This is a genomic window from Nocardioides sp. P4_G10 (assembly GCF_056401175.1).
Map to the genome: position 1 here is coordinate 1 of NZ_JBFUJV010000015.1, position 184,113 is coordinate 184,113.

Genomic DNA, 184,113 nt, shown 5'->3' on the forward strand with positions numbered 1-184,113 from the left:
GGCGGATTCAAGCGGTGGATGCAACACCGGTTGGTTTTGGTGGGTTCGACAGTAGTTCGTCGAGTGCCTGTGCCGGTGTCTTCCAGCCGAGGGTCTTGCGGGGTCTGCGGTTGAGCTTGGCGGCGACGTGGTCGAGGTAGTCGAGCTGGTAGACCGACAGGTCGGTGCTTTTGGGGAAGTACTGGCGCAGCAGGCCGTTGGTGTTTTCGTTGCTGCCGCGCTGCCAGGGCGAGTGGGGGTCGCAGAAGTAGATGTCCAGGCCGGTCGCGGCAGCGATCGCGGGGTGTGAGGTCATCTCGTGGCCCTGGTCCCAGGTCAGGGTGCGTCGCAGGGTCWCGGGGAGCTGGCTCATCGTTTCGACCATGGCCTCGGCGACCGCGTCRGCGCCGTGCCCGTCGGGGAGGTGGAGCAGCATCACGAACCGGCTGGCCCGTTCGACCAGAGTCCCGATCGCGGAGTTCGACGCGGTCGAGCCCATGATCAAGTCGCCTTCCCAGTGCCCCGGCACGGCCCGGTCGGTGACCTCGGCYGGTCGTTGGCTGATGTTGACCATYCCGGGGATCCGGCCGCGCCGCTCACCTTCGACTCGACGGACCTTGCGGACCGCGCGTCCGGTCCGGAGCCGTTTGYGCAGGTCACGGCGYAGTTCACCGCGGCCCTGGACGTACAGGGCCTGGTAGATCGACTCGTGGCTCAACCGCATCTCCACATCGTCGGGGAAGTCGATCCTCAACTGTGCCGCGACCTGCTCGGGCGACAACTCATCCTCGAGCATCACCTGCACCGCGGCGCGAAGCCGCGGGCTCGAMGCCAGCTTCCCGCCCCGCACCCGCCTGGCACGTCGGTCGGCAGCCAGTTGGGCCGCGCTGGCCCGATACTTCGGGCGGCGGTCGGGAAACAGGGTCGACCCGGCCCTGAGTTCTCGRCCGACGGTGGCGCGATGACACCCCACCACCCGGGCGATCTCTGCGTTGGACACGTCGGCGGCATGGAGCRCCGCGATCTCTTCRCGCTGTTCGAAACTCAAACGCGGCCTGAGTMTCGCCGGCGGATCRCACGGGGGCATCACCCCACCACGCTCGCGGTACCAATCCATCCCCGCGAACCGCGACGCGCCAACCCTCTGCGCCGCCTCCGCGACCGTCAGCCCATCGCGTACAAGACACCAGAACTCACGACGAACCTGCTGCGGAAACACCCGCCGAGCCGCCATCACAGACACCCCTTCATCACGAGGTGTTGCATCCAGACCTTGAACCCAAGGCTGTCGAATGTGGGTGCGTCACCGCCGGCCGGCGTGTCGGGTGGCGGCACGAAATGAGCGGCGGCCCAGCCACGTTCCGGCCAGCGGAAATGTCGCTGGGCCACCGCCCAGTAGTCGGCGATCAGTCCTTGATCTCGCAGATCACGGCGCCGTTGGTGACGGTGGCGCCGACCTCGGCCTGCAGGCCGGTGACGGTGCCGGCCTTGTGGGCCTTGAGGGGCTGCTCCATCTTCATCGCCTCCATGACGACGATGGTGTCGCCCTCGGCGACCTCCTGGCCGTCGGTGACGACGACCTTGACGATCGTGCCCTGCATCGGGGAGGTGACGGCGTCGCCGGAGGCCTTCGCGCCGGCCTTCTTGGCGGTGCGCTTGGCCTTCTTCGCGCCGCCGCCGCTCGACCCACCTGCGCCGATCCCGCCGAGCCCGGCGGGCAGCACGACCTCGAGGCGCTTGCCGCCGACCTCGACGGTGACCTTCTGCCGCTCGCCGGCGTCCTCCGCTTCGGCGGCGTCGCCGGCGTACGGCTCGATCTGGTTGTCGAACTCGGTCTCGATCCACTGGGTGTAGACGGTGAACTCGCCGTCGCCGGTGGGCGTGGAGGCGCCGACGTAGGCGGGGTCGCGGACCACGGCGCGGTGGAACGGGATGACGGTGGGCATGCCGTCGACGACGAACTCGTCGAGGGCGCGGCGGGAGCGCTCGAGCGCCTGGGTGCGGTCGCGGCCGGTGACGATGAGCTTGGCGATGAGGGAGTCGAAGGACCCGGGGATGGTCTCGCCCTGGTCGTAGCCGCCGTCCAGGCGAACGCCGGGGCCGGCCGGGGGGTGCCAGCGGGTGAGGGTGCCGGGGGCGGGCATGAAGTTGCGGCCGCCGTCCTCGGCGTTGATGCGGTACTCGATGGAGTGGCCGCGGATCTCCGGGTCGTCGTAGCCGAGCTCCTCGCCGGCGGCGATGCGGAACATCTCGCGGACGAGGTCGATGCCGGTGACCTCCTCGGAGACGCAGTGCTCGACCTGGAGGCGGGTGTTGACCTCGAGGAAGGAGATGGTGCCGTCCTGGGCGACGAGGAACTCGCACGTCCCGGCGCCGTGGTAGCCAGCCTCGGTGAGGATCCGCTTGGAGGAGGCGTAGAGCTCGGCGACCTGCTCGTCGGTGAGGAACGGCGCGGGGGCCTCCTCGACGAGCTTCTGGTTGCGGCGCTGCAGCGAGCAGTCGCGGGTGGAGACGACGACGACGTTGCCGTGCTGGTCGGCGAGGCACTGGGTCTCGACGTGGCGGGGCTTGTCGAGGAACTTCTCGACCAGGCACTCGCCGCGGCCGAAGGCGGTGACGGCCTCGCGGACCGCGGACTCGTAGGCGTCGGGGATCTCCTCGAGCGTGCGGGCGACCTTGAGGCCGCGGCCGCCGCCGCCGAAGACGGCCTTGATCGCGACCGGCAGGCCGTTGGCCTTGGCGAACTCGACGACCTCGTCGGCGTCCTTCACCGGGTCCTTGGTGCCCGGCGCGAGGGGGGCCTTCGCCTTGTCGGCGATGTGCTTGGCCCGGGCCTTGTCGCCCAGCGCCTCGATCGCGGCGGGCGGGGGACCGATCCAGATCAGCCCGGCGTCGATGACGGCCTGGGCGAACTCGGCGTTCTCGGCGAGGAACCCGTAGCCGGGGTGGATGCTGTCGGCGCCGGACTTCTCCGCGATCGCGATGATCTTGGCGATGTCGAGGTAGGACTCGGCCGGGGTGGCGCCACCGAGGGAGTGGGCCTCGTCGGCGAGGCGCACGAAGAGGGCGTCGCGGTCCGGGTCGGCGTAGACCGCGACCGACCCGATGCCGGCGTCCTTGCAGGCGCGGATGACGCGGACGGCGATCTCGCCGCGGTTGGCGATGAGGACCTTCTTCAGACTCACGCGACTACTCCTGGCGGTGACACTGGCTGGGTGGCGACGGGCAGCCGGAGGGCGTACCGCTCGGCAGGCTACCGCGACCCGAGCACGGCGCGACCGACTGCTTGGTGCACGGGTCGTACGACGTGCGCGTAGGCGATCCCCACTGTGAGCGACGCCACAAGCGCGAGCCACTGGTGACCTGCGTCCTCGAGGGCCGGGTAGACCTGCCAGTGCGTGAGGTAGATGAACAGGCTCGCCGTGGCCAGCACCCCCGCGACCCGCGCGAGCAGCGGCGTGACCGGCAGGTGCGGGCGCCACAGGAGCAGCAGGAAGCCCCCGACGACGATGACCTCGCGGTGCACCTCACCGAAGAAGCCGACGACCAGCAGGAGGGCCACGCCGGAGACGATCAGGCGCTGCCGGGTGGTCGCGGCACGAGCGCCCGTCCAGCCGAGGGCGAAGAAGAATGCCACCACGAGCGTGGTGTAGCGCTCGGTCGGGCCGGCGCGGAGGCCGACCTCGGCAACGCGGGCGACGGTCGTCACGGCCAGCACGCCGAGCGCGAAGCGGAACGGCGTACGCCGCTCGAGGCGGTGCAGCACCGGGAGCGTGGTGACGGCCAGCGCGGCGGCGGTGAGCCACACGAGCGACTCGAGGAACCACAGCTGCCACTGGTCGTCCCACTCCGAGCTGTTGACCACCTCGCGGACGAACAGGACGGTCGTGAGGTCGTAGCTGCCGAGCACGAGCGCGACGCCACCGACCCACAGCACCGCCGGTACGACGAGCTGGGCCAGGCCGGCGAGGCCGTGCCGCAGCCGGGTGCGGGCGCCGCCGGGCGCGGAGAGCTGGAAGCGCGCGAAGTTGAAGCCGGCGAGGGCGAGGAGCAGGTGGGCGCCGCCCTCGAGGCCGACGAGGTCCACGTGGCTGGCGACGATGAGCAGGATCGCGAGCGCCCGCAGCGCGACCGTGGTGTCGAGGTACGTCGTGCGGCGCCGCGGGCGGTCGGCCCCCGTCGAGGCGCCGGTCGTCCCGTCGGCGTCCGGCCGGACGTCGGCGGTCGCCGCGAGGCGCTCGAGCTCCCCGATCCCGCGCACGTGCCACCCCGCGGGCAGCCCGTGCGGGAAGTGGTCGGCGAGTCGGGTCGCGAGCTCGACGTAGGACAGCGAGTCGCCGCCGAGCGAGACGAACGAGTCGGCGTCGGTCGCGTCGGGGCGGCCGAGCACGCGGACGACGTCGGCGCGGACGGTGCGGGCGTGGCGGTCGGGCGCGGCTGTCGTGCCGTCCTCCCGCTCGACCTCCCGTTCGACCTGCGTGGCGAGCTCGCCGAGGGCGGCGTAGTCGGGCTTGCCGCTGCTCGTGAGCGGCACCTGCGGCACGACGATGACCCGCACCGCGTGCGGAGGTACGCCGCACCGGTCGGCGACGAGCGCGCGTGCGGCGGCGCTGCCGCGTCCGCTCGTGACGAAGGCGTGGACGCCGCGGCCCGTCGCGACCACCCGGGCGTGCCGGTCGACGTCGGCGCGCAGGCCCTGCTCGACGGCATCGAGGTCGATGCGCAGGCCGAACACCTTGCCCCAGCGGTTGCGTCGTCCCACCACCGCGAAGAGGCCGTGGCGCTCGCGGGCGAGGTCGCCGGTGCGCAGCTCGGTCGTCACGCGGGGGAGGGCGAGGTCGGCGGGCTCCTCGGCGTAGCCGAGCATCACGTTGGGGCCGGTGTAGACGAGCTCCCCGACGCCGGGCCGGTCGTCGACGGACTCGTCGAGGTGCAGGTGCCCGCCGGGGATCGCGAGGCCGATGCTGTCGGGGTGGTCCTCGGCGAGGTCCGGCGGCAGCCACGCCATCCGGGCCGTGGCCTCGGTGGCGCCGTACATCACCACGAGGTCCCACCCGCGGCTGCGACCGGAGCGGCTCCAGCGGCGCACGTCCTCCGGTGCTAGCCGGCCGCCGGCCTGGGTGACCTGCCGCAGCGTCGGCAGGTCGCGGTCCTCGAAGCCGCTGGCGGCCAGCAGGTCGAAGGTGTGCGGCACCCCGGCGAGGCCGGTCACGCCGGTGCGGTCGAAGAGGTCCCAGAAGCAGGCGTCGACGACGCTCAGGTCGGTCAGCACGACGCTCGCGCCGACCGCGAGGTGGGAGTGCAGCACGGACAGGCCGTAGCAGTAGTGCAGCGGCAGGGTGGTGACCGCACGGTCGGCAGGGGTGAGCGCGAGGTAGTCGGCGATGGCCGCGGCGTTGCTGGCGACGTTGTCGCGGGACAGCCGTACGAGCTTGGGCGAGCCGGTGGTGCCGGAGGTGCTCAGCAGGAGGGCGAGGTCGGGGTGCAGGTCGTGCGCGCTCGTGGGGCGGCGTACGTCGTCGCGCGCGCCGGGCGTGCAGACCACGTCCGGGTCGTAGGCCGCGACGGTCGCGTCACGCTGCGCAGGTCGGCCGTCGGGGACGACGAGGGCGACGTGGCCGTGCTGGAGCGCGGCGAGGTAGGCGACGAGCGAGTCGAGGTCGTTGGCGCCCTCGACCAGGACGAGCCGGCGGGCGGGGCCCCAGGTGGCCGCGCGGTCCGCGACGCGCCCGGCGAGGTCGGCGTGGGTGAGGACCTCGTCGCCGGCGAGCACGGCGGGAGCGGCGCCGAAGCGCGCGTGGTCGAGGACCGGGCCGACCGCCGGTGCGACCCTCCTGCCCAGGTCTGGCGCGGGGTGCAGCGGGTGCAGCGGGTGCAGGGGGTGCAGCGCGGGGTGGGGCGACGTGAGCGTCACGGCGTGTCCGTCGGGTGGTAGGCCCGGACCAGGCCGGTGACGCGCAGGTGGACGGTGTCGCCGGGGCCGGGGTGGCGCACGCCCGCCATCCGAGCGAGGACCGAGGTCCCGTCGTCGAGGCGGACCTGCACGGCGCAGTCGTGCCCGTAGTAGCTGACCTCCTCGACCGTGCCGCGCACGCCCTCGTCGTGCGCGAGGTCGACGAAGACCTGCTCGGGGCGGATCATCAGCGCGACCGGCCCGGTGGTCGGCTCGGTCAGCACGACCTCGCCCAGCGAGCAGGTCGCGCGGGCGTCGGTGGCGGTGCCGGGCAGCACGACGGCGCGGCCGACGAACTCGGCGACCTGCGGGTCGGTGGGGGAGAGGTAGACCTGGCTCGGCGTCGCCGACTGCACCAGCCGGCCGGCGCGCATCACGGCGACCTGGTCGGCGAGCGAGAGGGCCTCGTTCTGGTCGTGGGTGACCAGCAGGGCGGTGGTGTTCGTCGCCTCGAGGGCGCGGCGCACGGCCCGCGACGTGCTGCCGCGCAGGCTGGCGTCGAGGGAGGAGAACGGCTCGTCGAGGAGCACGACGGCGGGCTGCGGCGCGAGCGAGCGGGCCAGAGCCACGCGCTGCTGTTGGCCGCCCGACAGCTCGTCCGGGCGACGGTCGCGGAAGTCGGTGGGCAGCTCGACGAGGTCGAGCATCTCGGCGACGCGGTCGCGACCGTCCTGACCCCCGCGGGCGTCCCGCGGCAGGCCGAACGCGATGTTGGCGGCCACGTTGAGGTGCGGGAACAGCGCCCCTTCCTGGGGGACGTAGCCGACCCGCCGCGCCTGCGGCGCCACGGGGCGCACGCCCTCGCCGGCGACGGTCGTGTCGCCGAAGGCGATGCTGCCCGACTCGGGGAGCAGGAAGCCGGCGATGAGCCGCAGCAGGGTCGTCTTCCCGCAGCCGGACGGGCCGAGCACGGTCGTGAACGAGCCGTGCGGCACGTGGAGGGTGACGTCGTCCACGGCGCGGGTGGCCGAGGCCCCTGCGCCGAAGGACTTCGTGACGCCGGTGATCGTGAGCGAGCTCATACCGGAATTCTCTCCGTGCGGGTGGCGGGGCTGTCGGAGCGCATCAGCAGCACCGTGGCGGGGATCGAGACGAGCACCAGCAGCAGCGCGTAGGGGGCCGCGGCGCCGTAGCGGAGCTCGGAGGAGGCCGACCAGAACTCGGTGGCCAGCGTGTGGGTGCCGATCGGCGACAGCATGAGCGTCGCGGTGAGCTCGGTGGAGATCGCGAGGAAGACCAGCGCCGCGCCCGCGCCGAGGCTCGGCGCGATGAGCGGCAGGGTCACCCGGCGCGCGGTCGCGAGCGGGCCGGTGCCGAGGCTGTGCGCGACGTCGTCGAGCACGGTGGGCGCCTGCTCCAGCCCGGCGCGGACCGTCACCACGGCTCGCGGCAGGAAGAGGATGACGTACGCCGCGACGAGCAGGGCGGCGGTCTGGTAGATCCCCGGCACGAGGCGCAGTGACGCCACGACGAGGGCGAGGCCGACGACGATGCCCGGCAGCGCGTTGGCGATGTAGGTGCTGCGTTCGATCACGGTGCTCGCCCAGCCGCGGTGGCGCACGGCCAGCCAGACCACCGGGATCGCGGCGAGCGTCGTGACGACCGCTCCGGCGAGCGCGAGCGCGACCGTCGCGACGAGCGCCTCGGCCAGCTCGGCCATCGGGAACTCGGTCGACGTGCCGACGACCAGCCAGCGCAGCAGGGAGTAGGCGGGGATGCCGAGGGCGAGGACCACCACGGCCCCGACGACGCTGAGGAGCGGCCAGCGCCACGGTCCGAGCGCGACGGGTACGGCGCTGCGGGCGGCGCCGCGGCCCAGCCGGGCGTACCTCCGGTTGCCGCGCAGGCGCAGCTCGGCGAGCAGCAGCACCAGGCAGAGCAGGACCAGGACGACGGCCATCGCGGTGGCCGCGGCGCCGTTGAAGGTCGAGCCGTACTGGTCGTAGATCGCGGTGGTGAAGGTCGGGAAGCGCAGCAGCGACAGCGCGCCGAACTCGGCGAGCAGGTGGAGCCCGACCAGCAGCGCGCCGCCGAGCAGGGCGGGGCGCAGCTGCGGGAGGACGACCGTGCGGAAGGTGCGCGCGCGGGAGTGGCCGAGCGACCAGGCCGACTCCTCGAGCGCCGGGTCGAGGCGGCGCAGCATCGCGACGACGGGGAGGTAGACCAGCGGGTAGTAGGAGAGCGTGACGACGGTGAAGGCACCGGTGAACCCGTGGACGCTGCGGTCGAGCGAGACCCAGGCGTAGCCGTTGACGAACGCGGGGACGGCGAGTGGTGCGACGAGCAGGCCGTGCCACAGGCGCCGTCCGGGCAGGTCGGTGCGCTCGACGAGGACGCCGAGCGAGACGCCGAGGGCAGCGGTGGCGGCCATGCACGCGATCGCCAGGGTGACGGTGTTGCGCAGCAGCTCGGCGATGCGCGGGCGGGCCAGGAGGTGCCAGAGGTCGACGGGGCCGATGATCACGACGTAGAAGGCCACGTAGGCCAGCGGCACCAGCGCCAGGACCGCGACCGCCGCCCCCGCGACCAGCAGTGGCCGCGGTGCGCGACGCCCGGTCCGGGCGTACGTGGTCAGAGGAGGCCTGCCGCGGTCATCAGCTCGGTCACCTGCGGACCGTTGAGGCTCGCCACGTCGACGGTGGGCGGCTCGAGCTCGTCGAACGGCTTGACCGCGGGGTCGAGCTTCGCGTCGGGGTTGAGCGGGTACTCCAGGGCGTACGACTCCGCCATCGCCTGCTGCGCGTCGGTGCTGGTCAGCCAGGTGACGAACTCTTCGGCGGCGTCCTTGTGCTCGCTGCTGTCGAGGATGCCGGCGCCGGAGATGCTGAGGAACGCGCCGGGGTCCTGGTTGCCGAAGAAGTGCAGCGCCGAGCTGTCGGAGTCGCTGCCGTTCTCCTGGCGGTCGCGGTACCAGTAGTAGTGGTAGGCGATGCCGGCGTCGACCTCGCCGGAGTCCACGGACTGCATCACGACGAGGTTGTTCTGCACGATGACGCCGTTCTCCTCGAGACCGGCGAGCCAGTCGGCCGTGGCCTGCTCGCCCTCGAGCTCGAGGACGGCGGACACGATCGCCTGGAAGTCGGCACCGGTCGGGGAGAAGGCCACGCGGCCCTTCCACTCGGGGTCGGCGAAGTCGAGGATCGAGTCGGGCATGTCGGCGTCGGTCATCGTGTCGGTGTTGTACATCGCGACGGTGGAGCGGGCCAGGAAGCCGGTCCACGCGCGGTCCGACGGGACGTACTCGTCGGGGATCGACGCCGTGGCGGCCTCGGGCAGCTCCGCGAACAGGCCGGCGTTGTCGACGATGCTCATCGCGGGCGAGTTCTCGGTGAGGAACACGTCGGCGGGGGAATCCGTGCCCTCCTCGACGATCTGGTTGGCCATCTCGAGGTCCTTGCCGCTGCGCAGCTCGACGTCGAGACCGGACTGCTCCTCGAACATCGGCACGATCTCGTCGAGGAGCTCCTCGTGCTGGGCGTTGTAGACGACGAGGTCGGGCGACCCGAAGACGCCGCACCCGGACAGGGTGGAGGCGGTCAGGAGGGTCGCGGCCAGGGCCACACTGGCGCGCTTGGTCGCGCGGCGGGGGGGAGTCGACACGAGGGGGCGTCCTTACTTTGCTTAGGCTGCCCTAACCCTAGACCCGGATCGTGGGGTGCGCGGAATCGCGTCCGTCACACCGCGACGCGGACCTCCATCACGCGGTGGAACGGCGTCTCGGCGGCGCTGCGCACCGAGCCGAAACCGGCCTGCTCGACCACCGCCCGGATCCGCGCCGGCCCGGCCTGCGTGCCGAGCGCCAGCCCGACCTCCTGCGACAGCGAGGCGGGGGTGCAGAGCAGGGTCGAGAAGCCGTAGTAGGCACGGCCGACGGGCGTGAGGTTGTCCTCGACGTGGTCGCCGGCCATCGGCTCGACGACCATCCACACGCCGTCGTCGGCGAGCGCCGAGCGGACGTGGCGCGCGGCGCCGACCGGGTCGCCCATGTCGTGGAGCGAGTCGAAGGTCGCCACCAGGTCGAAGCCGGTGCCGCTGAACCCGGCCGCGTCGGCGACCTCGAAGCGGACCCGGTCCGCGACGCCGGCCTCCTCGGCCTTGCGGCGCGCGACGTCGATCGACGGGGCGTGCGGGTCGGAGCCGACGAACCGGGACGCTGGGAACGCGGTGGCCATCAGGATGGTCGACGCGCCGTGCCCACAGCCCACGTCGGCGACGTCGGCGCCGGCGCGCAGGCGGTCGGCGACCCCCACGGCCGGGAGCCAGGAGTCGACGAGGTAGGCGCGGTAGGACGGCCGGAAGAACCGCTCGCAGCCCTCGTGCACGTCGCCGCTGTGCTCCGGCCAGCCGATCCCGCCCCCGCGACGTACGACGTCGACGAGGCGCTGGCTGTCGGCCACGGTGCCGAGGGCGATCTGGAAGAGCCCGGGGAGGTACGCCGGGCTGTCGGCGTCGGTGAGGGCCACGGCGTGCTCCGGCGGGAGGGTGTAGCGAGCGGTCGTCGGGTCGTAGTCGACGAACGATCCGGCGGCCTGCGCGTTGAGCCACTCGCGGGTGTAGGGCAGGGCGGTGCCGGCGGCGTCGGCGAGCGCCTCGGCCGTCATCGGACCGCGCTCGGCGAGCGCCTCGTACCAGCCGAGCTTGTCGCCCAGCACGACGAGCGCCGCGTTGAGGGTCGCGCCGACCTCGTCCACGGCGCGGAAGACGAAGGACATCAGGCGCTGCTCGTCGAGCGGCTCCTCGAGCGACTGCTGGCCGGGCTGGCCGGGCTGGTCGGTGGTGGTCATGGCTGTCTCCTCGATGGGTGTGGACCGCCACGGTCGCCCGGATGTCTCATCAGTGGAGAGGCTGATTGCTATCGTCTGATAAGTGAGGCTGATAACGGCTGGCCCGCGCCTGCAGGCCCTCGCCGCCGTCGAGGCGGCGGGATCGTTCTCCGGTGCCGCCGCGGCGCTGGGCGTCAGCCAGTCGGCGGTCAGCCAGCACGTGGCCGCGCTGGAGCGCCAGGTCGGGGCCGGCCTCGTGGACCGCGGGGCGCGGCCGGTGCAGCTGACTCCCGCCGGGCACGTGCTGGCCGAGCACGCCCGGGCCGTCGTCGGCCGCCTCGACGCCGCCGAGCGCGACCTCCTCGACGTCCTCGGTCGGCAGGAGCGGCGTCTGCGGCTCGGCAGCGTGCCGACCGCCCTCGCGTCGTTCGTGCCGGGCGCCATCGCCCGGCTGCGCGCGGAGCTGCCGGACGTCGTGCTGACCGTGGTCGACGACCACGTGCAGGGCCTGCTGCCGCGGCTGCGCGAGCGCGAGCTCGACCTGGCCGTGGTGTTCACCTCGACGTCCGCCCCGGACCAGGCGAGCGACCTCGAGGTCGTCCCGCTCTTCGACGACGCCTACCGGGTGGTGCTCCCCAGCGGGCACCGGTTCGCGAGGGCCGACCGCGACCCGAGCCTGCGCGACCTTCGTGGCGAGACCTGGGTCGGCGGCGCCGGTGGCAGCACGTGGTTCCGCGTGGTCCGCGACGCCTGTCGGGCGCAGGGCTTCTCGCCCCGCGTGGGCGTGGTGTCGGACGACCACGTCGCCGTGCAGGCGTTGGTGGCCGCCGGCCTGGGCGTGGCCGTCGTACCCGGCCTCGCCGCCTCGGTGCGGGTCCGCGGCGTCACGACGCGCGACCTGCGGGGGCCGGGGCCGGTGCGGCAGCTGGCGGTCGCCCTGCCCGCGAGCGACTACCGCACCCACGCGACGACCCGGATGACCGAGCTGCTCCTGCGCGCCACGCGGGCGCGGCGCTGACGGGTCGGTCGGCCTGGGTGCGCCTGCAGTTCGGTCCTTGCGGCCTGCTGGCGCGCCTCTCGGCTCAGGCGAGCAACCGGGGGAGCACGTCGTCGACGAGGCGCTCGAGCTGGGCAATCTCGTCGCCGAGCGGCCAGACGTGGATCCGCGAGCAACCCGCCGCGGCGTACCGCCCCAGCAGGTCGGCGCAGTGCTCCGGGGTCCCGACGCACACCCGGTCACGCAGCTCGCCCGGGTCGCGCCTGACGAGTGGCGCCAGCACGTCGACGAGCGCCCGCTCCGCATCCGCGGGGTCGTCGGTGACCCACGTCCACATCGTCGCCACCGCGGCGGGGAGGTCTGGGCGGTCGAGCCGGGCGCGCTCCTGCGCGAGTCGTCGGCGTCCCTCCGCGAACGCCTCCGGCGAGGTGTTGTACGCCGACGCGAGCCAGCCGTCGCCCCACCGGGCGACGCGCCGCAGTCCGGCCGGCGACCCCCAGCTGGCGACCCAGATCGGAACCGGCGCGGGTGGTTCGACCCGCCTGGAACCGTCGAGGATCTCGACCCACCTGGCTGGCAGCGATCCGCCGCCCAGCAGCCCGCGCAGGACGTGCAGCGACTCCTCGAACTGCGGCCAGCGGTCGTCGAACCGCACCCCGGCCGCCGCGTGGTCCGCCGCCGACGAGCCGGCCCCGACCCCGGCGACGACCCGGCCCGGCGCAAGGGTGGCCAGAGTCGTGAGCGCCGCGGCGAGCTGGGCGGGACCGCGCAGCGAGGGCAGCGCGACCGTCGTGGCGAGGTCCATCCCGCCGGCGCGGTCCGCGACCGCGGCGAGGAGGGTCGGCCCGTCGAGCCACGGCCGGTGGAAGGTGAGGTGGTCGTTGGCGCAGACCGCCGCCAGCCCGAGGTCGCGGGCGGCCTCGACCACGTCCCGCACGCGGCCCACGTCGGGACGGTCGCCGCTCGTCGCGACCTGCGGCAGGTGTGCGGCCACCTCCATCCCGTGAGCGTCCCACAGCAAGCGGTCCTGGGGGTTAGCGATCGCTAACCTCCGGCGCTAGGGTGCGAGGCATGACCTTCGAGCTGTCCCCCGAGCACGAGCAGTTCCGCCGCAGCGTCCGCGACTTCGCCGAGGCGGAGATCGCGCCGCACGCCGCGCAGTGGGACCGTGACCACCACTTCCCGACCGACGTGGTCCAGAAGATGGGTGCGCTCGGCCTGATGGGGCTGACGGCTCCGGAGGAGTTCGGCGGCGCCGGCATGGCGGGCGAGGGCGGCGGCTTCACCTCGCTGTGCCTGGCGATCGAGGAGATCGGCCGCGTCGACCAGTCGATGGGCATCACGCTCGAGGCCGCGGTCGGGCTCGGGATCAACCCGATCCTCACCTTCGGCACCGACGAGCAGAAGAAGACGTGGCTGCCCGAGCTCGTCGCCGGCGACAAGATCGCTGGCTTCGGACTGACCGAGCCCGGCGCGGGCTCCGACGCCGGTGCGACCAAGACCAAGGCGGTGCTCGACGGCGGCGAGTGGGTCGTCAACGGCTCGAAGCAGTTCATCACCAACTCGGGCTCGGACATCACCTCGCTCGTCACGGTCACCGCCCGCACCGGTGAGCGTGCCGACGGGCGTCCGGAGATCTCGACGATCATCGTCCCGTCCGACACTCCTGGCTTCACTGCGGAGAAGGCGTACGACAAGCTTGGCTGGCACGCCTCCGACACCCACCCGCTGTCCTTCAGCGACGCGCGGGTGCCGGAGTCGCACCTGCTCGGCGAGCGGGGTCGCGGCTACGCGCAGTTCCTCGCGACGCTGGACGACGGTCGCGTCGCGATCGCCGCGCTCGCGGTCGGCTGCATCCAGGCGTGCCTCGACATGTCCCTGCAGTACGCCGGTGAGCGGCAGACCTTCGGCGGCCCGATCGGACGCAAGCAGGGTCTCGCCTTCCAGGTGTCGGACCTGCAGGTGATGCTCGACGCCTCGCGGCTGCTGACCTACAAGGCGGCCGCGATGAAGGACGCGATGGACGCCGGCTCGTCCTCGGTCACCACCGCGTCGTTCAAGCAGGCGGCCGCCGTGGCGAAGCTCTACGCCACCGAGTCGGCGGTCACCGCGACCCGCATCGCGACGCAGGTCTTCGGCGGCTACGGCTTCATGGAGGAGTACCCCGTCGTCCGGTTCTACCGCGACGCCAAGGTCCTCGAGATCGGCGAGGGCACGTCCGAGGTCCAGCGGATGCTCATCGCGCGGGGTCTCGGGCTCCCGGTCGAGTAGCGGTCCGTCAGGCGGGTCGCGGTGCGTACATGATCATCGCGACCCCGACCAGGCAGACCAGCGCACCCGTCACGTCGTACCGGTCCGGCCGGAAGCCGTCCACGACCATCCCCCAGGCCAGCGAGCCGGCGACGAACACGCCGCCGTACGCCGCCAGGATCCGTCCGAAGTGGGCGTCGGGCTGGAGCGTGGCGACCAGTCCGTAGAGCCCTAGGGCGATGAAGCCGGCGCCGACCCAGATCCAGCCGCGGCCCTCGCGGACGCCCTGCCAGACCAGCCAGGCACCGCCGATCTCGGCGAGCGCGGCGAGGACGAAGAGGGCGAGCGACGCGACGACGGTCATGGGCGGGAGTCTCGCAGCCGTCTGGCCTCAGCCGGTCAGGACGTACTCGATGTGCAGCGCCGGCAGGACCCTTCGCCGGATCGTGGCGACCGGTGGCGGCCTGGTGGTGAGGCGATGGCCGGTCGGCAAGGTGGTGGTCACGCTGCCGTCCGGCTCGGTTCTCGACCGCCAGCGGTGCGCGGTCTTGGCGTAGTTGCAGGCCTCGCACAGCCCCTGCCCGTTGCGGGCCGACGTGGGGCCGCCGTCCTCGCGGGACTCGACGTGGTCGACGTGCCGCACCGGGGCGTCGCACCACGGGGTCCGGCAGGTGCGGTCGCGGAGGCGGACGAACCGGGCGAGGTTGCCGCGGAAGGTGCGCGTGCGCGCGTCCATGCTGACGAGCTCCCCGGTGGTGGGCGAGGTGTAGAGCCGGCGGATGCTCACCTCCTCCTCCGCGGTGACGGCGCCGCACACGATCTCCCGCGCCAGCTCGGCCGGGATCGGGCCGAACCCGTCGACGTGGGCCTCGTCGTCGGCGCCGCCGAACAGGGCGGCGTCGGTCATCACGACGCCGAGGGCGACAGGGGTGGCGGGAACGTCCGGGGAGGTGTCGGACGCGGGCACCCCGAGCATCGTGGCGACCAGCGCGTCGGCCATCACCTGGCCACGTCCGCGCTCCTCGCCCGCGGCGCGGGCCCGGTCGGCCACCCGGGTGAGCGCGGAGTAGACCGCGACGCCTTCCTTGACGGGCAGCAGTGCGGTCAGCCAGGTCATCGAGTCGGGCGCCGGGCGCAGGGTCACACGACGCTCGGACTCGGCGTGGCGACGGCGGGCCACGCAGGCCGCCGGGTCGAGCCGCTCTGCCTCCGCGCGCAGCCGCGCCAGCAGCCTGCGGGGGCTGAGCCGCTCGAGCGCGTCGGGGTCACCGGCGACGACCTCGTCCACGGCCAGGCGGTGGGCGAGGGGCAGGCAGGCTGTCTCTCGCGCGATCACGGTCGAGGTCCACTCGTCGATGCGCCCGTCCTGCCAGGCCGCCCACGTGTGCGGGAGCTCGGACTGCACGACCCGGGCGAGGCTGACGTGTCGCCGGCCGCGGTGCGGGGACTCCCGGCGGGCCGCGGCGACCACGTTGCCCACGCCCTTGCCGAGCTCCTCGGGCCTCACCCCGGCGTCGGCCTGCTCCTGAGTGAGCAGCGCGTCCAGGCGAGCCGTCAGCTCGGCCTGCGCGGCGGACACCGTGCGGCCGAGCGTCTCGAGCTCGGCGACGAGGTCCACCAGGACGGCGGCCTCGAGGTCCAACGCTGCCGCGACGACGCCCCTCAGCTCCGAGCGCGTCGCCGCGACGGCGGCGGCGGGGGCGCTCGGCAGCTGGCTCGGGGTCATGGCACCACGCAAGCACCGCGCCCCGACAGCCACGGCCGCGCGCGACGTACGCCTGTGGACGACGACGCGGAACGGCGACCTGTGGATGGTTCGTGGCCCCACATCTCCGCCTCCCGACGGATCCGGGCGCACCGCTCGCCCCCTACGCTCGCCCCATGCCCAGCACGAGCCAGCGCGCCCTGACGTGGTTCGGCGTGGACGACGAGTGGGAGCGGCCCCGGCCGCGGGTCGGTCGACAGGACGTCGTCCTGGCCGCCAGCGTCGAGGCCGTCAGCCTGCTCGCGCTCGAGCTGGTGCGCAGCGCGGGCGGGCTCGAGCACACCGACGTCCCGGTCTGGACGCAGTGGCTCGCCGTGTCGACGGGCGCGGCGCTCCTCCTGGGGCGTCGCCGCTGGCCGCTGGTGGTCGCGAGCCTCGCCGCGCTGCACATGTTCGTCGTCGGGGTGTCGATGCCGGAGGTCATGGGGCAGGTGTCGCTCCAGATCGTCTACTTCGTCGCCCTGCTGTCCGGGGTCGCGTACGCCCGCGACCGGCGCGCGATGGTGGTCGTGATCGGCACGATCGTGCTCTTCATGTTCGCGTGGATCACCTGGCAGTTCGCCGTGGGCTCGGCGGCGCAGGACATGATCGACGAGATGGACCACGCCGACCGCGTCGGGCTCTTCCCGCCGATCCCGTCGGCCGTCGCCATGACGCTGCTGGTCAACGTCATCTACTTCGGCGGGGCGATCGTCGGTGGCGGGGTGTCGTGGCGCGCGGCCCGGCAACGCCTGCGGCTGCAGGAGCAGGCGGCGACCATCACCGCCCAGGCCGGCCGGCTGCGCGAGCAGGCTGTTCTCGACGAGCGGCTGCGCATCGCCCGCGAGCTGCACGACGTGGTCGCGCACGGTGTCTCCGCGATGGGCATCCAGGCAGGTGCCGCCCGCCGGGTCCTCGACCGCGACCCCGACGCGGCGCGTACGGCCCTCGCGAACGTCGAGGACGCCTCCCGCGACGCGCTCGCGCAGATGCGGCGACTCCTCGGCACGCTCCGGGAAGGTCCCGCCGACGGCAGCGAGGACGGGACCGACCCGGCAGGCGCGACGCGTACGTCCGAGGCGGGCGTCGGTGACCTGCCCGAGCTGGTCGCCCAGGCGAGCCAGGAGGGTCTCACCGTCCACCTCGATGTCGTCGAGGACCCGACCTGCGCCGCGAGCCGGCTGCCCCGGGGCATCGGGCTCGCGATCTACCGCACGGTGCAGGAGGCGCTGACCAACGTACGTCGCCACAGCACCGCCGACACCGTCTCCGTCGTGGTGCGGGTCGACGAGTCCACGTCGTACGCCGAGGTCGAGGTCGTGGACAACGGCCGGCCGCGGCACGGCACGTCCGGCAGCGGGCTCGGCCAGCTCGGCATCCGCGAGCGGGCCGCCACCCACGACGGGCAGGTCGACATCGGGCCGCGGGTGACGGGCGGCTACCGGGTCCGCGTGCGCTACCCCCTCGGAGCAACGTGATGGAACGCCCGCTGACGGTCCTGCTCGTCGACGACCACGCCATGGTGCGCTCGGGCTTCGCGATGGTCCTCTCGGTCGAGGACGACATCGAGGTCGTGGGCGAGGCTGCCGACGGCCTCGAAGCGATCGAACGGGCCCGTGCGACCCGCCCCGACGTCGTGCTGATGGACGTCCAGATGCCGCGGATGGACGGCGTCGAGGCCACCCGCCACCTCGTCGCCGACGACCTCGGGCGCGTCGTCATCGTGACGACCTTCGACCGCGACGACTACCTCTTCGACGCCCTCCAGGCAGGCGCGAGCGGCTTCCTGCTGAAGAACGCCGGTCCGGAGCAGCTCCTCGACGCCGTACGCGCCGCAGGTCGCGGACACGCGCTGCTCGCGCCGGAGGTGACCCGCCGCGTCATCGGCAAGATGGCCGGGGGAGCGAACGCCGGATCGGGGCCGGTGGCGACCGAGCGCGCCGAGCCGAAGGAGCTGGCGCTGCTCACCGCTCGCGAGCGGGAGGTGCTCGTGCTGCTCGGCCGGGGACTGTCGAACGGCGAGATCGCCGGCACGCTCGTGCTCGGCGAGGCGACGGTCAAGACGCACGTGTCCAACGTGCTCGCCAAGCTGCACGTGCGCGACCGCGTGCAGGCGGTCATCTACGCCTACGAGGCCGGCCTCATCCTCCCGACGGATGAGTGACCCAGGAGGATCGCACCTCCACCCCACAGATCCGTCCCGCGGGGGATCCCCGCCAGGCCGGGCGTCACTAGCGTCGTCGTCATGCTGGAGATCAGGGAGCTGACCAGACGGTTCGGTGAGAACACCGCCGTGGACCACGTGTCGTTCGAGGTGCCGGCCGGGCTGATGACCGGCTTCGTCGGCGGCAACGGTGCGGGCAAGACCACGACCATGCGGATGGTCATGGGGGTGCTCGGCATCGACGAGGGGGAGGTGCTGTGGCAGGGCCGGCCGATCACCCGGCTGGACCGCCGCCGGATCGGCTACATGCCCGAGGAGCGTGGGCTCTACCCCAAGCAGCCGATCCTCGACCAGCTCGTCTACATCGCCCAGCTCAAGGGAATGGACCGCGTCGCGGCCCGTACCCAGGTGACCGAGCTGCTGGAGCGGTTCGGGCTGGGGGAGCGCACCAAGGACAACCTGGAGAAGCTGTCGCTGGGCAACCAGCAGCGGGTGCAGATCATCGCCTCGGTGCTGCCCCGCCCGGCGGCGCTCGTGCTCGACGAGCCCTTCTCGGGCCTCGACCCGAGGGCCGTCGACTCGATGGTCGACCTGCTGCGCGAGTACACCCGCGACGGAGTGCCGGTCCTCTTCTCCAGCCACCAGCTCGACCTCGTCGAGCGACTGTGCGACCGCCTGGTCGTGCTGTCCCAAGGACGCCGGGTCGCCGCCGGGACGGTTGCGGAGCTGCGCGACGCGGGGGTGCCGCGCTTCCGCCTCGTCCTCGGCGGCGACGCCGGTTGGGTCCGTGACCTGCACGGGCTGGAGGTCCTTGACCTCGAGGGGGCCAGCGCCCTCGTCGAGGTGCGCCAGGACGGCGCCGAGCAGCACCTCGTCGCCGAGGCCACGAGGCGCGGCGACGTCCATGAGTTCGTCCGGGTACGCCCGGCCCTCAGCGAGATCTACCGGGAGGCCACCGCATGAGAACCGACACGTCGAGCCCCGACAACCAGAGCCCCGACAACCGGGACACCGACCGGCGCGACGAGCCCCCGTGGCTGCTCGTGACCCGCCGCGAGGTCGTCTCTCGGATCACCGACAAGTCCTTCCTCCTCGGTACGGCGTTCATGGTGGTGCTGATCGCCGGGTTCATCGGCTTCAGCGCCTGGCAGGAGGAGCGGACCGAGACGGTGACCCTGGCCGCCACGCCCGACGCGGCCGCGATGGCCACCGCGGTCGCCGACGCCGCGCCGGGGGTGGACGAGAACGTCGAGGTCACGGTCGTCGAGGTCGACGACCGGGCCGCCGCCGAGTCCGCGCTGCGCGAGGACGAGGTCGACGCCTGGCTGCACCCGACCGACGACGGCTGGCAGCTGACCTCGGAGTCGAGCGAGCAGGGCTCGCTGACCGACGTCGTGGAGGTGGTCGTGCAGCAGCAGGTGCTGGCCGACAACGCCGCGGAGGTCGGCACGACGGTCGAGTCGCTCCAGGCCGGCAGCACGGTGACCACGGCCTTCCTTCGCGGCGACGCCGAGAAGGCCGGCGTGGCCGAGGCCGTCGGCTTCGTGTTCGTCTTCCTGTTCTACTTCGCGGCCCTCGTCTTCGGCATGCAGCTGGCGTCGTCGGTGATCGAGGAGAAGCAGAGCCGCATCGTCGAGATCATCGCTGCCGCGATCCCGGTGCGGCACCTCCTGGCCGGCAAGGTGCTCGGCAACACGGCCCTCGCGGTGATCCAGCTGATGGTCTACCTCGTGGTCGGACTCGTGGGGCTGTCGTTCACGTCCTACAAGTCCTACGTCCCGGCGCTGTCGGGTCCGACGGCGTGGTTCATCGGCTTCTTCCTCGCGGGCTTCATCGCCCTGGCCTGCCTGTGGGCGGTCGCCGGGTCGCTCGCCTCGCGGACCGAGGACCTGCAGGCGACGTCGACGCCGCTGACGATGCTAATGCTCGTGATGTTCTTCGGCGGGCTGTCCCTCGACGGCCGCGCACAGGTGATCGCGTCGTTCGTCCCGCCCGTCTCGGCGGTCGTGATGCCCAAGCGCATCCTGGCCGGCGGCGTGGAGTGGTGGGAGCCGCTGCTGGCCCTGGGCCTGCTGGCCGCGTTCGCCGCGGTCACCGTGTGGATCGGGGAGCGCCTCTACCGCCGGGCGCTGCTTCAGACCGGCGGTCGGGTCAGCCTCCGCCAGGCGTGGTCCGCGGCCGAGTGACCCGGAGGTAGGTGGGTCGACGGGGACCTCAGAACAGCTGCACCAGCGACGAGGTCCCCGTCACGACCGCCCAGAACCGCAGGCCGCGCCCGGCCAGGCCGGTCAGCATGAAGATCCAGAACGGCACCCGCAGCGTCCCGGCGAGCACGGCCGTGACGGCGTACGGCGGGATGCCGGTGCTGGCGGAGACGAAGAGCAGGCCGGCCGTGAACCACGGCCGGCCCTCGGCGCGCTCGTGCCACTTGTCCAGCGAGGCCCGCGCCTTGGGCTTCTCGAGCTGGCGGTGGACCCACGGGGCGCGCTCGACGTGCATGCCGCCCCAGTACCAGAGGATCTTGCCGAGCATCTGCCCGATCGTGGCCGCGACGAGGAGCCCCCACATCTGACCGGGGGCCTGGCTGACCGAGACGACGAGGATGGCCTCGATGTTGATGAGCGGCAGCAGCGCGGAGGCGATCGAGGCGCCCAGGACGCTCCAGAACAGCATCAGCCCGCGGCGCCCGGTACCGGCAGGCCGATCTGCGCGAGGCGGCGCAGCGACACGCACTTGAGGACCAGCAGCGCGGTGGCGATCACGAGCCCCACCCACATCCAGCCGGTGACGAGCAGCAGCACCGCGAAGAGCGCGCTGTTGACCGCCTTGGCGGGCTTGGACCAGTTCCACAGCCAGATGGTGCGGTCGACGACGAAGAAGTAGTTGGGGCTGCGGATCGGCCAGGCGAGGAAGGCGATCGACAGGAAGCAGTCGATCACCATGAACTCGGCGAGGTAGACGAAGATCGCCGGCGACAGGTCGGGCTGCAGCCACGCGAGGCCGATGTAGAACGCGGCGGCGTTGAACCGGTCGCACATGATGTCGAGGACGGCTCCGATGCGGGTCTCGCAGTCGCGCACGCGGGCGTAGAAGCCGTCGAGCATGTCGCCGACCCAGTAGACGCCGAGGGCGACGACCAGCAGCGTCAGGCTCTGCTGGTGGGCGGCCATGGCCGCCAGCACGACGGAGGCGATCGTCCGTACGAAGGTGATGACCGTCGCGCCGGTCAGCAGCCGTTCCTCGCGCACGCCGTAGCGGTCGACAGGATCAGCCTCTGGCCCTCCCGCCGTGCCCTGCACCCCGCTCCCCACGCCCGGGATGTTAGCGGGTCAGGTCCACAGATCAGGCCACGCGTGGCCGAGCTCGAGGACCAGCTCGCGCAGCAGCGGCAGGCTCACGCCCACCACGTTGTGGTGATCGCCCTCGATGCCGCGCACGAACGCGCCGCCGAAGCCGTCGATCGTGAAGGCGCCGGCGACGTGCAGCGGCTCCCCGGTCGCGACGTAGGCCTCGACCTCGTCGTCGCTCACGTCGGCGAAGTGCACGAGGGTCGAAGCGGTCGCCGCGGCCACCCGCCCCGACGCCACCTCACGCAGGCTGTGCCCGCTGTGCAGGACGGCGCTGCGCCCGCGCATGGCACGCCACCGCTCACGGGCCTCGGCAGCGTCGCGGGGCTTGCCGAGCGCCTCGCCGTGCCCGCCCGAGCCAGGGGCCGGCTGGAGCTCGAGCACCGAGTCGCAGCCCAGGACGAGAGCGTCGTGAGGTACGTCGTCGCGCGCGGCGACGGCGGCGCACTTGAGCTCGGCGAGCTGCAGCGCGAGCTCGGCCGGCGGCAACCCGTCGACCTGCGTCTCGTCGACCCCGCTCACGATGACCACCGGCTCGATGCCGGCCGCGCGCAGCGTGGCCAGGCGCGCGGGGGAGGCCGAGGCCAGGACCAGCGGCACGCGCGCGGTCGTCACAGGCGCCCCAGCGCCGTGCGCAGCGGGTCGAGCCCGAGCGAGCCGAGGTCGAGCGCGGCGCGGTGGAAGGCCTTGAGGTCGAAGTCGGCGCCGTGGCGCTGCCGGACCTCGGCCCGCGCCTCGAGCCAGATGCGCTCGCCGACCTTGTAGGACGGCGCCTGGCCGGGGAGGCCGAGGTAGCGCTTGACCTCGAACTGGATGACCTCGTCGTCCATCCGGCAGTGCAGCCGCATGAACTCCAGCCCCAGCTCCGGCGTCCACGTCTCGCCGGGGTGGAACGCGGTGCCGCCGGGGCCGAGCCGGTTGTCGTCGGGGATGGTGAGCTCGAGGTGCATGCCGATGTCGACGATCACCCGCGCGGCGCGCAGGGACTGGCCGTCGAGCATCCCGAGGAGGTCGGCGGGGTCGTCGAGGAAGCCGAGCTCCTCCATCAGCCGCTCGGCGTAGAGCGCCCACCCCTCGCCGTGCCCGCTGCACCAGCACATCAGCCGCTGCCAGCGGTTGAGCGTGTCGCTGCGGTAGGCCGTCTGGGCGACCTGGAGGTGGTGTCCGGGCACGCCCTCGTGGAACACGGTGGTGACCTCGCGCCAGGGGTGGAAGTCCTCGATGCCGTCGGGCACCGACCACCACATGCGTCCCGGTCGCTCGAAGTCCTCGGACGGGCCGGTGTAGTAGATGCCGCCGTCGTTGGTCGGGGCGAGCATGCACTCGATGCGCCGGATCGGCGCCGGGATGTCGAAGTGGACGTCGGCCATCGCGGTGATCGTGCGGTCGGCGAGGCCCTGCATCCACTCGCGGAACGCCTCGCGGCCCTGGACCACGCGGGTCGGATCGGCGTCGAGGTGGGCGACCGCCGCGTCGACGCCGGCGCCGGGGAGGATCCGCTCGGCGGTGGCGTCCATCAGGTCGGACAGCCGCTGCAGCTCGGCCCAGCCCCAGGCGTAGGTCTCGTCGAGGTCGACCTCCGCGCCGAGGAAGTAGCGGCTGGCGAGCGCGTAGACCTCCCGCCCGACCCCCTCGCGCTCCGCGCCCTGCGGCTCGAGCTCGTCGGTGAGGTACAGCCCGAACGCCGCGGTGGCGGCGCTCGCGGCACCCGCCAGGGCTCGCAGCTCGGCGCGGTCGCCGCCCTGCAGGCGGTCGACGAGGCCGAGGTAGAAGTCGCCCGCCTCGCCGGACTGCCCGGTCCAGCGGCGCACCTGCTCGGCCACCTCGGCGTACTGCCGTGCCGCGACGACGTTGCCCTTGCGCGCCTCGTCGGAGAGCGTCGCGCGCAGGCCCTCGAGGGCGGCGGGTACGCCGGCCAGGCGGGACGCGATGGCCGCGACGGCCTCCGCGCCCTCGGTCGGCATCAGGTCGAAGACCCCGCGGATCTCGTGCAGGGGGCTCCACAGCACCGACATGCGCGAGCGGTTGACGCCCGCCTCCTCCAGCTCGATCTCGAGCCGGGTCCGCTCGAGGAACGCGTCCCGTGCCGCCGCCTCGCGGTCGTCGACGGGGGTCGCGGCCTCGACGGCGGCGACCGCGCGCCGGGCCAGTGCCTCCCGGGCGTCGAAGCCGGCGGGGGAGAAGTCGGTCAGCTCGTGCTCGTGCCCGGCCACGCCGATCGAGGTGGCGGTCAGCGGGTCGAGGGCGCAGAAGTCCTCGACGTAGGCGTCGCAGAGGGCGTCGATCCGTCGCTCGTTCGGGAGGGGTTCGGTCACGCGGGCGACCCTAGACCTCGGCTCCGACGTGCGACGATCGCCCGGTGAGACATCTCGGGTCGATCCTCCTGATCGGCGTGCTGACCACCGGCTCCTGGCTCGTCGCCCCGTCAGCCGGGGCGCGTGCGGTGGACGACGGACGCGGTGACGCCGACGTGACGCGCGCGGCGTACGACTGGCTGGACGCGGACACCCCCAACGACGGCTATGCCATCACGCTGGTCCGCGGCCGGTCCGTGCGATCGGTGGTGCGCCTGCTGTCGCCCAGGCGCGACCTCGGCCCCATGACGCCGGGGGACGCCTACGGCTGGGCCCTCGACAGGTACGACGCCTGGCCGCACGTCGTGCAGGTCGAGCGGCGCGGACCGGGCGTGGTGATCATCGACGTCAGTGGCTTCCCGTCCGACCGGCAGCTCGCACGGCTCAGCCGCAGGGGAGTCGCGTCGAGCTTCGGCACGACGGTCGAGCTCGACACCTACGTCACCGTCGCGCGCCGCGGTCGCGTGATCCGCCAGTTCGACACCGGCTTCCGCCCGCCCCGCGCCGGCGCGCTCCCCGAGGAGCGGGGCCTCGGCTTCGGTCGCAAGGGCGTCGACCCGTTCTCGCCGGCCTGGGCGCTCAACGAGCGGCTGACGCTGATCCACGTGTCGGAGGACTGGTTCTCCGCCGAGCACCCCACCTACGTGCTCCCGCGCGGCGCGTAGCACCCACCGTCCCACGAGGTGGGGGCCGTGTCGCGAAAACAGCAGTAAGTTGATAGTTATTAGTGGTGACTCGACACGAACCCGACCCCACCCACGCCAGCCTCAGCCGCCGCAGGCTCCTCGCCGTCGGGGGTGCCGGCCTCGTCGCCGGACTGGCCCAGGCCCCCGGCGCCATGCCCGGCCCGGGCCGCACGTCGCCGGCCGCCGCCGCGAGCCCCGAGCGTCCCAACATCCTGTGGTTCGTCAGCGAGGACAACAACCCCTTCGTCGGCGCGTACGGCGATCCGCTGGCCCGCACGCCCACCATCGACCGGCTGGCGGCCGAGGGCGTCCGTTACGAGCACGCCTACTCCACGGCACCCGTCTGCGCCCCGACCAGGTTCTCGATCATCACCGGTGTGCGTGCGGAGTCCGCCGGCCCGGCCCACAACATGCGCGCCGAGGGGGAGATCCCCGAGCAGGTGGTGGGGTTCCCCGAGCACCTCCGGGCGGCGGGCTACTACTGCACGAACAACTCGAAGACCGACTACAACGCTCCCATCGACGTCGCCGCCACGTGGGACCGCAGCAGCGCGACGGCCCACTGGAGCAGCCGCCCCGACGGGGCGCCGTTCTTCGCGGTCTTCAACTCCATGACCACCCACGAGTCGAGCCAGTTCCGCGCCCAGGACGGCGCGAGCGACCCCGCGGACATGGTGGTGCCGCCGTTCCTGCCCGACACCCCGACGGTCCGCGCCGACCGGGCGCACTACTACGACTCGATGGCGCGGATGGACGGCGAGCTCGCCGCCCGGCTCGACGAGCTGGAGCAGGCGGGACTGGCCGAGGACACCATCGTCTTCTACTACGGCGACAACGGCGGCGTGCTGCCCTGGAGCAAGCGGTTCGCGACGGAGGCGGGGCTGCACGTGCCCCTCGTCGTGCGGTTCCCCGAGAAGTGGAAGCACCTCGCCCCGGCGGCCGCGGGATCCGTGGTCGACGGTCCGGTGACGCTCATGGACCTCGGCCCGACCGTGCTCTCCCTCGCCGGCGTCACCGTGCCGGCGTACGTCCAGGGGCGCGCGCTGGCGGGCACGGCCAGGATCCCGGCCGCCCGCTACGCCTTCTCGATGCGCAACCGGATGGACGAGCGCTACGACATGGTCCGCACGGTCACGGACGGTGAGCTGCGCTACATCCGCAACTACTCGCCGCACCGGCCCTACGGGCAGCACGTCGGCTACATGTGGCAGCAGAAGTCCTACCAGGACTGGGAGCAGGCCCACCTCGACGGCACCCTCGACGCGGTGCAGGAGCGCTTCTGGCAGGCCAAGCCGGCCGAGGAGCTCTACGACGTGCGGACGGACCCCGACTGCCTCCACGACCTCACCGGCAGCCCGCACCACCGGTCCGACCTGCAGCGGCTGCGTCGCGCGCTCGACGAGCACCTCGTGACGGTCAACGACAACGGCTTCATCCCCGAGGGCAGCCCGCTGGAGGGGTACGACGACTCGCGCGTCCCGGGTGCCTACCCGATCCGCCAGGTCATCCGGCTGGCCGGCCAGGCCATCGAGCGACGGGCCTCGCACGGCACGACCTTCGTGCGCCGGCTCCGCGACGACAACGAGGTGGTGCGCTACTGGGCCGCGCAGGGGTTGCTCATCCTCGGCGCCGACGCGCGCCGCTGGCGGGGCGACCTCGAGCAGGCGTGGCGGCGCGAGACGTCACCCCAGGTCCGGGTGGCCCTGTCCGAGGCGCTCGCCGGGCTCGGCACGTCGCAGCCGGTGGTCGACTGGCTCGTGGAGACCCTCGACACCCACCCCGACCGCTTCGTGCGGCTCCAGGCGATCAACGCGCTGACCTTCCTCGGCGAGGCCGCCCGCCCCGCCCTGCCGGCCGCCGACCGTGCCGCGGCCGGCACCGACGAGTACCTGCGCCGCGCCGGCGTGTACCTCGCGCAGCAGCTGCGGGGCACCTACACCCCGGGCTCCGCAGCCTGAGCGCGTCCGCGGTGGACCCGCCCCCGGGTGGGTCTACCGCGGCAGGCCGCTGGCCCGCCAGGCGCCGGGGCCCTGGCGGTGCGTGCGTCGTACGCCCCGGGCGGGGCTGCTCCACGTCGACCGGGGTCGCCTGGGGGCCTCGCCGCCGCCGGACCCGAGCGCAGAGAACACCGCCACCAGCGCGGCGACCTCCTCCGGCGTCGCGTCGGCGTTGACGATCCGGAGGACCGGAGCCTGCTCCTGCTGCTCGGCCATCAGAGCGGGATGTTCCCGTGCTTCTTGGGCGGGAGGGTCTCCCGCTTGGTGCGCAGCAGGCGGAGGGCGCGGACGACCTCGATGCGGGTCTCGTGCGGCGAGATGACGGCGTCGATGTAGCCCCGCTCGGCCGCGATGTAGGGGTTGGCGAGCGTGGTCTCGTACTCGTCGATGAGCTCGGCGCGCCGGGCCTCGACGTCGCCGCCGTCGTCGGCGACCTTCTTCAGCGCCTTGCGGTGCACGATGTTGGCCGCGCCCTGCGCGCCCATCACGGCGATCTGCGCGGTCGGCCACGCGACGTTGATGTCGGCGCCGAGGTGCTTGGAGCCCATCACGTCGTACGCCCCGCCGTAGGCCTTGCGGGTGATGACCGTGATCAGCGGGACGGTCGCCTCCGCGTAGGCGTAGATCAGCTTCGCGCCGCGGCGGATGATGCCCTGCCACTCCTGGTCGGTGCCGGGCAGGAAGCCCGGCACGTCGACGAACGTCAGGACCGGGATGTTGAACGCGTCGCAGAACCGCACGAACCGCGCGGCCTTCTCGGAGGCGTCGATGTCGAGGGTGCCGGCGAACTGCATCGGCTGGTTGGCCACGATGCCGACCGACTGGCCCTCCACCCGGCCGAAGCCGACGAGGATGTTGGGGGCGAACAGCTCCTGGACCTCGAGGAACTCCTCGTCGTCGAGCACGGCGGTGATCACGTCGTGCATGTCGTAGGGCTGGTTCGGGGAGTCCGGGATGATCGTGTCGAGCGCCCGGTCGAGGTCGGTGAAGTCCATGTCGGGCTGCTCGTCGAGCTCCGGCGCCGGGTCGAGGTTGTTCTGCGGCAGGTAGGACAGCATCGCCTTGACGTACTCGATGGCGTCCTCCTCGTCGGAGGCCATGTAGTGGGCGTTGCCCGACTTGGTGTTGTGGGTCCGGGCGCCGCCGAGGTCCTCCATCGTCACGTCCTCGCCGGTGACGGTCTTGATGACGTCGGGTCCGGTGATGAACATCGCGGAGGTCTGGTCGACCATGACCGTGAAGTCGGTGACGGCGGGGGAGTAGACGTGGCCGCCGGCGCAGTTGCCCATGATCATGCTGATCTGCGGGATGACGCCCGAGGCGTGCACGTTGCGCCGGAAGATCTCGCCGTAGAGGCCGAGGGAGACCACGCCCTCCTGGATCCGCGCGCCGGCGCCCTCGTTGATCCCGATGATCGGGCAGCCGGTCTTGATGGCGAGGTCCATCACCTTCGTGATCTTCTCGCCGTAGACCTCGCCCAGCGAGCCGCCGAAGACCGTGAAGTCCTGGCTGAAGACGCACGCCATGCGCCCGTTGACCTCGCCGTAGCCGGTGACGACGCCGTCGCCGTAGGGCCGGTTCTTCTCCAGCCCGAACGCGGTCGAGCGGTGCCGCGCGAGCTCGTCGAGCTCGACGAAGGTGCCCTCGTCGAAGAGCATCTCGATGCGCTCGCGCGCGGTCCGGCGGCCCTTGGCGTGCTGCTTCTCGATCGCCTTCTCCGAGCCGGCGTGCACCGCCTCGTCGAGGCGCCGCTCCAGGTCCGCGAGCTTGCCCGCGGTCGTGTGGACGTCGATCTCCGACTCGGACGGGACGTCGGTGCCTTCACCCGGCTGTGCGCTCACGCCGTGGCCTCCTGTTGGCTGGTCGCGGGGTCCGGTCTGCTGGGGCGTGGTGCCCCGGGCCCGGTCTCTGGGGCAATCTAGACCCATGACGCCCAGCCCGGCACCGCGCCCACCCCTCGACCTCGACCGGCTGGCGACGCCCGCAGGCTGGCGCGTGGAGGTCGTCGAGTCGGCTCCGTCCACCAACGCCGCGGTCGCCGAGCGGGCCCGCGCGGGCGAGGAGCCGGGGCTCGTGCTGGTCACCGAGCACCAGACGGCCGGGCGCGGGCGTCTCGACCGGGCCTGGGAGACGCCGCCCCGCTCGTCGCTGACGTTCTCGGTGCTGCTGCGCCCCGACGTGCCGGCGGCGTCGTGGCCGTGGCTGCCGCTCCTCACCGGGTACGCCGTCCAGGCCGCCCTCGCGGACCGGCTCCCCGACATCGCGCTGAAGTGGCCCAACGACGTCCTCGTCGACGCCGGCTCCGGCCTGGGCCGCAAGGTCTGCGGGATCCTCGTCGAGAGGGTCGAGACCCCCGACGGCCCGGTGGCGGTCGTCGGCATCGGCATCAACGTCGACCAGACCCTCGACGAGCTCCCGGTCGCGCTCGCCACGTCGGTCTCGCTCGAGACCGGCGAGCCGGTGGAGCGCACCGGCCTTCTCGGCCAGGTGCTCGGCTCGCTCCACGGCCTCCAGGGCCTGCTCGACGACGTCGACTCGCTGCGCCGGGCGTACGCCGACGTGTGCGTGACGCTCGGACGGACCGTCGACGTCCACCTTCCCGCGGGTGACGTACGCCGTGGCGAGGCGCTCGACATCGACGCGACCGGGGCCCTGGTCGTCGGCACCGACGACGGCACGTTCACGGTGGCCGCGGGCGACGTCGTGCACGTCCGTCCCGCCTAGCAGGCCGGGGCACCGGGTGACATGATCGGCGCGTGGCGTTCCCGAGCAAGCTCCTCAACCCCGGTGAGCACGTCGTCGTCTCCACCCGGTCCCACGTCAAGGCGCTGATCGTCCCCGTCCTCGTGGGGGTCCTGCTCGTCGCGGCCGTGGTGGTGCTCAGCACGCTCACCGACTCCACCGTGGCGGGCGGTGCCGCGGGCATCGTGGCGGCCCTGGTGGCCCTCTGGTTCGTGGTGCGCCCCGTCGTGAAGTGGCTGACCACGACCTACACGTTCACCAACCGCCGCTTCATCAAGCGCTCCGGCTTCATCGCCAAGGAGGGCCGCACGATCCCGCTCAACCGGATCAGCGGCGTCGACTTCGAGATCGGCGTGATCGACCGGATCTTCGGCTGCGGCACGCTCGTCGTGTCCGACGCCAGCACCGACGGCAGCGTCCTGCTCCATGACATCCCCGACGTCGAGCAGGTGCAGCTGCAGGTCTCCGACGAGCTCCACCGCCTCGCGAGTGGCGACCGCCGCGACGATGGCGCCTGATCGCAAGCGCCGCGGCGGCCTCCCCGACACCGGCCCGCACGAGGCGCCGGGGGAGCGGCTCGACCACGCGATCCTGCGCAGCGAGCCGGCCTTCAACGCCCTCGAGGTCGCCGCCGAGACCGGCGTGACGATCGAACAGACCCGCCGACTGTGGCGCGCGCTGGGCTTCCCGGAGTTCAGCGGCGAGAAGGCCTACACGGCCGCCGACATCAAGGCCGTCTCCACCCTCATGGGCTTCGTCGACTCGGGCGCCGTCGACTTCGACACGGCCGTCAACCTCACGCGCGGGGTCGGCCAGACCATGGCCCGTCTCGCCGACTGGGAGGTCTCCACGCTGGTCAGCCGGGTCGAGGAGATGGAGGCGGGCGAGGAGGCCACCGGTTCGCGCATCGGGTCGGCGCTTCGCCTCATCGACGAGGTCAACCCGCCCTTCGAGCGGCTCCTCGTCTACGCCTGGCGCCGCCACCTCGCGGCCGCGGTGGGCCGGATCGAGGCGATGGGAGCCAAGGACGAGGACCTCCACACGATCGACGTCAGCGTCGGTTTCGCCGACCTGGTCTCCTTCACCGCGCTGTCCAACACCCTCGACCGCGACGAGATCGGCGACCTCGTCGAGGTCTTCGAGAGCCGCTGCCAGGACGTCGTGGCCCGCTACGGCGGCCGGATCATCAAGAGCCTCGGCGACTCCGTGCTCTTCGTCACCAACACCGCCGAGGAGGCGGTGGGCGTCGCCGAGGGGATCATCAACGTCATCGGGCGCGATCCGAAGATGCCCGACGTCCGCCTCGGCCTCGCCAGCGGTCCGGTCGTCCAGCGCCTCGGCGACATCTTCGGCCCGCCGGTCAACATGGCCGCCCGGCTGACGCAGGTCGCCCGGCGCAACCGCCTGATCGTGGACCAGAACACCGCCGACCTGCTCCCCGACGAGGAGTGGGAGGACCGGCGGCTGCCCGCCCGCCCGGTGCGCGGCTTCGGCCTCGTGGAGCCCGTGGCCGTACGCCGCCGCTGACGCACCGCACGCCTCGCTCGAGGTGGACCAGACCAGTTCGCCACAATTCACCCATAAGGACCACCTGGGGACCGGGCGGTCCCTACGTTTCACCGCGTGTTGGCTGTGCAGGACGTACGACTCGACCCCACCTCGCGACAGGTGTGGCGTGGCGACCGCGAGATCAGGCTCTCCCGCAAGGAGTTCCAGCTCCTGCACGCCCTGATGGCGCGCCCGGGCGACATCGTCACCCGCGGCGAGCTGATGGCCGACGTGTGGCAGACGTCGTTCTACACCAACTCCAAGACCATCGACGTGCACCTCGGCTGGCTGCGCCGCAAGCTCGGCGACGACCCGCGCAGCCCGACGCTGATCACCACCCACCGCGGTCGCGGCCTGCGCTTCGAGCCGGCCGCCGCCCCGGCTCGTCAGCTGAGCAGCTGACCGCGGCCGAGACCGCGGCCGCGACGGCAGCCGGGGTCGCATAGGCTCCGGTCGTGTCCTCGACCGGCTCGCACCGCGCTCCCACGCTCGCCGTCATCGGGGGCGGCCAGCTGGCCCGGATGATGGCCCAGCCCGCCATCGCGCTCGGACTCCCGCTGCGCCTGCTCGCCGAGGCCGAGGGCGTCTCGGCCGCCCAGGTGATCCCCGACCAGCTGGTGGGTGACTACACCGACCTGCCGACGCTCCGGAAGGTCACCGACGGCGCCGCCGTGGTCACCTTCGACCACGAGCACGTCCCGACCGCTCACCTGCACGCGCTCGCCGACGCCGGCGTCGCGGTGCGTCCCGGCCCGGAGGCGCTCGTCCATGCCCAGGACAAGGCGGTGATGCGGCGTCGGCTCGCCGAGCTCGACGTGCCGTGCCCGCGCAACGCGGTGGTCACCTCGACCGCCGACGTGGAGGCCTTCGGCTTCCCGTGCGTGCTCAAGACCACCCGCGGCGGCTACGACGGCAAGGGCGTGTGGGTCGTCCGCACGGCCGACGAGTCCCGGGTCGCCTTCGACACCGCTGCGGCCGCCGGCGTGGAGGTGCTGGCCGAGGAGCTCGTCGACTTCCGGCGGGAGCTGTCGGCCCTCGTCGCCCGCTCGCCCAGCGGCCAGGCGGCGGCGTACCCCGTCGTCGCCTCCACCCAGCTCGACGGCATCTGCCACGAGGTGGTGGCCCCCGCGCCGGACCTCGCGCCCGCTCTCGCCGGTCAGGCGCAGGAGATCGCCCTGCGGATCGCCGGTGCGCTCGACGTCACGGGCATCCTCGCCGTCGAGCTCTTCGAGACGACCGACGGCCGGATCCTGGTCAACGAGCTGGCGATGCGCCCCCACAACACCGGCCACTGGTCCCAGGACGGCGCCGTGACGTCCCAGTTCGAGAATCACCTCCGCGCCGTCATGGACCTCCCGCTGGGCTCGCCGGCCCCACGTGAGCGCTGGACCGTGATGGTCAACATCCTCGGCGGGCCCACCGACAGCGGCCACCTGTACGACGGCCTGCCGCACGCGATGGCACGTGACCCGCACCTGCGGGTGCACCTCTACGGCAAGGACCTGCGTCCCGGGCGCAAGGTCGGCCACGTCAACGCCTACGGCGACGACCTCGACGACTGCCTCGAGCGGGCGCGGCACGCCGCCGCCTGGTTCCGCGGCGACCTCGGCAACGAAAGTGAGTGAGCAGATGAGCGAGACGCAGGCGTTGGTCGGCATCGTGATGGGCTCGGACTCCGACTGGCCGGTCATGCAGGCCGCCGGCGAGATCCTCACCGAGCTCGGGGTGGCGTGGGAGGCCGACGTCGTCTCCGCGCACCGGATGCCCACCGAGATGATCGAGTGGGGCCGGCAGGCCCACACCCGCGGGCTGTCGGTGATCATCGCCGGCGCCGGGGGAGCGGCCCACCTGCCGGGCATGCTCGCCTCGGTCACGCCGCTGCCGGTCATCGGGGTGCCGGTGCCGCTGAAGTACCTCGACGGCATGGACTCGCTGCTGTCGATCGTCCAGATGCCCGGCGGCATCCCGGTCGCCACGGTCGCGATCGGCAACGCCAAGAACGCCGGCATCCTCGCCGCGCGCATCCTCGCGACCAGCGACCCCGCCCTGCAGCAGCGCCTGGTCGACTACCAGGCGGAGCTGGCCGAGACCGCCCACGCGAAGGGCGACGTCGTACGCCGTGCCGCGGCCGGCGACAACCGCCGCGTCGGCTTCTGAGGAGCGTCTATTCCCGGTCCCGCACCCGTCCGCGGAGGGCCTTGGTCGAGCCGCGCTCCTTCTTCGCCTTGAGCCGCCGCTCCTTGGCCCCACGTGAGGGTCGCGTGGGCCGGCGCGGCGGCGGGGGCGGTGCCAGCGCCTCGCGCAGCAGGTCGGCGAGGCGCTCGCGCGCGGCGACGCGGTTGCGGTGCTGGGAGCGGTGCTCGGACGCCGCGACCGTGATCCGTCCCCCCGGCCAGCGCCGCAGCGCCCGGGCCCGCTGGACGTCGGAGAGCGCCGTGGAGGCGGCGACGTCGAGCTCGAGCTCCACCCGCGAGTCGGTGGTGTTGACCGACTGCCCGCCCGGACCCGGCGACTTCGAGAAGCGCTCCACCAGCTCGCCGGCGGGCACGGCCAGGCCCTCGGGCAGGCCCGGGCCGGCGGGGACGAGGAGGTCGCGCATCCCCCCATTGTGGGATGAACGCCGGTGTTGCTTGACGGCGACCGCGTGAGGCACCAGCGTCTCGACCATGGGGGAGCAGCGCGTCGGCGTCGTGGGCGGAGGCATCCTCGGCGTCGCGATCGCCCGCGAGGTCGTCCGCCGGCGCCCGGGCACCGAGGTCGTGGTGCTCGAGAAGGAGGACCGGCTCGCCGCACACCAGACGGGCCACAACTCCGGTGTCGTGCACGCCGGCATCTACTACAAGCCGGGCAGCCTCAAGGCCCGGCTGTGCGCCCGCGGCCGCGAGCTGCTCCGTGAGTTCTGCGCCGAGCACGCCATCGCGTACGACGCCTGCGGCAAGCTCGTCGTCGCGGTCGACGCCGAGGAGATGGGTCGCTTCGACGCCCTCGAGCAGACGGCCCGCGCCAACGGCGTGCCGGGCCTGCGCCGGATCGCGGCCGGGGAGATCGCCGACGTCGAGCCGCACGCCCGCGGTCTGGCCGCCCTCCACTCGCCGGAGACCGCGATCACCGACTACCCGGCGATCACCGAGGCGCTCGCCGACGAGGTCTTCGCGGCCGGGGGCGGCGTACGCCTCGGCGCGCGCGTCGTGGGCATCCGGCGGCAGGGTGACGCGGTCCTCGTGCAGGTCGAGGGCGACGCGACCCCGCTGCGCTTCGACCACGTGGTGGTCGCGGCGGGGCTGCAGGCCGACCGGGTGTCGGCGCTCGTCGACGGCGAGCGCAGCCCGGCGATCCTGCCGTTCCGCGGGGAGTACCTCGGCGTCACCGCCGCCAAGCAGGACCTCGTGCGCGGCATGGTCTACCCCGTGCCCGACCCGCGCTACCCCTTCCTCGGCGTCCACTTCACCCGGCGGGTCGACGGCTCGCTGGAGGTCGGTCCCAACGCGGTGCTGGCCACGCGACGCGAGGGCTACCGGCGCCGCGACGTCTCGGCCGCCGACCTGCGCGACGTGCTGGCGTGGCCGGGCTTCTGGCGGCTGGCCCGCGAGCACTGGCGCACCGGCGTCGACGAGGTCGTCGGCTCGGCGTCCAAGCGGGCGTTCATGCGGTCGGCCTCGCGCTACGTCCCGGACATCGGCGTCGCGGACGTGACGCGGGCCGGCAGCGGCGTACGCGCCCAGGCGGTCGACCGGGACGGCAGCCTCGTCGACGACTTCCGGATCACCCGCGCCGACGGCGTCACCTGCGTGCGCAACGCACCCTCGCCCGGCGCGACCTCCAGCCTCGCGATCGCGGCCCACGTGATGGACGAGGTCTGGCAGCCCCGCGCGTGAGCCGGAGTGTCTAGGGTCCTGCCATGACCACACGCTGGGGAATCGCCGCGACCGGCGGGATGGCCGCCGCCTTCGCCTCCGACCTCGTCCTCACCGACGACGCGGAGATCGCGTTCGTCGGCAGCCGCACGTCGTCCTCGGCCGCGGCGTTCGCGGAGCGGTTCGGGGCGCCCGGCTCGGGCACCTACCGCGACCTCGTCGAGGCCGGCCGGCGCGGGGACGTCGACGTCGTCTACCTCGCGACCCCGCACCCCCAGCACCACGACCTCGCCCTCGCCGCCATCGAGGCCGGGACGCCGCTGCTGGTCGAGAAGGCCTTCACGGCCACGCTGGCCGGGACCGAGGAGGTGGTCACCGCCGCGCGCGCCGCGGAGGTGTTCTGCATGGAGGCCATGTGGACCCGCTTCCAGCCGGCCGTCGCCCACCTCCGTGACCTCGTCGCCGCCGGTGACATCGGGGAGGTGCTGCTGGTGCAGGCCGACTTCGGCGCGCAGCGTGACTTCGACCCCACGAGCCGGCTCTTCGACCTCGCGCTCGGTGGCGGCTCGATCCTCGACCTCGGCGTCTACCCGATCTCGCTGGCCCAGCACCTCCTCGGCCGCCCCGACCGCGTGACGACGACCGGCACGACCTACGCCAACGGCGCCGACCGCTCGGCCGCCATCCAGCTGTCGTACGACGACGGGCGGGCCGCGTCGCTGACCTGCACCCTGGCCAGCCAGACGCCCGGCCGGGCGATCGTCGTGGGCACCGAGGGCTCGATCGAGGTGGTCCCGCCGTTCTACCACCCCAGCACCCTCGTCGTACGACGCAACGGGGCGGAGCCCGTCGAGGTGGAGCGGCTGCCCACCGGCCGTGGCTACGTCCACCAGGCCGAGGAGGTGCAGCGCTGCCTCGCCGCCGGTCTCACCGAGAGCCCGCTCATGCCGCTGCAGGACACCCTCGACGTGATGTGGGTGCTCGAGGAGGCCCTCGGGCAGCTCGGCATCACGATGGCCGAGGCGACCGTTGAGCTGTGAGCGCGGCTCACGAGGCGGACGCGGCACCGCGCGGGGCGGAGCGGCTGCCTAGGGTGCGGGCGTGACCGACCAGGACTCCCGACTGCACTCGATCTACGACCTCGTCGTCCGGCGCAACCCGGGGGAGGGGAGTTCCACCAGGCCGTGCGCGAGGTGCTCGACAGCCTCGGTGCGGTCATCACCCGGCACCCGGAGTACGCCGACGCCCGGGTGATCGAGCGGATCTGCGAGCCGGAGCGGCAGATCATCTTCCGGGTGCCGTGGGTCGACGACTCGGGGCGGGTGGAGATCAACCGCGGCTTCCGGGTCGAGTTCAACTCCGCCCTCGGCCCCTACAAGGGCGGCCTGCGGTTCCACCCCAGCGTCTACCTCGGCATCGTGAAGTTCCTCGGCTTCGAGCAGGTCTTCAAGAACGCCCTCACCGGCATGCCGATCGGCGGCGGCAAGGGCGGTGCGGACTTCGACCCCAAGGGCCGCTCCGACGCCGAGGTGATGCGCTTCTGCCAGTCCTTCATGACCGAGCTCTACCGGCACATCGGGGAGTACACCGACGTGCCCGCGGGCGACACCGGCGTGGGCGGCCGCGAGATCGGTTACCTGTTCGGCCAGTACAAGCGGATCACCAACCGCTACGAGTCCGGGGTGCTGACCGGCAAGGGCATCGGGTGGGGCGGGTCGGCGGTCCGCAAGGAGGCCACCGGCTACGGCACCGCCTTCTTCGTGCAGGAGATGCTGCGCCAGCGCGGCGACTCCCTCGACGGCAAGCGGGTGGTGGTCTCCGGCTCGGGCAACGTGGCCATCTACGCCGTCGAGAAGGTCCACGAGATGGGCGGGACCGTCGTGGCGTGCTCGGACTCCGGCGGCTACGTCGTGGACCAGGCCGGCATCGACCTCGACCTGCTCAAGGAGCTGAAGGAGGTCGAGCGCGCGCGGATCAGCGAGTACGCCGACCGGCGCCCCGGGGCGTCGTACGTCGCGGGCGGATCCATCTGGGACGTGCCCTGCGACGTGGCGCTTCCGTGCGCGACCGAGAACGAGCTCGACGACGCCGCGGCCCGGTCGCTGGTGCAGCACGGCTGCCTCGTCGTGGCCGAGGGCGCCAACATGCCGACGACACCCGCCGGTGTCGCGACCTTCGTGGACGCGGGGGTGCTCTTCGCACCCGGCAAGGCGGCCAACGCGGGCGGCGTCGCGACCAGTGCCCTCGAGATGCAGCAGAACGCGTCCCGCGACTCGTGGACCCACGACCACGCGGAGGCCCGGCTGGCCGAGATCATGGCGGGGATCCACGAGCGGTGCGCCGCCGCGGCCGACGACTACGGCCGCCCGGGCGACTACGTGCTGGGGGCCAACATCGCCGGGTTCGTCCGGGTCGCGGACGCCATGCTCGCGATGGGCGTCGTCTGAGCGCTCGCTGCGCGCCAGATCAGCGGCCGCGCTTGCGCCACTCGATCGCGGGGCAGGTGTCCATCACCATCGGCACACCGGCGCCGGTCGTCCGCTCGAACGCGTCGGCGTCGATGACCCCGAGCTGGAACCACACGCCCTTGGCGCCGACGGCGACAGCCTGGTCGGCGAACTCGCCGGCCGCCTCGGAGCGGCGGAAGACGTCGACGACGTCGATCGGCACCGGCACGTCGGCGAGCGTGGCGTAGCCCTGCTCCCCGAGCACCGCGGGAGCGCCGGGGTCGGCGAAGACCGGGTGGACCGGGACGACGCGCTTGCCGCGCTCCTGGAGCAGCGCCGCGATGCTGTACGCCGTCCTGCCGGGGTCGCCCGAGAGGCCCACGACGGCCCACGTCTGCGCCTCGTCGAGCATCCGGTCGATGGTCGCGGGATCCTGCCAGTCGCTGCTCACCGAGGTCTGCGAAGTGGTCATGACCACACGGTAGACCGCTGCCCCAGAAAGCATGGACGTCCTACAATTCGGAGCCATGAGCGAGTTCCCCCTCTACGCCCTCTCCGAGGAGCACCAGGCGATCCGCGAGGCAGTCCGTGCCGTCGCCGACGCGAAGATCGCACCGTTCGCGGCGGCTGTCGACGAGGAGGCGCGCTACCCCCACGAGGCGGCTGCGGCCCTGCTCGCCTCGGACTTCCACGCCCCCCACGTGCCCGAGCAGTACGGCGGTGCGGGCGCCGACGCCCTCGCCACCGTGCTGGTGATCGAGGAGGTCGCCCGCGCGTGCGTGTCGTCCTCGCTGATTCCGGCGGTCAACAAGCTCGGCTCCCTGCCGGTGCAGATCTCGGGCTCCGAGGAGCTCAGGCAGAAGTACCTCGGCGCGCTCGCCCGCGGCGAGGGCGGCTTCTCGTACTGCCTCTCCGAGCCCGACGCCGGCTCCGACGCCGGCGGCATGAAGACCCGCGCGGTCCGCGACGGCGACGAGTGGGTGCTCGACGGCGTCAAGCGCTGGATCACCAACGCCGGCGAGTCCGAGTTCTACACCGTCATGGCCGTCACCGACCCCGAGAAGAAGACCCGCGGCGGCATCTCGGCGTTCGTGGTCGAGAAGTCCGACGAGGGCGTCTCCTTCGGTGCGCCGGAGAAGAAGCTCGGCATCAAGGGCAGCCCCACCCGCGAGGTCTACCTCGACAAGGTCCGCATCCCCGCCTCGCGGATGATCGGCGAGGAGGGCACCGGCTTCGCGACCGCCATGCAGACCCTCGACCACACCCGCGTCACCATCGCCGCGCAGGCCGTGGGCGTCGCGCAGGGTGCGCTCGACTACGCCCTTGAATATGCGAAGTCAAGGAGCCAGTTCGGGAAGGCGATCGCCGACTTCCAGGGCATGCAGTTCATGCTCGCCGACATGGGCATGAAGGTCGAGGCGGCCCGCCAGATGACCTACGCCGCCGCCGGCCGCTCGGAGCGCGGCGACGACGACCTCACCTTCTTCGGCGCCGCGGCCAAGTGCTTCGCCTCCGACGTCGCGATGGAGGTCACGGTCAACGCGGTGCAGGTCCTCGGCGGCTACGGCTTCACCCGCGACTACCCGGTCGAGCGGATGATGCGCGACGCCAAGATCACCCAGATCTACGAGGGCACCAACCAGGTCCAGCGCATCGTGATGGCGCGCCAGCTCCTCGCCGGGGTGCAGTCGGAGCTCTGACCCGCTCGACCACCACCCCGGCCACCACGGCCCCGGGAAGGTCCGGGCAGCGGCCTCGACGACCGCGCTGGGCCCCGTCCAGGGAGGGAGACCGGGGTCGTGAGGTCGAGACCCGGGACAGAGGCCCCCGGCGGGCCGGCCGACCACAGTGGAGCCACGGCCACTCCGGGCCGACCACGCACTGGAAGGCCCCTCATGTCCCACCTCTCCTCGACCCCCACCAGTAGCTGGCTTCGTGGTCCGCGGTGCACGGCGGCGCTGGCTGCCGCCGCCCTGACCGCGGGGCTGGCCCTCACGGCGCCGTCGGCCACGGCCGTCACCGCGGAGCGACCCGCGACACCCGCGTCGGTGCCCACCGACACGGCGCAGATGCAACAGGCGCTCGACCAGATCGTGGCCGCCGGTGTGCCCGGCGCCCTGCTCTACACCTACGACAAGGGCACGGTGACCGAGCTGCAGAGCGGGTTGGCCGACCTCACGACCGGGACGCCCATGGGGCCGTCGACCACCTACCGGATCGGCAGCCAGACGAAGACCTACGTGTCCACCACGGTCCTGCAGCTCGTCGCCCGACACCGGATCCGCCTCGACGCACCCGCGCGCCGCTACCTGCCGGGCCTCCTCGCCCGCGCCCCGCACGTCACGGTGCGCGAGCTGCTCAACCACACGAGCGGCCTCTACGAGTTCAACGAGGACCCCCGGGTGCTGGCCCCGTACTTCGCGGGCCACCTGGGGCACGTCTGGAAGCCTCGTCAGCTGGTGAAGATCGCGCTGAGCCACGAGTCCGTCTCCGCCCCGGGTGCCGAGTACCACTACTCCAACGCCAACTACGTCGTGCTGGGCCTGATGATCCAGGCGGTGACGCACCGCCCGCTGGGCGACGTGCTGCGGACCGGTGTCTTCGCCGAGGCGGGCCTGGACTCCACGACCTTCACCCCCTCACGCACGCTGCCCGCACCGGCGGCGCACGGGTACTACGTGGCGGAGGGTGACGCGGCCGGCGACTTCACCGACCTGACCAGCCTCTACCCCTACCCCTGGGCCTCCGGCGCAGGCGTGTCCACCGCGCCCGACGTCGCGCAGTTCTACCGCCACCTCATGTCCCGCCAGATGCTTCCGCGGAACCTGATGGCCGCCATGATGACGACGAACGACTCGTCCGCCGAGGACGGCCCGGGCACGGCGTACGGCCTCGGGCTGCAGGGCTTCCGTACCCGCTGCGGTACGGCATGGGGTCACGGTGGGAACTTCCCCGGCTACCTCACCTACGTCTACTCATCGCCCCACGGCGGCCGGCAGGTCGTGCTGACGCTCAACGAGGACCCGATGTCGCTGCCGAAGAAGAAGATCGGCCCGATCTTCATGCAGCTGCTCGACCAGGCCTACTGCGGTTCGCCGGCCGGGGCCTAGGCACGCTCGCCTGACCTGGCAGCTCGCGGCGCTGCCGCGGGTTGCGCCCTGAGCAACGCGGTGCGAATGGCGCAACCAAAGCCTTGCCACCCGGAGGGCAGGGCCCCATGATCGGGAGTGCTGCCGACATGGGCGCCGGCGGCGGAGGGAACGCCATGACCATCAGCGTGTTCGACCTGTTCAAGGTGGGCATCGGTCCCTCCAGCTCGCACACGGTCGGGCCGATGAAGGCGGCCCACCTGTTCGCCGACGGGCTGCGCGCCGACGACCTGCTCCCGGGCGTCGCCCGTGTCCACGTCGAGCTGTTCGGCTCGCTGGGTGCCACCGGCCACGGCCACGGCAGCGTCAAGGCGGTCGTCCTCGGTCTCGCCGGTGAGCAGCCGCACCTCGTCGACCCGGTGGCGGCCGACCCGATGGTCCAGGCGGTGCTGTCGTCGGGGAGCATCGAGCTCGCCGGCGAGCACCCGGTGCCCTTCTCGGTCGACGACGTCGTGATGCACCGGCGCAAGCGGTTGGAGCTCCACGTCAACGGCATGGTCTTCCAGGCCCTCGACGCCGGGGGCGCCGAGCTGAGGAGGCGCGAGTACTACTCGGTCGGCGGCGGCTTCGTGCTCGGCGAGGACGACTTCGGCAACCGGCTGCTGGTGGCCGACGAGACGCCCGTTCCCCACCCCTTCACCACGGCCGACGAGCTGCTCGCCATCACCCGGGCGACGGGCCTGCGGGTCAGTGACGTGATGCTCGCCAACGAGGTCGTCCGGAGGCCTGAGGACGAGGTGCGCCGCGACCTGCTGGCGATCTGGCGGGTGATGCAGGAGTGCGTCGAGCGTGGCAGCCGGACGACCGGCGTGCTGCCCGGGGGCATGAAGGTACGCCGACGTGCGGCAGACCTGCTGGCCCGGCTCGAGGTCGAGTGGGCGTCCGGGGTCCCCGACCCGCTGGGCGCGATGGAGTGGGTGACCCTCTACGCGCTCGCGGTCAACGAGGAGAACGCCGCCGGCGGACGGGTCGTGACGGCGCCGACCAACGGCGCCGCCGGGATCGTGCCGGCGGTGCTGCTCTACTACCACCACTTCGTCCCGGGGGCCGACGAGGACGGCGTCGTCCGCTTCCTCCTCACGGCGGCGGCCATCGGCCTGCTCTTCAAGGAGAATGCCTCCATCTCCGGCGCCGAGGTCGGCTGCCAGGGAGAGGTCGGCTCGGCCTGCTCGATGGCGGCCGGTGGACTGGCCGAGGTCCTCGGCGGTACCCCGGAGCAGGTGGAGAACGCCGCCGAGATCGGCATCGAGCACAACCTCGGGCTCACCTGCGACCCGGTGGGCGGGCTCGTGCAGATCCCCTGCATCGAGCGCAACGCCGTGGCCTCGATCAAGGCGATCACGGCTGCCCGGATGGCCGTCCGCGGTGACGGCTCACACGTGGTCTCCCTCGACAAGGCGATCAAGACCATGCGTGAGACGGGGCGCGACATGAAGGACAAGTACAAGGAGACCGCCCGCGGGGGCCTCGCCCTCAACGTCGTGGAGTGCTGAGTCGCGTCGGGGGCCCCGGGTGCTGGTGTCACGCCGACGGGTGCTGTCCGGTCATCACTGCGGACCCACCCACCCACGTGAAGGACACACCATGAAGATCGTCGTCATCGGCGGAACCGGCCTCATCGGTTCCAAGCTCATCGCCCGCCTCACCGAGCACGGCCACGAGGGCGTCGCCGCCGCACCCAACACGGGGGTCAACACGCTCACCGGCGAGGGCCTCGCGGAGGTGCTGGTCGGCGCGGACGTCGTCGTCGACGTCTCCAACTCGCCGTCGTTCGCCGACGCGGACGTGCTGGACTTCTTCACCCGCTCGACCGGCAACCTCCTGGAGGCCGAGAAGGCGGCGGGCGTGGGCCACCACGTCGCCCTCTCGATCGTCGGGACGGACCGCCTCCCGGCGAGTGGCTACCTGCGCGCCAAGGTCGCCCAGGAGCAGCTGATCCGCGACGGCGGCGTCCCCTTCTCGATCGTCCACGCGACCCAGTTCTACGAGTTCACCGCCGCCATCGCCCAGGCCGCCACCGTGGGCGACGAGGTCCACCTGTCCACCGGCTACTTCCAGCCGATGGCCGCCGACGACGTCGTCGCCGCGCTCGGGCCGATCACGGTCGGCGAGCCGCTCGGCCGGATCCAGGAGATCGGCGGGCCGGCGAAGGTCCGGATGAGCGACTTCGTCGCCGCCGCGCTCACCGCCCAGGGTGACCCCCGCACAGTGGTCGCCGACCCCGCCGCAACCTACTTCGGGGCCGTGCTGTCCGGCGACGAGCTGGTCCCGGGACCCGACGCGCGCCTCTTCACCACGACGTACGACGAGTGGCGCGCCGCACAGGCCGCCGCGGTGTGAGCGACACCTGACCCGGCACGTGGCCCCGGTCAGTCCGGGGTCATGTGCTGCCAGGGGCGCGAGAGCTCGAAGCGTCGTCCGCTGACCTCGGTGACGTCGACCTCGACGACGTTCCACTTCTCCGAGGCCACCCACGGGCGGAGGGGGAGGTTCTCGGCGCGGTGCTCCTCGTCCTCCTCGAGACGGCGGGCCCGCCCGCGCAGCACGATGCTCGTGGCGCTCTCGCCGACGATCTCGTCGACCTCGAAGGCGACGTCCGGGTTCATCACGACCCCAAGCAGCTTGGAGCCCTCGGCGGTCCGGAACAGCAGCGACCGGCGGCCCGTGGCCGGGTCGTGGTCGACGGCGTAGTTGACGGGTGCGATGTGCACCTCGTCGGCGAGGTGGTGGGCCAGCCTGCCGAACTCGTGGCCGCGCAGGAACTCCCAGCACTCCTCGGTGCCCAAGCGGGTGATCGGCTCGTCCACGTCCATACCCGGACCGTACGGCGGGGGAGCGGGCGTCGGCAGGGTCCTTGGACCCCTCCCGCACGGGCCGTCCTCACCTGTTGAGCAGCGGTCCGGCGGCGCACGCTGGAGGCATGGACAGCTCCCGCACCCCCACCCGAAGGATCCTGGTCGCCTACGACGGTTCGGCGGACGCCGAGCTCGCCCTCGGATGGGCGGCCGAGGAGGCTCGCGCCACCGGTCGCGGGCTCCACGTCGTCACCGTGGACGACGCGATCACGTCGCCGTGGGGTGCAGCCGCGGTGCACCGCGGCGAGGACGTGCTGGCCGGCGTGGAGGAGCGGTTCGCCGACCTCGACGTCGAGCTGGAGTCCCGCGTCGGCCACGTGACCGGCGAGCTGCTCCGTGCCTCGGTCTCCGACGACCTCCTGGTGGTCGGCAGCCGGGGGCACGGTCGGGCCGAGGACCTGCTCATCGGCTCGGTCAGCCAGCACCTCGCCCGCCACGCACCCTGCCCCGTGGTCGTCGTACGCCCCACCCACGACACCGACGCCCGCCGCATCGTGGTCGGGGTCGACGGCTCGGCGACGAGCTCGGCCGCCCTGGAGCACGCGTGCCGTCGGGCCGAGTGGAGCGGCGAGACCGTGGTGGCGCTCCACGCCTGGCGCACGCATGCCCCGTCCACCGACGTGTGGAACAGCGAGCCGAGGGCGCTGGAGGGGCTCGCGCACCGGCAGGTCCTGCTGGCCGAGAGCGTCGCCGGGATGCGGGTCGACCACCCGGACGTGGTGATCGAGCAGGAGGCGGTCCCGGTCGCGCCAGTGCGGTGCCTGGTGGACGCCTCGCGCGGTGCCGCGCTGGTGGTCGTCGGCTCGCACGGCCTCGGCTTCTTCGGTGGCCTGCTGCTGGGCTCGGTGAGCCAGGCGGTGCTGCAACGCGCGGAGTGCCCGGTGGTGGTGGTGCGCTGAGGGCTAGCCTCGCAGCGTGCCCACCCTCACCCTGACCATGCCCGACGGCGAGGCCGAGGCCTACCTCGCCACCGCACCGGGCGGAGCGCTCGCGCCGGGCGTCCTGTTCGTCATCGACGCGATCGGCCTCCGGCCGCGGATCGAGGAGATGGCCGACCGGATCGCGTCGTGGGGCTACACCGTGCTGGCCCCCAACGTCTTCCACCGCGACGGCACCGCGGCCGACCTGGCTCCCCACACGGACCTGCGGGAGCCCGGTGCCCGCGAGGCGTTCATGCCCGGCGCCATGGAGCGCGTCCAGGGGCTCACCACCGACCTGCTCGCCCGCGACCTGCCGGCGTACCTGTCGGCGCTGCGCTCACGTCCCGAGACCGCGGGGGAGGACGTCGGGGTCACGGGCTACTGCATGGGTGCCCGCATCGCGGTCCGCGCGGCCGGGATGGACCCGCACGTCGTCGCGGTGGGCGGCTGGCACGGCGGCGGCCTGGTGACCGACGGACCCGACAGCCCGCACCTCGCCCTGGCCACGGCGCGGGCCTCGTTCGCCTTCGGGCACGCCTCCGACGACCGGTCGATGCCGCCCGAGGCCGTCGCCGCCCTCGGTGCCGCGATGGCAGACGCGGGCCTGACCGCGCTCAACGACGTCTTCCCGGGCCCCCACGGCTACTCCATGGCCGACACGTCGATGTACGACGAGGAGTCCACCGAGCGGCACTTCGAGAGCCTGCGCACGCTCCTGGGCTCCACCCTCGCGGCCCGCTGACCCGGGGTGCGCCCCCGGACCACCCCTAGATGTGCACCGTGGGCGGCGTCCAGTCGCGCCGGTTGGCGACCACGTCGTTGGCGTAGGACTCCAGGCCCTGGTGCGCGAAGGTGCCGGCGTCGGCCGGCGGCTCGGTGCGCAGGCCGTCGAGCGCCTTGCCCATCTCCTCGGCGATCCGCTTGAGGTCGTTGAGGAAGCCGTTGTGGATCTCGGAGGCGGTGGCGGCGCTGAGCACCTCCATCTCGATGCTCTTGTCCGGGATGATGTAGGTGACGAGGCCCGTGACCAGGCTGACGCCGCCGCTCACCGCCGCCGCGGGCGGGAACAGGGCGACCAGCCCGGTGACGGTGCTGACGTGGCCGAGGATGTCCTTGGCGCCGCTGTTGTCCGTCATCGCCCCCGTCGGCCAGGCGCCGCTCCGGTCCTTCCACGCCTGCCACTGCTGGAGCGCCTCCGTGACCCGGTCACGGCACTTCTCGGTCGCCTCGAGCAGGTTGGTCTGGTAGTCGGAGAGGCAGGCTCCGACCTGGGCGCTGGAGGACGCGAGACGGGCAGCGGCGTGGAGGTAGAGGCTGCACTTGTCGTTGACGTCGTTCCAGAAGTCGTAGAACGACTCCGAGCTCTGGGAGGTCGCCGGCCAGTGCTGGCGCAGGTCGGCGAGCCACTGCGGCGCCTCGGGGTCGTCGGGGCTGGTCCACCCGGCCTCCGGCTCGAGCTGCCCGGCCAGCCACCGCGTCAGGTCGCTCAGCGCCTGCACGGGTGCTTCCATCGCCGAGGGGTCCGGCTCCCAGACGTCCTGGCTCGCGCTGCGGTAGACCGTGGGCACGGCGCTGTTCACCCAGCTGTCGTGGCTCTGGTTCCACGTCGTCGTGAGGGCCTCCTGCATGAGCCGCTCGCGGTCGGCGTTGGTCACCGTCTGCTCGTACCAGTCGGGGTGCGTGGGGTGCATCGCGACGTAGAGCGCCTGCGTCTCCCACGGGTGCGACCCCGGGATCTTGAAGTAGCCCGGCTCGTGGCACCAGCCGTCCTCGACGTGGCGGTTCTGCTCGCTGTCGAACAGGTCGGCGCAGGACTCGTTGCCCTCCAGCTCGCCGATGCCGTCGACGATCTCGGTGAAGAGGGGGTCCAGCTGCTCGATGAGTCCGCTCACCTCACACCTCCGGAGCGGTGGGCTCGGGGGCGAGCTCGGGGTCGCCGACGTACTGCTGGTGCTGGGCGAACCACGCCTCGGCGTCCGCGTCGACGGCCACGAAGTCGTCGGCGATCGCGTCGAGCGCCGTCGCGCTGTCGTTGAAGGTCCGGACCATCGACCGCAGGTGGACGAAGAGCTCGACCGACAGGTCGGCGAGGTCACCCGCGACCGGGTGGTTGCCGGCGAGCGCGAGCTGGGCCACGATCGGGTCGATCGCCCCCGACGTGGCGTCCGCGCGTGCGGAGAAGTCCGCAGCCTTCGCGGGCAGGACGTCGTGGGACGCCTGGTAGATGGCGCCCATCTTCATCTCGATCACGGTCATGTGGTCCCCTTCGTCAGTCCCCGGCTGGTACGCCACTGCTACCCAGACGCGACCGGGCGAAACCAGCGGGGCGCCGTGAGGCAGGATCGTGCGCGTGAAGCCCGTCGTCTCCTACGCCCTCCCGCTCGCGCTGGCCGGCGCCCTGCTGGCGGGGTGCAGCTCGGGGGAGAGCAGCGACGACGGCCAGGTCGAGGCGGGCCACACCCACGCGCCGGGCCAGGGCCACACGTCGCTGGCCGTCGGCGACGGCACCAGCGTCAGCGAGGTCGGCTACTCGCTCGCCGGCCTGCAGGTCCGCGAGCAGCCCGACGGCATCGGGGAGCTGCGCTTCCGCATCGACGACCACGAGGGCGAGCCGGTCACCGACTACGTCGAGGAGCTCACCAAGGAGCTGCACCTCTACGTCGTCAACGACGACCTGACCGTGTTCCGCCACCTGCACCCCACCCGCGACGAGGACGGCAGCTGGACGGCGCCCTTCGACGTGCCGGACGCCGGCGGCTACCGGGTCGTCACGGAGTTCATCGCCGTCGACGAGGGCGGCAACGGCGACCACGTCGTGCTGGGCCGCCCGCTCGCCCTCCCGCCGGGCGACCCGGGCGACACGGCTGCCGAGGACCGGGCGGTCTCGGTGTCGGTGGCCGAGGCCCCCACGGCGGGACCCAACGGCGAGCTGCGCCTCGTCGTGCGCGACGCCGCCGGCCGGCCGGTCGAGCTCGGCACCTACCTCGGGGCCTACGCCCACGTCACCGGCTTCCACCGCGAGACCGGCGCGATGGTGCACCTGCACCCGCTCGGTCCGCCCGAGGTCACCCAGGACGGCTCCGAGCTGACCTTCCACGCCGAGATCCCCGACCCCGGCGACTACCGCCTGTTCGCGCAGGTGCGCGTGGACGGCTTCCTGCACACGGTGCCGGTGGAGCTCACGGTTCGACAGTCAGCGTGACCGTCGTGACCGGGTTGTCGAAGCGGCTCAGCTCGAGACCGACCTGCACCTCCCACTCGCCGGCACGCGGCACCACGACCTCGCCCCGGTAGGTGCCCGCGGCGATCGGGCGCACCACGACCGTGCCGAGGTCGAGGCCGTCGGTGCGCAGCGTGACGACCGGGTTCGCAGGCGGGTCGTACGGCTCGCCCGCGGCGTCCTGCACCTGCACGAGCAACGTGTTGGAGCCCGTACGCCGTGGGTCCATCACCGCCAGCACGCGGAGGTCGCCGGCCGTTGCGACGCCGACCCCGGTCGTGCCGGACTCGGCCGTGTCCGGCGCCGGGCGTGGTGACTGGTTGACCAGGAACCCGGTGACCCCGAGGAGGACGACGAGCAGCACCGCCTCGACCCGGAGGGTGCGGGTGACGGCCGCGGCGGCGGCCTCGCGGTCGCCGAAGCCGGCCGCGCGCTCGACGGCCGGAAGGGTGCGCCAGCGGTTCCAGCCACCGAGCGCCGCGACCAGCAGCGCGATCGCGATCTTGGCGAGCAGCAGCCAGCCGTAGCGGGTCTCCACCAGGCCGGACCACGAGCCGACGATGCGCCAGGCGAGGAAGGTGCCGGTGGCGGCGACCGCCAGCAGCAGCCCGCCGGCGAGGGTCGAGAAGCGCGCGAGCGTGGTCGCCGCGAGGACCTCGCGTCCGGCGAGCGCCCGCAGCGACACCACCAGCCCGACGAGACCGCCGAGCCACGTCGCACCCGCCAGCAGGTGGAGGGCGTCGGCCGCGACCAGCAGGGGCGAGGGGGAGAAGGCGCGGGTGTGCCCGACCAGGGACGGTCCGACGAGCGCCACCACGGCGCCGCCGACCAGCAGCCAGCCGCGCGTCCGGTCCGGCGGGGCGGTCGAGCACGACCAGGCCGCGACGCCCAGCCCGACCAGCACCAGCAGGGCGCTCAGCAGCTCGTTGCCGACGAGTCCGGGGTCGAACGCCGACACGACGTCCGTGAGCTCGAGCCCCTGGCCGTAGACCGATGCGACGGGGACCTGCAGGACGATGCCGGCGGCTCCGGCCCCCGCGGCGTACCTCAGCAGCCGGCGCAGCCGGGCACGCGTCTCGGTGCCGGCCCAGGTGCGGGGGAGGACCAGGGCGAGGAAGAGGGCAAGACCCGCCGCGAGCAGCAGCCCGACGTAGGTGACGACCGTGACGACGTCGCGGACGACGGTCACCGCGGTCGAGGAGCTCTGTGGCTCGGGCGCAGCCGTCACCGACGCGGAGGGTGCGCCGACCGAGAAGGTCAGCGCGCCCGAGATGGGGTGGCCGTCGCCGGAGAGCACGTTCCACGACACGACGTAGGTGCCGTCGGCGAGGTCGGCCGCGCCGGTGAGGTCGACGGTCACCTCCGTGCCGCTGGAGCCGGCGGTGGAGCCGACCTCGTCGCCCGCCGCGTCGTAGACGGCGATCTCCTGCGACGTCAGCCGCACCGGCTCGTTGAAGGTCAGCGTGACGGTGTCGGGGGCCGTCTCCAGGACGGAGCCCTCGGCCGGGTCGGTGGCGATCAGCTCGGCGTGCGCCGAGGCCGGTGCGGCCCCGAGCACGACGAGCGCGAGCGCGACCAGCGCGACGCCGACCCGCGCCCACCCCGGGGGGAGGGACAGGGGCCGCCGCGCCGGTCGCGCCGCGGAGGTCACGACGACGAGCGGGTCCGGGCCAGGGCGAGACCGCCGGCGGCCAGGCCGAGCAGGCCTGCCACGAGACCGGCCCACCCGAGGGCCGAGGAGGAGTCGCCCGCGTCGTCGGCCGACGCGTCGGCGGACGCGTCGGTGTCGTCCGCCCCGGCGGCGTCGTCCGCGGCGGGCTCGGCAGCCGCGTCGTCATCGTGGCCGCCGGCCTCGGCCGCCACGATCTCGAACGCCGGTGCGGGGCTCTCGAGCTCCTCGGCGTCCTGGCCGTCGGCCGGGACCTCGGTCCAGCCGGTCTCGCCCTTCTCGCAGGTCTGGATCGTCGGGAAGCTCAGGGTCTCGCCCTCGGCGTCCGGCAGCTGGAAGGACAGCTCGAAGGCGTCGCGCTCGCCGTCTGGCAGCGGCGTGCTGGCGGTGTAGACGATCGACGCGGTGCGCTCGGTCACCTCGTTGCCGTGGGCGTCGGCCACCGGCTCGTCGAGCTTCTCGATCGTCTTCTCGACGTCGTAGAAGGGGTTGCGGCTCGGGGTCACCGACAGCACCGACTCCGGGACCTGGATCTCGATCTTCGTGGTGGGGGAGCCCTCGCAGCCGTGGCCGACGCTGAACGTGACGACGGTGTAGGCGCCCGCCGCGGCGGTCGACGGCGTGGCGGTGACGTGGGCGCTCGCCGGGGCGGCGAGCGAGAGGGCGATGGCGGCAGTGGCGGCCGGGAAGGCGCCGAGGCGTGCGAGCGTGCGGATGGACATGTCTCTCCTGGGTGTGGTGCGGGTCTGGGGTCGCGTGACCGCCTGGACCCGGACGGGCTCAGGCGGACAGGACCGCCAGGGGCGGACCGCGCCGCGGGGAGACGAGCAGGAGGACGAGCGAGGAGCGCGTGGTGGCGCCGGACGGCCGCCGCGGCGCGCGGGTGCGGACCGGGACGGGCGGGTGCGCGTGGACTGAGACGGCGTACGACGCCGCGAACCGGCCGGCCCACCACAGCACGGCCGTCAGCAGGGTGACGAAGGTGTGGGCACCGACCATCTGCCACGACCAACCCGGGTCGGGTGCGGCCGCGGCGGCGTGGTCGTGGGACGCCACGAGGCCGAACGACTCGTGGACGCCGAGCTGGGCCGCGGCCACTGCGGGCAGCAGGGCCCACCCGGGCACGCCGCGCCGGAAGACCAGCACGCTCGCGCCGAGGACCACGGCGGCGACCAGCGCCAGACCGGGTCCGGTGGGCACGGCACCGCCGGCCCAGGTGTGGGCCGTGGTCGCGCCGGTGACGGCGACGGTGGTCGCCGCCACGGCGCGGGCGAGGGCGTACGGCGCACGCGCGCGCACCACCCTCGCCTCCCAGGTCACCGGCCCATCGTCCCAGACGGGACCGCCCAGCGGGTGGCTGGTCTACCAGCCGTGCGGCCGCCCGTGGCGCCGGTAGTCGGCGCGGCCCGGCGGGGGCGGCGCCCACGGACCGCGACGGCGGTGCGCGAACCACATCAGCGGGAAGATCAGCAGGAACAACGGCGCGTCAGCGATCACGCTCAGCACGATCAGGAAGGCCAGCACCGGGAGCAGCGGGAACTTGCGCCGCGAACCAGGCCTGCCGGATGAACGCGCGATCGTGCGCGGCGGCGGCGCGGCCTGCGGGTGGGGCAGGTCGTTGAAGAGCACCGCCAGGTCGGCGCGGGTCCGTGCCGTCCAGATGGCGTCCAGCCGCTCGTCGTACTCCTCGTGCTCGAGGCGTCCGTCGGCGTAGTGCATCGCGAGGTCGGCCATCGCGCGCTCGCGGTCGCTGTCGGCGATCCGCATGCGCGGATCGGGCGCGTTCATCGCTCGCCGTCCCGTCCGTCCGCGAGGATGCCGTAGAGCCGGCGGCGGGTGTCGACGAGCACGTCGAGGGCGGCCTTCTTCTGCTGCTCCGAGCCCTGGGTGGCGAGCTGCCAGACGGCGCTGACGACCTGCCCGATCTCGCTCTTGATGTCGGCGTGGCCGGAGGGCTGCTCCGAGGGGACCTCCTCGGTGCGGGCGAAGGGCGCCCACACGGCGGCGAGGTCGGTGCCGTTCTCCTCGGCCCAGGCGGCGCCCGAGTCGGTGAGCCGGATCGTGCGTCGCCCGCGCTCGTCGTCGGACTCCACGAGGCCCTCGTCCTGCAGCTGCTGGATGGTCGGGTAGACCGAGCCGGGGGAGGGGCGCCACTCGCCGTTGCTGAGCTCGGCGATCTCCTGGATCACCTGGTAGCCGTTGATCGACTCGTCGGCCTTCCGGGCGCGGTGCAGCACGTCGATGATCGCGGTGCGGACGTCACCGCGGCGCACCCGCGGGCCGCGCTGCGTCGGACGCTGCGGGGCGTTCGCAAAGCCGAAGATCTCGCCGAGCCACGGCGGGGGACCGCCGGCGCGGCGGCCGCGGCCGCCTCCGGAGAGGGCCTGGCCCCAGGTGGTCCAGTCGTTGCCGGGCGGGCGGCGGTAGTCGCGCTCGCTCCGGTCGCCGCCGCCGTTGTTCGTGCTGTCGTCGTGACTCTCGGGGTAGTCGGCTCCGGGCCATTGGTGTCCCATGGGGTGCTCCCTTGTGTGGTGGAGATGGTGGGGTGGAGATGTTTGGTGGGGCGGTACGTCGTGGAGTATCGGTGACGTATCGCGATATATCGTGATCGTACGCCGGGGTCGACGCCCGGACAAGGGAAATAGTGGTGACGCACGAGCGGTGGCCCAGCCACCCTCCCGGAGCACGGGACGTGGCTGGACCACCGCTGGGGGTCGAGCAGGGACGACGCCTACTGGCGGGCGCGGCCCGTCGGCGTGCAGGCCTTCTTCGGCACCGTGGAGTCGTCGATGATCGCGTTGAACAGCGCGGGTGCCCGGTCGGGGTCGGCGACGATCCGGTTGGGGTCGCTCGGCGCCGGCAGGTTGGGCATCGTGCAGGTCTGGCTCTCACCCGTCATGGCGAGGGCGAACCTGCCGAGGTCGAACGGGTTCATGTCCTCGTCGATGCGGATCGCGCCGGTCGCGGCGTCGTTGATCTGCCAGTAGCGCACCGGGTTCACGAAGGTCCACGGCGAGAGCGCCTCGTCGCCGATCGCGCTGATCACCTCGCGCTGGCGGGCGACGCGGTCGAGGTCGCTGAGCGCCGTCACGTGCCGCGAGCGCGAGTACGCCAGCGCGGTCTGGCCGTCGACCTCCTGGCACCCCTTCTTGATGTCGAGCCGCGCCATCGGGTCCTTCATGTCCTGCTTCGGGCAGATCTCCACCCCGCCGAAGGCGTCGACGGTGTTGATGACGCTGCCGAACCCGAGCTCGACGTAGTGGTCGATGTGGATGCCGGTCAGGGCCTCCACCCGCTGGACCAGCAGGGGTGCGCCCCCGCTCGCGAAGGCGGCGTTGATCATCTGCGTGCCACCGCCCGGGACGTCGACGAGGGTGTCGCGGGGGATCGACATCATCGTGCGGCCGCCGGAGCCGGTGTGGAGCACGATGATCGTGTCGGTGTTGGTGCCGCCGCGCTCGCCGGTCTGCAGCGCCTTGCGCTGCTCGTCGGTGAGGTCGTCGGCCTTGTCGGAGCCGACGATGAGGTAGTTGGTGCCGGGCTGGTCGCCGGGGCGGTCCCCGCTGGGAGCGGCGTCGACCTTGTCGATCTTCGTCCAGTGGTAGAGCGGGACGCCCAGGAGGTAGACGAGCAGCAGGATCAGCACGAGGGGGATGAGGCCGAGGCCCAGCCGGCGGCCGCGCTTCTTCGTCTTCTTCGGTCGCGGCGGCGGCGCCGGCGCCGGCGTACGAGCGGGGGTGGGCGGCTGGCCTCCCGAGCCGCGTGCCTCGCGGCGGGCGACCGGCATCACCCGGGTCTCGTCGGGGCGGCCGCCCTGGGGCTGCTGCGCCTCGACACGCTGCGTGGCGTCGCTCGGCGGGTTCTTGGACTGGCTCCCGTAGAGCCAGTCGTACTCGGGTGTTCCCTTCTCGGGCACCCCGGAGCCCTGCGGACGATCAGCCATGGGCGATGACGCTACCGTGCGGGCCATGAGCGATCCCAGCCAGCGAGGACGCCCCACGTCGTACAGCCGGGTGAGCCTCGGGATCATGGCCCACTCGAGCGAGGCCAACCTGCTGGGCAACGTCCACGGCGGCGAGATCATGAAGCTGGCGGACTCCACGGCAGGCGCCGTGGCGCACCGGCACAGCGGTGGGCCGGCGGTCACCGCGGCGATGGACGAGATGACCTTCCTCGCACCGGTCCACGTCGGCGACATCATCAAGACCTACTCCCAGGTCAACTGGGCCGGGCGCTCCTCGATGGAGATCGGCGTGCGCGTGGAGGCGCAGCCGTGGGGCAACGCGAGCGACGAGCCGGTGYACGTCGCCAGCGCCTACTTCGTCTTCGTCGCCATCGACGAGGAGGGGCACCCGCGCCCCGTGCCGCCCCTGGAGACCGAGACCGCCGGTGACGTACGACGCCAGCGCGAGGCCGAGATCCGCCGCGCGCACCGGCTGGCGCGCAAGACGGAGATCGACCAGGGCCGCGAGGCGTGAGCGGAGGCCAGGGCGACTGGCGTCACGTCCGCACCGAGCGGCTGTGGCTGGACCAGCCCGTGCAGGACGACCTGGCGGACTTCCACCGCATCCACGCCGATCCGGCGAGCTGGAGCGGGCCGGACGCCGGCAACGACGACCCGGACGCGATCCGGCTGGTCTACCTCGATCGGGAGCCCGACGCCGCGATCCGGGCGGCCATGGACGAGCGCTTCACGCCGGGGCCGACAGTCTGAGGACTGCGGCGAGTCGCGACCGGGTGGGACGGGTGTGACTGGTGATACTGGGCGGGCTGACTTCCCCCAGCAGAGAGAGGCCACCCGATGCCGTCCGTCCCGCCCCCCGGGTCGCACCAGCAGCGGTTCACCACCGTCGACYGCGCCCAGCGCGTCCGGTTCCGCCGCGCGCTGACGCTGATGCTGATGACCCTGTTCCTCCCGGGATCGGCCCAGCTGGTGTCCGGCAACCGCAGGGTGGGCCGCATCGCGCTGTGGACCTGGCTCACGCTGGCCGTCGTCGGCGTGCTCGCGGTCGTGACGTCGTACTTCTGGCACGGGCTCGCGTTCTGGGCCGGCACCAGCACGGTGCTGCTGCAGGTCCTGCGGCTCGGCCTGATGGCGCTCGCCGTCGGCTGGGCCTACCTCTTCGTCGACGCCTGGCGCCTCGGCCAGCCCCTGACCCTGCAGCGCCAGCACCGGCTCGCGATCGTGGGCGTCAACGGCTTCCTCTGCTTCAGCGTCGCCGGCGCCCTGCTCTTCGGCGCCCACGTCGTCACCGTCCAGCGCGACTTCATGATCTCGATGTTCGGCAACGGCGAGGCGGTCGGCGCCCACCACGGCCGCTACAACGTGCTGCTCATGGGCGGCGACGCGGGAGCCGGCCGGTGGGGCCTGCGGCCCGACTCGATGACCGTGGCGAGCATCGACGCGGAGACCGGCAAGACGGTGCTGATCTCGCTGCCGCGCAACATGCAGAACTTCCCGTTCCCCGAGGGCTCGGTGATGGAGAAGCAGTTCCCCGACGGCTTCGACGAGGAGGGGATGTACCTCAACGGGCTCGCCACCTGGGCGCTCGACCACGCGACTCTGTTCGAGGGGTCGAAGAACCCCGGCGTCGACGCGACCATCGAGGGCGTCGAGGGCATCACCGGCCTGAAGATGAACTACTGGGCGATGGTCAACCTCGAGGGCTTCAAGGACCTCGTCGACGCCGTCGGCGGGGTGGAGCTCAACGTGCGCCAGCGGATCCCCGTCGGCCTGCCGAGCGACTCGTTCTTCCGCTACATCGAGCCCGGCACGCGCACGCTGAACGGCATGGACACGCTGTGGTTCGCCCGCGCGCGTCACGACTCCGACGACTACTCGCGCATGGCCCGCCAGAAGTGCGTGATGAGCGCGATGCTCCAGCAGGTAAGCCCGCAGGTGGCGCTGCGCAACTTCGAGAAGATCGCCGGCGCCGGCTCGGCGATGGTCTCCACCAACGTCCCGCGCGGCGAGGTCGACCGCTTCGTCGACCTCGCTCTCAAGGCCAAGAGCCAGAAGATCGCCTCGCTGTCGCTGGTGCCGCCCATGATCAACACGGCGAACCCCGACATCGACCTGGTCCACGCCAAGGTCGCCGCCGCCGTCGCGAAGGCGGAGGGTCGTGCGCCCGAGAAGCCCGTCGAGACCGCCGAGGCCGCGCCGGCCGACACCGAGTCCAGCGAGTCCACCGACACCACGGGGGACGAGGCGACCACGGACGCCGCCGACGGGGCAACGGACCAGGGCGCTGCCGCGCCGCCGCCCGCCCCGACGTCGCCCAGCACGCCCCCGGCCGTCACCGGCGGGTCGCTCGGCTCGCTGTCCACGGGCTACGCCGCCAACCAGTCGGAGGACGTCGGCGCGGTTTGCTGAGCGCGCCCGTGCCGCCCCTAGTGTGTACGCCGTGACCACCGGACCCCTGCCTCGCATCGTCGCGGTCGTGGTCACCTTCAACCGCCTCGGGCTGCTCCAGAAGCTCGTGGAGCGCCTCGGGCAGGTCGACGGCCTGGCCGAGGTGCTGGTCGTCGACAACGCGTCGTCCGACGGCACGGGGGAGTGGCTCGCGGCCCGCCCGACCACCGGCGAGGTGCCGCTCAGCGGACGCACCCTCACGACCAACCGCGGCGGCGCGGGCGGCTTCCACGACGGGCTCGCGTGGGCGATCGACCGCGACGCCGACCTGGTGTGGCTGATGGACGACGACGGCCTGCCCGACGTCGACTGCCTCGACCAGCTGCTCGTGGAGTCCGACAACCTCGACTTCTGGGGCCCCCTGGTGGTCGACGAGGCCGACCCGGACCGCCTCGTGTTCCCCATCCGCCTGCCCGGCAGCACCCGCGTCGTGCACGCGGTGGACGACGTGCGCCGCGCCGCGAAGAAGGACCGGATCGACGGGATCGTGATCCCCTTCAACGGGGTCCTGGTCACCAAGGAGCTCGTCGACCTGATCGGCCTGCCCCGCGAGGAGTTCTTCATCTGGGGCGACGACCACGAGTACCGCCTGCGCGCGGAGGAGGCCGGGGCCCGCGTCGCCACGGTGGTCACCGCGACGGTGCGCCACCCCAGCGTCGGCAACCTCGGCACGCCGATGATGTTCGGCAGCACGACCTACAACGACTCGCCGAGCGACCTCAAGCACTACTGCATGGCCCGCAACAATCTGGTCAACCTCCGCGACTACCGCGGCCCGCTGCACGCGCTGGCCTTCGTCGTGAAGACCGCCTGGTTCTACACCTTCACCCGACCGAGCCTGTCGCGGCTGCGGCTCAGCGTCGGCGCCATGCGGGCCGGCATCGCCGGTGACTTCGACGGCCACCGGAGGTTCCTGTCGTGACGACCCCGACCGCCCGGCCGACGGAGACGGTGGCGGTCGTCGTGGTCACCTTCAACCGCGCCGACCTGCTCGCCCGGCTCCTCGACGGCCTCGCCGCCCAGACGCACCGTCCCGACGCCGTGATCGTGGTCGACAACGCGAGCAGCGACCACACCCGGCAGGTGCTCGAGTCCCGCAACGACCTCCCACTGCACGTCACCTGGAGCGAGGAGAACCTCGGCGGTGCCGGCGGCTTCCACCTCGGCGTGCGAGCGGCGTACGACGCCGGGTGGGACCGCGTCTGGCTCATCGACGACGACGTGGTGCCCGCTGGCGGCTGCCTCGAGGCGCTGATGGCCGTCGACGAGGACTGCCTCATCGCGACCCGCGAGGACCTGTCCGGCGCGCTGGTCGAGAAGGCCGCCGTCGAGTTCGACCTCCGCAACCCGCTGGCGATCAAGCCGAAGCGGTCCACCGTCGACAGCACCTACGCCGACCGCGCGTCGATGCCGGAGCTCGTCGAGGTGCACAACGTCGCCTTCGAGGGCTTCATGGCCCGCCGGAGCGTGGTCGAGGAGGTCGGCTTCCCCGACCCCTCCTTCTTCATCTTCTACGACGACGCGGAGTACGCCGTCCGCGCACGACGGGCCGGCCACCGGATCTGGGCGGTGCGCGACGCCGTCCTGGTCCGCCAGCTCGACTTCAACCAGCAGCACGACCTGTCGGGCTGGAAGGGCTTCTACATGTACCGCAACCTCTTCGTGGTGCACCTGCGCCACGGGGAGAACGTGCTGGTGCGCCTGAAGCCGTGGCTGATCACCCTCGTCGTGGTGCTGCTCAGCCCGGTGCGGGGCGGGCGGGCCGAGGCCCGCAACGTGATCCGCGCCATGGCCTCGGCGCGGGGGATGCGCCGCCTGACGGCTTCCGCACGCCCCCCTCGATAGACTCACCCCGCGTTTCTCAACCAAGGAGTTCATCCCTTGTCCCAGGGCCCCACGAACGACACAGAGCAGCTTCCCGACCTCGTCATCGTCGGCGCCGGGCTGTTCGGTCTCACGATCGCCGAGCGGTGCGCCGAGGAGCTCGGTCTCCGCGTGCTCATCCTCGAGCGTCGCCACCACCTCGGCGGCAACGCCTACTCCGAGCGTGACCCGGAGACCAACGTGGAGGTGCACAAGTACGGCGCGCACCTCTTCCACACCTCCAACGAGCGGGTGTGGGAGTACGCCAACCGCTTCACGTCGTTCACCGACTACCGGCACAAGGTGTTCGGCAAGTACCAGGGGCAGGTCTACTCCCTGCCGCTCAACCTCGCGCTGATCAACCAGTTCTTCGGCAAGAGCCACACCCCCGACGAGGCGCGCGCGCTGATCGCGGAGCAGTCCGCCGAGTTCGACACCGCCTCGGCGACGAACCTCGAGGAGAAGGCGATCAGCCTGATCGGCCGCCCGCTCTACGAGGCGTTCATCAAGGGCTACACCGGCAAGCAGTGGCAGACCGACCCCACCGAGCTGAGCGCGGACATCATCACCCGGCTCCCGGTGCGCTACACCTTCCAGAACGGCTGGTTCAGCGACACCTACGAGGGCCTGCCCGTCGACGGCTACACCGCGTGGCTGACCCGGATGGCCGACCACCCCAACATCGAGGTCCGCCTCGAGACCGACTTCTTCGAGGTCGCCGACCACTACAAGGGCAAGGTGCCGATCATCTACACCGGCCCGGTCGACGAGTACTTCGGCAACTCCGAGGGCCGGCTGTCGTGGCGCACCGTCGACCTGGAGGAGAGCGTCGTCGAGACCGACGACTTCCAGGGCACCGGCGTCGTCAACTACAACGACCAGGACGTCCCCTACACGCGCATCATCGAGTTCAAGCACTTCCACCCAGAGCGGGAGAAGACCCACCTGCCCGGCAAGAGCGTGATCGTCCACGAGTACAGCCGCTTCGCCGAGGAGGGCGACGAGCCCTACTACCCGGTGAACACGGCCGACGACCGCGCCAAGCTGCTCAAGTACCGCGAGCTGGCCAAGGCCGAGCCGATGGTCCTGTTCGGCGGCCGCCTGGGCACCTACAAGTACCTCGACATGCACATGGCCATCGGGGCCGCCCTGTCGATGTACGACAACAAGCTCAAGCCGCACTTCACCGAGGGCGCCGAGCTGACGAGCGGAGGCATCGACGCATGAGCACCACGTCCACCGTCACCCGGCTGCTGCAGCGGCAGATCATGCCGATCGACCGCGACACCGACGTCTTCCCCCTCTACGTCGACCTCGAGGAGGCCAAGCTCGACACCGACCGCCACGCGGTCGGCGGAGACAAGGCGGCCAAGGACCTCAACAACGCGGCGATCCGCCAGTCGACCTCCACCGGCAAGAAGCTGCACCCCGACCAGATCCGCTCGCGCACCGCGCTGGAGCTCCGGCCGTCGCAGCCGCTGTCGTTCGGCACCTACTTCAACGCCTTCCCGGCCTCCTACTGGCGTCGCCACACCGTCGTCACCGACGTCGACCTGACCGTCGAGGTCGTCGGCGCGGGCTCCGTCGTGACCGTCTACAAGTCGATGGCGCGCGGCCACGCCCAGCGCGTGGAGTCCGTGACCGTCGAGGGGGAGGGGCAGGACGCTCGCGGACTGTTCTCCTTCGCGCTGCCGCTCAAGCCGTTCGTCGACGGCGGCTGGTACTGGTACGACGTCGTCGCCGGTGACCACGGCGCCACCGTCGAGGGGGCCGAGTGGACCGCTCAGGTCCCGGCCGACCGCGCCGAGCACGGCACGGTCGACGTCTGCATCACCACGATGCTGCCCGACATGAGCGCCCAGCTGCTGGGCCAGCTCGGCGACGCGGAGGAGCTCCAGCCCTACCTCGACACCGTGATGGTGATGGACCAGGGCAAGGACAAGGTCACCGACAGCGAGTACTTCCCGGCCGCCGAGGCGGGCCTGGGCGACAAGCTGCGCGTGATCGTGCAGGGCAACCTGGGTGGGTCCGGTGGCTACGCCCGCGGTCAGCTCGAGAGCGTCCGCAAGGGCACCGCGACCTACGCGATGATGATGGACGACGACGTCGTCTGCGAGCCCGAGGGCATCATCCGCGCGGTCACCTTCGGCGACCTGGCCAAGCGGCCGACGATCGTCGGTGGCCACATGTTCAACCTCTTCAGCCGCTCCGAGCTCCACTCGTTCGGCGAGATCGTGCAGCCGTGGCGCTTCTGGTGGCAGACCCGCCTCGACGGCTACAGCCAGTGGGACTTCGGCGCCCGCAACCTGCGCTCCTCGCGCTGGCTGCACAAGCGCGCCGACGTCGACTTCAACGGCTGGTTCATGTGCCTGATCCCGCGGGTCGTGCTGGAGGAGGTCGGCCTGTCGCTGCCGGTCTTCATCAAGTGGGACGACTCCGAGTTCGGCCTGCGCGCCAAGCAGGCCGGCTACCCGACGGTGTCCTTCCCGGGCGCTGCGGTCTGGCACGTGCCGTGGACCGACAAGAACGACGGCGTCGACTGGCAGTCCTACTTCCACCACCGCAACCGGATCATCGCCGCCCTGCTGCACTCGCCCTACGAGCGCGGCGGCCGGATGGTGCGCGAGAGCCTCAACCACCAGATCAAGCACCTCGCGTCGCTGCAGTACTCCACGGCGGAGCTGCGCCACCTCGCGATGGAGGACGTGCTGCGGGGCCCGCACGCCCTGCACGGCGAGCTCGCCACGAAGCTGGCGGAGATCAACGCGTTCCGCAAGCAGTTCTCCGACGCCCAGCTGCACACCGACCGCGACGAGCTGCCGCCGGTGCGCCGCAAGAAGCCGCCCAAGAAGGGCAAGTCCGACATCGAGATCCCCGGTCGCAAGGCCACGCTGCTGGCTGCCGGCCTCGCGCCGCTGCGCCAGCTGCGCCCGGTGCGCGAGATGGCCGAGGACTACCCGGAGACCGAGCTGACCGCGATGGACGCCGGCTGGTTCAACCTCGCGAAGTACGACTCCGTGGTGGTCTCGATGAACGACGGCTCGTCCGTCGCCCTCTACAAGCGCGACCCGGCCCACTACCGCGACCTGCTCAAGCGCACGATCGAGATCCACAGGCGATTCCGTCGCGAGTGGCCGGCCCTGGCCCAGCAGTACCGCGACGCCCTCGGCGAGATCACCTCTCCCGAGGCGTGGGAGAAGACCTTCGCCCCCTGGACCGACCCGGCGGACCGCGCCCCCGACACGAGCGAGGGTACGTGAGCCAGTCCCGCGCCACCTCGACCTCCGAGCCGGGTCCTGACCGGCGACCGGTCGAGGTGCGCCACGACTTGGCGCACGTGCCCCTGACAGCGCCGTCGCGCACCTCCGGCGTGCTCGAGGTGTTCCGCCGTCGTTACCTGCTGCGGCTCATGGTGCGTCGAGAGATCAAGGCGCGGTACGCAGGCACGGCGTTCGGGCTCGCGTGGTCCTACATCAACCCCTTCACCCGGTTCCTGACGTTCTACTTCGTCTTCGGCCTGCTGCTGAGTCGCGGCTCGGGAATGCAGAACTTCGCCATCCACCTGTTCTCCGGCATGGTGCTGGTCAACTACTTCACCGAGTCGGTCACCTCCGGCACCCGCTCGCTGCTGTCCAACAAGGGCGTCATCGGCAAGATGGCGATGCCGCGCGAGATGTTCCCGGTCGCCTCGATGCTCGTCTCGTTGTGGCACGCGATCCCACAGGTGATCATCCTGGTCATCGCATGTGTCGTCACCGGCTGGGTCGGCGACGGGCCGCTCTGGGTGCCGGACGCGGTCGGGATGGCGGCAGCGCTGCTCGGCTTCGTCCTGATCATGGTCTACGGCACCGCGCTCGGCCTGATGTTCTCCTGCGTCAACGTGATCTTCCGCGACTTCCAGCGGATCGTGCAGACGTTCATGAACATCGTGCCGTTCACCGTGCCGATGATGTACCCCTACTACCTCATCGCCGACGGCGAGCGGATCCCGCTCAAGTTCCATGACCTCTACGTGGCAAACCCCATCGCCGAGGCGGTCATGCTCATCCAGCGCGGATTCTGGTACCCCACCTGTGACGGACCGTGTGTCGTCGACCCGGTCACGGGAGCGACGCTGCCGGACTTCGTCGACGACCTCTACTCACGCGGCTTCATCATGCTCGGCATCGGCCTGGTGCTGCTGGCGGTAGGACAGTTCGTGTTCTCCCGCTTGGAGAAGACCGTTCCGGAGCGACTCTGATGACCACCTCGATCGTCGTCGACAACGTCTCCAAGACGTTCCGCTACCAGACACACCGCACCTTGAAGAAGGTGCTCCAGAACCGCTTCCGCGGCGACCGTTCCAGCGAGACCTTCAAGGCGCTCGACGGCGTGTCCTTCGAGGTCGCCCAGGGCGAGTCCATCGGGTTGATGGGTCTCAACGGCTCAGGCAAGTCCACGCTGCTCAAGCTCGTCAGCGGTGTGATGGTTCCCGACGACGGGAAGGTGTTGACCCGTGGGCGGATCTCGGGACTGATCGCGACGGGAGCCGGGTTCCACAACGAGCTGAGCGGGCGCGAGAACATCTACATGAACGCCGCCATGCTGGGGATGTCGAAGGAGGAGACCGACTCGAAGTTCGACGACATCGCCGCCTTCGCCGATGTCGGTCGTTTCATGGACACGCCGGTCGGCAACTACTCCTCGGGCATGTTCGCCCGCCTGGGCTTCTCCGTCGCCGTCCACGTCGACTGCGACATCTTCATCGCTGACGAGGTACTGGCAGTGGGGGATCGGCCCTTCAAGCGCAAGTGCCTCAAGCGGATGAACGAGATCCGCGACTCGGGCATCACGATGTTCTACGTCAGCCACTCCGCCGGCTCGGTCAAGAAGATGTGCGACCGCGCGATCGTGCTCGACAAGGGGAGGGTGGGCTTCGACGGCGATGTCGACGCGGCGATCAAGTACCTCCACTACGACGGCGACGACGAGGAGCCTGACGGCGATGAAGGTGCCGAGGACGAGCGCGACGACGCGCTCGCCAGCGACATCTAGGACCCCTCCGCCGAGCGGTGCATGAGCCACCTTCCCCAGCCGTGCATGAGCCACCTTCCCCAGCCCGGGAACGTGGCTCAGGCACCGCTCGACGCATTTCGTGGCATGATCGATGAGAATTACACGGATGTAACGGCGTGTCGACTGGAAATTACAACGTTGTAGTTACTCAGAAACCCTTCCGTGACTGATGTGACTGGTGTGAAACTCCTGCCTTGTGTGACCTTCCCCCACACAGCAGGAGTCTTGTCATGCGTCCTCTTCAGGCCCGCCTCGTCACCTTCTGCCAGCAGGTGCTGGCACTCGGTGTCGTGCTCGTCGTGCTCACCCCCGCCTCCGGCGTCGTGTCCCTCGACATCGTGGGGGAGGCGCCCGGTGCCCCCGCTGCCGCTCCGGCCACGCCCGCCGCGCTCATGTCGGCGACCGTCCCCACGAAGGCGGTGTCGCCGGACGTCACCGAGGTGCCGCTCACCGGTGCCGCCGGCGGCTTCGCCGGTCTCCGCGGGCGCACCGTCGCAGGCGGTGCCACCGAGGCACGCGTGGTCAGCACCCCGCAGCCGATGGACGCCTTCGGCGCGGTCGGCGTGACGTGGCAGAGCGGCGAGGAGCTCGAGGAGGACCAGATCACCCTCCGCGTCCGCACCCGCAGCGGCGACGAGTGGAGCGCCTGGGAGGACCTGGAGTACCACGACGAGCACGGACCCGACCCGGGCAGTGCCGAGGCCGCGACCGCCCGCCCCGGCACCGAGCCGACCTTCGTCGGCGACGTCGACGACGTCCAGGTGGAGGCCCGCACCGACGGTGTCGCCCTGCCGGACGACCTCTCCCTCGCCCTGGTCGACCCCGGGTCCGCCGCGAAGACCGAGACCGAGGCGCCGGCCGACACCGCCGACGAGGACCCCAGTGCGTCGTACGACGACGACTACGCGCAGCAGGACGGCACCGACGCCGCGACGGAGGGAATCACCCTGCAGGCCGCGCGCAAGCAGACCGTCGCGCAGCCCACGATCTACTCCCGCGCCCAGTGGGGCGCCGACGAGAGCATCCGCAACAAGAGCGCGCTGCGCTACGGCACGATCAGCGGCGGCTTCGTCCACCACACGGTCAACGCGAACAACTACACCGAGGCCCAGGTGCCCGCGATCCTGCGCAGCATCTACGCCTACCACGTGAAGTCGAGGGGCTGGAGCGACATCGGCTACAACTTCCTCGTCGACCGCTTCGGTCGCATCTGGGAGGGTCGCTACGGCGGCATCGACAAGCCCGTCGTCGGCGCCCACACGCTCAACTACAACGACTACTCCTTCGCGATGTCGGCCATCGGCAACTTCGACACCGTCCAGCCGCCCGACGTGATGCTGCGCGCCTACGGCCAGCTCTTCGCGTGGAAGCTGTCGCTGCACGGCGTCAACCCGGCGTCGACGTCGCAGAAGATCGGCCGCGGCACGTTCCAGGCGATCAACGGGCACCGCGACGCCGGCTCGACGGCCTGCCCGGGCAAGTACCTCTACGCCCAGCTGCCGCTGATCCGGACGTACGCCTCCCAGGCCGCGCCGGTGGTCACGCCGCCGCCCCCGCCGACCGAGGTGCCCATCGCCGAGCCCGCTCCGCAGAACAACCTGGACGCCTCGCCGTACCCGGACCTCGTCGTGCGGCGCGCCGCCGACGGCCGCGGCCTGGTGCTGCCGACCGGTGGCCTGACGTCCTTCCAGAAGCGCACGGTCGTGGGCAAGAAGGGCTGGGACAAGCGCGCCGAGGTGCTGGTCTCGCCCGACCTCACCGGCGACGGCCTGCCCGACCTGGTGACGTCCGACAAGTCCGGCGTGGTCCGGGTGCGGGCCGGCAGGGGCAACGGCAAGTTCGGCAAGACCACCCGCACGCTCAAGCTCCGCGGCTACTCGCTGATCACCGCCGTCGGTGACATCAACGGTGACGGCCGCAACGACCTCGTGGCCCGCTTCAAGGGGCGCCTGACCACGCTGCTCGCGACCGAGAAGGGCGGCTTCGCCCGCAAGGTCACCCGCAAGGGCTACGGCAACTACCGGCAGATCATCGGCGCCGGCGACGCCAACGGCGACGGGCGGGCCGACCTCCTGCTGCGCACCAAGAACCGGCTGTTCCTGCAGACGGGCTACGGCACCGGCCGGTTCGCCGCGCCCAAGCGCGTCGCCGGGTCCTGGAGCGGCTACAACCGCGTCGTCGCCGGCGACTTCAACGGGGACGGGCGCTCCGACCTGGTCGCCCGCACGTCCAAGGGCAACATCATGCTGATGCCCGGACGCGGCGACGGCACGTTCGGCGCCGCGCTGGGCCCCGCCACGAACCTCAAGACGATGCGCTGGATCACCGGAGCCAACATGGTCGGCGGTGCCGGTGCGGACCTGATCGGCGTCTCGGGCAAGCAGCTCGTGGTCGTCGCCAACCGCGACACCTTCGAGCTCGGCGCGCCGATCGACACCGGCGTCTCCTTCGCCGGGATGGTCACCGTCCTCAACGCCGGCGACGTCAACCGCGACGGCTTCGGCGACGTGCTAACGCGCGACGGCTCGGGCCAGCTGTGGCTCTTCGCCGGCAACGGCACCGGCGCGCTCGCCGCCGGCACCGTCATCAGCCAGGGCTGGTCACCGGTCCAGGGGCTCACGGCGGTCGGCGACGTGACCGGCGACGGCCTGCCCGACCTCATCGGGACCCCGGCCGGCGGCGCGTTGATGGTCTGGCCCGGCAACGGCTCCGGCTTCAGCGCGGCCGTCGCCGTCAAGGGCGGCGTGGTGCCATCTCGGGCCGGGCTGCCGTCGGACCTCTCCGGCTTCGACTGGGTGCTCGGGGTCCAGGCCATGACGCTCAAGGGATCGGGCGACTACATCGTCCGCGACCGCGCGAGCGGGGTGGCGTACGTCTACTCCGGCCGCAAGTCCGGCGTCTCCCACCCGCGTGTGCTGGGCGAGGGACTGGGGGCCTTCGACCTGGCCGGGTGACCGGCTCCCAGCGAAGCGCGATCAGGCCCGGGCAGTCACCCGTTCGGCGTCGTGGACGTCGTCCAGGCGAGCCGGGTCGGGATTGCGGACAAGGACCAGCGAGCCGCCTCGTCCGAGGGGCTCGGTGAAGGTGGCCATTCCTGGTGGGGAAGCCGGGTCGGCCACCGAGAGAAGACGGCCGCCGTCGGTGAGAACACTCCCGACGGCGGCCGTCCTGTCGTGCGTCCAGAGCCGGGCCTGGGTGAGGTCGTCGGTGGCGAGGTCGTCGCCGGTCGGCGGGTCCCACGCGGTGAAGCCGTCGGGCTGCGACCAGATCTCCACGCCCACGTCGAGCACGCCGGCCGGGAGCGCCTCGGCGAACCGCACGCCCATCGGGCGCAGGCTGCACGCGAGCACCGGGATCGATCCCGCGCGGGGTGCCCACGTGTCCAGCCCGTCGGGTCCGCACACGACGGCGTCCGGGTCGTCGGAGGCGGTGACGCGGAGGCCGACCGTCCACGCGGCGCCGAGGAAGACCGGTGAGAGCCAGTGCGGCGGGAGGTCGATGCGCAGCGACATGCCGCGCTCGAGGTCGGCGACGTCGGTCAGCAGGCCGGACGCCTTCGCCACCCAGTTGGCGTACGTCGTCACCGAGAGCTCGACCCGCTCGTCGGTCGCGTGGTCGTAGAACGTCACCAGCGGACGTCCGGGCTCGCGGCGCAGCTGCGCCGCGAGCACCTCGGCGAAGGTGGCGGGGGAGCCGGACGCGCCCGGCCTGGTCATCGGGATCGGGACCCTCAGACGGCGTTGGGCTCCGGGGAGTCCATGTAGGGGTAGTCCTCCATGAACGTCTCCAGCGCGGAGCCGCTGACCTCGGAGCAGTACTGCCAGACGCCGACCTGCTTGGACGGGTCGGTCTCGCCGACCCCACCGAGCGACCAGTGCGTCAGTGCGACGTGCTGCCCCTTGGGGAAGGACTTGCCGTCCTCGGAGGTCCACGGCACGGCCTTGAACTTGTCGCGCAGGTTGTCGGTGCCCTGCAGCTTGGAGGCGATGCCCCGCAGGACGTCCATCTGGTCGGAGTCGTCGGCGATGGTCTCGTCGTACCAGAGGATCGTGAAGCCGTGCTCGAGGTTGTGCACGAGCTCGCCGAGCTCCGGGCGGTCCGAGGCGGTGTAGAGCTTGCGCTCCATGCTGTCCCACATGTTCCAGTGCTGGCCGAAGGCCGGCGGGGCGTCGGGGTAGGTCATCGGCGTGCCGACGTCGACGTGGTCCTGGCTGCCCTCGGCCGTCTTGGTGGTGACGTCCTGGCAGACCGAGGCCTTCGCGCCGATCTCGCCGAGCGAGTCGGAGGCGTAGGCCCGCAGGTCCCACCAGTCCTTGATCGGCTTGAACGCCGCGGCGCCCACGATCAGCGCGGCGACGAGGACGCACACGCCCACGATCGCCACCCCGCGCCGGTTCTCGCGCTTGGACTGCTGGGAACGGATGGAGTCGATGACCGCCTGACGGTCGGTCTTTGCCTGCTTGGCCACGGTGCTCGGTGTCTCTCGGTCGACTGCTGGAGGGTGCTGCTGGGCGCGACGGATGCGTCTGCGCTGGCAGAGTCTACGTAGTCGCGGGTGACACGTCGCACACGACGTCGTTTCCGGCCCGCTCCCACCCGCGGATCCGCCACCCGTGCGCGAAGCACACGGCGGCCACTGCAGCGTGGTCCGAGTCGCCCGGCAGGTGCAGGACGACGCGGCCCTCCTCGTCGTCGTCGTCGTCGTCGAAGGTCAGCGGGAGCGCGGAGGAGAGCGCCCGCCCGGCGCCGACCACCCGGCCGACCGCGGAGTGCAGCTCGTGGGCTGCGGCGGGCGCCCCGAACGGGGCCCGGTCTGCGTCGTCACCGGCCAGGGCGCGTACGACGGCCTCGCGGGCGCCCCAGCCGAACAGGTCGCCACCGTCGGGGCGCACCAGCGCCGCAGCCCCGGGGCCGTCCTCGCCGGGCCGCAGCACCAGGTCGGCCCGCCCGCGGACGACCGCCACCGGCCGCCCGGCCAGCTTGCCCTGTGCGAGCTCCGCCGCCCCGGCGATCTCGTCGGCCACGGCAGGGAGGGTGACGGCCAGGGCGTTGCCGTGGGGGTCGGTGCGGCCGGCGAAGTCCTCGGCGACGAGCAGCCCGGCCGCCCCGATCGCGATGTCGGTCTGACCCTCGCGCCACGCACGGCCCGAGGTGTCGGTGACCACGACCCCGACGTTGGTGCCGGTGCGTCGGTGCACCTCGTGGCGCAGCGCGCGCGCCGAGGCGTCGGGGTCCTCCGGGAGGAGCACGACCGACCCGGCTGCCACGTTGGAGGCGTCGACCCCTGCAGCGGCCATGGTGAGGCCGAGACGGTTGCGCACGATGGTGACCGGCCCGCGGCGCGCGACGACGCGGACCGTCTCCTCCTCGACGGCCGCGTCGCGGTCGCCCGCCCGCACGCGGCCCTCGGCCTTGCTCACCACCTTGCTGGTCACGCACAGCACGTCGCCGTCGGCGAGCGCGTCGTCGCCGCGGAGGGAGTCGAGCACCAGCGCGGCGAGGTCGTCGCCCTCGGCGACCTCGGGCACCCCGTCGGGGGCCCACACCTCGAGCCGGCTGCTCACGCCGGTCCGTCGGTGACGAGCGAGACGGCGGCCGCGGCCATCGCCGCGGTGGCGTCGTGGCCGGACATCATCAGGGGGACGGCCGCGGCGCGGATCCCGGCCTGCTCCAGACCGGTCAGCTGCCCGGCGTCGCGCTCGTCGACCAGCCAGCCGTCGAGCACGCCGCCCTCGCTGCGGGCGCCGTAGTGGGCGCCGACCGCGCCGGCGCTGACCTCGACCCCGATGCTCGTGAGCATCTGCGCCGCCATGCCGTGCACGTGCGAGGACCCGACGATGGGGGAGAGGCCGACGACGGGTGCGGGGGTCGAGCGGACCGCGTCGCGGACGCCGGGAACCCCGAGGATGGTGCCGACCGACACCACCGGGTTGGACGGCGGCAGCACGACGAGGTCGGCCTCGCCGATGGCCTCGAGCACGCCGGGCGCGGGCGTCGCGGCGTCCTGGCCGACCGCGAGCACCGTCTCGGCCGGCACCGCGGCGCGCAGTCGCACCCAGTACTCCTGGAAGTGGACCACCCGGCGCCCGCTCGCGCTGTCGGGGTCGGCCACGGCGACGTGGGTCTCGACCCGGTCGTCGGTCATCGGGAGGAGCTGGACGGTCTCGCCGTGCACGGGCGTGAGCCAGCGACGGCAGAGCGCCTCGGTGACCTGCGAGAGCGTGTAGCCGGCCTCGAGCATCTGGGTGCGGACCAGGTGGGTCGCGATGTCGCGGTCCCCGAGGCCGAACCACGTCGGCTCGACGCCGTACGCCTCGAGCTCCGTGCGGGCGCTCCACGTCTCGTCGCGACGACCCCACCCGCGCTCGACGTCGATGCCGTCACCGAGGGTGTACATCACGGTGTCGAGGTCGGGGCAGACCTTGAGGCCGTGGATCCACCAGTCGTCGGCGGTGTTGGCCACGACCGTCACCACGGTGTCGGCGGACCCGCCCGGCACGACACCCGTGCGGAGGCCGTGGAGGAGTCCCTGGATGAAGCGGGCCCCGCCGACACCGCCCGAGAGGACGGTGATACGGCGGAGCGTGGGCGCAGATGATGGCATAGGAACAGCCTGCCGGAAGAGGAATGGCCATATCAGATCCGGGCTTGACTTGCGGGGTACGACAGGCATGTAATTCCCACAGTGTCGTTATGTTGATCAAGTGTCTCGTTCAGTTCTGAAAACAGGGTCGAAAGGGCGTCAGCCATGAGAGCAGAACTGTTTCTTCTCGAGCCCGAGGGCGAGGAGTTCGGTTGGCAGGACCGCGCGTTGTGCGCGCAGACGGATCCCGAGGCGTTCTTCCCCGAGAAGGGCGGCTCCACCAGGGAGGCCAAGAAGGTCTGCCTGACGTGCGAGGTCCGCGACGACTGCCTGGAGTCCGCGCTGATGAACGACGAGCGCTTCGGCATCTGGGGCGGTCTGTCCGAGCGCGAGCGCCGCAAGCTGAAGAAGAGCGCCGCGGGCTGAGGTCCGGGCCGGCGCGTCCGGTCCATCGCCAGCAGCACTCCGGCGGTTTCATGGAGCGCGGAGCCCCTCGCTAGGGTGCTCCGGTGACCGTCACAGCGCTTCTCGTCAGTCATGACGGGGCGCGATGGCTCCCAGCAGTCCTGACCGGTCTGAGCGGGCAGACCCTCCCGGTGGACCGCGTCGTGGCTGTCGACACCACGAGCCGCGACGACAGCGTCACGCTCGTGCGCGACGCGCTCGGCGAGCACGTCGTGCTCGACGTCGTGCCCGGCTCGACGAGCTATCCCGCCGCGGTACGCCACGGCCTCGAGCTGGCCCCCGCGACCGGCGACGACGAGTGGATCTGGCTGCTCCACGACGACAGCAACCCCGCCCCGACGGCCCTCGCCGAGCTGCTCGACGCCGCTCGGGAGCACCCCTCGGTCGCGATCCTCGGCCCCAAGCTGCGCGAGTGGCCCTCGCTGCGCCGCCTCCTCGAGGTCGGCCTGACCATCACCGGGACCGGGCACCGCGAGACCGGTCTGGAGCGGGGCGAGTACGACCAGGGCCAGCACGACGCGGTGCGCGAGGTGCTCGCGGTCAACACCGCCGGGATGCTCGTGCGCCGCTCCGTGCTGGAGTCGCTCGGCGGGCTCGACGAGGACCTGCCGATCTTCGGCAACGACATCGACTTCGGCTGGCGCGCCGCCCTGGCCGGGCACCGGACGCTCGTCGTCCCGCAGGCCGTGGTCTTCCACGCCGAGGCCGCCCACCGCGGCATCCGGCGCACGCCGCTCACCGGGCGGCACACGCACTACCAGGAACGGCGCGCCGCCCTCCTCACCTCGCTGGCCAACGTCTCCTCGCGCGGGTTCGCCTGGCAGTACGTCCGGCTCTTCCTCGGCTCGCTGCTGCGCGTCGTCGGCTTCCTCGTCGTGCGGTCGGTGGGGGAGGCGCTCGACGAGCTCGCGGCTGCGCTGTCGGTGCACGGACGACCTCGCCAGCTCCTGGCCGCGCGCCGCGAGCGGGCCGACCTGCGACAGGGCGACCCCGCCGACGTACGCCGCCTGCTGGCCCCGAGGTGGTTGCCCTACCGCCACGGACTCGACTTCGTCACCGACCTCGCCTCGGCCGCCACCAGCCAGGCCGCCGACGTCGCCGAGCGGCGCCGCCTCGCCAAGGCCGAGGACGCGCCCGGCACCGGGCCGGGCGTGCGCGAGTCGCGACGCGGGTCCGGGACGTCGGAGGACGACGACGAGGACGCCTACCTCACCGACTCCGGCATCGTGGCCCGCTTCGTCACCAACCCGGTCGCCGTGGTGCTGGCGCTCTTCGGCGTCCTGTCGCTGCTCGCCGCCCGCGAGGCGTTCGGCTCRATCACCGGCGGCGCGCTGTCCCCGGTGMCGGCCGCCGCGGCCGACTGGTGGCGCCTGCACGTCTCGAGCTGGCACCCGCTCGGCACCGGCACCGACGTGCCGGCCCCTGCCTACGTGCTGCCGTTCGCGTTCGCCGCGACCCTCCTGCTCGGCCACACCGGAGCCGTCGTGTCCGGCCTCATGCTGCTCGCCGTCCCGGTTGCGGCGTGGGGCGCGTGGCGGCTGCTCAAGGTCGTCGGACGGCTCGTCGACCCGCTGGGGCTGCCGCGCTGGCTCGTGGTGTGGGGTGCCCTGACCTACGCCCTCGTCCCGGTGACCTCCGGCGCCTGGGCGGAGGGACGCTTCGGCACGGTGGCGGTCGCCGCCCTGCTGCCGTGGACCGCGCACGCCGCCCTCGGCTTCGTCGACCCGGACCGCGACCGTCGGTGGCGGGCGGCCTGGCGCACGGCGCTGCTCCTGGCCCTCGGTGCGGCGTTCGTGCCCGGGCTGTGGCTCTTCGCGCTGCTGGCCACCGCCGTCGTCCTCGGCTCCGCCGCGGTGATCGCCCCGCGGCTGCTGCGCGAGCGCGACAGCTGGGGTCCGCCGGTCGTCGCCGTGGCCGCGACGCCCGTGCTCCTCGCGCCGTGGCTGCTCCCGCTGCTCACCACCGGCTCCGCGTCCGGCCTGCTGCTCGAGGCCGGACGCCTCACCGTCGACCAGGTGACCTTCGGCGGCCTGGTGACCGGCCGGCTCAACGACCTCGGGGCACCGATGTGGTTCGGCGTGGTGCTCGGCCTGCTCGCGCTCGTCGCGCTCATCCCGCGTCGTACGCGCGTGCCGGTGCTCATCTGCTGGCTGGTGGCGCTGGCGGCGGCCGTCGTGTCCGGCCTGCTCTCGCACGTGACGCTCGACCTGCCGTCCGTCACCACCCGGCCCAGCCTCGGCCTGTTCGTCGTCATCCTGCAGGGCACGTCGGTCGTGGCGGTCGTGCTGGGCGCCGACGCCTACCTGCGGCGGCTCGCCGACCACCACCCGTGGTGGCAGCGCGTGGTGGCCACGGGCCTGGCCCTGGTCGCCGCGGCCGTGCCGCTCGGGGGCCTCGTCTGGTGGCTGAGCGCCGACGGCGGCGACGACGTGCTCGCGCGCGACGCCGAGCAGTCGGTCCCGGTCTACATGAAGCAGAGCTCGCTGCTCGGCCAGGAGCACGGCGTGCTCGTCATCGGCGGGTCCGTCGACGAGGGCGTCACCTACCGCATCCGTCGCGACGACGGCACGACGGTGGGGGAGGACGAGATCCTCACCCTGGCCGACGAGGACGCCGGACTGACCAGTGACGTACGCGACCTGGTGTCCGCCCCCACGCCGTCGGTCGTGGCGGACCTGGGTGCCCGGGGCGTGGAGTACGTCGTCCTCAGCTCGCCCGCCGACGGCCGGATCTCGTCGCTGCTCGACGCGACCGCCGGGCTCGAGCAGGCCAGCGCGGAGGACCGCACGACCCGCGCCTGGCGCGTCGACCGGCCGCTCGACCCGGCGTCGCTCGAGGGCCCCAGCCCGTGGTGGCGCACCGCGCTGCTCGTGGTGCAGGGACTGGCGATCGTGGTCGTGCTGGTGCTCGCCCTGCCGACCGTCCGGCAGCGCCGCCGTGAGGAGGGTCGCGATGACTGAGCCCAGCACCCCCGCTCCGGGAGGCGGCCGGCGTCGGGCTGCCGAGACCACGCGCACCCGGCCCTCGCCGGTGACGATCCTCGCCGTGCTCATCCCCCTCCTCACCGTGGCCGCCCTCGCCCTCGTGCGACCGGCCGAGCAGGCGTCGTCCTCCCACGCTCCCGCGGAGGCGCCGCTCGACCGCGTCACCGCGGTCTGCCCCGCCCGCCTTCCCGGCGCCGACGAGATCCGGATGGGCACCACCGGGCTGGGCTCGGGCGACCTGACGCTCCGCGTCGGACGCCGTGCCGACACCCAGACCCTGACCGGCGGCGTCGCGTCGCGCACCGAGCGGCAGTACGTCGTCATCAACGGCAGCGGCGAGCTCGCCCCCGGCCTCGTCGCGTCGCGATCCGGCGACGGGTCGGCGACCGGTTGCGACCAACCGGCGCCCGAGCGGTGGTTCACCGGCGCCGGCGCGTCCGCCGAGCACACCTCGACGCTCACCCTGATCAACCCGGACCGGGGGCCGGCCGTCGCCGACGTCACTGTCTGGGACGGCAGCGGTCTCGTCGACGTCCCCGCGCTCCGCGGGGTGCGCGTGCCGGGCGGCCGCTCGACCTCCTTCGACCTCTCGGAGGTCGCGCCCAACCGCGACGCCCTGGCGCTGCGCGTCGGCGTCTCGCGCGGCCGCCTCGCCTCCCACGTGGTCGACGTGGTCGACCCGGTCGGACGCGACCGCCCGGTGCGCGAGTGGCTGCCCGCCCAGGCCGCGCCCGCCTCGACGTCGTACGTCGCCGGCATCGGCACGACCGCCGCCGACCGAGTCCTCACCCTGGCCAACCCCGGCGACAGCGAGGTGCGGGTCTCCCTCGAGCTGGTCAGCGAGGACAGCGAGTTCGCGCCCTCCGGCCTCGAGGAGGTCACGCTCGACCCGGCGTCGGTGAACGAGGTCGACCTCAGCGGCGTGCTGCGCGGCCGCGGCCTCGCGGGCGTCCAGGCGCTGCGCCTGGAGGCGACCGGTCCGGTCACCGCCTCGCTCCGCACCCGCACCCCGACCGACCTCGCGCTGACGCCGGCGGGCTCGACGATCGAGGGCGAGGCCGCCGTCGCCCTGCCGGCCGGGGCCAAGCGCATCGTGGTCACGGGCGCCACCGCTCCCGGCCTGGTGACCGTGCAGGCCTGGGACGAGGGCGGCGACCCGGTGGTCCGCGAGCGTCGGGTCGAGATCGACCCGGCGACGGCGGCGCGCATCCGGGTGCCCGACGACGCGGTGCTCGCCCAGGTGCTGGTGGAGCGCACGGGCGCGGTCGTGTCGGTCGAGGTCAGCGACCGCGGGCTGTCCGTCCTGCCCCTGTCGCAGCTCGGCACGACCAGCGAGGTCGCGGACGTGCGGCCCGCCCAGCGCTAGTCCGGACCGGCCCGGCTCAGTCGGCGTACCTCTCGTCGACCTGGCCGGGGGTGAGGTTGAGCAGCTCGGCGAGCTGCTCGACGACGACGGTGTGCACGAGCGCCTCGAGCTCGTCGCGCGAGGTCGATCGGTGCTCGATGGGGCGGCGGAAGATCACCAGCCGGGTCGGCTCCTGGCCCTTGCCGCGCACCAGCGACGACAGCGGGACGGTCTCGTCGCCCCAGTCGTCCGGCAGCATCGGCGCGTCCTCGACGGCGTACTCCACGAGGCCGAGGTGGCGGTGCCACCGCTCGTCCAGCGGGGTCACCACGTCGAGCACGAGCTGGTCGAACCGCTGCCGCGCCGTCCGCAGCGCCGTGGTGCCCGGACGGGCCGGCACCACCCCGGGTCCGCGCATGCCGCGGCCCCTCCGGTCCCGGGTCCGGGGCCGCGCCCCGCCGGCCCGCTCGCTGCCCGTGTCGCTGCCCACCCCGATGTCCACGCCGCGAGCCTAAGCGCCGCGCGTGTGCGCGCCGGGTAGCGTCGGCGCCGTGAGCCTTGCCCGTCGTTGTTCGCGGACGGCGTGTGGCCGTCCTGCGGTCAACACGCTGACCTACGTCTACGCGGACCAGACCGCTGTCCTGGGTCCGTTGTCGACGTACGCCGAGCCGCACGCCTACGACCTCTGCGAGGTGCACAGCGAGCGGCTGTCGGCCCCGCGCGGCTGGGAGGTGCTCCGGCTGGCGGCCGACCCGAAGGCCCAGGGCCCGAGCAGCGACGACCTGCTCGCGCTGGCCGACGCGGTCCGCGAGGCGGCCCGACCCGCTCCGGCGCCGGTGCCGCTGCACTCCACCGACGACCCGACCCGCGGCGCCAAGCGTGGACACCTGCGCGTGCTCACGCCCACTGACTGACCGGTCACGGCACCCCCTAGGATCATCGGCGTGAACATCGACCAGCAGCTGCTGAGCATCATCGTCTGCCCGGCCTGCCACGGCGAGCTGTCACCCGCGTCCGACGGCGTCGAGGAGCTCGTGTGCCAGGGCTGCGGCAACGCCTACCCGGTCCGTGACGACATCCCGGTGCTGCTGGTCGACGAGGCCCGCAAGCCCGCCTGAGCACTGAGGAGCTGGCCGTGGCGACCTGGTTCGACGAGGCCCGGCTGGACGACGCCGGGGTGCTGGAGACGGTCGACCTCCGGCTGCGCACGCTCGCCGAGAGCGGTGCCCGGGTGCGGCGGGAGGCCCAGGAGTCCGCAGCGGCGACCACGGAGGCCATCGCCCGTGGTCGCGACGAGGCCCGTCCGCGGGCCGTGATCGCGGCGGGGCCCGACTCGCGGCTGCTCCGTGCGGTGCTCGAGGCGTGGTGCCCGGTGCCGTTCGTGGCGTGGCCCCACCCGGGCCTCCCCGGATGGGCGGGGTCGCTCGACCTCGTCGTCATGCTGGCGCCCGAGGGCAACGACCACGGGTCGGCGTCGGCCGTTGCCGAGGCCGTACGTCGTGGGGCGCAGGTCGTGGTGGCGTGCCCCGAGCGCTCGCTCGTGGGGGAGCACGCCGCCGGGCGGCACGTGACGGTGCTGCCGACGGTGACGGGCGACCAGCTCGCGACTGCCGTGGTCGTCCTCGACTACCTCGCCCACGTCCACCTCGGTCCGCGCGCCGACGCCGAGTCGGTGGCCACGTCCCTCGACCGGGTCGCCGAGAACTGCTCGCCGCATCGCGACCTCGCGGTCAATCCCGCCAAGATGCTGGCGATCGCGATGGCCGACACGAACCCGCTCGTCTGGGGCGGCTCCGTCCTCGCGGCCCGCGCTGCCCGGCGGCTGGCCGAGTCGCTGCGCCGCACCAGCGGCCGGTCCGCGATCGCCGGTGATGCCGAGCACCTGCTCCCGGTCATCGTGGCCACCAGGCCGCACGACCTGTTCGCCGACCCGTTCGCCGACGAGCCCGGCGACCTGCGTCCGCTGCTGCTGATCCTCGACGACCGGTCCGACGACCCGGCCGTGCGCGCGCAGACGGGCGAGCTCGAGGCCGCCGCCGCGCGCCACGGCGTACGGGTCGAGGTGATCGAGACCGACGCCGACTCCGAGGTCGCGCGCTACGCCTCGCTGCTGCTCACCGGCACCTACGCCGCGGAGTACCTCCGCGTCGGCCTCGTCGAGGACTGACGCGGGCTCTCGCGTCGCTGGAGGTTTGAGCCGCTCGGTGCCGGGCAGGACTGGGCAGTCAGCAACCACGTCATACAGGAGCATCCATGCGTCGCACCTCCCTGTCCATCGCCGCCGGCCTCACCGCGGTCCTGCTCGTCTCCGGCACCCCGGCCCAGGCGGCCGTGTCCGCGAAGGACCTCCCGAAGAAGGGCGACATCGTCAAGGCGTTCCCGGAGATGGCGGATGCCGAGTTCACCTCCTTCACCACGAAGAAGAACTCGGCGCCGGGGGCCACCTGCGACACGTCGAAGATCGTGCCGGTCAAGCGCCTCACCAGCATCCGCGGCGTCTCGTCCACCGGGGCGTCCTACGTGCAGTCCACGGTCGTCCAGCACTCCTCGGCGGCCAAGGTCAAGGCGTACGTCACGTCGTACAAGAAGTACGCCAAGGACTGCGCCACCTTCACCGAGCCCACCTCGGGCGGCACGGTCACGACCACGCTGGTCAAGGCGCCCAAGCTCGGCCAGTCGACGGTGATGCTGCAGCAGGAGACCGCCGTCGCGGGCGTCGTCTCCTACTCGAGCACCGTGTTCATCGGCGATGGCAAGCGCGTCGCGGCCGTCGTGGCCATCGACGACGCGGCCATCCCCGCGTCCGCCATCAAGAAGCTCGCGAAGGTCGCCGCCAAGAAGATGAAGTGACGCCTCACCGCAGGTGACCTCCCGGAGCCCCGGAGCCGACCGCACCACGCGGATCGGCCCGGGGCTCTGGTGTGCTCAGGGCCGGCCCAGGTGCATGCCGAAGACCCGTGCGTCGCCGCCGTGGACGTGTGCCGTCCGCTCGACCTCCATGCCGAGGCGCCGCACGACCCGCTGCGAGGGCCCGTTGTCCGCACGGACCGGGCCGCCTCGGTGGCGCAGCCCTGGCCGCGCGTCGCCGGCAGGAGGTGGTAGCCGACCTCGACGTGGGGGGCGCCCTCGACGTCCTGCACGGTGAGTCCGCAGTCGCCGACGAACGCGCCGCGTCCGGCGGAGCGGAGATGCTCGGGGGAGCACTGGGTCAGGCTAGGGCCGGGTGCCCTCGGGTGCCTGCTGGTCGACGTCGGCCCAGACCTCGACGAGCTCGACGAGGAGGCCGTCGCGCACGGTCGCGAAGCTGGCCACGGCGAACTCGAGCCGCTCGCCCACGCCGCCCCTCCCGGTCACTCGCGCCCGCAGCACCCCACGATCGCCGTCGACCACCAGGTCCTCGACGTGCATCCGCTCGAAGCCGGGGTAGTCGGCGTTGAACCGCACCCACCCGTCGCGATCGAAGACCTCGCCGGTGTGCACCAGCCGACACGTGAAGTCGCGGTGCAGCACGCCGGGCAGCGCCTCCCAGTCGTGGGCATCGATGAGCTCGGCGAGACGGGTGATCAGTGCTCGCGCGTCCATGTGCTGAGTGTGCCCGTCGGTACCGACATCGGCTCAGGCGCGGAGCTGCGCGCCCGAGTGCACGTGGACGTGGAGGTGCTTGGAGTCCTGGTAGGTGCCGAGGTTGGTCAGGACGGCGGCTGCCCCGTGCTCCTCCTCGACCCGCCGGGCGAGCTGCTGGACGACCGCGAGGAGTGCCCGGACGTCCGCCTCGTCGGACGCCCCGACCGTCGTGAACGAGGCGAGGTGCCGCTTCGGCACCGCCACGAGGTGGACCTGCCAGAACGGCCGGGTGTGGTGGTAGGCGAGCACCAGGTCGTCCTCGTGGACGACCTCCAGCGGGACGGCTCGCGGGATCGCCACGTCGCAGTAGAAGTCGTCGCCGTCGTAGGTCCCCACGTCGCTCACGTGGACATCCTCGCAGCGGGCTCGCCGGCTCGGGCGAGACCTGGGAGCAGGACCGCGAGGTCGCCGCGCGCCTCGCTTCTTTCGAACCGCCGCGGGGCAGGACCACCCGGTATTCCAGGCGAACTGTCTGCGCCCGACGCACGAACGAGTAGTCGGCAGGGGAGAGACGTGCCTGTGGCCCCGCCACCGGAGGGTGGCGGGGTGTGGGGCGGGGTCATGGTCGGCGCGGGCGCGGAATGCCGGGTGGCTCGGCTTGGTCGACCGCTCTCGTGCCGGTGCGGTCGCGGCGGTAGTGGTGGCCGTGCGGGCTCGTCCACACGAAGGAGCCGTTCTCGGTCGTCCGGTAGCGCCAGGCGGTGTGCGTCTTGAGGCGGTGGTGGAAGCGGCACAGCGCGGCGAGATTGTCGCTTTGGGTAGGACCCGGTTGTGGTCGCCCCACCGCCTCGGCGTCCGGGTCATGAGGGATGACGTGGTCGATGTCGCAGCCGCGTGCCGGTCGGGTGCACCACGGGAACACGCACGTCGTGTCCCGGAGGATCACCTGCTCCCGGATCCGGTCGGGCACCTCGTACGCGTCGGTGTGCATCTGAGCGTTGAGGTCGATGACGGGCTTGACGGTGACCGTGGTGCGGGAGTCGCGGCACCAGTTCTTGACCTGGTCGAGGAGGACGAGGCGCTGGCCCTCCTCCATCCGCCCCGTTGGACCGAACACCGTGGTCAGGTCGTCGAGCGTGGCGTCGAAGTGGGCGTGGAGGACGACCTCCCGTGCGGCCGGGAGCCCCTCGGAGTCCTTCGGCGAAGCCGGGGCTGTGCCCTGGGCGTGGAGGTCGAGGGCGGTCTGGGTGCGGGCGAGGTTACCGAGGGCCTTCGCGCGCCGCACCTGCAGAGACTCGGTGGAGCCGACGGCAGCCTGGGTGGCGGCGTCGTGGGCGAGGCGACGGTCGAGGTCGAGCATGTCGGCGATGTCGAGCTCGGCCTCCATCCGCATCGTGCCGGTGAAGTGCACGTCATCGTCGTGGATGGTCGCGTGGCGGGGGTCGACGTGGAGGTATCCGTCCTCCGGATCCGCAGCCGGGTCGACGTCGGCGAGGTCGTAGCGCCTGATGGCCTCGGCGACGAGGCGGTCCAGCTGCGCGGGACCGACCCGACCAGCCACGGCAGCGACCTGGGCATCCACGAACGCCGCAGCCTCCCGCGTCAGCGAAGGAGTGGTGTGGATGGTGACCTCCGCAACCGAACGCGCCCGCCATGCCGGAACCCGTCCGGACTGAACCTGAGCCCACAACCGCGGGAGGCGGTGGCGCAGCTCGAGGGCGTGGCCGACGAGCTTCTTCGCCGCGGTCGTCGAGACCCCGAGGACGGTGCCGAGCTCGGCGAGGCAGAACTCCGCCACGAACGGCGCACCCTCGCCAGCGATCGGCTCCTCGTGCTCGTAGCCCGGCACGGTGAACGTCGCGGCCGAGTGGATCGACTCCGGCGGGTGCAGGTCGGCCCACCGGGCTGCCACGACCAAGAGGTCAGCTGCTGCGCGGTCCTCGGCCGCCTTGCGGTCGCGGGCCAGAGCGAGCAGGTCGCGAGCGGTGAGGTCCTCGACCTCACCTGCTCCGGGCCCTGCCAGCGTCTCGATCATGTGTTCGATTCTACCGGTCAGCACCGACACTGGCCATGGGTCCGCCGTGGCTGTGGACAAGTCCTGGCCACCCCTTCTGGACGGGTTTCGTCACGGGACCCCGTCCTCCCTCCACCACCGCCGAGAAGCGCGCTGACGTCCCCTTCGCTCGTACCTGGTGCGAGCGAACGTCGACCTACCGCCCGGCGATCAGGTCGAGCACCTCTGCGGTGGGCCGTACGTCGCCGTAGGAGCGGTGGACGACGTGGAGGGTGGCGTTGTGGTCCCGGTCGCGCATCGCCGCACACGCGTCGGCGACGAGGATGACCCGGAGGCCGGCAGTGCTGGCGTCGCGCACGGTGTCCTCGACGCAGACGTTGGTGACGGTGCCCGTCACCACGAGGGTGTCGACGTCGCGCGCCGCGAGGAGGGCGGGGAGGTCGGAGGACCCGGGGGAGTACGCACTCCGCGCGGTCTTCTCGACGACCAGGTCGTCCGGGGCGACGTCGAGCGAGGGGTCCACGCGCGACCTCGGAGGACCGTCGCCGCCGGACCGGGCGTAGCGCTCGGCCACCTCGTCGCCGAAGAACTCGCGGTCCTTGGCGCTCGGTGGCGCGTAGCCGGGGACCACCCACGCGACCACACCTCCCGCCGAGCGGAGTGCGGAGGCCAGCCGCTCGACGCGCGGCACGATCCCGCGGACGTACGCCGACTCGCGGACGAAGAAGGGCACCAGGTCGACCACCACGAGCGCGGTGCGTCGCGGGTCGAGGTGCTCGAAGGCGTGCCGTCGGCCGCGTCGGGCCTCGTGCCGGGCGTACTCCCGCTCCTCGACGAGCCAGGCGTGGTCGGCCGTGTCCGGCAGGTCCGAGGGCGACGGTGTCGACATCCGGCGAGGCTACTGTCCCTGCATGGCCTCCGAGGACCTGCTGCGCCGGATGCGCGCCGACGAGCCGCCGCACGCCGAGCTGCTGACCTACGCCTACGACCCAGGTTCGTCCGGAACCGGCACCACAGTGGCGACATGACCGACGCGCCGCCGTACGACACCCGGCTCCTCACCCCGGAGACCTGGGCCGACTTCGCGGCCCTCGTCGAGGCCAACAACGGCGTGTGGGGCGGGTGCTGGTGCATCGGCTTCCACCCCGAGGGCCTGGCCGGGACCGCGGACGACCACAGGATCGCCAAGCGGGCGCACACCGACAGGGGCACCGTGCACCAGGTGCTGGTGTACGACGGCGACGACGTGGTCGGGTGGTGCCAGTTCGGCACGCCTGACGAGCTCCCGCACATCAAGAACGCCAAGGCCTACGAGGCGGAGCTCGCGGCCCTGCCGCAGTGGCGGATCGGCTGCATCTTCACCGGCAGCAAGCACCGCGGGAAGGGCGTCGCGCGGGCCGCGGTGTCGGCCGTCCTCACGGAGATCGCCGCGGCCGGCGGGGGAGTGGTCGAGGCCTACCCGGAGCAGGTCGTCGACCGGAAGCCGCAGCGCGGCGCCTACCTGCACACCGGCCCGGAGTCGCTCTACGAGGAGCTCGGCTTCGCCCGTGACCGCAGGATCGCCAAGTGGCGCTGGGTGATGCGCCGCACCGTGGAGGCCTGAGCCCGGCCCTTCGGTGCGGGCAGTCGGCGGGGCACGACGGCGTACGCCGCGCCGATAGGCTGCAGCCCACCGGATGCACCACCGACCCACTTGACCCGAAGGATCGCCCATGGCCGGCGGACTGTTCGCCCTCCTCGACGACGTCGCCGCGCTCGCGCGCATCGCAGCAGCCAGCGTGGACGACGTCGGTGCTGCCGCGGGTCGGGCCAGCGCCAAGGCCGCCGGCGTCGTGGTCGACGACACCGCCGTGACCCCGCAGTACCTCCACGGGTCGGCCGCGGACCGCGAGCTGCCGATCATCAAGCAGATCGCCATCGGCTCGCTGCGCAACAAGCTGCTCTTCATCCTCCCCGCCGCGGTGCTGCTCGGACAGTTCCTCCCGTGGCTGCTGCCGGTGATCCTGATCTTCGGTGGTGGCTTCCTCGCCTACGAGGGCGCCCACAAGGTGCACGAGCGCCTCACCGGGCACTCCACCGAGGCCGAGGAGGACGTGTCGGAGGTGGGGGAGTTCACCCCCGAGCACGAGAAGCGCACCATCGCCAACGCCGTGCGCACCGACTTCATCCTCAGCGCCGAGATCATGGTGATCGCGCTCAAGGAGGTCGTCAGCTCCGATCCCGACGCGAGCATCTGGATGCGCGCGATCGTGCTGGCGGTCGTCGCGGTGCTGATCACCGTCCTCGTCTACGGCGTCGTCGCGCTGATCGTGAAGATGGACGACGTCGGCCTCGCCCTGTCCAAGCGCGACTCCCGGGCCTCCCAGCGGATCGGCCTCGGGATGGTCGGCTTCATGCCGAAGCTGCTCGCCGGCATCTCCCTCATCGGCACGCTGGCCATGCTCTGGGTCGGTGGCCACATCTTCCTGGTCAGCCTCTACGAGATCGGCGGCCACGACGGCCTGCTCGAGGGCACCGCCATCGGCGACGCCCTGCACGCGCCGTACGACCTCCTCCACCACTGGGAGGAGGACGTGCACCACGCGATCGGCGGGGCGCTGGGTGCCCTCGTCGGGTGGCTGCTCAACACCCTCGTCTCCGCCCTCGTCGGCCTCGTCGTCGGGTTCGTCGTGCTGTACGCCCTGCGCGCGGTCGGCGTCGGTGGTCACGGGGACGAGCACGGCAGCGAGCACGGGGACGAGCACGGGGACGAGCACGCTGCGGACCACGTCCCGACGGGCTCCGAGGGGCGTGGCGGTGCGACCGGATCGACCCCCACCGACCCGCCCCCCGAGGATTCTCCGAATCGCTGAGGGCGGTCCTACTCTCTTCTGGTCCGCGCGGGAGATCCCGAGGACGCACAGATGTGCGGCGCAGACGGCTCCACCACACCAGGAGACAACCGATGGACTTCAAGGTCGCCGACCTCAACCTCGCCGCCTACGGCCGCAAGGAGATCGAGCTCGCCGAGCACGAGATGCCGGGCCTGATGGCCATGCGCGAGCGCTACGGCAAGGAGCAGCCCCTCAAGGGCGCTCGCATCGCGGGCTCGCTGCACATGACGATCCAGACCGCCGTGCTGATCGAGACCCTCGCGGCCCTCGGTGCGGACATCCGCTGGGCCACCTGCAACATCTTCTCCACCCAGGACCACGCCGCCGCCGCGGTCGTCGTCGGCCACCCGTCGACGGGGGGCACCCCCGAGGACCCGAAGGGCGTGCCGGTCTTCGCGTGGAAGGGTGAGAGCCTCGCCGAGTACTGGGACGAGGCCGAGAAGGTCTTCGACTTCGCCGAGGGCGGCCCCAACATGCTGCTCGACGACGGCGGCGACATCACGATGCTGCTGCACCTCGGTGTCGAGTACGAGAAGGCGGGCGCCGTCCCGTCGCAGGACTCCACCGACAACGAGGAGTTCAAGGAGGTGCTGCGCGTCCTGGCCCGCTCGCTCGAGGCCGACCCGCAGCGCTGGACCAAGCGCGCCCCCATGGTCAAGGGAGTCTCCGAGGAGACCACGACCGGTGTGCTGCGGCTCTACGAGCGCTTCAAGGAGGGCACCCTCCTGTTCCCGGCGATCAACGTCAACGACTCGGTCACCAAGTCCAAGTTCGACAACAAGTACGGCTGCCGCCACTCGCTCGTCGACGGCATCAACCGCGCCACCGACGTGATGATCGGCGGCAAGGTCGCCGTCGTCTGCGGCTACGGCGACGTCGGCAAGGGCTCCGCGGAGTCGCTGCGCGGCCAGGGTGCCCGCGTCATCGTCACCGAGATCGACCCCATCTGCGCGCTGCAGGCCGCGATGGACGGCTACGAGGTCAAGCGCCTCGACTCGGTCGTCGAGACCGCCGACATCTTCATCACCACCACCGGAAACTTCGACATCATCACCGTCGAGCACTTCCACAAGATGAAGCACCAGGCGATCGTCGGCAACATCGGTCACTTCGACAACGAGATCAACATGGCGGGCCTCGCCAGGATCCCCGGCATCGTCAAGGACGAGATCAAGCCGCAGGTCCACCAGTGGATCTTCCCCAGCGAGGACGACAAGCCCGGCAAGAAGATCATCGTGCTGTCGGAGGGCCGCCTGCTCAACCTGGGCAACGCCACCGGCCACCCGTCGTTCGTCATGTCGAACTCCTTCACCAACCAGGTGCTGGCCCAGGTCGACCTGTTCACCAAGGCCGACTCCTACGAGCTGGGCGTGCACGTGCTGCCCAAGCACCTCGACGAGGAGGTCGCCCGGCTGCACCTCGACGCCCTCGGCGTCGAGCTGACCGAGCTCTCCAAGGAGCAGGCCGCCTACCTGGGCGTCCCGGTCGAGGGTCCGTACAAGCCCGAGCACTACCGCTACTGAGCAAGCGCACGCGTTCGGCTGAGGTCGGTCGTGGTGCCCCAATAGACTGGCGCCATGACCGACTTCGCCGAACCAGCGCGTGGCAGCGTGCTCGTGGTCGACGACGACCCCTCCCTGGCGGAGATGTTGTCCATCGTCCTGCGCCAGGAGGGGTTCGACAGCCGCATCGTGGGGCGCGGTGACGTGGCCCTCGACGCGTTCCGCGACTACCGGCCGGACCTGGTGCTGCTCGACCTGATGCTCCCCGGCAAGGACGGCATCGACGTCTGCAAGGAGATCCGCGCCGAGTCCGGCGTGCCGATCGTGATGCTCACCGCGAAGGGCGACACCATCGACGTGGTCGTCGGCCTGGAGTCCGGTGCCGACGACTACATCGTCAAGCCGTTCAAGCCCAAGGAGCTCATCGCGCGCGTCCGTGCGCGGGTGCGCCGCAACGACGTCACCCCCGGCGAGGGGCTGACGATCGGTGACGTGTCGATCGACGTGGCGGGCCACTCGGTGACCCGTGCGGGCGAGCCGATCAACCTCACCCCGCTCGAGTTCGACCTGCTGGTGTGCCTCGCGCGCAAGCCGTGGCAGGTCTTCACGCGGGAGGTGCTGCTCGAGCAGGTCTGGGGCTACCGCCACAGCGCCGACACCCGGCTGGTCAACGTGCACGTCCAGCGCCTGCGCTCCAAGGTCGAGCACGACCCGGAGAACCCGGAGGTCGTCGTGACCGTCCGGGGCGTGGGCTACAAGGCCGGCAAGTCCTAGGAGCCACCGGTGAGCTTGCGTGACCGGCTCCCGCCGGTGCTGCGGCACGGGCCCGCCTTCTGGCGGCGCTCGGTGCAGGCGCGCGTCGTGGTGAGCACGCTCCTGCTCTCGGCGGCGGTCGTCGGCATCGTCGGCTGGTTCCTCATGCAGCAGACCCGTGACGGGCTGCTCGACCACCGGGTCGAGGCCGTGGTGCAGGAGGCGGAGGGCGAGACCGAGGCCGCCCGCGCGGCGCTGGCCGCCACGCCCGGCATCGATGCCGACGAGTCGGCCCAGCAGCAGGCGCTCGTCGAGCCGATCCAGGCGCGCGGGAGCACGCGTGGCTTCGCCGTGGTGCTGTCCCCGCCGGTCGACGAGGGCGTCCGCCTGGCCGACGGCGGCGCGAAGTTCACCGAGGGCCTCGACCTGGCCAGCGTCCCGGAGACCCTCGAGGCCCGCTTCGACTCGCTCTCCCCGACGGCCTGGACCTTCACCGACATCCGCACCACGCGGCCGATCCAGGGCCTCCCCGACGGCCCCGGCATCGTGGTCGGCAGCCAGGTCCGGCTCCCGGCCGACGACAACACCTACACGCTCTACTACCTCTACCCGCTGGCCGAGCAGGAGGAGACGCTCGCGCTCGTCTCGCGGGCGATGCTCGTCGCCGGTGTCCCGCTGCTGCTGCTCGTCGCCCTGCTGACGTGGCTGGTGACCCGGCAGGTGGTGACCCCGATCCGGATGGCCCGCCGGGTCGCCGAGCGCCTGGCCGCCGGGCAGCTCCAGGAGCGCCTGCGCGTCACCGGCGAGGACGACCTGGCGCGGCTCGCGACGTCGTTCAACCAGATGGCCTCCAACCTCCAGAAGCAGATCCGCCAGCTCGAGGAGCTCAGCCGGCTCCAGCGGCGCTTCGTCTCCGACGTCTCCCACGAGCTGCGCACGCCGATCACCACCGTGCGGATGGCCAGCGACGTCATCCACGACGCCAAGCCGTTCCTCGACCCGGTCACCGGTCGCGCGGCCGAGCTGCTCCAGAAGGAGCTCGACCGCTTCGAGACGCTCCTGGCCGACCTCCTCGAGATCAGCCGCTTCGACGCCGGGGCCGCCGTGCTCGAGACCGAGGACGTCGACCTGGTCGACGTGGTCCGGCGCGTCGTCGACATGACCTCGGTGCTCGCCGCCCAGCGCGACACCCGCGTCGTGCTGCACGACCCCGGCACCCCGTGCGTCGCGGAGGCCGACGTACGCCGGGTGGAGCGGATCGTGCGCAACCTCGTCACCAACGCCATCGACCACGCCGAGTGCCGCGACGTCGAGATCTTCGTCGGCGCGGACCTCCAGTCCGCCGCCATCGCGGTCCGCGACCACGGGGTGGGCCTCGGGCCGGGGGAGTCCGCGATGGTCTTCAACCGGTTCTGGCGCGCCGACCCGGCGCGGGCCCGCACCAGCGGCGGCACCGGGCTCGGCCTGTCGATCTCGCTCGAGGACACCCACCTGCACGGAGGGTGGCTCCAGGCGTGGGGCCGTCCCGGCGAGGGTGCCCAGTTCCGCCTGACCCTGCCCCGCCGGCTCGGCACCCAGCTGCGCCACTCGCCGCTGCCGCTGGTCCCCGTCGACGCCCGGGAGACGGCATGAGAGACGGCATGACGAGGCGTCGCGCCGTCCGGGTGGCGCGCGTGCTCGGCCTGGTCGCCGTGGCCGTGCTGCTGGCGGGCTGCGTGCGGATGCCGACCTCGGGTCCCGTGGTCGAGTCGGAGGGCACCAGCGACTCCCAGGACGCGCCCGGCATCTCCTTCGACCCCCGACCTCCGCAGGCCGGGCAGGCGACCGGCGAGGTGGTCGAGGGCTTCTTCGAGGCGATGAAGGCCACCCCGGTCAGCGTCAGCGTGGCACGCCAGTTCCTCTCCCGGGAGGCGGCGGAGGCGTGGGTGCCCGAGCAGCAGATCATCACCTACGCCGAGCTCGGCGACCCGACGGCCGGCACCTCGGTGCGCGTGTCGCTCGACGACGTCAACACGTACGACGCCCGCGGTGCCTGGCAGCGGACCCGCGGCGGCGCCACCCTGTCCCTCGGCCTGGTCAAGGAGGACGGCGAGTGGCGCATCGACGAGGTGCCCGACGCCCTCATCGTGCCGGAGACGTGGTTCGACGACTGGTACGAGCGGGCATCGCTCTACTACTTCGACCCCACGACCGAGATCATGGTCCCCGAGCCGGTGTTCGTGCCCCGCGGTGACCAGTTCGCGTCGTCGCTCGTGCGCGGGTTGCTGACCCGGTCGTCCTCGGACCTGCAGGACGTCACGCGCAGCTACTTCCCTCCGGGCACCACGCACGGTCTCTCGGTGCCGATCACCTCCGGCGTCGCCCAGGTCTCCTTGTCCGGCGACCCGGACGCGGTGGACGAGCTGACCGCGCAGGGGATGCTGGCCCAGCTCGTCTGGACGCTCCGGCAGGAGCCGCGCATCGGTGCCGTCCAGCTCAGCATCGGCGGTCGGACGATCGTCGGGCCCAGCGGCTCCCCGCAGGTCAGCCTGCAGTTCGGCAGCGGCTACGACCCCAACGGCGTGCCCGCCACCACCGACCTGTTCGCGCTGGACCAGGGACGTGTCGTCACCGGTCCGATGGGCGAGCTCCTGCCCACCCTCGGCCCGCTCGGGCAGGAGGAGTCCGGCTACGACCTGCGCTCTGTCGGCGCCAGCCTCTCCGGCGCCCGGGTGGCGGGGGTCACCACGACGGGCTCGGACCTGGTGGTGGCGCCCACCGAGTCGCCGTCCGGGGAGGCAGCGACCGTGATCTCCGGGGCCGTCGACCTGGCCGCACCGCACTGGGACTACCGCGACCGCATCTGGGCGCTCGACCGCAACAACGGCCGCGCGCGGGTGTTCCAGGTCGTCGACGGGGTGGCCGCGGAGGTGGCCGTGCCGGGGTTCACCGGGCGCCGGCTCACCGAGCTGATCGTCTCGCGCGACGGCAGCCGGCTGGTGGCCGTCGTGCGGACCGGCAAGGCCGACCGCGTCGTCTCGGTGCGGGTCCGGCACGACTCCGCGGGGGCCGTCATCGGCTTCACCCGGCCGCAGGTGCTGCCGGAGCCCGCGGAGGGCACCGCACGGATCCGGGACATCGCCTGGCGCTCGCCCACGACGGTCTCGGTGCTGAGGGACATCATCACCGAGGGGCTCTCGCAGGTGCGCACGGTCTCCGTCGACGGTGCTCCGGGCGAGATCTCGACCGGCACGACGACCCTGCGCGGACGCGTCCGCACGCTCGTGTCCACCCCGGTGGACCTCGTCGAGGCCTACGCCGTGGCCGGACGCTCGGTGTTCGCCCTCACGCGACCCGAGCGCTCGGTGCCCGACCTGCCGCCCGGACTGACGTCGCTCACCTACGTCGGCTGATCCACAGGCGCCGCGCCTGCGGTTGCCGTCGTACGACACCTGCTGCTGGCATGGCCGGGTGCTCGACGAGGCCCTCGACCTTTTCCTCGGCAGCCGGTGCGTGGGGTGCGACCTGCCAGGCCGGATGCTCTGCCCGGGCTGCCGCGCCGGCCTGTCCCGCCGGCCACGGGTGGCGTGGCCGGCACCCGTGCCCGACGGGCTCGTGACGCCCTGGGTCGCGGAGGCCTACGACGGTGCGGTGCGAGCGCTGGTGGTGGGGCACAAGGACCGCGGCCAGTGGGGCCACCGGCGGGTGCTGGGCGACCTGCTCGCGCAGGCGGTCCACGGCGCCGCCGCCGACCTCGACCCCGCGGTGCCGCTGCTGCTGGTCCCGGTGCCGTCGCGGCCGGGTGCCGGCCGTCGTCGCGGCTACGAGGCCACCGAGGCGCTCGTGCGCCGGGCCGCGTCCCGCGTACGTCGCGAGCGACCCTCGGCGGTCGCGCCGCTGCTGGTCTCGCGCGGGGCCGCCGACCAGGCCGGCCTCGACGCGGGGGACCGGGCCGCCAACATGGCCGGCTCGATGCACTGTCCCTCCGCCGCGCTCGCACGGGTCGGCCGCCGGTGGAGCCGGGCCCACGTCCTCGTCTGCGACGACGTGCTGACCACCGGATCGACCGCCCGTGAGGCCCAGCGGGCCCTCGAGGCGGTGGGCCTGCCGCCCGTCGCGGTCGTTGCGGTGGCGGCCACCCGGCGGCGCGCCGGCCCTGGAGGCCAGATGTCCCAGACCGACAGGTGACCCCACGGTTGGCCCGATGCGGTTGAGGGGCTAGCGTCTTGTCATGGAGTCCGCCCGGGTCCGTGGTTGCGTCACGGAGAGGGCTGTGCGCGGCACCGCAAGGTGCAGCGACAGGCCAGACCCGTGGCAAGCCGATGCCAGTCGCAGGCGAAACGGTCCACGTAAGTCCCCGGGCACAGCGCTGCTCTGCAGCCCGACGCCCGTCGGACGATCACGGTGCGGCTTAGAAGTAAGTCCTGCCTCGTCGCCGGCACCAGATGTGCCGGACGCCGGGAGAAGGCCAGTAGTGACGGAGAAGTTGCGAACGCTTCAGCAGGCGGTTGTGGGGTCGAAGACCAGGTCGGCCGGGCGGGCTCCATCCCACCCTGCCCCGGCGGGCGTTCCGCCGCGGCGAAATGGAGGGGTGCGGACCGTTCGCTAGTTGAGGAGGTTCACATGGAGGTTGTGGTCACGGGACGGCACTGCGAGGTGTCCGACCGGTTCCGCGAGCACGTGTCCGAGAAGCTCAGCCGTCTGGAGAAGCACGATCACCGCATCATGCGCGTCCAGGTGGAGGTGGAGCTCGAGAAGAACCCCCGCCAGCACGACCGCTCGACGAAGGTCGAGCTCACGGCTTTCTCCAAGGGGCCGGTGATCCGCGCCGAGGCTGCCGCTGAGGACAAGATGGGTGCCCTCGACCTGGCCCTCGACAAGATGCAGGCCCAGATGCGTCGCGCGGCCGACCGCCGCCGCGTGCACAAGGGACGCAACGCGCACGTCGGCGTGGGCGAGGCACTCGCCTCGTTGCCGGAGGTCGAGGACGCCTCCGCCGACGACGACGGAGTCGTCGAGCGCAAGGTCGGCCCGATCACGGTGACGGGTGACGGACCGCTCGTGGTCCGCGAGAAGTCGCACACCGCGATCGCGATGACCCTCGACCAGGCCCTCTACGAGATGGAGCTCGTCGGGCACGACTTCTACCTCTTCGTGGACAAGGAGAGCGAGCGGCCGTCGGTGGTCTACCGCCGCCGCGGCTACGACTACGGAGTCATCTCGCTCGAGGTGGACTGAACCGTCCACTGCCCCCGGTCGCGCGCGCATGACATGATGCGCGCGTGACCGAGGCAACATCAGCTGGGACCGAACCCGTCCGCGTCCTGGTCGTCGACGACCAGGAGCTCTTCCGTCGTGGCCTCATCATGCTGCTGGGTGGAGACATCGACATCGAGGTGGTCGGCGAGGCCGCCGACGGCATCACCGCCACCGAGCTGGCGATCACCACCGCGCCCGACGTGATCCTGCTCGACGTACGGATGCCGCGCCGCACCGGCGTCGAGGCCTGTCGCGCGATCAAGGAGGCCGTTCCGGCCACCAAGATCATCATGCTCACCGTCTCCGACGAGGAGGCCGACCTCTACGAGTCGGTCAAGAACGGTGCCGCCGGCTACCTCCTCAAGGACTCCTCGATCGAGGAGGTCGCCCAGGCGATCCGCGTGGTCAACGAGGGCCAGTCCCTCATCAGCCCCTCCATGGCCGTCAAGCTCATCGACGAGTTCAAGCAGATGTCGAAGCCCGAGCGCGAGCAGGGCCCGGCCCTGCGGCTCACCGAGCGCGAGCTCGAGGTGCTGCGCCTCGTCGCCAAGGGGCTCAACAACCGTGAGGTCGCCAAGGAGCTGTTCATCTCCGAGAACACGGTCAAGAACCACGTCCGCAACATCCTGGAGAAGCTACAGCTCCACTCCCGCATGGAGGCCGTCATGTACGCCATGCGCGAGAAGCTCCTCGACCTGCCCTGATCGTGCAGGCGGTGTCGTACCCGTCTGGTTGAGTTCACGCGTGGACCAGCTCACGCGGCTCCAGGCCCGCCGGATCGCCCTGGCCGCCCAGGGCTTCACCGACCGGCCCCACGCCACGCCCACGATGGCGACGTTCGACCGCACGCTGGCGCGCACCGGCGTCCTGCAGGTCGACTCGGTCAACGTCCTCCAGCGCGCCCACTTCATGCCGCTCTACTCGCGGATGGGCCCCTACGACGTCGACCTGCTGCGCCGCGCCCAGCACGGCACCCCACGCCGACCGCGCCGGCTCGTCGAGTACTGGGCGCACGTCCAGGCGCTGATGCCGGTCGAGCTGTGGCCGCTGATGCGCCACCGGATGGAGAAGTACCGCGGCGAGCGGGGCAAGTGGGGCTTCACCGCGGATGCGTCGCTCGAGCCGCAGGTGCTCGACGCCGTGCGCGACCGAGGCCCGGTCACCGCCCGCGACCTCGAGGACGACTTCAGCACCGGTCCGCGCACCAAGCAGCACTGGGGCTGGAACTGGTCCGAGGCCCGCAAGGTCCTCGACTACCTCTACCTCGTGGGCGACGTCGCCGTCGCCGGGCGCAACAGCCAGTTCGAGGTGGTCTACGACGTGCCCGAGCGAGTCCTGCCCGCGAGCGTGCTCGCCGCACCGACGCCGACGCCGCAGGAGGCCGTCACCGAGCTCGTACGCCGTGCCGCGCGCTCGCACGGCGTGGCGAGCGGCCCCTGCCTGGCCGACTACTACCGCCTGCGGCTCCAGCCCGCGCCCGGGAAGGCGAGCGTCAAGGTGGCGATCGACGAGCTCGTCGAGTCCGGCGAGCTGACCCCCGTGGCGGTGCAGGGGTGGAAGCGGCAGGCCTACCTCCACCGCGACGCCCGGCTCCCGCGGCGGGTGGCCGCCCGCACGCTGCTCAGCCCGTTCGACCCGCTCGTGTGGGAGCGGGCGCGCGCCGAGGCCCTCTTCGACTTCTTCTACCGGATCGAGATCTACGTCCCCGCCGAGAAGCGCGTGCACGGCTACTACGTGCTGCCGTTCCTCCTCGGCGACCGGCTGGTCGGGCGGGTCGACCTCAAGGCCGACCGGGCCACCGGACGCCTGCTCGTCCAGGGCGCGTTCGCCGAGGCGGGCGCCCCGCCGGAGACCGCCCACGAGCTGGCCGGCGAGCTGCGGCGGATGGCCGACTGGCTCGGTCTGGACGACGTCGTGGTGGGCGAGCGGGGCGACCTGTCGCACGCATTGGGAGACCCGTTGGCGAGGTAGGTACAGTTACCACTCGTGCCTGCCATCATCGACAAGCTCCTCCGCATCGGCGAGGGCAAGATCCTCCGTGAGCTCGAGTCCGTCTCCAAGGCCGTCAACGCCATCGAGGACGACTTCGTCAAGATGACCGACGACGAGCTCCGCGGGATGACCGACGAGTTCCGCGAGCGGTTCGCCAACGGGGAAAGCCTCGACGACCTGATGCCGGAGGCCTTCGCCACCGTCCGGGAAGCGAGCAAGCGCGTGCTGGGCATGCGGCCCTTCGACGTGCAGGTCATGGGCGCGGCGGCGCTCCACCTCGGCAACATCGCCGAGATGAAGACCGGTGAGGGCAAGACGCTCGTCGCCGTGCTGCCCTCCTACCTCAACGCGCTCGCCGGCAAGGGCGTGCACGTGGTCACGGTCAACGACTACCTGGCCAAGTTCCAGTCCGAGCAGATGGGCCGCGTGCACCACTTCCTCGGCCTGACGACCGGCGTGATCCTGCCGTCGATGCGCCCGGCGGAGCGCCGCGAGGCCTACGCCTGCGACATCACGTACGGCACCAACAACGAGCTCGGCTTCGACTACCTGCGCGACAACATGGCCGACTCGGTCGAGGAGTGCGTGCAGCGCGGCCACAACTTCGCCATCGTCGACGAGGTCGACTCGATCCTCATCGACGAGGCGCGGACCCCGCTGATCATCAGCGGTCCGACCCAGGACGAGGTCAAGTGGTACGCCGAGTTCTCCAAGCTCACGCGCACCCTCGTCAAGGACGTCGACTACGAGGTCGACGAGAAGAAGCGCACCATCTCGGTGCTCGAGCCCGGCATCACCAAGGTCGAGGACCACCTCGGGATCGACAACCTCTACGACTCGGTCAACACCCCGCTCATCTCGTTCCTCAACAACTCCATCAAGGCCAAGGAGCTGTTCCGCAACGACAAGGAGTACGTCGTCATGGACGGCGAGGTGCTCATCGTCGACGAGCACACGGGCCGCATCCTGTCGGGTCGTCGCTACAACGACGGCCTGCACCAGGCCATCGAGGCCAAGGAGGGCGTGACCGTCCGCGAGGAGTACCAGACCCTCGCCACGATCACGCTCCAGAACTACTTCCGCCTCTACGAGAAGCTCTCCGGCATGACCGGTACGGCCATGACCGAGGCCTCGGAGTTCGACAAGATCTACAAGCTCGGCGTGGTCCCGATCCCGACGAACCGCCCGATGCAGCGCCTCGACAACGTCGACCTCGTCTACCGCACCGAGGAGGCCAAGTACGAGGCCGTCGCCGACGACATCCGTGAGCGCCACGAGAAGGGCCAGCCGATCCTGATCGGCACCGTCTCGGTCGAGAAGTCGGAGTACCTCTCCAACCTGCTGCGCAAGCGCGGCATCCCGCACACCGTCCTCAACGCCAAGCAGCACGCCGACGAGGCCAAGGTCGTCGCGCTCGCCGGCCACCGGGGCTCGGTCACCGTCGCCACCAACATGGCCGGTCGAGGCACCGACATCATGCTCGGCGGGTCTGTCGACTTCCTGGCCGACCAGGAGCTGCGCAAGCAGGGCCTGGACCCGGTCGAGGCGCCGGAGGACTACGACGCCGCCTGGCCCGCCATGGTCGAGCGCATCAAGGCACAGGTCGCGGCCGAGCACGACGAGGTCAGGGACCTCGGCGGCCTCTACGTCGTGGGCACCGAGCGTCACGAGTCGCGTCGCATCGACAACCAGCTCCGCGGTCGTTCCGGCCGTCAGGGCGACCCGGGCGAGTCCCGGTTCTACCTGTCGCTGCAGGACGAGATGATGCGCCTGTTCAAGTCGGAGTGGGTCGACCGCATCCTGACCGTGCTCAAGGTGCCCGACGACGTGCCGATCGACGCCAAGCGCGTCAGCAACGCCATCGCCGGCGCCCAGGCCAACATCGAGTCGCAGAACTTCGAGTCGCGCAAGAACGTGCTCAAGTACGACGACGTGATGAGCCGCCAGCGCGAGGTCATCTACGCCGAGCGCCGCCGGGTGCTCGAGGGCGCCGACCTGGGCGAGCAGATCCGCGGCTTCCTCGACGACGTGATCGCGGGCTACGTCCGCGGCGCGACCGAGGGCTACGCCGAGGACTGGGACCTCGACGGCCTGTTCACCGCGCTCAACCAGCTCTACCCCGTCGGCCTGACCAAGGAGGGCCTCGTCAAGGAGGCCGGAGGGGTCGAGGGCCTCGGGCGCGAGAAGCTCGTCGAGGACCTGCAGAAGGACGTGCAGGAGGCCTACGACCGCCGCGAGGACGAGATGGGCGAGGAGGTGCAGCGCGAGCTCGAGCGCCGCGTCGTCCTCTCCGTGCTCGACCGCAAGTGGCGCGAGCACCTCTACGAGATGGACTACCTCCGCGAGGGCATCTACCTGCGGGCCTACTCCCAGCGCGACCCGCTCGTGGAGTACCAGCGCGAGGGCTTCGACATGTTCGCCGCGATGATGGACGGCATCAAGGAGGAGTCGGTCGGCTTCCTCTTCAACCTCCAGGTCGAGGTCGAGGACGACGAGGACGACGAGGTGCAGGCCCAGCCGGTCGCTCCCCAGGTCTCCGCGTCCACCCCGCAGATCGACTTCGCGCAGGCGGCGGCCCATGCGCCCGGTGCCCAGCCGCAGCAGCAGCCGCACCAGCACACGCCCACCATCCGGGCCAAGGGCCTCGACAAGCCCAACCGTCCGCAGAACCTGTCCTACAGCGCGCCGTCCGAGGACGGTGAGGCCGAGGTCCACGCGTCCGCGGGCGCCGAGGACGACCCGTTCGCCGGGGTCGGTCGCAACTCGCTGTGCCCCTGCGGCTCGGGTCAGAAGTTCAAGCGCTGCCACGGCGCCCCCGGCGGCGCCATGGGTCGCGCGACCATGGGCGGCTGAACACCCCGGGCGCGACGGGGCGTCAGCCCCGAGCTCAACCCCAGGCGATCGCCACGCACTGCCACCGGTCCCGCACGACCTCGAATCGTGCGGCGACCGCGCGTGAGCGACGGCCGTAGCGCACGTGCGCGCTGGCCTCGACCGCGTCGCTGCGGATCAGGGCGGTGCGTACGCCGACCACGACCGGCCGCGCCGGGTTGGGTCCCCGGACCCGGCCCGGCGCGAGGCTGCCGGCGGCGGTGACCGTCCGGGCGCGGCCCGACATCGTGTCCAAGACCTCCGGGACCGTGTGGCGCAGGAGCTGGGCGACCGGCCGGTCGCCGGCGGCGATCTCGACGGCGGCCTGCAGGTAGCGGCCGACGAAGGCGTCCACCTGCTCCCGGGAGGCGCGCTCCAGGTCGGCCAGGTCGCTCGCGCGGGTGCTGCGCAGGCGCGGCCGTGGGGGAGCGGTGCGCGGCGTCAGGTCCAGGGCCAGGGCGCCCTGCACGCTGGCCATGCCGGCGCTCGGTCGGAGCATGATGACCTCGGCCTCGGCGCTGTCGGGTGTGCTCATCGTCGTTCTCCGTCCTTCTCGTTGCTCGGCTCGTTGATCGGCTCGTTGCTCGGGTCTGTGCTCGTGTCGGTGTCGGGCAGGCGGAGCGACTGGCCCGGGTGGATCAGGTCGGGGTCTCCGCCCACGACGCCGCGGTTGTGGCGCCAGATCGCCCGCCAGCGGGTCTCGACGTCGCCGGCCGGTGCCGGGTGCGCGCGGGCGATGGACCACAGCGAGTCGCCGGTCCGGACCACGTAGGCGTCGGCAGTCGTCGCGGCGATCGAGGCGACCGGCGCAGCCGGGCGCCCCGACGTGTCCGGCGCGGCGGCACGCTCGGGCAGTGGGAGCCCGACGAGCACCTCGGCTCCGTCGCCGCTCGAGGCGTGCGCCGGGAGCGCCGTACCGGCGACCACGGCCGCGCCGCACGCGAGCAGCACCAGTCGACGCGTGGCTCCTCCGCTGCGAGGCACCGCGCCCGTCACGACCTCGGCGACCGTCACCGAGGTGACGACCCAGAGCCACGCCAGGGACAGGGCCAGCCCGGTGGCGCAGGCGGCGACCATCGTCTGGGGGATCGTCTCGGCGGCACTCGCGTGGGCGGCAGCGCGCCAGGAGCCGGGCACGATGTGTGCCGCCGCTGCGGTGGCGGCCGTGACGCCGAGCCAGACGGCGTACGGCCGCGCCGCGCAAATCGACCCCCGAGTCACCACGCGATCCTTTCGTTTGCGTGTGTTTGCATCATTCAACGAGTGTTCACCAGGTGTGTCAACGGCTCCTCCACAAGGTGCCGGCCGGCTCACGGCAACCGATGCAGGGGTCATGGCGTCTCCCGGATGAAGGGGGACGATGACGGTGAGGACCATGACGACGCGAGCCCGGACCCGGGCAACGGCTGCGGCCGTGCTGCTGACCCTGACGGCCGGCTGCGGGGCGAAGCACAGCGGCGACGCACCCGCAGTCACGGGAGCGACGGCCGAGCCGACTGAGGAGCCGTCCTCGGAGCCGATCGAGTCGTCCACCGGCGATCCCGACCCCAGCAGCAGTGCCGACACCCACCTGCCCGTGGCCGTCGCGCTCGCCCTCCACGTCGGTGGCGAGCAGGTGGCCGGACGCTGGTACACCGTGGCAGGCCGCGGCACCCACTGGGTCGGTCTCCGCGACGACCGCACCTGGTGGTGGGGCTACGACGCCGAGCCGCAGAGGATCGAGGGCGAGATCGACCAGCCGCCCGCGATCTCGGCCGACGGCGGACACGTCGCCTACGTCCGGACCGAGTCGGACCATCGGTGGATGCTCGTCGGTGCCGACACCGAGGAGGGCGGCGAGGGCCTCGGTGCCGTGGACCTGCCGCGGGGCGCGATGAGTCCGCCGCCGCGCGCGATCGCGGTGACCCCATCCGGACTCGTCGTGGCCGGCGGGCCCGACTTCCAGTGGCTCTGGCGGCCACTGGTCGACGGTGCGACCGTCGACCTCGCCGAGACCGCGCCGGGGCAGGTCGTGCTCGGCGCCACCGACGCGGGCCTGGTCGTCAACGAGGGGACCTACGGCCGGACCGACGCGACCCAGGGGGCTCCCTACCTCGCGGTCCCCGCGGACGACGGCACGCTGACCCGCCTGGACCCGCTGCCGACGCACGACGTGCTGGTGGCAGACGAGGAGTGGGTCGCCTACGTCCCGCCGGGGACGGTGGGCGGCGAGGCGTCTGGGACGGTCGACCTGCAGGTGCAGCGTCGCGACGGCTCGGATGCGGGTGTGCTCACCGCGCCCGAGGGATGGCAGTTCATGGCACCGGGGTTCCGTTGGGAGTCCCCGGGGCAGCTGCTCGCCGTGCTTGTCTCCTCGACCGGTCAGACCGAGGGGCTGGCCCGGTGCCGGCCGGACACGAAGACCTGCGAGCTCGTCGACGTCGCTGGCTAGGCTCGCCCCATGTCCTGGGAGCACGACCTGTTCGCGCTGCTCGACGACCTCGAGGGGCAGGCGGCCGCAGCGTGGGAGGTCGACCGCGAGGCCGAGCTCGCCGACCGGGCGCGTACCGAGTACGGCTCCGTCACGCTCGCCAGCCGGCTGATGGCCTCACGGGGCCGCGACGTGGCCCTCGACCTCCCGCACGTCGGCCGGCTCGAGGGACGGCTCGCCCGGGTGGGGGAGGAGTGGTGCCTGCTCGACGCGACCGGACAGGACTGGATCGTCCCGCTGCGCGCGGTCACCGGCGTACGAGGGGCGAGCGAGCGCTCGGTGCCCGAGGTGGCGTGGTCGCCGGTGGACCRCCTGGGCCTGCGCGCCGCCCTGCGCCGCCTCGCCGACGCCGGAGCCCGCTGCCTCGTCCACCTGGCCGACGGCACCCGGCACGAGGCGTACGTCGACCGTGTGGGCGCGGACTTCCTCGAGGGGCGCGCCACCTCGGGTGAGGTCTTCCTCGTGCCGTACGCCGGGCTCGTCGCCGTGCAGAGCCGCGAGGACTGACGCGGCGTCCGCAATCGTCAGGTGGCCTCGACGTCGTAGGGCGGGACCTGGCCGTCGGGGAGGGCGGACTTCTTGGCGGACTCCGCCTGCTCGCGGTCGACCTCGGCCATGGCCTCGGTGATGTGCTTGCGCACGATCGTGCGCGGGTCGAGGTCGCGCAGCTGGAGGTCGGAGTACTCCGGACCGAGCTCGTTGCGGAGCTCGTCGCGGGCGTTGGTGGCGAGCCCGCGGGCGCGGTGGAGCAGCTGGGCGGCCTGGCGCGCGAGGTCGGGCAGCTTGTCCGGACCCAGCACGATGACCGCCACGAGGGCGATCACGGCCAGCTCGAGGAGCCCGACGTCGAACATGCTTCAGAACCTACTGCCTGGCCGGAGCCGTGGTCCGGAGTGGTCAGAACTTGCTGGACGGGGTGAGCCCGAGCTGCATGCCGGCGAGCCCGCGGCCGCGGCCGGACAGCGTCTCGGCGACCCGGGTGAGCTCGCGCGCGGCGGGGGCGGTCGGGTCGGCCTCGACGATGGGCTTGCCCACGTCGCCGCCCTCGCGCAGCGAGATGTCGAGCGGGATCTGTGCCAGGACCGGCACGTCGTAGCCGAACCGCTCGGAGAGCGTCGCGGCGACGCGAGCCCCACCGCCGGAGCCGAAGATCTCCAGGCGGTGGTCGTCCTCGGGCGGGCAGTGCGGGCAGGGGAGGTAGCTCATGTTCTCGACGACGCCCACGACGCGCTGGTGCATCATGGACGCCATGGTGCCGGCGCGCTCGGCGACCTCGGCGGCCGCCTCCTGCGGGGTCGTGACGACGATGACCTCGGCGCTCGGCAGGTGCTGGCCGAGCGAGATCGCCACGTCGCCGGTGCCCGGGGGCAGGTCGAGCAGCAGGGCGTCGAGGTCGCCCCAGTAGACGTCCGCCAGCATCTGCACCAGCGCCCGGTCGAGCATCGGGCCGCGCCACGCGACGACCTGGTCGCGGCGGGGCTTGAGCATGCCGATGGAGATCACGGAGACGCCGCTGGGCGTGGGCACGGGCATGATCAGGTCGTCGACCTGGGTCGGCCGGGTGTCGGCCACGCCGAGCATGGCGGGCACGGAGTGGCCGTAGATGTCGGCGTCGACCACACCCACCTTGAGGCCCTGCGCGGCGAGTGAGAGGGCGAGGTTGACCGTGACCGACGACTTGCCGACGCCGCCCTTGCCGCTGGCGATGGCGTAGACCTTCGTCAGCGAGCCGGGCTGGGCGAACGGGATCTCGCGCTGGGCGCGGCCGTCGCTGAGGATCTCCTTGAGGCCGGCGCGCTGCTCGGCGGTCATCACGCCGAGAGTGAGGTCGACCGACGCGACGCCGGGGACCTTCGTGACGGCCGCGGTGACGTCGCGGTTGATGGTTTCCTTGAGCGGGCAGCCGGCCACGGTCAGCAGCACGTGGACCGCGACCGAGCCGTCGTCGGCCACCTCGACGGTGTCGACCATCCCCAGCTCGGTGATCGGGCGCTTGATCTCGGGATCGTTGACGGTCGCCAGGGCGTCCATCACCTGCTGCTGCGTGGGGGTGCTCATGATGGGGAAGTCTACGAGCCACCCCGTGGGCTCACGGTCCCGGCTCGTCCTCCGGCTCGCGGCGCGACAGGTCCTCGATGTCACCCAGCAGGCCGCGGAGCTCCGAGCGGAGGAAGTCGCGGGTGGCGACCTCGCCGACCGACATCCGCAGCGAGGCGACCTCGCGGGCCAGGAACTCCATGTCGGCGTGGGCGCGGGCGTTGGCCTGGCGGTCCTGCTCGGCGACCACCTTGTCGCGCTGCTCCTGGCGGTTCTGGGCGAGCAGGATCAGCGGGGCGGCGTAGGACGCCTGGAGGCTGAGCATGAGCGTCAGGAAGATGAACGGGAACTCGTCGAAGCGCAGGTCTGCGGGGGCCAGCACGTTCCAGCAGATCCAGGCGGCGACAAACATCGTCATCCAGAGCAGGAACTTCGCGGTGCCCATGTAGCGGGCGAACGACTCGGCGAACACGCCGAACGTGTCGGCGTCGACCGACGGCCGGCGCACGATCTGGCGCCGGGTCTCGCGCGGGGTGTCGAGGCGGGTCCGGCGGTCGGCGCTCACCCGGCCCTCCCTGCGCTCGGTCCGCCGTTGATCCGGCCGGGCCGCGGGGCGCGGTCGCGCCAGCCCTCGGGCAGCATGTGGTCGAGCAGGTCGTCGACGGTGACCGCGCCGATCAGGCGCCCCTCGTCGTCCACCACGGGTGCCGCGACCAGGTTGTACGTCGCCAGGTGGGCGGCGACCTGGTCCAGGGATGCGTCGGGGCGCAACGGGTCCATCGACTCGTCGAGCGCGGCGGCGACCAGCGTCGAGGGGGGCTCGCGCAGCAGCCGCTGGATGTGCGCGGCGCCGAGGAGCTTGCCGGTCGGGGTCTCGAGGGGCTGGCGGCAGACGTAGACCAGGGCGGCGAGGGCGGGCGTGAGCTCGGGGTTGCGCACGTGGGCGAGCGCGTCGGCGATGGTGGCGTCGGGGGAGAGGATCACCGGCTCCGGCGTCATCATCGCCCCGGCCGTGTCGTCGGCGTAGGACATCAGGCGCCGGACGTCCTCGGCCTCCTCGGGCTCCATCAGCCCGAGCAGGGTGGCGGCGGTCTCGGGGTTGAGGTCGGCGATCAGGTCGGCGGCGTCGTCGGCCGACATCTCCTCGAGGATGTCGGCAGCGCGCTCGGAGTCGAGGTGCTCGAGGATCTCGACCTGGTCCTCGTCGGGGAGCTCCTCCAGGACGTCGGCGAGGCGCTCGTCGTCGAGGGCCGCGACCACGGCCGTGCGCCGCTCCGGCGGGAGGTCGTGGATCATGTTGGCCGCGTCGGCCGGGCGCATCTCGTTGAGGGCGGCGATCAGGTGGGTGGCGCCCTGCGTGGGCTCGTGCTTCGTCAGCCCCGTGACGTCGCGCCACTCCACGACGTGGGTCTGGCCGCGCCGCCGGAAGCCCTTGCTCGGCTCCTGCACCGCGACCCGCGACAGCACCCAGTCGCGGTTGCGGGCCTGCTCCATCGCGACGTCGTAGACCACGCCGGTGGTGCCGCCGTCCTTGGCCGGGTCCTTGATGGTCACGGTGCGGTCGAGCATCTGGCCCATCACGAGCGTCTCGGTCGAGCGCTGCTCGAACCGGCGCATGTTGAGCAGCCCGGTCGTGTGGACCTGACCGCTGTCGATCGCGGTGATCCGGGTCATCGGCACGAAGATCCGGCGTCGGCCGAACACCTCGGCGACCATGCCGAGGACGCGCGGCTGGCTCGTCTCCGTGCGGAGCGCGACGACCAGGTCGCGCACCTTGGCCACCTGGTCGCCCTGGGGGTCGAAGATCGGCAGCCCGACGAGCCGGGCCACGAAGACGCGGGTCGGGGTGGTGCTCACGCCCGCAACGTTAGCGTGCCCCGTCGTTCGTGAACCGCCTCCACGCCGCGCACGTGGTGTACCCTGACGTCGCACGAGTCACTTCTGTCACATCGATCGGACCCGGGCCGACACGTCGACGACGTGTGGGGAGGGGTCACGGTCGGGTCACCTCGACGACGCCACTTCCCCGACATCTGTGAGGCCCCCTCCATGCCCGGCACGACTGCTTCCTCGCGCCCGTCCTCCCTCCGACGCCTCTGCGCCGTCGGCCTGACCCTCGCCACGGCCCTCCTCGTGGCCCCGGCCACGCCCGACGCCGGCCTCGCGCCCGCCGCGGCGGCCGAGCCCGCCGCCACGCCCGTCGCGGCCCGGACCATGGAGGTCCCGCAGACGACCACGGCCACCGGGTTCCGCGTGGGCAACTTCAACGTCCTCGGCGCCGACCACACCGCTCCCGGCGGCAAGCGGAAGGGCTGGGAGTCCGGCACCGTCCGCATGGATCGCGTCGTCTCCCTGCTGGGGCAGAACACCCTCGACGTCGTCGGTTTCCAGGAGTTCCAGCCGCCGCAGGCGGCCCGCTTCGCGGAGCTGATGGGCACGTCGTGGCAGACGTACCCGGGCCTCGACAACCCGGCCGGCCCGTCGGTCAACTCGATCGGCTGGCGCACCGACGTGTGGACGCTCCTCGAGGCGCGCACCCTCCCGATCCCGTACTTCGACGGCGTGCCGAGCCGGATGCCGGCCGTGCTCCTGCAGAACGTCGCCACCGGCCGCCGCGTGTGGTTCTTCAACACCCACAACCCGGCCGACGTCCGTGGTCCGGCGCAGGCCTACCGCGACGCCGGCTTCGCGATGGAGGTCGCCCTCGCCAACGAGCTGCGGGCGGCCTACCCCGACGCTCCGTTCATCTCGCTGGGCGACAAGAACGAGCGCGCCAGCTACTACTGCAAGGTCGCCCCCGGCGCCAACATGTGGGCGGCGAGCGGCGGCTACGTCGACGGCAGCACCTGCTCGGCGCCCGGCGGCGGCGCGATCGACTGGATCATGGGGACCAAGGACGTCTTCTTCAACAGCTACACGCGCGTGTGGAACGACTACGTCTCCAAGACCAGCGACCACCCGCTCTACACCGCCAACGTCGTCGTCCCGGCCTCCGCGCCGGTCGGCGTCGACCACGTCGTGGTGGTCGCCGTCCCGGGCCTGACCTCGGCCATCGCGGGCGGCTCGAGCGCCCCGGGCGAGGCCACCCGCATGGCCACCAACGGCGCGTCGACGATGAACGCCCGGACCGTCACCGAGAACACCCAGGCCGACGCCAACCTGATGTCGCTCCTCACCGGACGCCGGGTGTTCCCCAAGGCCGGCGGCCACGGCGTCGGCTCCAAGAAGACGCTTCCGTCCACGGTCCACGACTCGGCCGGCCAGTACGTCTCGAGCCTCTTCGACCTCGCGCACAACAACTCGGGGCGGACGATGTTCGCCTCGAGCCGCAAGGAGAACCAGCTCGTCCTCCGCAGCTGGAACCGCAAGAGCGGCGGCAAGGACCCCTACGGCGTCGACGACGGCACCGCCAAGATCGACCGGTTCAAGATCATGCGCGACGACTCGAAGAGCGTCGGCTGGTGGCGCGACACCATCGAGCGCAAGCCCGCCGAGCTGAGCGTCATCGAGCTCTCGGGCGTGATGAAGGCCGGGCTGGACGGTGGCTTCAAGGGCCAGGCGTACCAGAAGGCGGTCCGCAAGGCGTTCCAGAAGGTGGCCGGCATCCGTCGCAGCATCGCCAAGTCGGCCGAGATGAACGGCACCACGCTGCTCATCGTCACCGGCACCGGCGGCGCGCAGAAGTCGCGCGGGTCGTCGCGCACCTGGGCGAAGAGCTACAAGGTGCCGATGTGGGTGACCGGTCCGGGTGTCCCGGCCGGCAGCGACCTCTACGGACTCAACCCGTCCTTCACCTCACCCGGCAGCGCGCAGCCGGGCTACTCCGGCACCCAGCCCATCCGGGTCGGCGACCTGACCAACCTGGTGACACGCTCGCTGGGCGTCCCGCCGGTGCCGGCGTCCTCGATGGACCCGGAGCAGCGGTTCCAGGTCTTCGACCCGCTGCTGGTGCCCGGGTCCTGACCGCGACGGTTGGTGCCGGGTGACGGCGCCCGGTTAGGCTTGCCTCTCTGAGCCGTCCACGCCCGGCGTGGAGTCGTCCGCCGGGGCCGTCGGCTCGCCCTCCGCAGAAGGTGGCCGTGAAGCACAAGGACCCCGAGACGACGAGCGGTGCGGGCCGCCCGCGCCGTTCGCGCGTCGAGCTGTGGGCTCCGTTCCTCGTGCTCGCTGTCGTCGCGGCCGTGGTGTGGGCGTCGTTCTGGTCGGACTCGGCGGTCGACGACGTCGCCAGCGACCGGTCGGACGCCTCGCAGGCCACGGCCGCCTCGGACGACGCGGCCGACTCGGGCGAATCGGACGACCCCGACGGGTCGGGCGACGACGACGGTGCGGGGGAGCGGTCCGGATCGGCCGGAGCCGAGCCCGAGCACGCGGAGCCCGAGCAGCTCGAGGAGTCCGTACGCCGCTTCCGTGCCGCCCAGCGCCGGCTCGCCGCCCGCGTCTCCCGGCAGGTCAAGGTGGTCGAGCGGCGCACCCAGCCGTTCGAGTTCCAGGTCGCGTCCTACAACGTCCTCGGCGACTCGCACACGGGGCCGGGGGGCAACAAGCCCGGCTTCCCCGACGGCGGCCCGCGCATGGACATGTCCATCGCCGCGCTGCGCAGCAACGGCATCGACGTCGTGGGATTCCAGGAGTTCGAGCAGAGCCAGTACGGCATGTTCACCTCGCGCGCGGGTGAGTACTCGCTCTACCCGGGGATGTCGTTGGGCAACAAGTCCGTGCGCTTCAACATCGCCTGGCGCTCCGACGTGTTCCAGCTGGTCGAGGCCCACACGCTCTCCATCCCGTACGCCGGCGGCAGCCGCATCGCGATGCCGGTCGTCCTGCTGGAGTCGATCAGCACCGGTCGCCGGGCGTGGTTCGCCAACTTCCACAACCCCGCCGACACGCCCAACCTCGGCAACAACGCTCGCTGGCGGGCCGAGGCGGCCGCCATCGAGGTCGCCCACCTCACCGAGCTGCACCAGGCCGACGGCACCCCGGTGATCGCGACCGGTGACTACAACGAGCGTGCCGAGATCTTCTGCCGCTTCACCGCCGGCGGCGTCTTCACCGCCGCAGCGGGAGGCAGCTCGGCCGGCGGATGCTCCCCGCCGCCGAGCATGCAGGTCGACTGGGTCTTCGGCTCCACCGGCGTCGCCTTCACGGGCTACTCCGTCACCGGAACGGGCCAGGCCTCGGACCACAGCATGGTGCACAGCACGGCGACGCTCACCGGGGACGACGGCGAGACCGAGGTCCAGCCCGACACCGACACCGACGGCGAGGGCCAGTAGGCGCTGAAGCCCGGCGGCTGCCGCTCGGTATAGTCCGCCGCGTGAGGTCCCTGAGCCAGTTGAGGCGTGCCGCCGCGCTGGAGGTCCTCCGGATCGACCCCGCGGGCCTGCTGGTCGCCGGCACCCGCGACCAGCTCGTCGACGTCGCCTTCGACGGCCGCCGCATCTGGTCCTTCTGGCTGCTGCGCGACGGTGAGCAGGGCGACGACGGCGTCACCCTCACCTGGCCGAAGCCGCTGCGCCCGTTCCTCGACGGCGTGACCGAGGTGACGCTGAGCGACCCCGGCAGCGACGCCGTGCTGTTCTCGCGCACGGTGCAGTTCGGGGAGCGTCCGGACCGGATCGAGGTGGTCAACCCCGCCGGCCGCCCGCTGAGCCTCGACAAGTCCCTCAAGCTCGTCGAGACCTTCGACACGCGCGACGCCGCGCAGGTCGAGCCGCTGCTCGACGCGATCGAGGAGGTGCTCGGCGCGCTGCGGCAGGTCGGGCTCGACGCCTTCCTCGCCTACGGCACGGCCCTCGGCGCCATCCGCGACGGCGGCCTCATCGGCCACGACAGCGACGCCGACCTGGGCTACGTCAGCACGCACGACCACCCGGTCGACGTGATCCGCGAGTCGTTCCGGATCCAGCGCGCGCTCACCGACATGGGCTACCGCGTCACGCGCTACAGCGCCATCGCGCTGAAGGTGCACGTGCTCGAGAGCGACGGCCTCGACCGCGGCCTCGACGTCTTCGGCGGGTTCATGCGCGACGGCACCCTCTACCTCATGGGCGAGATCGCCGTCCCCTTCCGGCGCGAGTGGATCTACCCGCTCGGGACGGCGTCGCTGGAGGGTCGGGAGCTCCCGGTCCCGGCCGACACCGACAAGTTCCTCACCGCCACCTACGGCCCCCACTGGCGCGTGCCCGACCCGGCCTACAAGTTCACCACCCCCGCGAGCACCATCGAGCTGTTCAACGGCTGGTTCCGCGGGATGCGCACCGGCCGCGCCGGGTGGCACGCCTACCACAAGCGCACCGCGCACCACTCCACGTCGGTCTCGGCCGTTGCCGAGGCGGTCGCCGAGCGCCACCCGGACCTCGCGACGTACGTCGACATCGGCTGCGGGCGCGGCACCGACGTCGCGTGGTTCGCCGACCGCGGCGTCACCGCGATCGGTCTCGACTTCCAGCCCTACGCCTACGACGCGGAGGCGGAGCGCCGCGCCGACGACCCGCGCGTGACGTTCCAGCTCTTCAACCTCCTCGAGCTGCGCCACGTCCTCGCGGTCCCCGCCTGGATCGCCCGGATGCCCGGCCCGCGCGCCGTCGGCTGCGTCCACGTCGTCGAGCGCCTCGGGCGCCGTGGCCGGCTCAACATGCTGCGCTCGGCCCGCATGGTCCTGGCCGGGACGACCGGCACCCTGCACCTGCAGTTCCTCAGCGAGAAGGGGCGCGACGGCTACGCTCGCCGCACCGGAGCCCGCAAGCCCCTCGACCCGGCGATCGTCGCTGCCGAGGTCGAGGAGTCGGGAGGCCGGGTCCTCGAGGAGGTCCGCGAGCACGTCTCGGACGCCCCCGGCAGCTCGCAGGTGTGCCGCATGATCATCGACTGGAACGCGTGAGGTGGGAGCAGACATGTTCGGACTGGGCAATCGGAAGGGGCATGGCTCCGGCCCCGAGGTCGACGGCAACCTCGAGAAGCGCGTCGCCGCCCTCGAGGAGGCCGTCCAGGAGAACCGCGCCCTCAACGTGCGGCTGGCCGAGCTCACCGACGTCGTGACCGAGCTGCTGCTGCCCGTGGCCGCGCGCGACGAGGAGAGGCTGGAGGAGCTGCTCGGGAAGTACCGCGGGGACTTCTCTTGAGCCCTGGCTCAGGCGACCGCGGCGGTCCGCGCCGGGTCTTCCTGCACGTGGGGCTTCCCAAGACCGGTACGACGTACCTCCAGCAGGTCGTGTGGGCCAACCGCGACCGCCTGCGGTCGGCGGGGCTGTTCCTGCCCGGGTTCGGCCACCGCGAGCACCTCTGGGCGGCCCTCGACCTGCAGGAGCGGCCCAGGCTCGCGCGGCGCCACGCCGATGCCCCCGGGGCGTGGCGGCGGCTCGTGGACGAGGCATCCGGGCAGACCGGTGACGCGCTGATCACCCACGAGTTCCTCTGCGGCGCGAGCGCCGAGCAGGCATCGCGCGCGATCGCCGACTTCCCGGACGCCGAGGTGCACCTCGTCGTGACGGCCCGCGACGCCGCGAGCGTCGTCTCGGCCGGGTGGCAGGAGTCGGTGAAGAACGGCAGCACCGTCGGCCTCGACGCCGTCATGGCCGGCAAGGCCGCGGGCGGGCCCGAGTTCAGCATGCGCACCTGGGACCTGGCCGGTGTCCTGGAGCGCTGGACACCCGACCTGCCGGCCGACCAGGTGCACGTCCTGGTGATGCCCGGCGCCGGTCAGCCGCGCGACCTGCACTGGCGGCACTTCGCCGAGGTGCTCGGCATCGACCCCGATGCCTACGAGGCCCCCACCGACGCGGTCAACCCCGCCCTCGGGATCGTCCAGATCGAGACGCTCCGGCYGGTCAACAAGCACCTCCCGCCCTACTCCGCGCAGGAGCGCGGCGTGTGGATCCGCGGCTACCTCGCCGAGGACCTGCTGGCCCGCCAGCCGCGCGAGCGCGGCGGTCTGCCGGAGCACCACCGGGCGCGGTTCGCCGAGCTCGACCGCGCCGCCACCGCGCTGATCGCCGACCGGGGCTTCCACGTGCTGGGGGACCTGGCGGCGCTCACGGCGGACGCCGGCGGGGCGTCGGGCCGCGAGCCCGACACGGTCACCACCGACGAACTTCTCGAATCGGCGTCCCGACTCGTCGCTGATATCGTGGCCGACGTCCGCGCGAGCACAGGTGATGTGCCGCCACGTCGGGGGAATCTCTGATCCGGGCGCCTCTGGTGCCACGTAGGAGTCTTAGTGCGTTCGAAGTTCGTTGCCCTGTTTGCTGCCTGCGGGCTGATGGCCTCGCTGGTCGCGCCCATCTCGAGTGCCGCCTCCGCTGCGTCGGCTCCCACGTCGAGCCCGGCAGCCGCGGCCCCGGCGACGTCGGCCGCACTGGCCGCGCGCAAGCCCGGCAAGCCGAACAAGAAGTGGAAGGTCCCCACCGGGGCCAAGTTCAACAACCCGATGATCCCCAGCAAGCGCTTCGTCATCGAGCGCCACGTGCTGCGTGCGATCCGGAACACGCCCAAGGGTGAGAGGATCACGATCTCGGCCTACTCCCTCGACCGGCAGGTCTTCGCCGACGAGCTCATCCGCGCCAAGAAGCGCGGCGTCAAGGTCAAGGTGCTGCTCAACGACCACCTGGTGCCCGGGGCGCAGGTGCGCATCCAGAAGGTGCTGGGCGCCAACACCAAGAAGAAGAACTTCCTCAAGCGCTGCGTCTCCGGCTGCCGGGCCGACGAGAACGAGTACAACAACCTGCACAGCAAGTTCTACCTGTTCAGCCGCACCGGCAAGAACCGCGACGTCGTCATGCTCGGGTCCTACAACATGACCCTCAACGCCGTGCGCTGGCAGTGGAACGACCTGTGGACCACGGTCGGCAAGACGACGCTGTACGACCAGTACATCGCCCTGTTCAACGACATGCGGCCCGACTGGGACAAGCGTCGGGCGACCTACGCGTTCTGCGAGGCGGGCCTCAACTGCCCCTCGGGTGACCAGCACAAGTACTACAACATCGTCTTCCCCCGCTACACGACGCCGGCCAACGACGCCGTCCTCGACATCCTCAACAACATCCAGTGCGTCTACACCGACGCGGCAGGCGTCCAGCGCCGCACCCAGCTCGCGCTGTCGATGCACTCGATGCGCGGCAAGCGCGGCAACTACATCGCCGACAAGCTGCGCGAGCTCTACGGCGCGGGCTGCAACCTGCGGGTCAACTACGGCCTGATGGGCTTCCACACCAAGCAGCACATCGGTGCCCCGACCGCGCGTGGGCGCGTGCCGCTGCGGTCCACCGGGTTCAACCTCAAGGAGGACGTGCCCACCGGTGACTCCGAGATCGACAACATGCCGGAGAACATCGAGCGCTACACGCACCACAAGTACTTCGTGCTGAAGGGCTCCTACAAGGGCATCGTCGACAGCAACATGGTGTGGACCGGCTCGACCAACTGGTCCAGCCTCGGCACCCCGCAGGACGAGATCCTGTTCAGCATGCACGGACGCGGCAACGTGCGGGACTACATGGCGAACTTCAACCTCATGTGGCAGAAGCCCTTCAGCCGCGACGCCTACACGACGACGTACTCGTCCTGGAAGACCGTCAACGGCCGCCGCGTCGGCGTCGGCCCGATGGTCACGGTCGAGCCCGACCGCCTCAAGGCCGGCGGACCGACCTGGGAGAACGACTGACCTGAGGTCAGCCCTCCTGCTCGCCGGCCTGGTCGGCGGGCAGGAGCGACTCGGCGAGGCCGCGGACGGTCTCGAGGTCGGGACCCTGCAGCACCACCGTGCTGCCCTTCAGGTCGTGGGCCAGCACGATCGCACCGCCGTGGTCCCACGCCGACCACGCGCCGGTGCCCCATGCCGAGAGGTCGACGTCGTCGGTGGYGGTGAGGCCGGTCTGGTCGGCGAGCACGTCGTCGCTGGTGCCCGGCAGCTGGTCGAGCACCACGTCACCGGTCGGTGCGGTGAACTCCATCCGCCACCACTGCGGGTCGCGCTGGTAGCCGCCGCCCACCGTCGTCCACCCGTCGGGCAGCGTGGAGGGGACCATGGTGATGAGGCCGCCGCTCGTCGCGCGCAGGGCAGCGTTCTTGTACTTGGGGGCCACGGCGGGCTCGGTGCCGAAGTCGACGGGCTCCACCGGCGTGGCGCTGGCGGTCTCGCTGGGGGGCTCGGTCGTCGTCTCGGAGGGGGAGCTCTCCGACGACGGGTCGACGCCGGTGTCGGGTGCGTCGTCCCCGCACGCTGCGAGGAGCAGGACGAGGGAGGCTCCGAGGGCTGGTCCGATCGCACGGGTTGCTCGCATGCAGCGAGTCTCTCACGCAGGCCATGCCCGAATGCGGTGTGACGACTGTCTCGGCGCGGGGACCTGCCCAGGGTGAATGATCGATAACTAGACTCCGAGCGATCCAGCCGCGAGCGCCCAGGAGCCACCACATGCCCCGCCTCTGCCTGACCGATGGCCTCTCCGAGGACCAGTCCGAGATCTTGAAGGCTGTCCGGCAGTTCGTGGACGAGCAGATCATCCCGGTGGCCCAGGAGCTCGAGCACGCCGACGAGTACCCGACCGAGATCATCGAGGGGCTCAAGGAGCTCGGCGTGTTCGGGCTGACGATCCCGGAGGAGTTCGGCGGGCTCGGCGAGAGCCTGCTGACGTATGCGCTGGTGGTCGAGGAGATCGCGCGGGGGTGGATGAGCGTGTCGGGGGTGATCAACACCCACTTCATCGTGGCCTACATGCTGCTGCGGCACGGCACGCCGGAGCAGAAGGAGAAGTACCTGCCGCGGATGGCGACCGGTGAGGTGCGTGGCGCGTTCTCGATGTCCGAGCCCGGCCTCGGCAGTGATGTGTCGGCGGTGTCCACGAAGGCCACTGTGTCGAAGCAGGACGAGGACGGGGCTGCACTCGAGTACTCGATCACGGGTCAGAAGATGTGGCTGACCAACGGCGCCACCTCCACGCTGGTCGCGGTGCTGACGAAGACCGACGAGGGCAACGAGTCGGTGTACAAGAACATGACGACGTTCCTGGTGGAGAAGGAGCCCGGCTTCGGTCAGACCGCCCAGGGGATCACGGTGCCGGGCAAGATCGACAAGATGGGCTACAAGGGCGTCGAGACGACCGAGCTGATCCTCGAAGGACACGTGATCGCCGCCGAGCAGGTCCTGGGTGGTGAGCCCGGCAAGGGGTTCTTCCAGATGATGGACGGCGTCGAGGTCGGTCGGGTCAACGTCGCCGCCCGCGCCTGTGGTCTGGCGTGGCGTGGGTTCGAGCTCGCGATCGCCTACGCCCAGCAGCGCAAGACCTTCGGCAAGGCGATCGCGGAGCACCAGGCGGTGCTGTTCCGGCTCGCGGAGATGGCCACCAAGGTCGAGGTCGCCCACACGATGATGGTCAAGGCCGCSCGGTTGAAGGACACCGGGCAGCGGATGGACGTCGAGGCCGGGATGGCGAAGATGGTCGCCWSYGAGTACGCCAACGAGGTCGTCGAGGACKCCTTCCGSATCCACGGCGGCTACGGCTACTCCAAGGAGTACGAGATCGAACGCCTCATGCGCGAGGTCAAGTTCATGCTCATCGGCGAAGGCACCTCCGACATCCAGAAGATGATCATCGGCCGCTCGCTGTTGAAGGACTACCAGCTGCGCTGACCGCTACCGCGCCACCCAGGGCGTGAACGTCCGTCGCTCCGGTGCCCAGTCCACCGAGCCGGTGGTCTCGTCCTCGAACTTGACCGCCACGCGGACCCGCTTCGGGTCGCCGATGCAGCGCCGCGGGATGCGGAGCGACACCGGCGCCTCGTCGAACATGTCGGCGTGGGCGCGCATGCCCGGGCACCGCACCACGCGCGTCGGTCGCTGACCGAAGGACCGCACGACCGCGAGCGAGTCGCTGAAGTCGGAGTTGGCGCGGAACGACACGTGGAACGTCGGCCGCGGCCCGCGCCCGGTGTCGATCCAGAAGGAGTAGACCTGCCCCGCCGCCAGGGGGACGGCCGAGCGGACGCTCACCTTCACCGCGTTCCTGTGGACGACTCGCACCTGGCTGATGTCGACGGACGTCGAGTCGCCGAGCGGGTCCTCGAACGCTCCCGTCCCTGCGTGCGCCGTACCTGCCACGACCAGCGTCGCGCCGACCGCGCAGGCGATCAGTGCGCGAGCACTCCATCTCGTTGCGTCCACGCGATTCCCCCCTCGCCGGCTCCCATGATCGCGCCGGGCGCTCCCCGGCCGCAAGGGCCGACTATCGCGCTTTAGGACGTCGAACGTCTCAGTGACAGCCAAACAGATACTTCACTGTATCGAACGTCACGATTAGGTTCGATCCATGCCCGACATCGTCATCTGTGAACCCGTGCGCACCCCGGTGGGTCGCTTCGGGGGCGCGTTCGCCTCCCTGTCCGCCGTCGACCTGGCGTCGACCACCCTGACCGAGCTCGTGCGTCGGACGGGCCTGCAGGAGGGCGACGTCGACGACGTGATCCTCGGCAACTGCTACCCCAGCGGCGAGAACCCGGCCATCGGCCGCATCGCCGCCCTCGACGCGGGTCTCGGCACCGGCGTGCCCGGCCTCCAGCTCGACCGTCGCTGCGGCTCCGGCCTGCAGGCGGTGCTCTACGCCGCCTCGCAGATCGCCAGCGGCGGCGGCACCCTGATCGTCGCCGGCGGCGCCGAGTCGATGTCCAACGTCGAGCACTACGCCCTCAGCCTTCGCAACGGGGTCAAGGGCGGTTCGGTCGAGCTGATGGACCGCCTGGTCCGCGCCCGCGAGACCGCCGGCGGCAAGGACCACCCCGTCCCCGGTGGCATGCTCGAGACGGCCGAGAACCTCCGCAAGGAGTACGACATCTCGCGCGAGGAGCAGGACGAGCTCTCGGTCCGCTCCCAGCAGCGGGCCGGTGCCGCCCACGAGGCGGGCCGGTTCGCCGACGAGCTCGTGCCGGTCACCGTCCCGGGCCGCCGCGGGAAGCCGGACGTCGTCGTCGACCGCGACGAGCACCCCCGCCCCGAGACGACCCTCGAGCAGCTGGCCGCTCTGCGGCCGGTGCGTCAGAAGATCGACGACGCCTCCACCGTCACCGCCGGCAACGCCAGCGGCCAGAACGACGGCGCCGCGATGTGCGTGGTGACCACCCGCGAGGAGGCCGAGCGTCGCGGCCTGCGCCCGCTGCTCGCGCTGAGGTCGTGGGCCGTGGCCGGTGTCGGCCCCGAGGTGATGGGCATCGGCCCGGTGCCCGCGACCGCCGCCGCCCTCGACCGCGCGGGGCTCACCCTCGACGAGATCGACCTGATCGAGCTCAACGAGGCGTTCGCCGCCCAGGTGCTCGCCTGCCTGCGCGAGTGGAAGGTCGACCCCACCGACGAGCGGCTCAACCCCAACGGGTCGGGCATCTCCCTCGGCCACCCCGTGGGCGCCACCGGCGCCCGCATCCTCGCGACGATGGCCCACGAGATGCAGCGCCGCGAGTCGCGCTACGGCCTCGAGACCATGTGCATCGGCGGCGGCCAGGGCCTCGCCGCGATCTTCGAGCGGGTCGCGTCATGATTCACCCCAGCCGAATGCTCGCTTCGCTCCGCTTCGACCAGGGACCCCGAAAATGAGCGCCGTCGCCGTCCACCACGTCGTGACCGGGCCGGAGGACGCGCCCGTCGTCGTCCTGGCCAACTCCCTCGGCTCCACGACGTCCATGTGGGACGCCCAGGCCGACGAGCTGGCCGAGCACTTCCGCGTCGTCCGCTACGACACCCGCGGCCACGGCGGCTCGCCCGTCCCGCAGGGCCCCTACGACATCGACGACCTCGCCGACGACGTCGTCGCCCTGCTCGACACCCTCGGCGTGGCGAAGGCGCACGTCGTCGGCCTCTCGCTGGGCGGCATGACCGGCATGCGCCTCGCCGCCCGCAACCCCGAGCGCGTCGACCGCCTCGTGGTGCTGTGCACCGGCGCCCGGCTCGAGCCGTCGAGCGCGTGGCACGACCGCGCCGCGACCGTGCGCGCGAACGGGAGCACCGCCGTGGCCGAGGCCGTCGTCGCGCGGTGGTACACCCCGGAGTTCCTGGAGAAGAACCCCGACGTGAAGGCCGCGTGCGAGGGCATCGTGGCGGCGACCCCCGCCGAGGGCTACGCCTCGTGCTGCGAGGTCATCGCCGAGATGGACCTGCGCGACGACCTCCCCCGCATCACCGCCCCGACGCTCGCGATCGCCGGCGCCGACGACCCGGCCACCCCTCCCCCGCACCTCGAGGCGATCGCCGACAGCGTGCAGGACGGGCGCCTGCTCGTCGTGCCGGATTCGGCCCACCTCGCCAACGCCGAGCAGCCGCAGACCATCACCCACGCGATCGTCGCGCACCTGAAGGGCGGATCGGCATGAGCACCATCGACCGCATCGACAAGGTCGTCAGCGGCGCCGAGGAGGCCGTCGCCGACATCGCGCCCGGCTCCAGCCTGGCGGTCGGTGGCTTCGGCCTCGTCGGCATCCCGTGGACGCTGATCAGCGCCCTCCTCGACCAGGGCGCCGACGACCTCACGGTCGTCTCCAACAACTGCGGCGTCGACGGCGCGGGCCTCGGCCTGCTCCTCGAGGCACGGCGGATCACCCGGGTCATCGCGTCGTACGTCGGCGAGAACAAGGAGTTCGGCCGGCAGTACCTCGCCGGTGAGCTGACCGTCGAGCTCACCCCGCAGGGCACCCTCGCCGAGCGGATGCGGGCCGGCGGGGCCGGCATCGGGGCGTTCTTCACCCCGACCGGCGTCGGCACGATGGTCTCCGAGGGCGGCCTGCCCTGGCGTTACCACCCCGACGGCACCGTGGCGCTGGCCTCGGAGCCCAAGGAGGTACGCACCTTCCACGGCATCGACATGGTGCTCGAGGAGTCGATCGTCACCGACGTCGCCCTCGTCCGGGCAGCCAAGGTGGACCGCGCCGGCAACTGCGTCTTCCACGCCTCGGCGCGCAACTTCAACATCCCGGCCGCGATGGCCGGTCGACTGACGATCGTCGAGGCCGAGGAGGTCGTCGAGATCGGCGACATCGACCCGGACGACGTCCACCTGCCCGGTGTCTTCGTCCAGCGCGTGGTCGAGCTGACGCCGGCCCAGGCGCACGAGAAGGACATCGAGAAGCTGACCACCCGACCCCGAGAGGCGGCGACGGCATGAGCTGGACGCGTGACGAGATGGCCGCCCGAGCGGCGCTGGAGCTGAAGCCGGGCGAGTACGTCAACCTCGGGATCGGCCTGCCGACGATGATCCCGGCCCACCTGTCGGCGACCTCGACGGTGACCCTGCACGCCGAGAACGGTATCCTCGGCGTCGGCCCCTACCCCTACGAGGACGAGGTCGACCCCGACCTCATCAACGCCGGCAAGCAGACCGTCACCGTGCTGCCGGGCGCCTCGTTCTTCGACTCGTCGCTGAGCTTCGCGATGATCCGCGGCAGCCACATCGACACGGCCGTCCTCGGCGGGATGCAGGTCTCCATGGCCGGCGACCTCGCCAACTGGATGGTGCCCGGGTCGATGGTCAAGGGCATGGGCGGCGCGATGGACCTCGTCAGCGGCGCCCGCCGGGTGATCGTGCTGATGGAGCACGTGTCGCGCAGTGGCAGCCACAAGCTCGTCGCGGAGTGCGACCTGCCGCTCACGGGTCGTCGGGTCGTGGACCGCGTGGTCACCGACCTCGGCGTCCTCGACGTCGCCGACGACGGCTTCGAGCTCGTCGAGCTCGCGCCGGGCGTCACCGTCGAGGAGATCTCCGAGCGGACCGGGGCCCCGGTCCGGGTGCCGGTCGGGGTCTGACGTGCCGACGCCCGAGCAGGACCCGGCAGAGCACCCGGCAGAGGACCTGGCCGCACGCGTGCGCCGCCTGGAGGACCTGCACGCGATCGGGCAGCTCCGCGCGCACTACTGCCAGGCCCTCGACGACGGCCGTTGGGACGACCTGGTCGACCTCTTCACCCCCGGCGGCGCGTTCGTCGGGCTCTCCACCGCCCGCGGCCACGACGAGCTGCGCACCTTCTTCTCCGACCTCCAGGACGGCCCGCTGTCGGCCTGGTGGCACTTCTCCTCCAACGAGACCATCGACCTCGTGGGCACACCTGCCCACGCAGCGACCGGCGCGACGTGGCTCGACCAGCCGTGTGTCGTCGACGGTCGCGCCCACGTCGCCGCCGGGCGCTACCAGGACCAGATGGTCCGCGGTGACGACGGCCGGTGGCGCTTCGCCGAGCGTCAGGTGACGTTCTTCTTCTGGGTCCCCGGTGACGAGGACTGGGCTCCCGGTCGCTACGGCTGGGCTCCCGCCCGCGCCGCGGCCGACGTACGCACCCTCGAACGGGTCACCGCCTCCCGCCGCTGACCCGGTCCGCACCCCCGGCACGACGACGTGCCGGGAGCCGCTGCTGCGCGCCCGCGTGCAGCCATCCACCACCGGAGACCTCGATGTCCCACACCCTCACCCCGTCCACCCCGTCGGGCCCGTCCGGGCCGCCGCCGGGGTCGTCCACCGGCCAGCCGGCCACCGACCGTCGTACGCTCACGCGGGTCTGCACCGCCGTGCTCCTCGGCTCGGCGCTGGAGTGGTACGACTACTTCCTCTACGGCGCCGCCGCGGCCCTGGTCTTCGGCCAGGTGTTCTTCCCGACCGCGTCGGAGTCGACGTCGCTGCTGCTCTCGCTGGCGACCTTCGGCGTCGGCTTCGTCGCCCGCCCGATCGGCGCGATGGTCTTCGGACACATCGGCGACAAGCACGGTCGTCGCCCCGCCCTCATCGCGACCCTGATGCTGATGGGCCTCTCCACCACGGCGATGGCGTTCATCCCCTCCCACGCGATGATCGGCATGGCCGCGCCCCTGCTGCTGGTGGTGCTGCGACTGCTGCAGGGCATGGGCTCCGGCGCGGAGTACAGCGGCGCCTCCGTGTACGCCGTCGAGTACGCGCCGCCCGGCCGTCGCGGGTTCTTCGGATCGTTCAGCGCGGCCGGCGTCTACCTCGGCCTGGTGCTGTCGTCCGGCGCCCTGCTGCTCACCACGTCGCTGACCACCGACGCGCAGTTCGCGGCGTGGGGCTGGCGGCTGCCGTTCCTGGCGAGCCTGCTGCTCATCGCGCTCGGCCTCTGGATCCGCCTGCGCCTGGAGGAGACGCCGGCCTTCGAGGAGGCCACCGAGGACGTCGCCCCGGCCAAGGCACCGCTCCTCACGCTGGTGCGGACCCAGTGGCGCAGCATGCTGCTGGTGATGGGCCTCGTCGCGGCGCCCCTCTCCTTCAGCCACCTCTACCAGGTCTTCGCGCTCTCCTACATGGCCGACGCCGGCTACGACCGGGTGACCGGAACGACCGGCCTCCTCGTCGCCGGGCTGGTCGTGATGATCACCGCCCCGCTGGCCGGCATCGCCTCCGACCGGTTCGGCCGCCGCCCCGTGCTGATGGTGGGTGCGGTCTACGCGATCGCGTTCGCCTTCCCGTTCTTCATGCTGGTCGACAGCGGCCGGCCGGTGCTCGCCATGCTCGCCCTCGCGCTCGCCCAGGGCGGCAGCGTCGGCATCATGTTCGGCGTCCAGGGCGTGATCCTGTCCGAGCTGTTCAGCACGGCCAGCCGTTACAGCGGTGCGGCCGTGAGCCGAGAGTTCGCCGCGATCATCTTCGGTGGCTTCGCCCCTCTGATCGCCGTCAGCCTCGCCGCCTCGGCCAACGGCGCCTCCTGGCCGGTCGGCATCTACGTCGTCGTGCTGGCCGCCATCACCTTCGTGTCGGCGCTGCTCGCTCCGGAGACCTACCGGACCAGCCTCTCCGACAGGGATGCGGCGGAGCCGGCACCCGCGGGCGCGGCGGATCCCCAGCCGGCTCTCTCGGGGTCGCGCGAGGGCTGACAGCAATGCCCCCAAATGGGGGCTTGCCCGCCGCGACCGGGAGTGCCACGGTCCGAAGATGACCAGAGCCCCCCGCCACCGCGTCCTTCTCGGCCTCCTCGCCACGGCACTCGCGCTGGGTACCGCCATGGTGCCCAGCGCGAGCGTCTACGCCGGTCCCCCGGGCGGCGGGCACGGCAGTGGCCATGGGAGTGGCCACGGCGGCGGGCACGGCACCCCGGCACGTACGGCCACCGTGATGACCCGCAACCTCTACCTGGGCGCGGACCTCACTCCGATGCTGCTGGCCCTGGCCAGCGGCAACAACACCGCCATCGTCGGTGCGGCGACGCAGACGTGGGCAGCCGTCCAGGCGACCCGGCCCGCGGAGCGGATGGGGGCCATCGCCGACGAGATCGTGGCGGCCGACCCGGACGCCGTCGGCCTGCAGGAGGTCACGACCTGGACGACGTTCGCGTACAACCCGCTGAACGGCACGACGAGCAACCCGACCGTCGAGTACGACTTCCTCGACCTCCTCCTCGACGCGCTCGCCGAGCGGGGCGCCGGCTACCACGAGGTCATCGGCGCGACGTCGAACAACTTCTCCTCGCCGCCGATCCCCTACCTCGCCAGCCCGACTGCCACGTTCCCGACGCGGGCGGTGCGCCTCGCCGACCGTGACGTGATCATCGTCCGCGACGACGTCGCGACGACCAACGCCCGCACCGGCACCTACACCAACATCATCAGCTTCCCGATCGGCGGCGCCCAGCTGCCCGTGGCGCGGGGATGGGGCTCCGCGGACCTGTCCGTGGGCAAGTCGACGTTCCGCTTCGTCAACTCCCACCTCGAGGCCTTCGGGGTCCCCGGCATCGACGGCGAACAGGTGCGGGTGGCCCAGGTCGGCGAGCTCCTCGCCGCGCAGGCCGCGCTCACGACGCAGCTCGGCGCGCTCCCGATGGTCTACGTCGGCGACTACAACTCCGACGCCCCCGACGCCCCGGCGTATGTCCGCCTCCTGGCCGGTGTCGGCAACGACGCGTGGACGCGCAGCCACCCGGGCGACCCGGGCTTCACCTGCTGCCTCGGCGCGACGCTGACCGACCCGGACAACCCGCTCACCTCACGGATCGACCTGGTCCTCTTCAGCGACGAGGTGAAGGCACCGCGGGCGACCATCGTCGGCGACGACCCGTCCGACATGACGGCGTCGGGCCTGTGGCCCTCCGACCACGCCGGGGTGGTGGCGCGCCTGGTGGTCCCGGCCCGCTGGGGTCGCTGACCGGGATCAGTAGCCGCCGTGGCTGGGCCAGCCGCGCGCGGCGACGTACCAGACCGCCGAGGTCAGCACGACGACGAGCAGGAGCGTGAAGAGGAGCCCGCCCGCGACCGGCAGGAACCAGCCGGGAGCGCGGCGGGCCCGCACGGCCACGACCTTCACCACCACCGCGCCGAAGACCATGCAGCCGAGCACGCCGTGGACGACGACGCGCAGCGGCACCGACTCGCCGGTGTGGATCGTGCCCACCTCCAGGCCGAGCGCCCACAGGCAGCTGTAGCCGACGAACACCGCCAGCAGCAGCGCGACCGCGCCCGACACCCGATGCGCCGTGCCGAGCCAGGACGGTGGCCGGCCGCCGAGATGGCCGTAGAGCCAGAGCGCGCTCAGCAGCTGGAGGACGACAAGCGCGCCGATCACCGTCGAGAGCACGACCTTCATCTCGATCACGGTGCGGAAGCCCAGGTCGGTCGTCCCGCTCAGCGTCGGGTCGTGCACCCGACCGAACACGCCGAGCAGTACCGCCACCACGGCGCCCGCCGCGAAGGCTGCCAGCGGGACGGCCAGGCTCCCGGACGCCCGTGCTGCCGTGTGGTCGGCCATGGAGTCAGGATGCGCCGACCGGGCGCACCGCGGAAGCCCGCTCCAGACACGGCCCTCCATTGATCGCTCTGACGTATCAATGGCGCGGAAACAAGTCCTTGTCCTCGATCAATGTCCCGACCTACCGTGAGTCGACGCCGACGTGAGCGTCGTCACCATCGGAGTCGAACGGAGGAGGACCCGTGGAGCTGCGACACCTGCGCTACTTCGCCGAGGTGGCCGAGACCCGCCACTTCGGGCGCGCGGCCGACCGCCTCCACATGGCGCAGCCCGCCCTGTCGCAGTCCATCCGCCAGCTCGAGGCCGAGCTCGGCACCCCTCTCTTCGTCAGGACCACCCGCCAGGTGCGGCTCACGCCCGCCGGCGAGTTCTTCCAGCTCGAGGTGGCGCGCATCCTGGAGTCGGTCGAGGCCGGCGTGCGCGGCGTTCGACGCATCGCCGCCGGCCGGCAGGGCCTCGTCCGCATCGCCTTCACCGGCAGCGGGGCCCACACCGAGCTGCCCCGGATGGCGCGCACCGTCAAGCGTGCGCTCCCCGGGATGGCCCTCGAGATCCACGCCGACCTGCTCACCCCCGCGCAGGTCGACGGGCTGCACGAGGGGACCCTCGACCTCGGCGTGCTCCGTCCGCCGATGTCCGGCGACGGACTCGCCTCGCGCACCCTCTCGACCGAGCCGCTGGTGCTGGCGGTGGCCGAGGACCACCCCCTGGCCCACCAGCCGAGCATCTCGATGAGTGACCTGCGCACCCAGCGCTTCGTCCTGTTCTCCGGTCCGGACTCCGCGGTCAACGACGCCGTCCTGCGCAGCGCGCGCGAGGTGGACTTCGTGCCGATCCGCGAGCACGAGGCGGCCGGCATCTCGGTCCTGCTGCCGCTCGTGGCAGCCGACCTCGGCGTCGCGCTGGTCCCCGCCTCAGTCCGGGCGGCCCCCCTCGCCGGCGTGGTCTTCCGCGACGTCACCGACGCCGCGACCGTCGACCTGGCCCTGGTGTGGCGCGCCGACGAGACCAACCCCGCGGTGCTGGCCGTCCTCGACGTGCTGTCCGCCGACTCCCCCGCAGCCCTCCCCGACTCCGACGAGGTCGTCCGATGAAGATCACCCGGGTGGAGGCGATCCCCTTCGCCATCCCCTACCGCAAGGCACTGAAGTTCGCGAGCGGCGAGGTGCACGTCGCCGAGCACGTGCTGGTGCGCGTCACCACCGACGACGGCGTCGTCGGCGTCGCGGAGGCCCCACCGCGACCGTTCACCTACGGCGAGACCCAGGCCGGCATCGTCGCGGTCATCGACACCATCTTCGCCGGCCAGGTCGTCGGACTCGACCTGATGGAACGCGAGCAGATCCACACCCGGCTCTCCCGCACGATCGGCAACCCCACCGCCAAGTCGGCGCTCGACATGGCCATCTGGGACGCCCTCGGCCAGTCGCTGGGCTACAGCGTCACCGAGCTGCTCGGCGGCTACACCGACCGGATGCACGTCTCCCACATGCTCGGCTTCGACGAGCCCACGGCCATGGTCGCCGAGGCCGAGCGGATGCGCGACACCCACGGCATCACCACCTTCAAGGTGAAGGTCGGCCGCCACCCCTACCGCCTCGACACCGCCGTCGTCCGCGCCCTGCGCGAGGGACTCGGCGACGACGTCGAGCTGTACGTCGACGGCAACCGTGGCTGGTCGGCCTCGCAGTCGGCGCGCGCGATGGCCGAGATGGGCGACCTCGGCCTGACCTTCGCCGAGGAGCTGTGCCCGGCGGACGACGTGCTCGGTCGCCGCTGGCTGGTGCAGCAGCTCGACGTCCCCTTCATCGCCGACGAGTCGGTGGTGACCCCCGCAGAGGTGACCCGCGAGGTCCTCGGCGGCTCCGCCACCGCGATCAGCATCAAGACCGCCCGCACGGGCTTCACCACCAGTCGGCGCGTCCACCACCTCGCCGAGGGACTGGGCGTCGAGCTCGTGATGGGCAACCAGATCGACGGCCAGCTCGGCTCGCTGTGCTCCGTCGCCTTCGGCTCGGCCTTCGAGCTCACGTCGCGCCGGGCGGGCGAGCTGTCCAACTTCCTCGACATGACCGACGACCTGCTTGCCGACCCGCTCGAGATCCACGGCGGCCAGCTCGTCGCCCGGTCCGGCCCCGGGCTCGGCGCGGTCATCGACCCCGACAAGCTCGCGCGCTACCGCCAGGACTGACCGGCACCAGGACCTTCCCCGCCCTTTCCACCCTTTCCACCCCTTTTCCATTCCCCGCCGCACCCCACCCCACCCCTCCCGAGGAGCACCCCATGTCCACCACCGTCAACGAGTCCGCCACCGCAGCGGCCTCCGGCGCCAGCGCCACCGAGCGCTTCCACGCCGACAAGTCGCCGTACGCCGCGGTCAAGGACGTCCCCGCCGAGCGGGTCGACACCCTGGCCCGCGAGGTGCTCGAGGCGATCTACACGACCGTGCGCACCCACAAGGTCACCTACGACGAGTTCAACGCCCTCAAGGCGTGGCTGATCGGCGTGGGCGAGGACGGCGAGTGGCCGCTCTTCCTCGACGTCTGGCTCGAGCACGTCGTCGAGGACGTCGCCACCGAGCACCGCGAGGGCAACAAGGGCTCGATCGAGGGCCCCTACTACGTCCCGGACGCTCCCGAGCAGGGCGCGAAGGGCACCATCTCGATGCGCGACGACGAGGGCGGCACCCCGCTCGTGTGGAGCGGTCAGGTCACCTCGTGCGACGGGTCCGCCCTCGGCGGCGCCAAGGTCGAGCTCTGGCACGCCGACGACGACGGCTTCTACTCGCAGTTCGCCCCCGGGATCCCCGAGTGGAACCTGCGCGGCACCTTCACCACCGACGCCGACGGGAACTTCGAGATCACCACGGTGCAGCCCGCGCCGTACCAGATCCCCACCGACGGCTCGTGCGGCAGGCTCATCGCCGCCGCCGGCTGGCACGCCTGGCGCCCCGCCCACCTGCACGTCAAGGTCTCCGCGCCCGGCCACGAGCTCCTCACGGCCCAGCTCTACTTCCCCGGCGACGAGCACAACGACGACGACATCGCCTCGGCCGTGAAGCCCGAGCTGATCCTCGACCCGCAGCGGCAGGCCGACGGCTCCGCGACGGTGTCCTACGGCTTCGTCCTCGACCCTGCGAAGGGCTGATCGCCGATGCTCTACCACGTGCGCATGGACGTCCGGATCCCGCTCGACATGGATGCCGACGTCAAGGCCGACCTCGTCGCCCGCGAGAAGGCGTACGCCCAGGAGGTGCAGCGCTCCGGCCGCTGGCCGCACCTGTGGCGCGTCGTCGGCGAGTATGCCAACGTCTCGATCTTCGACGTCGAGTCCAACGACGCGCTCCACGACCTGCTCTCGGGGTTGCCGCTGTTCCCCCACATGGACATCCAGGTCACCCCGCTGGCGAAGCACCCCTCGTCGATCGCCTGACCCGTCGCGACGGCCCGGCCTCCCACCGCTGGAGGGTCGGGCCGTCGGCATGAGGCGCGGATCACATCGAGGCGGGAACAAGAACGACGGCCGACCGGTTAGGTTGGTTGAATCGTCAACCAAAACCTCTCGCCCCCTCAGGAGCCCCCGATGTCGTTCTTCCGCCGCACGTCCAAGCCCGCCGCCCACGTCGCCGCCTCGACGCCCAGCCAGGCTGCCGCCCCCGTCGCCGTCGCCGAGCGCGATGCGCTCACCGGTGACTACACCATCGACGCCAGCCACTCCCGCCTCGGCTTCTCGGCCCGCCACGCGATGGTCACCACCGTCCGCGGCCAGTTCACCGACTTCGAGGGCACCGCGTACGTCGACGCCGAGAACCCGGCCGCCTCGACCGTCTCGCTCACCATCCGCCCCGCCAGCGTCTCGACCGGCTCCGCCGACCGCGACGGCCACCTGGTCTCCGCCGACTTCTTCGACGTCGAGAACCACGACGCCATCACCTTCGCGTCGACCTCCGTCGAGCGCGACGGCGCCGAATGGACCGTCACCGGCGACCTGACCATCAAGGGCACCACCCAGTCGGTCAGGATCCCCTTCGAGGAGACCGGCACCGCGATCGACCCGTTCGGCAACACCCGCGTCGGCTTCGAGGGCGCGACCACGATCAACCGCAAGGACTGGGACCTCTCCTGGAACGCCGCGCTCGAGACCGGCGGCGTGCTCGTCTCCGAGAAGGTCAAGCTCGAGTTCGACGTCTCCGCGATCAAGAACGCCTGATCACCTCGCCGATCTTCAGCACCTCCCTCGCGGACGGACCCGGGACCAGTGGTTCCCGGGTCCGTCCGCGTGCCGTCGCACGTGACCTGTTCCGCCTGAACCCCGTGCCGCCCGGGCAGCACCGGGTCGCCCTCCGTGCCGGCCTCAGCGTCGCCGTGCCGCTGCTCACGCTCGTCGCGACCGACCGGACCTCGTGGGCGGTCTACGCCGCCTTCGGCGCCTTCACCGCGCTCTACGGACGCAGCCGGGTGCACCTCCCCCGCGCCGCGATGCAGTGCACCGCGGGCCTGTCGCTCGTCACCGCCGTCGGGCTCGGGGCGCTGGTGTCGGCCGTGGGGGTCGGCCCGTGGGCGCTCGTGCTGCTCAGCGCGCTCGTCGCCGCCGCCGGCTCGGTGGCGTCCACGGTCTTCGACTGGCACCCCTCGGGCCCGCTCTTCCTGCTCTTCGCGTTCGGCACCGTCTCCGCGGTGCCGGCCACGACGGCCGACGTCCCGGTCGCCCTTGCGGTGTCCGCGGCGAGCGCAGCCCTCGCCGTGGTGATCGGCAACGTCGGCGCCGTCGCACGTCGTACGCCGTGGACTGCTCCCCCGCCGCTGCGGCGGGTGCCGGGGTACGTCGACCCGCTGCGCTACTTCCTCGTCACGGTCCTTGCGGGTGGAGCGGCCACCGCCGCAGGGATCGGCCACCCGTGGTGGGCGATGGTCGCGGCGGTCGCTCCGCTGAGCGTCAGCGGCCGGGACCACCAGGCCGTACGCGCCGCCCACCGCAGCGTCGGCACGGTGCTCGGCCTGCTCACCGCCGCGCCGCTGCTGCTGCTCGGGCTCGACCCGGTGCCACTCGTGCTGGTGGTCGTCGTCCTGCAGGTCGTCACCGAGCTGGTGGTGGGCCGCAACTACGGCATCGCGATGCTCTTCATCACCCCGATGGCGCTGCTGATGGGCCAGCTCGGGTCGTCGCAGGACGCGGCAGGACTGCTCCTCGACCGGGGGGTCGAGACCCTGCTCGGCGTGGTCGTGGCGCTCGCGGTGATCGTCGTCGAGCACGGACGCGCCTCGACCGCGGCGCACTGACGCCGTCGGTCAGTCGGCTTCCCAGTAGGGACCCGGGAGGTAGTGGTCGGGCTCGACGGTGGTGACCGGGCGACGGACGGTCCGCCAGACGGTGCGCATGGAACCGTCGGGCTGGCGCACCTCGCGGCGGACCCGGAAGTTGGCGTACGTCGTCGTGTAGGCGTTGCGGGTGTTGCGGGTGTTGTTCCACTGGTAGTCGAAGTTCTTGAGGTACTTGTTCGCGACCACCGCGCCCTTCACGGTGAACCAGACCTCGTCGTTGGCCGTGCTCAGGCTCGACCAGTTCACCGAGCCCGTCAGCACCATCGAGGTGTCGGGCACGCCGTTGTAGGTGCCCTGGACGACGAGGTACTTCTGGTGGCTGTAGTAGTCGAGGATCAGGTCGTCGATGCCGTCGTTGTTGAGGTCGAAGTTGTCGTCGAGGTTGTAGTCCATGCCCGTCGATCGGAGCGGGATCCGACCGCGCTTGGTCGGGGCGGCGATGACGCCCTTGGTGTGGTAGCCGATGAGGCCGTAGGTGACCCGCACGTCGCAGCCCTGGACCCATTTCTGTCGGATGGCCTCGGCGAGGTAGTCGCCGCGAGCCCCGCGCATGGTGTGCATCGACAGGGCCAGGCGGGTGCGCTTCACCTTGCCGGTCACCGGGTCGGGGGTCAGGCACTGGATCCGGTCGAGCATCGTGACCACCAGGTCGTCCTTCGGCCGCGAGACCCGGGGGAACGCGACGGCTGTGTGCTTGTCGACCGAGTCGTCGCACGCCGGGCCGATCGGGACGCCGCAGAAGTACCACGGCTCCTGACGGGTGTCGTAGTCCTTGGACATGTCCTTGAAGAGCGCCACGAACTGGCGGAACAGCTCGTGGTCGCCGTCGGTGAAGTAGAGGTCGTTCCACTGGTGGATGGCGGCGTTGCGCGTCATGTTGGCCGAGCCCACGGCCAGGACGTCCTCGGACGTGCCGGCCTGGCTGAACAGGTAGAACTTCGTGTGCAGGTTGTTGAACTCGTTGGCCGCCCCCCGGCAGCTCTGCTTGCACTTGTAGATGAAGCTGTTCTTCTTGCGGTTCTTGCCGATCTCGGCACGCACCACCTTCATGGCGGGCGTCTCCCAGTGGTCGTTGAGCAGCATCTGCACCTGCACCCCACGACGGTGGGCCGCCACCAGCGCATGCGCGACCGGCAGCCGGTCGAAGGAGTAGATCGCGATCCTGATCGACGAGCCCTTGGGCGTGTTGTTGATGGTCTTGATCACCCGCCGCTCGATCTCGAAGTGACCCTTGGCGAGATGCGGGTCGTTGAAGAAGGGGCCGCTGAAGGCCTCCCACTTGTTCGGCTTCGGCTTGGCCGCCGCCTGACCGGCGGACGACGCGACGTCGCTCGCCTGCCCGGGAGCCACCAGGCCCAACGAGACCACCACTAACAGGCACAGGCTCCCCACGAGCCTCGAGATGATCGACACGACCCCACCCTTCCGTCGAACAGTCTGGTCAGCATAAGCAGACCCGGACCGTTCCGGGCCGCGCATCGCACCGCGTCTCGCCACGGCGTTCAGGTCGTGGTCTGATGGCCCACCCGCAGGGCGGCAGCGACGGGCCCTCGCTTGACTCGTTCGAACACGTGTTCGATCATGGAGACATGTCGTCAGCCCGCTCCGTCGCCGCGCTCGACCCGGGCAGGTCCGTGGTCGAGCAGCTGCGCGAGCGGGTCGCCGCGATGGAGCGCAGGCCCGCCGGGGACCCCGTTGCCACCCTGCCCGGACTGGTCGACCTGGTCCCCCTGCAGGCCGGATCGACCTACGCCGTGGACTCGGCGTCGCTCGCGCTCGCCCTCGCCGCCGGGGCCTCGCGGGCCGGCGAGTGGGTCGGCTTCGCCGGGTGCGCCGACTTCGGTGCCGAGGCCGCCGCGGAGCTCGGCATCGAGCTGTCACGCACCGTGCTGGTGCCCGACCCCGGCGAGCACTGGCTCGAGGTCACCGCAGCCCTCGTCGACGTGCTGCGGGTGGTGGTGCTCCGCCCGCCGGCCACGGTCGACGAGCGCACTGCGGGGGTCCTCGACTCCCGGCTGCGCACGAGGTCCGCGGTGCTGGTCGTCCACGGCCAGTGGCCGCGCGTGTCGGCCCGGCTGAGCGTCGAGGAGTCGGTCTGGACCGGCCCGACGTCGGGCGCCGRTGAGCTGCGGGAGAGGCGGGCCCGCGTCGCGGTGCACCGGGGCGCGCGGCCACCCCAGCGCGCCGACCTGGCCTGGCCGGGCGGGCACCGGGTCGACCCGGGCTCCGAGCGGCAGGCCCGCGAGGTGCGGGAGATCCGACGGGCATGACGAGCGTCCGACGATGAGGGTCATGGTCGTGTGGTGCCCCGACTGGTCCGTGGTCGCGGCGCTCGAGGAGGCCGACCGGTCGCTGCGCTCCCCCGCCGCCGTGCTCTCGGCCAACGTCGTGGAGGTCTGCAACGGTCCCGCCCGCGCCGAGGGCGTACGCCGGGGGCAGCGCCGCCGCGACGCGCAGGCGCGGTGTCCCGAGCTGCTGCTGCTGCCGACCAACCCCGACCGGGACGCCCGGGCCTTCGAGCCGGTCCTCGCCGTGGTCGAGGACCTGCGCCCGGGGGTGGCCGCCCTGCGTCCCGGGCTGCTCGCCGTCCGGGCCCCGGGCAGCTGGTACGGCAGCGAGACCGCCGCAGCGGCGACCGCCTGCCAGGCGCTGGTCGAGACGGGCGTGTGGGACGTGCGGGTCGGCATCGCCGACGACCTGTTCACCGCCGAGCAGGCCGCCCGGGTGGCGGAGGTGCAGGCGTGGACGGTCGTCCCTCCCGGAGAGTCGCCCACGTTCCTGCGCGGCCTGCCCGTCCACGTGCTGCAGGACGACGGCGCCCGCGGTCGCGAGCTCGTGGGCCTGCTGCAGCGGCTCGGCCTGCGCACCCTGGGCGACCTCGCCGACCTCCCGGGCGACGCGGTCGAGCACCGGCTCGGGGCCTACGGTGCGACGGTCCGGCGACGGGCGCGGGGCGAGGACCCGACGCTGTTCGCGGCGCGCACCCCGCCGCCCGAGCTCGACGCGGAGGTGCCGTTCGAGCCGCCGCTCGACTCTGTCGAGGCGATCACCTTCAGCGTCCGCACCACCGCCGAGCGCTTCGTCACCCAGCTCGCCCACCACCAGCTCGTCGCCACCGGCGTGCGGGTCGAGGCCGAGTCCGACGGGGTCGTGTGCTCGTCGCGCTCCTGGCTTCACCCGCGCCACTTCAGTGCGCGTGACCTCGTCGACCGCGTCCACTGGCAGCTGCAGTCGGCCGGGTCCACGAGCGGGGTCAGCGGCTCGCTGCGCGGCCGCAAGGACGCGGGCGTCGTGCGCGCGCCGATCGACCGCGTGCGTTTCGTGCCCGAGCTCGTCGAGCCGGCGGCCGCGCACGGCGAGGCGCTCTGGGGGTCGGCGTCCGACGACCTCGTCGAGCGCGGGGTGGCCCGGGTGCAGGGCATGGTCGGCTTCGACGCCGTACGCCGCCCGGTGCTGCAGGGCGGTCGCAGCCCGTCGGCGCGGCAGGCGCTGGTGCCGTGGGGCGAGCGGGCGGTCGACCTCCGCCCGGTGGACCGGCCGTGGCCGGGCCGGGTGCCGGGGCCGGCACCGGTCCGGGTGTTCGCCCCTCCCCGGGCCGCCGAGGTGGTCGACGACGGCGGCCGCCCGGTGTGCGTCACCGACCGCGGCGTGGTGAGCGGGGAGCCGCGGCACTTCCGGGTCGCCGGGCAGACCGGCGACCTGCCCTGGCAGCCGGTGACGGCGTGGGCGGGGCCGTGGCCCACCGACGAGGGCTGGTGGTCGGGCGGGGCCGGACCCACCGCGCGCTTCCAGGTCGTCGGTGCCGACGGCCGGGCCTGGCTCCTGCTGCGAGCGCCGGACGGCTGGTCGTTGGAGGCCGGCTATGACTGAGCGGGTGCGCTGATGGGCTGGAACAACCCCGCCATGCGGTGGAAGGAGCTGGAGCGCCGGCTGAGCGGGCTGCCCGGTGCCGACGACGCACCGGTGTCGCGCCGCAAGCGCGCCTCGACCGAGGCCCGCTCGATCGAGCGACCCGCTGCGGTCACCCCCTATGCCGAGCTGCACTGCCACAGCCACTTCAGCTTCCTCGACGGCGCCTCCTCGCCCGCCGAGCTGGTCGAGGAGGCCGTCCGGCTGGGCCTGCACGCCCTTGCGATCACCGACCACGACGGCTTCTACGGCGCCCCCATGCTGGCCGAGGCGGCGGCTGCCTACGACCTGCCCACCGTCTTCGGCGCCGAGCTGTCGCTCGGACTCAGCGGGCCGCAGAACGGCGTGCCCGACCCCGAGGGCAGCCACCTGCTGGTGCTGGCGCGGGGCGTCGAGGGCTACCACCGGCTGGCCGCGGCGATGACCGACGCCCACCTGCGCGGCGACGAGAAGGGTCGACCCGTCTACGACCTCGACGAGCTGGCCGAGCAGGGGCGCGGCCACTGGGCGGTGCTCACCGGCTGCCGCAAGGGTGCGGTACGGCAGGCGCTCGCGACGGGTGGTGAGCCGGCGGCGGCCGAGGCGCTCGACCGGCTGACGTCGCTCTTCGGCCTCGAGCACGTGCTCGTCGAGCTGTCCCCACGCCCCGGCGCCGACGCCACCAACGCCTCCCTCGCCGGGCTGGCCGCCGTCCACGGCCTCGACGTCGTCGCCGCCGGCAACGTCCACCACGCCACCCCGCAGCGGCACCGGCTCGCCTCGGCGATGGCAGCGGTGCGGGCCCGGCGCAGCCTGGCCGAGCTCGACGGCTGGCTCGACCTGTCGGGCTCGGCCCACCTGCGCAGCGGGGAGGAGACGGCCGCGGCGCTGCCGTCGTACCCCCACGCCGTGGCGCGCAGCGTCACCCTTGCTGACGAGCTGGCCTTCGACCTGCGCAAGGCCTCCCCCGCGCTGCCCAAGCGGCAGATCCCCGAGGGCCACACCGCCGACTCGTGGCTGCGAGTGTTGGCGGAGGGAGGGTTCGCCGAGAGGTACGCCGGCGTCCCCCACGAGCGCGAGGCGCGTGAGCGGCTCGAGCACGAGCTGCGGGTCATCGCCGAGAAGGACTTCGCCGGCTACTTCGTCATCGTGCACGACATCGTCGCGTTCGCCCGCGAGCGGAAGATCCTCTGCCAGGGCCGAGGCTCGGCCGCCAGCTCTGCGGTCTGCTACGCCCTCGGCATCACCGCCGTCGACGCGGTCTTCTACAAGCTCCCCTTCGAGCGCTTCATCTCCGCGCACCGCGACGAGGAGCCCGACATCGATGTCGACTTCGACTCCGACCGGCGCGAGGAGGTCATCCAGTGGGTCTACGACACCTACGGTCGCCGCAACGCCGCCCAGGTCGCCAACGTCATCGCCTACCGACCGCGGATGGCGGTGCGCGACGCCGCCAAGGCGCTCGGCTTCTCCCCCGGCCAGCAGGACGCGTGGTCCAAGCAGATCGACGGCTGGAAGTCCGTGGTCGCCGGCGACCAGGGCGACCCCGACGCCCACGACGTGCCCGCCCCGGTGGTCGCGCTGGCCGAGGAGCTGATGGGAGCCCCGCGCCACCTCGGCATCCACTCCGGCGGGATGGTGCTGACCGAGCGACCCATCGGGGAGGTCTGCCCCATCGAGCGCGGGCGGATGGACCGGCGCACCGTCCTGCAGTGGGACAAGGACGCCTGCGAGTCGATGGGGCTGGTCAAGTTCGACCTGCTCGGGCTGGGCATGCTCGGCGCGCTCGACCACATGATGCGGCTCGTCGCCGACCACCTCGGCGAGCAGTGGGACCTCGCGACGATGCCCAAGGAGGAGCCGGCCGTCTACGACATGCTCTGTCGCGCCGACTCCATCGGCGTCTTCCAGGTGGAGAGCCGCGCGCAGATCGGCACGCTTCCCCGGCTGCGCCCCCGTGAGTTCTACGACCTCGCCATCGAGATCGCCCTCATCCGTCCCGGCCCGATCCAGGGCGGCGCGGTGCACCCCTACGTGCGCCGCGCGACCGGCCAGGAAGCGGTGACCTACGACCACCCCGAGCTGGTGCCGGTGCTCGAGCGCACCAAGGGCGTGCCGCTGTTCCAGGAGCAGCTGATGGCCATGGCGGTCACCCTCGGTGACTGCAGCCGCGACGACGCCGACCTGCTGCGCCGCGCGATGGGCTCCAAGCGGGGGGTCGAGCGCATCGAGTCGGTCAAGCAGAAGCTCTACGCAGGCATGGAGCGCCGCGGCATCACCGGCGACCTCGCCGACTCGATCTACGTCAAGATCCTGTCCTTCGCCAACTTCGGCTTCGCCGAGTCGCACGCCCTGTCCTTCGCGCTGCTCGTCTACGCGTCGTCGTGGTTCAAGCTCCACTACCCGGCGGCCTTCCTGGCCGGACTGCTGCGCAATCAGCCGATGGGGTTCTACTCCCCGCAGTCGCTGGTCCACGACGCCCGCCGCCACGACGTCGACGTACGCCGCCCGGACGTCACCCGGTCCGCGGCGCAGGCCGACCTGGAGCCCGTCGTGACGGGCCCGGTGGCAGCCACCGGTCCCACCGCGTGCTGCCGCCCCCGCTTCGAGCGCGTCGAGTGGGTGCCGGGCACCCCCGACCCGGTGCCCGCCCACCGCCGCGACCGGGCGCTCGCCGTACGCCTCGGGCTGGACTCGGTGCGCGGCATCGGCCTCGAGGTCGCGCGCCGGATCGTCGCCGCACGCGACGACGCCCCGTTCACCGGCATCACCGACCTCTCCCGGCGCGCCGACCTGACGTCCGCGCAGCTGGAGGCGCTGGCCACCGCCGGCGCGTTCGACGGCTGGGGGCTCGACCGGCGATCGGCGCTCTGGGCGGCCGGCTTCGCCGAGGGGTCCGAGCACCTGCCCGGCATCACCCCCGCACCTGCCGCGCCGACGCTGCCCGGGATGAGCGAGCCGGAGCTCACCCTGGCCGACCTGTGGGCCACCGGCATCTCACCCGACCGCCACCCGATCGAGCACCTGCGCGACGGGCTGCGCCGCGCCGGCGTCCGGTCCGTCGCCGAGCTGGACGACGCCGAGTCCGGCCGACGGGTCCACGTCGGCGGCCTCGTCACCCACCGCCAGCGGCCGGGCACCGCCATGGGCGTCACCTTCCTCAACCTCGAGGACGAGACCGGCATGCTCAACGTGGTGTGCTCGATCGGGGTGATGAAGGCCCACCGGCAGGCGGCACGCAACAAGGTCGCGGTGGTCGTGCGCGGACGGCTCGAGCGCAACGAGGGCGTCACCAACCTCGTGGCCGACCGCGTCGAGGGCATCGACGTCGTCGTGCCCGGCGCCGGCGCGGTCCTCCAGGCCCGGGCGTCGTCCCGCGACTTCCGCTGACGCTGAGGGGTGGGGCACGCGCGCACCGGTCGGCCCTATGCTCGGGTCGAGCCGCCCACCCCGGGGTGGTGGATGACGAGCAGCAGCGCGAGAGGGGCACCGTGAGCGCCGACCCGGCCGACTTCTCCTACTCGGTCGTGATCCCGGTCTACAACAGCCAGGACGTGGTCGGGCGCACGATCGACGCGGTCCTCGAGGTCTTCGAGTCCGCCGGTTTGCGCCACCAGGTCGTCCTCGTCAACGACGGCAGCCGCGACGGCAGCTGGGACGTCATCAGCGCCCGGGCCGCGCAGTCCCCGCACGTCGTCGCGCTCGACCTGCTGCGCAACTACGGCCAGCACCACGCCAACGTCGCCGGCATGCGAGAGGCGACCGGTGACTACGTGATCACCCTCGACGACGACCTGCAGAACCCGCCCGACCAGGCGCTGCTGCTCATCGCGAAGGCGATGGAGGGCCACGACGTCGTCTTCGGTCGCTTCGACCGCAAGCAGGCGCGGGGCTACCGACGGCTGGGCAGCAGGGCGATCAGCATGATCAACCGGCGGGTCTTCGACCAGCCGCCCGGCCTGGCCGTGTCCAACTTCCGGATCCTGCGCCGCGACGTCGTGGAGCGGATCTGCGGCTCCCGCACCGCCCACCCCTACATCACCGGTCAGGCGCTGATGTTCTCCAGCAACCCCGCCGACGTGCTGGTGCGCCACGACCCCCGACCGGTCGGCACCAGCAACTACGGCCTGCGCCGCATCGCCTCGCTCGTGCTGGCCATCCTGTTCAGCTACTCAGTGTTCCCGCTGCGGCTGGCCGCCGGCATCGGCTTCGCGGTCGCCGGCGGAAGCTTCCTGCTCGGCCTCTTCTACCTCGTCCGCGCGCTCTTCGTGGACTCGTCGGTTCCCGGCTGGACGACGATCGCGGTGCTGCTGGCGTTGATGAACGGCTTCGTCATCATGCTGCTGTCGATGCTGGGCGAGTACGTCGTCCGCACGCTCAACGCGGTCAGCGCGGTCACCACCTACCACGTGGCGCGCCGGGTGTCGTCGTGAGCGGCCGCGACCACCGGCACCTGCTGGTCGTCGGCGCGCAACGGTGCGGCACGACCTACCTGAGCCGGGCGCTCGACGCGCACCCCGACGTCACGATGGCCCGACCGTCGCCTCCCGAGCCGAAGGTCTTCTGCGACGCGACGCTCTCCGCCCGCGGCGCGGAGTCCTACCACCGCACGTGGTTCGCGCACGCCCGCGACGAGACGCTCCTGGGCGACAAGAGCACCAGCTACCTCGAGGACCCGCTGGCCCCGGGCCGGGCGGCGGAGATGCTCGGCGAGCCCGAGGTGGTCGTGCTGCTGCGCGACCCCGTGCGTCGCGCCGTGTCGCACTGGCGGTTCAGCACCGCCAACGGCTTCGAGACCCGCGACCTCGAGGACGCCCTGCTCGCCGACCTCGACGACGACCAGCCGTGGGACCCGCAGCGCTCGTCCGTGTCACCCTTCGCCTACCTGCGCCGCGGCCGCTACGCCGAGCAGCTCGAGCCGTGGTCCGCGACCTTCCCCTCGACCACGCACGTGCTCTTCACCGAGGAGCTGCTGGCCGACCCCGCGGTGCTGACCGGGCTCGTGGCGGACCTCGGGCTCGAGCCGGGTCGTACGCCGGTCCCCGACGGCGAGGTGGTCAACGCGACGCAGGGCGTCGCACCCGTGCTCGATGCAGGCGTGACGGGCACACTCGAGGGGTACTTCGAGGAGAGCAACGCGCGACTGGCCGACCAGCTCGGGAGGTCACTGCCGTGGTGACCCGCGACGAGACGAACGACGAGAGGGAGGTGCCCGCCGTGGCACAGGCACAGGAGCCCGAGGACGGTCCCGCCGCAGAGCTGCCGGACATCCCCTTCAACGTCGCGTCGGTGGAGGGCCGCGAGCTCGACTACGTCCAGGACGTGGTGCGGGGCGGCCACCTGTCGTCCGGAGGCGCCTTCGCCCGGCGGACCGCCGAGCTCATCGCGGCCGACTCCGGCTCGGCCGAGGTGCTGATGACCACCTCGTGCACGGCGGCCCTCGAGCTGTCGGCGATGCTGATGGACCTGAAGGAGGGCGACACGGTCATCGTCCCGTCGTTCACCTTCACCAGCACGGGCCTGGCGTTCGCGCGGCAGGGCGCCGGCCTGCTCTTCTGCGACATCGAGCCCGACACGCTGGGCCTGGACCCCGCACACCTCGCGACGCTCCTCGACGAGCGCGTGCGGGCGGTCGTGATCGTGCACTACGCCGGCGTCGCGTGCGACGTGCAGGGGATCCGCGACGTCCTGGCCGACTGGCCGCAGGTGCAGCTCGTGGAGGACAACGCGCACGGCCTCTTCGGCACCTGGCGGGGCGAGCCGCTCGGCAGCCTGGGACGCTTCGCCACCCTCAGCTTCCACGAGACCAAGAACTTCGTCTGCGGCGAGGGCGGTGCCCTCCTGCTCAACGACCCCGAGGACGTCGACCGCGCCCGGGTGCTCTACGACAAGGGCACCAACCGCCACGCCTTCATGCTCGGCCAGGTCGACAAGTACACCTGGAAGGACACCGGCTCCTCGTTCGGCCTCTCCGACGTGCTCGCCGCCTACCTCCTCGGCCAGCTGGAGCAGCGCGACGCGGTGCAGGACAAGCGCCGGCGCGTCAGCGAGCGCTACGCCGCCGCGCTGGCGCCGTACGCCGACGAGCTGGGCTTCGAGGTGATGCGGGTGCCCGCCGACCGAGGCTCGGCCCACCACCTGTTCTACGTCCTGCTGTCCCACCGCGACCGGCGCAACGACGTGCTCGAGCTGATGCGCAAGGCGGGCGTGCAGGCCACCTTCCACTACCAGCCGCTGCACACCTCCGACGCCGGGCGCTCCTTCGCGGTCCGGCAGACCGACTGCCCGGTCTCCCAGGACGTCAGCGACCGGCTGCTGCGCCTGCCCTTCCACAACAACCTGTCCGACCCCGACCTCGACCGCGTGGTGGCCGCCTTCCTCGAGGCGAGCACCGCCACCCTCCCGGAGCGGTGAGCCCCGGACAGCCGGGCTCGTCGTCGTTGCGGCGCGAGGGCTACTGGTGGCACCGGGCCCGCACCGACCTGCTCGCTGCCGTGATGGCGCCGCACCTCGCGACCCCGAGCCGCACGCTCGACGTCGGCAGCGCGGACGCGCCCAGCGTGGGGTGGATGCGGGGCGAGCACCAGCACGTGGGCCTGGACCTGTTCCCCGACGGCCTGCGGCCCGGTGAGGGCGTCGTCGGGTCGGCGACCGAGCTGCCCTTCGGGGACGGGACCTTCGACGTCGTCTCGGCGTTCGACGTGGTCGAGCACTGCGCGGACGACGCCCGCGCGGTGTCCGAGCTGCAGCGGGTGCTGGTGCCCGGCGGTCGGATGCTGCTCTCGGTCCCGGCCTACCAGTGGGCATGGTCGGACCACGACGTCCAGGCCGGTCACCACCGCCGCTACACGCGCGCGGGCATCGTCGGGCTGGTCGAGGGCGCCGGGATGGAGGTGCGGCGGGCGACGTACGCCTTCGGCGGGGTGTTCCCGCTCTTCGCGGCCGAGCGGTTGCGCCGCCGGCTGCGTCCACCCGTCACCGGTGACTCGCGCCTGCCCGAGGTCTCGCCGGGCCTCGACCGCGCGCTCATGGGCGTGTGCCGGGCGGAGGCGCGCCTGCTGCGCCGCCGCGACCTGCCCTTCGGCTCGTCGGTGTTCGTCGCAGCCGTCAGGCCGTCGTCCGCCCGGCCCTGAGCACAGAAGACGCGGCCACCGCGAGGAGCACGGTCGCCGCGACCTCGGCCGCGACGAACGCGAAGGCGACCCGTTCGACCGGCAGCAGCCAGGTCGTCGGCAGCACCACGACGGCGCCCGCGAGGACAGCGAGACCCCAGGCGCCGGCGACCCGTCCCGGGCGGTCCAGCGCCAGCGCGGCCACCATCAGCACCACGTTGACCAGGGCCAGCGCACATCCGGTCGCGATGACCCCGGCGTCGCCGTGGCCGATGTCGACGGTGTCCCCGAAGACCGCGCGCACGAGTGCCGGACCTGCGGTCCCCCCGATGACGGCCCCCAGCACCACGACCGCGGCCCCCACCACCGCGAGGCGTACCGCGAGGAGGCGGACAGCCCGCAGGTCGCCCGACTCGACGAGCCCGGTGACGTGGTGCGTGACCTGCGGCAGCGTGCCCAGCACGACCATGTACGGCGCGCGGAACAGGGCCAGCGTGGCGAAGACCGCCGTGATCTCCGCGGGTGAGCCGCCGATCAGTGCCAGCACCACCGCTCCCCCGGTCAGCACACCCTGCGCGAGCAGCTGCGCCGTCGCAGCGCCGCCCAGGAACGCCAGCGAGCCTCCCCGGCCCGAGCCCGCCTCGTCGAAACGCCAGGCGCCTGGCCACAGCGCGATCAACGACCCGGCCACCAGGCACAGGCCGTAGGCCACCGGGTCGTGCACCTGCGCCAGCAGCAGCACGGCCACGAGGAGGCACCGCGCCGCGTTCTCCGCGACCAGGCTCACGGCCACCGCACCCATCCGGCCCCGCCCGCCCAGGCTGCCCCGCAGGACGCCGACGGCCGCCGAGCCGAGGACCACGAGCACGACGAGGGCGGGGAACCACGCGTCGTCGCGGTGGAAGAGCCGGTCCCGGAACAGCCAGGCGAGGGCACCGGTGACGACGGCCGCGGCCACCACGACGGCGGCGACGCGTCCGGCCGAGCCTCGGACGTCGCCGGCCCGGCCGGCCGTGAGGCACCGGGTGATCCAGTGCTGCAGCGGGAAGGTGAACGCGGCGCCAGCGAGCGCCCAGACGGTCCAGAGCACCGACACCGGGGCCGCGGCGCTCGCGCCGATCCCGCGGGTGACGAGGGCGAACAGCACGTAGGCCAGGACCCCGCTCACCACGGAGCCCGTGGCGAGCAGGAGCGGGGCGCTGCGCCGGCTCATGGCACGAGCGGCTCGGCCAGCGGGTTGTCGGCGTCGTAGCCCGCCGCCTCCCGCAGCTCGGCGATCTTCTCGTCACCCAGCGACGCGCGGGCGTACCAGTCCCACAGCGGCGCGCTGCCGACGTACACGTAGTCGGGCTGGATCGACGCGCGCCAGCGACGCGAGACCGTCTCCCCCACCGCAACCAGGTCCGGGCCGTCCGCGACGAGGTCGCGCTTGAACCCGTCGAGCCCACCGGGCCAGGTGTCCTCCATGTAGTCCTGCAGCCCACTGCGGAACATCTGGTAGCGCGTGGGGTTGGTACGGCCGGTCAGCACCAGCGGCTGCGGTGCCTCGATCGACGTGATGGTGGCGTCGGCGGGCAGTGTCGCCAGCACTGCGTCCGTGGCCTCGCGCTGGTCCTGCAGGGAGTCGTCCCGGGTCGAGAGCGAGTACGTCAGCGCGACGACGACGGCGGCGACGGCGAGCACCCCCGCCACGGCGCCCCGGGGGCGGCGGGCGAGCCCGTGGGTGGCGACTGCGAAGCCGGCGCCCAGCCCGATCGCCGCGAACGGCAGCACCGGGAACAGGTCGGCCCACGCGTCGTACTCCTCGCGGATCCAGGCGAGTCCGGCGACGAGCCCGGCCGTCATGGCGGGCAGCACGGCCAGTCCCGGTACGGCGGCCCGGGCCCGGCGGGACACGGCGGCCAGGGAGACCAGCACGAGCAGGACCGCGCCAGCCAGGAGCAGCCACACGGTCACCCCGTAGGCGACCTGCAGGTCGTCCCACACCAGCGCGCGCTCGGCGTCGAGCGGGTTCGGGACCGTGTAGCGACGGTTGATGGCGTAGAAGCCGTCCCACGCGACGCCCAGCGCCCCCGTGAGCGCGAACCAGGTGCCGAGCACCGCCACGGGCACCACTCCGCCGACGGCGATCCGCACCAGCGCACCGATCCGGCCGCCCGTCGCGAGCAGGAGCGCGCCCACGGCGACGGCCGTGAAAGTGCTGAAGAACGCCGTCTGCAGGCACAGCGTGGCCAGGGCGGTCAGGACGCCCGCGCTGAACCAGCGCCGGTGCGTCACCGCCCACAGCGCGCCGATCACGAAGAGCGTCATCGGGGTCTTCTCGCGCGGCCCGTTGGACGCGTACTGGATGAAGCCGTGGATGGCGAGCATCGCGCTGGCCGTCACCAGGCCGGCGCCCCGGGAGCGGAACAGGTCGCGGCCGAGCAGGTAGGACACGCAGACGGCCGCGGTGGCCATCAGCATGAAGATCACCCGCGTGGTGATGACGTCGTCGAGGCCACCGAGGCGTGCCACGAGCACCCCCACACCCGGCAGCACGTGCGCCAGCGGCCCGGCACGGTTGAGGACGCCGAGGTAGGGCGGGACGCCGTCGGCCACCTGCTGGCCGGCGTAGCTGTAGATGCCCAGGTCGCGCGTCAGCATCCCGTGGAAGCCGTGCAGCACGTAGACCACCAGGGACACTCCGGCCACCACGGGCACCAGCGGGTCGATCGCGCGCAGCCGCGAGACCCCACCGGGTCGGACGCCGTCGGACCGGTCGGGGCGAGGGGGCACGCGGACACCCTACGGAGTAGGGCTGCCGCGATCGTTCAGGCCGGCAGCAAGAGGTCACGTCGGTGCAGGACCACGACCCCCACCGCCGCGAGGAAGGCTGCCGCGAGTCCGAGCACCAGCAGGGGGACGAGGCTGACATCGACGGCCGGGGCGTTGGGCACGTGGCTGAACGGTGAGAGGTCCACGAGCCAGGACGGGAGACCGAGGGAGGGGCCGAACATCGGTCCGACGAACACGCACAGGACGACCAGGCCCCAGGACGCCCCGGTCGCCCACCGGGGCAGCACCGTCACCACCACCACGACCGCGGCGCCGAGGGTCGCGATCGCGGGGAGCTGCACCAGCGCCGCGGCCGCGAGCTCGCGGGCGAGCGCGCCCGTGCCCCCGAGGACCTGGCCCCCCGCGACGACCAGCGCCGTCGCGAACAGGAGCATCAGGAGCGTGGCACCGGCGAGGGCGTTGACCGCGTACGCACCCAGCCAGCGCAGACGGGTGACGGCGGTCCCGAGCACCGGCTCCAGGACGCCGCCCGCCTCGTCGTTCCGCAGCCGCAGGAGCAGGGTGACGACGTAGATCGCAACTGCTGTGCCCGCGATCTGCAGCATCGAGGCCCAGTAGGCACCCACGAGGTCGGCGGTCCCGCCGAAGCTCTCGTACCACTGCGTGGCCGCTCCCTCGAGCCCTCCGATGCGCTCGCTGAGTGCCCCGAAGACGAGGCCGATCCCGAGCAGGCCGACCGCCCAGCCCAGGAGGGCGCCACGCTGCAACCGCCACACCAGCCCGGCGGGTCGTGCCAGCGTCGGGGTCGCATGCCCGGGCCCCGGCTGCTCGGGCCACATCCCGCGCCCCACGTCCCGCCGTCCGACGAGGACGCCGGCCAGGGTCACGAGGACGGCCGTGGCGCCTGCGGCGAGCCCGAGCGGCCACCACAGGTCATCAGCGAACGGCCGCATCTGCTGGCCCCAGCCGATCGGGGACAGCCAGACGGGCCACGCGCTGGTGACCCGGAGGGCTGCCGAGTCCACCGTCCCGATCATGTTCCCCAGGGCGGCGAGTGCGAAGGACACCCCCAGGACCGCGGCCGCCGTCCCGGTCGCACCACGCGTCGTGGACGCGAGCTGGGCGGTGACCGCGGCGACGCCGGTGAAGACCATGCCGACCAGGGCGATCGAGGCGCCACCGACCAACGAGCCCACCACCGGCTGCCCGACCGCGAGCAGGGCGAGCCCGAGGCCGACGGCCAACGCCACCTCGGCCGCCAGGGCCACGACGACGGCCGCGGCCAGCGAGGCGTACCGCCCGGTCGCCCCCGCGGCCACCAGCTCCGACCGTCCGAGCTCCTCTGCCTGCCGGGTGTGCCGGACGACCGCCAGGATTCCCATCATGGCGGCGAGCACGGCGAGCACCAGGGCGTCGCGGTGCAGCGCGTAGCCGCCGACGCTGGGCCCGGTGACGAGACCGAGCACACGCATACCGGGGTTCTCGACCACGATCCGGGTGTCGGGCTCGAGCAGCTCGGGGTGATCGGCGTAGCTCGCGTCGAACATGGCCGTGGTCCCGGCCAGGAACACGGCCATCCCGAGCACCCAGGCGGGGAGCGTCACCCGGTCGCGCCTGAGGGACAGGAGAGTCAGCTGGAGCCAACCGGTCACGCCGCTCATCGACCCACACCCACCTCGGCGTCCTGCTCGCTCGACGCCACCGCGATGTCCTGACCGTAGTGCCGCAGGAAGAGCTCCTCGAGCGTCGGCGGCGAGGTGACCAGCGACCGCACCTCGAGGTCGACCAGGCGCGCGAGCACCCGGTTCAGCTCCCCGGGATCGACGCTGAAGGTCGCCCGGTCTGCGTCCACGCGTGCGTCGTGCACGCCGGGCCACCCACCCACCGGGCCGAGCGGCTCGGCCGTCTGGACGACCACCGACGTGCGGGTCAGGTGACGCAGCTCGTCGAACGTGCCGGTCTCGGCCGCCCGACCTGCCCGGACGATGGTGACGCGGTCGCAGAGCGCCTCGACCTCGGACAGGATGTGGCTGGAGAGCAGGATGCTGCGTCCCTCCGTCCGCAGCTCCTGGACGACGTCCTGGAAGACCGACTCCATCAGCGGGTCCAACCCGGAGGTGGGCTCGTCGAGCAGGTAGAGCTCGACGGCGGAGGAGAATGCTGCCACGAGTGCGACCTTCTGCCGGTTGCCCTTGGAGTAGGCGCGGATCCGTTTCGTGGGATCGAGCCGGAACCGCTCGAGCAGCTCGTCGCGGCGGCGCGGGTCGATGCCTCCGCGGAGCTCGCCCAGCACGTCGATGACCTCACCACCGCTGAGGTTCGGCCACAGGTTCACCTCGCCGGGCACGTACGCCAGGCGTCGGTGCAGCTGGACCGTGTCGCGCCAGGGGTCGCCGCCGAGCAGGGAGAGCCGGCCCTCGTCAGCGCGGAGCATCCCGAGCAGGACCCGGATCGTCGTCGTCTTGCCGGCGCCGTTGGGCCCGAGGAAGCCGTGCACTTCCCCCGCCTCCACCCGGAGGTCGAGGTGGTCGAGCGCGCGGACCCGGGGCCCGAAGTCCTTCACCAGCCCGGAGAGCACGATCGCGGCGGTCATGGACACCCTCCTCCCGCCTCACGCGCTGCGGCATCTCGGTGCCGTGCGCCACCTGCTGCCTCCAGCACACCGCGATCGCGCCGCTCGTGGCAGGGCCGAACGTCACGCGACGACAGGGACGGGCAGGAGCGACCTACGGGGCCGGGTGTCCCGGACGGCCGTCGCCCGCGGTCGGACGGCGGGCCGCCATCACCGCCGCCTGCGTCCGGCTCTCGACGCCGAGCTTGGCGAGGAGCGTCGACACGTAGTTCTTCACCGTCTTCTCGGCCACGCCGAGGCGCTCGGCGATCTGGCGGTTGGTCAGACCCTCGGCCACCAGCCCGAGGACCTGCTCCTCCTTGGGGGTCAGGTGCTGGGTGAGCGGGTCCCGGTCGGAGCCCTGCCGCAGCCGGTGCAGCACCCGGGCCGTCACGGCGGGGTCGAGCATCGACTGGCCCGCCGCCACCCGGCGCACGGCCGTGACGAGGTCACCGCTGCTGATCTGCTTCAGCACGTAGCCGGACGCGCCGGCCATGATGGCCGCGAACAGCGCGTCGTCGTCGTCGTACGACGTCAGGACCAGCACCTCGATGCGCCGGTCGACCGACCGGACCTGGCGGCACACCTCGATGCCCGAGCCGTCGGGCAGCCGACCGTCCACGATGGCGACGCGGGGACGGAGCGCCGTGATGCGGGCCTCGCCCTCCGCGGCCGAGCCGGCCTCGCCGATCACCTCGATGCCGGGCTCGCACTCCAAGAGGGTGCGGACCCCCCGCCGGACGAGCTCGTGGTCGTCCAGCAAGAACACCGTGATGGTCTCTTCCGAGACGGGGACATGAGCATGTCCGTCCATACGAGCACGGTACTACCGTCCGGGGCCGTTTGGCCCCGGACTTCCTGCCTGGTCCTGACCGGTCCTACGCCACGTCCTCCCGGGCGCGGCGTTGCGCCGCAGCAGAGACCAGACGGGCTGCGCGCACGGCGGACCGGGCTCGCCAGCGCCTCCACGTGGCACGGTCGGTGTCCGGGCCGACGCGGCTCCGGCTTCGTCGACGATCGCGGGCGGTCATCGTGCCCTCCTCGGCCGGGGCACCTCAGGAGCGCGCACGCCGGCCCAGTCGCGCAGGCGGGGACGGCCGCCCGCGGCCGGCCGTTGGGCCAGCAGCTCCTTGGTCCTGCGCTCGGCCTCCGCCACCACCTCCGAGGTCAGGAAGCCGTCGAGCAGTGCGGTGCGGACCGATCGCGAGAACGTCCGCAGGACCGAACCCGCAGGCACGTCGCAGCGGTCGAGGACGAGGCGGTCCGCCGCCTCCCTCAGGTCCTGGTTGGTCAGACCAGGCGTCCAGGTCAGGTCGGCCACCCCTACGGGCATGTTCGTCACGACTGCTCCTCCCCCTGCTGCGGAACCATGCGTCCTCCTGTCCGTGCCCCCGGATCGCGTTCCCGGGTGCCCCGTTCCACCGACCCCTCGTGGTTCGACAGCGCGGCGTGCGGCTGAGGAGCGCCGGTGGAGCGGGGCACCCGGTGCGACCCCGGTGCGACTCCATAGAAATGCAGCGTCGCGAAGCGCGCAACGGACCAAAGTCCCAGCGCGTTCGGGACCCGATCCCGGGACGCGGACGGCCGAGGAGTCCCGGGCCCCGGGCTCAGCCGCCCTGGATCGTCGACCCGCCCTCGACGAGCGGGACGCTCCACGTGAGGGTCGTGCCGGTGCCGGCCCCGGACTCGACCACCAGCTCACCGCCGTGGCCGGCCGCCCGCTCGCGCATGTTGTGCAGCCCGCTCTCCAGGACGTCGGGCGGCATGCCGCGCCCGTCGTCGGCGACGATCACCTCGAGCGTGTCGTGGTCGACGACCACCCTCACCTCCACCGTCGAGGCGCGCGCGTGCCTGCTGACGTTGGTCAGCGCCTCACCCACCACTGCCAGCAGGTCCGGCGTGACCGCCGCGGGCACGGTGGTGCGGATCGGACCCTCGAGCCGCAGCTTGGGCCTCAGCTTCATCGTCGCGGCTATTCGGTCGACGAGGATCTCGATCTCGGTCTGCAGGTCCGTCGAGCCCTCGAGCGTCCCGAGGGCGAAGATCGCGCGACGGATGTCCTTGATCGTGTCGTCGATGTCGACGATGGCCTGGCGCAGACGCTGGGCCGGCTCGCCGGCGGGCACCATCCGCACGGTGCTGTCCAGGCCCAGGCCCACGCCGAACAGCCGCTGGATGACGAAGTCGTGCAGGTCCCGCCCGATGCGGTCGCGGTCCTCCAGCAACGACATCCGCTTACGGTCCTCCCGGCTCCTGGCGACCTGCAGGGCGAGGGCCGCCTGCTCGGCGAAGCTGGTGGGCAGGCGCGGGTCCAGGCGTCGGAACGCGTCGATGCGCTCAGGCGTCCACGCGAGCGAGATCACGCCCTCGATCCCCGAGCCGGATCGCAGCGGGAGGGCCATCATCGGGCCGACCTGGGGCCAGCCTTCGAGGGACGAGGGATCCACGGCACGCGGATCCGTGGCGAGGTCGTCCACGGAGACGGGCAGGCCGGTACGCACCACCAGGCTGGCCAGCGACTTCTCCATCGGCAGGGCGTGCATGGCCTCCCGGTCGACCGGTGCGCCCGCCACCACCTCTAGGTGCAGGTCCTGGGGGTCGGAGCCGCTGACGACCCAGGCCACGTCGGCGCCCGACACCGACCTGGCCCGGTCGGCGACGGCCTGGAGGGCGGTGGCGGCCGGTGTGTCCTCGGAGAGCAGGGAGGTGATCTCGACAGTGGCGCTCAACCAGGCCTGGCGCCGCTCGGCCTCCTCGTAGAGGGTGGCGTTCTCGATCGCGACGCCCGCGGCGGCCGCCAGTGCTACGACCACCGAGTCGTCGACCTGGGTGAAGTCCTGCCCGCCGTGAACGCGCGTCAGGACCTCCCGGAGGAGGTGATCGAAGTCGACCTCCGCCAGTCCGTCGTCCCGCGGCTGCGGTCCGCCCTCCCCGTCCGAGTGCAATCGCCCTCCCGACGTCTCCCCCGACGGCTTCGAGCCTAGTCCCGCGCCGCGTGCACCGGAACCCCGACGGCGACGATTCCGCACCAGTCGCCACCGCTCCTAGAATGAGCGCTGCAGAGGGTTCAACGCGTCCTTGGAGGTGGGTTCGGCGCGTCGTACCGACGCACCCGAAGGACCCCTCGTGACCCCTCTCGCCTCCTATCGACGACTCCTGTCGATCGCCGGCCCGACCTACGTCCTCGTGGCGTTCGTCGGTCGCCTCCCGCTGGCCATGAGCCAGCTCGGCACGCTCCTGCTCGTCTCGACCGCGACCGGCAGCTACGGCCTCGGCGGCCTCAGCGCCGGCGCGCTCGCCGTCGCCAACGCCGTCGGCGCCCCGATCGCGGGCTCGCTGGCCGACCGGGTCGGGCAGCGACCCGTCGTCCTCGTCCAGTCGCTTCTTGGCRCCACCGGTCTCGCGACGCTCGTCGCCGTCGTCGGCAGCGGGTCCACGGACGCCGCCATCGTGCTCAGCGCCGCAGCCACCGGTCTGGTGCTCCCGCAGGTGGGTCCGCTGGCCCGTGTCCGGTGGCGGCCGCTGACCCGCTCGACCGGGACGCACCAGCGACGGCTGGTGGACGCCGCGTTCTCCTACGAGGGAGCGGCCGACGAGGCGTCGTTCGCGATCGGGCCCGCCCTGGTCGGCCTCTCCGTCGCGGTCTTCTCGCCGTCCGGCGCGCTGCTGCTCGCGGCGGTGCTGCTCGCGGTCTTCGGGTCGGCCTTCGCCCTCGACCCGTCCGCGCGCCTGGCCCACGACACCGACCACCCGGTCGGCGGGGGCCGACTGATGGGCGCCGCGTTCGTCGTGCTCGTCGGCGCGCAGGTCTCCATCGGGATGCTCTTCGGCGCCACGCAGACCGGTGCCACCGTGCTCGCCACGGACGCCGGGACGCCCGGCGTCGCCGGGCTGGTGCACGCCACCCTGGGCGTCGGCAGCGCGATCGCCGGCCTCGCGACGGCGTACCTCCCCGAGCGCGTCGGGCACGAGCGCCGGGCCCTCGTCGCGGCGTGGGCGCTGCTCGTCCTCTCGCTCCCCCTCCTCGCCGTCGGCTCGCTGGCCGGCACCGCCGCCACCGTGCTCTTCCTCGGGTTCGCCGTGGCGCCCTACATGATCGCCGTCTTCTCGCTCGCCGAGCGCGTGGTGCCCGCCGCCCGGGTCGGTGCGGCGATGACGACCCTGGCCAGCGCGACCGGCCTCGGCTATGCGCTCGGCTCGAGCCTCGCCGGGCGCCTGGCCGACCAGTCCGGGGCCCCTGCTGCCTTCGGCGTGACCGTCGGTGCGACGGTGCTCGCGGTCGCGCTGATGTCCACCCAGCAGCGGCGCCTCCGCGCGGCATCGGCCGTCGAGCTGCCCGCTCCTCCGGCGTCGGCCGAGCCTCGCATCGCGACGCCGGTGGGCGGCAGCCGGTAGGTTGGAGGGGTCCACGACGCTGCGGCACCGCGCCGCAGCCCTGCTGGGCGGGTCGGACGCCTCATGCTGGAGCACGAACCAGAACTCGATACCGGTCGTCACTGGCGCCTGACGTCGCTGCTCGAGGACGTCAAGGCAGCCCGCCGGGTCCTCGACCTCGCCCGGCACGACAAGCGGCACGTGGAGCAGCAGCAGCTCCGCAAGGAGCTGCTCGCCGCGCTCGATGCCTATGCCGCCGCCCTCACCCTGGCCGGGGCGCCACTGCCACCGCGACTCCGGTCCGAGATCGACCTCTACCGCGGGCTGGGCGGTCGCGGGTGAGTCACCCGGCCTGACCGGGCCCGCCCGTCTCCCAGACCCGCACCCAGTCGACGTACATGTGCTGGGGCAGCCGCTTCTCCTTGATCTTCGGGATCTCGTAGTTGGCGGCGATGAGGCTCAGGATGGGGAACTGCGGAACGGAGGAGACCTTGCCGCTCAGTCGGCCGGTCTCCTTGCCGTCGATGCGGAAGACCAGCATCCGAGGCGTCCACTCCACCGAGAAGACGTGGTAGTTCTTCGACCAGCCGTCATGCCGGCCCGCGAGGAAGGACCGTGAGTTCGGGATCCAGCCGCCCGACACGATCCGGCGCTTGCCCTCGTAGCGGTGCATGAAGGAGGCCAGCCCGCCCTGCGGGTGGTGGTCGCCGAAGTACTCCGCCACGTCGATCTCGCTGCCCAGAGAACTGGCGTGCATGCCGTTCGCCGGCTGCAGCCAGAAGGCGCCGTGCTGCCCCCGCAGCCGATGGAACTTCACGCGTGCGGCCGCGACGCCGTAGCGGAAGGCGAAGGCGTTCTCGGTCCCGATGTGCCCGTTGAGGCGGTAGCCGAACCGTCCGGCTCGCGCGTCGCGCCCCTCGATCCGGCACCGCGTCGTGGCACCCGGGTCCGCGATGACGCTCAGTCGGACGGCGCCGCCGCCCACGCTGACCGCGCTCGGGTCGCCCTTGGCGCAGGAGCGGCGGCTGCCGTGGGCATACTCCCGGCCGCGGTGGTTCCAGACCGGATCGAGGTGCGCGCCGTCGAACTCGTCGGTCCACGTCGCGTCGAGCCAGCGGGCGGTGCTGACGGGAGCGCTCGTGAACGGGCTGGTCGACGACGACGCCATCGCCTTCACCCGGTAGGTCAGGGACGCGCCGTCGACCGCTGCCGCGGCGGCGAACTGCACCCGACCCAGGCCGTCCTGCCGCTTGGAAGCAACGGCCCGCCACCCGTCGCCCTCCTGCACCTGCAGCTGGACGCGGCGGCCGGGGCGAACCGGCCGGAGCGTGGCGACGACGGCGGCGCGGGCGGCGTCGGCGCTGGCGACCGCGCCTCCTGGCTGGACCACCTGCGGCAGCGCCTCGAGCCGGATCCGCTGGTGTCGGCTGGAGCGCACCGAGACATCGGCGGGCACGTCGTCCCCGGCCGCGGGGCTCACGGCGGGGGCGGAGCCGCTGGCGGAACCGGACTGCGCCCCGGCCAGCAGGGCGGCGGGGAGCAGCAGGGCGGTCGCGGCGCCCAGCAGGAGGCGCGAGGGACGCCGTGAGGGCAGGCAGGTAGGACGTCGTGCTGACATGGGCGACCTTCGTGGGTGTCGAGCGCGACGGGGTGCGGCACGGGGCTGCGGTCGCGGCAGGTGGTGCGGGTGCTTCTGGGACGCCGCGAACGCCCGGTTGGTTGTCGACTGCTCGAACCCGCAGCGTCAGGACCCCAGCGCCGCAGCCTCCCGGGCCAGCGCGGCGACGCGGTCCCAGTCGCCGGCGGCGAGCGCGTCGGCCGGGGTCAGCCACGAGCCGCCGACGCAGCCGACGTTGGGCAGGGAGAGGTACGACGGTGCGCTCGCGGCGGTGATGCCACCGGTCGGGCAGAACCGGGCCGCCGGCAGCGGCGAGGCCAGCGACTTCAGGTACGCCGCCCCGCCGGAGGCCTCGGCGGGGAAGAACTTCATCTCCGAGTAGCCCGCCTCGAGCACGGCCATCGCCTCGGAGACCGTGGCGGTGCCGGGAAGGAACGGGACCCCGGCCCAGGCCATCTCTCGCAGCAGCCCCGGCGTCGTGCCGGGCGAGACGAGGAACTGCGCCCCGGCCTTCACCGCGCGCGAGACGAGCTCGGGCGAGGTGATGGTGCCCGCGCCGACGAGGATCTCGGGCACCTCCGCGGCGATCGCGGCGATGGCGTCGAGCGCCACCGGCGTGCGCAGGGTCAGCTCGATGACCGGCAGGCCGCCGGCGACGAGCGCCCGGGCGACCGGGACGGCGTGGTCGAGGTCGTCGAGCACGACGACCGGCACGACCGGCACCAGCGACAGGAGCGAGCCGCCGTCAGGGAGCAGGTCGGGAGCGGGCTGGACGTCAGACGGGCTGGACAACGGGGGCCTCCTCGGTGGGGGCGGGCAGGGGACGGATGACGCTGGCGCCGGTCTCGGCGGTGCCGACGATGGCGCGGAAGCCGGCGAACAGCTCCCGGCCGGTGCCGGCCCACTCGACGTCGTGGGGCGCCCGGCCGGTGGCCTCGCGGCGCTGGAACTCGGCGTCGGGGAGCTCGACCTCGAGCACGCCGGCGTCCGCGTCGACGGTGACCAGGTCGCCGTCGAGGACGCGTGCCAGCGGACCGCCGAGCGCGGACTCGGGGGTGACGTGGATGGCGGCGGGCACCTTGCCCGACGCACCGGACATCCGGCCGTCGGTGACGACCGCGACCCGCTGGCCGCGGTCCTGCAGCACGCCGAGTGCGGGCATCAGCTTGTGCAGCTCGGGCATGCCGTTGGCGGCCGGGCCCTGGTAGCGGACGACGGCCACGAGGTCGCGGCCGTCGAGGCGGCCCTCGGCGAAGGCGGCGAGGAAGTCGGCCTGGTCGTCGAAGACCATCGCCGGCGCGGTCACGACACGGTGCTCGGGCTTGACGGCGGAGGTCTTGATGACCGCTCGGCCGAGGCGGCCCGAGAGCATCCGCAGGCCGCCGTCCGGAGCGAACGGCTGGTCGGCCGCGCGCAGCACGTCGGTGTCGAGGGACGACTTCGGGCCCTCCTCCCAGGTGACCTGATCCCCGTCCAGCCGCGCCTCGCGGGTGTGGCGCCACAGGCCGCGGCCCGAGACCGTGAGGACGTCGTCGTGGAGGTAGCCGTGCTTGAGCAGCGTGTGCACCAGGAACGGCGTACCGCCGGCGGCCACGAAGTGGTTGATGTCCGCCGAGCCGTTGGGGTAGATCCGCGTCAGCAGCGGCACGGCGGCCGACAGGTCCGACAGGTCGTCCCACGTGAGGGTGATGCCCGCGGCCGCGGCGATCGCGACGAGGTGCATGGTGTGGTTGGTCGAGCCGCCGGTCGCCAGCAGGGCGACGCAGGCGTTGACGATCGCCTTCTCGTCGACCAGGTGACCGACCGGGGTGGGCTCACCGCCTGCGTGCGTGATCGCGACGGCACGCGCGCCGGCCGCCCGGTCGAGCGCCGCGCGCAGCGGGGTGTCGGGGTTGGCGAACGTCGCGTCGGGCAGGTGCAGGCCCATGACCTCCATCAGCATCTGGTTGCTGTTGGCGGTGCCGTAGAACGTGCACGTGCCCTTCGAGTGGTACGACGCCGACTCGGCCTCGAGCAGCTCCTCGCGCCCGACCTTGCCCTCGGCGTAGAGCTGGCGCACGCGCGCCTTCTCGCCGTTCGGCAGGCCGGAGGTCATCGGCCCCGCCGGCACGAAGACGGTGGGCAGGTGGCCGAACGACAGCGCGCCGATGAGCAGCCCCGGCACGATCTTGTCGCAGACGCCGAGCATCATCGCGGCGTCGAACATGTCGTGGGAGAGCGCCACCGCCGTCGACATGGCGATGAGGTCGCGGCTGAACAGCGAGAGCTCCATGCCGGCCCGACCCTGGGTGATGCCGTCGCACATGGCGGGCACGCCCCCGGCGAACTGCGCCAGGCCGCCGGCCCGCACGATCGACTTCTTCAGCACCTCGGGCACGTCGCGGAACGGCTGGTGGGCCGAGAGCATGTCGTTGTAGGACGAGACGATCGCGACGTTGGGCTTGCGGCCCGACTTCAGGCCCGACTTCACGGGCTCGTCGGCGGCGGCGAAGCCGTGGGCGAGGTTGGCGCACGCGAGCTTGCCGCGGGCCGGGCCCTTGACGGTCGCGGCGTCGGTGCGGGCGAGGTAGGCGGCGCGCGTCGCGGCGCTGCGCCGCGCGATGCGGTCGGTCACCTCGGCGACCACCGGGTGGACGGGGGCCTGGGATGCGCTGGTGCTCATTCTGTCTCCTGCCAGGATCGGCCGTCGCGCTCGAGGAGCGTGACGGCAGCAACGGGACCGTGCGTGCCGGCCGGGTACGTGCGCGGCCGGTGCGAGGGCTGGGACCAGCGCTCGAGGACGGGGGCCACCCAGGTCCACGCGGCCTCGACCTCGTCGCGGCGCATGAAGAGGGTGGTGTTGCCGCGCACGACGTCCATGAGCAGCCGCTCGTAGGCGTCGGGCGAGCGGCCACCGAAGGCGGCGGCATAGCTGAGGTCGAGCGAGACCGGGCGCAGCCGGATGCCGCCGGGGCCGGGCTCCTTGGCGGTCATGTGGAGGCGCATGCCCTCGTCGGGCTGCACGCGGATGTGGAGCCGGTTGGCCTCGGTCGGGCCCTCGCTGTGCGGGAACATCGCGTGCGGCGGCTCCTTGAAGACCACGACGATCTCCGAGACCCGCTCGGGCATCCGCTTGCCGGTGCGCAGGTAGAACGGGACGCCGGCCCAGCGCCAGTTCTGCACCTCGGTGCGCAGCGCGACGAAGGTCTCGGTGCTGCTGGTGTGGCCCACCTCGTCGGCGTACGACGACGCGGGGGTGCCCTCGCACAGCCCGGCGGCGTACTGCCCGGCGACGGTGTCGCGGTCGACCAGCTCGGGCGTCATCGGCCGCAGGGCCTGGAGCACCTTGAGCTTCTCGTCGCGCACGGTCTCGCGGTCGACGTAGGTCGGCGGCTCCATGGCCACCAGGCACAGGAGCTGCAGCAGGTGGTTCTGGACCATGTCGCGCAGGGCGCCGGAGCGGTCGTAGTAGGAGCCGCGGTCGCCGACGCCGATCGACTCGGACACGGTGATCTGCACGTGGTCGACCCACCGGCTGTTCCACAGCGGCTCGAGGAACGTGTTGGCGAAGCGGGTGACCAGGAGGTTCTGCACGCTCTCCTTGCCGAGGTAGTGGTCGATGCGGAAGATGCTCGACTCCTCGAACACGCGGCCGACCGCGGCGTTGACCTGCTGGGCGGTGGCGAGGTCGGTGCCCATCGGCTTCTCCAGCACGACCCGCGAGCGCTCCGTCACCAGGCCGGCCTCGTCCAGGTGCTCGCAGATGGTCCCGAAGAGGCCGGGGGCGACCGCGAGGTAGAAGACCCGGATGACGTCGTCGGACGCGGCGCCGTCCTTGAGGCGGTCGTGCAGCTGGTGCCAGGCCGCGACGTCGGCGACGTCGAGCGTCACGTGGTGCAGCCGGGCGAGCAGCCGCTCGACGACCGGGGCGTCGAGGTCCTCGGCCACCACGTGCTCGCGCAGCGCCTCGGCCACCAGGGCGCGGTAGCCGTCGTCGTCGACCTGGGCGCGGGAGACGCCGATGACGCGGAACCCGTCGGGCAGCTGCCCGTCACGGTCGCGCAGGTAGAGCGCGGGGAGGAGCTTGCGCAGGGCGAGGTCGCCGGTGCCACCGAAGACGGTGAAGTCGCAGGCGTCGACGGGGGTGATCGAGTCCATGGCTCACCACCGTACGGACGCTTACGTCCCGATGCAACGGAACTTACGTCTTTTCAAGACATATTTGCTGGTGCACAATCAGCGCACCATGACGCAGACCTCGCCTCCCCCGCCGCCGGTCCTCCCCGCGGCGACCGCCGGCGAGGTGCTCGCGCTGATCCGCTCCGGGCAGGCGGCCACCCGCGGCGCCCTCGGCCGGGCGACCGGGCTCTCCCGGACCGCGGTCAACGCTCGCCTCTCGGCGCTCGCCGACGCCGGACTCGTGCTGGAGGGCGAGGAGGAGTCCGCGACCGGAGGCCGCCCCGCGACCACGCTCGTCCTCAACAGCGAGGCCGGCCTGGTCCTCGGGATCGCCGTCGGGCGCAGCCGCTCGCAGCTCTCGGTGTGTGCGCTGGACGGCACCGAGCTCGCCTCCGTGAGCCTGGACCAGGAGTCCGGCCAGGGCCCCGACGTCCTGATGCCGCTCGTCGTGCGCCACCTCGACCGGATGCTGGGCGAGCTCGGTCGCCGCGGCGACGACGTGCGCGGGGTGGGCATGTCACTGGCCGGCACCGTCGACCCGGCTCGCGGGATGAGCGTGGACTCCCCCGCCCTCGCCGGCTGGGACGGTGTCGCGCTCGCCCCCCACCTGCAGGACGTCACCCGCGCGCCCCTCACGCTCGACAACGATATGCGGGTCATGGCGCTCTCGCAGATGCCGACCGCACGGGCCGACGTCGAGCCGACGGTGCACGAGCACGACGAGGCGCTGGTGCTCAAGGCGTCGACGGGCATCGGCCTGGCGATCGTCGCCGACGGACGACTGGTCCGCGGCCACCGCAACGCGGCCGGACAGCTCGGCCACGTCAAGGTCCCCGCCGCCGACGGGCTCCGCTGTCGCTGCGGCGAGACCGGATGCCTGGAGACGGTCGCGAGCGGCTGGGCGCTCGTCGAGCGGCTGCGCGCCGCGGGCGACGACGTCCACCACGTGCGTGACCTGGTCGCCGCCGCCGGGCGCGGCAACGGCCGCGCCCGCGCCGTCGTACGCGAGTCCGGCCGCCACATCGGCGAGGCGCTGGCCGCGACCGTGACCGTGCTCAACCCGCGCATCGTCGTCGTCGGCGGCGACATGGCCGGCGCCTTCGACACCTTCTCCGCCGGGCTGCGCGAGGGCGTCTTCAGCGCCACCACGGCACTGGCCGGGCGGGACCTGCAGGTCGTCCCGGCGGCGTACGGCGACCGCGCCGGGCTGGTCGGCTGCGTCCGCCTCGCCCTCGACTCGGTGCTCTCCCCGCGCGCCGTCGACGCGGCCCTGGCCCGGTAGCCCGAATAGCTGGAGACGTCCCCGGACTTGTGCGCGCGGGGCTATCCTGACGCCGAAAATTCGTGCCGCCCTCGTGGGCCGGACGCAGCGTAGGAGTGCAAGCATGCCGGGCGACCGTGTCGTTACCACCATCAGGGACGCCACCGCGTCCCTCCACGCGCAGCCCGACACCTCCGCGACCCTCGAGGAGATCGTGCTCCAGGCCAAGCGGTGCCTGCCGGAGTTCGAGCACGTCAGCGTCTCCCGCATCCATGCCGACGGGTCCCTGGAGACGCTCGCAGCCAGCACCGACCTCGCCCGCAGCTTCGACGAGGTGCAGTCCTTCTCGCACGAGGGACCGTGCGTGGAGGCGACGGAGGAGGAGCTCGTCGTGGTGCGCGGCGCCCGGCACGAGCAGCGCTGGCCCACCTACATCGGGGGCGCCACCCGGCTGGGGCTGCAGTCCCAGATCGGGGTGAGGCTGCTCAGCGTCGCCAACGGCGTCGTCTGCCTCAACCTGCACTCCACCTCGTCCCCCGACATCGACCCCGGGTCGGTGGGAGTCGCGGAGCACTTCGCCATCCACGCCGGGCTCGCCCTCGGCCACGTGCTCAAGGCGGAGCAGCTGAGCACCGCCATCGGCACGCGCACGCTGATCGGGGCGGCCGTCGGCATCATCATGGAGCGCTACGGGATGAGCCAGCCGGCGGCGTTCAGCTATCTGACCCGCCAGGCCAGCACCCAGAACCGCAAGGTGCGCGTCGTGGCCCAGGACGTGGTCGACTCGGTCAGGACGGCGCAGTCAGACACCACCGCCGGGGCGGTCGCCAACGGCCGCATCGTGACGCCCGAGCCGCCGCCCCGGGTCACCGCCGGCTGAACGGCCGGGGCATGGGGCACCCGTCCTCCGGGTACCGCCCGGTGGTGGAACCGATCCCCGAGACCCTGCAAGCCCTCGACGAGCTCGAGGCCCACGTCGACGACGAAGCCCTGGGGGCAGGTCTGGTCGCCGTTGCCGACAACGCCCGGAAGGTCGCACCGGGCCTCGTCGGGGTGAGCATCGCCTCCCGCGAGCACGAGGTCACCTTCACGCTGGTCGCCACCGACGAGGAGATCGCCACGCTCGATGCAGTGCAGTACGTGAGCAGTGGCCCGTGCGTCGACGCCATCGACCTGGGCCACGGCATCGCGACCTCCCCGGGAGGCCTGCTGGGCGAGGCCCGGTGGCGGGACTTCGCCCGGGCGAGCGCGGCGGCCGGCGTGCACAGCACGCTCACCCTGCCCGTGATGGAGGCCGACGGCGACGTCGTCGCGACGGTCAACCTCTACGGTCGCACCGCGGACACCTTCGAGGGCAGGCACCAGCAGCTGGCCGACGCGTTCGGAGCCTGGGCACCGGGGGCGATCACCAACGCCGACCTGTCGTTCTCCACCCGGCGCACGGCGCAGGAGGCGCCGGGCCGGCTCCGGGAGGCGGCTGTCGTCGACGCCGCCACGGGCATGATCGCGGCCCAGCGCGACATCCCGGTGGCAGAGGCCCGGCTGCAGCTCGAGGACGCCGCACTCCGGGCCGGCATCCCCGTCGCCCGGCTCGCCGGCGTCGTCGTCGGGCTGCACGACGACTGAGGGGCGAGACCGCCCGAGCCGTCCGCGAAGCGGAGGTGCGGGCCAGCGGCCGGTAGATTCGCGCGGTGCCCGACACCCGCCCCCGCCGTACCTTCGCCGTCATCAGCCACCCGGACGCCGGCAAGTCCACCCTCACCGAGGCCCTTGCCCTGCACGCGCGGGTGATCACCGAGGCCGGTGCGGTGCACGGCAAGGGCGACCGGCGCGCCACGGTGTCGGACTGGATGGCGATGGAGAAGGCTCGCGGCATCTCGATCACGTCAGCGGCGCTGCAGTTCGTCTACCGCGACCACGTGATCAACCTCGTCGACACCCCGGGCCACAGCGACTTCTCCGAGGACACCTACCGCGTGCTCTCCGCCGTCGACTCCGCCGTGATGCTCGTCGACGCCGGAAAGGGCCTCGAGCCGCAGACGCTCAAGCTCTTCAAGGTGTGCGCGCTGCGCGGCATACGGTCCTGACGGTCATCAACAAGTGGGACCGGCCCGGGCTGTCGGCGCTCGAGCTGATGGACCTGATCCAGCAGAAGATCAAGCTCCGGCCCACTCCCCTCACCTGGCCGGTGGGCGAGGCCGGCGACTTCCGAGGCGTCCTGGACCGTCGTACGGGCGAGTTCGTCAAGTACACCCGCACCGCCGGTGGCGCGACCCGCGCGCCCGAGCGACGGATGGGAGCCGACGAGGTCGAGGACGACGACTCCTTCCAGTGGAACGCGGCGTTCGAGGAGCACGAGCTGCTCACCCTCGACGAGGCCGACCACGACCAGGAGCGCTTCCTGGCCGGCGAGACCACGCCGGTGATGTTCGCCTCGGCCCTGCAGAACTTCGGCGTCGCGCAGCTGCTCGACCTGCTGCTCGACATCGCCCCCGACCCCAGCGCGACCGAGGGCGTCGACGGCTCGGTGCGGGAGACCTCCGACGACTTCAGCGCGTTCGTCTTCAAGGTGCAGTCGGGGATGAACAACGCCCACCGCGACCGGCTGGCCTACGCCCGGGTCGTGTCGGGGACGTTCGAGCGCGGCATGGTCGTCACCCACGCCGGCAGCGGCCGGCCCTTTGCGACGAAGTTCGCGCAGTCGGTCTTCGGTCGCGACACCGCCGCCGTCGAGAGCGCCGAGCCCGGCGACATCATCGGCTTCGTCAACGCGCAGGCCCTGCGGGTCGGCGACACCGTCTACGTCGGGGACGCCATCGAGTACCCGCCCGTCCCGAGCTTCGCGCCCGAGCACTTCGTCACCGCCAGCGCCGGCGACATCAGCCGTTACAAGCAGTTCCGACGCGGCATCGAGCAGCTCGACCAGGAGGGCGTGGTGCAGGTGCTGCGCTCCGACCTGCGCGGCGACCAGAACCCGGTCCTCGCCGCCGTCGGCCCGATGCAGTTCGAGGTCGTCGAGGACCGGATGACCAACGAGTTCAACTCGCCGATCCGCTTCTCGCGCCTCGACTACCAGGTCGCCCGGCGCACCGATGCCGAGGGCGCGGCCGCCCTCGCGGGCAAGCGCGGCGTCGAGGTCCTCGAGCGCAGCGACGGCACCCGCCTGGCCCTGTTCGTGGACCAGTGGCGCGCCCAGGTCACCGCCCGCGACAACCCCGACATCATGCTCGAGGCGCTGCCCGCAGGCGGCGCCTGACGGTGCCGGCCGACGGGCGGGCGGATCGTCCCCGCCCGCCGCGTATCGTCGAGGGAGTGACCTCGGCACCCACCCTCGTCCTCGACGGCCGCTTCGCCCGCGAGCTGCCCGAGCTGGCCCTGCCCTGGCAGGCCGCCGAGACCCCGGAGCCCCGGGTGCTCGCCCTCAACGAACAACTGGCCGCCGAGCTCGGCCTCGACCCGGGATGGCTCCGCGGCGATGGCGTCGGGCTGCTGACCGGCACCCACCTCCCCGAGGGCGCGACGCCGGTCGCGCAGGCCTACGCCGGCCACCAGTTCGGGGGCTACTCCCCCCGGCTCGGCGACGGCCGCGCCCTGCTGCTCGGCGAGCTCGTCGACGACTCCGGCCGGATGCGCGACCTGCACCTCAAGGGCTCCGGGCGTACGCCGTTCTCCCGCGGCGGCGACGGCCTGGCTGCCGTCGGCCCGATGCTGCGCGAGTACGTCGTCAGCGAGGCGATGCACGCCCTCGGCATCCCCACCACCCGCAGCCTCGCCGTCGTGGCGACCGGTCGTCCGGTGCAGCGCGAGACCGTGCTGCCCGGCGCCGTGCTGGCGCGCGTGGCGAGCAGCCACCTCCGCGTCGGCACGTTCCAGTACGCCCGGGCCACCGACGACCTCGACCTGCTCGAGCGCCTCGCCGACCACGCGATCGCGCGCCACCACCCCGCGGCCGCCGACGCGGAGCACCCCCACCTCGCCCTGTTCCAGTCGGTCGTCGCCGCCCAGGCCGCGCTGGTCGCGGAGTGGATGCTCGTCGGCTTCGTGCACGGCGTGATGAACACCGACAACATGACCATCTCGGGCGAGACCATCGACTACGGGCCGTGCGCCTTCCTGGACGCCTTCGACCCGACGACGGTCTTCAGCTCCATCGACACCGGCGGCCGCTACGCCTTCGGCAACCAGCCCGTGGTCGCGGAGTGGAACCTCGCCCGCTTCGCCGAGGCCGTCCTGCCCCTCCTGGCCGACGACCAGGACGCCGCGGTGGCCGTTGCGGTGGAGGCGCTCGGCGCGTTCCGTGACCTCTACTCGGCGGCCTGGTCCGCCGGCATGCGCGCCAAGCTCGGCCTGCCCGCCGACGTCGATGCGGCCGAGGCGTCGAGCCTCGTCACCGACCTCGTCGCGCTCGTGCAGGCCGACCACGTCGACCACACGTCGTTCTTCCGCAGCCTCGGCGCGGCGGCGCGCGGCGACGTGGAGCCCGCGCGCGGGATGTTCCTCGACCTCGCCGGCTTCGACGCGTGGTCCGCCCGCTGGCTCGCGCTCGGCCCGGATGCCGACGCGATGGACCGCACCAACCCGGTCTACGTGCCGCGCAACCACCTCGTCGAGGAGGCCCTCGCCGCAGCCACCGACGGCGACCTCACGCCGCTCGACCGGCTGCTCGAGGCGGTGTCCGCGCCGTACGACGAGCGGCCCGGCCTCGAGCGCTACGCGGAGCCCGCCCCCGACTCGTTCGGCGCCTACACGACGTTCTGCGGGACGTAGCGCGGGCTTGCACCTCCCGCAACGGCATGTGGTCCACGCCACAGGCGAAGCCGGCAACGTCATGGTGGGCGGCTGCTGGGACGACCAGAACCCATGACGTCCCGGATGTGCCGGGCCGTCAGCTAGGTGTTCTCCCTGCCCCAGCTCCCGAGCGCGCCGATCGCGTCGCGCAGGGCGAGCCCGCGATCGGTGAGCTCGTACGCCCGGGTGTTGTGTCGCAGGGGGATGCGGGTCAGGACGCCGGCCGCTTCGAGCTCACGCAAGCGAGTGGCGAGGATGTTGGTCGGCACGCCGAGGTCGCGCTGCAGGTCGCCGTATCGCTGCGGCCCCGCGAGCAGCCGTTCGACGACGAGCAGGGCCCATCGTGCTCCGACGACGTCCAGGGCCGCGGCCAGGTCGCTCACGCGGTCGGATCGACGTCCGGCTTCATCCAGAACGGCGAGTAGTGGTAGCCGTCGGGGTCGTCGAACTGGCGTTGGTACATGAACGGGTAGTCGTCGGTGTCACCGATCCGCCCGCCGGCAGCGCTGGCGCGCTCGACGAGCTCGTCGACCGCTTCGCGGCTCTCGAGGTCGAACGAGACCGTGACCTTCGAGGGGGTGTCGGGTCCGCCCACCAGCTCCTCGGCGCCGCCGACGCTGGCGTACATGGCGCGGCTGCCGAGCATGACGTACTGCTCGGGCGCGATGGCGAAGCAGGACACGTTGTCGTCAGACATCTCGGCGTTGAGGGTCCACCCGAGGGCGGCGTAGAAGGCGGTGGCGCGCTCGACGCTCTCGACCGGGCAGGTGATGAAGAGGCTCATGCGTTCGACACTTGCAAAATGCAAGTACTTCGTCAAGACCTCTGCCCTGATCTTCACGACTTCTTCTGCGGGACCCACGTCTCGGGCACCGTTCTGCTGTCAGCGGAACGCGGTGCCACGGGACCCGCGACGTGGCTACATTCGACGACATGGGTGAGGTCGTGCGGTTCCCGGTGCAGCAGCCAGACGCGCCCCCGGCGCCCGAGCGCCTGTGGCGCGAGATCGTCGGCGAGGAGCTCCATCGTGAGCGCGCGGCCCGCGGGGAACGGCTCAAGGACGTGGCCGAGAGGGCCGGGGTGTCCGTGCAGTACCTCTCCGAGGTCGAGCGCGGGCTCAAGGACCCGTCCTCGGAGATGCTGCAGGCCATCGCCGGCGCCCTCGACCTGAGCGTCCGGCGGCTCGCGGTGCGCGCCGGCCGGCCGGACGCCCTGGCCCTGGCTGCCTGACCGGGGCGGCTGCTCAGGCCAGCGCCGGCCCCTGCTCGCTCAGGACCAGGTCGACGAGCCCGTAGTCGACCGCGGCCTCCCCCGGCAGCACGAGCGTGCGGTCGGTGTCCTGCCGGATCTGCTCCGGCGTACGCCCGGTGTGCTGGGCGAGCACCTCCTCGAGCAGCAGGCGCACGCGGGCCACCTCGTCCGCCTCGAGGATCAGGTCGGGGATGGTCCCGCGACCCTGGGTCGCGGGCTGGTGCAGCACCACCCGACCGTGCGGCAGGATCGCGCGACGCCCCGGCGCTCCCCCGGCCAGCAGGACCGCCGCGGTCCACGCGGCCTGCCCGACGCAGACGGTCTCGATCGGCGGCTTCACGAACTGCATGGCGTCGTAGACCGCCAGCATCGCCGTGATCGATCCACCGGGCGAGTTGATGTAGAGGCTGATCGGGAGCTCGGGGTTCTCCGAGGCGAGGTGGAGCAGCTGGGCGATGACGGCGTTGGCGACGCCGTCGTCGATCTCCGTGCCGAGGTAGACGATCCGCTCGGACAGCAGCCGCGAGTAGAGGTCGAGGGTGCGCTCGCCGCGCGGCGTCTGCTGGACGACGTACGGGATCGTGTAGCTGCTCATCGCGAACCCGCCAGGCCCACCGCGCGCGAGCGCGCCGGCGTCACGTGGTCGACCGAGCTGATCACCTGGTCGACGAAGCCGTACGCCAGCGCGTCCTCGGCGCTGAACCACCGGTCGCGCCGCGAGTCGCGCTCGACGGTCTCGCGGTCCTGGCCGGTGTGCCCGGCGATCAGCCCGAGGACGGTGTCGCGGGTGTGCCGCAGGTCGTCGGCCTGGATCTCGATGTCGACGGCCGTGCCGCCGATGCCGGCCGAGCCCTGGTGGAGCAGCACGCGGGCGTGCGGCAGGGCGTACCTCTTGCCGGGCGCGCCCGCCGAGAGCAGGAACTGCCCGGCGCTCGCGGCCATGCCCATGGCGAGGGTGCTGACGTCGTTGGGGATCAGCTGCATGACGTCGTGGATGGCGAGCATCGACGACACCGAGCCGCCGGGCGAGCTGATCCAGAGGCTGATGTCGGCGCGCGGGTCCTCGGCGGACAGGAGCAGGAGCTGGTGCATGAGGCGGTTGCCGTTGCGCTCGCCGAGCTCCTCGCCGAGGACGATGATCCGCTGGTGCATCAGTCGCCGGACGAGCTCGTCCTCGATGCGTTCGGAGGTGGTGTGGGTGGTCATGCCGCCAGCGTGGCGCGCTGCGGCGCCTGGCCACAGGGCGTTCTGCTGCCCGTGGATCCGCTGGCAGCAGAACGCGGCCTAGCAGGCCGGCCGCGCGACCGGGCCACCCGCCCGGCCCGAGCGCACGGCACGCCTGCGGATACGTTGCTGAGCCATGTCGACCCTCTCGGAGACCCAGGAAGAACGCGGCCTCGCCCGCCTCGCACAGCGCAGTGCCGCATGGACCGAGAAGTGGTTCCCCGACGCCTATGTCTTCGCCCTCGCCGGCGTCGTGCTCGTGTCGGTGGCCGCGATGGCCAACGGGTCGAGCCCCACCACGGTGGCCGAGACCTTCGGCGGCGGCTTCTGGGACCTCGCCACCTTCACGCTGCAGATGGCGATGGTCGTRCTCACCGGGTACGTCGTCGCGACCTCACCGCCGGTCGCGCGGATCATCGAGCGGACCGCGCTCTACCCCTCGACGCCGCGCGGTGCCGTGGCGTTCGTGGCGCTGCTGTCGTGCCTGGTCTCGATGGTCAACTGGGGCCTCAGCCTGGTCTTCAGCGGCCTGCTCGCCCGGGCGATCGCCCGCCGGCCCGACCTGCGCACCGACTACCGCGCCCTCGGCGCGGCGGCGTACCTCGGCCTCGGTGCCGTGTGGGCGCTCGGCCTCTCGTCGTCCGCCGCCCAGCTGCAGGCCACCCCCGAGTCGCTGCCGCCCGAGCTGCTCGAGATCACCGGCGTGCTCGACTTCGGCGCGACGATCCTCACCTGGCAGTCGCTCGTGATGGCCGCTGTCCTGATCGCCCTCAGCGTCGTCGTCGCGTGGGCGTCGGCACCGCAGGGCGACGCGATCCGCTCGGCCGAGGACATGGAGGTCGACCTCTCCGACTCCGTCGAGCCGCTGGCCCCGCAGACCCGTCCCGGTGAGCGGCTGGAGTACTCCCGGATCCTGCCGATCCTCATCGGCCTGCTCACCCTCGGCTGGCTCGTCCAGCAGCTCGCGACCCTGCCGTTCCTCACGGTGATCAGCAGCCTCAACGGTTACCTCATGGTCTTCCTGATCCTCGGCCTCGTCCTCCACGGCACCCCGCGCGGCTTCCTCAACGCGGTCACCAAGGCGGTGCCGACCACTGCCGGAGTGCTGGTGCAGTTCCCGCTGTACGCCGCGATGGCCGCGGTGCTGACCCGCGCGGAGGGCCGCGGCGGGGTCACCGTCTCCGAGCACCTCGCCGACCTGTTCACCAACATCGGCGGCGGCGGTGCGTTCGCCGTCGTCATCGCCATCTACACCGCGCTGCTCGGCCTCCTCGTCCCCTCGGGCGGCGGCAAGTGGCTCGTCGAGGCGCCGTACGTCATGCAGTCGGCGACCGACGTCGGGATGAATCTCGGCTGGACCGTGCAGATCTACAACGCCGCCGAGGCCCTCCCCAACCTGGTCAACCCGTTCTTCATGCTCCCGCTGCTGGCCGTGCTCGGCGTCCGGGCGCGCGACCTCGTCGGCTTCACGTTCCTGCAGTTCCTCTTCCACCTGCCGGTGGTGCTGCTCCTGCTGTGGCTCCTCGGGATGACCTTCGAGTTCGTGCCCCCCGTCATGCCCTGACGACCACACGCCGGCGGGTCTAGCGTGGGCGGGTGACCGACGACGAGCTCCGTCGCGCCGCCGACGCGGCGATGCTGCCGATCGTCACGTCGCTGGCGCCCGCCGGCGTCATCGGAGCGCACTGGCTGCCTGATCGCGCCGGGGACCCCGTCGTGTGGATCCGGGTGCAGAGCGAGGCCGGACGCGTCATGGTCGAGTCCTTCAGCTGGGTGCTCCCCCAGGTGCAGGTCATCCTGTCCCGCCTCGGGCTGCCGTCGGACAAGGTCATGGCGCTGCGCATCGAGGTGACGTCCGCGGAGGCCGAGGACCACCTCTTCGGCAACTGAACCGGTCGTCTGCTGCAATACCTGCATGCATCAAGGCTCTCCCTACCGCGGCGCCCGCTGATGGCGCTGGTCGACCACGACGCCGGCCTCCTCGTCACCGCGGCCCCCGGCACCGGCAGCACCGCCCTCCGCGAGGCGCTGATCTCAGAGCGGGGCGCGACCGAGGTCGTCGGGTCGCAGCAGGCCCGGCAGGTGGGCGTGGACGCCAAGCACGCGACCGTCCGGCAGCTCGTCGAGGCGGGGGTGGTGGACCCCGGGCACGGGATGCGCATCGTGACGACGACCCGCAACCCGTTCGACTTCTACGTCGCTGAGCACACCAGGACGCGGACGCGGTGGGTGCACGAGCTGCGCCGCCCCGACTCCTGGGTCCACGACGTGCCGGACGCCGTCGACCGCATCGTCGACGCGGTGACCCTGGACTTCGACCCGTGGCTCGAGCGGGTCATCGGCAGCGCCGTGCGGCCGCTGCGGATCAACCGCGGCCATGTCGCCGAGGCGGACGTCGTGCTGCGCATGGAGCACCTGGAGGCAGACGTCCGTGAGCTCCTCGGCCTCGACCTGCCCGTGCCGCCGACCAACGTCACGGACCGCGAGCGCGCCTACTGGCGCTCCTACTCGGTCGCGAGCCGCCGGCTGGTGGAGACGGCCCACGCCGAGGACCTGGAGCGGTTCGGCTACGCCTTCTGACCCGACCCGGGCGGGCGGCCCCCCTCAGCGACGCCGGATCCGGATCGGCCCCTTGGCGGTCGCGGGGTCGACGACGTGCCCGGCCTGGGTGATGTCGACCTCGCCGCGGTCCACGAGCCGCCGGGCGGCGCGACGGGCCGGCTCCATCAGGTCGCGCCACGAGTCCTCGTCGCCGACCGCGCGAGCCGCGTCGGACGGGCAGATCGTCGACGTACGCGCCCGCTGCGCGAGCAGGTCGAGGATCGACTCCTCCAGCCTGCGATCCACGTCGGACACGCCCCGCTTGCGACACGCGGTCGAGCAGTAGCGCACCTGGTCCCAGTCGCGTTCCCACTTCTTGCGCCACTCGATGGTGCGCCCGCACGACTGGCAGGTCTTCGGCTCCGGGGGCATGCTCCCCAGTGTGCCGGGCACCGCCAGCCCGGCCTGTGACCCTTCCCTCAGCGGGCCGCTCCGCGGCATAGCCGGACCCGGTGGGTGGTTGTGCCCGGCGTACGTCCCCGCAAGAAGCAAGCAGATCAGCAACGGAAGGCAGTCCCATGCGCGCACTCGTCCAGCCCCGGTTCGGCGACCCGGCCGAGGTCCTCTCGGTCCAGGAGGTGCCGAACCCCGAGCCCGGTCCGGGTGAGGCGCTCGTGCGGGTGCTCCTCTCCCCGATCCACAACCACGACCTCTGGACGGTTCGCGGCAGCTACGGCTTCAAGCCCGAGATGCCCGCGCGCGCCGGCACCGAGCTGGTGGGTGTCGTCGAGTCACTCGGCGAGGGCGTCGAGGGACTCGAGGTCGGCCAGCGCGTCGCCATCGGCGGTGCGTTCGGCGCCTGGGCGGAGTACGTCGTGGCCCCCGCGAAGGGTCTCATCCCGGTGCCCGACGAGATGCCCGACGAGGCCGCGGCCCAGCTGGTCTCGATGCCCTTCAGCGCCATCGCGCTGCTGGACTTCCTCGAGGTGTCCGAGGGCGACTGGATCGTCCAGAACGCCGCCAACGGCGCCGTGGGTCGGATGGTCGCCCAGCTGGCCGTCGCGCGTGGCGTCCGGGTCCTCGGGCTCGTACGCCGCTCCGCCGGCGTCGACGAGCTGCGCGAGCAGGGCATCGGTGACGTCGTCGCGACCGACGACGACGGGTGGCGTGAGCGCGTGCGCGAGGTCGTGGGTGACGGCAAGGTCGTCGCCGGCGTCGACTCGGTCGGCGGAAGCGCGGCCGGCGACGTCGTGTCGCTCCTGGCCGAGGACGGCGTGCTCGTCGTCTTCGGGGCGATGGCCTCCCCCACCCTCGAGATCGGGTCGGGCGAGGTCATCTTCAAGCAGGTCGTCATCAAGGGCTTCTGGGGCAGCAAGGTCTTCCCGGCGATGGACCGCGAGAAGCGGGCCGCACTGATGGGCGAGCTGGTCGCCGGCATCACCTCGGGCGTGGTCACGCTCCCCGTCGAGGAGGTCTACCCCCTCGAGGAGATCTCCGCCGCCGCGCGTGCGAGCTCCGAGCCGGGTCGGCGCGGCAAGATCCTGCTGCGCCCGTGACTCCCCGGCCCTGACGCGGCCGTGGTCCCGAGGACCGGCGGTCCCGGCCCCTAGGCTGGGACCGCCGGTCAACGGCACCTACCGAGGGAGAACGATGGGCCGAGCACTGGGCGGGACACTCGCCGCTGCCGCGCTGCTGCTGGCGGCCTGCGGGACCGACACCTCCCCCACCTCGGCGAGCGACGCGACCACGTCGCCCTCTCCCGAGGCGTCGGAGACGTCACCGGGGACGCCGTCTGCATTCCCGTCGGACTCCCCGTCCGAATCGCCCTCTGCGTCGGCAGAGTCGCCCTCCCCGGCGCCTGCGCCCGATGGGCCGCCGTTCCCGGAGTCGACCGACCCGCAGACCGCCGAGCCGTCGGGCGAGTGGGACCTGCAGCTGGTCGACGTACGCGTGGGTGAGCACGACGGCTTCGACCGCGTCGTGCTTGAGCTCAGCGGCACAGCGACCCCGGGCTGGGGCGTCGCGTGGAGCGACGAGGCGGTCGCCGAGGGCAGTGGCGACGTCGTGCCGCTCGAGGGCGACCACGTGCTGACCATCAGCGCGTCCGGCACCGCCATGCCCGAGCCGGGTTCCTTCGAGGTGCCCGCGCGCCTGGGGCCCGCCGGCGCCGTGGCCGAGGTGCAGGTCAACGGCTGGTTCGAGGGCTACACCCAGGTCTTCGCAGGCGTCGAGGGCGACGAGCGGCCGTTCCGGGTCTTCACGCTCACCGACCCGCCACGCCTCGTCGTCGACATCGCCGACTGACCGCCCGAGTCCGCCCGGTCACGGCGCCGTCGCGAGGAGCTCCTGCAGCTCCATCGGGTCAGCCCGCCTCGACGGTCACGGTGACGGATCCGTCCATCCGGGCGATCTGCTCCGCGGCGCCACGCTCGAGCCGGCCGATGACGACGATGCCGGGATAGAAGGACTGGTCGCCGTGGTAGAGGACGAGGTCGTTGCCCGGTGCGTAGTAGCCGAGGTCCCCGACAGAGGGGTCGGCGCCGTCKRGCTGGCCGTCGAGGGACAGCGGCGAGGGCAGCGGGCCGGTCTTCTCCACGCCACCGTGGTCGGTCATGTCGACGGTCACCGGCAATTGGGCGAGGAGGTCGTCGGCCGCGGCGCTGTCGTCGAGGGTGGCGGCGAACCGGAGGTCGCCGAGGGTCAGGTGGATCTGCATGTCGCTCCCGTCGTCGGTGGGTGTGGGATTGGCGTGGGTCGGCTCCGAACGGCCGCCGCTGGGCGATGCCGGGGCTCCAGTGCCCGGATCCGAACGTTCGTCCCGGTCCTGGTCTCCGCAGGCACCGAGGGCCAGAGCGAGGGCAGCCAGCGTGGCGACGCCCGCCCGCGCAGGGTTGCCCGTCATGGGAGCAGCAGCACCTTGGTGGCGGTGCCTGACTACCTGGCGCATGGCACTGGGCTCCTCCTCGTCGTCCATGGTTCCTGCGTGGGGCTGGGCGGCGTGCTGGTGCCGCCTCGACATCGAGTGAACCCGCCTGCGGACGGGTGTGGGAGTCCCTGTCGAGGGGTGCACCGACAGGGCACCCTTCATGGCTACGGGGCGGCTCTGCACCGGCCTAGTCTCGACGTCGTGGACAACCGAGACGACGTGCGCGAGTTCCTCACCACCCGCCGCGCCCGCATCACCCCGGAGCAGGTCGGGTTGCCGACCACCGGCAGCCGCCGCGTGAAGGGGCTGCGCCGCAGCGAGGTCGCGACGCTGGCCGGCCTGAGCGTGGAGTACTACGCCCGGCTCGAGCGGGGCCAGATCGCCGGCGCCTCGTCCAGCGTCCTGGAGGCGCTGGCGCGGGCGCTGCAGCTCGACGAGACCGAGCGCGCCCACCTGTACGACCTCGCACGTGCCGCGGACGGCATCCCCACCAGCAGCCGTCCTCGTCGTCGTRCGCCGGCGAAGGCCGCGTCGCGTCTCAGCCTGCGGTGGGCCCTCGAGGCCATCACCGACGGTGTCGCCTTCGTCCGCGACCCCCACCAGAACCTGCTGGCGACCAACACCCTCGGCCGCGCGTTCTACTCGCCCGTCGTCGGCGACGACGACGAGCAGGCTCGAGGTCGTACGCCGAACCTCGCCCGCTTCCAGTTCCTCGACCCCGCCGCGCGGGACTTCTACCCCGACTGGGACCTCTTCGCCGAGATGTGCGTGGGCATCATGCGCACCGAGGCGGGTCGCGACCCGCACGACCGCGGCCTGCAGGACCTCGTGGGCGAGCTCTCCACCCGCAGCGAGACGTTCCGCCGCCTCTGGGCAGCGCACGACGTCCGCACCCACGGCACCGGCACGAAGCGCTTCCAGCACCCGGTCGTGGGTGAGCTCACCCTCGCCTACGAGGAGCTCGCCATCACCGCCGAGCCGGGCCTCGTCCTGCTCGTCTACACGGCCGAGCCCGGCTCGCCCTCCGCCGAACGACTCCGGCTGCTCGCCTCCTGGGCAGCGTCGGAGCAGGCAACCGCCCACTCCCCCCACCCCCAGGAAGAGTCCTCCACCCCATGAAGCTCACCCGCAGCTCCGCCGACACCGCCCCCGGCCCCGCCGACTGGTTCACCGGCGACGTCTACATCGACGGCATCCGCAACCCCGACGACCAGTCCGCCGTCGGCTGCGCCCACGTCCGCTTCACCCCCGGAGCCCGCACCGCGTGGCACCACCACCCCAAGGGCCAGACCCTCTACGTCACCGATGGCATCGGCTACGTCGCCCGCCGCGGCCAGGACGGCACGAGCCAGCCGCAGGAGATCCGACCCGGCGACGTGGTCTACATCGAGCCCGGCGAGGAGCACTGGCACGGCGCGACCGCCGGTCGCTTCATGGCCCACGTCGCCATCCAGGAGGCCGACGACCAGGGCGAGGTCGTGACCTGGCTCGAGCACGTCACCGACGACGACTACGCCGCGCAGGGCTGACGGCAGAGCAGCACGACCACCAGCCCTTGGGAGGTCCCGCTGGGGGCGTGCGCGCTCGTAGCGTCCATCTCGGCGCGCAGCGCCACGCGCCGGGAGGTGGCGCGCGAGCCGGGGGGACAGATGACGCACGACCACGCGAGAGATGCAGGGGCCGGTACCCGGCCCGTCGAGCTCGGAGCCACGACGAACGAGCAACGGCGCGAGCTCATCGTGCTGTCCGGGCAGGCCACGGCCGCAGCGGGCGACGTACCTGCTGCGCTGGGCCTCGCCCGTGACGTCGGCGGCCGGCTGCCGCACCCCGGCAGCGGCAGCACCGCGTTCCTGTGGTCGGCCCTCGCCAGCGTCGCCGCCGCCGACCTGACCGTCGCGCGGGTGCTGGAGCCGCACCTGGACGCCCACGCCATCCTCGGGCAGGCGGGCGAGGAGGCCGGGGACGGGACCTGGGGCGTGTTCGCCGCCGAGGGGCCGGGCGAGCCGTTGCGGGCGACGCCGAGCGGGTCGTCGTACGTCCTCGACGGGCGCAAGCACTGGTGCTCTCTCGGGGGCGAGCTCGACCACGCGCTGATCAGCGCGTGGGTCGGCCAGCAACGACAGCTCTTCGCCGTCGACCTCGACCACCCGGACGTGACGGCCGTGGCCGGGACGTGGGTGGCGCGCGGGCTCACCGCGGTCGACTCGGGTCCCCTCGACCTGGACGGGGTGGACGCGCGCGCCGTCGGGGCGCCCGGGTGGTACCTCGAGCGGCCCGGGTTCGCGTGGGGTGCGATCGGCGTGGCCGCCGTCTGGTTCGGCGGGGCGGTGGGGGTCGCGAGGCGCATGGTGGCGGCATCCGGCACGCGTGAGCCCGACCAGGTGGCGTTGATGCACCTCGGCGCCGTCGACGCGCGGCTGCACGGCGCCCGGGCCGTGCTGGAGCAGGCGGCCGCGGCGCTCGACGCCGGCAACCTCGCCGGACCGGTCGGCTGGCGGGCCGCACTGCGCGTGCGTGAGGTGGTCGCCGACGCGTCCGAGGACGTCCTGCGGCGTGCCGCGCATGCCCTGGGGCCCGGTCCCCTGGCCACCGACGAGGCGCACGCGCGCCGGGTGGCCGACCTCGAGCTCTACCTCCGCCAGTGGCACGCCGAGCGCGACCAGGCGTCCCTCGGGCGGCAGCTCCTCGACGACCCGGGGTCGGGCTGGTGATCGCTCCCCGCTTCCGGCACGACCACCCCGGTACGACGGCCGGGTCGTGGTCGGACGTCCTGGCGAGCGTGCCGACCCTCGAGCTGCCGGGGTCGCGCAGCCGCGTCGTGGTCGTGGGCGGGCACCCCGACGACGAGACTCTCGGGGCGGGCGGCCTGCTGCACACCGCCGCGCGCGCGGGTCGGAGCGTCGAGGTCGTGACTGCGACGGCCGGTGAGGGCTCGCACCCGCACTCGCCCACCCACTCCCCCGGCCGGCTCGCGGAGGTGCGCCGGGCGGAGCTGCGTCGCGCCACGGAGGTCCTCGCCCCGGACGCGCACGTCACCTGCCTCGACCTCCCCGACGGCGCGGTGGCCGAGCACGAGGAGGAGCTGGTGGCGGCACTCGTCGAGACGATCGGCACCGATGGTGCCGACGTGCTCCTCTGCGCGCCGTGGCGCGGCGACGGCCACCCCGACCACGAGGCGGTGGGGCGGGCCGCCGCGACCGCCGCCCACCGCACCGACGCGCTCCTGTGGGAGTACCCCGTCTGGTGGTGGCACTGGGGTCGCCCGGACGACCTCGCACGGGCCCCCGTTGCGCGGCTGCCGCTGTCGGCAGAGGCCATGACGGCGAAGCGGGCGGCCGTCGACGCCCACGGGAGCCAGGTCCGGCCGCTCTCGGCCGCGCCCGGTGACGAGGTGCTCCTCGGCCCCGACCTGCTCGCCCACTTCGGCCGAGACCACGAGGTGTTCCTGGTCGGCGGACCCGAGGCCGACGACGAGTCCCTCGACCGGGTCCACCGCGAGCGAGCCGACCCGTGGGACGTCGACTCCTTCTACGAGCGCCGCAAGCGTGCCGTGTCGCTGGCGAGCCTGCCGCGGGAGCACTACCCGCTCGCCCTCGAGGTGGGCTGCTCGGTCGGCGCGCTGGCCATCGACCTCGCGACCCGCACCGACCGGCTGCTGGCCGTCGACGACAGCCCCACGGCCGTCGACCTCGCCCGTCGGCGTACGGCCGGCATCGACGGGCTCGAGGTGCGGCTGGCCCGGGTGCCGGACGAGTGGCCGGCCGCCCGCTACGACCTGGTGTCGGTGTCCGAGGTCGGCTACTTCCTCAGCCCCCGACGGCTCGCGGAGCTGGTCCGGCTCTGCCTCACCTCACTGGCCGACGACGGTCACGTGCTCCTGTGCCACTGGCGCCACCAGCCCGTCGGCTGGCCCCTGGCCGGGCCGGCGGTCCACGACATGTTCGTCGACGCCTTCCTGGCTGCGGGAGGTCGGGTGCTGGTCGAGCACCAGGAGCCCGACTTCCTGCTGCACGTGCTGGGACGGTCCTCGTGACGCGTCCTGACGCCGTGGCCGTCGTCGTGCCGGCCCGCGACGAGGAGGTCCTGCTGCCCGCCTGCCTCGACGCGGTCGCGGCCGCCGTCGACGCGCTGGGCACGGCGTACCCGGACGTCCCCACGCGGGTCGTGGTCGTCCTGGACGCGTGCCGCGACGGCTCCGACCGGGTGGTGCGCGACCGCGACGGCGTCGTCGCGGTCACCACCCTCGCCGGCTGCGTCGGCGTCGCCAGGTCGGAGGGCGTCGAGGCGGCCGCGGCGTGGGCGGCCGGCATCGGCAGCCGCTCCCTGTGGGTGGCGAGCACCGATGCCGACAGCGTCGTCCCGCGACACTGGCTGACCTCGCACCTCGCGTGGGCCGCCGACGGCGTCGGCCTCGTGGTCGGCACCGTCGAGCCGCGGCCCGGTGACCTGCCCGCCGGAGCGCTGTCGGCCTGGCACCAACGCCACACCACCGCGGACGGCCACGACCACGTGCACGGCGCCAACCTCGGCTTCACGCTGGACGCCTACCGGGCGGCGGGCGGGTTCCCGCTCCTGCCCACGCACGAGGACGTCGGGCTGGTGACGGCGATGCGCGAGGCCGGAGTGCCGTCCCTGGCGACCGGCGCCGTGCCGGTCGTCACCTCGGGACGCCGGACCGGCCGTGCCCCCGACGGCTTCGCGCACTACCTCGACGGTCTCGGCGCCTGAGGCTCAGCCGACCGTCATCTCCCCCAGCTCGTTCCAGCCGTCCTGGTCGACCTCGGTGCTGACGATCTCGGGCGTGCGGGTGAGGTACTGCGGGAGCTCGGCCTGGGCGGCCTTGAAGTGGTCGGAGCCGACGTGCGCCCCGCCGGCGTCGCCGTCACGGAAGGCCTCGACGAGGACGTACTCGTTCGGGTCCTCGAGGCTGCGCGACCACTCGAACCACAGGCAGCCGTCCTCGGCGCGGGTGGCCTCGGTGAAGGCCCGCGACAGCCGGGGCCAGTCGTCGGCGTGCTCGGGCTTGATCGGGAACTTGGCGGTGATGAAGATCAAGGCGTCTCCTCGGTGCGTCGGGCTCGGCTCACTTCCCCCGACCCTACGAGCCTCGCCTAGGCTGTCGCCGATCGCCATGACACCGAACACCCGCACCCGCCGGCTGCTGCTCGTCGTCGACGCCCCGTCGCTGCTGCACCGCAACCACCACGCGCGGTCGCACACCGGGCTGCGCGACCGGCAGGGTCGCCCGATCTGGGCCCTGCACGGGATGCTGCGCCAGATCCTCGAGTCGATCGACTCCTTCGCCCCCGACGCCGTCGTCTTCGGCCTCGACGACCGGTCCGGGTCGATGCGCCGCGACCTCTACCCCGACTACAAGGCCGGCCGGGCGGAGAAGGACCCCGAGCTGATCGACCAGCTCGACCGCGCGGCCGCCCTGCTCGACGCGCTGGGGCTGGCCACCCTGACCCCGCCGGGCCTGGAGGCCGACGACGTCAACGCCTCGGGTGCCACCTGGGCGACGGCCAACGGCTGGGACTGCGTGATCATCACCTCCGACCGCGACGCCTTCGCCCACATCAGCCACCACACGCGGGTGCTGCGGCTCATCGACGGCGGGATCCACGGCTCGCCCACGCTCAACCCGGCGAGCCTGTTCAACATGTACGGCGTGCGCCCGGCCAACTACCTGGCCTTCGCCGCGCTGCGCGGCGACAGCAGCGACAACCTGCCCGGCGTGCAGGGCATCGGCGAGAAGACCGCCGCGATCCTGCTCGACGTCGCCGGCTCGATGGACGCCGCGTGGTCGGACATCGACCACAACGGCGGCACCGCCCTCCTCGGCGCGCTCGACGACTGGTCGGCCGAGACCGGCGGGCGTCGCGTCGGCGCCACCGTCGTACGCCGCCTCTCGGCCCCGGGTGCCCGCGAGCGCTACGAGTTCAACGTGCAGATGATGTCCGGGCGCGACGACCTCGACCTCGGCCTGACCCCCGACGTCCCCGGCTCGCGCGGGCTGCTGCCGCTCGACCTCGACCGGGTCACCCAGGTGGTCGGCTTCCTCGACAACGACTTCACCACCGACTTCGCGGTGCGGGTGCTGACCAGCCGCCCGGCGTCAGGCTGACTGCTCGTCCTGGCCCTCACCCAGCTGCGCCCGCAGCCGGTCCACCTCGTCCTCGAGCTCGAGGACACGCGCGATGCCGACGAGGTTGAGCCCCTCGGCGAGCAGGTCGCGGATGCGCTCGAGCCGGACCACGTCGTCGTCGCTGTAGAGGCGGCTGCCGCCCGACGTCCGGTCGGGCGTCAGCAGCCCGCGGCGCTCATAGACGCGGAGGTTCTGGATCTCCATCGACACCATCGAGGCGGCCACGGAGATCGCGTAGACGCCGTCGTCGCTGGCAGCCACCGAGCACCTCCTGACCCCACGAAATTCTTCACCGGACGGCTTGATCCTGCCTCATCTCGTGGGTATAACAAACCTGTATCCATCAATACAGGTCGTGGACCGCAGGGCTTGCAGGTCCACCCGGCAGATCCAGGAGGAGACGATGTTGCTTCGAACCACCGACCCGTTCCGTGACCTCGACCGGCTCACCCAGCAGCTGCTGGGCACGACCAACCGTCCCGCGGTCATGCCGATGGACGCGTGGCGCGAGGGCGACCGCTTCGTGATCGAGTTCGACCTGCCCGGCGTCAACACCGACAGCATCGACCTCGACGTCGAGCGCAACGTCCTCACCGTGCGCGCCGAGCGGGTGGCCCGCAACGGGGACTGGGAGCCGCTGGCCTCCGAGCGTCCCCGCGGCGCGTTCAGCCGTCAGCTCGTGCTGGGCGACAACCTCGACCTCGACCGCATCGAGGCGGCGTACGCCGACGGGGTGCTGCGGCTGGTCGTCCCGGTCGCGGAGAAGGCCAAGCCCCGCAAGATCGAGATCGCGCAGTCGGGCTCGGACCGCGGCGAGCACGCCCAGCTGACCGTCTGACCAGCCGACCCACCCATCCCTGGTCGCGGGGTCGCAGCCCTTGCGCAGTGTGCTGCGGTCCCGCGGCCGACCCGCCCGCACCTAGGTCGCGACGTGCTGCTCAGGATCCGCCTGCTGGTGGAGATCGAGCGACAACAACCGGGCCGCGAGGTCCACCGCGGGGCCGAGGAGCAGGATCACGGCGAGCGTGCCGACGCCCACCGTCGCGCCCAGCAGCCACCCGCCCAGCGCTCCCCCGCCCTGCACCACGCTGTAGCTCCACTTGAAGGGCACCGGCGGGTCCCACGCCAGCGCGGCCGCCTCGGCCGGCCCGGCGCCGGTGTGGCTGCCGAGGTAGAGCGCGATGCCCAGCGCCAGCACGGGGAAGGCCGCCGTCAGGAGGGCCGCCCGCCACCCCAGCGCGTCGGGCGTCGTGATCAGGTCCAGCACCACCGAGACCGTCACCCCGACCAGCACGACCTGCACCACCGTGCCGATCCCCGGGTAGACCTTCCGGAGCGCCGCCAGCGCCACCAGCACGACGCCGACGACGAGGTTGACGATCCAGAAGTCGACCCCGGTCGTGATGGCCAGACCGTTGACGAAGGTCGAGTAGCCGTCCGACCCCAGGTCGGCCGCCAGCAGCAGCGCGACACCGATGCCCAGGACGACACATCCGACGAGGAGCATGGCCGTACGCCGGGGGCTGGGGATCACGGGCGACAGCATCTCAGGCAGTCCACCTGCATCGGGCGCTACGGTCGCGCAGTGGGAGCGGGATGGGAGCCGATGACGCCGGGCCTGCTCGTGCTGCCCAGCGGGCGCACGCTCCGCGGGTGCCCGCTGGTCGACGTGGGCGACGCCGGCAGACCGGACTTCGGGCTCCACCTGGCAGCCGAGGCTCCTCCTCCGCCCAGCTGGCCGTCGCGCTGGATCCGCTGGCGGGACTTCCGGACGCCCTCCGACCCCGAGGACGCGCGGGAGGCACTCGTCGACGTCTGGCGACGGTCGTCCGAGCAACGTGTCGAGGTCGCCTGCCGCGGTGGTCGGGGTCGCACCGGGACGGCCCTCGCCTGCCTCGCGGTCATCGATGGCGTGCCCGCGCACGAGGCGGTGGCCTTCGTGCGCCGCTCCTACCACCCGGCAGCCGTGGAGACGCCGTGGCAGAGGCGGTTCGTCCAGCAGTTCGGCAGGCCCTGACGTCCCGGTGAACACCCGGCGACCCCTCGCCGAACCCGGCGGCACCGGCCTTCCGCACCAGGACGACCCCGTCGTACGTTGGCGACCCTCTCTCGGAAGGCATCACCCATGCGCTCACGGCCCACCCGCCTCGCCCTCGCCGCCGTCGCGGCCCTCGCCGTCGCCGGACTCGGCGCTCCCTCCCTGACCTCGCCCGCCGCCGCGGGCCCGGGCAAGGCGGCCATGGCCAAGCCCGCCAAGCCCGGCAAGACGACCGAGGTCCGCTTCGCCACCTTCAACGCCTCGCTCAATCGCGGCACTGCGGGCCAGCTGGTCGCGGACCTGTCGGCGCCGGGCAACGCGCAGGCGGCCGGCGCCGCGGAGACGATCCAGCGCGCCGACGCGGACGTCATCCTCGTCAACGAGTTCGACTACGCCGAGGACGGCGAGGCAGCCGAGCTGTTCCGCGACAACTACCTCGCGGTGGGCCAGAACGGCGCCGCACCGCTCGACTACCCCTACTACTACGTCGCGGAGTCCAACACCGGCATCCCGAGCGGGTTCGACCTCAACAACGACGGCGTGATCGGTGGCGGCGACGACGCCTACGGCTTCGGCCTGTTCCCGGGCCAGTACGGCCTGGTCGTCTACTCGAAGTACCCGATCGCCGTCGACGACGTCCGCACCTTCCAGCACTTCCTGTGGAAGGACATGCCGGGCGCCGTGCTACCCGACGACCCGGCCACTGCCCCGCCGGCGGACTGGTACTCCCCCGCCGAGCTGGACGTCTTCCGGTTGTCCTCGAAGTCGCACTGGGACGTGCCGATCAAGCTGCCCGGCCGCAAGCCCGTCCACTTCCTCGTCTCCCACCCGACGCCGCCCAGCTTCGACGGGACCGAGGACCGCAACGGTCGGCGCAACCACGACGAGATCCGCTTCTGGGCCGACTACGTCAGCGGCGGAAGGGCTGCGTCGTACATCTACGACGACGAGGGCGGGACGGGTGGCCTGGGCCGCGGCCAGGACTTCGTGATCGCGGGCGACCAGAACGCCGATCCGGTCGACGGGGACTCGTACGACGATGCGATCCGGCAGCTGCTCGACCACCCGCGGATCCAGGACCCGACGCCCATCTCGACGGGCGCGGTCGAGGCGACGCTGCGTGACAAGGGCATCAACCTCACGCACCAGGGCCCGGCGGAGCGCGACACCGCCGACTTCGCCGACAACGCGCCCGGCAACCTCCGGGTCGACTACGTCCTGCCCAGCGAGCGACTGGCGGTCCGCGACACCGGCGTCTACTGGCTGCCGTCCACCGACCCGCTGTTCGCCCGCCTGATCGGGGTCTTCCCCTTCCCGGTGACCGACCACCGCCTGGTGTGGCTCGACGTCAGCACCGGTCGAGCGCACGGGCACTGATCCCGCAGCCGCTTCGCCGAGGGGCCCGCGGACGTTCACCTGACGTCCACCTGCAGGCCCCTCGGGGGGCCACCCGGATGACGAGAGTCGGCCTGTCCGTCCCGACGACATCCGGAGACTCCCCCCATGCCGCTTCGCCCTCCCACGAGCCCGAGCCAGACCCCGATCCAGACCTCGATCCCGCCCCGCACGCTGCTGCCGATGGTCGGCCAGACCCACGGCAACCGCAGCGCCGTGACCTGTCACCTGCGCTGCGGTGACGCCTGCTCCGCCCCGGTGCCCAACACCACCGAGACGTCGTACTTCCGCGACGTCGCCGCCACGGTCCTGAGCCGCCGCTCCGTCGTCGGCACCGGGGTCTCCGTCGCCGCTCTCACCGCGGTCCCGATGGCTCGCGCGGCCGCCACTCCTGCCGGTCCCAAGCCGGGCAAGGGGGGTCACGGCAAGCCCGGCCACCTGCCGTTCACCCCGATCGCGCCTGTCGCCACCACGGTCGACAGCGTCACGGTCCCGGCCGGCTACCGCTGGGACCCGATCCTGCGGTGGGGCGACCCGATCCTCCCCGGGGCGCCCACCTTCGACGGCACCCGCCAGACGCCCGAGGCGCAGGCCGGACAGTTCGGCTACAACAACGACTACCTCGACATCATCGAGACCAACCGCGCCGGCACCGAGGCGCTGCTCGTGTGCAACCACGAGTACACCAACGAGGGCATCATGTTCGCGCCCGGCACCGACCCGGCGACCGTGATCCGCACGGCCTGGGCCGCGCACGGCATGTCGGTCGTCGAGCTCCGGCGCCGCCGGCGCGGCGACGTCTGGACGTACGTCCCGGGCGCACGCCTGAACCGCCGGATCACCCTCGACACCCCGTTCACCGTGGACGGTCCGGCCGCCGGGTCCGACCTGCTGAAGACGGCGGCCGACCCGACCGGTCGCACGGTCCGCGGGACGATGAACAACTGCGCCGGCGGTACGACGCCGTGGGGCACCGTGCTGTCGGGTGAGGAGAACTTCAACCAGTACTTCCGCGCCACCGGCACGGACCCCAAGGAGACCCGCTACGGCCTCTCCGCCACGCAGGACTCGCGCAACTGGCGCTCGGTCGACCCGCGTTGGGACGCCACGACTGCCGACTACCGCAACGAGCCCAACCGCTTCGGGTGGATCGTCGAGGTCGACCCGAGCGACCCGTCCTCGACGCCGGTGAAGCACACCGCGATGGGGCGCTTCAAGCACGAGGGCGCGAACGTGATCGTCAACCGCGGCGGCCACGTGGTGGCCTACATGGGTGACGACGAGCGCTTCGACTACGTCTACCGCTTCGTCTCCCGCGACACCATGCGCCCCGGCAACAGCCCGAAGGCCCGACGCCACAACCTCACGCTGCTGAGCGAGGGCGACCTGTCGGTGGCCCGCTTCACCGGCGACGGCCTCGAGGACGGCGTCAGCGACGGCTCCGGCGAGTGGATCCCGCTCACCCGCGGCGGCCAGTCGATGGTCGCCGGGTTCTCGCTGGAGGAGGTGCTGGTCTACACGCGCCTGGCCGCCGACGCCGTCCAGCCCACCAAGATGGACCGCCCGGAGGACGTCGAGCCCAACCTCCACAACGGCCGCATCTACGTCGCCTGCACCAACAACACCGACCGCGGCAAGGTCGGCAAGGAGGGCCCCACCGAGCCCAACCCGCGCCCGGCCAACAAGGACGGCCACGTCGTGGAGATGATCCCGACCGGCGGTGACCACACGGCCGACACGTTCGGGTGGAACCTGTTCCTGATCTGTGGCGACGAGGCCTCGGCCGGGCGCTACTTCGGCGGCTGGACGGGTCCGGTCTCGCCCATCTCCTGCCCCGACAACGTCGCCTTCGACAGCCTGGGCAACCTGTGGGTCTCCACGGACGGCCAGCCGAGCGCGATCAAGGTGAGCGACGGCCTGTTCAAGGTGCCCGTCGAGGGTCCCGAGCGCGGTCACGTGCAGCAGTTCCTGGCCGTGCCGTCCGGCGCCGAGACCTGCGGTCCGGTCGTCCGCGACCGCGACGACTCGGTGTTCGTCGCCGTCCAGCACCCGGGCGAGGACGGCTCGTGGGCCGCCCCGCAGTCGCGCTTCCCCGACTACGTGCCCGCCGGCGCGGCACCCGCCGCCGGGCAGTTCGCCGGCCCGCGCCCGACGGTCGTGCAGGTCACCCGCGCCTAGGTCCCCCTACGATCGACCCGTGCCGCGGCCCCTCACCACCACCGCCGGGGTCGCGGTCGGGTCGACGGCGCTGCTCGCCCTGGCGGTCGCACAGGGCTGGCTCGGCCCGGACGTCGGTCGCGGCGCCAACTTCTGCGAACGGGCGCACGACGGCGCGATCGCGCAGCCGGCCAACACGCTGTCCAACCTCGGCTTCGTCGTCGCCGGCCTCCTGATCGCCCTGCACGCCCAGCGCCGGACGGCGGCGCAGCCGGGTGTCGAGCACGTCATGTCGACCACCGTCGCCACGTTCTACGCGTGCGTCGTCGTGCTGCTCGGGCCCGGCTCCGCCGCCATGCACGCCACCCAGAGCGAGTGGGGCGGCCACCTCGACATGCTGAGCATGTACCTCGTCGCCGGCTTCGCCGCGGCCTGGGCGTGGGTGCGCTGGACCCGGCGCGGCACCGCGTCGTTCGTGGTGGCGTACGTCGTCTGCGTCGCGGCGTGCGAGCTCGTTGGGCTGTGGCCCGACCCGGTCCCCGTCGTGCACTACTCCGGCAACCTCGCCTTCGGTGTGCTGCTGGTCGTGGCCGTCGTGCTGGAGACCGCGCTGTGGCGCCGCGGCGAGACCAGCCGGGTCTTCCGCCACGGCGTCGTCGCACTGGCCTCGATGCTGGTCGCCTTCACCATCTGGCTGCTCAGCAACGCCGGGTGGTGCGACCCCGACTCGTTGATGCAGGGCCATGCTGCCTGGCACCTGCTGTGCGCCGTGTCGGCGTACTGGCTCTACCGGCTCTACGCCTCCGAGCGCACGACCCGGTAGGCAGCGCCTGCCCACCCGCGGGGGTGGTCCACGCCACATCCGGCCAATCCGTCCGCTCCACCTGCACCGAAGTCGACGGTCACACCAGCCGGGCCACGGTCCCGGCGGGCCGCCGGAGGCGCGGCGTCCTTGAACGCACAGCGACATCCCTGGATGGAGTACGCATGTTCGGCAAGGCAGTAGTCACAGACATGATCAACCGGAGCGCGGAGAACGAGGCCGACCGGCGCCTGTTCCTGAAGTCGGCCGGCATCGCCGGTCTCGGCGTGGTCGGTGCGGGTGCGCTCGGCGCGACCACCGCCGCCCCGGCGCAGGCAGCGGGGATCAGCGACGGCGCGGTGCTCAACTTCGCCCTCAACCTGGAGTACCTGGAGGCGGAGTTCTACTCCTACGCCTTCTACGGCCACGGCATCGACGACAAGCTGACGTCGGGCAAGGGCAAGAAGGGTGGCGTGATCGGCGGCAAGAAGGTCAACTTCCAGACGCCTGCCATCTACAACTACGCCAAGGAGATCGCCTGGGACGAGCTGCACCACGTGCAGTTCCTCCGCAAGGCGCTCGGCGGCGCCAAGGTCGCGCGGCCGCAGATCGACCTGCAGAACAGCTTCACCGCAGCCGCGACCGCGGCCGGCCTGATCCAGCCCGGCCAGACCTTCGACCCGTTCGCCAACGAGAACAACTTCCTTCTCGCGGCCTACCTGTTCGAGGACGTCGGCGTCACGGCCTACAAGGGCGCGGCACCGCTGATCTCCAACAAGACCTACCTGGAGGCGGCGGCCGGCATCCTCGCCGTCGAGGCCTACCACGCGGGTCTCGTCCGCTCGGCGCTCTACTCGAAGGACATGCAGGACGCGGCGCGTGCGATCTCCAACGCCCGCGACAGTCTCGACGGCAAGGGCAACCGGGACCAGCCCATCGGCACCGCGACCTCGGCCAACATCACGCCCGTTGACCGCAACGGCATCGCCTTCAGCCGGTCCGCCGGCGAGGTGCTCAACGTGGTCTACCTCAACCCGAAGTCGGTCACCAAGGGCGGCTTCTTCCCCCAGGGCGTCAACGGCGCGATCAACAAGAGCGCGTGATCGTCGTGCCGGCGACCGAGCTGCTCGGCATGTTCGTGCTCGGCCTCGTGGTGCTGCGCGCCTCATGGCTGGCCACGCACCCGTCGGTGCACCACGCCGCGATGCGGCCCGCCCACTGGTCGGCCGAGGTCGACCGCGTGCTGAGCCGCCAGCCGGCGAAGCACCGGGCCTGAGCGTTTCCCCTCCCCGGACGGTCCGGGCGCCGCATGGCGTCCGGACCGCCCCGGGGCAGCTGAGAGGACACCCCACATGTTCGGCATCGGACTTCCTGAGCTCGCCGTCATCGCCTTCTTCGGCGTGGTGCTGCTCGGGCCCGACAAGCTCCCCGGGCTGGCCAAGCAGCTGGCCCACGGGATCAAGACCGCCAAGCGGATGGGTGACTCCGTCCGTGACGACCTGCGCTCCTCGCTCGGCGACGACTACGCCGATCTCGAGCTGCGCGACCTCAACCCGCGCGAGCTCATCCGTCGTCAGGTCGAGGAAGCGCTCGCCGAGCGCGACGAGGAGGACGAGGTCGACGACGAGACCGTCGAGGAGATCGTCGACGAGGTCCTCACCCCCGCAACACCCGATGAAAGGAAGACCGCATGACTTCCACCACGACGCCCCTCCTGATCGGAGGGCTGGGCGGCACGGAGCTGCTCATCATCCTCGCCGTCCTGCTCCTGCTCTTCGGAGCCTCCAAGCTCCCCGAGCTGGCCCGCGGCTCCGGCCAGGCCCTGCGCATCTTCAAGTCCGAGACCAAGGGACTGATGGACGACGACAAGTCGGACACGAAGGACACGAACGCCGAGCCGAAGCACGTGGCCGCCCCGGCTGACGTGGCCGTCGACCCGATCATCGTCGAGACGTCCCGCGGCCAGGACGCCTCGCGCGGCTGAGAGGACCAGCAATGTCGATCGCCAGTGTCACCGACATGCTCCGTGTCGCACCCAGCCATCCCGGCTCGACCCCCGGGACGATGTCGTTGGCCGGCCACCTCCGTGAGCTGCGGGCCAGGCTGATCCGGTCCGCACTCGTCCTGGTGGTGGCGTTCGGCGTCTCGCTCCTGTTCTTCGACCCGCTCCTCGCGCTGGTCCTCGGCCCCTACAACCAGGCTCGCGACCTGGTGGGGGCGGACACCACGACCTCGGCGTACGTCGCCGGGGCCACGGGGCCGCTGATGCTCCACCTCAAGCTCTGCGGCGTCGCCGCCCTCATGGCCGCCAGCCCCTACTGGCTGTGGCAGGCCTGGGCGTTCGTCGTCCCCGGGCTGCTCGAGCGCGAACGGCGGTGGTCGCGCGTCTTCGCGCTGGTCGCCGGTCCCCTGTTCATCGGGGGCGTGGCCCTGGGTTACTACGTGCTCCCCAAGGGCCTCGGCGTGCTGATCGGCTTCACGCCCGACGGCCTCGAGAACCTGGTGGAGTTCGGCGACTACTTCTCCTTCTTCACCCGGATGCTGCTGGTGTTCGGCCTCGCCGTCGAGCTGCCGTTCTTCCTGGTGCTGCTCAACCTCGCCGGTGTCGTGACCGGCGCGCAGCTCGGGCAGCACCGGTCGATCATCATGATGGCGACCGTGGTCTTCGCGGCGGTCGCGACGCCGTCCACCGATCCGTTCTCGATGCTCATGCTGGCCGTCCCGATGATGGTGCTCTTCCTCGTCGCGGAGGTCATCACGCGCGCCGTCGACCGTCGCCGCGCCGCCCGCGCGCTCGCCCAGGTGCGGATCGGGGACTGACGTGTTCCAGACCACGAGGTACGCCGCTCCCCCGACGCGTCGCCGGAGTGCCGACGCCGAGGTGACGCCCACACGTCCCGGACGCATCTGGCCGCTCCTGGGCCCGGCGTTCGTGACCGCCGTGGCCTACGTCGACCCGGGCAACTTCGCGACCAACATCGCGGCCGGGTCGGGCTACGGCTACCTGCTGGTGTGGGTGGTCGTGGTCAGCAACATCATGGCGATGCTCATCCAGTACCTCTCCGCCAAGGCCGGCGTCGCGACGGGCCTCAGCCTCCCGGCGCTGTGCCGCGAGCACCTCCCTCGCCCGGTCGTGAAAGGGCTCTGGGGACAGGCCGAGCTGGTCGCCATCGCCACCGACCTCGCCGAGGTCGTGGGCGGCGCGCTGGCGCTCAAGCTGCTCTTCGACCTGCCGCTCCTGGTGGGCGGCACCATCACCGCGGTCGTGGCCTTCGCCCTGCTGGCGGTCAAGGGCGCCGGGCACCGGCACTTCGAGACCGTGATCATCGGCCTGCTCGGGGTGATCCTCGTCGGGTTCGTCTATGACATCGCCATCAGCGGCGTCGACGCGATGGCGGTGCTCGACGGCACCCTCCCGCGCTTCGACGGGATCGACAGCGTCGTGCTCGCCGCCGGCATGCTCGGCGCGACGGTCATGCCCCACGCGATCTACCTCCACAGCGCACTCACCAGTGAGCGGCTGCACGCCCGCACCGACGAAGCGCGGCGCACGGTCATGCGCGGCCAGCGCATCGACGTGGTGACGGCCATGACGATCGCCGGGTTGATGAACCTCTCGCTGCTCCTCGTCGCCGCCTCCGCGCTGGCGGGTCGTGGCATCGACACCATCGAGGGGGCGTACGCCGGCCTCGGCGAGACGCTGGGCACCGGCGCCGCACTGCTCTTCGCCCTCGGGCTGCTCGCCTCGGGGTTCGCCTCCAGCAGCGTCGGCACCCTGTCGGGCCAGGTCGTGATGGAGGGGTTCCTGCGACGACGGATCCCGCTGACCGTCCGGCGGCTCGTGACGTTGCTGCCGGCGGTCGTCGTCCTCGCCCTCGGCGTGGACCCGACCGCTGCGCTGGTGGCCTCGCAGGTCGTCCTGTCCTTCGGAATCCCCTTCGCACTGGTGCCGCTGGTGTGGTTCACCGCGCGCCGCGACGTGATGGGGTCGCTGGTCAACCGGCGGGTGACGACCGTGGCGGGGGTCGCGGCCGCGGGGGCGATCATCGTCCTCAACGTCGTGCTGCTCGTGCAGCTCGCCACCTGAGGCACCGGGTCGCCGGGGCTACGCCTCGGAGCTGATCAGCACCTGACGCGGCTCCTCGTCCCGGGAGCGCCGCGCGGCGACGGCGCCGACGACGAGGCCCATCAGCACGCCGGGCACCACCCAGCGCCAGCCGGCGAGCGAGAACCACGCCGTCCCGGGCTCGGCGGGAGCCGGTGCGGGCGCCGGGGCAGGGGTGGCACCGCCCGGGATCGAGACCACCTCGGGAGCGACCGAGTCGTCCAGCACCTGGGTCAACACGGCCGCGAGCTCCTCCGGCTGGTCGACCTCGGCCCACCCGCCGTCGCCCTCGGCCGAGAAGGTCGTCATGACCCACGCTGTCCCGTCGGGGGCGACGTGGACGCGGTCGAAGCGCCACGGCATCACGTCGTGGACCATCCAGGTGAGGTTGTAGTCGTCACCAGCGCCACCGGGCGCCAGCGGCTTGCCTCGTGTCTCGTCGGCGGGCAGCAGCCCCAGCAGGGCGTCGTACGCCGCATCGTCGTAGTAGAGGGCGCCGGCCGACTGGCCGGGCTGGGTGATGAGCACGCTCGTCGGTCCGCCTGCGTGGGACGCAGCCGGCAGTCCCACGGCAGCGGCAAGGGCGAGTACGGCGACGGCCAGGATCCTGCGCATGGCTCCTCCTCGGGACGGGTTGCCGGGGATACACCGCCGCGCCGGTCGGGGTTCCGTCAGTCGACGGACTCGGCGATCTGCGTCGCCTCGGCCAGGTCGAGGTCGCCCTCCAGCCGCAGGGTGAGGTCGCCGTCGAGCCACAGCAGGGTCGGGCCGGCCAGGCGGGACGGGAGGTCCCGCACCGAGCCACCGTCGGGGACCACGGTCACCCGGTGCGCCGTCGGCAGCCAGAGCGCCTCGGTCCCGGCGACGAGGACGCGCTCGGCCTGGTCGGCGGTCTTCCAGAAGATCGGCTCGACGTCGCCGCGCAGCTCGTCGAGCCGGACCGTGCCGTCCTCCGCCGTCCAGCTGAGCGACACCACCTGCCGGTCCGCCGAGACCTCCACGCCGTCGGGCGCACCGAGCTCGGCAGGAACGACGGGCGTGAAGCCGGCGAGCCGCTCCGCGCGCTCGAGGTCGGGCGTGCCCGGCGCCGGCGGCACCGTCGGCGTCTCGGTGACGGGATCACCGGACGTCACCGAGACCCCGGGCAGGCCGAGCCAGCCGCGGATCTCCGCACCCACCGGGGAAGCCACGACGCCGACGCCGAGCAGGCCGGCGACCAGGCCGGCCAGCCAGCGCCGCCACCGCCGGCGCGGACGGGTCCTGACGACGCGGTCCATCACGGCCCGCTCGAGGCCGTCCGGGACCGGCACCTGCAGGTCGGCGGCCAGTGCGGACAGCCGCTCCTCCAGTGCGTCAGGCATGGTCCACCTCCTCGATCGTCGTGGCGAGGTCGTCGCGCAGCCGCGCGAGGCCCCTGCTCAGCCGGGACTTCACCGTGCCCCGGGGCACGCCGAGCACGACGGCCGTGGCCGCCTCGTCGAGCTCGAGCAGGTAGCGGCAGGCCACCACGTGGGAGAGCTTGTCGGGCAGCCTCCCGACCGCCGCGAGCAGCCGCTCCCGGTCCTCGCGGCCGACCACCTCCGCGGACGGGTCGAGCAGGTCGGTCAGCGGTGGGCGGGCCTCCCGCGCCTCACGACCGGCACGTCGTACGGCGGAGCGGTGGGCGTTGCGGGTCTCGTTGGCGACGATCCGGAGCAGCCACGGCCGGAACGGCCGGTCCGCGTGGAACGAGCCCAGCGACCGGTACGCCTTCACCAGCGCCTCCTGCACCACGTCCTCGGCGTCGCTCCCCGCCCCCAGGAGGGCGGCTGTGCGCATCGCCACCGGGGCGTGCCGGCGCACGAGGACGGCGTACGCGTCGGTGTCCCCGGCGCGCACCCGGCCGACCAGGTCGGCGTCGTCCACGAAGTCGTGGCTGCCGTCGTCGGTGCTGATCGTCCCTCCCGTCCCTCGACCCCAAGAACTGGGCTCCAGCACCGTGTCTACACCGCCGAGACGGTCACGGTTCCGCGAAGCGCGTGGGACGGAGCGTGCGGGTCGGGTCAGGCGTTGCCGTCGACGTAGCGACCGTCGGGGGTGACCGGGTTGTCCTCGTTGATGGCCTCGACGGCCTCGGTGAGCTCGGCCTGGGCCAGCGGCGGACGGCGATCGAGGTGGATGCCGGCGATCATGCAGCGCACGGACCCGCCGGCGAGCTCGATGGTCGGGATGTCGACCGCGACGATCTCGCACGTCTCCTCGATCGCCGCCACCTGCTCGGGACGCAGGGACCGCTTCGCCCGGGCGGACATGGCCATCACGTAGCGGCGCCGCCCCTCCGGCGTACGACCGCACAGCTCGACCGCGTTGCCGGCGAACTCGCGGATCTGCTCCTCGGTCAGCTCGATGATCGTGCGGCCGGTCACCGCGAGCCGCTCGCGCACCTGCTCGCGGCGCTGCTCGTCGGGGATCATGTCGAGGGCGATCATCGCGACGTCGGTGCCGATGCAGGCGATGACGTTGGTGTGGTAGACCGGCACGTCGTCGGAGTCGACGGCGTCGAAGGCCATCGGCTCGTAGTTGAAGTCGGTGCAGAAGCGCTCGAGCACCGTGGCGTCGGCGCGGTGGCTGCGCGCGGTGTAGGCCACGCGCGAGACGTGGTCGAGCACCATCGCACCGGTGCCCTCGAGGAAGATGCCGTCCGGCTCGAGGCCCGAGTAGTCGATGATCTCCTGGACGCGGTACTCCGACTTGAGCATCTCCAGCACGTCGGCACGCCGCTCGTGGCGGCGGTTGGAGGCGTACATCGGGTAGACCGCCACGGTGCCGCCGGCGTGGGTGGAGACCCAGTTGTTGGGGAACACGCTGTCGGGGCGGGTGTGGTCGTCGTCGTCGAAGACGTGGACCCGTACGCCGACGGCGCGCAGGGCCTCGGCCAGCGAGTCCATCTCGGCCATCGCCTTGGCCGCCGTGGATTCCTCCGTCTGTCCGGCCGGGGCGTCGGCCTGGAACGCGTTGTCGGCCGCGGTCGCTGGATTGGGGACGAAGCTGGTCGCGCGGACGAGGATCACTGCAGAGGGGGCCTGGGCACTCACGGGAGGAATGTAGGGCACCCGCGCTCGGTCCTCAGAACCCGCGCGATCCACCACCGCCGCCGCCCCGCGAGCCACCGCCCCCGCCGAAGCTTCGCGACCCTCCGCCGCCGCCCCCGTGGGAGCCACCGCCCCCGCCGGAGCCGCCACCGAAACCGCCCCCGCCGGAGCTGCGCCGGCT

At 72.3% G+C, this 184,113-nt stretch carries 180 protein-coding genes and 3 pseudogenes; 112 read left to right on the forward strand and 71 right to left on the reverse strand.

Features of this window, described 5'->3' with window-relative positions; translation table 11 throughout:
* Positions 1-7: 7 nt before the first annotated feature.
* From AC1DP1_RS15305 to AC1DP1_RS15335, 7 genes are all read right to left on the reverse strand, one after another.
* Entirely contained in the window at positions 8-1,147 is a 1,140-nt protein-coding gene (locus AC1DP1_RS15305; RefSeq protein WP_477507690.1) for an IS30 family transposase, read from the reverse strand.
* Between the two features lie 238 nt (positions 1,148-1,385).
* On the reverse strand, positions 1,386-3,164 hold the full coding sequence (locus AC1DP1_RS15310; protein WP_477507532.1) for an acetyl/propionyl/methylcrotonyl-CoA carboxylase subunit alpha: 1,779 nt from the start codon (positions 3,162-3,164) through the stop codon (positions 1,386-1,388).
* A 68-nt stretch (positions 3,165-3,232) separates the two neighbouring features.
* Positions 3,233-5,893, reverse strand: coding sequence for an AMP-binding protein (locus AC1DP1_RS15315; protein ID WP_477507533.1), 2,661 nt, complete (start codon positions 5,891-5,893; stop codon positions 3,233-3,235).
* Entirely contained in the window at positions 5,890-6,954 is a 1,065-nt protein-coding gene (locus AC1DP1_RS15320; protein ID WP_477507534.1) for an ABC transporter ATP-binding protein, read from the reverse strand. The genes AC1DP1_RS15315 and AC1DP1_RS15320 overlap by 4 nt, the downstream gene beginning before the upstream one ends.
* On the reverse strand, positions 6,951-8,426 hold the full coding sequence (locus tag AC1DP1_RS15325; protein WP_477507535.1) for an ABC transporter permease: 1,476 nt from the start codon (positions 8,424-8,426) through the stop codon (positions 6,951-6,953). Before AC1DP1_RS15325 ends, AC1DP1_RS15320 begins: the two co-directional genes overlap by 4 nt.
* A gap of 77 nt (positions 8,427-8,503) precedes the next feature.
* Entirely contained in the window at positions 8,504-9,532 is a 1,029-nt protein-coding gene (locus tag AC1DP1_RS15330; RefSeq protein ID WP_477507536.1) for an iron ABC transporter substrate-binding protein, read from the reverse strand.
* Positions 9,533-9,606: 74 nt separating this feature from the next.
* Positions 9,607-10,716, reverse strand: a complete 1,110-nt coding sequence (locus AC1DP1_RS15335; RefSeq protein ID WP_477507537.1) for a class I SAM-dependent methyltransferase — start codon at positions 10,714-10,716, stop codon at positions 9,607-9,609.
* 82 nt (positions 10,717-10,798) lie between these two features.
* Between AC1DP1_RS15335 and AC1DP1_RS15340 the strand changes: the two genes are divergently transcribed.
* On the forward strand, positions 10,799-11,713 hold the full coding sequence (locus AC1DP1_RS15340) for a LysR family transcriptional regulator (RefSeq protein ID WP_477507538.1): 915 nt from the start codon (positions 10,799-10,801) through the stop codon (positions 11,711-11,713).
* A gap of 64 nt (positions 11,714-11,777) precedes the next feature.
* Here AC1DP1_RS15340 and AC1DP1_RS15345 read toward each other — a convergent pair whose 3' ends face one another.
* Entirely contained in the window at positions 11,778-12,692 is a 915-nt protein-coding gene (locus tag AC1DP1_RS15345) for an LLM class flavin-dependent oxidoreductase (RefSeq protein WP_477507539.1), read from the reverse strand.
* 71 nt (positions 12,693-12,763) lie between these two features.
* Here AC1DP1_RS15345 and AC1DP1_RS15350 point away from each other — a divergent pair, with 71 nt between their 5' ends.
* Positions 12,764-13,963, forward strand: a complete 1,200-nt coding sequence (locus AC1DP1_RS15350) for an acyl-CoA dehydrogenase family protein (protein WP_477507540.1) — start codon at positions 12,764-12,766, stop codon at positions 13,961-13,963.
* A gap of 7 nt (positions 13,964-13,970) precedes the next feature.
* On the opposite strand, the gene AC1DP1_RS15355 is transcribed toward AC1DP1_RS15350, so the two are convergent.
* Positions 13,971-14,306 (reverse strand): YnfA family protein, encoded by a 336-nt coding sequence (locus tag AC1DP1_RS15355; RefSeq protein WP_477507541.1) that lies wholly within the window; start codon positions 14,304-14,306, stop codon positions 13,971-13,973.
* A 27-nt stretch (positions 14,307-14,333) separates the two neighbouring features.
* A complete protein-coding gene (locus AC1DP1_RS15360; protein WP_477507543.1) occupies positions 14,334-15,668 on the reverse strand; it encodes an HNH endonuclease in 1,335 nt (444 codons plus the stop codon).
* A 155-nt stretch (positions 15,669-15,823) separates the two neighbouring features.
* Here AC1DP1_RS15360 and AC1DP1_RS15365 point away from each other — a divergent pair, with 155 nt between their 5' ends.
* The 4 genes from AC1DP1_RS15365 to AC1DP1_RS15380 all read left to right on the forward strand — a co-directional run bounded on the left by AC1DP1_RS15365 (position 15,824) and on the right by AC1DP1_RS15380 (position 20,036).
* Complete coding sequence (locus AC1DP1_RS15365) at positions 15,824-17,164, forward strand: sensor histidine kinase (protein ID WP_477507544.1); 1,341 nt, start codon at positions 15,824-15,826, stop codon at positions 17,162-17,164.
* Positions 17,164-17,850 (forward strand): response regulator, encoded by a 687-nt coding sequence (locus tag AC1DP1_RS15370; protein ID WP_477507545.1) that lies wholly within the window; start codon positions 17,164-17,166, stop codon positions 17,848-17,850. Before AC1DP1_RS15365 ends, AC1DP1_RS15370 begins: the two co-directional genes overlap by 1 nt.
* Before the next feature lie 81 nt (positions 17,851-17,931).
* Positions 17,932-18,813, forward strand: a complete 882-nt coding sequence (locus AC1DP1_RS15375) for an ABC transporter ATP-binding protein (protein ID WP_300050444.1) — start codon at positions 17,932-17,934, stop codon at positions 18,811-18,813.
* Positions 18,810-20,036 (forward strand): ABC transporter permease, encoded by a 1,227-nt coding sequence (locus AC1DP1_RS15380; protein ID WP_477507546.1) that lies wholly within the window; start codon positions 18,810-18,812, stop codon positions 20,034-20,036. The genes AC1DP1_RS15375 and AC1DP1_RS15380 overlap by 4 nt, the downstream gene beginning before the upstream one ends.
* A gap of 28 nt (positions 20,037-20,064) precedes the next feature.
* Here AC1DP1_RS15380 and AC1DP1_RS15385 read toward each other — a convergent pair whose 3' ends face one another.
* The 4 genes from AC1DP1_RS15385 to AC1DP1_RS15400 are packed head-to-tail and all read right to left on the reverse strand — an operon-like array spanning position 20,065 to position 23,512.
* Positions 20,065-20,523, reverse strand: coding sequence for a VTT domain-containing protein (locus AC1DP1_RS15385; RefSeq protein ID WP_477507547.1), 459 nt, complete (start codon positions 20,521-20,523; stop codon positions 20,065-20,067).
* Positions 20,523-21,161: a CDP-alcohol phosphatidyltransferase family protein gene (locus AC1DP1_RS15390; protein WP_300050451.1), complete on the reverse strand. Its 639-nt coding sequence runs from the start codon at positions 21,159-21,161 to the stop codon at positions 20,523-20,525. The genes AC1DP1_RS15385 and AC1DP1_RS15390 overlap by 1 nt, the downstream gene beginning before the upstream one ends.
* A gap of 18 nt (positions 21,162-21,179) precedes the next feature.
* A complete protein-coding gene (locus AC1DP1_RS15395) occupies positions 21,180-21,812 on the reverse strand; it encodes a Maf family protein (RefSeq protein WP_477507548.1) in 633 nt (210 codons plus the stop codon).
* A complete protein-coding gene (locus AC1DP1_RS15400) occupies positions 21,809-23,512 on the reverse strand; it encodes a DUF885 domain-containing protein (RefSeq protein WP_477507549.1) in 1,704 nt (567 codons plus the stop codon). Before AC1DP1_RS15400 ends, AC1DP1_RS15395 begins: the two co-directional genes overlap by 4 nt.
* A gap of 44 nt (positions 23,513-23,556) precedes the next feature.
* Here AC1DP1_RS15400 and AC1DP1_RS15405 point away from each other — a divergent pair, with 44 nt between their 5' ends.
* Together AC1DP1_RS15405 and AC1DP1_RS15410 are read left to right on the forward strand one after the other, a co-directional pair.
* Positions 23,557-24,216, forward strand: a complete 660-nt coding sequence (locus AC1DP1_RS15405) for a hypothetical protein (RefSeq protein ID WP_477507550.1) — start codon at positions 23,557-23,559, stop codon at positions 24,214-24,216.
* Positions 24,217-24,281: 65 nt separating this feature from the next.
* The gene (locus tag AC1DP1_RS15410; RefSeq protein WP_477507551.1) at positions 24,282-26,195 is read left to right on the forward strand and encodes a sulfatase-like hydrolase/transferase; all 1,914 of its coding nucleotides are present in this window, start codon (positions 24,282-24,284) and stop codon (positions 26,193-26,195) included.
* A gap of 33 nt (positions 26,196-26,228) precedes the next feature.
* Here AC1DP1_RS15410 and AC1DP1_RS15415 read toward each other — a convergent pair whose 3' ends face one another.
* Both AC1DP1_RS15415 and AC1DP1_RS15420 read right to left on the reverse strand, forming a co-directional pair.
* The gene (locus AC1DP1_RS15415) at positions 26,229-26,450 is read right to left on the reverse strand and encodes an acyl-CoA carboxylase subunit epsilon (protein ID WP_477507552.1); all 222 of its coding nucleotides are present in this window, start codon (positions 26,448-26,450) and stop codon (positions 26,229-26,231) included.
* Positions 26,450-28,075 carry an acyl-CoA carboxylase subunit beta gene (locus AC1DP1_RS15420; protein WP_477507553.1) on the reverse strand — a complete coding sequence of 542 codons (1,626 nt, stop codon included), beginning with the start codon at positions 28,073-28,075 and terminating at the stop codon, positions 26,450-26,452. Before AC1DP1_RS15420 ends, AC1DP1_RS15415 begins: the two co-directional genes overlap by 1 nt.
* Before the next feature lie 85 nt (positions 28,076-28,160).
* On the opposite strand from AC1DP1_RS15420, the gene AC1DP1_RS15425 reads away from it, so the two are divergent.
* From AC1DP1_RS15425 to purE, 6 genes are all read left to right on the forward strand, one after another.
* Positions 28,161-28,958 carry a biotin--[acetyl-CoA-carboxylase] ligase gene (locus AC1DP1_RS15425; protein ID WP_477507554.1) on the forward strand — a complete coding sequence of 266 codons (798 nt, stop codon included), beginning with the start codon at positions 28,161-28,163 and terminating at the stop codon, positions 28,956-28,958.
* A 32-nt stretch (positions 28,959-28,990) separates the two neighbouring features.
* Positions 28,991-29,494 carry a PH domain-containing protein gene (locus tag AC1DP1_RS15430; RefSeq protein ID WP_477507555.1) on the forward strand — a complete coding sequence of 168 codons (504 nt, stop codon included), beginning with the start codon at positions 28,991-28,993 and terminating at the stop codon, positions 29,492-29,494.
* Entirely contained in the window at positions 29,484-30,503 is a 1,020-nt protein-coding gene (locus AC1DP1_RS15435; RefSeq protein ID WP_457186146.1) for an adenylate/guanylate cyclase domain-containing protein, read from the forward strand. The genes AC1DP1_RS15430 and AC1DP1_RS15435 overlap by 11 nt, the downstream gene beginning before the upstream one ends.
* Positions 30,504-30,599: 96 nt before the next feature.
* Positions 30,600-30,926 (forward strand): winged helix-turn-helix domain-containing protein, encoded by a 327-nt coding sequence (locus tag AC1DP1_RS15440; RefSeq protein ID WP_477507556.1) that lies wholly within the window; start codon positions 30,600-30,602, stop codon positions 30,924-30,926.
* Positions 30,927-30,979: 53 nt separating this feature from the next.
* Positions 30,980-32,149, forward strand: a complete 1,170-nt coding sequence (locus tag AC1DP1_RS15445; protein ID WP_477507557.1) for a 5-(carboxyamino)imidazole ribonucleotide synthase — start codon at positions 30,980-30,982, stop codon at positions 32,147-32,149.
* 4 nt (positions 32,150-32,153) lie between these two features.
* Entirely contained in the window at positions 32,154-32,681 is a 528-nt protein-coding gene (gene purE, locus AC1DP1_RS15450; protein WP_477507558.1) for a 5-(carboxyamino)imidazole ribonucleotide mutase, read from the forward strand.
* Between the two features lie 7 nt (positions 32,682-32,688).
* On the opposite strand, the gene arfB is transcribed toward purE, so the two are convergent.
* The gene (arfB, locus tag AC1DP1_RS15455; protein WP_477507559.1) at positions 32,689-33,123 is read right to left on the reverse strand and encodes an alternative ribosome rescue aminoacyl-tRNA hydrolase ArfB; all 435 of its coding nucleotides are present in this window, start codon (positions 33,121-33,123) and stop codon (positions 32,689-32,691) included.
* A gap of 67 nt (positions 33,124-33,190) precedes the next feature.
* On the opposite strand from arfB, the gene lhgO reads away from it, so the two are divergent.
* The 3 genes and pseudogenes from lhgO (at position 33,191) to gdhA (ending at position 36,825) form a co-directional block, all read left to right on the forward strand.
* Entirely contained in the window at positions 33,191-34,399 is a 1,209-nt protein-coding gene (gene lhgO, locus AC1DP1_RS15460; protein ID WP_477507560.1) for an L-2-hydroxyglutarate oxidase, read from the forward strand.
* Positions 34,400-34,422: 23 nt separating this feature from the next.
* The gene (locus tag AC1DP1_RS15465) at positions 34,423-35,418 is read left to right on the forward strand and encodes a Gfo/Idh/MocA family protein (RefSeq protein WP_477507561.1); all 996 of its coding nucleotides are present in this window, start codon (positions 34,423-34,425) and stop codon (positions 35,416-35,418) included.
* Positions 35,419-35,500: 82 nt separating this feature from the next.
* A pseudogene (gene gdhA / locus AC1DP1_RS15470) lies at positions 35,501-36,825 on the forward strand (NADP-specific glutamate dehydrogenase).
* A gap of 19 nt (positions 36,826-36,844) precedes the next feature.
* Here gdhA and AC1DP1_RS15475 read toward each other — a convergent pair.
* The gene (locus AC1DP1_RS15475) at positions 36,845-37,297 is read right to left on the reverse strand and encodes a CoA-binding protein (RefSeq protein WP_477507562.1); all 453 of its coding nucleotides are present in this window, start codon (positions 37,295-37,297) and stop codon (positions 36,845-36,847) included.
* A gap of 55 nt (positions 37,298-37,352) precedes the next feature.
* Here AC1DP1_RS15475 and AC1DP1_RS15480 point away from each other — a divergent pair, with 55 nt between their 5' ends.
* The 4 genes from AC1DP1_RS15480 to AC1DP1_RS15495 all read left to right on the forward strand — a co-directional run bounded on the left by AC1DP1_RS15480 (position 37,353) and on the right by AC1DP1_RS15495 (position 42,314).
* Positions 37,353-38,525, forward strand: a complete 1,173-nt coding sequence (locus AC1DP1_RS15480) for an acyl-CoA dehydrogenase family protein (protein ID WP_477507563.1) — start codon at positions 37,353-37,355, stop codon at positions 38,523-38,525.
* Positions 38,526-38,720: 195 nt separating this feature from the next.
* Positions 38,721-39,935 (forward strand): serine hydrolase domain-containing protein, encoded by a 1,215-nt coding sequence (locus tag AC1DP1_RS15485; RefSeq protein WP_477507564.1) that lies wholly within the window; start codon positions 38,721-38,723, stop codon positions 39,933-39,935.
* Between the two features lie 155 nt (positions 39,936-40,090).
* Positions 40,091-41,467, forward strand: coding sequence for an L-serine ammonia-lyase (locus AC1DP1_RS15490; protein ID WP_477507565.1), 1,377 nt, complete (start codon positions 40,091-40,093; stop codon positions 41,465-41,467).
* A 91-nt stretch (positions 41,468-41,558) separates the two neighbouring features.
* Entirely contained in the window at positions 41,559-42,314 is a 756-nt protein-coding gene (locus AC1DP1_RS15495) for an SDR family oxidoreductase (protein ID WP_477507566.1), read from the forward strand.
* A 29-nt stretch (positions 42,315-42,343) separates the two neighbouring features.
* Here AC1DP1_RS15495 and AC1DP1_RS15500 read toward each other — a convergent pair whose 3' ends face one another.
* A complete protein-coding gene (locus AC1DP1_RS15500) occupies positions 42,344-42,787 on the reverse strand; it encodes a pyridoxamine 5'-phosphate oxidase family protein (protein WP_477507567.1) in 444 nt (147 codons plus the stop codon).
* 107 nt (positions 42,788-42,894) lie between these two features.
* On the opposite strand from AC1DP1_RS15500, the gene AC1DP1_RS15505 reads away from it, so the two are divergent.
* Both AC1DP1_RS15505 and AC1DP1_RS15510 read left to right on the forward strand, forming a co-directional pair.
* The gene (locus AC1DP1_RS15505) at positions 42,895-43,728 is read left to right on the forward strand and encodes a universal stress protein (protein ID WP_477507568.1); all 834 of its coding nucleotides are present in this window, start codon (positions 42,895-42,897) and stop codon (positions 43,726-43,728) included.
* A 16-nt stretch (positions 43,729-43,744) separates the two neighbouring features.
* On the forward strand, positions 43,745-44,491 hold the full coding sequence (locus AC1DP1_RS15510; protein ID WP_477507569.1) for a dienelactone hydrolase family protein: 747 nt from the start codon (positions 43,745-43,747) through the stop codon (positions 44,489-44,491).
* 25 nt (positions 44,492-44,516) lie between these two features.
* On the opposite strand, the gene AC1DP1_RS15515 is transcribed toward AC1DP1_RS15510, so the two are convergent.
* Both AC1DP1_RS15515 and AC1DP1_RS15520 read right to left on the reverse strand, forming a co-directional pair.
* Positions 44,517-45,641, reverse strand: coding sequence for a hypothetical protein (locus AC1DP1_RS15515; RefSeq protein ID WP_477507570.1), 1,125 nt, complete (start codon positions 45,639-45,641; stop codon positions 44,517-44,519).
* A 1-nt stretch (position 45,642) separates the two neighbouring features.
* Complete coding sequence (locus AC1DP1_RS15520; protein ID WP_477507571.1) at positions 45,643-46,005, reverse strand: hypothetical protein; 363 nt, start codon at positions 46,003-46,005, stop codon at positions 45,643-45,645.
* 94 nt (positions 46,006-46,099) lie between these two features.
* On the opposite strand from AC1DP1_RS15520, the gene AC1DP1_RS15525 reads away from it, so the two are divergent.
* Positions 46,100-46,951: a hypothetical protein gene (locus AC1DP1_RS15525; RefSeq protein WP_477507572.1), complete on the forward strand. Its 852-nt coding sequence runs from the start codon at positions 46,100-46,102 to the stop codon at positions 46,949-46,951.
* On the opposite strand, the gene AC1DP1_RS15530 is transcribed toward AC1DP1_RS15525, so the two are convergent.
* The 6 genes from AC1DP1_RS15530 to AC1DP1_RS15555 form a co-directional block, all read right to left on the reverse strand.
* Positions 46,929-48,620, reverse strand: coding sequence for a copper resistance CopC/CopD family protein (locus AC1DP1_RS15530; RefSeq protein WP_477507573.1), 1,692 nt, complete (start codon positions 48,618-48,620; stop codon positions 46,929-46,931). The two genes, AC1DP1_RS15525 and AC1DP1_RS15530, sit on opposite strands and share 23 nt — an antisense overlap.
* Positions 48,617-49,360 carry a YcnI family copper-binding membrane protein gene (locus AC1DP1_RS15535; protein ID WP_477507574.1) on the reverse strand — a complete coding sequence of 248 codons (744 nt, stop codon included), beginning with the start codon at positions 49,358-49,360 and terminating at the stop codon, positions 48,617-48,619. The genes AC1DP1_RS15530 and AC1DP1_RS15535 overlap by 4 nt, the downstream gene beginning before the upstream one ends.
* A 58-nt stretch (positions 49,361-49,418) precedes the next feature.
* Positions 49,419-49,958: a hypothetical protein gene (locus tag AC1DP1_RS15540; protein ID WP_477507575.1), complete on the reverse strand. Its 540-nt coding sequence runs from the start codon at positions 49,956-49,958 to the stop codon at positions 49,419-49,421.
* 42 nt (positions 49,959-50,000) lie between these two features.
* A complete protein-coding gene (locus AC1DP1_RS15545; RefSeq protein ID WP_477507576.1) occupies positions 50,001-50,405 on the reverse strand; it encodes a DUF1707 SHOCT-like domain-containing protein in 405 nt (134 codons plus the stop codon).
* 17 nt (positions 50,406-50,422) lie between these two features.
* Positions 50,423-51,151: a PadR family transcriptional regulator gene (locus AC1DP1_RS15550; RefSeq protein WP_477507577.1), complete on the reverse strand. Its 729-nt coding sequence runs from the start codon at positions 51,149-51,151 to the stop codon at positions 50,423-50,425.
* Between the two features lie 218 nt (positions 51,152-51,369).
* Positions 51,370-52,581 (reverse strand): LCP family protein, encoded by a 1,212-nt coding sequence (locus AC1DP1_RS15555; RefSeq protein ID WP_477507578.1) that lies wholly within the window; start codon positions 52,579-52,581, stop codon positions 51,370-51,372.
* 25 nt (positions 52,582-52,606) lie between these two features.
* On the opposite strand from AC1DP1_RS15555, the gene AC1DP1_RS15560 reads away from it, so the two are divergent.
* The 10 genes from AC1DP1_RS15560 to AC1DP1_RS15605 all read left to right on the forward strand — a co-directional run bounded on the left by AC1DP1_RS15560 (position 52,607) and on the right by AC1DP1_RS15605 (position 64,922).
* Entirely contained in the window at positions 52,607-53,116 is a 510-nt protein-coding gene (locus AC1DP1_RS15560; protein ID WP_477507579.1) for an acyl-CoA thioesterase, read from the forward strand.
* Positions 53,113-53,352, forward strand: a complete 240-nt coding sequence (locus tag AC1DP1_RS15565; protein WP_477507580.1) for a hypothetical protein — start codon at positions 53,113-53,115, stop codon at positions 53,350-53,352. Before AC1DP1_RS15560 ends, AC1DP1_RS15565 begins: the two co-directional genes overlap by 4 nt.
* Positions 53,353-53,439: 87 nt before the next feature.
* Positions 53,440-55,011: an LCP family protein gene (locus AC1DP1_RS15570; protein ID WP_477507581.1), complete on the forward strand. Its 1,572-nt coding sequence runs from the start codon at positions 53,440-53,442 to the stop codon at positions 55,009-55,011.
* A gap of 31 nt (positions 55,012-55,042) precedes the next feature.
* Complete coding sequence (locus AC1DP1_RS15575; protein WP_477507582.1) at positions 55,043-55,972, forward strand: glycosyltransferase family 2 protein; 930 nt, start codon at positions 55,043-55,045, stop codon at positions 55,970-55,972.
* Positions 55,969-56,895, forward strand: a complete 927-nt coding sequence (locus tag AC1DP1_RS15580) for a glycosyltransferase family 2 protein (protein ID WP_477507583.1) — start codon at positions 55,969-55,971, stop codon at positions 56,893-56,895. Before AC1DP1_RS15575 ends, AC1DP1_RS15580 begins: the two co-directional genes overlap by 4 nt.
* Before the next feature lie 36 nt (positions 56,896-56,931).
* The gene (gene glf, locus AC1DP1_RS15585) at positions 56,932-58,140 is read left to right on the forward strand and encodes a UDP-galactopyranose mutase (RefSeq protein ID WP_457186204.1); all 1,209 of its coding nucleotides are present in this window, start codon (positions 56,932-56,934) and stop codon (positions 58,138-58,140) included.
* Positions 58,137-60,173 carry a glycosyltransferase gene (locus AC1DP1_RS15590; protein ID WP_477507584.1) on the forward strand — a complete coding sequence of 679 codons (2,037 nt, stop codon included), beginning with the start codon at positions 58,137-58,139 and terminating at the stop codon, positions 60,171-60,173. Before glf ends, AC1DP1_RS15590 begins: the two co-directional genes overlap by 4 nt.
* Positions 60,170-61,153 carry an ABC transporter permease gene (locus AC1DP1_RS15595; RefSeq protein ID WP_477507585.1) on the forward strand — a complete coding sequence of 328 codons (984 nt, stop codon included), beginning with the start codon at positions 60,170-60,172 and terminating at the stop codon, positions 61,151-61,153. Before AC1DP1_RS15590 ends, AC1DP1_RS15595 begins: the two co-directional genes overlap by 4 nt.
* The gene (locus AC1DP1_RS15600; protein ID WP_477507586.1) at positions 61,153-61,947 is read left to right on the forward strand and encodes an ABC transporter ATP-binding protein; all 795 of its coding nucleotides are present in this window, start codon (positions 61,153-61,155) and stop codon (positions 61,945-61,947) included. The genes AC1DP1_RS15595 and AC1DP1_RS15600 overlap by 1 nt, the downstream gene beginning before the upstream one ends.
* Before the next feature lie 251 nt (positions 61,948-62,198).
* Positions 62,199-64,922, forward strand: coding sequence for an FG-GAP-like repeat-containing protein (locus AC1DP1_RS15605; RefSeq protein WP_477507587.1), 2,724 nt, complete (start codon positions 62,199-62,201; stop codon positions 64,920-64,922).
* Between the two features lie 21 nt (positions 64,923-64,943).
* On the opposite strand, the gene AC1DP1_RS15610 is transcribed toward AC1DP1_RS15605, so the two are convergent.
* From AC1DP1_RS15610 to cofD, 4 genes are all read right to left on the reverse strand, one after another.
* Positions 64,944-65,684, reverse strand: coding sequence for a TIGR03089 family protein (locus AC1DP1_RS15610; protein WP_477507588.1), 741 nt, complete (start codon positions 65,682-65,684; stop codon positions 64,944-64,946).
* Between the two features lie 14 nt (positions 65,685-65,698).
* Positions 65,699-66,436 (reverse strand): DUF3105 domain-containing protein, encoded by a 738-nt coding sequence (locus tag AC1DP1_RS15615; RefSeq protein ID WP_457187408.1) that lies wholly within the window; start codon positions 66,434-66,436, stop codon positions 65,699-65,701.
* Positions 66,437-66,509: 73 nt separating this feature from the next.
* Complete coding sequence (cofE, locus tag AC1DP1_RS15620; RefSeq protein WP_477507589.1) at positions 66,510-67,532, reverse strand: coenzyme F420-0:L-glutamate ligase; 1,023 nt, start codon at positions 67,530-67,532, stop codon at positions 66,510-66,512.
* Complete coding sequence (gene cofD, locus AC1DP1_RS15625; RefSeq protein WP_477507590.1) at positions 67,529-68,572, reverse strand: 2-phospho-L-lactate transferase; 1,044 nt, start codon at positions 68,570-68,572, stop codon at positions 67,529-67,531. Before cofD ends, cofE begins: the two co-directional genes overlap by 4 nt.
* Before the next feature lie 144 nt (positions 68,573-68,716).
* Between cofD and AC1DP1_RS15630 the strand changes: the two genes are divergently transcribed.
* The 3 genes from AC1DP1_RS15630 (at position 68,717) to AC1DP1_RS15640 (ending at position 73,366) form a co-directional block, all read left to right on the forward strand.
* Complete coding sequence (locus AC1DP1_RS15630; RefSeq protein ID WP_191194914.1) at positions 68,717-68,977, forward strand: WhiB family transcriptional regulator; 261 nt, start codon at positions 68,717-68,719, stop codon at positions 68,975-68,977.
* 83 nt (positions 68,978-69,060) lie between these two features.
* On the forward strand, positions 69,061-71,976 hold the full coding sequence (locus AC1DP1_RS15635; protein WP_477507591.1) for a glycosyltransferase family 2 protein: 2,916 nt from the start codon (positions 69,061-69,063) through the stop codon (positions 71,974-71,976).
* Positions 71,969-73,366 (forward strand): DUF5719 family protein, encoded by a 1,398-nt coding sequence (locus tag AC1DP1_RS15640; RefSeq protein WP_477507592.1) that lies wholly within the window; start codon positions 71,969-71,971, stop codon positions 73,364-73,366. Before AC1DP1_RS15635 ends, AC1DP1_RS15640 begins: the two co-directional genes overlap by 8 nt.
* 16 nt (positions 73,367-73,382) lie before the next feature.
* On the opposite strand, the gene AC1DP1_RS15645 is transcribed toward AC1DP1_RS15640, so the two are convergent.
* Positions 73,383-73,847, reverse strand: coding sequence for a metallopeptidase family protein (locus AC1DP1_RS15645; protein ID WP_457187418.1), 465 nt, complete (start codon positions 73,845-73,847; stop codon positions 73,383-73,385).
* 49 nt (positions 73,848-73,896) lie between these two features.
* Between AC1DP1_RS15645 and AC1DP1_RS15650 the strand changes: the two genes are divergently transcribed.
* The 4 genes from AC1DP1_RS15650 to AC1DP1_RS15665 all read left to right on the forward strand — a co-directional run bounded on the left by AC1DP1_RS15650 (position 73,897) and on the right by AC1DP1_RS15665 (position 76,195).
* Positions 73,897-74,259: a DUF3499 domain-containing protein gene (locus AC1DP1_RS15650; protein WP_457187420.1), complete on the forward strand. Its 363-nt coding sequence runs from the start codon at positions 73,897-73,899 to the stop codon at positions 74,257-74,259.
* Between the two features lie 30 nt (positions 74,260-74,289).
* Positions 74,290-74,463, forward strand: coding sequence for a Trm112 family protein (locus AC1DP1_RS15655; protein WP_378548799.1), 174 nt, complete (start codon positions 74,290-74,292; stop codon positions 74,461-74,463).
* 17 nt (positions 74,464-74,480) lie between these two features.
* A complete protein-coding gene (locus AC1DP1_RS15660; RefSeq protein ID WP_457187423.1) occupies positions 74,481-75,512 on the forward strand; it encodes an SIS domain-containing protein in 1,032 nt (343 codons plus the stop codon).
* 86 nt (positions 75,513-75,598) lie between these two features.
* Positions 75,599-76,195, forward strand: coding sequence for a hypothetical protein (locus AC1DP1_RS15665; RefSeq protein ID WP_477507593.1), 597 nt, complete (start codon positions 75,599-75,601; stop codon positions 76,193-76,195).
* 197 nt (positions 76,196-76,392) lie between these two features.
* Here AC1DP1_RS15665 and AC1DP1_RS15670 read toward each other — a convergent pair.
* The 5 genes and pseudogenes from AC1DP1_RS15670 to AC1DP1_RS15690 form a co-directional block, all read right to left on the reverse strand.
* A pseudogene (locus AC1DP1_RS15670) lies at positions 76,393-76,557 on the reverse strand (GNAT family N-acetyltransferase); the annotation flags it as partial.
* Between the two features lies 1 nt (position 76,558).
* The gene (locus AC1DP1_RS15675; RefSeq protein WP_477507594.1) at positions 76,559-76,927 is read right to left on the reverse strand and encodes a nuclear transport factor 2 family protein; all 369 of its coding nucleotides are present in this window, start codon (positions 76,925-76,927) and stop codon (positions 76,559-76,561) included.
* A gap of 33 nt (positions 76,928-76,960) precedes the next feature.
* Positions 76,961-77,314, reverse strand: coding sequence for an HIT domain-containing protein (locus AC1DP1_RS15680; RefSeq protein ID WP_477507595.1), 354 nt, complete (start codon positions 77,312-77,314; stop codon positions 76,961-76,963).
* A gap of 214 nt (positions 77,315-77,528) precedes the next feature.
* Complete coding sequence (locus tag AC1DP1_RS15685) at positions 77,529-78,944, reverse strand: HNH endonuclease signature motif containing protein (protein ID WP_477507596.1); 1,416 nt, start codon at positions 78,942-78,944, stop codon at positions 77,529-77,531.
* Positions 78,945-79,119: 175 nt separating this feature from the next.
* Entirely contained in the window at positions 79,120-79,812 is a 693-nt protein-coding gene (locus tag AC1DP1_RS15690) for an isochorismatase family protein (protein ID WP_477507597.1), read from the reverse strand.
* Positions 79,813-79,947: 135 nt separating this feature from the next.
* Between AC1DP1_RS15690 and AC1DP1_RS15695 the strand changes: the two genes are divergently transcribed.
* The 11 genes from AC1DP1_RS15695 (at position 79,948) to secA (ending at position 94,134) form a co-directional block, all read left to right on the forward strand.
* On the forward strand, positions 79,948-80,526 hold the full coding sequence (locus tag AC1DP1_RS15695; RefSeq protein WP_477507598.1) for a GNAT family N-acetyltransferase: 579 nt from the start codon (positions 79,948-79,950) through the stop codon (positions 80,524-80,526).
* Positions 80,527-80,635: 109 nt separating this feature from the next.
* Entirely contained in the window at positions 80,636-81,775 is a 1,140-nt protein-coding gene (locus AC1DP1_RS15700) for a DUF808 domain-containing protein (protein WP_477507599.1), read from the forward strand.
* 92 nt (positions 81,776-81,867) lie between these two features.
* The gene (gene ahcY, locus AC1DP1_RS15705) at positions 81,868-83,319 is read left to right on the forward strand and encodes an adenosylhomocysteinase (RefSeq protein WP_300050637.1); all 1,452 of its coding nucleotides are present in this window, start codon (positions 81,868-81,870) and stop codon (positions 83,317-83,319) included.
* 54 nt (positions 83,320-83,373) lie between these two features.
* Positions 83,374-84,072 carry an MtrAB system response regulator MtrA gene (mtrA, locus tag AC1DP1_RS15710; RefSeq protein ID WP_457187443.1) on the forward strand — a complete coding sequence of 233 codons (699 nt, stop codon included), beginning with the start codon at positions 83,374-83,376 and terminating at the stop codon, positions 84,070-84,072.
* Positions 84,073-84,081: 9 nt separating this feature from the next.
* Positions 84,082-85,683, forward strand: a complete 1,602-nt coding sequence (mtrB, locus tag AC1DP1_RS15715) for an MtrAB system histidine kinase MtrB (protein WP_477507600.1) — start codon at positions 84,082-84,084, stop codon at positions 85,681-85,683.
* 8 nt (positions 85,684-85,691) lie between these two features.
* The gene (locus AC1DP1_RS15720; RefSeq protein ID WP_477507601.1) at positions 85,692-87,443 is read left to right on the forward strand and encodes an LpqB family beta-propeller domain-containing protein; all 1,752 of its coding nucleotides are present in this window, start codon (positions 85,692-85,694) and stop codon (positions 87,441-87,443) included.
* 58 nt (positions 87,444-87,501) lie between these two features.
* A complete protein-coding gene (locus tag AC1DP1_RS15725) occupies positions 87,502-88,218 on the forward strand; it encodes a ComF family protein (protein ID WP_477507602.1) in 717 nt (238 codons plus the stop codon).
* Positions 88,219-88,653: 435 nt separating this feature from the next.
* Entirely contained in the window at positions 88,654-89,268 is a 615-nt protein-coding gene (gene hpf / locus AC1DP1_RS15730; protein WP_477507603.1) for a ribosome hibernation-promoting factor, HPF/YfiA family, read from the forward strand.
* A gap of 44 nt (positions 89,269-89,312) precedes the next feature.
* Complete coding sequence (locus tag AC1DP1_RS15735; protein ID WP_191194929.1) at positions 89,313-89,993, forward strand: response regulator; 681 nt, start codon at positions 89,313-89,315, stop codon at positions 89,991-89,993.
* Positions 89,994-90,033: 40 nt separating this feature from the next.
* Positions 90,034-91,260, forward strand: coding sequence for a winged helix-turn-helix domain-containing protein (locus AC1DP1_RS15740; RefSeq protein ID WP_477507604.1), 1,227 nt, complete (start codon positions 90,034-90,036; stop codon positions 91,258-91,260).
* Positions 91,261-91,275: 15 nt separating this feature from the next.
* Complete coding sequence (gene secA / locus AC1DP1_RS15745; protein ID WP_477507605.1) at positions 91,276-94,134, forward strand: preprotein translocase subunit SecA; 2,859 nt, start codon at positions 91,276-91,278, stop codon at positions 94,132-94,134.
* Between the two features lie 34 nt (positions 94,135-94,168).
* Here the strand turns inward: secA and AC1DP1_RS15750 are convergent, their stop codons facing one another.
* The gene (locus tag AC1DP1_RS15750) at positions 94,169-94,687 is read right to left on the reverse strand and encodes an Rv3235 family protein (RefSeq protein WP_477507606.1); all 519 of its coding nucleotides are present in this window, start codon (positions 94,685-94,687) and stop codon (positions 94,169-94,171) included.
* Positions 94,684-95,373 carry a LysM peptidoglycan-binding domain-containing protein gene (locus AC1DP1_RS15755; protein ID WP_477507607.1) on the reverse strand — a complete coding sequence of 230 codons (690 nt, stop codon included), beginning with the start codon at positions 95,371-95,373 and terminating at the stop codon, positions 94,684-94,686. The genes AC1DP1_RS15750 and AC1DP1_RS15755 overlap by 4 nt, the downstream gene beginning before the upstream one ends.
* 154 nt (positions 95,374-95,527) lie before the next feature.
* Between AC1DP1_RS15755 and AC1DP1_RS15760 the strand changes: the two genes are divergently transcribed.
* A complete protein-coding gene (locus AC1DP1_RS15760) occupies positions 95,528-96,583 on the forward strand; it encodes a hypothetical protein (RefSeq protein ID WP_477507608.1) in 1,056 nt (351 codons plus the stop codon).
* Between the two features lie 9 nt (positions 96,584-96,592).
* Complete coding sequence (locus tag AC1DP1_RS15765) at positions 96,593-97,129, forward strand: hypothetical protein (RefSeq protein ID WP_477507609.1); 537 nt, start codon at positions 96,593-96,595, stop codon at positions 97,127-97,129.
* A gap of 17 nt (positions 97,130-97,146) precedes the next feature.
* Here AC1DP1_RS15765 and AC1DP1_RS15770 read toward each other — a convergent pair whose 3' ends face one another.
* Genes AC1DP1_RS15770 through AC1DP1_RS15785 form a run of 4 tightly spaced genes read right to left on the reverse strand, consistent with a single transcriptional unit; the run spans position 97,147 to position 100,516 of the window.
* On the reverse strand, positions 97,147-97,476 hold the full coding sequence (locus AC1DP1_RS15770; protein ID WP_477507610.1) for a sec-independent translocase: 330 nt from the start codon (positions 97,474-97,476) through the stop codon (positions 97,147-97,149).
* A gap of 43 nt (positions 97,477-97,519) precedes the next feature.
* Positions 97,520-98,680 (reverse strand): Mrp/NBP35 family ATP-binding protein, encoded by a 1,161-nt coding sequence (locus tag AC1DP1_RS15775; protein WP_477507611.1) that lies wholly within the window; start codon positions 98,678-98,680, stop codon positions 97,520-97,522.
* Between the two features lie 31 nt (positions 98,681-98,711).
* The gene (locus tag AC1DP1_RS15780) at positions 98,712-99,224 is read right to left on the reverse strand and encodes a DUF1003 domain-containing protein (RefSeq protein WP_457187469.1); all 513 of its coding nucleotides are present in this window, start codon (positions 99,222-99,224) and stop codon (positions 98,712-98,714) included.
* Entirely contained in the window at positions 99,221-100,516 is a 1,296-nt protein-coding gene (locus tag AC1DP1_RS15785) for a magnesium transporter MgtE N-terminal domain-containing protein (protein WP_457187471.1), read from the reverse strand. Before AC1DP1_RS15785 ends, AC1DP1_RS15780 begins: the two co-directional genes overlap by 4 nt.
* A gap of 192 nt (positions 100,517-100,708) precedes the next feature.
* Between AC1DP1_RS15785 and AC1DP1_RS15790 the strand changes: the two genes are divergently transcribed.
* The 6 genes from AC1DP1_RS15790 (at position 100,709) to AC1DP1_RS15815 (ending at position 108,323) form a co-directional block, all read left to right on the forward strand.
* Entirely contained in the window at positions 100,709-102,622 is a 1,914-nt protein-coding gene (locus AC1DP1_RS15790; protein WP_477507612.1) for an endonuclease/exonuclease/phosphatase family protein, read from the forward strand.
* A gap of 116 nt (positions 102,623-102,738) precedes the next feature.
* Positions 102,739-103,935, forward strand: coding sequence for an endonuclease/exonuclease/phosphatase family protein (locus tag AC1DP1_RS15795; RefSeq protein ID WP_477507613.1), 1,197 nt, complete (start codon positions 102,739-102,741; stop codon positions 103,933-103,935).
* A 41-nt stretch (positions 103,936-103,976) separates the two neighbouring features.
* The gene (locus AC1DP1_RS15800) at positions 103,977-105,542 is read left to right on the forward strand and encodes a hypothetical protein (protein ID WP_477507614.1); all 1,566 of its coding nucleotides are present in this window, start codon (positions 103,977-103,979) and stop codon (positions 105,540-105,542) included.
* 13 nt (positions 105,543-105,555) lie between these two features.
* A complete protein-coding gene (locus tag AC1DP1_RS15805) occupies positions 105,556-105,783 on the forward strand; it encodes a DUF6752 domain-containing protein (protein ID WP_300050721.1) in 228 nt (75 codons plus the stop codon).
* Positions 105,780-106,844 (forward strand): hypothetical protein, encoded by a 1,065-nt coding sequence (locus AC1DP1_RS15810; RefSeq protein WP_477507615.1) that lies wholly within the window; start codon positions 105,780-105,782, stop codon positions 106,842-106,844. Before AC1DP1_RS15805 ends, AC1DP1_RS15810 begins: the two co-directional genes overlap by 4 nt.
* A 33-nt stretch (positions 106,845-106,877) precedes the next feature.
* Positions 106,878-108,323 (forward strand): phospholipase D-like domain-containing protein, encoded by a 1,446-nt coding sequence (locus tag AC1DP1_RS15815; protein WP_477507616.1) that lies wholly within the window; start codon positions 106,878-106,880, stop codon positions 108,321-108,323.
* Between the two features lie 7 nt (positions 108,324-108,330).
* On the opposite strand, the gene AC1DP1_RS15820 is transcribed toward AC1DP1_RS15815, so the two are convergent.
* Positions 108,331-108,942 (reverse strand): hypothetical protein, encoded by a 612-nt coding sequence (locus AC1DP1_RS15820; RefSeq protein WP_477507617.1) that lies wholly within the window; start codon positions 108,940-108,942, stop codon positions 108,331-108,333.
* A gap of 131 nt (positions 108,943-109,073) precedes the next feature.
* On the opposite strand from AC1DP1_RS15820, the gene AC1DP1_RS15825 reads away from it, so the two are divergent.
* Complete coding sequence (locus AC1DP1_RS15825; protein WP_477507618.1) at positions 109,074-110,288, forward strand: acyl-CoA dehydrogenase family protein; 1,215 nt, start codon at positions 109,074-109,076, stop codon at positions 110,286-110,288.
* A gap of 3 nt (positions 110,289-110,291) precedes the next feature.
* On the opposite strand, the gene AC1DP1_RS15830 is transcribed toward AC1DP1_RS15825, so the two are convergent.
* Positions 110,292-110,819, reverse strand: a complete 528-nt coding sequence (locus AC1DP1_RS15830) for a hypothetical protein (RefSeq protein ID WP_477507619.1) — start codon at positions 110,817-110,819, stop codon at positions 110,292-110,294.
* A gap of 145 nt (positions 110,820-110,964) precedes the next feature.
* Between AC1DP1_RS15830 and AC1DP1_RS15835 the strand changes: the two genes are divergently transcribed.
* From AC1DP1_RS15835 to AC1DP1_RS15865, 7 genes are all read left to right on the forward strand, one after another.
* Positions 110,965-112,182: an acetyl-CoA C-acetyltransferase gene (locus AC1DP1_RS15835; protein ID WP_477507620.1), complete on the forward strand. Its 1,218-nt coding sequence runs from the start codon at positions 110,965-110,967 to the stop codon at positions 112,180-112,182.
* 52 nt (positions 112,183-112,234) lie between these two features.
* Entirely contained in the window at positions 112,235-113,011 is a 777-nt protein-coding gene (pcaD, locus tag AC1DP1_RS15840; protein WP_477507621.1) for a 3-oxoadipate enol-lactonase, read from the forward strand.
* The gene (locus AC1DP1_RS15845) at positions 113,008-113,799 is read left to right on the forward strand and encodes a CoA transferase subunit A (protein ID WP_477507622.1); all 792 of its coding nucleotides are present in this window, start codon (positions 113,008-113,010) and stop codon (positions 113,797-113,799) included. The genes pcaD and AC1DP1_RS15845 overlap by 4 nt, the downstream gene beginning before the upstream one ends.
* Entirely contained in the window at positions 113,796-114,437 is a 642-nt protein-coding gene (locus tag AC1DP1_RS15850) for a CoA transferase subunit B (RefSeq protein ID WP_477507623.1), read from the forward strand. The genes AC1DP1_RS15845 and AC1DP1_RS15850 overlap by 4 nt, the downstream gene beginning before the upstream one ends.
* Position 114,438: 1 nt before the next feature.
* Positions 114,439-114,996: a nuclear transport factor 2 family protein gene (locus AC1DP1_RS15855; RefSeq protein ID WP_477507624.1), complete on the forward strand. Its 558-nt coding sequence runs from the start codon at positions 114,439-114,441 to the stop codon at positions 114,994-114,996.
* 83 nt (positions 114,997-115,079) lie between these two features.
* Positions 115,080-116,507, forward strand: a complete 1,428-nt coding sequence (locus AC1DP1_RS15860) for an MFS transporter (RefSeq protein WP_477507625.1) — start codon at positions 115,080-115,082, stop codon at positions 116,505-116,507.
* A 58-nt stretch (positions 116,508-116,565) separates the two neighbouring features.
* Positions 116,566-117,771 (forward strand): endonuclease/exonuclease/phosphatase family protein, encoded by a 1,206-nt coding sequence (locus AC1DP1_RS15865; RefSeq protein ID WP_477507626.1) that lies wholly within the window; start codon positions 116,566-116,568, stop codon positions 117,769-117,771.
* 6 nt (positions 117,772-117,777) lie between these two features.
* Here AC1DP1_RS15865 and AC1DP1_RS15870 read toward each other — a convergent pair whose 3' ends face one another.
* The gene (locus tag AC1DP1_RS15870; protein ID WP_477507627.1) at positions 117,778-118,371 is read right to left on the reverse strand and encodes a DUF6529 family protein; all 594 of its coding nucleotides are present in this window, start codon (positions 118,369-118,371) and stop codon (positions 117,778-117,780) included.
* 182 nt (positions 118,372-118,553) lie between these two features.
* On the opposite strand from AC1DP1_RS15870, the gene AC1DP1_RS15875 reads away from it, so the two are divergent.
* From AC1DP1_RS15875 to AC1DP1_RS15900, 6 genes are all read left to right on the forward strand, one after another.
* Complete coding sequence (locus tag AC1DP1_RS15875) at positions 118,554-119,465, forward strand: LysR family transcriptional regulator (RefSeq protein WP_477507628.1); 912 nt, start codon at positions 118,554-118,556, stop codon at positions 119,463-119,465.
* On the forward strand, positions 119,462-120,562 hold the full coding sequence (locus AC1DP1_RS15880; RefSeq protein WP_477507629.1) for a mandelate racemase/muconate lactonizing enzyme family protein: 1,101 nt from the start codon (positions 119,462-119,464) through the stop codon (positions 120,560-120,562). The genes AC1DP1_RS15875 and AC1DP1_RS15880 overlap by 4 nt, the downstream gene beginning before the upstream one ends.
* Before the next feature lie 92 nt (positions 120,563-120,654).
* A complete protein-coding gene (gene catA, locus AC1DP1_RS15885) occupies positions 120,655-121,518 on the forward strand; it encodes a catechol 1,2-dioxygenase (RefSeq protein WP_477507630.1) in 864 nt (287 codons plus the stop codon).
* Between the two features lie 6 nt (positions 121,519-121,524).
* Positions 121,525-121,803 carry a muconolactone Delta-isomerase gene (catC, locus tag AC1DP1_RS15890; protein ID WP_477507631.1) on the forward strand — a complete coding sequence of 93 codons (279 nt, stop codon included), beginning with the start codon at positions 121,525-121,527 and terminating at the stop codon, positions 121,801-121,803.
* Positions 121,804-121,953: 150 nt separating this feature from the next.
* The gene (locus AC1DP1_RS15895) at positions 121,954-122,580 is read left to right on the forward strand and encodes a YceI family protein (RefSeq protein ID WP_477507632.1); all 627 of its coding nucleotides are present in this window, start codon (positions 121,954-121,956) and stop codon (positions 122,578-122,580) included.
* 104 nt (positions 122,581-122,684) lie between these two features.
* Positions 122,685-123,650, forward strand: a complete 966-nt coding sequence (locus AC1DP1_RS15900) for an FUSC family protein (RefSeq protein ID WP_477507633.1) — start codon at positions 122,685-122,687, stop codon at positions 123,648-123,650.
* Positions 123,651-123,659: 9 nt separating this feature from the next.
* Here the strand turns inward: AC1DP1_RS15900 and AC1DP1_RS15905 are convergent, their stop codons facing one another.
* Positions 123,660-125,105 (reverse strand): phospholipase D-like domain-containing protein, encoded by a 1,446-nt coding sequence (locus AC1DP1_RS15905; RefSeq protein ID WP_477507634.1) that lies wholly within the window; start codon positions 125,103-125,105, stop codon positions 123,660-123,662.
* Positions 125,106-125,281: 176 nt separating this feature from the next.
* Between AC1DP1_RS15905 and AC1DP1_RS15910 the strand changes: the two genes are divergently transcribed.
* From AC1DP1_RS15910 to AC1DP1_RS15940, 7 genes are all read left to right on the forward strand, one after another.
* Positions 125,282-125,962, forward strand: a complete 681-nt coding sequence (locus tag AC1DP1_RS15910; protein WP_477507635.1) for a hypothetical protein — start codon at positions 125,282-125,284, stop codon at positions 125,960-125,962.
* 13 nt (positions 125,963-125,975) lie between these two features.
* Positions 125,976-127,562 carry a DNA polymerase Y family protein gene (locus AC1DP1_RS15915; RefSeq protein WP_477507636.1) on the forward strand — a complete coding sequence of 529 codons (1,587 nt, stop codon included), beginning with the start codon at positions 125,976-125,978 and terminating at the stop codon, positions 127,560-127,562.
* 12 nt (positions 127,563-127,574) lie between these two features.
* Positions 127,575-130,970 (forward strand): error-prone DNA polymerase, encoded by a 3,396-nt coding sequence (locus AC1DP1_RS15920; protein ID WP_477507637.1) that lies wholly within the window; start codon positions 127,575-127,577, stop codon positions 130,968-130,970.
* A 101-nt stretch (positions 130,971-131,071) separates the two neighbouring features.
* Positions 131,072-132,013 (forward strand): glycosyltransferase family 2 protein, encoded by a 942-nt coding sequence (locus tag AC1DP1_RS15925; protein WP_477507638.1) that lies wholly within the window; start codon positions 131,072-131,074, stop codon positions 132,011-132,013.
* Positions 132,010-132,759, forward strand: coding sequence for a sulfotransferase family protein (locus AC1DP1_RS15930; RefSeq protein ID WP_477507639.1), 750 nt, complete (start codon positions 132,010-132,012; stop codon positions 132,757-132,759). The genes AC1DP1_RS15925 and AC1DP1_RS15930 overlap by 4 nt, the downstream gene beginning before the upstream one ends.
* A 38-nt stretch (positions 132,760-132,797) precedes the next feature.
* Entirely contained in the window at positions 132,798-133,994 is a 1,197-nt protein-coding gene (rffA, locus tag AC1DP1_RS15935) for a dTDP-4-amino-4,6-dideoxygalactose transaminase (RefSeq protein ID WP_477507640.1), read from the forward strand.
* On the forward strand, positions 133,991-134,713 hold the full coding sequence (locus tag AC1DP1_RS15940) for a class I SAM-dependent methyltransferase (protein ID WP_477507641.1): 723 nt from the start codon (positions 133,991-133,993) through the stop codon (positions 134,711-134,713). The genes rffA and AC1DP1_RS15940 overlap by 4 nt, the downstream gene beginning before the upstream one ends.
* Here the strand turns inward: AC1DP1_RS15940 and AC1DP1_RS15945 are convergent.
* The 7 genes from AC1DP1_RS15945 to AC1DP1_RS15975 all read right to left on the reverse strand — a co-directional run bounded on the left by AC1DP1_RS15945 (position 134,688) and on the right by AC1DP1_RS15975 (position 143,023).
* Positions 134,688-135,905, reverse strand: coding sequence for a hypothetical protein (locus AC1DP1_RS15945; protein WP_477507642.1), 1,218 nt, complete (start codon positions 135,903-135,905; stop codon positions 134,688-134,690). The genes AC1DP1_RS15940 and AC1DP1_RS15945 overlap by 26 nt on opposite strands.
* A complete protein-coding gene (locus AC1DP1_RS15950; protein WP_477507643.1) occupies positions 135,902-137,467 on the reverse strand; it encodes a hypothetical protein in 1,566 nt (521 codons plus the stop codon). Before AC1DP1_RS15950 ends, AC1DP1_RS15945 begins: the two co-directional genes overlap by 4 nt.
* A 35-nt stretch (positions 137,468-137,502) precedes the next feature.
* A complete protein-coding gene (locus AC1DP1_RS15955; RefSeq protein ID WP_477507644.1) occupies positions 137,503-139,071 on the reverse strand; it encodes an ABC transporter permease in 1,569 nt (522 codons plus the stop codon).
* A 53-nt stretch (positions 139,072-139,124) separates the two neighbouring features.
* Positions 139,125-140,060 carry an ABC transporter ATP-binding protein gene (locus tag AC1DP1_RS15960; RefSeq protein WP_477507645.1) on the reverse strand — a complete coding sequence of 312 codons (936 nt, stop codon included), beginning with the start codon at positions 140,058-140,060 and terminating at the stop codon, positions 139,125-139,127.
* 133 nt (positions 140,061-140,193) lie between these two features.
* Positions 140,194-140,892 carry a response regulator gene (locus AC1DP1_RS15965; protein ID WP_477507646.1) on the reverse strand — a complete coding sequence of 233 codons (699 nt, stop codon included), beginning with the start codon at positions 140,890-140,892 and terminating at the stop codon, positions 140,194-140,196.
* Between the two features lie 213 nt (positions 140,893-141,105).
* On the reverse strand, positions 141,106-141,420 hold the full coding sequence (locus tag AC1DP1_RS15970) for a hypothetical protein (RefSeq protein ID WP_477507647.1): 315 nt from the start codon (positions 141,418-141,420) through the stop codon (positions 141,106-141,108).
* A 265-nt stretch (positions 141,421-141,685) separates the two neighbouring features.
* Complete coding sequence (locus tag AC1DP1_RS15975) at positions 141,686-143,023, reverse strand: GAF domain-containing sensor histidine kinase (RefSeq protein ID WP_477507648.1); 1,338 nt, start codon at positions 143,021-143,023, stop codon at positions 141,686-141,688.
* Positions 143,024-143,204: 181 nt separating this feature from the next.
* Here AC1DP1_RS15975 and AC1DP1_RS15980 point away from each other — a divergent pair, with 181 nt between their 5' ends.
* Both AC1DP1_RS15980 and AC1DP1_RS15985 read left to right on the forward strand, forming a co-directional pair.
* Positions 143,205-144,473 (forward strand): MFS transporter, encoded by a 1,269-nt coding sequence (locus AC1DP1_RS15980; protein ID WP_477507649.1) that lies wholly within the window; start codon positions 143,205-143,207, stop codon positions 144,471-144,473.
* Between the two features lie 63 nt (positions 144,474-144,536).
* The gene (locus AC1DP1_RS15985; RefSeq protein WP_457187545.1) at positions 144,537-144,794 is read left to right on the forward strand and encodes a hypothetical protein; all 258 of its coding nucleotides are present in this window, start codon (positions 144,537-144,539) and stop codon (positions 144,792-144,794) included.
* A gap of 1 nt (position 144,795) precedes the next feature.
* On the opposite strand, the gene AC1DP1_RS15990 is transcribed toward AC1DP1_RS15985, so the two are convergent.
* The 4 genes from AC1DP1_RS15990 to zwf form a co-directional block, all read right to left on the reverse strand.
* Positions 144,796-146,070, reverse strand: a complete 1,275-nt coding sequence (locus AC1DP1_RS15990) for a glycoside hydrolase family 16 protein (RefSeq protein ID WP_477507650.1) — start codon at positions 146,068-146,070, stop codon at positions 144,796-144,798.
* Between the two features lie 126 nt (positions 146,071-146,196).
* Entirely contained in the window at positions 146,197-146,862 is a 666-nt protein-coding gene (gene eda / locus AC1DP1_RS15995; RefSeq protein ID WP_477507651.1) for a bifunctional 4-hydroxy-2-oxoglutarate aldolase/2-dehydro-3-deoxy-phosphogluconate aldolase, read from the reverse strand.
* Positions 146,846-148,732: a phosphogluconate dehydratase gene (edd, locus tag AC1DP1_RS16000; RefSeq protein WP_477507652.1), complete on the reverse strand. Its 1,887-nt coding sequence runs from the start codon at positions 148,730-148,732 to the stop codon at positions 146,846-146,848. The genes eda and edd overlap by 17 nt, the downstream gene beginning before the upstream one ends.
* Positions 148,729-150,207, reverse strand: a complete 1,479-nt coding sequence (zwf, locus tag AC1DP1_RS16005; protein ID WP_477507653.1) for a glucose-6-phosphate dehydrogenase — start codon at positions 150,205-150,207, stop codon at positions 148,729-148,731. The genes edd and zwf overlap by 4 nt, the downstream gene beginning before the upstream one ends.
* A gap of 88 nt (positions 150,208-150,295) precedes the next feature.
* Between zwf and AC1DP1_RS16010 the strand changes: the two genes are divergently transcribed.
* From AC1DP1_RS16010 to AC1DP1_RS16035, 6 genes and pseudogenes are all read left to right on the forward strand, one after another.
* A complete protein-coding gene (locus AC1DP1_RS16010) occupies positions 150,296-151,510 on the forward strand; it encodes an ROK family protein (protein WP_477507654.1) in 1,215 nt (404 codons plus the stop codon).
* 103 nt (positions 151,511-151,613) lie between these two features.
* Positions 151,614-152,369 (forward strand): ANTAR domain-containing protein, encoded by a 756-nt coding sequence (locus AC1DP1_RS16015; protein ID WP_477507655.1) that lies wholly within the window; start codon positions 151,614-151,616, stop codon positions 152,367-152,369.
* Between the two features lie 44 nt (positions 152,370-152,413).
* Positions 152,414-153,115, forward strand: coding sequence for a hypothetical protein (locus AC1DP1_RS16020; protein WP_477507656.1), 702 nt, complete (start codon positions 152,414-152,416; stop codon positions 153,113-153,115).
* Between the two features lie 65 nt (positions 153,116-153,180).
* Positions 153,181-153,923: pseudogene (locus tag AC1DP1_RS16025) on the forward strand (GTP-binding protein); the annotation flags it as partial.
* Positions 153,924-154,070: 147 nt separating this feature from the next.
* Entirely contained in the window at positions 154,071-154,745 is a 675-nt protein-coding gene (locus AC1DP1_RS16030; RefSeq protein ID WP_477507691.1) for a peptide chain release factor 3, read from the forward strand.
* A 56-nt stretch (positions 154,746-154,801) separates the two neighbouring features.
* On the forward strand, positions 154,802-156,256 hold the full coding sequence (locus tag AC1DP1_RS16035; protein ID WP_477507657.1) for a protein adenylyltransferase SelO: 1,455 nt from the start codon (positions 154,802-154,804) through the stop codon (positions 156,254-156,256).
* Between the two features lie 122 nt (positions 156,257-156,378).
* Here AC1DP1_RS16035 and AC1DP1_RS16040 read toward each other — a convergent pair whose 3' ends face one another.
* Together AC1DP1_RS16040 and AC1DP1_RS16045 are read right to left on the reverse strand one after the other, a co-directional pair.
* Positions 156,379-156,660 carry a winged helix-turn-helix transcriptional regulator gene (locus tag AC1DP1_RS16040; protein WP_477507658.1) on the reverse strand — a complete coding sequence of 94 codons (282 nt, stop codon included), beginning with the start codon at positions 156,658-156,660 and terminating at the stop codon, positions 156,379-156,381.
* Positions 156,657-157,061 carry a VOC family protein gene (locus AC1DP1_RS16045; RefSeq protein WP_477507659.1) on the reverse strand — a complete coding sequence of 135 codons (405 nt, stop codon included), beginning with the start codon at positions 157,059-157,061 and terminating at the stop codon, positions 156,657-156,659. Before AC1DP1_RS16045 ends, AC1DP1_RS16040 begins: the two co-directional genes overlap by 4 nt.
* Positions 157,062-157,210: 149 nt before the next feature.
* Between AC1DP1_RS16045 and AC1DP1_RS16050 the strand changes: the two genes are divergently transcribed.
* Positions 157,211-157,507: a helix-turn-helix domain-containing protein gene (locus AC1DP1_RS16050; RefSeq protein WP_477507660.1), complete on the forward strand. Its 297-nt coding sequence runs from the start codon at positions 157,211-157,213 to the stop codon at positions 157,505-157,507.
* A gap of 13 nt (positions 157,508-157,520) precedes the next feature.
* Here the strand turns inward: AC1DP1_RS16050 and AC1DP1_RS16055 are convergent, their stop codons facing one another.
* Together AC1DP1_RS16055 and AC1DP1_RS16060 are read right to left on the reverse strand one after the other, a co-directional pair.
* Positions 157,521-158,123 (reverse strand): ClpP family protease, encoded by a 603-nt coding sequence (locus AC1DP1_RS16055; protein ID WP_477507661.1) that lies wholly within the window; start codon positions 158,121-158,123, stop codon positions 157,521-157,523.
* On the reverse strand, positions 158,120-158,734 hold the full coding sequence (locus AC1DP1_RS16060) for a ClpP family protease (protein ID WP_477507662.1): 615 nt from the start codon (positions 158,732-158,734) through the stop codon (positions 158,120-158,122). The genes AC1DP1_RS16055 and AC1DP1_RS16060 overlap by 4 nt, the downstream gene beginning before the upstream one ends.
* A gap of 154 nt (positions 158,735-158,888) precedes the next feature.
* Here AC1DP1_RS16060 and AC1DP1_RS16065 point away from each other — a divergent pair, with 154 nt between their 5' ends.
* From AC1DP1_RS16065 to AC1DP1_RS16075, 3 genes are read left to right on the forward strand one after another with little or no spacing between them, the layout of a single operon-like run.
* Entirely contained in the window at positions 158,889-160,316 is a 1,428-nt protein-coding gene (locus AC1DP1_RS16065) for a short-chain fatty acid transporter (RefSeq protein WP_477507663.1), read from the forward strand.
* 32 nt (positions 160,317-160,348) lie between these two features.
* Entirely contained in the window at positions 160,349-160,642 is a 294-nt protein-coding gene (locus AC1DP1_RS16070; protein ID WP_477507664.1) for a hypothetical protein, read from the forward strand.
* 60 nt (positions 160,643-160,702) lie between these two features.
* On the forward strand, positions 160,703-161,332 hold the full coding sequence (locus AC1DP1_RS16075; RefSeq protein ID WP_477507665.1) for a hypothetical protein: 630 nt from the start codon (positions 160,703-160,705) through the stop codon (positions 161,330-161,332).
* 24 nt (positions 161,333-161,356) lie between these two features.
* Here AC1DP1_RS16075 and AC1DP1_RS16080 read toward each other — a convergent pair whose 3' ends face one another.
* Positions 161,357-161,725, reverse strand: a complete 369-nt coding sequence (locus AC1DP1_RS16080; RefSeq protein WP_477507666.1) for a DUF3253 domain-containing protein — start codon at positions 161,723-161,725, stop codon at positions 161,357-161,359.
* Positions 161,726-161,871: 146 nt separating this feature from the next.
* Between AC1DP1_RS16080 and AC1DP1_RS16085 the strand changes: the two genes are divergently transcribed.
* Positions 161,872-162,849, forward strand: a complete 978-nt coding sequence (locus AC1DP1_RS16085) for a zinc-binding dehydrogenase (protein ID WP_477507667.1) — start codon at positions 161,872-161,874, stop codon at positions 162,847-162,849.
* Between the two features lie 94 nt (positions 162,850-162,943).
* Positions 162,944-163,597, forward strand: coding sequence for an AMIN-like domain-containing (lipo)protein (locus tag AC1DP1_RS16090; RefSeq protein ID WP_477507668.1), 654 nt, complete (start codon positions 162,944-162,946; stop codon positions 163,595-163,597).
* Positions 163,598-163,655: 58 nt separating this feature from the next.
* Here AC1DP1_RS16090 and AC1DP1_RS16095 read toward each other — a convergent pair whose 3' ends face one another.
* Positions 163,656-164,009 (reverse strand): cyclophilin-like fold protein, encoded by a 354-nt coding sequence (locus AC1DP1_RS16095; protein ID WP_477507669.1) that lies wholly within the window; start codon positions 164,007-164,009, stop codon positions 163,656-163,658.
* Between the two features lie 411 nt (positions 164,010-164,420).
* On the opposite strand from AC1DP1_RS16095, the gene AC1DP1_RS16100 reads away from it, so the two are divergent.
* The 5 genes from AC1DP1_RS16100 (at position 164,421) to AC1DP1_RS16120 (ending at position 168,947) form a co-directional block, all read left to right on the forward strand.
* Positions 164,421-165,338, forward strand: coding sequence for a helix-turn-helix transcriptional regulator (locus AC1DP1_RS16100; RefSeq protein WP_477507670.1), 918 nt, complete (start codon positions 164,421-164,423; stop codon positions 165,336-165,338).
* Positions 165,335-165,748 carry a (R)-mandelonitrile lyase gene (locus tag AC1DP1_RS16105; RefSeq protein ID WP_477507671.1) on the forward strand — a complete coding sequence of 138 codons (414 nt, stop codon included), beginning with the start codon at positions 165,335-165,337 and terminating at the stop codon, positions 165,746-165,748. The genes AC1DP1_RS16100 and AC1DP1_RS16105 overlap by 4 nt, the downstream gene beginning before the upstream one ends.
* 120 nt (positions 165,749-165,868) lie before the next feature.
* A complete protein-coding gene (locus AC1DP1_RS16110; protein WP_477507672.1) occupies positions 165,869-166,930 on the forward strand; it encodes an acyl-CoA dehydrogenase family protein in 1,062 nt (353 codons plus the stop codon).
* Positions 166,927-168,252, forward strand: coding sequence for a PIG-L family deacetylase (locus AC1DP1_RS16115; protein WP_477507673.1), 1,326 nt, complete (start codon positions 166,927-166,929; stop codon positions 168,250-168,252). Before AC1DP1_RS16110 ends, AC1DP1_RS16115 begins: the two co-directional genes overlap by 4 nt.
* Positions 168,249-168,947, forward strand: a complete 699-nt coding sequence (locus AC1DP1_RS16120) for a glycosyltransferase family 2 protein (protein ID WP_477507674.1) — start codon at positions 168,249-168,251, stop codon at positions 168,945-168,947. Before AC1DP1_RS16115 ends, AC1DP1_RS16120 begins: the two co-directional genes overlap by 4 nt.
* Before the next feature lie 3 nt (positions 168,948-168,950).
* Here AC1DP1_RS16120 and AC1DP1_RS16125 read toward each other — a convergent pair whose 3' ends face one another.
* On the reverse strand, positions 168,951-169,274 hold the full coding sequence (locus tag AC1DP1_RS16125; protein WP_477507675.1) for a putative quinol monooxygenase: 324 nt from the start codon (positions 169,272-169,274) through the stop codon (positions 168,951-168,953).
* 76 nt (positions 169,275-169,350) lie between these two features.
* Here AC1DP1_RS16125 and AC1DP1_RS16130 point away from each other — a divergent pair, with 76 nt between their 5' ends.
* Complete coding sequence (locus AC1DP1_RS16130; RefSeq protein ID WP_457187601.1) at positions 169,351-170,343, forward strand: 5'-3' exonuclease; 993 nt, start codon at positions 169,351-169,353, stop codon at positions 170,341-170,343.
* On the opposite strand, the gene AC1DP1_RS16135 is transcribed toward AC1DP1_RS16130, so the two are convergent.
* Positions 170,335-170,625 carry a MerR family transcriptional regulator gene (locus tag AC1DP1_RS16135; RefSeq protein WP_477507676.1) on the reverse strand — a complete coding sequence of 97 codons (291 nt, stop codon included), beginning with the start codon at positions 170,623-170,625 and terminating at the stop codon, positions 170,335-170,337. The genes AC1DP1_RS16130 and AC1DP1_RS16135 overlap by 9 nt on opposite strands.
* Before the next feature lie 142 nt (positions 170,626-170,767).
* Between AC1DP1_RS16135 and AC1DP1_RS16140 the strand changes: the two genes are divergently transcribed.
* Positions 170,768-171,202: an Hsp20/alpha crystallin family protein gene (locus tag AC1DP1_RS16140; RefSeq protein WP_477507677.1), complete on the forward strand. Its 435-nt coding sequence runs from the start codon at positions 170,768-170,770 to the stop codon at positions 171,200-171,202.
* 81 nt (positions 171,203-171,283) lie between these two features.
* Here the strand turns inward: AC1DP1_RS16140 and AC1DP1_RS16145 are convergent, their stop codons facing one another.
* Positions 171,284-171,898 (reverse strand): DUF6198 family protein, encoded by a 615-nt coding sequence (locus tag AC1DP1_RS16145; RefSeq protein ID WP_477507678.1) that lies wholly within the window; start codon positions 171,896-171,898, stop codon positions 171,284-171,286.
* 51 nt (positions 171,899-171,949) lie between these two features.
* Between AC1DP1_RS16145 and AC1DP1_RS16150 the strand changes: the two genes are divergently transcribed.
* From AC1DP1_RS16150 to AC1DP1_RS16195, 10 genes are all read left to right on the forward strand, one after another.
* Positions 171,950-172,381 carry a protein-tyrosine phosphatase family protein gene (locus tag AC1DP1_RS16150; protein ID WP_477507679.1) on the forward strand — a complete coding sequence of 144 codons (432 nt, stop codon included), beginning with the start codon at positions 171,950-171,952 and terminating at the stop codon, positions 172,379-172,381.
* Positions 172,382-172,489: 108 nt separating this feature from the next.
* Positions 172,490-173,779, forward strand: a complete 1,290-nt coding sequence (locus AC1DP1_RS16155; protein WP_477507680.1) for an endonuclease/exonuclease/phosphatase family protein — start codon at positions 172,490-172,492, stop codon at positions 173,777-173,779.
* A gap of 126 nt (positions 173,780-173,905) precedes the next feature.
* Complete coding sequence (locus AC1DP1_RS16160; protein WP_477507681.1) at positions 173,906-175,975, forward strand: PhoX family protein; 2,070 nt, start codon at positions 173,906-173,908, stop codon at positions 175,973-175,975.
* Positions 175,976-175,994: 19 nt separating this feature from the next.
* Positions 175,995-176,777 (forward strand): ceramidase domain-containing protein, encoded by a 783-nt coding sequence (locus AC1DP1_RS16165; protein WP_477507682.1) that lies wholly within the window; start codon positions 175,995-175,997, stop codon positions 176,775-176,777.
* A gap of 191 nt (positions 176,778-176,968) precedes the next feature.
* Positions 176,969-177,859 carry a ferritin-like domain-containing protein gene (locus tag AC1DP1_RS16170; RefSeq protein WP_477507683.1) on the forward strand — a complete coding sequence of 297 codons (891 nt, stop codon included), beginning with the start codon at positions 176,969-176,971 and terminating at the stop codon, positions 177,857-177,859.
* Complete coding sequence (locus tag AC1DP1_RS16175) at positions 177,856-178,032, forward strand: hypothetical protein (protein ID WP_457187619.1); 177 nt, start codon at positions 177,856-177,858, stop codon at positions 178,030-178,032. Before AC1DP1_RS16170 ends, AC1DP1_RS16175 begins: the two co-directional genes overlap by 4 nt.
* A 76-nt stretch (positions 178,033-178,108) precedes the next feature.
* Complete coding sequence (locus tag AC1DP1_RS16180) at positions 178,109-178,450, forward strand: twin-arginine translocase TatA/TatE family subunit (protein ID WP_300052201.1); 342 nt, start codon at positions 178,109-178,111, stop codon at positions 178,448-178,450.
* Positions 178,447-178,740: a Sec-independent protein translocase subunit TatA gene (gene tatA, locus AC1DP1_RS16185; protein WP_477507684.1), complete on the forward strand. Its 294-nt coding sequence runs from the start codon at positions 178,447-178,449 to the stop codon at positions 178,738-178,740. The genes AC1DP1_RS16180 and tatA overlap by 4 nt, the downstream gene beginning before the upstream one ends.
* 11 nt (positions 178,741-178,751) lie before the next feature.
* Positions 178,752-179,576 carry a twin-arginine translocase subunit TatC gene (tatC, locus tag AC1DP1_RS16190; protein WP_477507685.1) on the forward strand — a complete coding sequence of 275 codons (825 nt, stop codon included), beginning with the start codon at positions 178,752-178,754 and terminating at the stop codon, positions 179,574-179,576.
* A 61-nt stretch (positions 179,577-179,637) separates the two neighbouring features.
* Entirely contained in the window at positions 179,638-180,843 is a 1,206-nt protein-coding gene (locus AC1DP1_RS16195; protein ID WP_477507692.1) for an Nramp family divalent metal transporter, read from the forward strand.
* 18 nt (positions 180,844-180,861) lie between these two features.
* Here AC1DP1_RS16195 and AC1DP1_RS16200 read toward each other — a convergent pair whose 3' ends face one another.
* The 4 genes from AC1DP1_RS16200 to ctlX form a co-directional block, all read right to left on the reverse strand.
* Positions 180,862-181,476, reverse strand: coding sequence for a hypothetical protein (locus tag AC1DP1_RS16200; RefSeq protein ID WP_477507686.1), 615 nt, complete (start codon positions 181,474-181,476; stop codon positions 180,862-180,864).
* A 56-nt stretch (positions 181,477-181,532) separates the two neighbouring features.
* Complete coding sequence (locus AC1DP1_RS16205; protein ID WP_477507687.1) at positions 181,533-182,222, reverse strand: hypothetical protein; 690 nt, start codon at positions 182,220-182,222, stop codon at positions 181,533-181,535.
* Positions 182,215-182,766 carry an RNA polymerase sigma factor gene (locus AC1DP1_RS16210; protein ID WP_477507688.1) on the reverse strand — a complete coding sequence of 184 codons (552 nt, stop codon included), beginning with the start codon at positions 182,764-182,766 and terminating at the stop codon, positions 182,215-182,217. Before AC1DP1_RS16210 ends, AC1DP1_RS16205 begins: the two co-directional genes overlap by 8 nt.
* 137 nt (positions 182,767-182,903) lie before the next feature.
* Positions 182,904-183,935, reverse strand: a complete 1,032-nt coding sequence (ctlX, locus tag AC1DP1_RS16215; protein ID WP_477507689.1) for a citrulline utilization hydrolase CtlX — start codon at positions 183,933-183,935, stop codon at positions 182,904-182,906.
* Between the last annotated feature and the right edge of the window lie 178 nt (positions 183,936-184,113).

Bases quoted from the DNA above. Each gene is read 5' to 3' on its own strand.
- AC1DP1_RS15695 (WP_477507598.1), top strand. From the start codon at position 79,948: ATGACCGACGCGCCGCCGTACGACACCCGGCTCCTCACCCCGGAGACC.
- AC1DP1_RS15920 (WP_477507637.1), top strand. From the start codon at position 127,575: ATGGGCTGGAACAACCCCGCCATGCGGTGGAAGGAGCTGGAGCGCCGG.
- AC1DP1_RS15345 (WP_477507539.1), bottom strand. From the start codon at position 12,692: ATGGAGGTGGCCGCACACCTGCCGCAGGTCGCGACGAGCGGCGACCGT.
- AC1DP1_RS15500 (WP_477507567.1), bottom strand. From the start codon at position 42,787: ATGGACGTGGACGAGCCGATCACCCGCTTGGGCACCGAGGAGTGCTGG.
- AC1DP1_RS15610 (WP_477507588.1), bottom strand. From the start codon at position 65,684: ATGACCAGGCCGGGCGCGTCCGGCTCCCCCGCCACCTTCGCCGAGGTG.
- AC1DP1_RS16180 (WP_300052201.1), top strand. From the start codon at position 178,109: ATGTTCGGCATCGGACTTCCTGAGCTCGCCGTCATCGCCTTCTTCGGC.
- AC1DP1_RS16170 (WP_477507683.1), top strand. From the start codon at position 176,969: ATGATCAACCGGAGCGCGGAGAACGAGGCCGACCGGCGCCTGTTCCTG.
- AC1DP1_RS15685 (WP_477507596.1), bottom strand. From the start codon at position 78,944: ATGATCGAGACGCTGGCAGGGCCCGGAGCAGGTGAGGTCGAGGACCTC.
- AC1DP1_RS15690 (WP_477507597.1), bottom strand. From the start codon at position 79,812: ATGTCGACACCGTCGCCCTCGGACCTGCCGGACACGGCCGACCACGCC.
- AC1DP1_RS15835 (WP_477507620.1), top strand. From the start codon at position 110,965: ATGCCCGACATCGTCATCTGTGAACCCGTGCGCACCCCGGTGGGTCGC.
- AC1DP1_RS16015 (WP_477507655.1), top strand. From the start codon at position 151,614: ATGCCGGGCGACCGTGTCGTTACCACCATCAGGGACGCCACCGCGTCC.
- AC1DP1_RS16060 (WP_477507662.1), bottom strand. From the start codon at position 158,734: ATGACCACCCACACCACCTCCGAACGCATCGAGGACGAGCTCGTCCGG.
- zwf (WP_477507653.1), bottom strand. From the start codon at position 150,207: ATGGACTCGATCACCCCCGTCGACGCCTGCGACTTCACCGTCTTCGGT.
- arfB (WP_477507559.1), bottom strand. From the start codon at position 33,123: ATGCGCGACCTCCTCGTCCCCGCCGGCCCGGGCCTGCCCGAGGGCCTG.
- AC1DP1_RS15850 (WP_477507623.1), top strand. From the start codon at position 113,796: ATGAGCTGGACGCGTGACGAGATGGCCGCCCGAGCGGCGCTGGAGCTG.
- AC1DP1_RS16160 (WP_477507681.1), top strand. From the start codon at position 173,906: ATGCCGCTTCGCCCTCCCACGAGCCCGAGCCAGACCCCGATCCAGACC.
- AC1DP1_RS15600 (WP_477507586.1), top strand. From the start codon at position 61,153: ATGACCACCTCGATCGTCGTCGACAACGTCTCCAAGACGTTCCGCTAC.
- edd (WP_477507652.1), bottom strand. From the start codon at position 148,732: ATGAGCACCAGCGCATCCCAGGCCCCCGTCCACCCGGTGGTCGCCGAG.
- AC1DP1_RS16030 (WP_477507691.1), top strand. From the start codon at position 154,071: ATGAACAACGCCCACCGCGACCGGCTGGCCTACGCCCGGGTCGTGTCG.
- AC1DP1_RS15605 (WP_477507587.1), top strand. From the start codon at position 62,199: ATGCGTCCTCTTCAGGCCCGCCTCGTCACCTTCTGCCAGCAGGTGCTG.
- AC1DP1_RS16010 (WP_477507654.1), top strand. From the start codon at position 150,296: ATGACGCAGACCTCGCCTCCCCCGCCGCCGGTCCTCCCCGCGGCGACC.
- AC1DP1_RS15370 (WP_477507545.1), top strand. From the start codon at position 17,164: ATGGAACGCCCGCTGACGGTCCTGCTCGTCGACGACCACGCCATGGTG.
- AC1DP1_RS15355 (WP_477507541.1), bottom strand. From the start codon at position 14,306: ATGACCGTCGTCGCGTCGCTCGCCCTCTTCGTCCTCGCCGCGCTCGCC.
- AC1DP1_RS15480 (WP_477507563.1), top strand. From the start codon at position 37,353: ATGAGCGAGTTCCCCCTCTACGCCCTCTCCGAGGAGCACCAGGCGATC.
- AC1DP1_RS15335 (WP_477507537.1), bottom strand. From the start codon at position 10,716: ATGACCACCACCGACCAGCCCGGCCAGCCCGGCCAGCAGTCGCTCGAG.
- AC1DP1_RS16080 (WP_477507666.1), bottom strand. From the start codon at position 161,725: ATGCCCCCGGAGCCGAAGACCTGCCAGTCGTGCGGGCGCACCATCGAG.
- AC1DP1_RS16130 (WP_457187601.1), top strand. From the start codon at position 169,351: ATGACACCGAACACCCGCACCCGCCGGCTGCTGCTCGTCGTCGACGCC.
- AC1DP1_RS15870 (WP_477507627.1), bottom strand. From the start codon at position 118,371: ATGGCCGACCACACGGCAGCACGGGCGTCCGGGAGCCTGGCCGTCCCG.
- AC1DP1_RS15750 (WP_477507606.1), bottom strand. From the start codon at position 94,687: ATGAGCACACCCGACAGCGCCGAGGCCGAGGTCATCATGCTCCGACCG.
- catC (WP_477507631.1), top strand. From the start codon at position 121,525: ATGCTCTACCACGTGCGCATGGACGTCCGGATCCCGCTCGACATGGAT.
- AC1DP1_RS15550 (WP_477507577.1), bottom strand. From the start codon at position 51,151: ATGGGACACCAATGGCCCGGAGCCGACTACCCCGAGAGTCACGACGAC.
- AC1DP1_RS15475 (WP_477507562.1), bottom strand. From the start codon at position 37,297: ATGACCACTTCGCAGACCTCGGTGAGCAGCGACTGGCAGGATCCCGCG.
- AC1DP1_RS16055 (WP_477507661.1), bottom strand. From the start codon at position 158,123: ATGAGCAGCTACACGATCCCGTACGTCGTCCAGCAGACGCCGCGCGGC.
- AC1DP1_RS15320 (WP_477507534.1), bottom strand. From the start codon at position 6,954: ATGAGCTCGCTCACGATCACCGGCGTCACGAAGTCCTTCGGCGCAGGG.
- AC1DP1_RS15880 (WP_477507629.1), top strand. From the start codon at position 119,462: ATGAAGATCACCCGGGTGGAGGCGATCCCCTTCGCCATCCCCTACCGC.
- AC1DP1_RS15555 (WP_477507578.1), bottom strand. From the start codon at position 52,581: ATGGCTGATCGTCCGCAGGGCTCCGGGGTGCCCGAGAAGGGAACACCC.
- AC1DP1_RS15865 (WP_477507626.1), top strand. From the start codon at position 116,566: ATGACCAGAGCCCCCCGCCACCGCGTCCTTCTCGGCCTCCTCGCCACG.
- lhgO (WP_477507560.1), top strand. From the start codon at position 33,191: ATGGGGGAGCAGCGCGTCGGCGTCGTGGGCGGAGGCATCCTCGGCGTC.
- AC1DP1_RS15495 (WP_477507566.1), top strand. From the start codon at position 41,559: ATGAAGATCGTCGTCATCGGCGGAACCGGCCTCATCGGTTCCAAGCTC.
- AC1DP1_RS16155 (WP_477507680.1), top strand. From the start codon at position 172,490: ATGCGCTCACGGCCCACCCGCCTCGCCCTCGCCGCCGTCGCGGCCCTC.
- AC1DP1_RS15895 (WP_477507632.1), top strand. From the start codon at position 121,954: ATGTCGTTCTTCCGCCGCACGTCCAAGCCCGCCGCCCACGTCGCCGCC.
- AC1DP1_RS16085 (WP_477507667.1), top strand. From the start codon at position 161,872: ATGCGCGCACTCGTCCAGCCCCGGTTCGGCGACCCGGCCGAGGTCCTC.
- AC1DP1_RS15770 (WP_477507610.1), bottom strand. From the start codon at position 97,476: ATGTTCGACGTCGGGCTCCTCGAGCTGGCCGTGATCGCCCTCGTGGCG.
- AC1DP1_RS16205 (WP_477507687.1), bottom strand. From the start codon at position 182,222: ATGCCTGACGCACTGGAGGAGCGGCTGTCCGCACTGGCCGCCGACCTG.
- AC1DP1_RS15435 (WP_457186146.1), top strand. From the start codon at position 29,484: ATGGCGCCTGATCGCAAGCGCCGCGGCGGCCTCCCCGACACCGGCCCG.
- AC1DP1_RS16105 (WP_477507671.1), top strand. From the start codon at position 165,335: ATGAAGCTCACCCGCAGCTCCGCCGACACCGCCCCCGGCCCCGCCGAC.
- AC1DP1_RS15350 (WP_477507540.1), top strand. From the start codon at position 12,764: ATGACCTTCGAGCTGTCCCCCGAGCACGAGCAGTTCCGCCGCAGCGTC.
- AC1DP1_RS16075 (WP_477507665.1), top strand. From the start codon at position 160,703: ATGGCGCTGGTCGACCACGACGCCGGCCTCCTCGTCACCGCGGCCCCC.
- AC1DP1_RS15590 (WP_477507584.1), top strand. From the start codon at position 58,137: ATGAGCACCACGTCCACCGTCACCCGGCTGCTGCAGCGGCAGATCATG.
- hpf (WP_477507603.1), top strand. From the start codon at position 88,654: ATGGAGGTTGTGGTCACGGGACGGCACTGCGAGGTGTCCGACCGGTTC.
- AC1DP1_RS15425 (WP_477507554.1), top strand. From the start codon at position 28,161: ATGACGCCCAGCCCGGCACCGCGCCCACCCCTCGACCTCGACCGGCTG.
- AC1DP1_RS15385 (WP_477507547.1), bottom strand. From the start codon at position 20,523: ATGCTGTTCTGGAGCGTCCTGGGCGCCTCGATCGCCTCCGCGCTGCTG.
- AC1DP1_RS15360 (WP_477507543.1), bottom strand. From the start codon at position 15,668: ATGACCCCGAGCCAGCTGCCGAGCGCCCCCGCCGCCGCCGTCGCGGCG.
- AC1DP1_RS15630 (WP_191194914.1), top strand. From the start codon at position 68,717: ATGAGAGCAGAACTGTTTCTTCTCGAGCCCGAGGGCGAGGAGTTCGGT.
- tatC (WP_477507685.1), top strand. From the start codon at position 178,752: ATGTCGATCGCCAGTGTCACCGACATGCTCCGTGTCGCACCCAGCCAT.
- AC1DP1_RS16140 (WP_477507677.1), top strand. From the start codon at position 170,768: ATGTTGCTTCGAACCACCGACCCGTTCCGTGACCTCGACCGGCTCACC.
- AC1DP1_RS15960 (WP_477507645.1), bottom strand. From the start codon at position 140,060: ATGACCGCCGCGATCGTGCTCTCCGGGCTGGTGAAGGACTTCGGGCCC.
- AC1DP1_RS15775 (WP_477507611.1), bottom strand. From the start codon at position 98,680: ATGAGCACCCCCACGCAGCAGCAGGTGATGGACGCCCTGGCGACCGTC.
- AC1DP1_RS16090 (WP_477507668.1), top strand. From the start codon at position 162,944: ATGGGCCGAGCACTGGGCGGGACACTCGCCGCTGCCGCGCTGCTGCTG.
- AC1DP1_RS16110 (WP_477507672.1), top strand. From the start codon at position 165,869: ATGACGCACGACCACGCGAGAGATGCAGGGGCCGGTACCCGGCCCGTC.
- AC1DP1_RS16045 (WP_477507659.1), bottom strand. From the start codon at position 157,061: ATGAGCCTCTTCATCACCTGCCCGGTCGAGAGCGTCGAGCGCGCCACC.
- AC1DP1_RS15365 (WP_477507544.1), top strand. From the start codon at position 15,824: ATGCCCAGCACGAGCCAGCGCGCCCTGACGTGGTTCGGCGTGGACGAC.
- AC1DP1_RS15465 (WP_477507561.1), top strand. From the start codon at position 34,423: ATGACCACACGCTGGGGAATCGCCGCGACCGGCGGGATGGCCGCCGCC.
- AC1DP1_RS15665 (WP_477507593.1), top strand. From the start codon at position 75,599: ATGCGTCGCACCTCCCTGTCCATCGCCGCCGGCCTCACCGCGGTCCTG.
- AC1DP1_RS15860 (WP_477507625.1), top strand. From the start codon at position 115,080: ATGTCCCACACCCTCACCCCGTCCACCCCGTCGGGCCCGTCCGGGCCG.
- purE (WP_477507558.1), top strand. From the start codon at position 32,154: ATGAGCGAGACGCAGGCGTTGGTCGGCATCGTGATGGGCTCGGACTCC.
- AC1DP1_RS15985 (WP_457187545.1), top strand. From the start codon at position 144,537: ATGCTGGAGCACGAACCAGAACTCGATACCGGTCGTCACTGGCGCCTG.
- AC1DP1_RS15760 (WP_477507608.1), top strand. From the start codon at position 95,528: ATGACGACGCGAGCCCGGACCCGGGCAACGGCTGCGGCCGTGCTGCTG.
- AC1DP1_RS16050 (WP_477507660.1), top strand. From the start codon at position 157,211: ATGGGTGAGGTCGTGCGGTTCCCGGTGCAGCAGCCAGACGCGCCCCCG.
- AC1DP1_RS15380 (WP_477507546.1), top strand. From the start codon at position 18,810: ATGAGAACCGACACGTCGAGCCCCGACAACCAGAGCCCCGACAACCGG.
- AC1DP1_RS15965 (WP_477507646.1), bottom strand. From the start codon at position 140,892: ATGGACGGACATGCTCATGTCCCCGTCTCGGAAGAGACCATCACGGTG.
- AC1DP1_RS15490 (WP_477507565.1), top strand. From the start codon at position 40,091: ATGACCATCAGCGTGTTCGACCTGTTCAAGGTGGGCATCGGTCCCTCC.
- AC1DP1_RS15545 (WP_477507576.1), bottom strand. From the start codon at position 50,405: ATGCGGATCGCCGACAGCGACCGCGAGCGCGCGATGGCCGACCTCGCG.
- AC1DP1_RS15700 (WP_477507599.1), top strand. From the start codon at position 80,636: ATGGCCGGCGGACTGTTCGCCCTCCTCGACGACGTCGCCGCGCTCGCG.
- AC1DP1_RS15520 (WP_477507571.1), bottom strand. From the start codon at position 46,005: ATGACCGTGATCGAGATGAAGATGGGCGCCATCTACCAGGCGTCCCAC.
- AC1DP1_RS15375 (WP_300050444.1), top strand. From the start codon at position 17,932: ATGCTGGAGATCAGGGAGCTGACCAGACGGTTCGGTGAGAACACCGCC.
- AC1DP1_RS15675 (WP_477507594.1), bottom strand. From the start codon at position 76,927: ATGGACGCGCGAGCACTGATCACCCGTCTCGCCGAGCTCATCGATGCC.
- AC1DP1_RS15915 (WP_477507636.1), top strand. From the start codon at position 125,976: ATGAGGGTCATGGTCGTGTGGTGCCCCGACTGGTCCGTGGTCGCGGCG.
- catA (WP_477507630.1), top strand. From the start codon at position 120,655: ATGTCCACCACCGTCAACGAGTCCGCCACCGCAGCGGCCTCCGGCGCC.
- AC1DP1_RS15415 (WP_477507552.1), bottom strand. From the start codon at position 26,450: ATGGCCGAGCAGCAGGAGCAGGCTCCGGTCCTCCGGATCGTCAACGCC.
- AC1DP1_RS15945 (WP_477507642.1), bottom strand. From the start codon at position 135,905: ATGAGCCGGCGCAGCGCCCCGCTCCTGCTCGCCACGGGCTCCGTGGTG.
- tatA (WP_477507684.1), top strand. From the start codon at position 178,447: ATGACTTCCACCACGACGCCCCTCCTGATCGGAGGGCTGGGCGGCACG.
- AC1DP1_RS15535 (WP_477507574.1), bottom strand. From the start codon at position 49,360: ATGTCCATCCGCACGCTCGCACGCCTCGGCGCCTTCCCGGCCGCCACT.
- AC1DP1_RS15720 (WP_477507601.1), top strand. From the start codon at position 85,692: ATGACGAGGCGTCGCGCCGTCCGGGTGGCGCGCGTGCTCGGCCTGGTC.
- mtrA (WP_457187443.1), top strand. From the start codon at position 83,374: ATGACCGACTTCGCCGAACCAGCGCGTGGCAGCGTGCTCGTGGTCGAC.
- cofD (WP_477507590.1), bottom strand. From the start codon at position 68,572: ATGCCATCATCTGCGCCCACGCTCCGCCGTATCACCGTCCTCTCGGGC.
- AC1DP1_RS16200 (WP_477507686.1), bottom strand. From the start codon at position 181,476: ATGCGCAGGATCCTGGCCGTCGCCGTACTCGCCCTTGCCGCTGCCGTG.
- AC1DP1_RS15805 (WP_300050721.1), top strand. From the start codon at position 105,556: ATGTTCGGACTGGGCAATCGGAAGGGGCATGGCTCCGGCCCCGAGGTC.
- pcaD (WP_477507621.1), top strand. From the start codon at position 112,235: ATGAGCGCCGTCGCCGTCCACCACGTCGTGACCGGGCCGGAGGACGCG.
- AC1DP1_RS15485 (WP_477507564.1), top strand. From the start codon at position 38,721: ATGTCCCACCTCTCCTCGACCCCCACCAGTAGCTGGCTTCGTGGTCCG.
- ahcY (WP_300050637.1), top strand. From the start codon at position 81,868: ATGGACTTCAAGGTCGCCGACCTCAACCTCGCCGCCTACGGCCGCAAG.
- AC1DP1_RS15845 (WP_477507622.1), top strand. From the start codon at position 113,008: ATGAGCACCATCGACCGCATCGACAAGGTCGTCAGCGGCGCCGAGGAG.
- AC1DP1_RS15505 (WP_477507568.1), top strand. From the start codon at position 42,895: ATGGACAGCTCCCGCACCCCCACCCGAAGGATCCTGGTCGCCTACGAC.
- AC1DP1_RS15640 (WP_477507592.1), top strand. From the start codon at position 71,969: ATGACTGAGCCCAGCACCCCCGCTCCGGGAGGCGGCCGGCGTCGGGCT.
- AC1DP1_RS15990 (WP_477507650.1), bottom strand. From the start codon at position 146,070: ATGTCAGCACGACGTCCTACCTGCCTGCCCTCACGGCGTCCCTCGCGC.
- AC1DP1_RS15790 (WP_477507612.1), top strand. From the start codon at position 100,709: ATGCCCGGCACGACTGCTTCCTCGCGCCCGTCCTCCCTCCGACGCCTC.